At 68.2% G+C, this 221876-nt stretch carries 228 protein-coding genes and 2 tRNA genes (2 of these 230 running past the window's edge); 109 read left to right on the top strand and 121 right to left on the bottom strand.

Annotated features, from left to right (window positions below):
* From NOV86_RS10245 to NOV86_RS10225, 5 genes are all read right to left on the bottom strand, one after another.
* A protein-coding gene (locus NOV86_RS10245) for an ABC transporter ATP-binding protein (RefSeq protein WP_267641284.1) crosses the window boundary here: on the bottom strand, positions 1-1609 show its 5' portion. 56 nt of this gene lie to the left of the window's left edge; only the first 1609 of its 1665 coding nucleotides appear in the window; its start codon is at positions 1607-1609; its stop codon lies beyond the left edge, outside the window.
* Entirely contained in the window at positions 1606-2991 is a 1386-nt protein-coding gene (locus tag NOV86_RS10240) for an ABC transporter ATP-binding protein (protein WP_267641283.1), read from the bottom strand. The genes NOV86_RS10245 and NOV86_RS10240 overlap by 4 nt, the downstream gene beginning before the upstream one ends.
* Entirely contained in the window at positions 2991-4781 is a 1791-nt protein-coding gene (locus tag NOV86_RS10235) for an ABC transporter permease (protein ID WP_267641282.1), read from the bottom strand. The genes NOV86_RS10240 and NOV86_RS10235 overlap by 1 nt, the downstream gene beginning before the upstream one ends.
* Position 4782: 1 nt before the next feature.
* Positions 4783-5877 carry an ABC transporter permease gene (locus tag NOV86_RS10230; protein WP_267641281.1) on the bottom strand — a complete coding sequence of 365 codons (1095 nt, stop codon included), beginning with the start codon at positions 5875-5877 and terminating at the stop codon, positions 4783-4785.
* A 158-nt stretch (positions 5878-6035) separates the two neighbouring features.
* Positions 6036-7889 carry an ABC transporter substrate-binding protein gene (locus NOV86_RS10225; protein ID WP_267641280.1) on the bottom strand — a complete coding sequence of 618 codons (1854 nt, stop codon included), beginning with the start codon at positions 7887-7889 and terminating at the stop codon, positions 6036-6038.
* 542 nt (positions 7890-8431) lie between these two features.
* Between NOV86_RS10225 and NOV86_RS10220 the strand changes: the two genes are divergently transcribed.
* The 8 genes from NOV86_RS10220 (at position 8432) to NOV86_RS10185 (ending at position 17073) form a co-directional block, all read left to right on the top strand.
* Positions 8432-8602 carry a DUF7556 family protein gene (locus tag NOV86_RS10220; RefSeq protein WP_438266710.1) on the top strand — a complete coding sequence of 57 codons (171 nt, stop codon included), beginning with the start codon at positions 8432-8434 and terminating at the stop codon, positions 8600-8602.
* A 147-nt stretch (positions 8603-8749) separates the two neighbouring features.
* Positions 8750-9169 carry a PPC domain-containing DNA-binding protein gene (locus tag NOV86_RS10215; RefSeq protein ID WP_267641279.1) on the top strand — a complete coding sequence of 140 codons (420 nt, stop codon included), beginning with the start codon at positions 8750-8752 and terminating at the stop codon, positions 9167-9169.
* Between the two features lies 1 nt (position 9170).
* On the top strand, positions 9171-13259 hold the full coding sequence (locus tag NOV86_RS10210) for a DNA-directed DNA polymerase II large subunit (RefSeq protein WP_267641278.1): 4089 nt from the start codon (positions 9171-9173) through the stop codon (positions 13257-13259).
* A 245-nt stretch (positions 13260-13504) separates the two neighbouring features.
* Positions 13505-14065: a response regulator gene (locus NOV86_RS10205; RefSeq protein WP_267641277.1), complete on the top strand. Its 561-nt coding sequence runs from the start codon at positions 13505-13507 to the stop codon at positions 14063-14065.
* 41 nt (positions 14066-14106) lie between these two features.
* Positions 14107-14763, top strand: a complete 657-nt coding sequence (locus NOV86_RS10200) for a DUF7504 family protein (RefSeq protein WP_267641276.1) — start codon at positions 14107-14109, stop codon at positions 14761-14763.
* Positions 14756-15709: a hypothetical protein gene (locus NOV86_RS10195; RefSeq protein WP_267641275.1), complete on the top strand. Its 954-nt coding sequence runs from the start codon at positions 14756-14758 to the stop codon at positions 15707-15709. The genes NOV86_RS10200 and NOV86_RS10195 overlap by 8 nt, the downstream gene beginning before the upstream one ends.
* A 110-nt stretch (positions 15710-15819) precedes the next feature.
* Positions 15820-16116 carry a DUF7130 family rubredoxin-like protein gene (locus NOV86_RS10190; protein ID WP_267641274.1) on the top strand — a complete coding sequence of 99 codons (297 nt, stop codon included), beginning with the start codon at positions 15820-15822 and terminating at the stop codon, positions 16114-16116.
* A 33-nt stretch (positions 16117-16149) separates the two neighbouring features.
* Positions 16150-17073: a ketopantoate reductase family protein gene (locus tag NOV86_RS10185; protein WP_267641273.1), complete on the top strand. Its 924-nt coding sequence runs from the start codon at positions 16150-16152 to the stop codon at positions 17071-17073.
* Between the two features lie 21 nt (positions 17074-17094).
* Here NOV86_RS10185 and NOV86_RS10180 read toward each other — a convergent pair whose 3' ends face one another.
* The 4 genes from NOV86_RS10180 to NOV86_RS10165 form a co-directional block, all read right to left on the bottom strand.
* On the bottom strand, positions 17095-18132 hold the full coding sequence (locus tag NOV86_RS10180) for a lysylphosphatidylglycerol synthase transmembrane domain-containing protein (protein WP_267641272.1): 1038 nt from the start codon (positions 18130-18132) through the stop codon (positions 17095-17097).
* Position 18133: 1 nt separating this feature from the next.
* A complete protein-coding gene (locus tag NOV86_RS10175) occupies positions 18134-19654 on the bottom strand; it encodes a sulfatase family protein (protein WP_267641271.1) in 1521 nt (506 codons plus the stop codon).
* Between the two features lie 72 nt (positions 19655-19726).
* The gene (locus NOV86_RS10170; protein ID WP_267641270.1) at positions 19727-20095 is read right to left on the bottom strand and encodes a NifU family protein; all 369 of its coding nucleotides are present in this window, start codon (positions 20093-20095) and stop codon (positions 19727-19729) included.
* A gap of 301 nt (positions 20096-20396) precedes the next feature.
* Entirely contained in the window at positions 20397-20717 is a 321-nt protein-coding gene (locus tag NOV86_RS10165) for a DUF5783 family protein (protein WP_267641269.1), read from the bottom strand.
* 111 nt (positions 20718-20828) lie between these two features.
* Here NOV86_RS10165 and NOV86_RS10160 point away from each other — a divergent pair, with 111 nt between their 5' ends.
* Positions 20829-22628 carry a vWA domain-containing protein gene (locus NOV86_RS10160; RefSeq protein WP_267641267.1) on the top strand — a complete coding sequence of 600 codons (1800 nt, stop codon included), beginning with the start codon at positions 20829-20831 and terminating at the stop codon, positions 22626-22628.
* Between the two features lie 486 nt (positions 22629-23114).
* Entirely contained in the window at positions 23115-23567 is a 453-nt protein-coding gene (locus NOV86_RS10155) for a TIGR03668 family PPOX class F420-dependent oxidoreductase (RefSeq protein ID WP_267641265.1), read from the top strand.
* A gap of 471 nt (positions 23568-24038) precedes the next feature.
* Here NOV86_RS10155 and NOV86_RS10150 read toward each other — a convergent pair whose 3' ends face one another.
* The gene (locus NOV86_RS10150; RefSeq protein ID WP_267641263.1) at positions 24039-27545 is read right to left on the bottom strand and encodes an efflux RND transporter permease subunit; all 3507 of its coding nucleotides are present in this window, start codon (positions 27543-27545) and stop codon (positions 24039-24041) included.
* 150 nt (positions 27546-27695) lie between these two features.
* Between NOV86_RS10150 and NOV86_RS10145 the strand changes: the two genes are divergently transcribed.
* From NOV86_RS10145 to NOV86_RS10135, 3 genes are all read left to right on the top strand, one after another.
* On the top strand, positions 27696-28376 hold the full coding sequence (locus tag NOV86_RS10145) for a TetR/AcrR family transcriptional regulator (RefSeq protein ID WP_267641260.1): 681 nt from the start codon (positions 27696-27698) through the stop codon (positions 28374-28376).
* Between the two features lie 112 nt (positions 28377-28488).
* A complete protein-coding gene (locus tag NOV86_RS10140; RefSeq protein ID WP_267641258.1) occupies positions 28489-28734 on the top strand; it encodes a hypothetical protein in 246 nt (81 codons plus the stop codon).
* A gap of 58 nt (positions 28735-28792) precedes the next feature.
* The gene (locus NOV86_RS10135) at positions 28793-29881 is read left to right on the top strand and encodes an AI-2E family transporter (protein ID WP_267641256.1); all 1089 of its coding nucleotides are present in this window, start codon (positions 28793-28795) and stop codon (positions 29879-29881) included.
* Positions 29882-29922: 41 nt separating this feature from the next.
* On the opposite strand, the gene NOV86_RS10130 is transcribed toward NOV86_RS10135, so the two are convergent.
* A complete protein-coding gene (locus NOV86_RS10130; RefSeq protein ID WP_267641254.1) occupies positions 29923-30513 on the bottom strand; it encodes a DsrE/DsrF/DrsH-like family protein in 591 nt (196 codons plus the stop codon).
* A gap of 3 nt (positions 30514-30516) precedes the next feature.
* Positions 30517-30762 (bottom strand): sulfurtransferase TusA family protein, encoded by a 246-nt coding sequence (locus NOV86_RS10125; protein WP_267641252.1) that lies wholly within the window; start codon positions 30760-30762, stop codon positions 30517-30519.
* Positions 30763-30958: 196 nt separating this feature from the next.
* Here NOV86_RS10125 and NOV86_RS10120 point away from each other — a divergent pair, with 196 nt between their 5' ends.
* From NOV86_RS10120 to NOV86_RS10080, 9 genes are all read left to right on the top strand, one after another.
* Positions 30959-31096 carry a hypothetical protein gene (locus NOV86_RS10120; protein WP_267641250.1) on the top strand — a complete coding sequence of 46 codons (138 nt, stop codon included), beginning with the start codon at positions 30959-30961 and terminating at the stop codon, positions 31094-31096.
* A complete protein-coding gene (locus NOV86_RS10115) occupies positions 31080-31571 on the top strand; it encodes a YeeE/YedE family protein (protein WP_438266718.1) in 492 nt (163 codons plus the stop codon). The genes NOV86_RS10120 and NOV86_RS10115 overlap by 17 nt, the downstream gene beginning before the upstream one ends.
* On the top strand, positions 31568-32035 hold the full coding sequence (locus tag NOV86_RS10110) for a DUF6691 family protein (protein WP_267641247.1): 468 nt from the start codon (positions 31568-31570) through the stop codon (positions 32033-32035). Before NOV86_RS10115 ends, NOV86_RS10110 begins: the two co-directional genes overlap by 4 nt.
* A 504-nt stretch (positions 32036-32539) precedes the next feature.
* Positions 32540-32689, top strand: a complete 150-nt coding sequence (locus NOV86_RS10105; RefSeq protein ID WP_267641245.1) for a DUF7512 family protein — start codon at positions 32540-32542, stop codon at positions 32687-32689.
* A gap of 2 nt (positions 32690-32691) precedes the next feature.
* Positions 32692-33723 carry a sulfite exporter TauE/SafE family protein gene (locus NOV86_RS10100; RefSeq protein WP_267641244.1) on the top strand — a complete coding sequence of 344 codons (1032 nt, stop codon included), beginning with the start codon at positions 32692-32694 and terminating at the stop codon, positions 33721-33723.
* A 252-nt stretch (positions 33724-33975) separates the two neighbouring features.
* Entirely contained in the window at positions 33976-35169 is a 1194-nt protein-coding gene (locus tag NOV86_RS10095; RefSeq protein WP_267641242.1) for an MBL fold metallo-hydrolase, read from the top strand.
* A 326-nt stretch (positions 35170-35495) separates the two neighbouring features.
* A complete protein-coding gene (locus NOV86_RS10090) occupies positions 35496-35906 on the top strand; it encodes a helix-turn-helix domain-containing protein (RefSeq protein ID WP_267641240.1) in 411 nt (136 codons plus the stop codon).
* 110 nt (positions 35907-36016) lie between these two features.
* A complete protein-coding gene (locus tag NOV86_RS10085) occupies positions 36017-36418 on the top strand; it encodes a helix-turn-helix domain-containing protein (protein WP_267641238.1) in 402 nt (133 codons plus the stop codon).
* Between the two features lie 25 nt (positions 36419-36443).
* Complete coding sequence (locus NOV86_RS10080) at positions 36444-37151, top strand: DUF2270 domain-containing protein (RefSeq protein ID WP_267641236.1); 708 nt, start codon at positions 36444-36446, stop codon at positions 37149-37151.
* A gap of 7 nt (positions 37152-37158) precedes the next feature.
* Here NOV86_RS10080 and NOV86_RS10075 read toward each other — a convergent pair whose 3' ends face one another.
* Entirely contained in the window at positions 37159-37860 is a 702-nt protein-coding gene (locus NOV86_RS10075; RefSeq protein ID WP_267641235.1) for a TVP38/TMEM64 family protein, read from the bottom strand.
* A gap of 25 nt (positions 37861-37885) precedes the next feature.
* The gene (locus NOV86_RS10070) at positions 37886-38524 is read right to left on the bottom strand and encodes a DUF2238 domain-containing protein (protein WP_267641234.1); all 639 of its coding nucleotides are present in this window, start codon (positions 38522-38524) and stop codon (positions 37886-37888) included.
* Between the two features lie 107 nt (positions 38525-38631).
* Here NOV86_RS10070 and NOV86_RS10065 point away from each other — a divergent pair, with 107 nt between their 5' ends.
* On the top strand, positions 38632-39231 hold the full coding sequence (locus NOV86_RS10065) for a metal-dependent hydrolase (protein ID WP_267641233.1): 600 nt from the start codon (positions 38632-38634) through the stop codon (positions 39229-39231).
* 19 nt (positions 39232-39250) lie between these two features.
* Here NOV86_RS10065 and NOV86_RS10060 read toward each other — a convergent pair whose 3' ends face one another.
* Complete coding sequence (locus tag NOV86_RS10060) at positions 39251-39598, bottom strand: hypothetical protein (protein WP_267641231.1); 348 nt, start codon at positions 39596-39598, stop codon at positions 39251-39253.
* A 30-nt stretch (positions 39599-39628) separates the two neighbouring features.
* On the bottom strand, positions 39629-41050 hold the full coding sequence (gene recJ / locus NOV86_RS10055; RefSeq protein ID WP_267641229.1) for a RecJ family nuclease: 1422 nt from the start codon (positions 41048-41050) through the stop codon (positions 39629-39631).
* Between the two features lie 126 nt (positions 41051-41176).
* Between recJ and NOV86_RS10050 the strand changes: the two genes are divergently transcribed.
* The 4 genes from NOV86_RS10050 to NOV86_RS10035 all read left to right on the top strand — a co-directional run bounded on the left by NOV86_RS10050 (position 41177) and on the right by NOV86_RS10035 (position 44859).
* Complete coding sequence (locus NOV86_RS10050) at positions 41177-41776, top strand: cupin domain-containing protein (RefSeq protein ID WP_267641228.1); 600 nt, start codon at positions 41177-41179, stop codon at positions 41774-41776.
* Positions 41777-41896: 120 nt separating this feature from the next.
* Positions 41897-43297: an APC family permease gene (locus tag NOV86_RS10045; RefSeq protein WP_267641227.1), complete on the top strand. Its 1401-nt coding sequence runs from the start codon at positions 41897-41899 to the stop codon at positions 43295-43297.
* Positions 43294-44151 (top strand): universal stress protein, encoded by an 858-nt coding sequence (locus tag NOV86_RS10040; protein WP_267641226.1) that lies wholly within the window; start codon positions 43294-43296, stop codon positions 44149-44151. The genes NOV86_RS10045 and NOV86_RS10040 overlap by 4 nt, the downstream gene beginning before the upstream one ends.
* Positions 44152-44238: 87 nt before the next feature.
* Positions 44239-44859, top strand: a complete 621-nt coding sequence (locus NOV86_RS10035) for a VOC family protein (protein ID WP_267641225.1) — start codon at positions 44239-44241, stop codon at positions 44857-44859.
* Positions 44860-45085: 226 nt separating this feature from the next.
* Here NOV86_RS10035 and NOV86_RS10030 read toward each other — a convergent pair whose 3' ends face one another.
* From NOV86_RS10030 to hemL, 6 genes are all read right to left on the bottom strand, one after another.
* Positions 45086-45835, bottom strand: coding sequence for a uroporphyrinogen-III synthase (locus NOV86_RS10030; protein ID WP_267641223.1), 750 nt, complete (start codon positions 45833-45835; stop codon positions 45086-45088).
* The gene (cobA, locus tag NOV86_RS10025) at positions 45832-46575 is read right to left on the bottom strand and encodes a uroporphyrinogen-III C-methyltransferase (protein WP_267641222.1); all 744 of its coding nucleotides are present in this window, start codon (positions 46573-46575) and stop codon (positions 45832-45834) included. Before cobA ends, NOV86_RS10030 begins: the two co-directional genes overlap by 4 nt.
* Positions 46572-47660 (bottom strand): hydroxymethylbilane synthase, encoded by a 1089-nt coding sequence (gene hemC / locus NOV86_RS10020; RefSeq protein ID WP_267641221.1) that lies wholly within the window; start codon positions 47658-47660, stop codon positions 46572-46574. The genes cobA and hemC overlap by 4 nt, the downstream gene beginning before the upstream one ends.
* Before the next feature lie 251 nt (positions 47661-47911).
* Positions 47912-48106: a hypothetical protein gene (locus NOV86_RS10015; RefSeq protein ID WP_267641219.1), complete on the bottom strand. Its 195-nt coding sequence runs from the start codon at positions 48104-48106 to the stop codon at positions 47912-47914.
* A gap of 68 nt (positions 48107-48174) precedes the next feature.
* The gene (locus NOV86_RS10010; RefSeq protein ID WP_267641217.1) at positions 48175-48816 is read right to left on the bottom strand and encodes a class I SAM-dependent methyltransferase; all 642 of its coding nucleotides are present in this window, start codon (positions 48814-48816) and stop codon (positions 48175-48177) included.
* 41 nt (positions 48817-48857) lie between these two features.
* Positions 48858-50198, bottom strand: coding sequence for a glutamate-1-semialdehyde 2,1-aminomutase (gene hemL / locus NOV86_RS10005; protein ID WP_267641216.1), 1341 nt, complete (start codon positions 50196-50198; stop codon positions 48858-48860).
* A gap of 108 nt (positions 50199-50306) precedes the next feature.
* Here hemL and NOV86_RS10000 point away from each other — a divergent pair, with 108 nt between their 5' ends.
* Positions 50307-51209, top strand: coding sequence for a DMT family transporter (locus NOV86_RS10000; RefSeq protein ID WP_267641215.1), 903 nt, complete (start codon positions 50307-50309; stop codon positions 51207-51209).
* On the opposite strand, the gene NOV86_RS09995 is transcribed toward NOV86_RS10000, so the two are convergent.
* The 8 genes from NOV86_RS09995 to hemB form a co-directional block, all read right to left on the bottom strand.
* Entirely contained in the window at positions 51163-51813 is a 651-nt protein-coding gene (locus tag NOV86_RS09995; RefSeq protein WP_267641213.1) for a phosphoribosyltransferase, read from the bottom strand. The two genes, NOV86_RS10000 and NOV86_RS09995, sit on opposite strands and share 47 nt — an antisense overlap.
* A gap of 73 nt (positions 51814-51886) precedes the next feature.
* The gene (locus tag NOV86_RS09990) at positions 51887-52465 is read right to left on the bottom strand and encodes a TetR/AcrR family transcriptional regulator (protein ID WP_267641211.1); all 579 of its coding nucleotides are present in this window, start codon (positions 52463-52465) and stop codon (positions 51887-51889) included.
* A gap of 95 nt (positions 52466-52560) precedes the next feature.
* On the bottom strand, positions 52561-54231 hold the full coding sequence (locus tag NOV86_RS09985) for an ammonium transporter (protein ID WP_267641209.1): 1671 nt from the start codon (positions 54229-54231) through the stop codon (positions 52561-52563).
* Between the two features lie 383 nt (positions 54232-54614).
* The gene (gene glnK1, locus NOV86_RS09980; RefSeq protein ID WP_267641207.1) at positions 54615-54983 is read right to left on the bottom strand and encodes a nitrogen regulatory protein GlnK1; all 369 of its coding nucleotides are present in this window, start codon (positions 54981-54983) and stop codon (positions 54615-54617) included.
* On the bottom strand, positions 54976-56412 hold the full coding sequence (locus NOV86_RS09975; protein ID WP_267641205.1) for an ammonium transporter: 1437 nt from the start codon (positions 56410-56412) through the stop codon (positions 54976-54978). The genes glnK1 and NOV86_RS09975 overlap by 8 nt, the downstream gene beginning before the upstream one ends.
* A 421-nt stretch (positions 56413-56833) precedes the next feature.
* On the bottom strand, positions 56834-57448 hold the full coding sequence (locus NOV86_RS09970; RefSeq protein WP_267641203.1) for a plastocyanin/azurin family copper-binding protein: 615 nt from the start codon (positions 57446-57448) through the stop codon (positions 56834-56836).
* 2 nt (positions 57449-57450) lie between these two features.
* Positions 57451-59220, bottom strand: a complete 1770-nt coding sequence (locus tag NOV86_RS09965; protein ID WP_267641202.1) for a hypothetical protein — start codon at positions 59218-59220, stop codon at positions 57451-57453.
* Positions 59221-59319: 99 nt separating this feature from the next.
* The gene (gene hemB / locus NOV86_RS09960) at positions 59320-60300 is read right to left on the bottom strand and encodes a porphobilinogen synthase (RefSeq protein ID WP_267641200.1); all 981 of its coding nucleotides are present in this window, start codon (positions 60298-60300) and stop codon (positions 59320-59322) included.
* 118 nt (positions 60301-60418) lie between these two features.
* Here hemB and NOV86_RS09955 point away from each other — a divergent pair, with 118 nt between their 5' ends.
* The 5 genes from NOV86_RS09955 to NOV86_RS09935 all read left to right on the top strand — a co-directional run bounded on the left by NOV86_RS09955 (position 60419) and on the right by NOV86_RS09935 (position 62956).
* Entirely contained in the window at positions 60419-61117 is a 699-nt protein-coding gene (locus NOV86_RS09955; RefSeq protein ID WP_368408740.1) for a VTT domain-containing protein, read from the top strand.
* 70 nt (positions 61118-61187) lie between these two features.
* Positions 61188-61781 (top strand): GNAT family N-acetyltransferase, encoded by a 594-nt coding sequence (locus NOV86_RS09950; RefSeq protein WP_267641198.1) that lies wholly within the window; start codon positions 61188-61190, stop codon positions 61779-61781.
* Positions 61782-62324, top strand: a complete 543-nt coding sequence (locus tag NOV86_RS09945) for a GNAT family N-acetyltransferase (RefSeq protein ID WP_267641196.1) — start codon at positions 61782-61784, stop codon at positions 62322-62324.
* 154 nt (positions 62325-62478) lie between these two features.
* On the top strand, positions 62479-62754 hold the full coding sequence (locus NOV86_RS09940) for a hypothetical protein (protein ID WP_267641195.1): 276 nt from the start codon (positions 62479-62481) through the stop codon (positions 62752-62754).
* Position 62755: 1 nt separating this feature from the next.
* The gene (locus NOV86_RS09935) at positions 62756-62956 is read left to right on the top strand and encodes a hypothetical protein (protein ID WP_267641194.1); all 201 of its coding nucleotides are present in this window, start codon (positions 62756-62758) and stop codon (positions 62954-62956) included.
* 92 nt (positions 62957-63048) lie between these two features.
* Here the strand turns inward: NOV86_RS09935 and NOV86_RS09930 are convergent, their stop codons facing one another.
* Positions 63049-63615, bottom strand: coding sequence for a GNAT family N-acetyltransferase (locus tag NOV86_RS09930; RefSeq protein ID WP_267641193.1), 567 nt, complete (start codon positions 63613-63615; stop codon positions 63049-63051).
* Positions 63616-63673: 58 nt separating this feature from the next.
* Positions 63674-65824 carry a heterodisulfide reductase-related iron-sulfur binding cluster gene (locus tag NOV86_RS09925; protein WP_267641192.1) on the bottom strand — a complete coding sequence of 717 codons (2151 nt, stop codon included), beginning with the start codon at positions 65822-65824 and terminating at the stop codon, positions 63674-63676.
* Positions 65825-66053: 229 nt separating this feature from the next.
* On the opposite strand from NOV86_RS09925, the gene NOV86_RS09920 reads away from it, so the two are divergent.
* Positions 66054-66656 carry a helix-turn-helix domain-containing protein gene (locus tag NOV86_RS09920; protein WP_267641191.1) on the top strand — a complete coding sequence of 201 codons (603 nt, stop codon included), beginning with the start codon at positions 66054-66056 and terminating at the stop codon, positions 66654-66656.
* A 25-nt stretch (positions 66657-66681) separates the two neighbouring features.
* Entirely contained in the window at positions 66682-67338 is a 657-nt protein-coding gene (locus tag NOV86_RS09915; protein ID WP_267641190.1) for a CRISPR-associated protein Cas4, read from the top strand.
* On the opposite strand, the gene NOV86_RS09910 is transcribed toward NOV86_RS09915, so the two are convergent.
* The 3 genes from NOV86_RS09910 to NOV86_RS09900 are packed head-to-tail and all read right to left on the bottom strand — an operon-like array spanning position 67339 to position 68763.
* Positions 67339-67932, bottom strand: coding sequence for an L-threonylcarbamoyladenylate synthase (locus NOV86_RS09910; RefSeq protein WP_267641189.1), 594 nt, complete (start codon positions 67930-67932; stop codon positions 67339-67341).
* 52 nt (positions 67933-67984) lie between these two features.
* Positions 67985-68500, bottom strand: a complete 516-nt coding sequence (locus NOV86_RS09905; protein ID WP_267641188.1) for a redoxin domain-containing protein — start codon at positions 68498-68500, stop codon at positions 67985-67987.
* Positions 68500-68763, bottom strand: a complete 264-nt coding sequence (locus tag NOV86_RS09900; RefSeq protein WP_267641187.1) for a glutathione S-transferase N-terminal domain-containing protein — start codon at positions 68761-68763, stop codon at positions 68500-68502. Before NOV86_RS09900 ends, NOV86_RS09905 begins: the two co-directional genes overlap by 1 nt.
* 131 nt (positions 68764-68894) lie before the next feature.
* Here NOV86_RS09900 and NOV86_RS09895 point away from each other — a divergent pair, with 131 nt between their 5' ends.
* Positions 68895-70298, top strand: a complete 1404-nt coding sequence (locus NOV86_RS09895; protein WP_267641186.1) for a hemolysin family protein — start codon at positions 68895-68897, stop codon at positions 70296-70298.
* A 90-nt stretch (positions 70299-70388) separates the two neighbouring features.
* Here NOV86_RS09895 and NOV86_RS09890 read toward each other — a convergent pair whose 3' ends face one another.
* The 3 genes from NOV86_RS09890 to NOV86_RS09880 all read right to left on the bottom strand — a co-directional run bounded on the left by NOV86_RS09890 (position 70389) and on the right by NOV86_RS09880 (position 72268).
* Positions 70389-71060: a helix-turn-helix domain-containing protein gene (locus NOV86_RS09890; protein ID WP_267641185.1), complete on the bottom strand. Its 672-nt coding sequence runs from the start codon at positions 71058-71060 to the stop codon at positions 70389-70391.
* Positions 71061-71180: 120 nt separating this feature from the next.
* Positions 71181-71363 carry a hypothetical protein gene (locus NOV86_RS09885; RefSeq protein ID WP_267641184.1) on the bottom strand — a complete coding sequence of 61 codons (183 nt, stop codon included), beginning with the start codon at positions 71361-71363 and terminating at the stop codon, positions 71181-71183.
* 155 nt (positions 71364-71518) lie between these two features.
* Positions 71519-72268: a TrmB family transcriptional regulator gene (locus tag NOV86_RS09880; protein ID WP_267641183.1), complete on the bottom strand. Its 750-nt coding sequence runs from the start codon at positions 72266-72268 to the stop codon at positions 71519-71521.
* 201 nt (positions 72269-72469) lie between these two features.
* Here NOV86_RS09880 and NOV86_RS09875 point away from each other — a divergent pair, with 201 nt between their 5' ends.
* The gene (locus NOV86_RS09875) at positions 72470-73267 is read left to right on the top strand and encodes a TrmB family transcriptional regulator (RefSeq protein ID WP_267641182.1); all 798 of its coding nucleotides are present in this window, start codon (positions 72470-72472) and stop codon (positions 73265-73267) included.
* On the opposite strand, the gene NOV86_RS09870 is transcribed toward NOV86_RS09875, so the two are convergent.
* A complete protein-coding gene (locus NOV86_RS09870; RefSeq protein ID WP_267641181.1) occupies positions 73264-74454 on the bottom strand; it encodes an inorganic phosphate transporter in 1191 nt (396 codons plus the stop codon). The two genes, NOV86_RS09875 and NOV86_RS09870, sit on opposite strands and share 4 nt — an antisense overlap.
* A gap of 84 nt (positions 74455-74538) precedes the next feature.
* Between NOV86_RS09870 and NOV86_RS09865 the strand changes: the two genes are divergently transcribed.
* A complete protein-coding gene (locus NOV86_RS09865) occupies positions 74539-75345 on the top strand; it encodes a hypothetical protein (protein ID WP_267641180.1) in 807 nt (268 codons plus the stop codon).
* A gap of 9 nt (positions 75346-75354) precedes the next feature.
* Here the strand turns inward: NOV86_RS09865 and NOV86_RS09860 are convergent, their stop codons facing one another.
* Entirely contained in the window at positions 75355-76047 is a 693-nt protein-coding gene (locus NOV86_RS09860) for a DUF5828 family protein (protein WP_267641179.1), read from the bottom strand.
* A 112-nt stretch (positions 76048-76159) separates the two neighbouring features.
* Here NOV86_RS09860 and upp point away from each other — a divergent pair, with 112 nt between their 5' ends.
* Positions 76160-76837 (top strand): uracil phosphoribosyltransferase, encoded by a 678-nt coding sequence (upp, locus tag NOV86_RS09855; protein WP_267641177.1) that lies wholly within the window; start codon positions 76160-76162, stop codon positions 76835-76837.
* 62 nt (positions 76838-76899) lie between these two features.
* On the top strand, positions 76900-77106 hold the full coding sequence (locus NOV86_RS09850; RefSeq protein ID WP_267641176.1) for a DUF7569 family protein: 207 nt from the start codon (positions 76900-76902) through the stop codon (positions 77104-77106).
* A gap of 1 nt (position 77107) precedes the next feature.
* Here the strand turns inward: NOV86_RS09850 and NOV86_RS09845 are convergent, their stop codons facing one another.
* The 6 genes from NOV86_RS09845 to hisB all read right to left on the bottom strand — a co-directional run bounded on the left by NOV86_RS09845 (position 77108) and on the right by hisB (position 82488).
* Complete coding sequence (locus NOV86_RS09845) at positions 77108-77617, bottom strand: GNAT family N-acetyltransferase (RefSeq protein ID WP_267641175.1); 510 nt, start codon at positions 77615-77617, stop codon at positions 77108-77110.
* A 477-nt stretch (positions 77618-78094) separates the two neighbouring features.
* Positions 78095-80131, bottom strand: coding sequence for an alpha/beta hydrolase family protein (locus NOV86_RS09840; protein ID WP_267641174.1), 2037 nt, complete (start codon positions 80129-80131; stop codon positions 78095-78097).
* A 48-nt stretch (positions 80132-80179) separates the two neighbouring features.
* A complete protein-coding gene (locus NOV86_RS09835; protein WP_267641173.1) occupies positions 80180-80779 on the bottom strand; it encodes an IMPACT family protein in 600 nt (199 codons plus the stop codon).
* Entirely contained in the window at positions 80776-81288 is a 513-nt protein-coding gene (locus NOV86_RS09830; RefSeq protein ID WP_267641172.1) for a hypothetical protein, read from the bottom strand. Before NOV86_RS09830 ends, NOV86_RS09835 begins: the two co-directional genes overlap by 4 nt.
* A gap of 51 nt (positions 81289-81339) precedes the next feature.
* Positions 81340-81843 (bottom strand): TrpY family transcription regulator, encoded by a 504-nt coding sequence (gene trpY / locus NOV86_RS09825; protein ID WP_267641171.1) that lies wholly within the window; start codon positions 81841-81843, stop codon positions 81340-81342.
* A gap of 57 nt (positions 81844-81900) precedes the next feature.
* Positions 81901-82488, bottom strand: coding sequence for an imidazoleglycerol-phosphate dehydratase HisB (hisB, locus tag NOV86_RS09820; protein WP_267641170.1), 588 nt, complete (start codon positions 82486-82488; stop codon positions 81901-81903).
* A gap of 289 nt (positions 82489-82777) precedes the next feature.
* Here hisB and NOV86_RS09815 point away from each other — a divergent pair, with 289 nt between their 5' ends.
* Positions 82778-83023, top strand: a complete 246-nt coding sequence (locus NOV86_RS09815) for a DUF8028 family protein (RefSeq protein WP_267641169.1) — start codon at positions 82778-82780, stop codon at positions 83021-83023.
* A 202-nt stretch (positions 83024-83225) separates the two neighbouring features.
* Here the strand turns inward: NOV86_RS09815 and hisA are convergent, their stop codons facing one another.
* Positions 83226-83957, bottom strand: a complete 732-nt coding sequence (gene hisA, locus NOV86_RS09810) for a 1-(5-phosphoribosyl)-5-[(5-phosphoribosylamino)methylideneamino]imidazole-4-carboxamide isomerase (protein ID WP_368408739.1) — start codon at positions 83955-83957, stop codon at positions 83226-83228.
* Between the two features lie 79 nt (positions 83958-84036).
* Between hisA and NOV86_RS09805 the strand changes: the two genes are divergently transcribed.
* From NOV86_RS09805 to NOV86_RS09795, 3 genes are all read left to right on the top strand, one after another.
* Positions 84037-85278 carry an inorganic phosphate transporter gene (locus tag NOV86_RS09805; protein ID WP_267641167.1) on the top strand — a complete coding sequence of 414 codons (1242 nt, stop codon included), beginning with the start codon at positions 84037-84039 and terminating at the stop codon, positions 85276-85278.
* A 174-nt stretch (positions 85279-85452) separates the two neighbouring features.
* Positions 85453-85842: a ferredoxin Fer gene (gene fer / locus NOV86_RS09800; protein WP_267641166.1), complete on the top strand. Its 390-nt coding sequence runs from the start codon at positions 85453-85455 to the stop codon at positions 85840-85842.
* Positions 85843-85945: 103 nt separating this feature from the next.
* Complete coding sequence (locus tag NOV86_RS09795; protein ID WP_267641165.1) at positions 85946-87058, top strand: A24 family peptidase C-terminal domain-containing protein; 1113 nt, start codon at positions 85946-85948, stop codon at positions 87056-87058.
* Here the strand turns inward: NOV86_RS09795 and NOV86_RS09790 are convergent.
* Positions 87055-87279, bottom strand: coding sequence for a hypothetical protein (locus NOV86_RS09790; protein ID WP_267641164.1), 225 nt, complete (start codon positions 87277-87279; stop codon positions 87055-87057). The genes NOV86_RS09795 and NOV86_RS09790 overlap by 4 nt on opposite strands.
* A 563-nt stretch (positions 87280-87842) precedes the next feature.
* Here NOV86_RS09790 and hisI point away from each other — a divergent pair.
* Together hisI and NOV86_RS09780 are read left to right on the top strand one after the other, a co-directional pair.
* Positions 87843-88208, top strand: coding sequence for a phosphoribosyl-AMP cyclohydrolase (hisI, locus tag NOV86_RS09785; RefSeq protein ID WP_267641163.1), 366 nt, complete (start codon positions 87843-87845; stop codon positions 88206-88208).
* Positions 88201-89307 (top strand): DUF7118 family protein, encoded by a 1107-nt coding sequence (locus tag NOV86_RS09780; protein ID WP_267641162.1) that lies wholly within the window; start codon positions 88201-88203, stop codon positions 89305-89307. Before hisI ends, NOV86_RS09780 begins: the two co-directional genes overlap by 8 nt.
* 50 nt (positions 89308-89357) lie before the next feature.
* On the opposite strand, the gene glmM is transcribed toward NOV86_RS09780, so the two are convergent.
* Positions 89358-90725, bottom strand: coding sequence for a phosphoglucosamine mutase (glmM, locus tag NOV86_RS09775; protein ID WP_267641161.1), 1368 nt, complete (start codon positions 90723-90725; stop codon positions 89358-89360).
* 166 nt (positions 90726-90891) lie between these two features.
* Here glmM and NOV86_RS09770 point away from each other — a divergent pair, with 166 nt between their 5' ends.
* A complete protein-coding gene (locus NOV86_RS09770) occupies positions 90892-91137 on the top strand; it encodes a DUF8593 domain-containing protein (protein WP_267641160.1) in 246 nt (81 codons plus the stop codon).
* 31 nt (positions 91138-91168) lie between these two features.
* Here NOV86_RS09770 and NOV86_RS09765 read toward each other — a convergent pair whose 3' ends face one another.
* Positions 91169-92071, bottom strand: coding sequence for an esterase/lipase family protein (locus NOV86_RS09765; RefSeq protein WP_267641159.1), 903 nt, complete (start codon positions 92069-92071; stop codon positions 91169-91171).
* A gap of 168 nt (positions 92072-92239) precedes the next feature.
* Here NOV86_RS09765 and NOV86_RS09760 point away from each other — a divergent pair, with 168 nt between their 5' ends.
* From NOV86_RS09760 to NOV86_RS09745, 4 genes are all read left to right on the top strand, one after another.
* Positions 92240-93043, top strand: a complete 804-nt coding sequence (locus NOV86_RS09760; RefSeq protein WP_267641158.1) for an HVO_0234 family beta-propeller protein — start codon at positions 92240-92242, stop codon at positions 93041-93043.
* A gap of 52 nt (positions 93044-93095) precedes the next feature.
* Positions 93096-93554: a twin-arginine translocation signal domain-containing protein gene (locus NOV86_RS09755; protein WP_267641157.1), complete on the top strand. Its 459-nt coding sequence runs from the start codon at positions 93096-93098 to the stop codon at positions 93552-93554.
* A 37-nt stretch (positions 93555-93591) separates the two neighbouring features.
* Positions 93592-94440 (top strand): ribose-phosphate diphosphokinase, encoded by an 849-nt coding sequence (locus NOV86_RS09750; RefSeq protein ID WP_267641156.1) that lies wholly within the window; start codon positions 93592-93594, stop codon positions 94438-94440.
* 76 nt (positions 94441-94516) lie between these two features.
* On the top strand, positions 94517-95053 hold the full coding sequence (locus tag NOV86_RS09745) for a heme NO-binding domain-containing protein (RefSeq protein ID WP_267641155.1): 537 nt from the start codon (positions 94517-94519) through the stop codon (positions 95051-95053).
* On the opposite strand, the gene NOV86_RS23210 is transcribed toward NOV86_RS09745, so the two are convergent.
* From NOV86_RS23210 to NOV86_RS09720, 5 genes are all read right to left on the bottom strand, one after another.
* Positions 95054-97222, bottom strand: coding sequence for a CARDB domain-containing protein (locus tag NOV86_RS23210; RefSeq protein ID WP_267641154.1), 2169 nt, complete (start codon positions 97220-97222; stop codon positions 95054-95056).
* 48 nt (positions 97223-97270) lie between these two features.
* A complete protein-coding gene (locus NOV86_RS09735; RefSeq protein ID WP_267641153.1) occupies positions 97271-97417 on the bottom strand; it encodes a hypothetical protein in 147 nt (48 codons plus the stop codon).
* Positions 97418-97468: 51 nt separating this feature from the next.
* Positions 97469-100666 (bottom strand): isoleucine--tRNA ligase, encoded by a 3198-nt coding sequence (ileS, locus tag NOV86_RS09730; protein WP_267641152.1) that lies wholly within the window; start codon positions 100664-100666, stop codon positions 97469-97471.
* Positions 100667-100794: 128 nt separating this feature from the next.
* Positions 100795-100947: a hypothetical protein gene (locus NOV86_RS09725; protein WP_267641151.1), complete on the bottom strand. Its 153-nt coding sequence runs from the start codon at positions 100945-100947 to the stop codon at positions 100795-100797.
* Between the two features lie 228 nt (positions 100948-101175).
* Positions 101176-101424: a DUF8151 family protein gene (locus NOV86_RS09720; protein WP_267641150.1), complete on the bottom strand. Its 249-nt coding sequence runs from the start codon at positions 101422-101424 to the stop codon at positions 101176-101178.
* 90 nt (positions 101425-101514) lie between these two features.
* On the opposite strand from NOV86_RS09720, the gene NOV86_RS09715 reads away from it, so the two are divergent.
* The gene (locus NOV86_RS09715; protein WP_267641149.1) at positions 101515-102147 is read left to right on the top strand and encodes a uracil-DNA glycosylase; all 633 of its coding nucleotides are present in this window, start codon (positions 101515-101517) and stop codon (positions 102145-102147) included.
* Between the two features lie 55 nt (positions 102148-102202).
* Positions 102203-102583 carry a hotdog family protein gene (locus tag NOV86_RS09710; RefSeq protein WP_267641148.1) on the top strand — a complete coding sequence of 127 codons (381 nt, stop codon included), beginning with the start codon at positions 102203-102205 and terminating at the stop codon, positions 102581-102583.
* Here NOV86_RS09710 and NOV86_RS09705 read toward each other — a convergent pair.
* On the bottom strand, positions 102570-103406 hold the full coding sequence (locus NOV86_RS09705; RefSeq protein ID WP_267641147.1) for an amidohydrolase family protein: 837 nt from the start codon (positions 103404-103406) through the stop codon (positions 102570-102572). The genes NOV86_RS09710 and NOV86_RS09705 overlap by 14 nt on opposite strands.
* Before the next feature lie 95 nt (positions 103407-103501).
* On the opposite strand from NOV86_RS09705, the gene NOV86_RS09700 reads away from it, so the two are divergent.
* From NOV86_RS09700 to NOV86_RS09690, 3 genes are all read left to right on the top strand, one after another.
* Positions 103502-103927, top strand: coding sequence for an HIT family protein (locus tag NOV86_RS09700; protein ID WP_267641146.1), 426 nt, complete (start codon positions 103502-103504; stop codon positions 103925-103927).
* A gap of 60 nt (positions 103928-103987) precedes the next feature.
* Positions 103988-104749: a ParA family protein gene (locus NOV86_RS09695; RefSeq protein WP_267641145.1), complete on the top strand. Its 762-nt coding sequence runs from the start codon at positions 103988-103990 to the stop codon at positions 104747-104749.
* A 111-nt stretch (positions 104750-104860) separates the two neighbouring features.
* On the top strand, positions 104861-105823 hold the full coding sequence (locus NOV86_RS09690; RefSeq protein ID WP_267641144.1) for a hypothetical protein: 963 nt from the start codon (positions 104861-104863) through the stop codon (positions 105821-105823).
* A gap of 34 nt (positions 105824-105857) precedes the next feature.
* Here the strand turns inward: NOV86_RS09690 and NOV86_RS09685 are convergent, their stop codons facing one another.
* The 6 genes from NOV86_RS09685 to NOV86_RS09660 all read right to left on the bottom strand — a co-directional run bounded on the left by NOV86_RS09685 (position 105858) and on the right by NOV86_RS09660 (position 113752).
* Positions 105858-106886: an AbrB/MazE/SpoVT family DNA-binding domain-containing protein gene (locus NOV86_RS09685; protein WP_267641143.1), complete on the bottom strand. Its 1029-nt coding sequence runs from the start codon at positions 106884-106886 to the stop codon at positions 105858-105860.
* A 67-nt stretch (positions 106887-106953) separates the two neighbouring features.
* Entirely contained in the window at positions 106954-107868 is a 915-nt protein-coding gene (gene pstB, locus NOV86_RS09680) for a phosphate ABC transporter ATP-binding protein PstB (protein ID WP_267641142.1), read from the bottom strand.
* Entirely contained in the window at positions 107865-109475 is a 1611-nt protein-coding gene (pstA, locus tag NOV86_RS09675) for a phosphate ABC transporter permease PstA (RefSeq protein ID WP_267641141.1), read from the bottom strand. The genes pstB and pstA overlap by 4 nt, the downstream gene beginning before the upstream one ends.
* Positions 109475-110596 (bottom strand): phosphate ABC transporter permease subunit PstC, encoded by a 1122-nt coding sequence (pstC, locus tag NOV86_RS09670; RefSeq protein ID WP_267641140.1) that lies wholly within the window; start codon positions 110594-110596, stop codon positions 109475-109477. Before pstC ends, pstA begins: the two co-directional genes overlap by 1 nt.
* 95 nt (positions 110597-110691) lie before the next feature.
* A complete protein-coding gene (locus NOV86_RS09665) occupies positions 110692-111900 on the bottom strand; it encodes a PstS family phosphate ABC transporter substrate-binding protein (protein ID WP_267641139.1) in 1209 nt (402 codons plus the stop codon).
* A 181-nt stretch (positions 111901-112081) separates the two neighbouring features.
* Positions 112082-113752, bottom strand: a complete 1671-nt coding sequence (locus NOV86_RS09660) for an asparagine synthase-related protein (protein WP_267641138.1) — start codon at positions 113750-113752, stop codon at positions 112082-112084.
* 196 nt (positions 113753-113948) lie between these two features.
* On the opposite strand from NOV86_RS09660, the gene NOV86_RS09655 reads away from it, so the two are divergent.
* On the top strand, positions 113949-114338 hold the full coding sequence (locus tag NOV86_RS09655; protein WP_267641137.1) for a pyridoxamine 5'-phosphate oxidase family protein: 390 nt from the start codon (positions 113949-113951) through the stop codon (positions 114336-114338).
* 36 nt (positions 114339-114374) lie between these two features.
* Here NOV86_RS09655 and NOV86_RS09650 read toward each other — a convergent pair whose 3' ends face one another.
* Genes NOV86_RS09650 through NOV86_RS09640 form a run of 3 tightly spaced genes read right to left on the bottom strand, consistent with a single transcriptional unit; the run spans position 114375 to position 116515 of the window.
* Positions 114375-115607: a hypothetical protein gene (locus NOV86_RS09650; RefSeq protein WP_267641136.1), complete on the bottom strand. Its 1233-nt coding sequence runs from the start codon at positions 115605-115607 to the stop codon at positions 114375-114377.
* A 27-nt stretch (positions 115608-115634) separates the two neighbouring features.
* Positions 115635-115940, bottom strand: a complete 306-nt coding sequence (locus NOV86_RS09645; protein WP_267641135.1) for a DUF7130 family rubredoxin-like protein — start codon at positions 115938-115940, stop codon at positions 115635-115637.
* 59 nt (positions 115941-115999) lie between these two features.
* The gene (locus tag NOV86_RS09640; protein WP_267641134.1) at positions 116000-116515 is read right to left on the bottom strand and encodes a DUF7858 family protein; all 516 of its coding nucleotides are present in this window, start codon (positions 116513-116515) and stop codon (positions 116000-116002) included.
* 259 nt (positions 116516-116774) lie between these two features.
* Here NOV86_RS09640 and NOV86_RS09635 point away from each other — a divergent pair, with 259 nt between their 5' ends.
* Positions 116775-117650, top strand: coding sequence for a transcription initiation factor IIB (locus tag NOV86_RS09635; RefSeq protein ID WP_267641133.1), 876 nt, complete (start codon positions 116775-116777; stop codon positions 117648-117650).
* An 18-nt stretch (positions 117651-117668) separates the two neighbouring features.
* On the opposite strand, the gene NOV86_RS09630 is transcribed toward NOV86_RS09635, so the two are convergent.
* Genes NOV86_RS09630 through NOV86_RS09610 form a run of 5 tightly spaced genes read right to left on the bottom strand, consistent with a single transcriptional unit; the run spans position 117669 to position 120499 of the window.
* A complete protein-coding gene (locus NOV86_RS09630; protein ID WP_267641132.1) occupies positions 117669-118328 on the bottom strand; it encodes a MinD/ParA family ATP-binding protein in 660 nt (219 codons plus the stop codon).
* The gene (locus tag NOV86_RS09625) at positions 118313-118924 is read right to left on the bottom strand and encodes a DUF7857 domain-containing protein (RefSeq protein ID WP_267641131.1); all 612 of its coding nucleotides are present in this window, start codon (positions 118922-118924) and stop codon (positions 118313-118315) included. Before NOV86_RS09625 ends, NOV86_RS09630 begins: the two co-directional genes overlap by 16 nt.
* A gap of 26 nt (positions 118925-118950) precedes the next feature.
* Positions 118951-119832, bottom strand: coding sequence for a DUF7856 family protein (locus tag NOV86_RS09620; RefSeq protein WP_267641130.1), 882 nt, complete (start codon positions 119830-119832; stop codon positions 118951-118953).
* On the bottom strand, positions 119829-120167 hold the full coding sequence (locus tag NOV86_RS09615; protein WP_267641129.1) for a DUF7855 family protein: 339 nt from the start codon (positions 120165-120167) through the stop codon (positions 119829-119831). Before NOV86_RS09615 ends, NOV86_RS09620 begins: the two co-directional genes overlap by 4 nt.
* A 56-nt stretch (positions 120168-120223) precedes the next feature.
* The gene (locus NOV86_RS09610; RefSeq protein ID WP_267641128.1) at positions 120224-120499 is read right to left on the bottom strand and encodes a DUF7854 family protein; all 276 of its coding nucleotides are present in this window, start codon (positions 120497-120499) and stop codon (positions 120224-120226) included.
* A gap of 283 nt (positions 120500-120782) precedes the next feature.
* On the opposite strand from NOV86_RS09610, the gene NOV86_RS09605 reads away from it, so the two are divergent.
* Positions 120783-121373, top strand: coding sequence for a DUF7504 family protein (locus NOV86_RS09605; protein ID WP_267641127.1), 591 nt, complete (start codon positions 120783-120785; stop codon positions 121371-121373).
* A gap of 11 nt (positions 121374-121384) precedes the next feature.
* Here NOV86_RS09605 and NOV86_RS09600 read toward each other — a convergent pair whose 3' ends face one another.
* The 7 genes from NOV86_RS09600 to NOV86_RS09570 all read right to left on the bottom strand — a co-directional run bounded on the left by NOV86_RS09600 (position 121385) and on the right by NOV86_RS09570 (position 132162).
* Positions 121385-123790, bottom strand: a complete 2406-nt coding sequence (locus tag NOV86_RS09600; RefSeq protein ID WP_267641125.1) for a PAS domain S-box protein — start codon at positions 123788-123790, stop codon at positions 121385-121387.
* A 212-nt stretch (positions 123791-124002) separates the two neighbouring features.
* Positions 124003-125010: a DUF5305 family protein gene (locus NOV86_RS09595; RefSeq protein WP_267641124.1), complete on the bottom strand. Its 1008-nt coding sequence runs from the start codon at positions 125008-125010 to the stop codon at positions 124003-124005.
* Positions 125007-125510 (bottom strand): hypothetical protein, encoded by a 504-nt coding sequence (locus tag NOV86_RS09590; protein WP_267641123.1) that lies wholly within the window; start codon positions 125508-125510, stop codon positions 125007-125009. The genes NOV86_RS09595 and NOV86_RS09590 overlap by 4 nt, the downstream gene beginning before the upstream one ends.
* Positions 125507-126502, bottom strand: a complete 996-nt coding sequence (locus tag NOV86_RS09585; protein ID WP_267641122.1) for a signal peptidase I — start codon at positions 126500-126502, stop codon at positions 125507-125509. Before NOV86_RS09585 ends, NOV86_RS09590 begins: the two co-directional genes overlap by 4 nt.
* Before the next feature lie 30 nt (positions 126503-126532).
* On the bottom strand, positions 126533-127081 hold the full coding sequence (locus tag NOV86_RS09580; protein WP_267641121.1) for a hypothetical protein: 549 nt from the start codon (positions 127079-127081) through the stop codon (positions 126533-126535).
* A gap of 153 nt (positions 127082-127234) precedes the next feature.
* The gene (locus NOV86_RS09575) at positions 127235-129874 is read right to left on the bottom strand and encodes a hypothetical protein (protein ID WP_267641120.1); all 2640 of its coding nucleotides are present in this window, start codon (positions 129872-129874) and stop codon (positions 127235-127237) included.
* Positions 129875-129957: 83 nt separating this feature from the next.
* Positions 129958-132162 carry a S8 family serine peptidase gene (locus tag NOV86_RS09570; RefSeq protein WP_267641119.1) on the bottom strand — a complete coding sequence of 735 codons (2205 nt, stop codon included), beginning with the start codon at positions 132160-132162 and terminating at the stop codon, positions 129958-129960.
* Positions 132163-132441: 279 nt separating this feature from the next.
* On the opposite strand from NOV86_RS09570, the gene NOV86_RS09565 reads away from it, so the two are divergent.
* The gene (locus tag NOV86_RS09565; RefSeq protein WP_267641118.1) at positions 132442-133248 is read left to right on the top strand and encodes an alpha/beta hydrolase; all 807 of its coding nucleotides are present in this window, start codon (positions 132442-132444) and stop codon (positions 133246-133248) included.
* Here the strand turns inward: NOV86_RS09565 and NOV86_RS09560 are convergent.
* Positions 133215-134030, bottom strand: a complete 816-nt coding sequence (locus NOV86_RS09560) for a group I intron-associated PD-(D/E)XK endonuclease (protein WP_267641116.1) — start codon at positions 134028-134030, stop codon at positions 133215-133217. The two genes, NOV86_RS09565 and NOV86_RS09560, sit on opposite strands and share 34 nt — an antisense overlap.
* Before the next feature lie 91 nt (positions 134031-134121).
* A tRNA-Pro gene (locus tag NOV86_RS09555) sits at positions 134122-134195 on the bottom strand.
* A 108-nt stretch (positions 134196-134303) separates the two neighbouring features.
* Here NOV86_RS09555 and NOV86_RS09550 point away from each other — a divergent pair.
* On the top strand, positions 134304-134570 hold the full coding sequence (locus NOV86_RS09550; protein WP_267641115.1) for a hypothetical protein: 267 nt from the start codon (positions 134304-134306) through the stop codon (positions 134568-134570).
* Here the strand turns inward: NOV86_RS09550 and NOV86_RS09545 are convergent.
* The 6 genes from NOV86_RS09545 to NOV86_RS09520 form a co-directional block, all read right to left on the bottom strand.
* On the bottom strand, positions 134567-136495 hold the full coding sequence (locus NOV86_RS09545; protein WP_303647495.1) for an SLC13 family permease: 1929 nt from the start codon (positions 136493-136495) through the stop codon (positions 134567-134569). The genes NOV86_RS09550 and NOV86_RS09545 overlap by 4 nt on opposite strands.
* Before the next feature lie 51 nt (positions 136496-136546).
* Positions 136547-137383 (bottom strand): DUF7504 family protein, encoded by an 837-nt coding sequence (locus tag NOV86_RS09540; protein WP_267641114.1) that lies wholly within the window; start codon positions 137381-137383, stop codon positions 136547-136549.
* Positions 137384-137468: 85 nt separating this feature from the next.
* On the bottom strand, positions 137469-138200 hold the full coding sequence (locus tag NOV86_RS09535) for a DUF7504 family protein (protein ID WP_267641113.1): 732 nt from the start codon (positions 138198-138200) through the stop codon (positions 137469-137471).
* 146 nt (positions 138201-138346) lie between these two features.
* Positions 138347-139078, bottom strand: coding sequence for a hypothetical protein (locus NOV86_RS09530; protein ID WP_267641112.1), 732 nt, complete (start codon positions 139076-139078; stop codon positions 138347-138349).
* A gap of 16 nt (positions 139079-139094) precedes the next feature.
* Positions 139095-141149, bottom strand: a complete 2055-nt coding sequence (locus tag NOV86_RS09525) for a DEAD/DEAH box helicase (RefSeq protein ID WP_267641111.1) — start codon at positions 141147-141149, stop codon at positions 139095-139097.
* Between the two features lie 54 nt (positions 141150-141203).
* Positions 141204-141500, bottom strand: coding sequence for a DUF7552 domain-containing protein (locus tag NOV86_RS09520; RefSeq protein WP_267641109.1), 297 nt, complete (start codon positions 141498-141500; stop codon positions 141204-141206).
* A gap of 168 nt (positions 141501-141668) precedes the next feature.
* Here NOV86_RS09520 and NOV86_RS09515 point away from each other — a divergent pair, with 168 nt between their 5' ends.
* Positions 141669-142130, top strand: a complete 462-nt coding sequence (locus NOV86_RS09515; RefSeq protein WP_267641108.1) for a DUF7552 domain-containing protein — start codon at positions 141669-141671, stop codon at positions 142128-142130.
* A gap of 171 nt (positions 142131-142301) precedes the next feature.
* Here NOV86_RS09515 and NOV86_RS09510 read toward each other — a convergent pair whose 3' ends face one another.
* Positions 142302-142673, bottom strand: a complete 372-nt coding sequence (locus NOV86_RS09510; protein WP_267641107.1) for a cupin domain-containing protein — start codon at positions 142671-142673, stop codon at positions 142302-142304.
* A 69-nt stretch (positions 142674-142742) separates the two neighbouring features.
* Here NOV86_RS09510 and NOV86_RS09505 point away from each other — a divergent pair, with 69 nt between their 5' ends.
* Entirely contained in the window at positions 142743-143906 is a 1164-nt protein-coding gene (locus NOV86_RS09505; RefSeq protein ID WP_267641106.1) for a CBS domain-containing protein, read from the top strand.
* Between the two features lie 113 nt (positions 143907-144019).
* Positions 144020-144850 carry an HNH endonuclease gene (locus NOV86_RS09500; RefSeq protein ID WP_267641105.1) on the top strand — a complete coding sequence of 277 codons (831 nt, stop codon included), beginning with the start codon at positions 144020-144022 and terminating at the stop codon, positions 144848-144850.
* Between the two features lie 98 nt (positions 144851-144948).
* On the opposite strand, the gene NOV86_RS09495 is transcribed toward NOV86_RS09500, so the two are convergent.
* Positions 144949-145021 (bottom strand) — tRNA-His (locus NOV86_RS09495).
* Positions 145022-145151: 130 nt separating this feature from the next.
* On the opposite strand from NOV86_RS09495, the gene NOV86_RS09490 reads away from it, so the two are divergent.
* Positions 145152-145610: a DUF5814 domain-containing protein gene (locus tag NOV86_RS09490; RefSeq protein ID WP_267641104.1), complete on the top strand. Its 459-nt coding sequence runs from the start codon at positions 145152-145154 to the stop codon at positions 145608-145610.
* A 12-nt stretch (positions 145611-145622) separates the two neighbouring features.
* Here the strand turns inward: NOV86_RS09490 and NOV86_RS09485 are convergent, their stop codons facing one another.
* Complete coding sequence (locus NOV86_RS09485; RefSeq protein ID WP_267641103.1) at positions 145623-146048, bottom strand: DUF8146 domain-containing protein; 426 nt, start codon at positions 146046-146048, stop codon at positions 145623-145625.
* 116 nt (positions 146049-146164) lie between these two features.
* Between NOV86_RS09485 and NOV86_RS09480 the strand changes: the two genes are divergently transcribed.
* Entirely contained in the window at positions 146165-146812 is a 648-nt protein-coding gene (locus tag NOV86_RS09480; protein WP_267641102.1) for a histidine kinase N-terminal 7TM domain-containing protein, read from the top strand.
* Between the two features lie 17 nt (positions 146813-146829).
* Here NOV86_RS09480 and NOV86_RS09475 read toward each other — a convergent pair whose 3' ends face one another.
* The 3 genes from NOV86_RS09475 to NOV86_RS09465 form a co-directional block, all read right to left on the bottom strand.
* Positions 146830-147444, bottom strand: a complete 615-nt coding sequence (locus tag NOV86_RS09475; RefSeq protein WP_267641101.1) for an RPA family protein — start codon at positions 147442-147444, stop codon at positions 146830-146832.
* Between the two features lies 1 nt (position 147445).
* Positions 147446-148381, bottom strand: coding sequence for a replication factor A (locus NOV86_RS09470; RefSeq protein WP_267641100.1), 936 nt, complete (start codon positions 148379-148381; stop codon positions 147446-147448).
* A gap of 110 nt (positions 148382-148491) precedes the next feature.
* Positions 148492-148695 (bottom strand): hypothetical protein, encoded by a 204-nt coding sequence (locus NOV86_RS09465; RefSeq protein ID WP_267641099.1) that lies wholly within the window; start codon positions 148693-148695, stop codon positions 148492-148494.
* A 165-nt stretch (positions 148696-148860) separates the two neighbouring features.
* On the opposite strand from NOV86_RS09465, the gene NOV86_RS09460 reads away from it, so the two are divergent.
* Together NOV86_RS09460 and NOV86_RS09455 are read left to right on the top strand one after the other, a co-directional pair.
* Positions 148861-149145: a DUF7091 family protein gene (locus NOV86_RS09460; RefSeq protein WP_267641098.1), complete on the top strand. Its 285-nt coding sequence runs from the start codon at positions 148861-148863 to the stop codon at positions 149143-149145.
* Positions 149139-150128 (top strand): mannose-1-phosphate guanylyltransferase, encoded by a 990-nt coding sequence (locus NOV86_RS09455; RefSeq protein WP_267641097.1) that lies wholly within the window; start codon positions 149139-149141, stop codon positions 150126-150128. The genes NOV86_RS09460 and NOV86_RS09455 overlap by 7 nt, the downstream gene beginning before the upstream one ends.
* 7 nt (positions 150129-150135) lie before the next feature.
* On the opposite strand, the gene NOV86_RS09450 is transcribed toward NOV86_RS09455, so the two are convergent.
* The 4 genes from NOV86_RS09450 to NOV86_RS09435 form a co-directional block, all read right to left on the bottom strand.
* Positions 150136-150921 carry an SDR family oxidoreductase gene (locus tag NOV86_RS09450; protein WP_267641096.1) on the bottom strand — a complete coding sequence of 262 codons (786 nt, stop codon included), beginning with the start codon at positions 150919-150921 and terminating at the stop codon, positions 150136-150138.
* A gap of 24 nt (positions 150922-150945) precedes the next feature.
* A complete protein-coding gene (locus NOV86_RS09445) occupies positions 150946-151305 on the bottom strand; it encodes a DUF952 domain-containing protein (protein WP_267641095.1) in 360 nt (119 codons plus the stop codon).
* 24 nt (positions 151306-151329) lie between these two features.
* Positions 151330-151806, bottom strand: coding sequence for a Tfx family DNA-binding protein (locus NOV86_RS09440; RefSeq protein WP_267641094.1), 477 nt, complete (start codon positions 151804-151806; stop codon positions 151330-151332).
* A gap of 84 nt (positions 151807-151890) precedes the next feature.
* Entirely contained in the window at positions 151891-152334 is a 444-nt protein-coding gene (locus NOV86_RS09435) for a TRAM domain-containing protein (protein WP_267641093.1), read from the bottom strand.
* 159 nt (positions 152335-152493) lie between these two features.
* On the opposite strand from NOV86_RS09435, the gene NOV86_RS09430 reads away from it, so the two are divergent.
* The gene (locus tag NOV86_RS09430; RefSeq protein ID WP_267641092.1) at positions 152494-153180 is read left to right on the top strand and encodes a hypothetical protein; all 687 of its coding nucleotides are present in this window, start codon (positions 152494-152496) and stop codon (positions 153178-153180) included.
* 16 nt (positions 153181-153196) lie between these two features.
* Here NOV86_RS09430 and NOV86_RS09425 read toward each other — a convergent pair whose 3' ends face one another.
* Genes NOV86_RS09425 through NOV86_RS09415 form a run of 3 tightly spaced genes read right to left on the bottom strand, consistent with a single transcriptional unit; the run spans position 153197 to position 155869 of the window.
* Complete coding sequence (locus NOV86_RS09425) at positions 153197-153352, bottom strand: hypothetical protein (RefSeq protein WP_267641091.1); 156 nt, start codon at positions 153350-153352, stop codon at positions 153197-153199.
* A 59-nt stretch (positions 153353-153411) separates the two neighbouring features.
* Positions 153412-154815, bottom strand: coding sequence for an outer membrane protein assembly factor BamB family protein (locus NOV86_RS09420; RefSeq protein WP_267641090.1), 1404 nt, complete (start codon positions 154813-154815; stop codon positions 153412-153414).
* 58 nt (positions 154816-154873) lie between these two features.
* Positions 154874-155869 carry a radical SAM protein gene (locus NOV86_RS09415; RefSeq protein WP_267641089.1) on the bottom strand — a complete coding sequence of 332 codons (996 nt, stop codon included), beginning with the start codon at positions 155867-155869 and terminating at the stop codon, positions 154874-154876.
* Positions 155870-156041: 172 nt separating this feature from the next.
* Here NOV86_RS09415 and NOV86_RS09410 point away from each other — a divergent pair, with 172 nt between their 5' ends.
* Positions 156042-156341: a hypothetical protein gene (locus NOV86_RS09410; protein WP_267641088.1), complete on the top strand. Its 300-nt coding sequence runs from the start codon at positions 156042-156044 to the stop codon at positions 156339-156341.
* 78 nt (positions 156342-156419) lie between these two features.
* The gene (locus NOV86_RS09405) at positions 156420-156935 is read left to right on the top strand and encodes a phosphate-starvation-inducible PsiE family protein (RefSeq protein ID WP_267641087.1); all 516 of its coding nucleotides are present in this window, start codon (positions 156420-156422) and stop codon (positions 156933-156935) included.
* On the opposite strand, the gene NOV86_RS09400 is transcribed toward NOV86_RS09405, so the two are convergent.
* Entirely contained in the window at positions 156927-157466 is a 540-nt protein-coding gene (locus tag NOV86_RS09400) for a cysteine hydrolase family protein (RefSeq protein ID WP_267641086.1), read from the bottom strand. The two genes, NOV86_RS09405 and NOV86_RS09400, sit on opposite strands and share 9 nt — an antisense overlap.
* The gene (locus NOV86_RS09395) at positions 157463-158254 is read right to left on the bottom strand and encodes a YqcI/YcgG family protein (protein ID WP_267641085.1); all 792 of its coding nucleotides are present in this window, start codon (positions 158252-158254) and stop codon (positions 157463-157465) included. Before NOV86_RS09395 ends, NOV86_RS09400 begins: the two co-directional genes overlap by 4 nt.
* Positions 158255-158387: 133 nt before the next feature.
* Here NOV86_RS09395 and NOV86_RS09390 point away from each other — a divergent pair, with 133 nt between their 5' ends.
* Together NOV86_RS09390 and NOV86_RS09385 are read left to right on the top strand one after the other, a co-directional pair.
* Positions 158388-159248, top strand: coding sequence for an N-acyl homoserine lactonase family protein (locus NOV86_RS09390; RefSeq protein ID WP_267641084.1), 861 nt, complete (start codon positions 158388-158390; stop codon positions 159246-159248).
* Between the two features lie 26 nt (positions 159249-159274).
* Positions 159275-160375: a DUF373 family protein gene (locus NOV86_RS09385; protein WP_267641083.1), complete on the top strand. Its 1101-nt coding sequence runs from the start codon at positions 159275-159277 to the stop codon at positions 160373-160375.
* A 25-nt stretch (positions 160376-160400) separates the two neighbouring features.
* Here NOV86_RS09385 and NOV86_RS09380 read toward each other — a convergent pair whose 3' ends face one another.
* The 7 genes from NOV86_RS09380 to NOV86_RS09350 all read right to left on the bottom strand — a co-directional run bounded on the left by NOV86_RS09380 (position 160401) and on the right by NOV86_RS09350 (position 170947).
* Positions 160401-161243: a polyprenyl synthetase family protein gene (locus NOV86_RS09380; RefSeq protein ID WP_267641082.1), complete on the bottom strand. Its 843-nt coding sequence runs from the start codon at positions 161241-161243 to the stop codon at positions 160401-160403.
* Positions 161244-161370: 127 nt separating this feature from the next.
* Positions 161371-163698, bottom strand: coding sequence for a methyl-accepting chemotaxis protein (locus NOV86_RS09375; RefSeq protein ID WP_267641081.1), 2328 nt, complete (start codon positions 163696-163698; stop codon positions 161371-161373).
* Between the two features lie 232 nt (positions 163699-163930).
* Positions 163931-166342, bottom strand: coding sequence for a methyl-accepting chemotaxis protein (locus tag NOV86_RS09370; RefSeq protein ID WP_267641080.1), 2412 nt, complete (start codon positions 166340-166342; stop codon positions 163931-163933).
* A gap of 1 nt (position 166343) precedes the next feature.
* Entirely contained in the window at positions 166344-167435 is a 1092-nt protein-coding gene (locus tag NOV86_RS09365; RefSeq protein ID WP_267641079.1) for a BMP family lipoprotein, read from the bottom strand.
* A 350-nt stretch (positions 167436-167785) separates the two neighbouring features.
* Positions 167786-168742 carry an electron transfer flavoprotein subunit alpha/FixB family protein gene (locus NOV86_RS09360; RefSeq protein WP_267641078.1) on the bottom strand — a complete coding sequence of 319 codons (957 nt, stop codon included), beginning with the start codon at positions 168740-168742 and terminating at the stop codon, positions 167786-167788.
* Complete coding sequence (locus NOV86_RS09355) at positions 168739-169539, bottom strand: electron transfer flavoprotein subunit beta/FixA family protein (protein ID WP_267641077.1); 801 nt, start codon at positions 169537-169539, stop codon at positions 168739-168741. The genes NOV86_RS09360 and NOV86_RS09355 overlap by 4 nt, the downstream gene beginning before the upstream one ends.
* 67 nt (positions 169540-169606) lie before the next feature.
* Positions 169607-170947: a helix-turn-helix transcriptional regulator gene (locus tag NOV86_RS09350; RefSeq protein WP_267641076.1), complete on the bottom strand. Its 1341-nt coding sequence runs from the start codon at positions 170945-170947 to the stop codon at positions 169607-169609.
* A gap of 152 nt (positions 170948-171099) precedes the next feature.
* On the opposite strand from NOV86_RS09350, the gene NOV86_RS09345 reads away from it, so the two are divergent.
* Both NOV86_RS09345 and NOV86_RS09340 read left to right on the top strand, forming a co-directional pair.
* Complete coding sequence (locus NOV86_RS09345; RefSeq protein WP_267641075.1) at positions 171100-172305, top strand: DUF7096 domain-containing protein; 1206 nt, start codon at positions 171100-171102, stop codon at positions 172303-172305.
* Positions 172306-172348: 43 nt separating this feature from the next.
* A complete protein-coding gene (locus tag NOV86_RS09340) occupies positions 172349-172816 on the top strand; it encodes a type IV pilin domain-containing protein (protein WP_267641074.1) in 468 nt (155 codons plus the stop codon).
* A gap of 4 nt (positions 172817-172820) precedes the next feature.
* Here the strand turns inward: NOV86_RS09340 and NOV86_RS09335 are convergent, their stop codons facing one another.
* Positions 172821-173519, bottom strand: a complete 699-nt coding sequence (locus NOV86_RS09335) for a methyltransferase domain-containing protein (protein ID WP_267641073.1) — start codon at positions 173517-173519, stop codon at positions 172821-172823.
* Between the two features lie 153 nt (positions 173520-173672).
* Here NOV86_RS09335 and ahaH point away from each other — a divergent pair, with 153 nt between their 5' ends.
* From ahaH to NOV86_RS09285, 10 genes are all read left to right on the top strand, one after another.
* On the top strand, positions 173673-174005 hold the full coding sequence (gene ahaH, locus NOV86_RS09330; protein ID WP_267641072.1) for an ATP synthase archaeal subunit H: 333 nt from the start codon (positions 173673-173675) through the stop codon (positions 174003-174005).
* A gap of 4 nt (positions 174006-174009) precedes the next feature.
* The gene (locus NOV86_RS09325; RefSeq protein ID WP_368408735.1) at positions 174010-176205 is read left to right on the top strand and encodes a V-type ATP synthase subunit I; all 2196 of its coding nucleotides are present in this window, start codon (positions 174010-174012) and stop codon (positions 176203-176205) included.
* Between the two features lie 305 nt (positions 176206-176510).
* Entirely contained in the window at positions 176511-176762 is a 252-nt protein-coding gene (locus NOV86_RS09320) for an ATP synthase subunit C-like protein (protein WP_267641722.1), read from the top strand.
* A 22-nt stretch (positions 176763-176784) separates the two neighbouring features.
* Positions 176785-177369: a V-type ATP synthase subunit E gene (locus NOV86_RS09315; protein WP_267641070.1), complete on the top strand. Its 585-nt coding sequence runs from the start codon at positions 176785-176787 to the stop codon at positions 177367-177369.
* The gene (locus NOV86_RS09310; protein WP_267641069.1) at positions 177366-178427 is read left to right on the top strand and encodes a V-type ATP synthase subunit C; all 1062 of its coding nucleotides are present in this window, start codon (positions 177366-177368) and stop codon (positions 178425-178427) included. The genes NOV86_RS09315 and NOV86_RS09310 overlap by 4 nt, the downstream gene beginning before the upstream one ends.
* Entirely contained in the window at positions 178424-178747 is a 324-nt protein-coding gene (locus tag NOV86_RS09305; RefSeq protein WP_267641068.1) for a V-type ATP synthase subunit F, read from the top strand. The genes NOV86_RS09310 and NOV86_RS09305 overlap by 4 nt, the downstream gene beginning before the upstream one ends.
* A 3-nt stretch (positions 178748-178750) precedes the next feature.
* Positions 178751-180514, top strand: a complete 1764-nt coding sequence (locus tag NOV86_RS09300; protein ID WP_267641067.1) for an ATP synthase subunit A — start codon at positions 178751-178753, stop codon at positions 180512-180514.
* A 4-nt stretch (positions 180515-180518) separates the two neighbouring features.
* Positions 180519-181925 (top strand): ATP synthase subunit B, encoded by a 1407-nt coding sequence (locus NOV86_RS09295; RefSeq protein ID WP_267641066.1) that lies wholly within the window; start codon positions 180519-180521, stop codon positions 181923-181925.
* Positions 181926-182073: 148 nt separating this feature from the next.
* Complete coding sequence (locus tag NOV86_RS09290) at positions 182074-182766, top strand: V-type ATP synthase subunit D (RefSeq protein WP_267641065.1); 693 nt, start codon at positions 182074-182076, stop codon at positions 182764-182766.
* Positions 182767-182835: 69 nt separating this feature from the next.
* Complete coding sequence (locus NOV86_RS09285; RefSeq protein WP_267641064.1) at positions 182836-183228, top strand: DUF6276 family protein; 393 nt, start codon at positions 182836-182838, stop codon at positions 183226-183228.
* A 26-nt stretch (positions 183229-183254) separates the two neighbouring features.
* Here the strand turns inward: NOV86_RS09285 and prf1 are convergent, their stop codons facing one another.
* Positions 183255-184496, bottom strand: a complete 1242-nt coding sequence (gene prf1, locus NOV86_RS09280; protein ID WP_267641063.1) for a peptide chain release factor aRF-1 — start codon at positions 184494-184496, stop codon at positions 183255-183257.
* Positions 184497-184806: 310 nt separating this feature from the next.
* On the opposite strand from prf1, the gene minD reads away from it, so the two are divergent.
* Complete coding sequence (gene minD / locus NOV86_RS09275) at positions 184807-185757, top strand: cell division ATPase MinD (protein WP_267641062.1); 951 nt, start codon at positions 184807-184809, stop codon at positions 185755-185757.
* An 86-nt stretch (positions 185758-185843) separates the two neighbouring features.
* Here minD and argS read toward each other — a convergent pair whose 3' ends face one another.
* Positions 185844-187598 carry an arginine--tRNA ligase gene (argS, locus tag NOV86_RS09270; RefSeq protein WP_267641061.1) on the bottom strand — a complete coding sequence of 585 codons (1755 nt, stop codon included), beginning with the start codon at positions 187596-187598 and terminating at the stop codon, positions 185844-185846.
* 192 nt (positions 187599-187790) lie between these two features.
* On the opposite strand from argS, the gene NOV86_RS09265 reads away from it, so the two are divergent.
* The gene (locus NOV86_RS09265; protein WP_267641060.1) at positions 187791-188270 is read left to right on the top strand and encodes a hypothetical protein; all 480 of its coding nucleotides are present in this window, start codon (positions 187791-187793) and stop codon (positions 188268-188270) included.
* A gap of 45 nt (positions 188271-188315) precedes the next feature.
* On the top strand, positions 188316-189305 hold the full coding sequence (gene twy1 / locus NOV86_RS09260) for a 4-demethylwyosine synthase TYW1 (RefSeq protein ID WP_267641059.1): 990 nt from the start codon (positions 188316-188318) through the stop codon (positions 189303-189305).
* A 24-nt stretch (positions 189306-189329) separates the two neighbouring features.
* Here twy1 and NOV86_RS09255 read toward each other — a convergent pair whose 3' ends face one another.
* Positions 189330-191915, bottom strand: coding sequence for a PAS domain S-box protein (locus tag NOV86_RS09255; RefSeq protein ID WP_267641058.1), 2586 nt, complete (start codon positions 191913-191915; stop codon positions 189330-189332).
* 47 nt (positions 191916-191962) lie between these two features.
* A complete protein-coding gene (locus tag NOV86_RS09250; RefSeq protein WP_267641057.1) occupies positions 191963-194995 on the bottom strand; it encodes a PAS domain S-box protein in 3033 nt (1010 codons plus the stop codon).
* Between the two features lie 225 nt (positions 194996-195220).
* On the opposite strand from NOV86_RS09250, the gene NOV86_RS09245 reads away from it, so the two are divergent.
* Together NOV86_RS09245 and ribB are read left to right on the top strand one after the other, a co-directional pair.
* Positions 195221-195925, top strand: coding sequence for a DUF120 domain-containing protein (locus NOV86_RS09245; protein ID WP_267641056.1), 705 nt, complete (start codon positions 195221-195223; stop codon positions 195923-195925).
* Between the two features lies 1 nt (position 195926).
* Positions 195927-196598, top strand: a complete 672-nt coding sequence (ribB, locus tag NOV86_RS09240) for a 3,4-dihydroxy-2-butanone-4-phosphate synthase (RefSeq protein WP_438266709.1) — start codon at positions 195927-195929, stop codon at positions 196596-196598.
* Between the two features lie 7 nt (positions 196599-196605).
* Here the strand turns inward: ribB and NOV86_RS09235 are convergent, their stop codons facing one another.
* Both NOV86_RS09235 and NOV86_RS09230 read right to left on the bottom strand, forming a co-directional pair.
* Positions 196606-197259: a hypothetical protein gene (locus NOV86_RS09235; protein ID WP_267641054.1), complete on the bottom strand. Its 654-nt coding sequence runs from the start codon at positions 197257-197259 to the stop codon at positions 196606-196608.
* Between the two features lie 2 nt (positions 197260-197261).
* On the bottom strand, positions 197262-198083 hold the full coding sequence (locus tag NOV86_RS09230; RefSeq protein ID WP_267641053.1) for an NAD-dependent epimerase/dehydratase family protein: 822 nt from the start codon (positions 198081-198083) through the stop codon (positions 197262-197264).
* 111 nt (positions 198084-198194) lie between these two features.
* On the opposite strand from NOV86_RS09230, the gene NOV86_RS09225 reads away from it, so the two are divergent.
* Together NOV86_RS09225 and NOV86_RS09220 are read left to right on the top strand one after the other, a co-directional pair.
* Positions 198195-198554 (top strand): HVO_A0114 family putative DNA-binding protein, encoded by a 360-nt coding sequence (locus NOV86_RS09225; RefSeq protein ID WP_267641052.1) that lies wholly within the window; start codon positions 198195-198197, stop codon positions 198552-198554.
* Positions 198555-198626: 72 nt separating this feature from the next.
* The gene (locus tag NOV86_RS09220; protein ID WP_267641051.1) at positions 198627-199580 is read left to right on the top strand and encodes a branched-chain amino acid transaminase; all 954 of its coding nucleotides are present in this window, start codon (positions 198627-198629) and stop codon (positions 199578-199580) included.
* A gap of 57 nt (positions 199581-199637) precedes the next feature.
* Here NOV86_RS09220 and NOV86_RS09215 read toward each other — a convergent pair whose 3' ends face one another.
* The 3 genes from NOV86_RS09215 to NOV86_RS09205 form a co-directional block, all read right to left on the bottom strand.
* Positions 199638-200315 carry a DUF502 domain-containing protein gene (locus tag NOV86_RS09215; protein WP_267641050.1) on the bottom strand — a complete coding sequence of 226 codons (678 nt, stop codon included), beginning with the start codon at positions 200313-200315 and terminating at the stop codon, positions 199638-199640.
* 70 nt (positions 200316-200385) lie between these two features.
* Positions 200386-201225: a proline dehydrogenase family protein gene (locus tag NOV86_RS09210; protein WP_267641049.1), complete on the bottom strand. Its 840-nt coding sequence runs from the start codon at positions 201223-201225 to the stop codon at positions 200386-200388.
* Entirely contained in the window at positions 201222-201344 is a 123-nt protein-coding gene (locus NOV86_RS09205) for a hypothetical protein (protein ID WP_267641048.1), read from the bottom strand. The genes NOV86_RS09210 and NOV86_RS09205 overlap by 4 nt, the downstream gene beginning before the upstream one ends.
* A 29-nt stretch (positions 201345-201373) precedes the next feature.
* Here NOV86_RS09205 and NOV86_RS09200 point away from each other — a divergent pair, with 29 nt between their 5' ends.
* From NOV86_RS09200 to NOV86_RS09160, 9 genes are all read left to right on the top strand, one after another.
* Positions 201374-201916, top strand: a complete 543-nt coding sequence (locus tag NOV86_RS09200) for a ribbon-helix-helix protein, CopG family (RefSeq protein ID WP_267641047.1) — start codon at positions 201374-201376, stop codon at positions 201914-201916.
* Between the two features lie 134 nt (positions 201917-202050).
* Entirely contained in the window at positions 202051-203259 is a 1209-nt protein-coding gene (locus tag NOV86_RS09195; RefSeq protein WP_267641046.1) for an Nramp family divalent metal transporter, read from the top strand.
* A 1-nt stretch (position 203260) separates the two neighbouring features.
* Positions 203261-205276: a hydantoinase/oxoprolinase family protein gene (locus tag NOV86_RS09190; RefSeq protein WP_267641045.1), complete on the top strand. Its 2016-nt coding sequence runs from the start codon at positions 203261-203263 to the stop codon at positions 205274-205276.
* Positions 205273-206871, top strand: coding sequence for a hydantoinase B/oxoprolinase family protein (locus tag NOV86_RS09185; protein ID WP_267641044.1), 1599 nt, complete (start codon positions 205273-205275; stop codon positions 206869-206871). Before NOV86_RS09190 ends, NOV86_RS09185 begins: the two co-directional genes overlap by 4 nt.
* A 2-nt stretch (positions 206872-206873) precedes the next feature.
* Entirely contained in the window at positions 206874-207596 is a 723-nt protein-coding gene (locus tag NOV86_RS09180) for a maleate cis-trans isomerase family protein (protein WP_267641043.1), read from the top strand.
* 25 nt (positions 207597-207621) lie between these two features.
* Positions 207622-208167 carry a CDP-2,3-bis-(O-geranylgeranyl)-sn-glycerol synthase gene (locus tag NOV86_RS09175; protein WP_267641042.1) on the top strand — a complete coding sequence of 182 codons (546 nt, stop codon included), beginning with the start codon at positions 207622-207624 and terminating at the stop codon, positions 208165-208167.
* 204 nt (positions 208168-208371) lie between these two features.
* Positions 208372-208905: an orotate phosphoribosyltransferase gene (gene pyrE, locus NOV86_RS09170; RefSeq protein ID WP_267641041.1), complete on the top strand. Its 534-nt coding sequence runs from the start codon at positions 208372-208374 to the stop codon at positions 208903-208905.
* Between the two features lie 158 nt (positions 208906-209063).
* The gene (locus NOV86_RS09165) at positions 209064-209315 is read left to right on the top strand and encodes a hypothetical protein (RefSeq protein ID WP_267641040.1); all 252 of its coding nucleotides are present in this window, start codon (positions 209064-209066) and stop codon (positions 209313-209315) included.
* A 130-nt stretch (positions 209316-209445) separates the two neighbouring features.
* Positions 209446-209673: a hypothetical protein gene (locus NOV86_RS09160; RefSeq protein ID WP_267641039.1), complete on the top strand. Its 228-nt coding sequence runs from the start codon at positions 209446-209448 to the stop codon at positions 209671-209673.
* 15 nt (positions 209674-209688) lie between these two features.
* On the opposite strand, the gene NOV86_RS09155 is transcribed toward NOV86_RS09160, so the two are convergent.
* Genes NOV86_RS09155 through NOV86_RS09140 form a run of 4 tightly spaced genes read right to left on the bottom strand, consistent with a single transcriptional unit; the run spans position 209689 to position 213642 of the window.
* Entirely contained in the window at positions 209689-212106 is a 2418-nt protein-coding gene (locus tag NOV86_RS09155; RefSeq protein WP_267641038.1) for a heavy metal translocating P-type ATPase, read from the bottom strand.
* 25 nt (positions 212107-212131) lie between these two features.
* Positions 212132-212896: a sulfite exporter TauE/SafE family protein gene (locus tag NOV86_RS09150; protein ID WP_267641037.1), complete on the bottom strand. Its 765-nt coding sequence runs from the start codon at positions 212894-212896 to the stop codon at positions 212132-212134.
* A gap of 7 nt (positions 212897-212903) precedes the next feature.
* Positions 212904-213446, bottom strand: a complete 543-nt coding sequence (locus NOV86_RS09145; RefSeq protein ID WP_267641036.1) for a TlpA family protein disulfide reductase — start codon at positions 213444-213446, stop codon at positions 212904-212906.
* 4 nt (positions 213447-213450) lie between these two features.
* Complete coding sequence (locus NOV86_RS09140) at positions 213451-213642, bottom strand: DUF8131 family protein (RefSeq protein ID WP_267641035.1); 192 nt, start codon at positions 213640-213642, stop codon at positions 213451-213453.
* Positions 213643-213818: 176 nt separating this feature from the next.
* On the opposite strand from NOV86_RS09140, the gene NOV86_RS09135 reads away from it, so the two are divergent.
* The 8 genes from NOV86_RS09135 to NOV86_RS09100 form a co-directional block, all read left to right on the top strand.
* Positions 213819-214010, top strand: coding sequence for a cytochrome oxidase (locus NOV86_RS09135; RefSeq protein WP_267641034.1), 192 nt, complete (start codon positions 213819-213821; stop codon positions 214008-214010).
* 4 nt (positions 214011-214014) lie between these two features.
* Positions 214015-214572, top strand: coding sequence for a cytochrome c oxidase subunit II (locus NOV86_RS09130; RefSeq protein WP_267641033.1), 558 nt, complete (start codon positions 214015-214017; stop codon positions 214570-214572).
* Positions 214569-216287: a b(o/a)3-type cytochrome-c oxidase subunit 1 gene (locus NOV86_RS09125; RefSeq protein ID WP_267641032.1), complete on the top strand. Its 1719-nt coding sequence runs from the start codon at positions 214569-214571 to the stop codon at positions 216285-216287. Before NOV86_RS09130 ends, NOV86_RS09125 begins: the two co-directional genes overlap by 4 nt.
* Before the next feature lie 3 nt (positions 216288-216290).
* Complete coding sequence (locus tag NOV86_RS09120; RefSeq protein ID WP_267641031.1) at positions 216291-216788, top strand: hypothetical protein; 498 nt, start codon at positions 216291-216293, stop codon at positions 216786-216788.
* Positions 216789-217066: 278 nt separating this feature from the next.
* Complete coding sequence (thrS, locus tag NOV86_RS09115; protein WP_267641030.1) at positions 217067-219001, top strand: threonine--tRNA ligase; 1935 nt, start codon at positions 217067-217069, stop codon at positions 218999-219001.
* Between the two features lie 80 nt (positions 219002-219081).
* The gene (locus tag NOV86_RS09110; protein ID WP_267641029.1) at positions 219082-219798 is read left to right on the top strand and encodes a phosphoribosyltransferase family protein; all 717 of its coding nucleotides are present in this window, start codon (positions 219082-219084) and stop codon (positions 219796-219798) included.
* Between the two features lie 49 nt (positions 219799-219847).
* Positions 219848-220708 carry a DUF4129 domain-containing protein gene (locus NOV86_RS09105; RefSeq protein ID WP_267641028.1) on the top strand — a complete coding sequence of 287 codons (861 nt, stop codon included), beginning with the start codon at positions 219848-219850 and terminating at the stop codon, positions 220706-220708.
* On the top strand, positions 220705-221876 hold the 5' portion of the coding sequence (locus NOV86_RS09100) for a DUF58 domain-containing protein (RefSeq protein ID WP_267641027.1). It continues 754 nt past the right edge of the window; 1172 of the gene's 1926 nt are visible here — the first part of the coding sequence; the start codon lies at positions 220705-220707; its stop codon lies beyond the right edge, outside the window. The genes NOV86_RS09105 and NOV86_RS09100 overlap by 4 nt, the downstream gene beginning before the upstream one ends.

Raw genomic sequence — 221876 nt, 5'->3', positions numbered from 1 at the left:
GGTGACAGAAGCTCGTGCGCCCGTCGTCGCTGACGACGTGGTGCTTGGGCTTGTCCGTGTCACACGTGCTGCCGAACTGCTCGAAGAGGTACTCGCGGGCCTTGTTGTCGTGGCCCTTCTCGATGTGGTTCGACGCCTGTCGCAGGTGTTCGGACACCTCCGAGGGCACGTCCACGTCGTCGAACAGCTCGTCGGTGATCTCCGTGATGTCGGAGAACCGCGTCTGCTGGCCGAGCAGCTCCTTCGCGCGGTCGGTGAGCGACCGGTCCGCCCGGGTCCGCTCGCGGACGACCTCGCGGAAGATCTCGATGCGCTCCCAGAGCTCGTCGTCGAGGTGCTCGTAGTCGTCGGGTCGGATCTTGACCGGACAGCGCGTGCTGAACGGACAGCCGACCGGCGGGTCGCGCGGGCTCGGCGGCGTGCCACGCAGCGTGATGCGGTCCTTCTTCGAGGTCGGGTCCGGTTCCGGGATGGCCGACAGCAGCGAGTGCGTGTACGGGTTCCCCGGGTTCTCGAACAGGCCGTCGGTCGGCCCGATCTCCATGATGTTGCCGAGGTACATCACGGCGACCCGGTCACAGATGTGCCGGACGACGGAGAGGTCGTGGGCGATGAACAGGTAGGTGAGCCCGAACTCCTGCTGGAGGTCTTCCAGCAGGTTGAGGATCTTCGCCTGCACGGACACGTCCAGTGCCGACACCGGCTCGTCCAGCACCAGGAAGTCCGGTTCGAGCGCGAGCGACCGGGCGATACCGATGCGCTGGCGCTGCCCGCCGGAGAACTGGTGCGGGTAGCGGTAGTAGTGCTCCGGGCGCAGCCCGACGGTCTCGAGCAGTTCGCGGACGCGCTGACGTCGTTCCTGGGGGTCGCCCCAGTTGTGGACGTCGAGGGGCTCGCGGATGATCTCCCCGACCGTCATGCGGTCGTTGAGGCTCGACTCGGGGTCCTGGAAGACGATACCGAGCTGGCGGCCACGGAGCTTCTTCAGCGCCCGGCCGGGTGCGGCCGTCACGTCGATGTAGCCCTCGTCGACGCGGATCTGGTCCCCGTCGCGGTGGCCGTCCTCGACGAACACGAAGTCCTTCTCGCCGAACAGGCCGAGTCGGGCACCGAACCCTTCGTCGACGATGTCCTGCACCGTGAGGTTCTGCTCGTTGACGAACTGTGCGGCGTCGATCTCGTCCGCGCTGACGTTCTCGTAGCCGGTCTCGCGAGCGACCGCGCCCGGCTCCACGCCGTCGGCGAAGAGCTTGGTCACGAGGTCGACCGGGTCGTTCGAGTCGTATATCTCCGCCAGCATGACCGTCCGGCGACCGAACGTGTTGGCCATCCGCTCGACCACGTCGGGCTTGTGGAAGCGGCTGACCCCCGCGGTCGCGTCTTCGAGCTGGACCAGCGTCCGCCCGAGCGTCGACTTCCCACACCCCGACTCGCCGACCAGCCCGAGCGTCTCACCCCGCTGGATGTCGAAGCTCACGCCGTCGACTGCCTTCACCGGTTCGTCGCTGATGAGTCCGCCACCCGGGTAGTACGTCTTCAGGTTGCGGATCTCGATCATGGACTCTTCCTGTACTGACTCCTGGGCGTGGGACATCGCTTGCTTGCTCATTCGTTGCTCCCTCCTTTGGCCTTGTGAAGCTCGATAGCCTCGGACTGCGTCTGGTCCTCGGGGTAGAGGAGGCAGGCGGCTCTGTGGTCCTCGGCGTCGTCGTTCACCTGTACCGGTTCGGGATGGACGGCCTGGCACTCGTCGAACGCCTTCGGACAGCGCGGCGCGAACCGACAGTACGACGGCTCCTCGTTCGGTGTCGGCACGTCACCCTCGATGGTGACGAGCCGGTCGCCCTGCTGTCTCCCGGGGATCGACTGGAGCAGGCCCTCCGTGTAGGGGTGTTTCGGGTTGCCGAACAGTTCCTCGACCGGCGCGGTCTCGATGACCTCGCCGGCGTACATCACGTTCACGCGGTCCGCGATGTCCGCGATGACACCCATGTCGTGGGTGATGAACATGATGGAGAGGTCGCGCTCGTCCTGCAGCTCTTGCAGGAGTTCCAGGATCTGTGCCTGGATGGTCACGTCCAGTGCGGTCGTCGGCTCGTCGCAGATGAGCAGTTCGGGGTCACACGCCAGGGCCATCGCGATGACGGCGCGCTGGCGCATCCCACCGGAGAACTGGTGGGGGTACTCCCCGACGCGGCGACGGGCGTCCGGGATGCCGACCGCCTCGAGCAGCTCGACGGCCTCCTCGGTCGCCTCGGAGCCCCGGAGCCCCTGGTGGAGCCGGAGCGCCTCCTTGATCTGGTTCCCGACGGTGTACACCGGGTTCAGCGACGTGAGCGGGTCCTGGAACACCATGGCGATGTTGCCACCGCGGAGGCGTCGCAGGCCGCGCTCGTGTGCGCGTGTCACGTCGACGTAGCCGCGGTCGACGCGGATCCCGTTCGAGTCGGACGTCCCCTCCTCGACGAAGACGAAGTCCGTCTCCTCGACGAGGTTCAGCTCGTCGGCGTAGCCCGACGCGATGAGGTCGTCCCAGTGGACCGCGCCGTCGGCGACCATCTGGGCCGCGTCGACGCGCTCGGGCGGCAGGCTCGCGTACTTCTCGTGCTGGGTCAACTCGGCGGGCGTGGCACCGTACTGCTCCATCGCGTCGCCGACGACCGTCGCGAGGTCGTGCTCCTGTTCGAGCTTCGTGAGGTCGACGGTCCGACCCCGGTAGGTGTTCGCGAACCGCTCGACCGTCTCGGTGTCGCGGAACTGGATGGAACTCCCACGCAGGGTGCGGCCGGGGCTCTCGACGAGGCCCATGATGGAGCGGGCCGTCACCGACTTCCCGGACCCGGACTCGCCGACGATACCGACCGTCTCACCCTCGTGGATGTCGAAGTTGACGCCGTCGACGGCGCGGATGACCTCCTTGTCCGTGAAGAAGGAGGTCTGCAGGTTCTTGATGCGGAGGATGGTCTCCTCGCGCTGCTGTTGCAGCGACATCACCCACCACCTCCTGCGGCCGCGGCCTCGTCAGCACTCGCCCCGCCGGACTGCGGGTCGATGGCGTCGCGGATACCGTCACCGAACGCGTTGAAGCCGGTGACGACGAAGACGACCATCAGGCCGGGGATCGTGGAGATGTGCCACGACACCGTCGTCACGTACGTCCGGCCGGCGTTCACCGCGCGGCCCCACTCGGGGGTCGGCGGCGTCACGCCGAGGCCGAGGAACGACAGTGCGGCGACGCTGATGATGATGCCACCGAGGATGAGCGACCCGTAGACGAGCAGGTAGCCGGCCACGTACGGCAGCATGTGCTTCTTCATGGTCGCGGTCGGGCGCTGCCCGTACGAGCGGGCGGCGTCGATCCACTCCTGCTCGGAGACCTGGAACGCCGGGCCACGGATGGCGCGCCACAGCCCCGGCCAGCCGGTCGCCGCGAAGATGAGAGACAGGAGCAACCCACCGTTGTACACGTTCGAGATGGGGTGGCTCCCGAAGACGACCGAGAGCATGATGTATATCAGTAACCCCGGCATCGCCTGGATGGAGTCACTGGTGATGACGACCAGCAGGTCGGCCAGTCCCTTGTAGTAGGCGGTCACCATCGCCAGGGCGGTCGCGATGAACCCACCCAACACGATGGAGACGAGGCCGATGAACAGTGACACCCTGGCCCCGTCAGCCATGAACGTGAACAGGTCTTTCCCTGTCGTCAATGTCCCGAATGGATGGAACCGTCCGAACTCGTCGTAACTCATCGGACCGACGTTCCGGTCCGGGTTCCCCTGCGAGCGGCTCGCGAGGTTCGCCGAGCCGTGACTGATCTCCTGGACCTGACCGTTCTCCGTGTAGTTGAACGTGTAGCTGTACGGGTCGTAGATGTTCTCCTGGGTCGTGACCGGGCCGAGCGCGGGTGCGAACAGCGCCATCACGATGAACATCACGACCATCAGGAAGCCGAACTGGCCCCAGCGGTGGGTGCTCAGCCGGTCGATCATGTCGTCACGGGGCGTCCAGTCGGCGTAGCGGTAGTGGCGGCGGAACGTCTTGTAGCCGTACCAGAGCCAGCCGAGCCAGACGAACGCGTACGCGTAGATGAGCACGGTCCGGATGGCCCAGGCGTACGCCGGGGCGAGACCGAGGAAGGTCCCGTGGTACGGGCCGAGCGGCCCGGTCGGGTACTCGCCGGTCGCACCGGCGGGCGGCTTGAACCCGTCGTTCGGGATGAGGTCGCGCGAGAGCAGCGTCGGGAAGTTGTCCCCGAACCACGTGCCCACGCCCGCGGCTGTCTGGGCGAAGCCGTGGAAGAGCTGTGCCAGCGACGGTTCGCCGATGACCGGCAGGGCCGGCAGCAACATCCCCAGGGGCTCGTAGAGCAGGACGGCCCAGAGGATGGCCAGTCCCACCATGATGATGAGCCGTTCGAGCAGTTCGACGGACATCGGGACGTCTTCGAGTCCCAGTTTCTCGACCAGGTTGAACGGGATGAACAGCGCCTTGACGAACACCGCGAGGATGCTCAGGATGATGAGCGCACCGAGGCCGCTCATCACCGCGCCGCCAGCGGTCCCGAACGTCTTGAACATCTGGTCGACGTACCAGCCACCGATCTCTGTACTCCCGTTGATGAGCGGATTGATCTGGTCGCCGAAGAGGACCATCGTCCTCGCGAACGCCCCGAACTCGAGGGCGAGCAGCACCAGTACCCCGCCGAGCCAGACGAGTGCCGGCTCGGGGTGGGCGAGAATCCGCTCCCGTAGTGTCGCGTTTTCCTGTACCTGACTCATGTTATTCGTACCCCACACGCGGATCGATTATCGTGTACATGAAGTCCTGGAGGATGTTCATGAACACGATGATGAGGATGAAGATGAACATCAGCGAGCCGACCAGCGGCACGTCGCCCTGGAGGGCCGCCTGGAAGAACAGGTAGCCCAGCCCGTTGATGCTGAAGATCGTTTCGAGGATCACCGACCCACCGATCAGCAGGAACGCCTCGTTCAGGATGATCGGGACGAGCGGAATCAGTGCGTTACGGAACACGTGCTTCCAGACGATCTTCCGGTTCGAGAGACCCTTGGCGCGTGCGGTCTCTACGTAGTTGGAGTTGACCGTCTCGAGCACGGCGGTCCGGCCGAGGCGCATCTCGTTCCCCATCGAGGAGGACCCGAGGACGATGGCCGGCGGGAGGACCATCTTGACGGCCTGCAGGAACTTCGTGCTGTCGAACTCGAACAGCGGGAAGTTGAACAGGGTCGTGCCACCGATCGCGATGGCGGTCGTCCCGGCCGGGTCGTAGAAGTCCAGCGGCGGCTGGCCGATGATCTTCGTGTCGACGAAGAGCTTGGCCCATTCCAGCTCGAACAGGCCGAGTGTCAACATCGAAGAGTAATCTTTCGACTGGCTCAGGACCGACAGCAGGATGACACCGAGCCAGAAGTTCGGCATCGCACGCCAGACGATTCCCCCGAACGACGCGATGTAGTCGCTGAAGGTGTTCGGGTTGAGGCCTGCGTAGAAACCGAGCGGGATACCGATGAACAGCGGGATGAGGACCGACCAGAAGCCAAGCCACAGCGTCCGTGGCGCGTGCTGGACGATGAGTGTCATGGCTGTGGTCCCGTCCTTGATGACGTAGGACTCACCCAGGTCGAACGTCAGCAGCCCGATCATGTAGTCGATGTACTGTTCCCACAACGGTTGGTTCAGGCCGAGTTGGCGCTCTACCTGCTCGTACTTCGACGCAGGCACGTTCGGTCCGAGAATCGCTGCGACCGGGTCCAGCGGACCCATTCGAAGGACCATGAACGTGATCGTCGTACCGAAGAGTACCACAGGGATGGCCAGGAGCAGTCGGCGGGCGAAGTAACTCCACCTGCTCATGACGTGTCCCTCCGGTGATCCACTTCCATCACCATTGTTCTACTCATAGTGTATTTTGCAGCCATGGTTATGTCTTGCGTTCCTTTCTCACTCTAATTGAGGTTATAGCAGGGGCTAGACGGTCGAAAAATGAAAAATCGGGTACCCGTTGACCCGCGTTAGCTCCGGTCGTTCAGGTAGACGTTGTTGAACTTCATGCGGCTGCCACCGGCGGCGCCGGTGCGCGGCATGTCGACCCAGTCGTACGCGAAGCGCTCGGAGACGCTGTGGTACGTCGGGAGGAGGACCATGTCTTCCCACATGGCTTCTTCCATCGTGACGTAGGCCTCGTTACGCTTCTGCTGCGCTTCTTCGGTCGGCTCGGGGTTGTCCTGGACGGTCTGCCACGCGTCGGCAGCACGCTGGGAGGCGTCGCCCTCTGCGTCGTCCCAGTCCAGGTAGAAGCCCTTCGCACCCTCGGAGGTGTCGGTGAGCTTCGGCACCATCTGGCCGAGGAAGTTGTCCGGTGCGGGCCAGTCCATGATCCACCCGAGCGAGTAGGCGGCGAGGTTGCCCTGGCGGCCACGGTTGAGGAGCGTCGAGAACGGCGCCTCCTCGAGCTTCATGTTGACGTGTGCACTGCTGAGCTTGTCGCGGAGGATCTTGCCCAGGCCCTGCCACGTGTCGGACTGGTAGGTCGTGAACGTGACCTCGTACTTGTTGTTCGGGCCGTAGCCAGCGTCCTCCATGATCTGGCGTGCGGACTCGAGGTCCGTCGTGTTGTAGCCGTACGGGTAGTTGTTCTTCGCGTGCTCCGTGTAGGCGGGTGCCTGACCGGGGTAGATGCCCGGCGGCGTCAGGTGGTACGCGGCCTGGCCGCGACCCTTGAAGACCTGGTCCACGCCCTCCTTCTGGTTCATCGCGTAGGCGATGGCCTTCCGGACCGGAGCGGGGACGTTCTTGGCGTTCAGGCCGATGTAGAACGTGTTGATGGTCGCGTACTGGAGGTAGTTGGCCGTCTCGCCGTTACGCATCGGACCGTAGGTACCGATCTTCCGACCCTTGTCGTCCGTGGTCTCGATCTTGACCTTGCTCGGGTCGTACTTCGACGTCGGCATCGAGGCCAGGTCGGAGTTCTTGTTCTGGCCGTAGTTGTACGACGCGTCGGGGTCGGTGATGACCTGCCAGTGGACGCCTGCGACGAACGGGACGGGGCCGTGGTAGTCGTCGTTGCGGACGACGGAGGCCTGCGTGTTGGTCTCCCAGTTCTCGAACTTGAACGGACCCGCGCCGACGGGGTTCTCCGTCGCGAACTCGGAGTGGGACATCTCGCCGTCGTAGCCGTCGATGTCGCCCACGATGCCCTCCGGAATCACGGAGAACGAGGTGTACGCGAGCATCTCCAGGGTGGACGCGAACGGCTTCGTCAGCGTCATCTCGAAGGTCGTGTCGTCCACGGCCTCCATGTTGAGCGAGCCGGGGACGTAGTTGCCGTCGGAGTCCGTCTCGTGCTCGACGTTCATCGCGTACGCGAGGATGAAGTAGTCACGCCGCGAGTTCTCGGACGCTGCGAGGCGCTCGAAGGAGTAGACGACGTCCTGTGCGGTGACGGTGTCACCGTTGTGGTATTTGACGCCCTCTTTGAGGTTGATGGTGTAGGTACGGAAGTCCTCGGAGACCTCGACGTCCTTCGCGAGGAGCGGTTCGACCTCGACCTCGCCGTTCGGGTAGTTCATCAGGGCGTCGAAGACCTGCTGGATAACCGTCCCAGAGGCCGTGTCGGTCGCCTTGATGGGGTCGAGGGTGCTCATCGTCGCGTTGATGAGCTGGAAGGTCTTGTCGAGCTTCTCGCGGTCCTCCTGCGACCGTGTCGTCTTCTCGGTCGCGGTGTCCGTCGAGCCCGCGGTCGTGGTGTCTGTTTCGGTGTCGCCTTCGCCACCGCCGCCGAGACATCCCGCAACCGCCACTGCAGATGCTGCGCCGCCAGTCGCTTGCAGGAAGCGACGACGGTCGATGCTGGTATTGTCTGTCATCCCACGCACCCCTTTGGGGACGGTATGGTTAAAATTACCGTTATGGTCTGCACCCATTTTACATACCCATAGGTTTAAGAAACGCGTGCGGAATCAATATAAGATATTCTCCACGAGAACCGAGGTAACTCTTACCATGACTGGTGGCTATATGTAGGAAGAACTGAGAACAAGGTGTTGGCTGTTTATCTGGATGTGGCACTTCTATCGATTCGAGGACACGCGGTAGCGGGAGAGAAACGGGAGACGAGAGTCGAACCCGACTTGTTCTCCTCGGCAATTATCGACTCACTGTCCCGTAATCGCGACTTCAAATCAGTCTGGGTATTCACATAGTTGAACGTTCTGTGGGCCATGAAGCAACACCAATTTATATATTCACGGCCCACAGACACACGGAAATTGGTATCGTTTCACGTGGGGTGTGTCAACACGAAAGCGCGGCCAGTCGACGGGAACCGTGTGGTACTCGTTCACTCCTCTCTCTGAAACTTGACTGTCGAGTCGATGAGTTTATAACCGACCATGAGACAGTGACTCATATGGCAGCATCCGAGTCAGGCCCGTCGGGTCCAACCGACGAGCGGGATGTGGTAGCGTCTGTCGACGGTGACGGCTCCTCGAAGGAGTACGTCATCGCGGACATCACAGACGATGGAGCCTGGCTCTCGATGCGAGCAGAGGACGCACCGGACCTGCCGGACTGGCGCTGATCGAACCCTTCTCTGTCGTTCGCACCTCCCAGCGAGTGCCGTCTCTGCGGCTCGTTCCCGGGGGCTCCAGAGAAACCGCCGCTCCGGCTCTCGGCCCACCCGGCCGAGGACACTACTTTTTTCCCACAGACCCTCTTTCAGATGGGTATGCACTACCGGGAAGTCGCGACCTCGCGGGAGTTCGTCGTTCGGCTCGAGACGGGGGGCGACTGGCGCGCGCAACTCGAAGACCTGGCCGCCCGGGAGGACCTCGAGGCCGCGTGGTTCACGGGCCTCGGTGCGGTCCAGGACGCCGAGGTCTGGTTCTACGACCAGGACCGACAGGAGTACGACGCCGTGACCTTCGACGAACCGCTGGAGGTCGCAGCCTGCGTCGGCAACGTCGCCGACCTCGACGGGGAACCGTTCGCCCACACGCACGTCGTCCTCTCGCGACCGAGCGGGCAGGCCCTGGCCGGCCACCTCGACGCCGCGACCGTCTGGGCCGGCGAGATGTACGTCCGCGAGTTCGAGGAGCCGCTCGTGCGCGAGCACGACGAGACCACTGACCTCGACCTCTGGCTCTAGGATGCGGGAGGCAGACGAGCGGTACTTCGAACGGATCGAATCCCGCCTCGACGAGGCCTTCGAGCTCGCCGAACGCGCCAAGGGCCGCGGCGGCGACCCCGAACCCGAGGTCGAGATTCCGACCGCCCGCGACATGGCGGACCGCGTCGAGAACATCCTCGGCATCGACGGCGTCGCCGAACGCGTCCGCGAACTCGAGGGCGAGATGAGCCGCGAGGAGGCGGCGCTCGAACTCGTCACGGACTTCGTCGAGGGCGAGGTCGGTGACTACGAGACCCGCGAGGGGAAGATCGAAGGGGCGGTCCGGACCGCCGTCGCCCTGCTCACCGAGGGGGTCGTCGCGGCTCCCATCGAGGGCATCGACCGCGTCGAGTTGCTCCAGAACGACGACGGCACCGAGTTCGTCAACGTCTACTACGCCGGCCCCATCCGCTCTGCGGGTGGGACCGCCCAGGCGCTCTCCGTCCTCGTCGCCGACTACGCCCGGGCCCTGCTCGACGTCGACGAGTACAAGGCTCGCACCGAGGAGGTCGAGCGCTACGCCGAGGAGATCGGCCTCTACGACAAGGAGACGGGCCTCCAGTACTCGCCGAAGGACAAGGAGACGAAGTTCATCGCCGAGCACATGCCCATCATGCTCGACGGGGAGGCCACCGGCGACGAGGAGGTCTCCGGCTACCGCGACCTCGAACGCGTGGACACGAACTCCGCCCGCGGTGGCATGTGTCTCGTCCTCGCCGAGGGTATCGCGCTCAAGGCCCCGAAGATCCAGCGCTACACGAAGAACTTAGAGGAGGTCGACTGGCCGTGGCTCCAGGACCTCATCGACGGGACCTACTACGACAAGGGCGACGACGGGGCGGACGCAGACGACACCGAGGGCGAGGATGCGGACGCTGACGGCGACGAGGCCGACCACGACGCCGATGGCGAGGAACCGGACTCGGCCGGTCCCGCCGGCCCGCCCCGCGTCGACCCCGCCACGAAGTACCTGCGCGACCTCATCGCGGGCCGCCCCGTCTTCGGCCACCCCTGCGCCTCCGGCGGGTTCCGCCTCCGGTACGGCCGCTCGCGCAACCACGGCTTCGCGACCGCGGGCGTCCACCCCGCGACGATGCACCTCGTCGACGACTTCCTCGCGACCGGCACCCAGATCAAGACCGAACGCCCCGGGAAGGCCGCGGGTGTCGTCCCGGTCGACAGCATCGAGGGGCCGACGGTCCGCCTCGCCAACGGCGACGTGCGTCGCATCGACGACCCCGAGGAGGCCCTGGAGGTCCGCAACGGTGTGGAGAAGATACTCGACGCCGGCGAGTACCTCGTGAACTTCGGCGAGTTCGTCGAGAACAACCACCCTCTCGCCCCCGCCTCCTACACGGTCGAGTGGTGGCGCCAGGACCTCGAAGCCACCGAGTGCAACGTCCAGGCGCTCCAGGACTCCCCGCACGTCGACCTCGCCGACCCCAGCGCCGAGGAGGCGCTCGACTGGGCGACCACCTACGACGCGCCGCTGCACCCGAAGTACACCTACCTCTGGCACGACATCGGCGTCGAGCAGTTCGCCGCCCTCGCCGACGCGGTCGCCGGAGGCTTCGTCGAGGACGGCACCCTGCACATCCCGCGTTCCGAGCCGGTCCGCGAGGCCGCCGAGCACATCCTGCTCCAGCACACCCAGACCGACGACGAACTCCTCGTGCGCGACTGGGTCCCCTTCGTCCGCAGCCTCGGCCTCACCCGCGACCTCGAGCGAACCTGGACGCTGGACGACCTCTCCCCCGAGGCCCGCCAGTGGGACGACGGCGAGAACGCCGTCAAGGCGGTCGACGAGGTCGCCCCCTTCGAGATCCAGGAGCGCGCCCCGACCCGCATCGGGACCCGGATGGGCCGCCCCGAGAAGTCCGAGTCGCGCGACCTCTCGCCCGCGGTCCACACCCTGTTCCCCGTCGGCGAGGCCGGCGGGAGCCAGCGCTCGGTCGCCGAGGCAGCCAAACACGCCCCCGACATGCGCTCGACCCCCGGCGTCATCGAGGCACGGGTCGGCGACCGCGAGTGCACCCAGTGCGGCGAGCACTCGTTCAAGGTCCGCTGCCCCGAGTGCGACGGCCGGACCGAACCCTACTACTGGTGTCCCGACTGCGAGCAGGAACTCGAACCCGACGAGGCCGGCCGCGTCTACTGCGACCGCTGCGAGCGCGACGGCACCAGCGTCGACACCACCGAGATAGACATCAAGGCCGAGTACTGGGACGCCCTCGACGCGGTCGGCGAGCGCGAGAACGCCTTCCAGATACTCAAGGGCGTCAAGGGCCTCTCCTCGCGGCACAAGACCCCCGAACCGATGGAGAAGGGCGTCCTCCGGGCGAAACACGGCGTCTCGTCGTTCAAGGACGGCACCGTCCGCTACGACATGACCGACCTGCCCGTCACGTCGGTCCGCCCCGTCGAACTCGACGCCACCGCCGACCAGTTCCGCGGCCTCGGCTACGAGGAGGACATCCACGGCGAACCTCTCCAGCACGACGACCAGCTGGTCGAGCTCAAGGTGCAGGACATCGTCCTCTCCGACGGCGCCGCCGAGCACATGCTCAAGACCGCCGACTTCGTCGACGACCTGCTCGAATCCTACTACGGCGTCGAACCCTTCTACGAGATGGACGACCGCGAGGAGTTGATCGGGGAACTCGTCTTCGGGATGGCCCCCCACACGTCCGCCGCGACCGTCGGTCGGGTCGTCGGGTTCACGAGTGCGGCCGTCGGGTACGCGCATCCGTACTTCCACGCGGCGAAGCGCCGGAACTGCTTCCATCCCGAGACCAAGGTCTGGTTCGAGGACGAATCCGGCGAGACACACTACGACGAGATTCAGAGCTTTGTCGAGGAGCGACTGGACCCCGAGACAGCCGAGGAGGACGACTTCGGGACGCTCGTGCAGGAACTCGACGGCGACGTGTTCGTCCCGAGTGTCGATGATGAGGGCAACGTCGTCAGGAAGTCGGTCGAGGCTGTGTCGAAGCACGTCGCGCCCGACCACATGGTGCACATCGAGACCCAACACGGTAGAGAGTTGACGGTGACACCCGACCACGAGGTTCTCTGCTGGGAGTCTGGTCGCGTCACCCGCGTCGAGGCGAGAAATTTGGATGGTGGCGAGTCGCTCATCATCACGAACGACACGCCGGAGGTGGCCAATGCGGAAGCACTCGCCACCGACGGAGGTCTCACCGAACTCGATACTGTCGAATCGGTCGAACCGGTGTCCACTGAGACCGAACACGTCTACTGTCTCACGGTCACCGATACCCACTCGCTGTTCGCGAATGGCATCGCGGCGGCGCAGTGCGACGGCGACGAAGACTGCGTCATGCTCCTGCTCGACGGCCTGTTGAACTTCAGCAAGTCCTTCCTCCCGGACAAGCGCGGCGGGAAGATGGACGCCCCGCTCGTCATGTCCAGCCGCATCGACCCCTCGGAGATCGACGACGAGGCGCACAACATGGACATCATGTGGGAGTACCCCCGCGAGTTCTACGAGGCGACCCGGGAGATGGTCGACCCGGACGACGTCGAGGACATCATGAAGATCGCCGAGGAGACCCTCGGAACGGACCGCGAGTACACCGAGTTCGCGCACACCCACGACACGACGAACATCCATCTGGGGCCGTCGCTGTCGGCGTACAAGACGCTCGGGTCGATGCAGGACAAGATGGACGCCCAGCTCCTCCTCTCCCGGAAGCTCCGGTCGGTCGACGAGACCGACGTGGCAGAGCGCATCATCGAGGGGCACTTCCTGCCGGACCTCATCGGGAACCTGCGGGCGTTCTCGCGACAGGAGACGCGGTGTCTGGACTGCGGCGAGAAGTACCGGCGGATGCCCCTCACGGGCGACTGCCGGGAGTGTGGCGGCCGGGTGAACCTCACGGTCCACCAGGGGTCGGTGAACAAGTACATGCAGACGGCCATCAACGTCGCCGACGACTTCGGCTGCCGGGACTACACGAAACAGCGTCTCGAGAAACTGGAGAAGGCGTTGAACTCCATCTTCGAGAACGACAAGAACAAGCAGTCGGGTATCGCGGACTTCATGTAGTCGTTCGCGACTGGCTCTCACCTACCACGATGCGAATATGTTCTGTCGTGGTGGCGGAGATACCCACTGGAAATCCCCGTGTCGATGCGGATTTAATTCCTCTCAGAAGTTATTAATAGTTGATAGTAGTGCCGTAAACGGCGATAAACTATATTTTCGTACCCGGGAGATACCTCTCTATAGCAATCTGTCGTGGGACAGTCATCGGTGGACGCGGGCGTGTCCCGGGCAGGGGTCCAGTCATCATGAAACGCGAATCCAGACCCACGGTGCTCATCGTCGACGACGAACCGGAGATCGCGGACCTGCACACCGCGTTCCTCGATTCCGACTACGACGTTCGCACCGCCTACAGTGGCGCCGAGACGTTCGACCTGCTCGACGAGACCGTGGACGTGGTCCTGCTCGACCGCCGGATGCCCGGGCAGTCGGGCGACGAGGTGCTCGGGGCGATCCGCGAGGCGGCGTACGACTGCCGCGTCGCGATGGTCACCGCGGTCGAGCCGGACTTCGACGTGCTCGAACTCGGCTTCGACGACTACCTCGTCAAGCCCGCCGGCCGGGACGGGTTGCGCGACCTCGTCGACCGGCTGCTCCGCCGGGCGGACTACGACGAGCGGTTCCAGCGCCACTTCGCGCTCGCGGCGAAGGCGGCGACGCTGGAGGCGTACAAGGACCCGGCGGCACTCGCGGAGAGCGAGGAGTACCAGCAGTTGAAGGACGAACTCGCAGCACTCGACGGCGAACTCACGGCGGCGCTCGACGCGATGGAGACCGACGAGGTCGCGATGCTGTTCCGCGGGTGAGCCCGGCGGGCGAGCGCACGACGCTACCACGACGACACCACATGACGATCTCCGACCAGCACTACGACACGCTGACCGATTCGATGAACCTCTCCTTCCTCCGGGCGGGGAGGGTCGTCCTCCTCACCGGCGGGACGGCTCGCGCCCAGCGAGCGATGTTGCTCGAGTTCTGCTGCCGGGCACCGACGGCGAGCGGGGCCGTCTTCGTGACGACCGGCGCGGACGTCGAGGCCTCGAAGGCGGCCTGTGACCGCCTGCTCGCCGCGGGGGTGGACCCGGTCGGGTTCGTCGGCGCACTCGAGGGCGAGGGGGCGCAGGTCGACTTCCCCGATGGCGTCCACTACCGGCCGACGCCGCCGTCACCCGGGGTCCCCGACCTCGGCGAGGGGGCGCTCTCGCTCGTGGACGGCCTCGCGGGCGGCGAGGGAGCCCCCGTCATCGTCGGCGTCGACTCCCTCTCGGACCTGCTCGCGGCCGAGGACGTCCAGATGGTGTACCGGTTCGTCCACATCCTGACGACCCGGCTCCGGAACGCCGGGGCGACCGCGGTCCTGACGCTGGACGAGAGCCGGCACGACGACCGCGACGTCCGGACGCTCAGGCGGCTCTTCGACCACGACGTCAGCCTCACGGCCGGGCCGGACGGCTCGCTATCGGCCTCGGTCGAGGCGCTCGGTGGTGACGGAGCCGATGGATGACGAGAAGCTCATCGACGCCATCACGGGGGCCGTCGACGACGAGGAGGCCCGCGACGCGCTCGCGGCGGCGATGGCGGACGACGAGGTCCGTGACGCACTGAGCGAGGCCGTCGAGCAGGAGGCGCTGGAGCAGGCGAAGTCGGCGGTGCAGCAGTACGAGGCGGCGACCGCCGCCAGCGAGGCGTCCGATACCGACACCGCGACCGACGACGCACGGGAGGCTGCCGGCGGCGACGCCGGCCCGGGACGGCTCCGGTCGTTGCTGGCGCTCCTCCTGTGGTGGCGCGGCACCGCGGAGGAGGTCTTCGAGGACGAGGAGGAACTGGAGGGGCCGGCCGCGAAGTACGCCGAGGTCCGGTCGCTGGTCGACCAGTGGGAGCCCCCGGAGTCACAGAACCGGACCTACGCCACCAAACTCCGGACCGACCTCGACCGGGGACTCAACGACGACGTCGAGACGATGTGGGAGCGCGACGTGGTCGAGACGCGCAACGGCCGGGACACCTGCGACGTCATCGTCAACGGCGTCATCGGCGTCAAGTTCGTCCACGAGTTCTCGAAGGGCGACCTGCTGCGACTCTCGCGGTCGCTCCAGGCGTACGCCAGCCAGCACCAGTACCTCATCGTCTACGTCCACGGCTCAAGCGCGCTCGTCAACCGGTGGCGCATCCTGAAGCGGAAGTACACCGCCGAGCGACTCGGCGTCGAGGGGTTCGACTTCGTCATCGAGTCCACGCCGGGGTCGGACCCGAACCCGCGGGGCGACGGCCGACCGAACCCCATCGTCCCCGCGCTCACGGGGCTGGTCACCCTCGTCGGCATCGCGCTCGTGGTGTTCTCGGCGTTCGTCAGGTACGGGACAGACGTGGCGGCGGTCCTCGGGTTCGTCATGGTCGCGGCCTGGCTCGTGTACGAGGTGTACGTCAACCCGGTCATCCGGCCCTGAATGGCTTCGTTTCGGGAAACCGTCACGACGCTCCCGGGACCGCTGGCATGCGGTGTCCTTGCCCCGTGTTAGCACACTGTTTTAAGCCCCTTGCGACCGTTTACCACAGTATGAGCGAGAGCCAGCAGACGAAGCTCCGGTTCGGCACCGACATCTACACAGAGGACGGCACGAAGGTCGGGACCATCCGCGGCTTCGACGAACACGGGTTCTACGTCACCGCCGACGAGGGCCTCGAGGGGATGAGCATCGAGCACATCCGCGCGGGCCACGAGTTCGGCGAGGGCGAACTGATGTGGCGCTGCTGGGAGTGTGGCGAGATGGGCCGCCTGGACAGCGACATCCCGGACGAGTGCCCGAGCTGTGGCACCAGCAAGGAGGACATCTACTACTGGACGGAAGACTAGCTGTTTTTGCCGCCGCCCCGCGCAGGGGCGGATATGCGAATCTGTATCTACGGGGCGGGGAGCCTGGGGAGCCTCGTCGGCGGGCTCCTCGGCCACCACGGCCACGACGTGACGCTCGTCGGCCGCGAGTCCCACGTCGCCGCGGTCCGCGAGTCGGGACTCCGGGTCGTCACGCCCGACGACGCGTTCACGGTCGACGTGGGGGCCACCACGGACGTCCACGACTGCGAGGGGGCCGACCTCGCCATCGTGACGGTGAAGGCGTTCGACACCGCGGCCGCGGCCCGGGACCTCGCCGACTGCGACCTCGACGCCGTCTGCTCGTTCCAGAACGGCATGGGCAACGAGGCGACGCTCGCCGCACACCTCGACTGCCCGGTGTACGCCGGGACGGTCACCTACGGCGCGGTCCTCCGCGAGGCCGGCACGGTCGAATGCACCGGCGTCGGCGAGGTCGTCTTCGGCCCCCACGAGGGCGGCGAGGGCCCCCTCGACGCCGCCCTCGAGACGGCCTTCACCGACGGTGGCCTCGTCGCCGAACTCACGGCCGACATGCCCCGCCGGCTCTGGCAGAAGCTCGCGGTGAACGCGGGCATCAACACGGTGACCGCCCTCGCCGACGTGGACAACGGGGACCTGCTGTCGGGCGAGGCCCACGAGCTGGCGACGACCGCGGCCAGGGAGACAGCCCGGGTCGCCCGCGGCCACGACGTGTCGCTGTCGAACCGGACGGCGGTCGCGGCGGTCGAGTCGGTCGCCACGGCCACCGCGATGAACACCTCCTCGATGCGCCAGGACGTCCACGACGGGAAGCGAACCGAGGTCGACGCCATCACCGGCTACGTGGTCGAGCAGGCCGACGAGATTCCGGACGCACACGTCTCGGTCCCCGTCTGTGAGACGGTGACCCGGCTGCTCCGGGCGTGGGAGGACGGGCGCGGGCTGCGGCCGGCCTGACGCCGCGCCGGACGTCTTTTCTCAGGCGCGGATCGTCACCCACAGCGCCGCGATGCCACCCACGAGGAGCGCGAACAGGTAGCTCTCGACGCGGTAGAGCGTCGCGACGGCGAGCGAACTGCTGGTCGGGAGCCCGCCGACCTGCGAGAGCAACACGGTGAGCGCGCCCTCGACCGCGCCGAGGCCGCCGGGCGTCGGGACCAGTCCCGCGATGGTCGAGGCGGGCACGATGAAGAAGACGAGGATGGCGTTCATGTCCGCCCCGGTCGCCCGGACCGCGGTGTACATCGGGATGGTGAAGAGGAACCAGCCGAGGTAGGAGTAGCCGAGCGCCCGCGCCAGTGCCTGGGGCTCGGCCGTGATGCGCTCGATGGCCGTGTAGAACCGCTCGATGCGGTGGCGGATACCGTCCGCGCTGATGCGGCTGGTGAGCCGCGAGAGCGGTCTGACGATGCGGACGACCGCCTCCTCGACGCCGGTCCGGTGGCGCCAGCCGGCCCAGACGACGGCCGGGACGCCCACGGCGAGCGCGCCGAGGCCGAGGACGAGGTTGTCGACGGTGTCCGACCCCCCGAAGGAGGTCTGTAACACGAGGTAGGCGACCCCGACCGCCGCGAAGTTGAAGAACGGCAGCAGGTTCAACAGGTCGGCGGTGACGACGCTCGCGAGGCTCTGCTCGTAGTCGGCGTCGGTGTCCCGCGAGAGGACGTACGCGATGAAGGGCTCGCCGCCGGCCTGCCCCAGTGGCGTGACGTAGTTGGCGAACGTCGCCGCGAAGTACGTCACGACGAGCTTGTGGTACGGCACCTCGATGCCGCCCACGCCGAGGACGATCTGCCAGGCGCGACCCCACATCATCAGGCAGAGCAGGGTCGAGAGACAGCCGAGCGCGATCCACGTCGGGTCTGCTTCCCGCAGCTCTGCGATGGTCTTCTCCCACCCGACGACGGTGCCGAGCAGGTAGACCAGGACGAGGGCGATGACGAAGCCCACGCCCATCTTCACGAGGGTCTGGCGGCCGAACATCTCCGCGAAGGACCCGCCCTTCTGTCCCGTCACGTTACTCGATGTACCCGAGGTCCTGGAGTCTGTCTTTCGCGTCGTCGCTCATGTCGCCGAGGACGTCGTCGTCGTCGACCTCCTTCCACTCGCCGCCGACGAGGTCCTCGAACTCGGAGAGGGTCGCCTCGACCTCCTCCTTGACGGGGTCGTCGGCCGCGATGCGGTCGTCGGTCTCGCCGGGGTCCTCGTCGAGCCGGTAGAACTCGTCGGTGATGCGCTCGTTCCGGATGTACTTCCCGTCGAGGCGACGGGCGGCGCGCATCCGCGAGTAGAACCGCGAGTCGGTGTCGAGCGTGATGCCGGCGTTGCTGGCCTTCTGCTCGAGCTGCTTGAGTTCGACGACCGGCCGGTAGTACTCCACGAAGGCGTACTCGCCGAAGTCGACGTCGTCGGCGTCGGTCCGGGGCGGGACGACGCCCTCGCGGTGGGAGTCCGAGAGCAGCGAGCGCGAGGGGTCGAGGTCGACCGCCTGCGCGTCACCGGACTCGACGCCCGCGTGGTCCAGCACGGTGTGGTAGAGGTCGACGAGTTCGAGCTGCTGGTCGTAGCGCCCGGGTTCGAGGTCCGGGTGCTTGACCATACACGGGACGTTCACGAGCGGGTCGTAGATACAGAACTCGTGGCCGTACAGGTCGTGCTCGCCGAACAGTTCGCCGTGGTCCGCACAGACCACGACGAGGGTGTCCTCCCAGTGCCCCTCGGCCTGCATCCAGTCGAACAGCCGCTGGAGTTCGGCGTCGATGTGCCGGATCTCGGCGTCGTAGAGGCCCTGGATGTCCGCCCACTCGTCGTCGTCGATGTCGCGGGCGCCGCAGTTGTACTCCTTGGAGTTCTGGCAGACCTCCTGGGGGTCCGCGCCGGGTGCGAACTCCTCGCGGTACTCCTCGGGCGGGTGGTACGGCAGGTGTGCGTCCATCAGGTTGATGAACTGGAACCAGTTGTCGTCCGCGGAGTCGATGAAGTCCTGCGTCTGGTCGATGACCTGCGGGGTCTTCGAGTCGGCCCCCTCGCCGGAGGCGAGGTACTCGTGGGCCTTGTTGCCGACGGAGACGAGCCAGTCCGCGATCTTGCGGAGCTTCTCGTTGTCGTTCATCGTCTTCCAGGCCTTCGCCATCGGCCCGGAGAGGAAGTCGCCGGGCATGACTTCGAAGAAGTTGTCCTGGTCGTCGAAGCCGTCGGTCAGGTGGGTGTACGGGGTGATCCAGGCGTTCGAGGAGTAACACGCGCTCCGGTGGGTGTCCGAGAGCGTCTGGGCGAGCGTCGTCGCCCCCTCTAGGTACGGGTTCTCCTGGCTGGCACCGTGCTGACTCGGGTACAGGCCGGTGAACAGCGAGGCGTGAACCGGCAGCGTCCACGGCGCGGGCGCGACTGCCTGCTCGTAGACGGCTGCCTCCTCGGCGAACGCCTCCAGCCCCGGCGTCGTCGGGCGGTCGTACCCGTAGACGGACAGGTGGTCCTTGCGCACCGTGTCCATGACGACGAAGAGGACGTTCTGGCCGGCCGTGTCGGTGCGTTCCATACTGGTGCTCGGGGGGACCGGAGACTAAGTACTGTTGTTTTCCCTGAGCAGATGAAAACGGAAGTGAACTTCTCAGAACGGGGCCTGCGGGCCTTCGTCGTCCTCGCCGTCGTCGTCGACCGTCTCACCGGGGAACGAGGGGGACATGCCGCCACCGCTGCCGCCCTGGCCGCCCTCGCCGCCCATACCGGTCTCGGCGTGGACCTCGTTGATCTCGGGTATCTCCTTGACCATGCGGGACTTGATCGCCTGGATGGTCATCGGGGAGATGCCACAGCCGGAACAGGCACCACCGAGCAGGATGGTGACCTCGCCCGACTCGCGGTCGAGGTCCTGGATGGCCGCACTGCCCCCGTGCATCTGGATCTGTGGGAAGTTGCGACGGAGGAAGTTCGTGACGCGTTCCTCGAGGTCGTCGCCCTTCTGAGCGTCGGTACTCATGGATAGGGCTTGGGAGTCACCGTCCCTAAACCTTGCGCACCGGGTCGGATTCGCGGCTCCGTCGGTCGAACCCACCGCAGACACGGCTGTTCTCCCCGGTATGCGGGACGTTCACGCCCACCGAACACTTAAGCGGGCGGGCGTCAATCTGCCTGTAACTATGGGACTACTCAACGTACTGATGGAGATGCTGGAGGGGTACATGGAGGGCGGCACCGAAGAGGCGCTCTCCGAGGGCGTCGAAGAGGTCGCGGAGGAGGCCACCGGCCGGGACTTCTGACCGACGGGTCGACCCCCGGCGTCAGCGGATGTTGAAGACGCGCCGGAGTTCCGACTCTATCTCGTCGGTGTACTCCGAGAGGATGGCGTCGAACTTCTCCTCGGCGACGACGACCCCCGTGAGCCGGTCGTAGGGTTCGTCGGGCAACTCGATGGTGAACTCGCCGTCGCCCTCGTAGTGCGGCTCGGACTCGTTGAGCACCTGCTGGTCGATGCCGTGGATGAGTTGTGAGTCGTACTTCTCGTTGAGCGTGTTGAACGCGTTCTTGTACGCCTGCTGGAGGCGTGGGAAGTACTCCACGTACTTCTCCTCCTCGAAGGTCTCCGGATCGAGGTCTTCCATACCCGGTCGAAGGGTCAGCCCCGACAAAAGTGGGGCGTTTCGCCGCGCCACGGTGAAAGTCTCGTTTCAGCTAGCCCACACGTAATGTGGCTGCTTCGCCTCTGTACGCCTATGTCCCCGCGAAACCGCAGAGCGTTCCTCTCGCTCGCGACGACCGCGGCAGCCACCGGTCTCGCCGGCTGCTCGCAGGTCCTCCCCGGCACGAGCCCGCGAACCGACGGCGACGACGACCTGCCGACGACTGCCCCACCCGGCGAGCTCGTCGACGACTGGCAGTACGACCCGAGCCAGCACCAGGGCGACAGTGGCGGCAGTTCCAACGCCTCGGGCGGCGCCGGCGGAGGGAGTACCGCCATGGCGACCCAGACCACCGCGAGCACCTCCGTCGGCCTCTCTGCCGGCGGCGCGAAGGACGTGAACAACTTCCGCCAGAACATCGAGGAGGACTACCTCCCCATCCCCTCGGACCTCTCCTACGAGGGGCTGTTCTACGACTACTACTTCGACACCGGTTCGAAGAAATCGTGCGAGTCGCTGTTCTGTCCCTCCTACTCGCCGGCGGTCACCGCCGACCCGCTCTCCGGCGAGACCGAGCGCTACCTCTCGGTCGGGCTGAACTCCGGCCTCGACGCCGAAGACTTCGACCGCAAGCGCCTGAACCTCGTCGTCGTCCTCGACATCTCCGGGTCGATGGGGTCGCCCTTCAGCCAGTACTACTACGACCAGTACGGCAACAGGCAGGAGGTCGAGGACGCGGGCGACCGCTCGAAGATCGCGGTCGCGAAGGACGCCCTCGCCAGCCTGACGAAGCAACTCCGCCCGGGCGACCGCTTCGGCGTCGTCCTCTACAACAGCGAGGCCGCGGTCGCGAAGCCGATGAACCCCGTCGAACGGACCGACATGGACGCCATCCGGGGGCACATCCGCGAGGACATCGAGGCCACCGGTGGCACCCACCTCTCGGCCGGCCTCGACGCCGCCTCGGGGCTGCTCGAGGAGTACCGCGACGCCGACCAGACGACCTACGAGAACCGGATGATCGTCCTCACGGACGCGATGCCGAACATCGGCGACACCAGCGCGGACAGCCTCGAAGACCGTCTCGCGCGCGAGGCCGAGAACAACGTCCACAGCACCTTCGTCGGCATCGGCGTCGACTTCAACTCCGACATCGTCGACCAGATCACCAGCGTCCGCGGCGCGAACTACTACTCGGTCCACTCGGCGAAGCAGTTCGAAGAGCGCGTCACCGACGGCTTCGAGTACATGGTCACGCCGCTGGTCTTCGACCTCTCGCTCGAACTCGACGCCGAGGGGTACGACATCGAGAAGGTCTATGGGTCGAGCGCCGCCGAGGAGGCCACCGGTCAGCTCATGCAGGTGAACACGCTGTTCGCCTCACCCACCTCCGAGGGCAAGACGAAGGGCGGGGTCGTGCTCGTGAAGGTGACGCGAACAGGGAACGGCGGGTCGGGCCAACTTCGCCTCCGTGCCAGCTGGGAGGACCGCACCGGCAAGGCGGGCCAGACCGAGACGACCATCGAGTTCCCGGCCAGCGACCCGGAGTACTTCGCCAACTCCGGTGTCCGCAAGGCCGTCCTCCTCACCCGCTACGCCGACCTGCTGAAGAACTGGATGGTCGCCGAGCGCGAGTCCGGTGGCGACCCGCCCGCCGAGGGTATCGAGGTCCCCGGTGAGGACCTCGGGAAGTGGGAGCGCCAGTCCGACCCGCTCACCGTCTCCAGCGAGTACCGCCAGCGCTTCGCCACGTTCACCGACCACTTCGAGTCCGAGATGACCGCGCTCGGCGACGAGACCCTGCAACAGGAACTCGACGTGCTCCGGGAGCTGGCGGGCGAGGCGACGGCTACGCGGCTGGCCGGGGTGCTGTCGTCCCGGTCGCTCCCGTAAGCCCCACAACACGAACACGTCTTCTCGCGCCACTCGGCAATTGTTCCCCGACTCTCTCCACAGAAGAGAGTCCGGCTGCGGACGACAGTAACTACTGTCTCTCTCTCTGCACCCGTGTCGATATGGTCGAGCTGTCGAGTCGCCGGGCCAGACGGGCAGGCGACCGGGCTGGTCCCGACCGCTGAACTTTGGTTCTCCGCTCTCGCCAGCCGATACCTGCCGCCGAGCACCGCTTCGCAGCGAGGCTCGTCACGACTCGACCCGATTCTGTATAGTGGAATGGGATTCATGGCGTGGGTCGGGGTGAACCGAGGCACCCACCGATTCGAAGCGCCCTCGCCGCTCTCGAACCGGAACTGGGTGTCTGAGCTGGCAGAACCGGTCGGAAACCGTTTCGGCGCACTGTCTTCACCAGCCTTCGGAACCAGCCCTCGCGCACCTTCGCTCCGACGAACCTCTTTCTGGCTCTGCTGCCTTCGTCACGGTATGTTCCAGGAGGCCGAACGCCGGTACCTCGAGACGGCGCGGGTCGGTCGGCTGGCGACCGCCGACGCCAGGGGTCGCCCCAGTGCGATTCCGGTGTGCTTCGCCCTCGTCGACGGAACCGTCGTGACGCCGATCGACGAGAAACCACAGCGTGTCGCTCCGGGTGCGCTCCGGCGGAGTCGAGATATCAGCGAGAACCCGTACGTCACCCTGGTCGTCGACCACTACACCGAGGACTGGGGCAGACTCGGCTGGGTGCAGGTTCGCGGGACGGCGAGCCACTGTGCGCCCGACGACGATTCCCACAGTGCTGGCGTCGTCGCGCTCCGGGAGAAGTACGAGCAGTACACCGAACACGCCCTCGAGAACCGGCCGCTCATCCGGATCTCCCCGGGGAGTGTGCGTTCGTGGGGCGACCTCGAGCGTCCCGGGGAGTCCTCGGAGTCGACGTAGGGTCTGCGAGTGGCGTGGTTTCGGGTGGAACCGGCCCAAATTCGCCGAGGTCGCGGGCACGCGGGACCACCACAGATTGGGAGCGATACTGTGGGGGTTGCAGTGCTGGAAACCGGGCTCCAGTAACGTTGCTGGGTTTCGCCGGGCACGACGACACTCCACTCCAGCGTCGGTGCGTTAGTCGATCTCGTGGCGCCGGGAGACTGCCGTACTCCTCAGGCTGGCCAGGAACCACCGACCCGAACTGACCCCGACCGCGGTGCAGGACCAGTCCAGCTGGATTCCATCGAGAGGGAACTCCAGAGGCGTCTTGCTCCCAGATTCGACCGGTTTACTGGAATCCACGCATCTACCACGATAAACTGCATACGACGATACGAAATCGGGTTTTGCGAGGGAACTTCGGCTACGAACGCGCCCGCGACTTGGCGAGCCGGCTCCTCGACGAGAATCTGCAGCGTCGAGGCCGACTCAGTCGGCCGACGCCGGAAGCCGCCCGACCGCCGGTCTCTCGGCCGTTCCGTCCTCGACCCGGAGCCAGGCCCGGGTGAGTCGCTCGAACTGCGCCGCGGTGAGTTCCCCCTGCTCGAACGCGGTCGCGGCGACCGCGAGGTCCGCGTCGGTCGCGTAGCCCTGGGACACCACGCGCTCGAACAGGTCCGCGACGACCTGGACGCTGTCCTCGCCCGCGACGCGCGTCTCGCTGGCGGCCGTCTCGACCGTTCCGGCGAACCGGGCGGTATCGCCGTCTGTCGCGTTCTGGGGGATGGTCGTCTCGTAGGTGCAGCGCCGGTCCTCACCCGCGTCGCCGTCCCAGGCCACGAACACGACGCCGTCGGTGGCCATCGCCTGCGCTGGTTCGGGGGAGACCTCGACCAGACCGGTCTCGGTCCCGACCGCGCGGTCGCGGAGGACGAGCCGGCCGTCCCCACCTTCGACCGCGAGGTGGACCCGGAGCGTCTGTCCCGGCCGGACGTGGGTCTGTTCGAGGGTGCGCGTCGCAGTGGGGCTGGCGAGTTCGCCGTCGTCGGCAGGTTCGTCGGCGACCGTCTCCAGCCCGGTCGCCACCGCGGATTCCGCGGGGTCGGACCGTCCGGGCTCTTCGTCATCGACGCCGAGCGTCTCGGGGTGGGCGAACCGCGTCCAGAGCACGAGCAGGCTCGGGAGCACGACCACGCTGGCGACGAAGGCGTATGCGATTGTCAGCGCCGTGATGAGCCCGAACTGCTGGAGGAACGGCAGGATGGCGACCGTGAGGACGCCGAACCCGCCGGCCGTCGTCGCGGCGCTGCTCGCCAGTGCACCACCGGTCCCCGTGACCGCGGCCGCCAGCGCGTCCCACGCCGACCCGAGTTCGGCCAGTTCGTGGTTGTAGCGCTCGCTGACGTGGACGCTGTAGTCCACGCCCATCCCGATGGTCAGGCTGGTGATCAGCCCGGTGACGACGTTGAACGAGATGTCGAGCAGGTGCATCGTCCCGAGTATCCACGCCAGCGTGAACACGACCGGGAGCACCGTGACCGCCCCGAGTGAGGCGCTCCCCTCGGTGACCCGGTACGCGAGCATCAGGATGACGGTCACGACCACGAGCGAGATGACGAGCCCCCGGAGGACGGTCGTCAGGAGCTGTTCCTGCGTGAGCTGGTCGACGATGACCTGCCCGGTCGCGACCGCCTCGGACCCGTCGTCGCCGTCGCCGTCCCCGTCGACGATGCTGGCCACGTCGCGCATCTCCTCCAGCACCGTCTCGCCGTCGGCACCGCCGTCGACCGAGACGACCAGCCTGAGCGCCTCGTACTCGCCGGAATCGCTCCGGTAGACGGTCTCGCCGGCCTGGTCGGGTGCGGCCGCGTACAGGTCGTCGTAGACGCGGGTGACGTTCTCCTCGGGGACGCCGTCGTCGTCGGTGTCGGCGGCGGCGAGGGTCGCCGCGAACGACTCGTTCTCGGCGGCGACGCGCTCGAACGTGGCGACGGGGCTGTCGATGGCCGCCTCGCCGTTCGAGAGCCGGCTCGTGGTGTCCTTCTCCGCGGCGGCGTCGGTGGCCGCGTGCAACCGGTCGAGGGTGGCCGGGTCGGTCACGTCGTCGGTGACGAGTATCTGGGCCTGCGAGTCCTCGCGGACGAAGCGGTCGTTCAGCACCGACATCGCCTCCTGGGCCTGGTAGTCGCCGGGCGCGAGCGGGTCGGGCAGGTCCTGCATCCACTCGCTCGGGTCGTCCGCGAGGAAGTCCTCCTGGCTGAAGCTCGTGCCGACCTGCGTCCCGCCGTAGGCCCCGGCCGCGGTGAGGAGGAGGGCCACGACGAGGATGGCCGCCGGTGCCCTGCGGGCAGCCGCCTCGCCGACGCGGAGAGCCTCGGTGAAGCGGCCGCCGCCGGTGCCGAAGGCGGGGAGCTGGCGGTTCCACCCCCGCGATTCGAGCCAGGCGTCGAGTTCGAGCTTCACCGCGGGCACGAGCACGCCGAAGACGAGCAGCGCCGAGCCGATGCCGACCGCGGCGACCACGCCGACCGTTCGAAAGGTCCCGATGGGGCTGGTGAGGTTCGAGAGGAAGCCGACGACCGTGGTCGTCGTCACGAGGACGAGTGCGCCCCCGACCGTCGCGAGGCTGGTCCGCATCGCGGCGAGCGGGCTGGTGTCGGCATCCCGCTCCTCGCGGTAGCGCATCACGACGTGGATGGCGTAGTCGATGGAGAGGCCGATGAGCAACACCAGTATCATGATGAACATCTGGTTGAACGCGATGCCGGTCCAGCCCATCACGCCGAACGTCCAGACGAGCACGGTGACGACGCCGGCCAGCCCGAGCACCACGTCGAGCAGGTCGCGGTAGGCGATGGCGAGCACGACCAGCACGAACGCGAACGCCAGCGGCCCGACGATGGCGATGCTGTCGCTCATCGAGGCCGAGATCTCGTCGGCGACGATGCCGCTCCCGAAGACGAGGTAGGTCAGCTCGCTGTCCTGCGACGCCGCGAGGTCCTGCATCGCCAGCTCGGCGTCGATGACCGCCTCCGGGGCGTCACCGGGTGCGAAGGACGCGGCGTCGGTCTGCTGGGTCACGAGCACCAGCGTCGCGTTCGCCTCCGTGCTTCCCGGCTCGTACTCCGCCGGCATGAACCGGAGCATCCGGGCGGTTCCCGGGCCGCTGACCGCTTCCGGACCGTCGTCGCCCTCGCCACTCTGACCGTTCCCACCGCCCTCGCCCCCGAGGACCCGCGACACCACGTCGTCGACCGCACTCTCGTTCATCGATTCGAGCTGGGCCTGCTGGGCGGCGAGCGTCGGGTCGATACCCGATTCGAGCACCTCCCGGTCGTCCTCCAGGTCCTCGTACTCCTCGGCGAGGACGCCCTGCGTCCCGAGGCGGTAGGCCGCCTGTCGCTGGCTCTCGTTCTCGGCGGTGCGGAGCTGCCGGGTCGCGTTCTCGAAGGTCTGCTCGTCCGCCGCCGAGAGGGTCACCGAACTGTTCGCCCGGACGTCCGCGAACGCGGCGCTCGCGCTGGCGTTGGGGTTCGCTTCGAGTCCGGCGAGTGCTTCCTGAAGCGCGGTGTTCGTCTCGTTCACCTCGTGCTGGCGGTCCTGCAGGTCGGCCGCGCGCTCCTCGGCGATGGCGGTCGTGGCGACGACGTTCGCGACGCTCCGGATACCGTCCTCGCCGACGCTCTCGTCGACCGTCTCGTTCGCGCGCAGGGCCTGCTGGTACGAGAGCGTCTCGACGAGGCTGTCCTTCGCGAGCACGTCGTCGTCTCGGACGACGATCTGTGCGACCGTCGTGTTCCCTTCGCCCCCCGAGAAGTTCGCGTCGAGGTAGTCCAGCGCGTCGCCCTCGGTCGTGCCGCCCTGGTACTGTTCGAGGGAGGTCGATTGCTCCATCGCCGGGACCCCGGCCCCGACGACCAGCGTCAGGACGAGCATCACGGCGATGGCGTGCTTGCTGTACGCGGTGACGAGGTCGGGGACGTCGGGGCGGCTCATCTGCCGGCCCTCCCTGCTCGCCGGGTACTGAACGAACGTTCGGTAGGCATGTGTCGAACGAACGTTCGGTAAGTAATCAATCTTTCGGCGTCTCCGCCGTGGCAGGCCCGCGCGGCACGCTTTTACGGACCGACCGAATATTCGGTCGGTATGAGCGACGGGCCCTTCACCGCCGAACCGACCGACACCCGCGAGAAGATCATGCACGCGACGTTCCGGGCGCTGCGCGAGTACGGGTACGCCGGGCTCTCCATCCAGCGAATCGCCGACGAGGCCGGCCTCAGCAAGTCCTCCTTCTACCACTTCTACGACGGGAAAGACGACCTCCTGCTCTCGTTCATGGAGTTCATGTACGGGCAGTTCGGGTCGGGCTTCGACATCCGTTTCAGCGACGACCCGGTCGAGGACCTGCGCCGCCACGCCCAGCTGATGGTCGCTGGCCCGATGGACGAGGACGTCGCGGGCGATATCATCGATACGGTCCCGGGCGAGGTCCCACCCGACGCACCGATCCGCGAGAAGAACGCGATGGAGCGCGGGCCGCTCGTCGAGGTCCGGGCCCAGGGCGTCAACGAACCCGCGTTCCGCGAGCGCTTCACCGATATCGACGCGGCCTTCCGCGGGACCTTCGCGGACATCATCGAGCGCGGCATCATCGAGGGGGTCTTCCGCGAGGTGGACGCCACGCAGGTCGCGGACATGCTGGTCACCATCGGGATGGGGACCATCTTCCGGGGCGCCACGTCGACGTTCGACCGGGAAGCCGCCATGGCCGAGGTCGACGCCTACGTCGAGGAGCGATTGCTCGCCGACGACGTGACGCTCGACTAGCCGGGGCCCGGCGCGGTCGAAAGCCGTCTACCACGTCCCACGGTACCACGAATCGAAGACTGAGTCGGTCAGTTGATTGAAAACAGTGGGCGAACAATGCGGTATCGAGACGATGTCGTCCCCTGCCCCCGAAGCCGTGCTGTCGCTGTTCCTCACGGCCCTGCTGTACGTCGGTCACCGGAGCGACCTCGGCCGACGGGCACTGCTGTCGCTGGCCTGTGCGGTGGGTATCGCGTACGTCCTGCTGTTCCAGGCGCTCCTCGGCAGCCCGCTGTTCCGCGCGGTCACCGCCAATCTCCAGGCGCTGCTGGTGCTCGCGGGGGCGGCCTTCGCCGTCATGACCGTCATCGACCGCTGACGGGGCGGGCCAGATACGTGGGTCGGTCGTTTTTCCGCGGCGAGCGACTCGTCCCGGTATGCCCCTGCTCGCCGACCGCGCGGACGACCGGCTGGTCTGGGTCGGCCTCGGCGTCGCACTGGCTGCCGTGGTCGCACTCACCCTGTTCCAGTACCTCGGCTCGCTGGTGTTCGCGGTCTTCCTCTACTACGCGATGCGGCCGATCCGCCGGCGGCTCGACGACCGCATCTCGCACGCGAACGTCCGCGTCACCGTGACCGTGCTCGCGGTCGCGGTCCCGATACTGCTGGTCTGTGGCTACGCCGCCGTCCTCGGGTTACAGGAACTCAGGACGGTGCTGGCGGCCCCCGAACTACGGCAGTACCGGCCCGCGTTCCAGCCCTACCTCGACCTCGCGCGCGAGGGGAAACTCGAACGCCTGTGGGGACGCCTGCAGGGCGGGTCGACCGCCGTCTCCGGGCACAGGGCCCTGCTGGAGACCGCACTGCGGCGGGTCGCCGCGGTGACGACCGTGCTCTTCGGCGTCCTCTCGCGGGTGTTCCTCCTGACCGTGTTCCTGTTCTACCTGCTGCGGGACGACTACCGGCTCCGTGCGTGGTTCTGCGAGTCCGTCGACCTGGGCGAGGACACCCAGGAGTTCCTCGATACGGTCGATGGGGACCTCGAGACGGTGTTCTTCGGCAACCTCGCGACGGTCGCCGTCTCGGCGGTCATCGCGACCGTGACCTACCTGCTGTTGAACCTGCTGGTGCCGGGGCCGGCGGTCGTGACGACGCCCATCCTGCTCGGGCTGCTCACGGGCATCGGGATGCTGGTCCCGGTCGTCGGCATGAAGATCGTCTACCTGCCCTACGGGGCCTACCTCGCGGTCGCGGCGCTGCTGGGGACGGTGCCGGGCTTCTACCCGGTCCTGTTCCTCGGCGTCGCGGTCGTGCTGGTGGACACGATTCCGGACTTCTTCGTCCGGTCGTTCCTCGCCTCGCGCAGCGGCCTCCACATGGGGCTGATACTGCTCGGCTACGTCCTCGGGTCGCTGGTGTTCGGCTGGTACGGGCTGTTCCTCGGCCCGCTCGTGGTCGTGGTGCTGGTCAACTACGGGACGGTCGTCTTCCCCGAGGTGGCGGGCGAGCTCACGCTCGGCTCCTGAGTCGGGGGTCGGCCGGAGAAAGGGACTCGCAAGCTACGGTCTCAGACCAGTAGCTGGATGTCGGCCTCGCCCATCTCGCTGAGGGCGCTGGCCGCGCCGACGCCGGTGGTGACACCGTCGAAGAAGTCGTCCTCGTCGTAGTCCATCAGGTCGATGGTCATCTGGCAGGCCTGGAACTCCACACCCATGTCCAGGCTCGTCTCGATGAGCTCCTCGATGGTCGCGGTGTCGTTGTCCGCGATGCGCTTTTCCATCATCTTCGTCGCCATGCGGTCCATCCCTGGGAGGGCCGCGATGGCGTTGGGCATCGGCATGTTGGGGTTGCCGACCGCGCTGAGCGAGAGGTTCTTCGAGTGCTTCTCGTGCAGGATGTCCAGTCCCCAGAACGTGTGGAAGACGGTCACGTCCCAGCCGAAGGCGGCCGCCGTGCTCGCCAGGATGAGTGGCGGGTAGGCCATGTCGAGGGTCCCCTTCGTGGCGATGATGACCATCTTCTGCTGGTCGTCGGCGACCTCGGTCTCGAGGTCGGCGAGTTGTGCTTCCAGGTCGTCGATGCGGGCACGCAGGGCTGCTGCGTCCTCGGCGTCGACGGCGGCGTCGGCGTCCTGCGATGCGGGCGTGTCGGTGCTCATGATTCACTCCGTCTTGCGCACGTAGTGCAGGTAGACGCCGTCGCCCTCCTCCTGGCCGACGAGCTCGACGCCGTCGGTGGTGTCGGCCCAGCCCTTGATGTCGCTCATGCTGCCGGAGTCGGTCGCGACCACTTCGAGCACGTCGTCCGCGTCGAGGCCGTCGATGGCCTGCTTGGTCTTGACGACGGGCATCGGGCAGTTCTCTCCTTTCACGTCGAGGGTCTCGGTAGCGCTGATGTCTGTGCTCATTGTTGCGTGTACTCCACAATATTGGGCTATACAATAAATATCTGTCGCTGTTCGAGGGCGGCTCGATTCGGGCTATATCTCTGTTATCGCGTGCGAGACCGCGTAGGTGAGCAGTCGGTAACTGCGACAGTCTTGCATGTATTGCGATATTCTATGCAAACGCTTAAGTGCGCACACCAGATACCTTGGACTGAAGATGAGCGAACACGCTTTCTCCGACGTCACAGCGTCGGTCGACAGTACCGCCCGCACCCGGGCCGGGGTCCCGGCCGGGCGAGAGGCACCGACGGTCGGCGTCGCGCCGACCGCAACCACGGCTGCAGGGGGTCGCTGACCGAGCGATGATCGAGCTGTTCCCCAACGGCGTCGCCCACTACGCGCTCGGGGGCTTCCTCATCGGGCTCGGCACCGCGATCATCTACCTCGGCACGGGGATCATCGCGGGGGCGAGCACGTTCCTCGAGTCGACGTGGTCGTACGTCTCCAACCGCTCGCGGTTCCAGCAGTTCCGCTTCACGAGTTCGCGCGACTGGCGCGTCGTCTTCACCCTGAGCATCGTGTCGGGTGCCGCACTCTACACGCTCGCGACGGGTGGCGACTGGTTCACCACGGAGGTCGCCCCGTGGCGGCTCCTCCTCGGCGGGTTCCTCGTCGGCATCGGGACCCGCGTCGGGAAGGGCTGTACGTCCGGCCACGGCGTCTGTGGCGTCGGGTCGCTCTCGGAGACCTCGCTGGTCAACGTCGCGACCTTCGTCGTCGTCGCCATCCTCACCGCGAACGCCATCGTGTTCTTCGGGGTGGGAATATGAGCCAGGCACAGGGACGGGGCCTGCCGTTCTACGGGCTCGTCGCCCTCGGCGGACTGATCTTCGGCGTGGGCCTCGCCCACAGCGAGATGGCCCGGCCTGAGGTCGTCCTGCGGTTCCTCCAGCTCGAGGACTTCGGCCTCCTGCTCGTCATGGGTGGTGCGAGCGTCACCGCGGGCCTCTTCTTCTGGCTGATGAGCAGGTCCGGCCGGCGCGCGCCCCTCACGGGCGAGGAGTACAAGCGCCGCCTGAAGGACTACGACAGCAACGTCCTCATCGGCGGGACCGTCTTCGGCGTCGGCTGGGGCCTCTCCGGCATCTGTCCGGGGGCGGCCTACGCCAGCCTCGGCGTCGGGAACCTGACCATCCTCTGGGGCATCGGCGGGATGTTCCTCGGCGCGTACGTCCAGGGCGTCTGGCGCTCGCGCGACGACGAGGCCAGCTCGGCGCCCACCTCCGCCGACTGACCGCGGTTCGCCGACCACGATTCTCACGCGCGACGCACGCGTTGTGCAACCGCGGTTCTCACCATTCTCTCACCCGGGACGACCGACGGGACTGTCGCAGTTCGCCCAGTCGCGTCGCTGATCCGTCCCGGCCGTCCGCACAGGCCACCTGCGCTCGTCAGGTCCCTGCTCCTGCACCTCGACCTCCGCCAGGACGCTCGGCGACTGCTGCCTCGTCTCGCCGGCGACCTACCACGACGATGTAACTTCGAGCTGACCTGTTCTCCGACAGTTACCTTCCGGCAGTCGCTGGCGCGCGCTACGGGCTGCTGGGATGGTCCGGATACGTATCTGGAGACTGACTACTATATCTGCTGTAGCTATCGATAACTTATGCATCACCATGTATGAGGTATGGGGATATAGTATTGCACAGTGTTCCCAAAACCGTTATTACGTCCTGCCGGCTACGGTGTCGTGTACAGAAACTCATGAAGTGTACAAGACTACGGTTCGAGGTGCACGATGTTCGGGATTGAATCACTCAGCGGGAACGCACAGGCGGCGGCACTGATCGGGATCGTGCTCGTCGAGGCGGCCATCCTCTACGTGGGGTACGGCCTCCTCGAGCGCGTCCTCGGCCCCATCATCCGTGACGCCATCCGGGGTGCCTGACCATGGAGGTACTCGGCATGAGCGTCCTGTTGCTCACGACGTTCGTGGGCTTCGGGGTGCTCATCGGCATCCTGTTCGGGTTCTTCGGCATGGGCGGGTCGTTCCTCGTCACGCCGGCACTGCTGGTGATGGGGTACGAGACGGACGTGGCGGTCGCGTCCGGCCTCGCGTTCGTCTTCGGGACCTCCGTCATCGCGACGCTGAAACACCGCGACCTCGGGCAGGTCGACTACAAGCTCGGCGTGTTGATGATCGCCGGGACGACCGCCGGTATCGAGGTCGGGAAGCTCGGCCTCGAGTGGCTCCAGCACATGGGGTACGCGGACAGCGTCGTCAGCGTCGCGTACGTCCTCCTGCTCGGTGGCATCGGCGTGTTCGTCACCTGGACCGCCCTGAAAGGCGGTGACGGCGGCATCAGCCACGACGTCGAGGAGGACGCGGAGGTGTCGGCCGACGACATCCCCGACATCGCGAAGAAGATACAGTCCTACCGCGTCCCGCCGATGATCCGTCTCCGTGGGGGCGTCAGCGTCTCCCTGTGGATGATACTGCTGGTCGCGTTCCTGACCGGCCTGCTGTCGGGCTTCCTCGGCGTCGGTGGCGGGTTCATCCGTATGCCCGCGCTGTTCTACCTCATCGGGGTGCCGGTGCCCGTCGCGGTCGGGACCGACCTGTTCGAGATCGTGTTCTCGGGCGGTATCGGGAGCTTCCTCTACGCCCAGTCCGGCGCGGTCGACCTCAGCATCGTCGTCCCCCTGCTCGCCGGGAGCGCGCTCGGGGCCCGCATGGGCGCGGCCTCGACCAGCCTGGTCGACGAGGAGGAGATCAAGGTGTACTTCGGTGTGATGCTCCTGCTGGGCGCCATCGCGGTCGCCATCCGCAAGGCCGGGAACGTCATGGACGTCCCCGTCGCGGACACGATCAGCCTGGCGATCATCCTCGGCGCGGCGCTGCTCGTCAGCGGTGCCGTCGTCTACAGCAGCATCAAGGAGCTGCGCGCCGAGTCGACCACCACCCACCCCACCGCGGACTGACGACCTTGCTGTAGCGACGCTTTTTCGGCCGGGTCTGCAGCCCATATAGATTTGTGTGTATTGCACAATAGTAGAAGCGCTAGTCTCACCGATACCGGCAACGGAGCGCTTCTGGCGGCTGTATTCTGGTTTTCGAGGCAGATTATCGCTCTGTTCTGGCTATCTCATCGCGTGGCGATGCAAATTATTCTGAGTGTCTTGCGCAATATCCACAATACTTATTGCAACCCACCTCCAAGCGTGGAGTGACGCATGGACCCTGACGCGTTACCCACGACAGACATCGACGTCGACGAACTGAGTCCCGACGAACTGAAGGCCCGCATCGACGCGGGGGAGGACGTGACCATCCTCGACGCCCGCATGGAGAGCGACTTCTCCGAGTGGCACATCGAGGGCGAGAACGTCGACATCGCCAACGTGCCGTACTTCGAGTTCCTCGAGGACGAGGTCCCCGAGGACGTGCTCGACCGCGTCCCCGAGGGCGACCCGCTGGTCGTCCTGTGCGCGAAGGGCGGCGCGAGCGAGTTCGTCGCCGGCAAGCTTGCCGAGGACGGCCGCGACGTGGTCCACCTCGAGGAGGGCATGAACGGCTGGGCCCGCATCTACGAGCGCGTCGAGGTGTCGCGCTACGACGGCCCCGGGAAGCTCTACCAGTACCAGCGCCCGTCCAGTGGCTGCCTCGCCTACATGCTCGTCTCCGTCGGGGAGGCCGCGGTCATCGACCCGCTGCGCGAGTTCACCGACCGCTACCTCGCTGACGCCGCAGACCTCGACGCGGACCTCCGCTACGCCATCGACACGCACATCCACGCCGACCACATCAGCGGCGTGCGAAACCTCGCCGACGAGGGCGTCACGGGCGTCATCCCGGCGAACGCGGTCCCGCGCGGCGTCACCTACGCCGACGAGATGGAGACCGCCGGGGACGGCGACGTCCTCGAGGTCGGCGCGGCCGAGATCGAGACGGTCTACACGCCCGGCCACACGAGCGGGATGACCTCCTACCTCGTCGGCGACAGCCTGCTCGCGACCGGCGACGGCCTGTTCACCGAGAGCGTCGCCCGGCCCGACCTCGAGGAGGGCGACGAGGGCGCCCCCGACGCCGCGAAGCAGCTCTACGACACGCTGCAGACCAAGGTCCTCACGCAGGACGACGACGTCCTCATCGGTGGCGCGCACTTCAGCGACGCCGCGACGCCCGCCGACGACGGGACCTACACCGCGCCCATCGGCGAACTCGTCGAGACGATGGACGCCCTGACCATGGACGAGGACGACTTCGTCGACCTCGTCCTCTCGGACATGCCCCCGCGCCCGGCGAACTACGTGGACATCATCGAGACGAACCTCGGGCAGCAAGACGCCAGCGACGAGGAGGCGTTCGAACTCGAACTCGGCCCGAACAACTGCGCGGCCAGCCAGGACGCGCTCACCAGCGACTGAGACCGACCCCACCGGTCCGCCACCGACCTCACACTCCGCCGCTGACCACTCCCACTCCTCACCACTCGCGCACGGGTGCCTGACCGCCTCGTGCGTGTCGCTCGCACTCGGTCACCTGCGGCCGGTCGCTTGCACCCGGCCGCAGTCACCGTTCGTGTGGAAGATTCACTACACTTCCCAATAATCACGACCACGGCCATCGGGCGGGCCGACCGACGCCCGACAACGTGGCCGGTTCCAGTAACGTCGCGACGACAGTTCGCTGGAATAGTATTTCGTATATTGCACAATACTTTTGGCCGTACGGCCCGTCATCTCGACCAACGATGCCCGATTCGATGCGCGAATACCTGGAACAGGACATGGAGTGCGAAGGGTTACTGGAGTGTGGTCACGGTCTCGGCGACCTCGACCTGGCGGTGTTCCGGACGCTCGCCGAGAGCCCGGAGCCGCTCTCTATCGACGAGGTCGCGGTCGCGACCGACCGCGAACGCTCGACCGCCTACCGGGCCATCCAGCGGCTCGTCGACGCCGGCTTCGTCCAGAAGCAGCAGGTCAACTACGCCGACGGTGGCTACTACCACGTCTACCACGCGGCCGACCCGGAACGGGTCGCAGACGACATGCAGCGCATGCTCAACGACTGGTACGCCAAGATGGGCATGCTGGTCGGCGAGTTCCGCGAGAAGTACGCGGAGGCGGCCAGTGAGGGGGCCTCGGAGGGGGCCTCGGACTGACGTCGTGGTCCGCAATCGTCCCCGTCCCGCGAGCCCTCTCGCCGCCCGTGCGCGGTGTTGCACGAATCGAACAAGGCTTTTACCTCCGTACCACATAGGTTCAGGACGAGATGGCCAACTCGATGCGGGAGTACCTGCAGCAGGACATGGAGTGCGAGGGCCTGCTGGAGTGTATCCACGGACTCAAGGAACTGGACAAGGAGGTGTTCTCGACCATCGTCGAGAGCCCCGAGGCGCTGACCGTCGACGAGATCGCAGACCGCGTCGACCGCGAGCGCTCGACCGCCTACCGGGCGATCAAGCGCCTGCAGCAGTCGGGCTTCGTCCAGCAGGAACAGGTGAACTACGAGCAGGGCGGCTACTACCACGTCTACCAGCCGGTCGACCCCGACCAGATCGCCGACGACATGCAGCGCATGCTCAACGACTGGTACGCCAAGATGGGCAACCTCATCGGGGAGTTCCGCGAGAAGTACGACGAGACCGCCCAGCTCCAGCAGGCGGCCGAGTAGTGACACCGCGAGGGGTGGGAACACGATGACGGCGGACGACGAGCCCTTCGACCCGAGCAGCGAGGAGGCTCGCGACATCGGTGCCGGCCTGCTCGAGGCGGACATGGGGCCGAGTTCGTCGCTGGCGCACCTCTACCGTGGCGAGATACACCGGATGAAGTTCTGGCGCGAGCGACTGGACCGCACCACGAACTGGGCGGTCACCACCCTCGCGGCCATCCTGACCTTCGCGTTCGCCAGTCCCGACCACCCCCACTACCTCATCCTCATCGCGGGCGTGATGCTCTCGACGTTCCTCGTGATGGAGGCCCGGCGCTACCGCGGCTACGACATGTGGCGCTCGCGGGTCCGGGTCCTCCAGGAGAACGTCTTCGCGAAGGGGCTGGACCCGTCGGTGCCGGTCGCGGACCCCGAGTGGCGCCGAAAGCTCGCCCGGGACTACCGCACGCCGGTCATCAAGATCTCCTTCGAGGAGGCCCTGGCCCACCGGCTCCGCCGGGTGTACCTCCCGCTGTTCACCATCCTCGGCGTGGCGTGGCTGGCGCGGGTGTTCGTCGTCCCGACCGAGCGCCCGTGGCCCGAGACGGCCGCCGTCGGCCGGCTCTCCGGCGAGGTCGTCACCGTGATGGTCGGGCTCGCCTACGTCACCCTCGTCGTCATCGCGCTCCGGCCCCGCACCTGGAAGGCGAAGGGCGAACTCCGCGAGGAGGACGTCGCGGTCTGGGACGACTGACCGGCGGCTACCGCCCCGAAAGCCCTGCGAGCCGGGCCAGCAGGGCCTCTCGACGCCAGTACAGCCCGGCGCCGACGACGCCCGCGGCGACCAGCAACCCGACCGAGACGTACACCTGTTCCTGCGCCAGACCCGCGCCCGAGAGCGTCAGCACCAGGTAGCCGGGCGTCCGGCCGGCCACCGAGACGAGCACCAGTTTGCGCACGTCGAGGTCGCTCATCCCGGCCGCGAGGCAGATGACGTCGTCGGGGAAGCCGGGCAGCAGGAAGACCACGAACACGCCCGCGAGGCCGTACTCGGCGAGGAACTGGTCGAAGCGGGCGAGCGCGTCGGCCGCGACGACCCGCTCCACCCAGGGTCGGCCGTAGCGTCGGGCCAGCCGGAGGGCGATGTAGGTCCCGACGGTCGCACCGAGCATACTGTAGACGAAGCCGGGGCCCGCCCCGAACAGGTAGCCCGCGGCGAACGCGAGTACCTGCCCCGGCACCGGCGCGAGCACGACCTGCAGGGTCTGGAGCACGACGAACGCCAGTGGCGCGAGCGAGCCGAACCCAGCGACCACGTCCCGGAGGGCGTCGGGGTCGCGCAGGAACCAGAGGTACCGGCCGGTCAGGACGGTCCCGAGGACGAGGCCGGCGGCGACCAGCACCAGCACGACGAGCAGCTGTCGCCGGTCCGCGTCGGCCGCGAGGAAGCGTTCCGGTCGCACGCTCGCCGGTTCACCCCCGAGCCCCTTAGCTGGTTTCACGCCGGCGCCGGTCCAGCCACGCCGCCAGCTCTTCGCCCTGTTCGCGCACCGCGTCGGTGCCGAACAGCGTCACGACGAGCGCGCCCGCGAGGTTGAACACGAGGTCGAGCATCGTGTCGTCGAGGCCGTACAGCACGAGGACGGGGTCGAGGTCGAGCGCGATGGCGAGTTCGCGCCCGACGAACTCCAGGACCTCCCAGAAGACGCCCATCGCCAGCGTGAACGCGAGGACGAACACCATGACGAACGGCCGGGGGAGGTAGAGCCGGTCGCTGTGGGAATCGATGGCCCAGACGGTCGCGTAGCCGACGACGGCGACGATGCTCGCCGACAGCGTGTGGGTGAGGTGGTCCCACCACCACACCTCGTCGTAGAACTGGAACATGCCGACGGCGTGGAGGAAGACCGCGAAGCCGAGGTAGACGCTGAAGCGCGGGTCGAGCTCGATGCGGAGGTCGCGTTCGAGCACGGCGGGGAGGAACGTCACGCCGAGGGCTAACAGGGCGTTGAGCACGACGCTCACGTTGCGGATGGTCATCCCGACGACGAACACGCCGACGAGTCCGACCTGTGCCGTCCGCGTGAGCAGCGTGGCGTTTCGCCGCCACGCCCCGTGGGGTCGCATGGTCGTGTATAGGAGCGCCCCGCGAAAAACCCCCGCGCTCCACCGTGTCACAGAGTACCATCACTCGGGACAACCTTGTATACCTCCGAGACGTATGCGATTCCACGATGATGGCCATGACCCACGCGCTCGCGGGCCTCCTGCTCGCGACGCTCGTGGTCCAACTGGGCGGTGGCGACCCCGCCGCGGTCGTCGCGGCGGCGGTCGCCGGTAGCGTGTTCCCCGACCTGGACATCTACGCGGGCCACCGCAAGACGCTTCACTTCCCCGTCTTCGGCTGGTTCCCGGCCGGCCTCGCGGTCGTGCTCGCGCTCGCCATCCCGACGACGGGGACGCTCGCGCTCGCGACGTTCCTCGTCGCGGCGGCGCTGCACCCCGTGATGGACCTCTACGGCGGCGGCCTCGAACTCCGCCCGTGGGAGGGCCGGTCCGAGAAGGCGGTGTACAGCCACTACCACGGCCGCTGGCTCGCGCCGCGCCGGCTCGTCCCCTACGACGGCTCGCCGCGCGACCTCGCGCTGGCCGGCGCGCTGGGCGTGCCCGCCCTGACGCTCCCGGAACCGGTGCCGCCGCTGGTCGTCGTGACGATCGTGGTCGGCGGGGTGTACGTCGCCCTGCGAAAGCGGCTCGCGACGCTGTGGTCCGACCTGGCCCGGGCGCTCCCGCCGGAACTGCGGCGACACGTGCCCGAGCGGTTCTACGAGTAGGACGGGGCCGTCGAGCCCCTCACGATTCGTCCGACTTGTCCGTTCCGCCCTTGATAGCCGCCCAGAACTCTAGCTTCTCTAGCAGCCATTCCGGGTCGGAGGTCTGTCCCTGCAGCGGGAGTCCGTCGACCATCCATCGGAAGACGCCACACATCGTCCACAGCAACGAGAGGGTTTCCTCGTCGATATCGTCGGGGTCGCGGTCCTCGAAGTGCTCGACGAGCACCGTGACCTGCTCCGTCGTCGGGTCGTCGGCGTTCTCGACGTACTCGCGCCCGACGTCGACGAAGCGGTCCCTGATGTACTCGCTGTCTGCCCGGTCCTTGTCCAGGTCGTGGACGATGTCGTCGAGGAGACGGTCGTTCATGGGTTACGCTCTCGCAGGACGGTCTTGAAACTATCCGTCGCCCAACTGCTCCCCGACCACCCGGTCGCACTCTGCGATGAACTCGTCTTCCTGCCCGCGTGGAATCGTCGCGCCGGCCGCGACGACGTGCCCGCCCCCGTCGCCGCCGACGGCCTGTGACGCCTCGCGCATCACGACCGAGAGGTCCAGGCCGTCGCGGACGAGGTGGCCGGTCCCGCGCGCGGAGACCTTCACCTCCTCGGCGCTCTCGTTCGCGAACGCGATGATGGGCCTGCTGCGGTCGATACCGCTCGCGCCGAGGGACATCCCGGCGACGATGCCGACGATGGTCTCGCGGATGCGGTCGTCGGCGTGGAACCACTGGACGTGGTCCTCCTTCGTCGTGCCCTCGTTCTTGACGAACTGGAGGCCCTCCGAGAGGTTCTTGCGGTGGTTGCGCAGCAGCTCGCGGGCCGCGGTGAGCGCCTCGCCCCGGTCACCGAGACAGACCGCGAGGCCCACGTCGGCGCGTTCGTACCGGGCGGTCGCGTTGAGCAGCGTCGAGAACTCGCTGGCGTCGCGCAGTTCGGTGCCCTCGGGTTCCGCGAGGAGCGTGTAGCTCGTCCCGACGAGCCGGTCGATGCGGTCCGCGGGGACGCCCGAGCGCACCGCGCGCTGGACCAGGCCGCTGGCGACGGTCTGGCGCTCCGCCGCGTCGAGGTCGACCCAGCGCTTCCAGTCGTCGCCGTCTCTGACCTCGATGTCGAGGTCGTTCAGGAACTGGACCGCCCCGTTCCGGTCGTTCGTGATGCCCGGGATGACCACGTCGCTGGCGTATTCGAGGAGCTTGGGGAGTTCGCGCGTCTGCTTGCCGTACACCGCGAGGTCGGTCCCCTCCTCGAGGACGCCCGCCGCGACACCGTCCTCGACCAGGCCCGCGTTCGCCCCGTGGAGTTCGCCGTCGGTGTCCTGCATGTCGCCGACCGCCCCGACCACGGCGAGGCGGGCCAGGTCGCGGTTGTCGCCGTCGCCCTCCAGCGCCCGCGCGAGGACGTACGCCGCACCGGCTCCCGAGAGTTCGGACCCGCCGTCGATGCCGAACAGCAGGGGGTTGAGGTGGTACTCGGTGTCGGCGTCGGCCGGCTGGTGGTGGTCCGCGATGACCGGCGTGAAGTCGCCCGCGTCCTCGTATGGGGCGATGACGTCCAGTTGCCCGCTCCCGAAGTCGGTGAACAGCACGGTGTCGTAGTCGGTCGCCGCGATGGCCGCGATGGCCTCCTCGTCGAGCTGTTTCTCGAAGTTCACCTCGAAGGGGATGCCGGCGCGTTCCAGCGCGCTGGCGGCGACGCCGGCGCTGGTCAGGCCGTCGGCGTCGATGTGCGAGGAGAGCAACACCTCGTCGGCACCGCGTAAGCGCTCGGCGCACGCGGCGGCGCGGTCTGCCATCTCGGGAACGGGGGCGTCGGCTGGCATTCGTCGGGTAGTGGGTCGGTCTGGTGGATAAAGTCTCGGTTGCGCCGCGCCGGAGGCGCGGCCCCGGCCCGCCCCGTCGTATCGAGGGGCGAACAACTAAACGGGCCATCGCCGTATGCTGCACCGATGCAGCCGGATTCCGTCGCGAGACCGACCGTCGAGGCCCCGCGGAGCGGGAAGCGTGTCCGGTACCTGGCCACCGCCGAGGAGACGGACGGGGAGTACGCCCGGTTCGAGATGTGGCTGGAGCCACCACCGAACTCCCACGGGCCGATGCGGCACGTCCACCCCGAACAGGACGAGTACCTGGCGGTCGAGGCGGGGACGCTGGGCGTCTGGCACGACGGGACGTCCCGGCGCCTCGGGCCGGGGGAGGACGTGACGATTCCGGCGGGCGACCCGCACCGGTTCTGGAACGCGGGCGAGGACGAACTGCACCTGGTCGGGGAGGTCCGGCCCGCACTCGACACGGAGCTGTTCATGTACGTCACGTACGGCCTCGGCCGTGATTTCCCGGCCACCTCGTCCGGGATGCCGCTCAACCCCCTGCGGCTGGCCCCGGTCGTCGACGAGTTCGACGACCTCCTCTTCCTCGCTGCCCTCCCGGTCTGGCTCCAGCGCCTCGGCGTCCGCGCCCTCGCACCGATCGCCCGCCTCCTCGGCTACGACCACGTCTACCCGGAGTACGTCCCGGCCGGCCGCCGCGACGCGCTCGACGTGGACTGATTCGTCGGCGACGGCCGACTCGCGGGCGACGACCGACTCGCAGGCGACGGAGGGCAGCGGGTGCCTGTCGGGTGGCAATCATGGCCGTCCTTTTTCAACGCCACCGTGCTACCTCTCCGCATGTCAGTCGACCCAGCCGCCAGACCGGAGCCGGAGACCGACGCCGGCGCGGTCACAGAGGAGGCGACCGTCCACGAGGAGGGTGTCGAACTGGAGCGGACCATCGGGTTGCGCGGCGCGATGGCCATCGGCGTCGGGACGATGATCGGTGCGGGCATCTTCGTCTTCCCGGGGCTGGCGGCGGGGCAGGCCGGCCCGGCCGCCGCCCTGTCGTTCGCCATCGGGGCGGTCATCGCCCTGCTGGTGGCGGTCCCGACGGCGGAGCTGGCCACCGCGATGCCGAAGTCGGGCGGTGGCTACTACTTCATCTCCCGCGGGCTCGGGACGCTGTTCGGGGCCGTCGTCGGCCTCTCGGTGTGGCTCGGTCTCGTGTTCGCGTCGGCGTTCTACCTCGTCGGCTTCGGGAACTACGCCGCGGCCGTCCTCGCGGAGGTGGGCGTGAACGCCGGCGGGCTCGTGATCCCACTCGGCCTCGCCTTCGCCGTCCTGCTCACGGCCCTCTCGCTGACGGGGACCGAGAACGCGACGAAGCTCCAGAACGTCGTCGTCGGCCTGTTGCTCGTCATCCTCACCGGGTTCCTCACGTACGGTGGCCTCGACGCCCTCGGGGTGTTCGGGCGGTCCTCGACCCCCGAGGAGTTCTTCCGGTTCGGCGTCGGGCCGGTGTTCTCGACCGCGGCGCTCGTGTTCACCTCGTATCTGGGGTTCGCACAGGTCGCGACCGTCGCGGGCGAGGTGAAGGACCCGGCGCGGAACCTCCCGCTGGCGATGGTCGGCTCGGTGCTGCTCGTGGGCGTGTTCTACGTCGCGACCATCTTCGTGGCGACCAGCGCGTTCGGCAGCCCCCGGCTGGAGCAGTTCGGGGAGACCGCGATGGTCGAGGTCGCCCGCGACTTCTTCGGGCTGGGTGGCGCGGTCGCCATCCTCCTCGCCGGGCTGCTCGCGACGCTCTCGTCGGCGAACGCGAGCATCCTCTCGTCCTCGCGTGCCATCTACGCGTTGAGCCGTGACGCCCTCGTCCCCGAGCGGTTCCGCCGCCTGAACCTGAAGTACGGCACCCCGCACATCGCCCTGCTCTCGGCGGGTGGGCCGGTGCTCGTGCTGGTCGCGACCGGGCAGGTCGAGGTCCTCGCGGAGGTCGCCTCGTTCCTCCACCTCGTGATGTACGGGCTGATGTGCGTCGCGCTGGTCGTCATCCGGCGGTCGCCGCCGGAGTGGTACCAGCCGGACTTCGAGGTACCGTTCGGTCCCGTGATTCCGGTCCTCGGCGCGGTCGCGAGCTTCGGCCTCATCTACTTCATGAAGCCGGCCTCGCAGCTCATCGGGCTCGCCGTCATGCTGCTGTCCGGTGGATGGTACCTGTATTATGCCCGCGACGTGAACCTGCGAGGTGCCGTATGACCCGACGCGTGCTCGTCCCGGTGCAGGTGTTGAAAGGGGAGACCGTCTCGCCAGGGGTGGCCGAGGTCCTCGCGGACGTGCCGGTCGTCCTGCTTGGCTACCACGTCCTCCCCGAGCAGACCCCGCCCGGGCAGGGGAAACTGGAGTTCGAGGAACAGGCACAGAACAAGCTCGAGGACGTCGTCGAACTGTTCGAGGAGTACGACGCGAGCCTCGAGACGCGCATCGTCTTCACCCACGACGCGGAGAAGACCATCGACCGCGTCGCCGACGAGGCCCACTGTGACGCGTACCTGCTCCCGAACCCGACCCCGCAGGTCGAGAAGGTGCTCGTCCCGGTCCACCCGAAGGTGGCGGTCGACCGCGTCGTCGACTACGCGGTGGCCCTCCTCGCGGACCAGGACGCGAGCATCACCGTCTTCGCGACGGCCGACGACGACGAGACCGAGGCCGAGCGCGAGGAACTCGTCCGGGCCGCCATCGACCGCTTCCGCGACCACGGCGTCGCGTCGGAGCGCCTCGACAGCCGCCTGGAGCTGACCGACGCCCCGGTCCGGGCGACCGCGACCGCCGCGACCGAGTTCGACCTCGTCGTGATGGGCGAGCGCGCCCCGTCGCTCCGGTCGGTCGTCTTCGGCGAGGAGGTCGACCAGATCGCCGAACTGTCGGTCGGGCCGGTGCTGGTCGTCCGGCGGCCGCGCGAGCCAGAACCGGACGAGGTGGTGGAGGCGGCCGAGGAGGCGGAGGCCGAGCGCGAGGTGATGGACGCCGCCGAACAGGAGGCCGTCGAGTCCGTGATGGAGGAGGACGACGCCGACGCCGAGGACGAAGATACCGACGAGCCCCGGTCGTAGCGCCTGCCCAGGCCAGGGACACGCCTGTCACCGGGTGACGGCGGTGTCCGCGAGCGCTTATCGGGCGAGAGCCCGTACCGTCCTCGTATGAGCGACCAGCAGCAAGCACCCGTCACCGACGAACTGCCCGACAGCCCCTTCCACACGACAGGCACCGACCACATCACCATCTGGGGCAGCAACGAGGCGGACACCATCGAGTTCTACCGCGACCTGCTCGGGATGCCACTCGTGCTCCGGCAGCCGAACCTCGACGACCCGTCCCAGACCCACCTGTTCTTCGACACCGGCGACGGCCGCATCCTCACCTTCTTCGTGAGCGACGACCGGCCCTCGGCCCAGGGGGTTCGCGGTGGCGTCGGCGCGGTCCACCACCTCTGCTTCAGCGTCGACCCGGAGCGCTACGAGGCGGTCATGGACGCGCTGGACGAGGCCGGGCACCACTACAACGTGTTCGACCGGGGTATCTTCCACTCCATCTACACCAAGGACAACAACGGGCTCGTCATCGAACTCTCGGCCGACAAGTACGACATTCCGGACGACCGCCGCGCCGAGGTGCTGGCGACGACCCAGCGCATCCGCGAGGAGGACGGGGCCGAGTACGCCAAGGACGAGCACATGGCGGCCGCCCTCGAGGAACTCGGACTGGACGCGACGCCCTACGACCTGCCCGACGCGTCGTCGGGCGTCGGCGGCGTGAACTGACCGGACTCGGCTGGCTGGACCGTCCCGGACCCGCCGACCCCCCGAGAACACACCGGAGACGCTTCCTCTCGCCCGTTTCCGAAGGACAGGGGTTCCTGTGCGAACCGGATTTGATATCGTGGTATGTAGTTTATCGCTATTGCCCGGGGCCACAGCCAGCGGACACTGAAATCACTCGAGAATCGGGTCCTCGATGCCGGATGCTGCCGAAAATCGGATTCCGGACTCAGTCGTGGTACGTCGGGGCCGCTTCCTCGACGACCAGACACGCCAGCTCCTCGAAGTCGGCGTGTTGGGGGACCACGTCGACGGCGATACCGAGCGATTCGGCCGTCTCGCGCGTCGGCGGGCCGATGACGCCGACGACGGCGTCGTTCAGCCCGGCGAGTGCCTCCTCTCGAACCCCGAGTTCCTCGGCGGTCGCGAGGAAGTTCTCGACCGTCAGCGAGGAGGTGAACGCGGCGGCGTCCAGCTCCCCCGCGGCGGCCAGTTCGACGGACGACCCGGCGCCGTCGGGCCTGACGAGTTCGTAGAGTACCGTCTCGTGGACGAACGCGCCGGCCTCCCAGAGGCCCTCGATGAGCACGTCGCTCCCGTGGTCGCTCCGGGCGACCTCGACCGTCGCGCCGTCGACATCCTCTGCCAGTTCCGCGACCAGCCCGCTCGACGTGTACTCGTCGGGGACCCGGTCCACGTCGTAGCCCTCCTGTCGAAGGGCCTCGGCGGTCGAGGGACCGATGGCACAGACCGTGGTCTCGCCGGGCTCCCAGCCGGCCTCGCGGGCGAGTTCCGCGCCGGTCTTGCTCGTCAGGATGGTGTAGTCGGCGCCCGGCTTCGGGCTCCGGCCACTCGACCGGACCGCCAGCATCGGGTCCGGGACCGGGGTCGCACCGAGCGATTCGACGAGTTCGACCGCGTTCGCGAGTCGCTCGTCGTCGGGGCGGAAGACGGCGACGGTGGTGTCTCTGGTCGTCATGCGAGGAACGAGAGCACCTCCTCGCGCGTGCCCGCGACGTCACCGATGACGGTGATGGCGGGCGGTTCGATGCCTTCAGAATCCCGGACCTCGACGATGGTGTCGAGCGTCCCGGTCGCGACCTGCATGTCAGGCCAGGTGGCGCGCTCGACCAGCGCGACGGGCGTCTCGGGGTCCATGCCGGCCTCCCGGAGCGCCTTCGTGTACTCCGGCAACTTGCCGACGCCCATCAGGACGACGATGGTGCCGCCGGTGGCTGCCAGCGCCTCCCAGTTCACTGCGGACTCCTCCTTCGTGGGGTCCTCGTGGCCCGTGACGAAGGAGACGGAGGAGGCGTGGTCGCGGTGCGTGACCGGGATGCCCGCGATGCCGGCCCCCGCGATGGCGGAGGTGATGCCGGGGACGTACTCGAACTCGATGCCGTTCGCGGCGAGGTGTTCGGCCTCCTCGCCGCCGCGGCCGAAGACGAAGGGGTCGCCGCCCTTCAGCCGGACGACGGTCTTGCCCTCCTCGGCGAGTTCGACCAACCGCTTGTTGGTGTACTCCTGTGGCGTCCACTCGCCGCCGGCGCGCTTGCCGACGTCCTCGCGTTTCTCCTCGGGTATCTGGCCCAGTATCTCCGGGCCGGGGAGTTTGTCGTGCAGGACCACGTCGGCCTCCTCCAGCAGGCGCTTCGCCTTCACCGTCAGGAGTTCCGGGTCGCCGGGACCGCTCCCGACGAGGTAGACCTTGCCCGTCATCGCTGGCGGGCGGCCTCGACGTACTCGGCGGCGCCCGCCTCGTTCAGGTCCGCGGCGAACTCGCGGGCGGCGTCGGCGTGGGTCTCGACCGGCAGGTCCCGTCGTTCCTGGACGACGCCGTCGCCGTCGGGATGCAGGATCTGCGCGGTCGTCCGCACGTACTCGCCCTGTATCATGGCGTGGACGCCGATGGGGGCGACACAGCCGCCGTTGAGGCCCGCCAGGACCGTCCGTTCGACCGTCGTCTCGACCCGCGTCCGGGGGTGGTCGAGCGCCTTGAAGATGGTCTCGGCGGTCTCGCCGTCGCGGGCCGTGATGGCCAGTGCGCCCTGACCGGCGGCCGGGACGAACTCCGCCGTCGGGAGCTGTTCGTACTCGATGTGGTGGAGGAGGCCGGCACGGCGCAGCCCCGCCTCGGCGAGCACGATGGCGTCGTAGTCGGTCTCGACCTCGCGACCCAGTGCCCGCTTGCGGATCTCCGAGAGCGACTCGAACCACTCGTCGACGGTCCGGTCGAACTCGGGCTCGAAGTCCTCGTCGCCGACGTTGCCCTTCCGCTCCTTGTCCGCCTCGTTCCGGCGCTCGTGTTCGCGCTGGAGGGCGGGCGCGAGGAGCTTCTCGACCCGGGTGTCGACGTTCCCGCGGAGGGGTTCGACCACGAGGTCGTCGCGGTAGTTCTCTATCTGCGCCTGCCGACGCATCGAGGAGGTGCCGACGACGGCGCCCGGTTCGAGGTCGTCGAGGCTGGTCCCTGCGGGCGTGACGAGCACGTCGCCCGCCGCCGCGCGCTCGGGGACGCCCGCGACGACCAGTTCGTCGGGCATCTCGGTCGGCATGTCCTTCATCGAGTGGACGGCCGCGTCGACGTTCCCGTCGAGGATCTCCTCGTCCAGCGACCGGACGAACGCCCCCGTCTTCCCGAGGTCCTGTATCAACTCGTCGCGTATCCGGTCACCCTCGGTCTCGACCTCGACCAGCTCGACCTCGTAGCGCTGGTCTTCGAGGGTCTCCCGGACCGTCGCCGCCTGTCGCAACGCGAGGTCGGAGCCTCGCGTGGCGAGTCGGATGGTCCCACGTGTTCGCATGGTCGGGAATCGGCGGCCGAGGGTGAAAAGCCCTCCAGTTTGTCGCTGGCGGTCGCGTCGAGTGGATTCGCCGCCGGTCTGCAGGGCGCTCGCGCTCGAACCGGGCGAATTCGCGAACCTGAGGGGCCGAACCGCTGTTCCGCGGTCGACACCGATGTTCCTCCAATCTGTCGGGATGTATCGTATACTGCTATATCAAATCGGACTCGCGGCGCGAGAGACGGTGCTGTAGCGACCGACGGGAAACAGCGCTACCCGTCCTGTGCGTCGCCCCAGAGCTGTTCGTACAGCCCGAGGACGCCGACGAGCGCGAAGAACACGGCCAGCCCGGCCTGGGGCATGCTCGTGGCGGTCGTCCAGACCACGGCGGCCGCCACGAGGAACAGGACGGCGGCGAGGAGGTTGGCGCGACGCGAGCCCCGGAACGAGGACAGCGGGTTCGCCATGCTATCGAGTACGTGATGTATCGACTTCGGTGTTGGGCCCGGAGTGGCTTGCGGCGGTACGTCCCAGCTCAGTCCGCGGTCCGGGCCACCACCGCGAAGAAGGGGTCCCCGCCCATTCCGGGCAGCACCGACTGTCGCGACTCGCGGACCGTCTCGACCGCGGTGAACCCGGCCGCCTCGCAGTACCGCACCACGAGGTCGGCCCGGTCGTCCATCGACCCCTCGCGCCACGCCCGGATGGCCTTCTGCCAGAACGTTCGGTTCGAGAACGAGACGACGAGGATTCCACCGGGGCGGAGGACCCGCGCGAACTCGCGGAAGACAGGTACGGGATACTGAAGGTACTGCACCGAGACGGCACACAGCACCGCGTCGAAGCTATCGTCGTCGAACGGCAGGTCCTGCTTCCGGTTCAGGTTCTGGACGACGTACGCGTCGAGTCGCGGGTTCTCCGCGAGTTCGGCCTCGTTCAGACCGTGGCCGACCACGCGCTCGAAATTCGTCCCGTCGGGCAGGTGCGACACCCAGCTCGACATCGCGTCCAGTACCTCGTCGCCGTCGTCGAGGTGCTCGCGGTACAGGTCCGTGAGCCGCCTCCTGAACCCCCTGTCGACGTGGTGGACGAAGCGCGGCTGGTCGTAGAACGCGTCGTCGGGGCCCGAATCGAGCTTCTGACGGTCCGCCTCGGAGAGGACCGGGTCGTCTGGCATCGGATGGGAGTAGGGAGCGGAGGGAGAAATGCGGTCGGTCGCTACAGCGCTTCCCTGTACGCGTCCAGCGTCTCCTCGACGTCCTCCTCGGTGTGGCCGTAGCTCACGAACTGGGACTCGAACTGGTTCTGGCTGAGGAAGACGCCCTGTTCTTTCATCTTGGGCCAGAAGAGCCGCCGCCAGCGGTCGGTCTCGGCCGAGGCCACGTCGCCGCCGTTCTTCGGGCAGTACGCGAAGCGCGGGCACTCCTGGCGCTGCCGGCAGCCGTCTTCACACTGGCCTTCGAGGTCTGCCGGCCCCTCGCGCGTGAAGATGACCTTGAACATCGAGTCGGTCCCGACGACGGTGTACTCGGGGGCGTAGTCGGCACAGAGCTCGGTGAGGCCACGCCGGAGCTTCTCACCGAGGGAGTTCACGTGGTCGTACACGTCGTTCTCGGCGGCGAACTTGAGGGTCTCCAGCCCGGCGGCCATCGTCACGGGGTGGCCCGAGAAGGTGCCGGCCTGGAACACGTCGCCCGAGGGCGTGAAGTTCCGGATGATATCGGACTTGCCGCCGATGGCGCCGACGGGGAAGCCGCCGCCGATGATCTTCCCGAACGTGGTGATGTCGGGGTCGATGTCGAACTTGCCCTGGGCGCACTGGAGGCCGCCGACGCGGAAGCCGGTGATGACCTCGTCGAAGATGAGCAGGGAGCCGTGGTCCTCACACAGGTCTTCGAGCGTCTCGTGGTACTCGTCGGTCGGGGAGACGATGCCGTAGTTCGCGAGGATGGGCTCGACGAGGACGCCCGCGATGTCGTCGCCGTGCTTCTCGAAGACGTTGTGGGCGGCCTCGTGGTCGTTGAACGGGATGGCGATGGTGTGCTCGGCGAAGTCGTCGGGGATGCCCGGGCTGGAGGGGTGGAGGTCGCCGCCTTCGCCTTCGACGAGCGTGGAATCGTTCGCGCCGTGGTAGCTGCCCTGCATCACGACGATCTTGTCGCGGCCGGTGTAGGCGCGGGCGAGGCGCACCGCGGAGACGGTCGCCTCGGTCCCCGAATTCACGAACCGGATCATCTCGACGCTCGGGACGTGCCGGGTGACGAACTCGGCGTGTTCGACCTCGATCTCGGCGGGGGCGCCGAACATCGGACCGTTGCTCGCGTGCTTCTGGACCGCGGACTGGACCGGCTGGGGCAGGTCGTGACCGAGCAGGAGCGGCCCGAGGCCCATCACCCAGTCGATGTAGCGGTTGCCGTCGGCGTCGATGACGTGGCCGCCGTCGCCGCGTTCGACGAAGAAGGGGTACGGCTCGATGGCGGCACGGACCGCAGAGTTGACGCCACCGGGCATGACGGAGAGTGCCCGGTCGTACAGGTTCCGCGAGTTCTCCTCGTGCATGGCTGGGCGTTCGGAGTCGGTCCTAAAAGGGTTGACTCACTGACCGCGGATCGTGTTGAGCGTTGCCACCACGCAACTCCTAATGTGGGACCCGTCGTCGGTCGACCCGTGACGCGACACGAGAACCTGTTCGGCTTCGTCGCACTCGCCGCCCTGTGGGGTGCGTCGTACCCGGCCATCCGCGCCGCGAGAGCCGGCGTCGAACCCCTCCTCATGGCCGCGCTCCGCTTCGACGCCATCGGGCTCGTCGTGCTCGCCTACGCGGTCGCCCGCGGCCAGCGCATCTGGCCGAGTGCGGGGGACGCCCGGACCGTCCTCGTCGGCGGCGTCGGTATCATCGCGATACACAACGGCCTGCTGTTCGCCGGCCAGGCGCGGGTCTCCGGCGCGGTCGGCGCGGTCGTGCTCGCGACCGTCCCCATCTGGAGCGTCGGCTTCGCGGCCGCGTTCCTCGACACCGCACAGCCGACTCCCTCCCGGGTGGCCGGCGTCTGCCTCGGCCTCGTCGGGACCGCTGTCCTCGCCGTCCCCGGGCCGACTGCGGTCGACGCCCCGGACCCGGTCGGGGTCGCGCTCCTGCTGGCCTCGGCGGTCGCCTTCGCGCTCGCCGCCGTCGGCCTGCGCCGCGAGAGCCCACAGCTCGGGGTCGCCGCCAGGCAGGGCTGGATGATGCTCGTCGGCGGGCCGCTCCTCCACGTCGGCAGCGTCCTCGCGGGCGAGGCACAGACGGTCGCGGTCACCTCCCGCGTCGTCGTCGCCTTCGGCTACCTGGTGCTCGCGGCCGGCGTGGTCGGCTACCTGCTCTACTTCGCGCTGCTGGACCGGCTCGGCCCGGTCGAGATCAATCTCGTCGGCTACGTCGCGCCCGTGTTCGCGACGCTGGTCGGCTGGCTCTGGCTGGACGAGGTGGTCTCCGGCGGGACCGTCGCGGGCTTCGTCGTCATCTGCGTGGGCTTCGCGCTGGTCAAACGCCGGGCGCTCCAGGGCGCTCTCCGTGCAGCATCGCGATAGCCTCCTCGTCGGAGACCTGCTCGAAGCGCTCGTAGAACTGCCCGACGGCGGCGAAGTGCGGCGGTGCCTCGACCACGACCACGTCGTCCGCGACCTGCCGGAGCTGTTCGAGCGTGTTCGGCGGCCCGACCGGGACGGCGACGACGACCGAGGCGGCGTCGGCGTTCCGCAGCGACTCCACGCAGGCGAACATGGTCGCGCCGGTCGCGACGCCGTCGTCGACGATCAGCACCCGCCTGCCAGCGACGGTCTCCGGCCCGTCGACCCGGTAGCGCTCGGCCTTCTCGCGGGCCAACTGGGCCACGCGCTCGCGCTCCTCGTCGATGTACGCCTCGTCGACGCCGAGACGGGCGATGAGTGGTTCGTTGCGCCACAGGCTCCCGTCGGCCGCGACCGCCCCGATGGCCAGTTCCGAGTTGCCCGGCGCGCCCAGTTTCTTGGCGGCGACGATGTCGAGCGGGACCTCGAGTTCGTCGGCGACGACGCGCCCCAGCGGGAGTCCGCCCCGCGGTACGGCGACGACGAGGTCGACCTCGTTCTCCAGGTCGCGCGCGTCGATGACCTCGAACAGTCGCTCGGCTGCCTCCGTCCTGTTCTGGAACATCTGTGTGAACAAGTACCACACGAGGCTACATGCCTCTTCGCTCTCGCATTCCAAGTCCCACCCGGACGAGGTGTCAGGCGCTCCGGATGTCGGCGAGGACGAACTGGTCCAGTGCGTCCCGCAGCCGGGCGGAGTCGTTGCCCAGCGCCTCCTGTCGGAGTGCGGCCTCGTGGACCGAGAAGATGGCCGAGGCGGCGAGGTCCGGGTCGACGGGGTCGAAGCAGCCGACCTCGACGCCCGCTTCGATGGTCTCGACCAGGGAGTCGTACATCACCGAGTGGAGGCTGTCGAGGCTGGCCTGGATGCGCTCGTCGCGCAGGGCCTGGACGTACAGCTCGAGGTAGGGTTCGAGCAGGCCGTCGGCGTCGAGCGTGTCGAGCCCGACCAGCGCCTCCAGCAGCACCCGGAGCCGGAGATGTGGCTCCTCGGGTGCGAGCATCACCAGCTCGGCGAACCGGTCGCTCTCGTACTCGAGGAACGATGCGACGAGATGCGTGGTGTCGTCGTAGTACCGGTCGAGGGTGCCCTCGTCGTACTCACACCCCGTCGCGACCGTCTCGAACGAGAGCTCGCGGTACCCCTCCTCGGCCAGTGCCTCCCGTGTGGCCTCCATGATGGCGCTCTCGACGACTGGTTTCGGTCCCCCCGCCATGTCTCGGTAGGAACAGCGACTGGTATCATAAAAAACGCACTGGCCGATTCGCCCGTGTCAGATGCTCTCTGGCCGTAAGAGCAAAGTAGGGGTGTCTAGACCGCGTCCGGACCGCGGTTGCCGGTGCGGACCTGGTAGGCGTCGTCGACCGGCATGACGAACACCTTGCCGTCGCCCTTCTCGCCGGTGTGGGCCGCGTCCGCGATGGCCTCGACCACGTCGTCGGCCGGGATGTCGGCGACGACGGTCTCGACCTTGACCTTCTGGTGGAGGTCGACGACGTACTCCTCGCCGCGCCACTGGCCCTTCTTGGCGGGCTGGGAGCCGCGGCCGGAGACGTTCGTCACGGTCAGCGACGGTGCGCCGGTGGCCGCGAGCGACTGCTTGACGTCACCGAGCTTGTCCGGGCGGATGTACGCGACGACCATCTTGATGGCGTCGGGGTGGCCGCCGTCGGTGCGGAACACGTCCATGCCGCCGTCGGTGACGACGTCGGGCTGGCCGAACTCGGGGTAGGTGTCGACGCCGTGTTCGCTGACGTCGAGGCCCTCGCGCTCGTGGGATTCGGAGACGCGAGCCTGGCCGAGTGCCTTCGCGGCGCCGAAGACGAGGCCGGTCGCGAGGACGGTCCAGCCGACGATGAGCACGACGCCCGCGATCTGGGCGACGAAGCTCGCTTCGGCACCGGGAACCGCGACCAGCGGGAACGCGAGCGCGCCGAGGATGCCCGCCGAGCCGTGGACCGGGAAGACCGCACACACGTCGTCGATCTTGAGGCGCTTCTCGACGAACTCGAAGACGACCGGGAGCTGTGCCCCGGCCAGGAGGCCGACCGCGATGGCACCGGGCCAGACGATGGCGTCCGCGATGCCCGTGATGCCGACGAGGCCGGCGAGCAGGCCGTTCGCGACGTAGAGGGTGTCGACCTTCTGGGTCTTGACCAGCGAGACGGTCGCGGCGCCGATGGCCCCCGCGGTCATCCCGAGGGTGGTGACGAGCGCGACGCGGCCGACGTAGGCGAAGTCACCGAGTGCGAGGGTGCCCTCGGCGGCCTGGGCCGGCGAGAACACGGTCGCGGCGGTCCCGACGTTGAAGCCGTACCAGCCGAACGCGAGGATGAGCGTGCCGAGCACGGCGAACGTCAGGGAGTGGCCCGGGATGACGTTCGTGCTGCCGTCCGGGTTGTAGCGGTCGATGCGCGGGCCGATGACCCACGCGGCGGTGAGGCCGGCGACGCCGCCCATCCCGTGGACGATCATGCCGCCCGCGAAGTCGTGGAAGCCGAGCTGGTAGAGGATGCCCTCGCCCCACGTGAACCCGACCACGACGGGGTAGATGACGCCCGCGAGGAGGATGGTGTAGCCGACGTAGGCACGGAGCTTGGCGCGCCCGGCGACCGCGCCGGAGACGATGGTGGCCGCGGTCATGGCGAACACCGCGCCGAAGAGCCAGCTGACCCACGCGCCGGAGCCGTCGTTGATGTAGCCGAATGCCCCGCCGACCGTGGCGGTGTTGGGACCGGTCCATGCACCGACCAGCGTCGCGATACCCGCACCCAGCGCGAAGTACAGCATCACGCCGACGCTCCAGGTCAGCATGTTCTTGGTCAACTGGTTCGCGACGTTCTTCGAGCGCACCTGTCCGGCCTCCAGCATGGCGAAGCCGGCGTGCATGAAGAAGATGAGGAAGGTGACGACGAGCACCCACATGAGGTTCAGGCCCTCGACGAGGGTGGCGACGTCGGTCTGGAGGGGGGTCAGTACCATCTTCCCACCTCCGCGGTCGCGTCGATACTTGCTGGACGTTCGTGCACCGAGTGGCTGGAATTCGTGAATTCCGTCATGCTCACTTCGGTTAAACGCTCACGGAACTGTATCACATAAAGCTACGTACTGCAGGTGTCCAGTTTTTCGCCTGTAATAATTCGAGCGTCCAGATTATAATCGGATACAGTGTGTATAAGGTTGTAACACCGCCACGCTCTGGACAAATGTTGCCACAGAACCAGACGGATGTCGTGTCAGAATGAGGAGGGATGCGGGCCGTTCACCATGTCGCGCGTGGCCCGCGGTGTCTTGCCTGCGAATGCTAGGGACCGGAAGTCAGTAGTGGTGGCACAGGGAGGGCGGCACCTGCCGTCGGCGCTCGCCTACACTGCTTCCACCCCCTCCTTCCCGGTGCGGACCTGGTAGGCGCCCTCGACGGGAAGGACGAATATCTTGCCGTCGCCTTTCTCGCCCGTGTGGGCGGCCTCGGCGATGGCGGAGACCACGTCCTCGGCCGGGACGTCGGCGACGACGGTCTCGACCTTGACCTTCTGGTGGAGGTCGACGACGTACTCCTCGCCGCGCCACTGGCTCTTCTTGGCGGGCTGTGACCCGCGACCGGAGACGTCCGTCACGGTCAGCGACGGCGCACCGGTCTCGGCCAGGGCACGCTTGACGTCGGTCAGGCGGTCGGGCCGGATGATCGCGACGACCATCTTGATGTCGGTGTCGATGGCCTCGACATCAGTCATCGGTCTCACCTCCGGACTCCGGGACCGTCTCGCCGCCGTCGGTGCGGACGCCGCCGTCCGTGCTCAGCGTGGCACGGGGCGAGTCCGGGCCGCTGTCGCCGACGAACTCGGGGTACGTCGAGATGCCGTGTTCGCCTGCGTCGAGGCCGGCGACCTCCTCCTCCTCGGAGACACGCAGCCCGAACACCGAGTCGAGCACCTTGAACGTGACCGCGGTCGCCGCGACCGTCCACAGCGCGATGATGGCGACGCCGAGGACCTGCATGACGAGCTGGGTCACGCCCATGAAGGCGTAGCCGTCACCCAGGATGGCGACGCCCGAGCTGGACGCCCCGAACACCGGGATGAGGACCGTCCCCAGCGCGCCGGCCGCGCCGTGGACCGCGAAGACGCCACACACGTCGTCGATCTTCAGCGAGTCGACCGTCCAGCGGTACGCCGGCAGCACGATGGCGCCGCCGAGGGCACCGAGGATGAGGCCGCCCCACCAGGTGACGTGCGGGACCGCGCCCGTGACCGCCACGAGGCCGGCCAGCAGGCCGTTCGCCATCCAGAGCGGGTCCGGCTTGCCCTGCCAGAACGTCGAGACGAGCATCGCGGCCACCGCGCCGGCACCCATGCCGAGCGTGGTGACGAGCACGACGCGTCCGAGTGCAGCGCCCATGAAGGCGACCGAGCCGTCGTCGGCGACCGACAGGACCGTCGCCTGCGTGCCGACGTTGAAGCCGTACCAGCCGAACGCGAGGATGAGCGTGCCGAGCACGGCGAGCAGCATCGAGTGGCCCGGGATGGGCTGGCTGTTGCCGTCCTCGTCGAAGCGACCCTTGCGCGGGCCGACCATCTTCGCGGCGACGAGGCCCGCGATGCCGCCCACCATGTGGACGACGGTCGCGCCGGCGAAGTCGAGGTAGCCGACGCCGAGTGCGCTCCCGAGGTACCCGCCAGCGGACGGTCCGGCGAGCAGGCCGCCGGACCAGGTCAGCCCCTGGACGACCGGGTAGATGATGCCCGTGATGACCCCAGCGAAGACCACGTACGCACGGAAGTCCATGCGTTCCGCGACTGCCCCGGAGACGATGGTGGCCGCCGTCATGGCGAACACCGCGCCGAACACCCAGTTGATCCACCCGGTCGCGCCGGGTTCACCGATGTACGAGAACGCCCCCATGATGTCGAGCGCGCTCGAGGAGGTCAGGCTGCCGACGATGCCGGCGACCCCAGCTCCCACGAGGAAGTAGACCAGGACACCCAGGCCCCAGTCGGTCATGTTCTTCATCAGGACGTTCCCGACGTTCTTCGCACGGACCTGCCCCGCCTCCAGCAGCGCGAAGCCCGGCTGCATGAAGAAGATGAGGAACGACACCACGAGCACCCACACGTAGTTGATGCTGTTCGCGATGGCCGCCGCGTCCGCCTGCAGTGGCAACATCAGCAGTTCACCCCGTCGAATCCGAACCCGATACCCGAGATACCCATACGACCGTCCACGTTTTCAGCTATTTCGACCATGTTTGTGACTGTTTTCTCCGGTCGATGGCGTAGGGAGATTACTATTTAGTAGTTAGCGTTGACGAGCGTCCAGAATTTCGCTACCTAATGGGCGTATGTCCAAACTAAAATCGAATCAAGTCAATATAAGGTTGTTTAGCGTCCAGAAAGTGGGTGCTCGTCCACGCGATTCCCGGACGCGTGTCCAGCGTGTAGAACGATGATGGTCTCTCGCATGGGTCGTGTTCCCACGCATCCGGGTCGTCGCCTTCCTGCGATTCTCTGTGTGGCAAGAATCGCGCGCGCCGTGGTGGCGCGCTGGTGGTGCAGCGCCGTCTCCGCCGGGGACACCGGCGCGGTCGTCACTCCGACTCCGACGACCACTCGTCGTAGGGGACAGACCCCTCGGAGACGATGCGGTCCGACGCCGGGAGCGTCCCGTCGGGGTTCCCCGACTCGGTCGCGGGGCCGCCCGGGCTGCCGACGACGATACGGCCGATCATCTCGACTCCCTTGTGCGGGATGCAGAAGTAGTCGTGCGTGCCCTCGGCCGCCAGCGTGGCCGTCCTGACCGTCCCCGTCTCGCTCCAGGTGCCGGTGTCCCACGCCTTCGCGGCCTGCGGGACGCGGCGCTCCAGGACGGCCTCGTTGTCGGGGTGGTACGCGGTCGCCGAGTGGGCGCCGGAGACCAGCTCGAAGGCGATGGTGTCGCCGGGCTCGACGTGGAGCCCGATGGGGTCGAAGTAGAGGTCGGTGTAGAGCCCGACGGTGTGGTCGGCACTCGTCGTGGTCGTCCCCGTCTCCGCCGTCGTATCGGTGGGCTGTTCGGTCTCCGTCGTCGTCCCGGTGTCCGGCGACTCCGTGGCCGTCGTCCCGACCTCGCCGCCGAGACACCCGGCGAGGAGCGTCCCGGTCGCGAGCCCGGCGACCCGCCGCAGCGCGGCCCGCCTCGACGGTGTCTGGCTGTCCTCGCGCATCGTCAGTAGTTCTCCGCGCGCATCCGGAACCGGAACATGAACGGGTTCGTGGTCGCGTGCAGCCCCTGCCCGGTGTCGCGCGAGGAGTACAGCCGGACCAGCGGTTTCTCGCCCTCGACCGAGTTCCCGCGGAGGTAGTTCTCGGGGTCGAGGTACTCCTGGTGTTCCAGCATCTCCTTGACGACGCCCTGGAGCGTCTGGTCGTACTCGACCAGTTCGGGGTCGTACTGGAGCAGGTAGTTCTGGTCGCCCGGGCGCTCGAACACGAGGCGCTCCGGGCCGTCCTGTCGTTCGACCCGGAACGCCTCTACGTCGCCCCGGTCGACGCGGGTCTCCTCGGTGACGGGCGACCACTCGCTCCCGTCGCTGGTCGCCATCGTCGCGGCCTCGTACCCCGGTTCGATGCAGAGGTGGAACGTGTACTTCGGGTAGCCGTTCGTCGTCCGGAAGCCGGTCGTCGGGTGTCGGGAGGTGACCGTCACGACGCCGTCGTCGTGGAAGTTCCAGTCGATGAGGTAGCGGTACGGGCCCCAGCTCTGGCCGAAGCGCCACTCCCAGTGGTCGAGCGACCCGGTGTGGTAGCTCCCGCGGATGCGGAAGCCGCCGTCGAAGTCGTGCTTCTCGATGACGCCCGGCCCGGTGAACCCGAGGGTGTCCCAGAAGTGCCAGTTCGCCTGTCCCTCCGGGACGCCCGGCGCCTGTAGCCCGAACGGTTCGTAGTCCGAGAACATCCAGGGGACCTTCGTCTCGGTGCCGAACACCGGCTTCCCGTTGTAGGAGGCCATCACACGGTAGGCGTCGTGGAGCGTGTTCTCCCACTCGACGGTCCACCCGGCCTGCTCGATGGTCTGTGCCGGCCGGTTGATGGCCCAGTCCTCGTGCTCCATGTCGCCCGGCGGGTCGATCTCGGCCTCCGCGTACTCGCCGGGGTCGGTGCCCTCGGCCTCCGCCGCGACCCCCGTCAGCGGGGTGGTCGTCTCGCGCGTCGGCCGCTGGACGCCGAGGACCTCGTTCGTGTCGCCGGTCGTCACCGCCGCGCTGATGGCCACGAGGTCGCCCTCGTCGTTGTTCCAGTTGAACAGGACCGGGGTGACGACCCCGATGGGGTACTCCTCGGAGTACGCCGTGATGATGGAGTAGTCCGAGGCCGCGACGAACCAGTCCTTGCCCTCCAGGGCCTGCTGTATCTGGTCGTTCTGCATCGCCGCCTCCACCGTGGCCATGTTCATGTTGTCGTAGTTCTGCTCGATGGTGTGTGGCTCGCGGGTCCGGACGTCGACGGCGAGCAGGTCGTCCGTCTCGCGGTGGACGAGCGCGCGGACCTGCTTGATGTCGCGGTACTCGATGGTGTGCCCAGAGTCGAGCGACCCCTGCACGTCCATCTCGTGGGGCGCGAGTATCTCGACGAAGTCGACGTCCTCGAAGATGCGGTGGTACGCCGTCGCGGAGACGGCGTCCTCGACCAGCGTCGTCACCTCGTCGACCGCGAACAGCTGCTTCAGGGCGGCCTCCTTCCGCGTCTGGACCAGTTCGTCGGGCGAGGCGGCGTCGCGGACCGGGAGGTACGTGAGGTCCTCGACGACGCCTGCCATGTCCTCGTCGGTCTGCGTCTCGGTTCCGGTGTCGGTGGCCGTCCCCGTGTCGGTCGCCGTGTCTGTCCCCGTCCCGGGCTCCGTCTCGGTCTGCTGGCCGGTGTTGCATCCGGCCAGTCCGACGCCCGCGCCGAGCGCCAGGGAGCGCAGGACCCATCGGCGGTGTGTCTCTCGTGCCATGACACGCATATCTATCACGAATTTTTGTGATTGTTATGCGCAACGTACCGGCACCCGTCGTTCCAGAATCCTCCGATTAATCCGCAGGCAGGCGCCGACTCAGAGCCGGTCGGCGATGTCCTCGGCGAAGTAGGTGAGGACCAGGTCCGCACCGGCGCGCTTGATGGAGAGCAGCGACTCGTGGGCGACCGCCTCGAGGTCGAGCCAGCCCTTCTCCGCGGCGGCGTGGAGCATGGCGTACTCGCCCGAGACGTTGTAGGCGGCGACCGGGTGGTCGAACTCGCGGCGCACGTCCGCCACGACGTCGAGGTACGGCAGCGCCGGCTTGACCATCAGCACGTCCGCGCCCTGCTCCACGTCGAGGGCGACCTCGCGCATCGCCTCGCGGCGGTTCGCGGGGTCCATCTGGTAGTGCCGGCGGTTCCCGAACGCGGGCGCGCCGTCGGCGGCGTCCCGGAAGGGCCCGTAGAAGGCCGACTCGAACTTCGCCGCGTAGCTCATGACGGGGACGTCCTCGTGGCCGTCCTCGTCGAGTGCCTCGCGGATGGCGCCCACCATCCCGTCCATCATGCCGGAGGGCGCGACCATGTCGGCGCCGGCGCGGGCGTGCGAGACGGCGATGTTCCCCAGCAGGGGGAGCGTCGCGTCGTTGTCGACGGTGAGGTCGGGGTCCTCGTGGGCGTGCTCCTCGAGGACGCCGCAGTGGCCGTGCTCGGTGTACTCACAGAGGCAGACGTCGGTGATGACGTAGGCGTCGGTCTCCGCGGTGATGCGCCGCGTCGCCTCCTGGACGACCCCGCCGGTGGCCCAGGCGCGCGACCCGCGTTCGTCCTTCTCCTCGGGGATGCCGAACAGCATGACGGCCTCGACGCCCGTCGCCAGCACCTCCTCGACGCGGGCGACGGCCTCCTCGACGGGGACGCGCTCGTGACCCGGCATCGACTCGATGGCCTGTCGCGAATCGGTCGTCGCGTCGACGAACACGGGCGCGATGAGGTCGCTCGCCGAGAGGCTCGTCTCGCTGACGAGCCCCCGGATGCCGTCGCCGCGCAGGCGGCGTGGTCTGTCGGTAAGGTCCATGTCCGTACCTTCGACGGGTCGGCCCAAAGTCCCGTCGCTCGGCACGGCCCGGGCGGGGGCCATCGCTGGCCACGCCCGAACAGAACACATATGCCTCGCGACCCGGTCGTGTGGAACGATGACGGTCGCCGCCACACTCCCCCTCCCCCTCGTCGTGCTCGCGGCGCTACTGCCCCTCGGCGTCGCCTCTGTGCTCTCCGAGGACTTCCGGGACTCGACCCGTCGCCTCGCGCTCGACTACGGCGTGTTCGTGCTGTTCGGCTTCTTCGCCATCCTCGGCGTCTGGTTGTTCCTGAACCGCGACGCGGCCTTCTTCGAGGTGTTGCTCCAGCGGTACTGGCTCGCGGCCCTGTTCGCCATCTTCATCCTCGAAGGGGCGATGCTGCTGTACTTCGCGCCCAGCGAGTCGCTCGTCCCGGTCGCCATCGGCCTCGCCATCGAGACCGACATCGCGCCGAACACCCTCCCCGTGTTCGCGCTCATCATCGCGACCTCGGTCGTCGGTGCGACCATCGGCCAGTACCTGCTGTTCCTGCTGGCCAAGCGCTGGGGGCGCGAGCGCCTGCTCGAACGCCCGTGGTTCCGGGTCAGCGACGACCAGCTCGCCCGGTTCGAGGGCTGGTTCGGCAAGTGGGGCCTGCTCGCCGTGCCGATGAGCAACACGCTCCTGTTCACCCGCGGGATGCTCACGGTGCCGGCGGGCCTCTCCGAGATGAAGGACCGCCACTTCGTCGCGCTCTCGGCGCTCGGGACACTCTCGTTCGAGGTCGTCCTCGCGCTCCTCGCGATGGGCATCCTCGAACTCGGCTTCCTGTAGCCGGTTCGACCGTGACAGGGCCTCACAGTGCCCCAGAAAGTCTTTTGTGATGGGTTCCACACACGTAGCCATGCCTGGTGCCCCGTTCCTCCACGGCGAGACCGTGACACTCCGGACGATGGAGGAGGACGACGCTGTGTTCCTCCGCGACCACTCCAACGACCCGCGCATCCGCCGACCGATGACGATGACGGGTCCGACGAACCTCGAACAGCAGCGCGAACACATGCCCGACGGCGACGACGACGGCCCCGGTTTCTCCGTCCTCGTCTGCGTCGAGGGCGAACAGACCGGCTACAACGAGCAGTACGTCGCGGAGGACGGCGACACGACGGTCGAACCCGTCGGTGTCGTCTTCTGCTGGCCGCGCGAGGAGACCGCCGGCGACTTCGAGATCGCCTACTGGCTGACCCCGCCGGCCCACGGCGAGGGCTACATGTCCGAGGCCGTCTCGCTCGCGCTCGACCACGCGTTCGGCCAGCTCCGTCTCCATCGGATCCGCGCCCGCGTCCTCACGTGGAACGACGGCTCGCGCGCCCTGCTGGAGAAGCTCGGCTTCACCGAGGAGGGCGTCATGCGCGACGCGAAGTTCGTCGACGGCGAGTACGTCGACACCCACCTGTACAGCATCCTCGAGGACGAGTGGCGCGCGGAGGACGCGTAGATGCCGGGCGCGCTGTACCTCGACGGCGACGACGTGACCCTCCGGACCGTCGAGGAGGAGGACCTCGACTTCGTCAACGAGACCGTCAACATCCGGCAGGTCCGCCTCGGGATGACGATGGCCGGGCCCGCCCCGATGGCCGCGAGCGAGCACCACTTCGAGGAGAACATCTCCGACGACGAGAGCGTGAACCTCCTCGTCTGCGTGGACGACGACGAACCCGCCGGGATGGTCATCATGTTCGACATCGACGACCGCCGCGGCAGCGCCGAGATCGGCATCTGGCTCCACCCCGACTACCACGGCAACGGCTACGGCACCGAGGCCGCCGCGTTGCTGGTCGACCACGCGTTCGACCAGCGTCGTCTGCACCGCGTGCTCGCGCGCGTCCTCACCACGAACGAGGCCTCCGCCCGCATCTGGGAGAAGCTCGGGTTCACCCACGAGGGGACCCTCCGCGAGTCGGAGTTCATCGACGGCGAGCACGTCGGGATGCGGTACTTCGGCCTGCTCGAAGACGAGTGGGACGGGCTGGACGCCTGAGCCGGCAGGGTGGTATCACGCAGTCGAGTGGTCTTCGCCTTTCGTGTGAAGGGCTGTACTGATATACCCACGCGAGCCTACGTCTCGTACACTCCTCTCCAGAGATAGCACGTGGCGCACAACGACTAAATACTTTATCGGCGTATTGAGAAGTATGGTATTCGAGAAGCTCACATTGTTCGAGATCCGGATGGACGGCGCGAAGTTCGGCGGCGGCGAGGGCGTCGAGATTCCGGTGGAGGTCGAGCGCGAAGCCGAGGCGGAGACGGAGACCGAGTCCTCGGGGTCGGGCGCCGGCCGCGCCCTGAAACTCGCCGTGCTCAGCGTGGCGCTCTCGGTCGCCGTGGCCACCATCGCCCGCAAGCTCGCCGGCGGCGACGACGAGTCCGCCGAGATCGAACTCGAGGACGTCGAGGAAGTCACCGCCTGAGATGGCCACCCGGACGCGGGCCAGCGTTCGACCCGTCTCGATACTGACGGTCGGGCTGCTCGCCGGCGTTCTCGTCTTCGGGCTTCTCGTCGTGGTCGCCAGTGGGACGCGCACCACGATGCTGGTGGGACTCCCGGTCGCGACGGTTCTCGGTGTGGGAACCGCCGTCGCGACCGTGTTGTACCTGAAAGAGCGGCTCTGACAGACCGGCTTCGGTGAGTTCGTTTCCTGGCTCGCCGGGGCTGGTGGTTCGTTTCGACCCGGTTTTCGTGTTTTCGCCCGTCCAGCAGCCGCTCAGTCGGGCAGCCGCTTCCTGAAGATGGTGTTGACCTCGAACGCCCCGAACTCGTCCTTCAGTTCGTCGCGCAGCCGCTGGCTGTACGCCTCGAAGCCGACGTAGCAGAAGGTCACGCCCTCCTCGGGACTGCGCTCGCCGAGGTAGTGCTCGTGGCGCCGGTAGTCCGCGGGAAGCGCGTCGTCTTCGACCTGCAACAGTATCTTCGCCGGTTCGTATCCAGCAGCCTCGTAGAACCACTCGACGTTCTCCGCCGAGGCAACCGTGACCGCGTCGGCGTACCGGGCCGCGCCCTGGTGGAACTGGTCGATGACCGCGGTCCCGATGCCCTCGCCGCGGCGGCCCGCCGTCGCCCCGATGGCCTCCAGTCGAGCGACGCCGTCGTCCACCGACCCCGAGGCACCGCCGACGAGGTCGCCGTCCTCCCGGGCGACGACGAAGAGGTCGGGCCACTGCTCGTACTTCCGCTGGAACGAGTCGTGGGACTCCTCGTGGCCGACGTACTCGCGGACGAAGGCGAGGAGCGCGCCGGGTTCGTCGGACCGGGCGGTTCTGACGGTGCGCATGGCTGGACGTGCTCGAAGCGAGGCTGAAACCCTTGTGGTGGTGTGAGAAACCGCCCGCCTACAGCCCGGCCGTCTCCTGCTCGCCGATGGCCTCGACGACCAGTTCGGCCACGTCGACGATCTCGATGTCGTCCTCGAAGCCGCCGGTCTTGCGGCCGTCCTCGTACATCGTCATGCACATCGGGCAGGCGACGACGAACTTCTCGATCTCGGACCCGGCCGCGGTGTCCTCCAGCGCCTCGCGCAGGCGCTCCTCGCTGGGCTTGGTCTCCTCCTCCAGTTCCATCCAGAGGCCGCCGCCACCGCCGCCACAGCAGAAGGAGTTGGCGCGGTTGCGCGGCATCTCGTGGAGGTCACACCCCGTCGCCGTCACGAGTTCGCGCGGGGCCTCGTACTCGTCGTTGTACCGGCCGAGGTGGCACGGGTCGTGGTAGGTGACGGTGTAGTCGAGTTCGTTCCCGGAGAGGCCGAGCTGGGGCACGAGTTCCTCGACGGCCTGCGTCCAGTGCAGCACGTCGACCTCGCCGTCCTGGTTCCAGCCCTCCTCGATCTCGAAGGGCATCATCGGGTCGTCGGCGAACTCCTCGAAGTCGACCTCCGGGTACTCGTTCTTGAACGTGTTGTACGAGTGCGGGTCGGTGCAGATGATCTTCTCGAAGTCGCAGTCCTGGAAGGACTCGACGTGGTGGCCGGCGAGTTCGATGAACAGGAACTCCTCGCCGACGCGGCGGATGTCGTTGCCGTCGTACTTCTCGTCGTCGAACAGGATGCCGAAGCTCACGTCGGCGGCGTCCAGGATGGTCGCGAGCGACCGGGCGACCTTCTTGTTGCGCTCGTCGAAGCTCGGGTAGTCGCCGACGTACCAGAGGTACTCGACCTCCTCTTCGCGGGCGTCCGCGACCTCGACGTCCACGTCCTCGGTCCAGTCGCCGCGCTTGCGGTTCGGGTCGCCGAAGGTGTTGCCCTTCTGCATGACGTTCTGGAAGACGTCCTGCAGCGGGGGCTGGATCTCGCCCATGTCGGTGAGCTGGCGGTTCATCCGCGTGAAGCTCTTGAGGTGCTCGATCTCGACCGGACAGGCGTCCATGCAGGCCATACAGGACATGCAGGACTCCATCGTCTCGGCCTGGATGACCGAGGAGCCGCCGTCGGCGACGATGGTCTTCTCGTCGCCGCCCGAATCGAGGTTCTCGCGGTACTGCTTCAGGTCGAGGATGACGTCACGCGGGTCGAGCGGGCGTCCGGACGCCTTCGCCGGGCAGACCGAGGAACACCGCCCGCACTTGGTACAGGCGTCCTGGTCGAGGATCTCCTTCCACGAGAAGTGGTCGATGCTCTCGGCGCCGGAGTCGGCGTCGAGGTCGGCCGGGACGGAGGGCAGGCGCACGCCGGCCTTCTCGTCGCGGGTGACCACGTTCGCGAAGCTCGAGATCATGTGGAACGGCTTCGCGTAGGGGATGAGCGCGATGAAGCCGAACGCGAGCAGGGCGTGGCTCCACCACATCGCGGGGTAGATGTCGGCCGCGAGGTCGGGCGAGATGCCGATGGCCTGGAACACGCGGGCGGTGAACCAGCCGACGAAGCTCACGATCTCGAAGCTCGGGAAGGACTCGCTCCCGCCGCCGCGGCCGAGGATGCGCAGCCCCTCGACCATGTAGCCGCCCACGCCCAGCAGGAACAGCGTCCAGATGAACAGGTCGTCCTCCGCCGAGGTGTGCTTGCCCCACAGGCGCTCGTTCCGGACCCAGTAGCGGCGATAGATGGCCATGCCGATGCCCACGACGAACAGCAGGCCCATGGCGTCCATCACCAGCGAGTACGAGAGGTAGAAGGGGCCGGAGAGGAACGGTTCGTTCCCCAGCGCCTTCTGCCAGAGGTCGATGTCGATGCCGATGATGGTGGTCCCGATGAGCAGCGTCAGGAACCCCCACATGATGAACGTGTGCATCAACCCGCCGTAGAGGTCGCGGTTGAACTGTTTCTCGTTGGAGGCGACGATCTTCGCCGCCTCGACGATCCGGGTGCCGAGCTGGTCCGTGCGCTCGAACCAGTCATCGGTCCCCTGCGTGTACCGGGCGAAACGCTGGTAGACGCCCCAGCCGAAGGCCAGCACGGCCGCGAACGCGAAGAAGTAGAAGACGACCTCCTCCACGTGGCTGATCTGCCAGAACGTCTCTCGCGTCTGGCCCGTCGCGAGCGGAACTGTCATAGTCTATCACCCGGACGAACAGGGCTTAAATCTTGCCACACCCGGTTCGGGGTACCCCGCTCCCGTCTTGCGGGAATCACGAACGGGTTTCTAATTTATCCGTCGGGCGACCCACCAGTTGGAATCGCGTGCCGCCGCGGTGGTCGGCCGATTCGTGTCCGTCCACTGAGTGGTGTGGCGGGACCACCGCAGTCCTTTTCACCGAAAATCGCCTACAGTTCGGCTTACGATGGACGAGAAGACCGAGGAGCTCCGGGACATCTTCATGGACGTGGCCGACGGGGAGACGGTCACGGAGGAACAGGAGGCCTCGCGGGGGTCCCTCGCCGACCGGGGCGACGTGGCCGACCGGCTGGCCGGGGTCGTCCAGCAGTTGCGCGAGCGCTACGACTTCCGCACCGACCTCGACGACGAGGCGCTGTGCACGCTCGTCCGGCGGTTCCACGCGGGGGAGACCGACACCGACATCGCCGAGGCGCTCGACGTGTCCAGACACACCGTCTTCCGGGCGCGCATGGACCTGCACCTCCTGCGCGACGCGGACCTCGACGCCCCGTTCGACCTGCCGCAACTCCGCGACCGGCTCGAACGCGGCGAGGCCGTCGCCGAGGTGGCCGACGACCTCGACGTGAGCGCCTCGACCGTCCGGCGCTACCGCGACGCCGTCGCGGCCAGGGACGAGTCCCGCGCCGCCAACGACCGCTACCGCGACGAGTTCGCGAGCATCCTCGGCGACGCCGACATCACCGGGACGCTGACCGAGCAGGTGAAACAGACCGGCCTGCAGGACGCCACCGAGGACGCCGAACCCGAGTCGAACGTCCAGTTTTAAGTACGAACCCGCGGCCAGAGGGGCCGTGTTCGCCTTCAGCGACCTCCGGCTGGCCACCTACTGTCCGCGCAAGCTCTACTACGCCAGACAGGGCGACCGCGAGCCACCCGCCGCGGTCGCCGCGGTCCGCGACCTCGCGTTCCGGTACCCGGAACTGCTCGACGCAGGTGACGCCGAGCTTCGGGCGCTCCCTCTCGACCTGTCGCCCGCCGAGTATCGCCAGACCCTCCGCCGGACCCGGGAGCGACTCGACCGGTTCGAGGACCTCTGCGACCCGGCCGAGCGCGACGCGTTGCTGACCGGGCAGGACTGTCGCGGCATCGCACAGAAGGTCCTCACCGGGCCACCCGAACCCGTACTCGTCTCGCCCGGGACGCCCCCGAAGAACGGGGTCTGGGAACCCCACAGCGTCTGGGCGGTCGCGGCCGCGAAGGCCCTCGCGTGGGAGCAGCAGGAACCGGTGGCACGCGCGTTCGTCGAGTACCCCGCGGTCGGGGAGATACGCGAGGTCCGGATGACCGGCGGTCGGAAGGCCGCCTTCCGGCGAGCGATGCGGACCGTCGAAAGTATCGAAGGGCCCCCGCCGCGGCTGCGCAACAGTCCGAAGTGCGACTCCTGCGAGTACGCGAGCGAGTGCGGGGTGAAGACGCGCAGTCTGCGGTCGCTGCTCGGGTTCGGGTAGTCAGTCGTGCTCGGCCAGCCACGCCTCGATGCGGTCACCGAGCGCGCCCGGGCGGTGTATCTCGCCAGCCTCGACGTTCACGACCGTGCTCTCGGTGCCCGCCGTGACGCCCCCGTCGAGGGTGACCGCGACCTGTTCGAGGAAGGTGGGGTCGAGGTCGGCCGGGTCGGTGACGCTCGGGCTCCCGCTCACGTTCGCGCTGGTCGCCGTCACCGGGGTCCCGGCGGCCCGGTAGAGGTCGAGCGCGAGGTCGTGGTCCGGCACCCGGATACCGACGCGGTCGCGGCCGGCGGTGAGCACGTCCGGGACGTGGTCGCGGCGCTCGCACAGCACCGTGACCGGCCCCGGCAGGAACTCGCGCATGAACCGCTCCTCGTGGTCGCTGGCGTGGACGTGGTCGAGGGCGTCCTCGACCGTCGGCACGCCCAGCGAGACGGGCTTGTCGCGGCTGCGTCCTTTCGCCTCGAACACGCGCTCGACCGCGTCGGCGTCGAGGGCCGCCGCGCCGAGGCCGTACACCGTCTCGGTCGGGTAGACCACCAGGTCGCCGTCCCGGATGGCCTGCCCGGCCCGTTCGACGTCGCTGTCGCTCATGGGGACAGGTTCGCGACAGCCGGAAAAAACGGTGACGTTGCGGGGCGGCGCCTCAGTGCGACGCCAGTGCGTCCTCGACGGCGTCGTAGTCCGGGAAGTCCGGCCACTGCTCGGCGACCCAGGCGTACTCGACGGTCCGGTCCTCGTCGACGAGGAACACCGCGGGCCGGGGCTCCGAGACGCCGGTCATCCCGTCCAGCGGGTTCTCGATACCGTAGGCCTCGGCGACGCCGTTGCCGGGGTCCGAGAACAGGTCGTGGTCGATGCCGCGCTCCTCGATGAGCTGCTTGTGGGCGTAGGGGTCCGAGATGGAGACCCCGACGACCTGCGCGTCGAAGCGCTCGCCCCATTCGCGGTCGCGGATCTCGTTCCAGATGTACGTCGCGGGGAACGCGCCGTCCATCGTGTAGAAGACGAGCAGGACGGGTCCTTCGGCCGTGAGGTCCGACAGCGACGCGTCGGCCCAGTACTCCTCGTTCACCAGCGGGCGGGTGAAATCGGGGGCCTCGTCGCCAGACGCCACGTGGTCGGTCTCGGGCAGGTCGACCACGTCGAAGTCGAGGTCCATCAGTTCGCACCCCCGTAGGTGTTCTCGAGGTACTCCACGATGTTCGCGCTCTCGGACATCGTGACGCCCGTGTTCTCGTCGACGAGCGCCGGCACGGTCCGCTTGCCGGAGATGCGCTTGACGACGTTCCGGTCGGAGTGCATCGGTTCGACGAACCGCGACTCGTACGCGAGGTCGTACTCGTCGAGGACGCGGACGACCCGCTCGCAGAACGGGCACGCCTGCAGCCGGTAGAGCGTGATGGCCGGGTCGCTTGCTGACATACGTCCGGTTTCGCCGGCGAAGTCGGAAAAGGTGTTGCTCCCGGCAGGGCGTGGGCGTGTCAATATCCCTCCAGACTGGTCAGCGAAAGAGAAAAGAGTTAATCCCGGCGGCCACCAAGGGTCACTGTTGAATGGGCTCATCGTCTAGTATTGCGGCCGTGGTCCTCCAGAGCGACATCGTCGTCCCCATTCTGGGGCTCGAGGTGTCGAAGGGTTTCGTGGCAGCCCTCGGTGCTGTCGCCATCATGCTCCTCATCGTGCTGTCCGCGTTCTTCTCCTCCTCGGAGATCGCGATGTTCTCGCTCGCGAAGCACCGCGTCGAGGCACTCGTCGAGGACGGCACGCCGGGCGCCGAGACGGTCGCCGAGCTGAAGAACGACCCGCACCGGCTGCTGGTCACCATCCTGGTCGGGAACAACCTGGTGAACATCGCGATGTCCTCCATCGCGACCGGCCTGTTCGGGCTCTACATGAGCGACGGGCAGGCGGTGCTCGCCGCGACCTTCGGTATCACCGCGCTCGTCCTGCTGTTCGGCGAGTCCGCCCCGAAGAGCTACGCGGTCGAGAACACCGAATCCTGGTCGCTCCGCATCGCGAAACCCCTGAAGGTCTCCGAGTACGTCCTGATGCCGCTCATCGTCCTGTTCGACTACCTCACCCGGGTGGTCAACAGCGTCACGGGCGGCCGCTCGGCCATCGAGACCTCCTACGTCACCCGCGACGAGATCCAGGACATGATCGAGACCGGGGAGCGCGAGGGCGTCATCGAGGAGGAGGAACACGAGATGCTCCAGCGCATCTTCCGGTTCAACAACACCATCGCCAAGGAGGTGATGACGCCGCGACTCGACATGCAGGCGGTGCCCAAGGACGCCCCCATCGAGGAGGCCATCGAGAAGTGTATCCAGTCGAGCCACGCCCGCATCCCCGTGTACGAGGGCAGCCTCGACAACGTCATCGGCGTGGTCCACATCCGCGACCTCGTCCGCGACCTGAACTACGGCGAGAGCGCCCCCGAGGACATCAAACTGAGCGACCTCATCCACCCGACGCTGCACGTCCCCGAGTCGAAGAACGCCGACGAGCTGATGGCCGAGATGCGCGAGAACCGGATGCACATGGTCATCGTCATCGACGAGTTCGGCACCACCGAGGGGCTGGTGACGATGGAGGACATGATCGAGGAGATCGTCGGCGAGATCCTCGAGGGCGAGGAGGAAGAGCCCATCGAGGCCATCGACGAGGACACCTACATCGTCAAGGGCGAGGTGAACATCGAGGTCGTCAACGAGGCGATGGAGATCGAACTCCCGGAGGGCGAGGAGTTCGAGACCATCGCGGGCTTCATCTTCAACCGGGCCGGCCGGCTGGTCGAGGAAGGTGAGGAGATCGACTACGGCGACATCCGCATCACCGTCGAGGCGGTCGAGAACACCCGCATCATGAAAGCGCGCCTCACGCGCGTCGAACGCAACGACCCCGAGGACGACGAGACGCCCGAGGCCGAGGCCAGCGAGGTCACGTCGAACGAGTAACTGCGGGCCCAGTCGGATATCCTGCTGTCGCTGCTTTTCGCGTATATCGTCGGTAAGAAACGACCGCTGTCGCGCCGGGTGTCCCCCCGGTCATTCGGTCAGCATCGTCGTCGCGAGGTACGACCCCATCGCCCGCCGGAGTCGCTCGGAGACCGCCTGACTGGAGACGCCCAGTTCGTCCGCGAGCTCCGAGAGCGACGTGTCTCGCGGGATGTTGAAGTAGCCACGCTCGTACGCCAGCCAGAGGGTCTGGCGCTGGCACTGCGTCAGGGACTCGGTCCCCCCGTCTCCCGTGACGCCGCCGTTGCCTTTCCACGTGACCTCGAACTGGACGCCGGCCGTCTCGAGGTCGTCGACGAACGTCTGGAGTTCGTCCTGATCACGGAACCGGAGCGTGAGCCGGATCGTGGCGTCGATGACCTCCGCGCGGGTCGCCATCGCGCCGGTCCGCTCGATGGCGGTGGCGACGGGGCCGAGGTCCGGCGCGAGTTCGAGTTCGTACAGCGACCGTTCGTCGCCCTCGTCGAGGCGGTCGGCGTGCCGGATCGCTGGATGTGCGAGCAGTTCGTCCGTGACGGACTCGTGGTCCGGACCGGAGACCCAGAGCGTGGTCCGTTCCGCCGGCAGGAACGGATGCATGCGCTCGAAGGTCCCGGTCTGGCCCGGTTCGAGAAGCGTCTCTTTCCCCGGTAGTACGGTCGAGACGTCCACGCCGAGTGCGAGCGAGACCGTCATCTTCCTGTTCGTTTCGTCTGTTGCCACCGTCGATGACATGGGGCAGTGACCATCTCCGTGAGAAGGTACGGCACATCGTGGGATAAACGACCACCATGGACTGTCAAATCCCGGTGATAGTAACAGATGATTTACACTCGATATCGACTACTTTCGTCGTTTGGCGATCTCGGTGACGTGGACCTCGTAGTCCGGGAACGTGTCCCCGTTTCGGCAGGTGATTCCGCCCTCGATTTCGAGACCGTTTTCCGAAGCGAGGCGGACTAAACGCCGGATTTCCTGTCTGAACTCGTCGGCCGTCTCTGGTCCGTCGTCCTGTGATTCGATCATGCTACGTTCGGTCGAGATGGTGCCCCGGTATGTCCCGATTTTCCATCGTTTGGTACAAAACATTGCATGTTACGCGGTGAGTGACAGACTCTGTCTTCGTGCTGTCAGCAGGTGCCGAGAGTGGTGACGGTTCGCCGACCGGGCGGATGGCGGTCTCAGTCGTCGAATATCGCTCTGGTGAGGACCACGAGTGGGTTCTGGGGGTCGGTCGACCAGACCGCCTGTTCGTCGTCGTGGTCGTTCGTCGCGACCAGGGCGGCCTCGTCGTCGACGAGGAGTAGCCGCGTCGGAAGGTCGTCGACGAGGTCGTCGTGGATACCGATGTGATGAGCGTCAGCGAATCGGTCTTCGAGGCGGTCGGTCGTCGTGTTCCCGATGGTTCCGACGGCCAGGTCGACACCGCGTTCACGCGCCGCGGTCAACTGGGTGAGCACCGACTCGGAGGCGTATTCAGACCTGCAACAGAACCGGACGTTACTCGCGGCGTCCTCGATGACCAGCGCCAGGCGCTCGTCGACGGTCGTGGTGCCGGTCGTGGCCCAGACCCCCGTCGGTTCTTCTTCGGTCCGGGTCGTCTCGAGTTCGTCGAGTGCGGCACTCAGTGAGTTGATGTCACGTTCGAGCAGCCGCCTGAACCGTGCCGTCGTCGCCTGCTTCGTGAGCGGGACGAACTGCTTCGGCTTCCCGTTCTGGACGTCGACGAGCCCGCGGTCACGGAGACGTTCCATCTCCTCGTAGACCTTGGTCCGGGGGACCTCGGAGATCTCGCTGACCTCGCGGGCCGTGGCGCTCCCGAGGCGGAGGAGTGCGACGTAGGTCCGCGCGCTGTACTCGGTCAGTCCGAGTCTGGAGAGGATACTGACCGAGCGTGTCACCGCGGAATCTACCTCGTCTGCGTTCCTCATTGATCAGCTCCAGGGTAACAGACACTTACCTGTTCACGGTGATGAACCTTTTGTGAGGAACCGAGTAACAGCGACGGGGTCCGCGACCTGTTGTCACTCTCGTCGTTACGAAGCGCCCCGTTTTTGTATGCCCGCCACCTGATGTAAGTTGAGATATCAGCCGGGGGAGATGCGTCGACCGCCTCCTGCTGTCGCCCACCCATGAGCGACCCAGACCCAACTGCGAAGGCGGTGACCCTGCTCGAAGACCTCGGCCTCAAGGAGTACGAAGCACGGTGTTACGTCGCACTCACACGACTGCCGACCGGGACCGCAAAGGAGGTGAGCGACATCTCGGAGGTCCCCCGGACACGCGTGTACGAGGCGGTTCGACAGCTCGAATCGAGGGGTCTGGTCGCGACGCAGAACTCGAACCCACAGCAGTTCCGGGCGGTCCCCGTCTCCGACGCGGTCCAGATACTCCGGAGCGAGTACGTGGCTCGCCTCGACGAACTGGACGAGACGCTTCGAGACCTCGAACCCTGGAACACCGACAACCAGTCCGAGATCGCGAACGTCTGGTCGCTCTCCGGACGCGACGCGATCGCGGCACGAGTACGGAGTTTCGTCGCCGAGTCGACCGACGAGATAATCATCATCCTCGGGTCGCAGGACGAGGTGATGGATGCGTTCGTCGAGGCGCTCGTCGACGCGACGGACCGGGGCGTCGACACGTACGTCGGAACCCTCTCCGAGACGGTCGAGGCGGAATTCGAACGACGCGTTCCCGACGCGGTCGTCTTCGAGTCGGGGCCGGAGTGGTTCATCCCGTCACCGGAGGAGTACGGGGTATCCATCGGTCGTGCGGTGCTCGTCGACGGCGAGACGCTGTTGCTCTCGTCGGTCAGTGGTGACCCGCCGGCCGAACGCGCCATCTGGGGCGAGGGGCTGGAGAACGGGCTCGTCGTCCTCGCACACCACGTCGCCTCCGTCGGGCTCGACCGCCAGTTCGAGCGCTAGAACACCGCGTCGACGCCGAGGAACGCGACGTAGCTCACCGCGAACGCGAGCACCAGCGACCCCACCCACGCGAGCACGGTGTAGACCATCTTCTTGCGGCTGACGCCCGCGCCGCCGGCGGCGTAGCCCGAGCCGACGATGGCGCTGACGATGATCTCGTTGAACGAGATGGGGACGCCGAGGAAGATGGCGGTCTGGGCGATGGCGAAACTCGGGATGAGCGCGGCGATGGACCGGCGCGGCCCGAGCGAGGAGTAGTCCTGCGAGAGCGCCTTTATCATCCGGGGCGCACCGGTCCACGAGCCTGCCAGCAGCCCCAGCCCGCCGCCGAGCAGGAGGGCGACGGTCGGGATCTGGAAGTCGGAGAGGAGTGGCGCCAGCGGGCCGACCGCCAGCCCGACCTGGCTGCCGCCGGCGGAGAAGGCGACGAGCGCGCCGAGCACCAGCAGGAAGTGGCGCTGGCCGGCGGTCTCGTCGGCCGCCATGTCCCGTTCGAGCACGATGGCCGCGACGGCCCCGATGACGACCGAGACGATGGCCATGTCGACCAGCGTCGAGCCGGGCATCGAGGCGGCGACGGTCCGGGCGATGGACTGGCTCTCGCCGGCCGGCCCGAGCAGGACGAAATTCACGTTCGCGATGATGACCCCGACGATGCCCGCCAGCAGCGGGACGACGAGGCGTTCGCTGACGCCCTCGGCCCGGAGCAACCGGGCGACGGTGTAGGCGACGCCCCCGCCGACGAAGGGGACGAGGACCCACATCGAGACGATGACCTGGTACTTCTCGTAGGCGGGCTGGCCACCGAGTGCCAGTCCGACGCCGACGACCGCGCCGGTGACGGTGAAGGCGGTCGCGATGGGGTAGCCCGCGAAGATGCCGATGGCGACGAGGACGCCCGCGATGAGCAGGCCGACGGTCGCGGCCAGTGCGGTCAGACCGTTGCCCGCCGAGAACAGGACGAGTTCCTTCCCGACCGCGTCGGTGACGCCCTGGCCCTGTAACACCGCGCCGGCGAACCCGAGGATGCCGACGAAGAACCCTGCCCGCATCACCGAGATGGCGTTCGCGCCGACGGCGGGGGCGAAGGGGGTCGACCCGGACGACCCGGCGCCGATGGACCACGCCATGAAGAGACTGGCTGCTCCCGCCACCAGGAACGTCGCGATCGTCGCGGTGCCCACCATTGTCGGCCACGTCGGCTGGCGGCTATAAGTCGGTGTCGTCTCGACTCCCCAAACCCTTTGCCCGGGTACGGGGTACTCCCGCGCATGGCTTCCCGGCTGCTCACCACCTACTTCCGCCGGAGCTGGCCGCACGTCTCCGGTGACCGGCTCCTCTACGCCTTCCCCCTGCTCGCGTCACTGCTGTACGTGGACCGCCTCCGCCGCCTCCTCACCACGAACGACGTGCTCTCGCTCCGGTTCGGCCTGCCGACCGGACTCGGCAGCATCTCGGCGTTCGTGAACGTCCCCGTCACGGAGGGCATCACCGTCTCGCCGCTGTTCTTCCTGACGCCGGTCGCGCTGGCGGCCGACGCGGCCCTGACCGCGGCCTACCTCGGCCGGATGCGGGGACAGCTCCACGGGCGCGAGGTCGACCCGGTCGCCGCGGCCCGCGAGCACCTCGTCCCCATGCTCGGCGTCGTCGTGTTCACGTACGTCACCGGCGTCGGGCTGCTGGTCGCCGGGCTCGCACTCGGCGGCCTCGGCCTGCTCGCCGTCCCGCTGGTCCTGCTGTTCGGCTACCTGTTCTACGCCGCGCCCTACCTCGTCGTGGTCGAGGGCCGCGGCGCCATCGCGGCGCTGGGTCGCAGCTACGACCTCGGCACCGACGGTGGCGAGTACCTCTCGTTCGCGGTCCAGTACCTGCTGTTCACCGCGGCGGTCTCGTTCCCGCTCTCGCTGGTCGTCTACAACATCGGCATCGTCGGCGTCGCGCTCGGCATCCTCCTGACGGCGCCGCTCGCGGTCGCGGCGAACGCGGCGACCATGCTGTTCGTCGAAGAGCTCGTCGGCGCGGAGGGTGGCGACCGCGAGTCGCCGTCGGCCCACTGGCTCGACCCGGAGCAGCGCTAGGCCGGAGAATCAGTTGGTCGAGGGCTTCGAGCGGTCCTCGGACTTCGGCGGCTCGACACCCTCTGCGGCCTCTATCTGGGACGTCTCCTTCTCGACGTCGACGTGCCAGCGGTCGACGGTGTCCTCGTACTCGTACAGACGGTCGGCGACCTCCGGCTTGAGGTCGTCGTCGTTGACGTTCACCTCGAAGATGAACGCCTCCTCGCGGCTGCCGGTCTGCTGGAGGTTCGCGGAGACGAGTTCGTTGTCGAAGTAGTACGGGGCGAGCTGGGTCATCACGCGCTGGTAGACGGTGCTCTCGACCTTCCGCAGGGCCTTCCGACCCGCGGAGTCGGCCGCCCGCGCGACGTACTCGATGGACTCGTTCCACTTGTCCACCGCGTCGTCGGTGTCGCCCTCCTCGAGTCTCTCGTAGGACTCGCTGAGTCGTTCACCGGCGGTCTGGACGTCCTCGTTGGGGTCCTTGCCCGCCTTCTCGCCCTGTCCTTCGCCCACGCTGGCCTGCTCTGCCGTCTTCGCCGGGACGTCCTTCTCGATCGTCTCGGTCGCCTTCGGGCGCCACTCGTCCCACTCGTCGAACGCGTCCGTGTACTCCCCGGTGTTCGCGTCGAGGTCCCTGAGCGCGCGTGTCACACGTTCGCCGTGTTCGACGACGTCGTGCCACTCACCACGCACCTTGAACCCGGAGATGCTCTCTTCCATCGGTCGTTGGCCCCTAAGCCACCATGCGCCATAAACCTTCCAGCGGTCGTGTTACCGGGGCGCGCACACGACTTTCAGGGACTTTATACTCGCTCCCGCTGGTCGTCTACGTATGACCATCGAGGACCGGGGCGACGCGTACCTCGTCACGCACGCCCTCGCGAAGGACACGCTGTCGAAGCTCCGAAGCATCGAGACCGAACAGGTCGCGTTCCGCAAGGGCCTGGTCAAACTGGGCCGCATCTGCGGGTACGAGATCATCGACGGCCGGATGGAGACCGAGTACGTCGAGATCGAGACGCCCCTGGAGACGACGATGGGCGAGCGCGTCAAGGGGCTCGACGACGTCGTCATCATCAACGTCCTCCGGGCCGCGACCCCGTTCGTCGAGGGGCTGCTCAAGGCGTTCCCGCGGGCGCGCCAGGGCGTCATCTCGGCCTCGCGCGACGAGGAGGCCGGGCGCGACGAGGACGGCCAGTTCCCCATCACCATCGACTACGTGAAGCTCCCCGAGATCCACGAGGAGGACACCGTCATCGTCGCCGACCCGATGCTCGCGACCGGCTCGACGATGTGCGCCGTCCTCGAGCACGTCCAGGAGCAGGCGCCCGACCCGGAGCACCTCATCGTGCTCTCGGCCGTGAGCGCCCCCGACGGCCTGCTCCGCGTCGGCGAGGAGGTCCCCGCGGCCGACCTGCTGACGGTCGCCATCGACGACCACCTCGACGACGACGGCTTCATCGTGCCCGGCCTCGGCGACGCCGGGGACCGGGCGTTCCGGACTACCTGAGCCGGCCGTCACCCTTCGGACCGACCTGAACGCCTTTAACGCAGGACCGCAACGGTTGCCCCATGAGCGACGACCCGTGCGACGACTGTGGGGAACCGGTCTCGGACGCGCTGTCCCGGACGGTCCAACTCGCGGTCGACCGGACCCAGATAGACGCCCAGCGGCTCTGCCCCGAGTGCTTCGCGACGTGGATCGACCGCTACCAGCAGGAGATGCAGCCCCAGAAGGAGGGCCCGGTCATCGAGGACGACGACATCATCGTCGACTGACTCACTCGAGCGACTTCCGGTAGCACAGCAACACGAGTTCCTCGCCCGCCAGTCGTACCTGTTCTCGCTGTACCTGCTCGTACCCGTGTGACTCGTAGAGCCGCTTTGCCGCGACCTGGGTGGGCGTCGTATCGAGCACCAGCTCGGTGAAGCCCAGCTCGCGCGCCCTGTCCTCGAGCGCCGCGAGCAGGCGACTCCCGTACCCCTGGCGCTGGTGGGCGGGGTCGACCCGCATGCGCTTCAGTACGGCGGTCGTCTCGGGCAGGTCGTCGACGAACTCGGTGATGTAGCCCGTCGCGGGCCGGAGCGCCCCCATCGCGACGATGCGCCCGTCGACCTCGCCGACGAGGAAGGTCCCCTCGGCGAGGTAGGTCTCGGGAATCGTCTCCAGGTCGGTGTCCGGGGCGTCCGCGACGTAGGCGCCCACCTCCCGCATGGCGGCCTCGTGGAGTTCGCGGACGCGGTCCTGGTCGGCCGGCTGGTACCGGCGGAGCTCGAGCGTGGGTGGCATCGTGTGCGCACCGGACCGACCAGCGGCGACGGGGAATAACCGGCCAGTCCCGTCGATTCTTGCTGGTGTCACCGACGGCGTGAACCCCCTGGTTTCGGGTGCGAACCGCACGACTGGGGCGTGGTCGAGCCGTCGGCCGACCAGACGAAACACACCCCTGAACTGCTATCGAGTGGTATCGAGTTGTCGCTATCGTTCGTGACGACGCCCGCCACCGGCCCCGGCGAGACACCGGACCCTCCCGTTTCGGGTCGAGACCACCCGCGGGCGCGACGCTCGCGGGCTAAACTGCTGCGCACGAACCCGACCCCAGTAGCTCTATCGAGTGCTGGGGAACCGCCGACGGCTGGGGGACGTGTGGCACCGAGCGAACCCCCTCGTTTCACCTCTAGACCGCATGCGGGCGGTGGGGTCGGGGTCGAGTCGTTCCGGACGAAACGACCGTCAATGTGCCAACGTTTCTCACACTGTGGCACCTCACTCCTCGTCGTCCTCGCCCGCCGAGAGGCCGGCGTCGCGGTCGCGCTCCAGTGCGGGTGGGACCTCCCGGTGGTCGGAGTAGCCGTCGAACCAGCGCTGGATGCGCTCGATGCGGTCGACCACGTGGGCCGGTTCCCCCGACCGCGAGAGTTCGTGGCCCTCGCGCGGGTAGCGCACGAACCTCGTCGGGGTGCCCGTCCGGCGGAGGAACCGGAACAGCATCTCTGCGCCGTCGACGGGCACCCGGAAGTCGTTCTCGGCGTGCAACACCAGCGTCGGCGCGTCGATGTCGGCGGCGTGGGCGGCCGGCGAGTGCTCCCAGAGGAACTCGGGGTCCTCCCACGGGAGCGCGCCGAAGTCGCCCTCGACCAGTTTGTAGGCCACGTCGGTCGACCCGTAGAACCCGAGCAGGTCGTAGACGCCGCGCTGGGCGACGGTCGCCCGGAAGCGGTCGCTGTGGGCGGCCAGCCAGGCGGTCATGTAGCCGCCGAAGGAGCCGCCGGTGAGGAAGACCTCGTCGGCGTCCACGCCGTCGCGGGCACAGACCGTCTCGACGCCCGCGAGCACGTCGGCGCTCGTGACCGCGCCCCAGTCGCGCTCGATGGCGGCCATGAACGCCTCGCCGTAGCCGGCGGAGCCCCGGGGATTGCAGAAGAAGACGCAGTAGCCGGCGGCCGCGAGCGACTGGAACTCGTGCCACATCGTGTCCGAGGGCGACCACATGACGTGTGGGCCACCGTGGACCTCGACGACGAGGGGGTAGCTCCGGTCGGGGTCGACGTCCGGCGGGGTCAACAGCCAGCCCTGTATCTCGTCGCCGTCGGGGTTCTCGAAGGCGAGTTCCTCGGGCTGGCAGACCGCGCGGTCCTCGAGGTAGTCGGCGTTGAGCCGGGTGCACCGCGTCCCCTCGCCGCCGCCGGGCGTCGAGAGGAACAGGTCGCCGGGGTGGTCCCACTCGCTGGCGACGAACGCGGCCACGTCACGGCCCACGTCGAAGTCGGTCAGGTGCATGCCGCTGCCGGCGACGATGGTGGTGTCGTCGCTGGATTCGCCCTCGTCCCAGCGCACCCGGCGCAGCACGACCGACCCGCCCTCCGGCGTCGGGAAGTAGAGGCGTTCCTCGTCGGCGCCCCAGCGCACGTCGGCCTCGTAGGCCATCGTCCGGTCCAGACCCGCGGTGGGCGTGTACGTCTCGTCGCTCGCGGGGTCGTACACCCGGACCTCGGTCTGGCGCAGCGTCGTCCGCTCCTTCGGCGTGTGGAAGTACGCGACCCGGCCGTCGCCTGTCGTGCGGACCTGGGCGCCCCAGCCGGTGTCGGTGGTCAGGGTCGTCTCCGTCCCGGTCTCGAGGTCCTGTTCGAGTATCTCGAACGTCAGCGAGTCGTCGGGGTCGTCGCCGACCTTCCGGCTGTAGTAGAGCGTCTCGCCGTCGACCCAGTCGACGCCGACGTGGTCCACGTCACCGGTCGTGAGCCGGCGGACCGAGTCGTCCGCGAGGTCGGCGACGTAGACGTGGCTCCGGCGGCCGTCCATGTACTGCGTGCCGGCGCGGTAGACGGTGCGGTCGATGACGCGAGGGTCCGGTTCCTCCTCGTCGTACTCCGGGTCGACCTCGCGGTCGCGGTCGGCCTCGCGGTCCTGCTGGGTGACCTGCTGCAGGAAGGCGACGCGGTCGCCGTCGGGGCTCCACGTTAGCGAGTCGACCCCGCCGACGACCGACGTGACCTGCCGGGCCTCGCCACCGTCGGTGTCCATCACCCACAGCTGCTGGCGGTCGTCGTCCTCGCCGCGGGTGCTGGCGAACGCGAGGCGGTCGCCGGAGGGGCTCCACGTCGGGGCCGAGTCCTGCCCCTCGGTCAGGGTGAACTGCTCCGGTTCGTCGCCACCGACCGGGGCGACGTACACGGTGCTCTCGTAGGACTCGTCGTCGCTCGGGACGGTCCGCACGAACGCGACGCGCTCGCCCCCGGGGGAGACGGCGGGAGAAGACGGGAGCGCGAGGTCGCGGTAGTCGGCTGGTTCGACGGTCTGCATGGCCCCGACCACGGCTGGCGGGGACAAAGAACGTGTGGGTGTGGCGCCTCAGTCCGAGATCTCGGCGCGCCCGCTCGTCGCGCTCCGGATGCGGTCCCGCAGTGCCGCACCGTCGGCGACCGCGACGCGCACGTCGAAACTGACCCGGGCCTCGTAGTCGGCCTCGAAGTCGACGCCCTCGGATTCGAGGATGCCCCGGACCGACCCCGAGTCGTCGTAATCGACCGTTATCGCGAAGCGTTCGTGGGGGCGCTCCTCGACCACGCCGGCGTCGTCGACGGCCTCCTTGACGGCGCGGGAGTACGCCCGGACGAGGCCGCCGACGCCGAGGTTCGTCCCGCCGTAGTAGCGCGTGACGACCGCGACGACGTTCTCGACCTCGCGCTGTGTGAGCACGTTCAGGGCGGGTTTTCCAGCAGAACTCGTCGGCTCGCCGTCGTCGCTCGACCACTCGCGGAGCGGGTCGGCCCGGACCCGATATGCAGGCACGTTGTGGGTCGCGTCGGCGTACTCGTCCGCGACGGACGCGATGAACGCCTCGGCGGCTTCGACGCTGTCGACCGGTCTGACGTGGCCGATGAACTCGGAGCCACGAATCTCGAAGCGTGCCTCGCCGGGGCCGGCGACGGTCTGGAAGGTCTCGGTCACGCCGTGGCCTCCGCGTCGGCAGCGTCGCCCTCACTGCCGGCCGAAGCGCGTCGCTCCTCGCGGAGCAACACGACGAGGATGCCGAGCAGGACCGTCTCGATGACCTTGCTCGCGAGCAGTTCCCACTGCGAGAAGAGGTGCTCGACGAGCGTCGCGAGCACCGACCCGTGGGTGTGTTCGCCGGTGGCCGTCCACGCCGGCGCGATCTGTAGCTGTCCCGGCTGCGGGTGGCCGCCGAACAGCAGCCAGCCGACAAGGTAACACAGCATGAGGCCGATACCGAGGCTGTAGACGTAGTCGCGGCGCATCCCGGCGGCCGCCAGCGCGAGGCCGACGGGGACCGCGATGGCGGAGAGGACGAACAGGACCATCCGGGGGTCGGTGAAGGGGCGCCCGGCGTTGATGTAGGCGAAGAGCGCGCGCCACCCCAGCCAGAGGTGGATGGCGGCGGTCGCCACCGCGAGCTGGGCGGCGACGAAGCGAAGGGCGGTCTCGACCTTCTCGTCCATGGTCGTACTCGGGAAGCCGGCCCCAATAGCGCGTCGGTTCGGGCCTCGGGACTACTGTAGCTCGATCTTCCGGACGAAGTCGAGGTTCCGTATCTCGTTGATGAGGTCGCCCGGCAGCTCCTGGTCGGTGACGAGGTGGAGCTTCGGCTCGTCGGTGAACTCGGGGTCCTCGCTGATGGTCTGGCGGATGGAGATGTCGTGTTCGGCCAGCAGTCCGGTGATGGTCGCGACGATGCCCTGCTGTTCGGCGTCGGTCACCTCGACCGTGAGGACGGTGAGGTCGAGCACCGGTGCGAGGTCCATCAGGCTCGGGACCTGCGAGATGTTCTGGAAGATGCGCCGGAGCTGCTCGTCGGCGAGGATGGCGTCGGTGGTCGAGTCCACCACCCGGCGGTCGACCCCGATCTCGCGGGCGATGCCGGTGTTCGGAATCTCGATGCCCCCCGAGACGACCCGCCCGTCGTCGTTCACGGAGAACCCGCGTTCGAGTAACAGCCGGATGACGGCCTGCTGGCTGGGGGAGCCCTCGAACTTCTCCATGATCTCGTCGAACATTGCGCGGACAGAGACGCTCCGTGGTTTTATCGGTGTGGATTGCCGGTTAGGGGAGCCCTACAGCTGGCCCTTCGTGCTCGGGGTGTCGCTCCGGCGGTCGTCGATGCGGGTCGCGTCGTCCAGCGAGCGCGCCAGCGCCTTGAACAGCGCCTCGACCTCGTGGTGGGCGTTGTCGCCCGAGACCTCGCAGTGCAGGGTGAGGCCGGCGTTCATCGCCAGCGACATCGCGAAGTGTTCGGCCATGTGGCTGGTGAACTCGCCGACGAAGGGCTGGGAGAACTCGCCGTCGAACTCGAAGTACGGCCGGCCGGAGACGTCGACGACGACGCCGGCGACCGCCTCGTCGAGCGGGACCTTGCGGTCGGCGTAGCGGACGATGCCGCGCTTGTCGTCCAGTGCCTCCTCGAACGCCTGGCCCAGCGTGATGGCCACGTCCTCGACGGTGTGGTGGTCGTCGATCTCGAGGTCGCCGTCGCACCTGACGGTGAGGTCGAACAGCCCGTGCTTGGCGAACGCGGTGAGCATGTGGTCGAAGAAGCCGACGCCGGTGTCGACCTCGCTCTCGCCGTCGCCGTCGACGTCGAGGGTCACCTCGATGTCCGTCTCCCCGGTCTCTCGCGTGACCGCGGCGGCTCGGTCGGTCATGTTCCCATCCAGCGGCCCCGCGTGCAAAGCGATTGCGCTCTCGGTGCGTGTTGACACTGGGGGGTGTGGGGCGTCGAACCGCCGAACCGAATCATCACAGAATTGATGATGGCACGCGTTAGCATGATTTGGGTTATTTGCTGAGAAGTGGTTCTAAAAGGTCTAAAAGAATCTGAGCAGTTGTGAAACGTTCTGGCGCCACTCGTAAAACGTCTCGAAATCGACCAAAGGCTCGCCCCGGTTTATGGGGTACCCCGTCGTAGCTGGAAGTGCCCACGAGGTGTTCCCGATGTCCCCCGCAACGCCACAACAACTCCCCTTGATCCCCGGCTCGCTCGCAGAGCGATTCGACACGGACCGGCTCCTGACCCCCCTGCGCACGGCTAGCTTCTGGCTGGCCATCGCGCTCCCGTTCGCGCACCTGTCACTGCTCGCGTCCGGTATCGAATCGCCCGCGGAGACGCAGGCCTTCCTCGTCCTGCTCTCGCTGAACCTCTTCGCGCTCGTGGCCGGGCACGGGTACGGGGCGGAGTGACTCCCACACCACCACGAACGCCCTCCACTCCCACACCAGCTCTCACACAGACCAGCCCTCCACTCCCACACCAACACCAGCGCTCCCGCGCCGTGCTCTCCTCACGTACTCATCTCCCCAGCGTGCTCGATTCGTCAGTGACGACTACGCACGTGTAGAGGCCGGATACGATAGACCGTCCCGAGAACCGGCGGTTCCGCGGCTACTCCGCGACCGCGGCCAGTGCCTCTTCGAGCGTGAACCGGTCCTCGTAGAGGGCGGTGCCGACGACCACGGCGGCCGCGCCCGCGTCCCGGAGCGCGCGCACGTCGTCGAGGGTCGCCACGCCGCCGCTGGCGACGACGGGGATGTCGACGGCGTCGGCGACCCGGCGGACCGGCCCGGTCTGGACGCCCTCGAGTTTCCCCTCGACGTCGACGTCGGTGAAGAGGATGGCGCCCGCACCGAGGTCCTCGTAGCGCGTGGCGGCCTCGGCGGGGTCCAGTCCCGTGCCCTCGGTCCAGCCCGAGACGACGACCTCACCGTCTTTCGCGTCGAGGCTGACCATCACGCTGCCGGGGTACTCCGCCGAGATGTCGGCGACGATGTCGGGGTTCTCGACCGCGGCGGTCCCGAGGATGACCCGGTCCACGCCGCTCTCGAGCAGGCCGACGGCGTCCTCGACCGTCCGGATGCCGCCCCCGAGCTGGATGTCGACGTCGACGGCGTCACGGATGGCCGCGACCGCGGTGGCGTTCTTGCGCTCGCCCTCGAACGCGCCGTCCAGGTCGACCAGGTGGAGCGTGCTCGCGCCCTGTGCGACCCAGTCCTCGGCGGCCTCGACGGGGTCGCCGTAGGTCTTCTCGGTGCCGCGTTCGCCCTGGACGAGCTGTACCACCTCGCCGTCCTGCATGTCGACGGCCGGAATCACTGCGAAGTCGGGGAAGGGTGTCACACCAGCAAGGGCGTGTCGTGCGGCTGTAAAGACACCGATGACGGCCTTTTTACCGGTCGTCGTCATAGGGCCGAACAGTATGGTCGAAGCGCTCCTCGTCGTCGGACTCGCGGTGGCCGTGTTCGTCGGCTTCAACATCGGCGGTTCCTCCACTGGTGTCGCGTTCGGGCCCGCGGTCGGCTCGAACTCGGTGTCGAAGTTCTGGGCGGCGACCCTGATGTCCGGCTTCGCACTCCTCGGTGGCTGGACCGCCGGTCGAGAGGTCATCAAGACGATGGGCGGCAAGATCGTGCCGGCCACGAAGTTCACGCTGGCCGCCAGCGTCGTCATCCTCCTGTTCGTCGGGCTGGCGCTGCTCGTCTCCAACCTCTTCGGCGTCCCCGCCTCTACCTCGATGACCGCGGTCGGCGCCATCGCCGGCATGGGCGTCGCCAGCGACAGCATCCGCTGGGAGGTCATGGGCGGCATCGTCTCGTGGTGGATCGTCGCGCCCGTGATGGCGTTCTGGGTCTGTGCGGTCATCGGCCGGTACTTCTACCCGATGCTCGCGACCCGGTTCGGCGTCGATACATCGACGGGGTCGATGTTCGAACGCCGGCACCTTGGCCCCATCCCGGTGGTCTGGATCGCGGAGGGCACGTCCCGCCGCGAGGCCATCAGCGCCGTCCTCGTGGTCGTCATCGGCTGTTACATGGCGTTCTCGGCGGGCGCGTCGAACGTCGCGAACGCGGTCGCGCCCCTCTACAGTATCAGCGCCTTCGGTGACGGCTTCATCGTCTACGTCGCGCTGGGTGGCGGCGCCATCGGTCTCGGCGCGTTCACCATCGCCCGCCGGACGCTGGATACGGTCGGCAACGACCTCACCGACCTGCCGCTGCTGGCGGCGCTCATCGTCGAGGTCGTGAGTGCGAGCCTCATCACGTTCCTGTCGCTCATCGGTATCCCGGCCTCGCTCGCCGTCTCGGCGACGATGTCCATCGTCGGCCTCGGTTGGGGACGGGCGACCCGTACCACCACCATCACGCAGGCGGCTGGAAAAGCCGTCAAGGGCGAGGGCGCGACCAAGGCCGACGGCGGGACGGCCACCGAACAGGTCGAAGCCGACCAGACCCAGAAGAAGACCGTCGGTGGCGCACTCCAGGCGGACAAACCCGGCGAGTCGGTCGCTCCCATCGGCGAGGAGCAGCCCGAGGAACTCGCCGCGAGCGACCTGTTCGACCCCGGGACGACCGGCCGCGTCATCGGCCTGTGGATCATCACACCCAGCCTCTCCGCGACGGCCTCGTACCTGCTGTTCTCGGTGTTCCCTATCTACGGCTGATAGGTCTGTTCGGGGGGCGCCGTCTCGGTGGCCGCTACCGGGCCTCGCTGTCTCACCAGCCCGGACGTATCAACCGTCCCAGACCAATCTATACCGATTGTTCCTGCGAGTTTCGGGATTTCACCCCTTACAAAACAGCAAGGTCTTTTGGCAAGCGGGTCGAACCGTCGGGTGATGCCCACGGTAGAATACCTCAATTACGAAGTGCTGGACGACCAGGGCTGGGACATGGACGACGACGACCTCTTCGAGAAGGCTGCTGACGCCGGCCTCGGTGACGAGGACTACGGCTCCCTCGAAGTCAACCAGGGCGAGTACATCCTCGAGGCCGCAGAGGCCCAGGGCTACGACTGGCCCTTCTCCTGCCGTGCCGGTGCCTGCGCGAACTGCGCAGCGATCGTCACGGAGGGTGACATCGACATGGACATGCAGCAGATCCTCTCGGACGAGGAGGTCGAGGAGAAGAACGTCCGTCTGACCTGCATCGGCAGCCCGGCTGCCGACGAGGTCAAGATCGTGTACAACGCGAAGCACCTCGACTACCTGCAGAACCGCGTCATCTGAAACGGACTCTCACCTTCATCCGTTTTCCACCCGACCCAGCACCGCGTATCGCGACCTGACCCGACCGTAACTGTTACCTCGTCTCCCGGTGCCTCTCTTCCCAGTGGTAGACGTCGGCCCTCTCTCCGCGACGATTCCGGACCTGCTGCGCCTGCTGACGGTTCCCGTCTTCGCCTACCTGGCGTACACCGACATCCAGACGCGCCGCGTCGACAACCTGACGTGGGTCCCGCTGACGACCCTCGGCGTGGCCCTGCTCGCGCTGGAGTACCAGGACGCGGTGGCGGCCGGGGGCCGCGAGTGGCGGCTGTTCGTCATCACGACGACCATCAGCGTCGGCTTCGTCGTCTCGATGGCGTACCTGTTCCACTTCCTCGGGGCCTTCGGCGGCGCGGACGCCCGGGCGCTGATGACGATGGCCGTGCTCTATCCCACGTGGCCGGCCATCACGCTCGCGGGGACGACCTTCCCGGTCGCCGACCCCGCCCCGATGCGGGTCTTCTCGTTCACCATCCTCACGAACGCGGTGGTCTGGGGCATCGCCTACCCGGGCCTGCTCGCCCTGCGAAACACCGCGATGGGCCACCAGAGCAGGCGCATGTTCGTCGGCATCCCGGTCCGGTGGGACGCCATCCCGACCACGCACGGGAAACTGCTCTCCGATTCCGACGCCGGCATCGGCGAGCGCCTCAAGGGCCTGCTGTACCCCCGCCAGTCCGGGCTGGACCTCGACGCGGTCCGGATGTACCTGCGCTGGCGCGGCGCGACCCTCGACGAGTTGCGGGCCGACCCCGAGCACTACCGGGACCCCGCGAGCCTGCCCGAGGAGACCCACGACCCGACCGACGGCGCGGTCCACCTCGCGAACGAGGGGGCCTCGGAGAACGCGGACGTGGCGACCGACGGCGGCGTGGACGAGCCGGAGTCGCCAGAAGACGCAGGGCCCGACGAAGCTGCTGCCGCAGACCACGCAGCAGTCGACGACACCGTCGAGGACCCGTGGGGCGCCGCCGCCTTCATGGCCGACATCGAGGGCGACGCCTACGGCACCTCGCCGGAGCGCCTGCGCGACGGGTTGGACCGGCTGGTCACCGAGGAGGAGCTGTGGGTCACGCCCGGCATCCCGTTCCTCGTGCCCGTGTTCTTCGGCCTGCTCGTCGCGTTCGCCTACGGCGATATCCTCATCGGGGCGCTGCGGGCACTCGGGCTAATTTAAGCTATAAAATTCTCGTACAGCGGATACAGCACGTTCCAGATGACCGTGATAGCCACGCCGACGACGACGATGGCCAGCCAGAACGGTTCGGTCGACTCCGAGAGGCCGCCGGGCAGCAGGGCGATGGTCCCGCCGAACATGAGGACGCTGGCGACGAGACTCGCCAGTGAGAGGGAGACGAGGACCGGGGCCTGCGAGAACTGCTCTGCGATGCTTGCCATTCGTGTCTCTTGGTGTTCGGCCCGGTGGCTTAGGCGTGTCGCTGGTGTCGGCTGGTGAGTCGTGGGTCGTCTCGCGTTGGGTTGGGTGGCGTTCCCGGTGTCGGTGGTGTCGGTGAGGCCGACCGGCCCACTCGCGCTGGCGTCCACGACCGCACCACAGCCTCCCCAGCCGACTCCCTCCGCTATCGCTCCGGTCGTCCCTCGCGCGATGCCGACTCGCGGCCTCCGGCACGCGAGTCCGCGCGCGCCAGGTGAAGTTCCCACCGAGCGTCGACGACCGATAGACCGAAACCTTCCGTCTGGCGCGTGCAGGCGGGCGGGCCTGTCCGCCCGCCGGACCGCGCGAGGGACGAGTACCGCAGCCGGAGGCGAGGAACGGAATCGGCCGGGGAGGGCGTGGTGCGGTGCTGTGCGGGGCGGTCGCGGTCTTTCATCGCCATCGGCGCGAGTTCGCTGCGCGTCGCCACAGACACGGTCTGACGCGGCGAGTGAGACCGACCGACCACAGCAGGTGACGGTCGGCAGCAAAAGACACATAGCCCGAACCGCCGACGTGTGAGGTAATGACAGCAGTCTCGCTCGATTTCGGTGCGGACGGGCTGGTCCCCGTGGTCGCCCAGGACGTTGAGAGCGGCGAGGTGGTGATGCTCGCGTACGCGAACGAGGAGGCGGTCGCGAAGACCCGCGAGACCGGGCGGGCACACTACTACTCCCGGTCGCGCGACGAGCTGTGGGAGAAGGGCGCGACCAGTGGGCACACCCAGGCAGTCGCCGAGGTGCGGGTGGACTGCGACGGCGACGCCCTGCTCTACCGGGTGGACCAGACGGGCGGGGCGTGTCACACCGGCTTCCACTCCTGCTTCTACCGGACCCTCGACGGCGAGGAGGTGGGAGAGCGTGTCTTCGACCCGGACGACGTCTATGAGTGAGGCCGCGGCCCGGCTCCGCGAGGCGGAACGCGAGCACCAGCAGGCCCGGCAGGCGGTCGAGGAGCGCGGGCGCGACGGCCTCGAACAGGTGGCCGACGCCTACGGCGAGGCGACGAAACTGCTCGACAACTACGTCGACACCGCGACGGGGTCGGGCGACTTCCAGGCCTACGTCGAGTTCCAGGAGCGCTTCGCGACACTGGTCGAGGACCTGCCGGAGGACGTGGCACACCGGGACGCCTTCGAGACGGCGCTGGACCGGACCGACAAGCGACGGCTGAGCGAGTCCGACTTCCAGGCGACCCGCGAGGCCCTCGAACCCGCCGAGGAGGCGGCCGAGTTGCTCGAGGCCGAGCGCGAGGCCAGGGAGGCGTACCGTGAGGCCGAGAAGGCCGCGAAGCGGCGGCTCGGGACGGTCAAGGACCGCATCGCGGAGTGCGAGCGACTGCAGGAACTCGGCGAGGCGGACCTCGACGCCCCGGTCGAGGACCTCCGCGGGCCCATCGAGACGTACGACGAGGCGGTGGTCGAGGCGTTCCAGGACTACCGCCTCGACGCCAGCGCCCGCGAGGTGCTCGCGTTCGCGGCCGACGCGGCCGAGTACCCGCTGGTCGCGGTGCGCGAGCCGCCGACCGAACTGGTCGAGTTCGTCGAGAGCCACGAGGCCGGCACCGAGACCATCCCGCGACTGCTCGAACTCGCGGACTACTCGCGCTCGAAACTGGAGCACTACGTCGACGACCCGGTCGAGCTGACCCGTGCGGTCTCGACCCGCCAGACCTACCTGGACCGGCTCGACGGCTCCGGCCTGCGACTCGGCTGGCCGCCGGGGCCGGCCGAACAGCTCAGGCGACGCTGCGAGGAGCGCATCTCGCTGGTCTCGCGCTTCGCCAGCGAGGACGTGGTCGCGACCCTGCGAACGGTCCGCGAGCTGACCTGGCGCGAGGACTACGACCGACTGCGGACCGCGGCCGTGGCACTGACCGACCTCGGCGAGGAGGAACGAGAGCGACTCGCGTCGGGCGCGGTCGCCGACGAACTGGCCGACCTGCGCGAGGAGAAGGCGGAGCTACAGGACGTGCTCGGTATCGCGGAGTAGCAGCGTCGCGGCGAAAAGGTTCTTCTGCTCCGGATCTCGACCGGGGTTCCTCAGGCGTCGGCCTTCGCGGCGACGAGCGTCTCGTGCATCTCCTCGACGAGGGAGACGGCGCGGTCCTCGTCCTTGGCCTCGGCGTAGATGCGTACGAGCGGTTCGGTCCCGGAGGGACGGGCGAGCACCCAGGCGTCGCCGTAGTCGAGGCGGTAGCCGTCCTTCGTGTCGAGTTCGGCGTCCGCGTCGGCGTTCGCGCGGTCCTCGGCGGCGGCGAGCATCGTCGCGCGCTCGGCCTCGGTGTCGTACTCGACGTTCCGGCGGACGTTGTGGTAGCCGGCGTAGGGTTCGACGATCTCGCTGACGGGGCGCTCGGCGACGAGTTCGAGGAAGCGCGCGGCGATGTAGGCGCCGTCGCGGGCGAGGCGGTAGTCCGGGAAGAAGATGCCGCCGTTGCCCTCGCCGGCGACCGGGACGTGTTCGCCCTGTGCCTCGAGTTCGCCGATACGGGTGATGATGTTGGTCGAGCCGATGGGCGTGAGCTCCAGCGTCGCGCCGGTCTTCTGGGCCACGTCGACGAGGCGCTGGGAGACGTTGACCGCGGAGACGGTGGTGTCCCCGGGGCCGAGTTCGGCGGCGGCGAGGGCCGCGAGCGTGGCGTCGCCCTCGACGTACTCGCCGTGTTCGTCGTAGAAGATGGCGCGGTCGGCGTCGCCGTCGTGGGCGATACCCACGTCGGCACCGGTCGCGCGGACGAGGCGGCCGAGGTCTTCGAGGTTCTCCGGGACGGGTTCGGGGTTGCGCCCGGGGAAGTGTCCGTCGGGCTGGGCGTTGACCGTGACGACCCGGCAGCCGAGCCGGCGGAAGAACTCGGGCGAGGTGAGGCACCCGGCGCCGTGGCCGGGGTCGAGTGCGACCGTCAGGTCGGCATCGGCGATGGCGTCGGTGTCGACCGCGTCGAGCAGCTGGTCGACGTAGCGCTCGGGGGCGTCGTCGACGTGGGTCACGTGACCGACCTCGTCCCACGCGGCAGCCTCGAACTTCTCGGCCAGCAGGATGTCCTCGACGCGTTCGAGGTCCGAGACCGCGAGTTCGACGCCGTCGGTGCCGACGAGCTTCACGCCGTTGTACTCCGGCGGGTTGTGGCTCGCGGTCACCATCATCGCGGGCACGCCCTCGGCCTCGGCGTACACCTGTGCGCCGGGCGTCGGGACGACGCCGAGGCGGTCCACGTCGACGCCCACGCTGGTCAGGCCGGCGACGGCCGCGTCGGCGAGCATCTCTCCTGTCGCGCGTGTGTCGCGGGCGATGGCCACCCGGTCGACGTCCCACGCCGTCCCGGCAGCCTTCGCCACGCGCAGGACGAAGTCGGGCGTCAACTCCTCGTTGGCGACGCCGCGCGTCCCGCTGGAACCGAATACCTTCATTCGAGCGGTACTGCGGTGTGGGAGACAAAAGTGGTTCCGAACTGTTGCGGGTGCGTCGATAGGGGGCATGGAACCTGCGTGCTCGCCGATAGCTCTCGCCGGGGTCGCCGACGCCCTGCCCTTAGGCCCGACCTATATGGGCGAACCGGCCCACGTCTCGTATACGATGGCTGTCCTGTCAACCGAAGACGAAGGCAAGTACCTGATGGACGTCGAGGGCGAACAGATCGGCATCGTCACCGCGGTCGACACGGACGCACAGGTCGCCTACGTCGACCCCGAGTCCGGCGTCCCCGACGCAATCATCCAGAGCTTCGGGTTCGGCGACCGCGGCGAGGACGACATCGAGGTGCCCGCCGATTCCGTCGAGACCGTGACGGACTCCGAACTGCGCGTCGCGACGAAGCTCTGAGGCCGGCGGGTTCTCCACCTCGTCCTCCCGGTCAGAAGTTCGCCACGACCTCGGCCATGCAGCCGTCGCCGGGTTCGTGGTAGGAGAAGTGGTCCGGGACGTAGTCCACGTTGTGGTCGGTGTAGTTCGCCGGCGGGGTGCCCTCACAGCCCTCCTCGCCGACCGCGGAGTCGAACTCGCCGGTCGAGTAGGCCCAGTTGAGCACGTCGTCCTCGTCCTTCCAGTAGTTGTCCACGTGCCCGGCGACCGCGGCGATGTCGTCGCCGTACTCGCCACTCACGGACACCGCGTCGTTGTCGGCGGCCGCCCCGAGCAGCGTCGCGGACACGATGGAGTCCTGCTCGCCCAGCCCGTTGAGTTCCTGCAGCGTCGAGACCAGCACGCGCCCGCCCAGCGAGTGCCCGATGAGGCGCACGTCGGCGCCGGTCTGGGAGCGGTAGTACCGGATGAAGTTGGCGAGCTTCTTCCCGTTGCGCTCGGCGATGTCGGTCGCCGGCCACCAGTCGGTCGTGCTGGTGTCGGAGTCGTAGCTGAACCCGATGACGGGGTGGTCGTAGCCGTTGTTCCGCAGGGAGCGTTTCACCGTGGCGAAGTGGTCGGGTGCCTCGGACTGCTCGACCAGCCAGCCGTGGATGGAGATCATCACCTCGTCGGGGTCCGGGCTGGTGCCGTAGCCGGGGATGTTCCCGACGGTGCTGTAGTCCCACGCGGTGTGGCCGTCGGTCAGCTGGTCGCCGTACCACCAGTGGATGTCGAAGTGCCCCCGCGTGGTCGCCCGCGGGAAGTCCGGGTCGCCCTGAATGTCGCCGTCGTCGCCGTCGAACGCCGCGGCAGTCCCGGTGAGGCCGACGAGGCCGACCGCGGTCGCGGTTGTCGCTTTCAGGAATCGTCGACGCGTCGAGCCGGTGCTGGAGCCCTCGTCTGGTGTAACCATGTACCATGGCACATGGTAACGGGAGTTAAAATTTTCCCGAAGTTCGAAAACGGAATTAGTGTTTCTCCGGTCCGCACCACGACCGCCGTGATTCCCGAGACTGCGGCCGTTTCCACCGCCGGAGAACGAACCACACGCTTTTCCTCCCCACTCCACGCACCTCCACGCATGAGCGCCGACAACGACATCAGCCTCGACGAGAAGCGGGTCTACTCCGGCGACAGGCGCGAGACGACCGCCTACGTCGCCAGCGGGATGGGCGTCGTGACGGTGGACGTGGTCGACGAGCGCGTCGGCGGCTTCGAACTCGCACATCGCTGCTCGGCGCGGGACGTGGCCGCCGGGGACGGCCTCGTCGCGGTCGCCACCGACGAGGCCGTCCTCGTGGGGCCCGGCGAGTTCGAGGCGTCCGGCTTCGGCCCGGCGGTCGCGGTCGGGCTCTCCGGCGACGGCCTGCTCGCGGCCGGCCAGGACGGCGAAATCGCAAGATACGACGAGGTATCGGGCGACTGGAACGCCCTCGGCACCTGCGAGGGCGACGTTCGCGCCATCGACGGCGACCTCGTCGCCGCCAGCGACGGGGTGTACCGCCTCACCGACGACATGGCCCACGCCGGTCTCGACGACGTGCGCGACGTGGCTGCGTCGGGTATCCCGCGAGCCGCCACAGGTGCGGGCCTCTACTACCTCGGCAACGGCTGGATGGACCACCTCGACGGCGAGTTCACCCTCGTCGCCAGCGACGGCGACCGGGGCCACGCCCTCGGCGGCGGCGAACTCCTCCGGCTGGCCGACGACGGGCGCTGGCAGGTCCACCCCCACCAGCCCGACGCCGAATTCGTCGACCTCGACTACGGTGACACGGTCTACGCGGTCAGTGCAGATGGCAGGTTCTTCGCCGAGGGCGAGGACGGCTGGCGCCACCAGTTGCTCGGGATGCCCGACGTGGCGGCGGTGGCGGTGCCACGGTAGCGGACGAGTTCTCCGACAACGTTCATGTCTCTAGGCGGTGAAGACGGGTCGAATGGTCTCCCGCCGTAACCTCCTCGGGGCAGTCGCCGCCACCGGCGCGGTCGGCCTCGCCGCCACCCGATTCGAACTCTGGCCGGAACTCCCGACCGACGAAGAGCCACCCGCGGACTCCGTCCTCTGCTCGCTCGAAGTCATGAACAGGGACGACGAGGCGCACACCGTCTCGGTCACGGTCGAGCAGGACGGGGCAGTTCTCACCGACCTGACCCGCGACCTCGACGCGATAGAGAACGACAACTATCCACCCGGCTTCGTCGTCTCTGAGGGCCTCCCCACCGACCCTGGCCAGTTCGTCCTGACGGTGACCCTCGACGACGGTCAGACGAGGACGTTCGACAGTCGACCCGCGCGGTCGGGGCACCTCCGCCCGTACGCCATCGTCGAGGACGACGGGAGCTTCCGGCTCGTCGCCCCCGCGAACCCACCCGACACCTGCCCGACCGCCCCGTAACGAAACTGGAATAACCCCGGCGAGTGACCCAACGCACATGATACTCCCAGGCTCCGGGTCGCAGGCGCTCGCGGCCGAACTCGCCGCCGCACTCGGCGAGGACCTCGCGCTGGTCGAGTTCGAGCGCTTCCCCGACGGCGAGGTGATGGCTCGCATCGGGGACGTCTCGCCCGGGCGGGCCGTCATCGTGGCATCGACAGCGACCAGCGACGCCCACCTCGAACTGCTCCAGCTCCAGGACGCCGCCCGCGAGGCGGGCGCCGACGAGATAGTCACCGTCCTGCCGTACATGGGCTACGCCCGGCAGGACAGGGTGTTCAACCCGGGCGAACCCGTCTCCTCGCGGGCCGTCGCCCGCGCAATCTCGGCCAACACCGACCGGGTCGTCACGGTGAACCCCCACGAGGAGGCCGTCTGCGAGTTCTTCGAGCCGACCGCGGAGGCGGTCGACGCGGCGTCGGTCCTCGCCGAACCCCTGCCCGAGACGCTCACGGAGCCGCTCTTTCTCGCCCCCGACGACGGCGCCTGCGACCTCGCCGAGACGGTCCGGGACGCCTACGGCGCGGGCGAGACGGACTACTTCGAGAAGAAGCGCCTCTCGGGCTCCGAGGTCGAGATCTCCCCCAGCGACGCGAACGTCGCCGGCCGGGACGTGGTCGTCGTCGACGACATCATCGCCACCGGCTCGACCATGAGCGAGTCCATCGCGGTGCTGAACGACCGGGATGCCGCCCGCGTGTTCGTCACCTGCGTCCACCCGCTGCTCGCCCAGAACGCCGTCACGAAGCTCGCCCGGGCCGGGGTCGAGGCGGTCATCGGGACGGACACGCTCGAACGCCCCGTCTCCGAGGTGTCAGTCGCACAAGTTGTCGCCGAGAAACTGTAGGAATTAAAACACGGATTATTTATACTTCACTTCGCTGCTAGTGGGTATATACCGCAGCGGAGATGCGGGTGGGACCATGCATGGGATACTTCACAAGTCGCTCAAGGGGTACGTCGAGGAGAACGTCGCGGAGGCAACGTGGGACGAGGTGATGGACGCGGCCGGCATCGACCCGAAACTCTACCTGCCGGTGACGCGGTACCCGGACGAGGAGTTCACCGACGCCATCGCGGCCGTCGCCGCGGTCACCGAGCACACCGAACGCGAGGTCCAGCGCGACCTCGGCCGGTTCCTCGCCCCGGACATCCTGAACACGTTCAAGGCCCACGTCAAGCGGGGCTGGGAGACCCGCGAGATCCTCACGGCACTGGAGGGCATCTACAAGCAGATCCGCGCCCAGGACGACGAGTCCGCCCTGCCCACCGTCTCGACCACCCGACTCGACCCGGACACCTACGTCGTCGAGTACCGCTCCGAGAAGCGGCTCTGTGACCTCGGCAAGGGACTCATCGAGGGCATCGCCGCCGAGTACGACGACGAGGTGGCCATCGCCGAGGGTGCCTGCCTCCACGACGGCGCCGACCACTGCGAGCTGACGGTCGAGTTCGCGTAATCACTCTTCTCGACGCCCGAACCGGCTCCGCAACAGGCCTGCACCGCCGACCGCGACCAGCGCCGCGAGCGCGGCTACCGGCCCGAACCCGGGGATGGCCAGCGAGTCGGGGTCGTCGGTCACCGTCCCGGTGGTCTCGGTCGCCTCCCGGACCGTCACCGTCACCGTCCGGTCGCCGACGCGGATGGTGTGCTCACCCGGCTCCGCGAACCGGGCGGTCGCGGTGTAGGTGAGTTCGGACCGGCCGGGGAGTCGGACCGTCCGGTCGAACCGCTTCTCGCCGTCGAGCAGGAAGGGGACGGTCGCCTCGCCGGGCCAGTCCTTCTCGTTCTGGACCGTCGCCCGGACGGTTATCTGCTCGCCGGCGGTGACGGTCTCGGGGACCTCGATGCCCGTCACGGTCGGCGTCGCCGGCTCCCGGACGGTGAGGTTCACCACGCGGTCGCCGACGAGGATGCGGTAGCTGCCGGGCGTGGTCGCTTCCCTCGTGAGGGTGACCGTCGTCGTCTCCTCCGGGACCAGCGAGCCGGTCTTCGACTCGACGACCTCGCCGTCGACCCGCATGGTCACCTCGTAGTCGCCGGCCCGACCGCCGACGTTCTCGACGGTGACGTTCGTCCGCAACTGCTCACCGACGGCGAGGACCGGTTCGGCCGAGACGCTGGTGTTCCGGTAGGGGCCGGCGACGGTCAGCCCCCCGGCCGGGACGCGCTGTTGCATCAGGGCCGGGATGACGCCGAACAGTTCCTCGTGGACCTGCCGGGTCCACATCTCCGGCGTCGCCGACGAGGCCGTGTAGCGCCCGGCGTACTCGCGTGTCGCCGTGTCGGACTCGGCCGCGACGGCCGCGAGGATGTCCTCGTTCGAGACCGTCCCGTCCTGGCGGTTCAGCTCCCGGAAGACGCTCTGGAAGCTCCGCGTCTGGTCGCTCACCTCGCGCAGTTCGCGGTCGATGGCGCCGGTGACCAGCGACCCCTTCAGGTAGACCGCGCCCTGCACCCACGTCGACTTCTCGGCGAGGACGGTCGAGGTGTAGGGTTCGGTCCCGCCGCGCTCCAGTTTCGACTGGAACTGCGAGAACGAGATGTGCCCCTGGTCGAACGCGAGCAGTGCCGCGTAGTAGTCTGCGCTTCCCTCGACGAGCCACTCGCCGCTGTCGGTCGGTTTGAACGCCTGCCGGGTGTGGACGTACTCGTGGAGCCAGACGTTGTCGGCGGAGTCGAGGCGCGCGCTCGCCCTGACCCAGGCGTCGTCGGGCCCGAGCTGCAGGCCGGCGACGCTCCAGCGGACGCTGGTCGGCGCGGCGACGACCAGCACCGAGGGGTCGCGGGCGCCGACGCGCAACTGGCCGCTGGCCTCGGCCATCGAGTCGAGGACGTCGGTCGGCTTCTCGCGCATCTCCGCGGCCCGCGGGACGACGAGCCGGATGTGCTGGTCGCGGACGGTCGTGTCGTACTCCGTCATCGGGCCGAGGTAGGCGATCTGGCCGCCGGTCGCACCCTCCCCGGCGACCACGGCCCGCTTCGAGAGACCGACCTCTCCTGCGCCGACCCACTTCCACGAGGTCGCCATCTGCGGGACGCGGGCGATGGCCCAGGAGCCGGTGTCGACGAAGGCGTAGGACTCCTCGGCGGTACCGGCCGCCGGGGTCGGGTCGGCCGGCTTCGCATTCTGCGGCCCGTCCGGAACGTCGGTCGCCGTGTTGGGCCCCGACAGCGTCGCCACGTCAGAAGGCTTCAGGCTCCGGCGCCCGGCCGTGTCGGTCTCGTTGGCGTCGACGTCGAACGTGATGGTCGCGGTGTCGCCGTTGCCGGTCCACTCGTACTCGTTCGTCCCGGTCTGGCGGAACCGCTCGGTGGTCACCACGTCCGCGTTCGACTGCAGCGTCACCGAGAGTTCGGTGACCGAGTCGGGGACCTGGTAGACGAGGTCGGCCCGGACCGTCCCCGGGACCCGCGGCGTGAGGTGGAGCCGGACCGTCCGCTGGATGTCGGTCGCGGCCCGGGTCCGGTCGGTCGACTGCGCGGTCGTATCGGCGTGGCTGGTCGTGCCGGCGGTGTCGACCGCCCCGCCCGTCGCCGCCGCGTCGGCAGCAGGGGGCAGTGCGGTGGCCGTTCCGGCCGGGAGCGACACGAGGACCAGGACCACGAGGAGGAGCCGACGGTACACGTCAACGAACAACGGACAGGGCAGAAAAGACTCTTGCGCCCGTTCCGGTCAGTACCCGCCGCGGCGGCTGTACAGCACGGCGATCCCCGCGAGCGTCAGTCCGAGCCCCCACCACAGCGAGTCGCCGGGGAGGAGGACCAGTGCGAGCGTGACGAGGCCTGACGTGATGAGCGACCAGCCCAGTGTCTCTGCCATACAGGAGAGACGCACCGGAGCCGGAAAGGTCCGGGGCCTATGCCGACGGGGTCAGTCGTCCGACGCCTCGGCTTCCGCGAGCGGCTCGACCGCGAGCGTCATCGTGACGCCCTCGACCTCCCACTCCTTGCGGTGGCCGTCGTCGACGCTGCCGAACTCGGCGGCGCGGACCTCCTCGGCGATGAGGTCCTCGTGGCGGTTCACCAGGTCGGCGACGCGCTCGTCGGCCACGTCGAGTTCGAGGCGGATGCGCGCCTCGATGTCGAGGTCCAGGTCCTTGCGCATCTCCTGGACGCGGCGGATGACCTCGCGGGCGTAGCCCTCGCTCTCGATGTCCTCGGTCAGCGTGGCGTCGACGTAGACGACGCCCTTCTCGTCGCCCTTCACGGCGAAGCTACTGCCGGTGACGCCCTCGGGCGTCCGGGTGACGAACTCGACCATCTCCTCGGTGAGGTCGTCCTCGCCGACGGCCTCGCGCAGGTCGTCGAGGTCGGCGCTGTCGAGGCTGGCCTCGTTGAGCGCGTTCATGACCTCGGGGGCGCGCTGGCCGAAGGCGGGGCCGAGCTTGCCCATGTCGGCGCGGGCCGCGTACTGGAGTTCGCCCCACTGCTGGTCGGGCGAGACGAGTTCGACCTCCCTGGCGTTCAGCCGGTCGGCGAGCAGGTCGCGGTGGCGCTCGACGGCCTCGGCGGCGCGGTCGTCGTTCGGGGCGACCACGACACGCGAGACGGGCCAGCGGAGCTTGCGGTCGGCCTGCTGGCGGGCGTTCGACCCGGCCTCCTCGACGGCACGCAGGAGCTGGACGTCGGTCTCGAGCTGTGCGTCGGCCCAGAAGTCGTCGGTCTCGGGGAAGTCGCACATGTGGACCGTGTCGTAACCCTCGTCGCCGGTGAGGGTGTTGTAGATCTCGTCGGTGACGAAGGGGGCGTACGGCGCCAGTAGCTTGACGACGTCCGTGAGCACTTGGTAGAAGGTGGCGTAGGCGGCCTCCTTCGAGGGGTTGTCCTCCTCCTCCCACATGCGCTCGCGGACGACCTGGATGTAGAACCGCGAGACGTCCTCGACGACGAAATCGAGCAGCGTGTCGAGCGCGCGGTCGGGGCGGCGGTGCTCCTCCCACTGCTCGGCCATCTCGGCCTTGACGCTCTGGAGACGGGCGAGCACCCACTCGTCGACGAGTTCGGTGTCGGCCTCCTCGGGCGTGACGTTCTCCGGGACGAACCCGTCCATCCGCATGTACGGGAGCGGGAACCGGAACACGTTCCAGAGGATGTTGAGGTCGCGCTGCATGTTCTCCATCTCGTCCCACGAGAAGCGCATGTCCTCCTCCTGCGGGTTGCGCGAGAGCAGGAACAGGCGCATCGCGTCGGCGCCGTGGCGCTCGATGGCCTCGCTGGGCTCGACGATGTTCCCGATGGACTTCGACATCTTCCGGCCGTCCTCGGCGAGGGCCCAGCCGTGCATGAGGACCTCGTCGTAAGGGACCTCGTCGAGCGCGGCGGTACCCATCCCGAGCTGGGACCAGAACCAGCCACGCGTCTGGTCGTGGGCCTCGATGATGAGGTCGGCGGGCCAGAGCTCGTCGAACTGGCTCTCGTCGCTCGGGTAGTCGAGGGTACCCCACGAGGCGACCGAGGAGTCGAGCCACACGTCGAACACGTCGGGGACGCGGGTGTAGGTGGTCCCGTCCTCGGTGATGGTCAGGTCGTCGACCGTCGGCTTGTGGAGGTCGACCTCGTCGGGGTCGACGTCCTGGTCGACGCGCTCGGCGAGTTCCTCGCGGGTGCCGACGACCACGACCTCGCTCATATCGCCACTCCAGTCCTCGGGCGTCCAGATGGGGATGGGGATGCCCCAGTAGCGCTGCCGGGAGACGTTCCAGTCCGGCGAGTCCTCGACGAAGTTGCGGAAGCGCTCGTCGCGGGCGGACTGGGGCCACCACGTGCTGTCCTCGACGTTCTCGAGCAGGTCCTCCTTGATGTCGGAGACGGTGATGAACCACTGGTCGGTGACGAGGCGGACGATGTCCGTGTCACACCGCCAGCACTGCCCCTCGCCCTCGACGAGGTAGTTCTCGTCGTGGGCCAGCAGCAGGCCCTTCTCGTCGAGGTCGGCGATGACGTTCTCGTTGGCGTCGCGAACGAACTGGCCGGCGTACTTGCCGCCCTGCTCGGTGTAGGTGCCGTCGCCCTGGACGGGACAGAAGATCTCGAGCCCGAGTTCCGAGCCGCGCTCGAAGTCCTCCTCACCGTGCCCGGGTGCGGAGTGGACCATCCCGGACCGGTCGTTGGCGTCGGGGTACTCGGCGGTGTACACCTGGCCGGCGCCCTCGCCCTGCGGGTGGTCGGGCACCTCCTCGGCCAGCGGGTGCTCGTACTCCCAGCCGACCATCTCCTCGCCGGTGACCTCCTCGACGACCTCGTAGTCCTCGTACCGGGCCGCCTTCAGGACCTCCTCGACCTGCGGCTCGGAGACGTAGAGCAGGTCCGTCTCGCCGTCCTTCTCGGCGCGCACGCCGACGTAGGTCGCGTCCTCCTCCACCGCGACGAACGTGTTCGCGGGGATGGTCCACGGGGTGGTCGTCCAGATGACGAGGTTCCCCTCGCGGCCCGTCAAGGGGAACTTGACGTAGATAGCGGGCTTGTGCACGTCGTGGCGCTCGACCTCGTTGTTGGCGATGGCGGTCTCACACCGCGGGCACTGGTTGATGGAGCGCTTGCCCTGCTCGACCAGCCCGCGCTCGTGGGCCTGCTGGAAGCCCCACCAGGCGGCCTCCATGTACTCCGGGGAGACCGTCTTGTAGGGGTCGTCCCAGTCCATCCAGACGCCGAAGGACTGGAAGTCCTCGTCCATGGCGTCGAGGTTGCGGTTGGCGAACTCCTTGCAGGCCTCGATGAACTTCTCCTCGCCGTACTCCTCGATGTCCTTCTTGTTCTCGAAACCGAGTTCCTCCTCGACCTTCGTCTCGATGGGGAGGCCGTGCATGTCGTAGCCCGGCCGGTCGGTCACGTCGTAGCCCTGCATCCGGTAGAAGCGGATGAAGGCGTCCTTGAGGGCCTTGTTCCAGGTCGTCCCCATGTGGGCGGCGCCGGAGGTGTACGGCGGGCCGTCCACGAAGAAGAACGGTTCGCAGTCCTCTCGGTGTGTCTTCGTCTGCTCGTAGGCATCCACCTCGTCCCAGTAGTCGAAGACGCGGTCTTCGACCTCGTGGGGCTCGTACTGGTCGGATACCTCCCCGAATCGTTCCATGTGCGGAGTGACTCACTCCGACATTAAATGGGAATCGGTCCTGCAGGTGCGGATGTGACAGACGCTCCCGGAACGGACATGCGGGCGAGCCCGCCCGTCGAGAGGCCGGACCGGCGAGTCGGCGCCGGTCAGTCCCTGACCCGCAGCCGGTAGAAGGAGCCGTCGTCCTCGAAGACCGTCATCACGTGGTCGTCGAACGGTCGCTGGAAGATGCTCTGTGGATGCTCGTGTGTCGGTTCCACCGCTTCCTCGGTGAAGATCGACCCCTTGTCCCCCGACATGTCTATCTAGAAATTATACGTGAGTTACATCAGTTGGGTACCTGAGTATTCAGGCACCCGTTGATATCAGTCGTCGCCGCCCCCGTCGAAGATGCTCTGCGGGAACTCGTGTGTCGGCTCGTGGTCGTCGCGGGCGAAGATGCTCCCGGCGTCCCCATCACTCATGTCGACCGAAGGATTCGAGCAGGGGGATATGAAGGTGTTGGCCGGGTGACCGCTTTCGACGGGTCACTCCGCGAGGAGAACCCGGACCCGGGGGAGGAGGCGCTGGTAGCCGACGAGGACGACCGCGCTGTAGAGCAGCAGGCCGCCGATGAGGGCGTACCAGACGGTGAGGATGCTGAAGCCCTCGGTGACGAGGTTGTGCCAGCCGGCCAGTTCGGTGCTCGCACCGAGCGCCGAGAGCGCGACAGCCACCGCGGCGTAGGCGAGGATCGCCAGCAGTTCCGGGACCAGTTCGGAGAGTATCGTCAACATGGATGCTGGGAACGTCCCGGCAGGTATCTACCTTTCGGGAGCGCCGCGGCGAAACCGTCTTGTCTCGCCTCGCCCTCCTCGCCGAGTGAGATGGCCGCGTTCCCCGACGCCGCCGACCGGTTCGTCGTCGAGCCGGGCTGTGCCCGCTGCCCGCAACTCGCCGAGTGCAGACAGCGAATCGCGTGGGGCAACGGCCCCCGCGACGCCGACGTGGTCGTGGTCGGCGAGGCACCCGCGGCCGGCGACCCCGACGCCGACCGCTGGCGGGGCGGCAACCTGACCGGGCTGGCGTACACGTCCCGCCACTCCGGCCGCCGTGTCCGCGACCTGCTCGCGTCGGCGGGTGACCCCGACGCCTACTACACGAACGCGGTGAAGTGCTTCCCCGAGGCCCCAGAGGGCGGGACGAACCGGGAACCAACCGCCGAAGAACTGGCGAACTGCCGCGCCCACCTGGAGACGGAACTCGCCACCGTGGCCCCCGCGGTCGTGGTTCCCACCGGGAAACACGCCACCGAGACGGTGTTCGCGTTCGACGACCGCACCCTCGACGGCTTCCTCGATGCGGTCCTGGAACCGGTCGACTCGCCCGAACTGGGCTGTGCCGTCCTTCCCATCCTCCACCCCTCGTATCAGGACGTCTGGGTCTCGCGCCTCGGCTACGACCCCGGAGAGTACGAGGCTGCCCTCGGCGACGCACTCGACCGGCTGGTCGGTCGCTAGTCTCCGGGGCGACTTGGGCAGGGGATTTTTGTCGGTCTCCCCCTGTTTCTCGCACATGCAGGTCCCCGAGACCGGCGACACGGACACCTTCTCGCGCACCTTCACCCCCCAGGAGGTCCGCGACTTCGCGACCCTCTCGCACGACGAGGGGAGCCACCACGTCGAGAGCGACGATGACGGTCGGCTGCTCGTCCACGGCCTCCTGACGGCGACGCTGCCGACCAAGATCGGCGGCGACTACGACGTGCTCGCCCGCGAGATGGACTTCGAGTTCCCCCGGCCGGTGTACACCGGCGAGGAGGTGACCTGTCGCTGGCGGTTCGAGCACGTCACCGAGTGCGAGGACCGCTACTCGCTGTCGGCGCGGGCGGTCTGCCGGAACGAAGCGGGCGAGGTCGTCCTGCGGGCCGAGATCGCCGGCGTCATCCTGAAGTAGCGAGGAACCGGTCGGCCGCGCCCCGGAACAGCCCGTCGAGTGCGTCCTCGGAGAGCTCCCGCGAGAGCAGGTGCTCGCGTTCACTGGCGTACTCGTAGGGGACGTTCGGGTAGTCCGACCCGTACATGATGGAGCCGGCAAGCTCCTCGAACACCGCGTTCTCGACGCTCGCCGGGTCGAAGTCCATGTTCTCGGGGACCGCCGCCGACATCGCGACCGACGTGTCGAGGAAGACCTGGTCGTGGGCGCGGGCCTCGGCGACGAACCCCTCGGTGTCGGGCGCGCCCATGTGGGCACAGCAGACCCGCACCTCCGGGTAGGAGGCGACGAACTCCCGGAAGGGTCCGAGGCCGACGGCGTCGGAGTCCCCGAAGTTCGGGGCGCGTCCAGAATGCAACAGCACCGGCCGGCCGTACTCGGCACACAGCTCGAACGCCGGGTCCAGTCGCGGGTCGTTCGGCGCGGCGTCCTGCACCGGGCACTGGAGCTTCAGCCCGCGTGCGCCGGCGTTGAAGGCGTCCCTGACGACGGGGCGCACGTCGTCCTCGGGGTGGACCGTCGCGAATGGCACGGCCATCTCGGACTTCCCGGCCTGCTCCAGCACCCACTCGTTCAGTTTCCGGGCCAGCCCCGGGTCGTGGGCGTAGGGCAGCGCGAGGTAGCGGTCGACGCCCTGCCGGCGCAGCACCGACTCCATGGCGGTGCGCTCGGTCGGGTGGTCGATGGCCCAGCCGAGGTCCCGGGAGAGGGCGTCGCGGATGGCCGCCATCAGCCGGTCGGGCATGAGGTGGACGTGGGCGTCGGTCGCGGGGGCGAAGGACATGTGGATGGCTGCTCGGCCCGCGACCATGAGGTTTGTCCCGCCCTCGCACACCCCCGCGGGAAACCTTGATACGCCGCCCGCGAGTGCCCTCGCACATGGACGATTGCATCTTCTGCCAGATCGTCGCTGGCGACATCCCGAGCCGCACCGTCTACGAGGACGACCACGCCTTCGCGTTCCTCGACGTGAACCCCCTCGCGCCCGGGCACACCCTCGTTATCCCGAAGAACCACCACGAGACCCTGAACGACCTGCCCGCCGACGAGGGGTCGGCCGTCTTCTCGGCACTGCACGAACTCGTCCCGCGCGTCGAGGCCGCGGTCGACGCCGACGGCTCGACCGTCGCGTTCAACAACGGCGAGGCCGCCGGCCAGGAGGTCCCGCACGTCCACGGCCACATCGTCCCGCGCTTCGACGGCGACGGGAACGGCCCCATCCACGCCCTGTTCGACGGCCCGGGCGAGATGGCCGACGAGGAACTCGACCGCATCGCCGACGAGATCGCGGCCGACGACGCGTAACCGGAGCGGACGGCCGTGGATTCCGCACATTTTTTAACAGAAAACGGACGAGGAATTAGTATGTCCACACAGGAGCGCTCCGCCGCCATCGTCGGCGCGACCGGCGGCGCGGGCGCGACCCGCCTCACCGTCGAACTCGCCGCGACGCTCGCCCGCGACGGCCGGAGCGTCGCCGTCTTCGACGCCTCGTTCGCCACGCAGGGCCTCAGTCACTACGTCCACGGCCGCATCGACGTCGACGTGACGCGCCTGCTGACCGACGACTCGGTCCACCAGCGCGCCGCCATGGTCGACCTCGGCATCGACACGCCGGGGACGGTCGACGTCTGCCCGGCCTACGCCTCGCTCGAACGCTTCGCCCGCGCGAAGTCCGGCGAGGCCGCCGACCGCTTCGGGGAGGTCGTCCGCCGGGCCACCGAGCACTACGACCACGTGCTGGTCGACACGCCGCCGGTCGCGGACAACCCCTCCATCGCGGCGGTCAACGCGGCCGACCGCGTGGCGCTGGTCGTGCCACCCTCGAAGCGCGGCGTCGACACGCTCCGACGCGCCGAGGACCGCCTCGCCGACATCGGGTCGGGGGCGGACCGCGTCCTCGCCAATCGGGTGGCGGACCTCGACGACCACCCCGTCGAGCCGGCCGACGTGGCCATCCCCGAGAGCGAGGTGGCCGACGTGGCCGGCGCGCCCGTCTGCGTGGCGGGCGAGACCGGCCCGTACGCCCAGACCGTCGCGACCGCGGCCGAGGCCGTCTTCAACACCCAGTTAGATATCGAGTTCCCCCGCGGCGGCCTGCGCAGCCGGCTCGCCTCGCGCTTTTGAGGCCCGGAGTTCCCAGAGATATATATCGCTATTGCGTCCTCTCCACGGGTCAATACCGCTGTGTACGCAACTTACAGAAGCTATAACCCGCGTTCTCGGCTATCGTGAGGTATGACGCAGGAGGACCGAGCAGTCGCGGCCGACGACCTCGCCGGCCTGTCGGTCGAGGACGCGGCCGCCGCGGCCGTGGCCCAGGACAGTTCGCGCGACCGGGACGAGGCCCGGGCCGTGCTCGAGACCGTCGCGGACGACGAGGGCGTCGTGACCCGCGAGGCGGTCGACGACGCACTCGGGCACGTCTCGAAGGTCGTCGCCACCCCGGAGACGCGCGTCGAACTCGCGGCCCGCGACCTCGAGAGCGCCCGCGAGACCGCAAGCCACGTGACCGACCTCGACAGCGTGCAGGCGAAACTGGACGCCTTCGAGGCGCGCCTCTCGGCGGCCGAGGACCACACCGAGGCACTGGGCCCCGACCTGCAGGCGGTCGTCGAGCGCCAGGGCGATTCGGGCGACATCTACGACATCGCGGCCGACATCCGGCGCATCACCACGGGGGCGAACGAGGCCCAAAAGGCTGCGGACGACCTCAAGCTCGACGTCGAGGACTTCGAGAAGTGGGTCGGCAGCCAGTCGGTCCGGTTCCGCCAGCTCGACGAGGAGGTCGAGGTCGCCGGCGAGCGCCTGGACGAACTGGCCGACGCGCTCGACCGGGAGTGGACCGACGACGACGCCCGCGACTGGGTCGACGTGCGCTTCCAGCACCGCGTGATGGGTCTCATGCTGGCCGACCTCCGGCAGACGTTCGCGGACCTGAAGCGATGGGCCGACCGCGAGGACCTCGACCCCGACGACCGGACGGACTCGGTCGCGACCGGCCTTGCGGACGCCGCCGACCGCCACGCCGACCTCGGCGTGCGACTGGAGGAACTCGCCCGGCCGGAGTGGCGCGAGCGGTTCGCGGACCCGCTGCACTCCTTCGAGGACGCGGTCGACGACTTCGAGGCGCCCATCCCGTGGGGCGAGGTGGAGGCGACGCTCGCCGACCACAGAGAGCGCGTCGCGGAACTGGCCTGAACGTCCGGCCGACCGAGCAGAAGAGAGACCGTTTTCAGATGTTCTCCGACCGGATACTGGCACGTATCGCCACGTCGGCGATGGCACCGCCGCGCTCGGCGGTGCGGGCGAGGCTGTCGAGCCCGCGGATCAGCGCACACCGGTCAGTGGCGGACAGTTCGCCCATCTCCGCCCGGGCGTCGAACAGCGCCTCCTCGACCGCCGCGATGTCGGCGAGCACCGCGTCGCGCTCGTCGAGTGCGGCGTAGGCGGCGTCGACGTCGCTGTCCTTCAGGACCGCGGTGGTCGCGTCGTCGACCACGTCCCGCGTCGCGTCGGCGATGTCGTGGACCTCTTCAGCGACCGCGTCGGGCAGCGGCGCCGAGAGGAACTCGGTGACTCGGGCGAGTTCGACGGCCGTGCCCGCGACCTGTTCGAGCTGTCTGGCCGTGTCGTAGTAGTCGAACAACTCGGGGCGGGAGATGCCGAGACGGTCGACCTCGCCGAGGGAGATGAGCGACCGGTTGAAGTGCCGGGCGATCATCCCGGCCAGCCGGTCGGCGTCCTCCTCGCGGTCGCGCAACTGGTCGTGTGCCCCCTCCCGCGCCTCGGTGAGGGAGGTGGTCGCCGACCGGTGGATGGAGCTGACGACGAACTGGAGCTGGACGACCGACTGCCGGACCGAGACGTCCGAGGCGTTGAGCAGGTTCTGGACCGTTATCTCCTCGGCCTCCTCGACGAGTATCTCCGTCCCGACGAGGTCGCCGACCATCGACCGGACCGCCCGGCGCTGCTCGGGCGTGAACGCCTCGCCCGGTCGCAGCGTCACCGTCTCGAAGCCGATGGCGTGGGCCGCGCCCAGGGCCTGGGTCACGCGCTCGGGGTCGTCGCTCTCGACCGTGACGGTGGCGTCCGCCAGGTCCTCGGTGTCCCGCTTCGAGGACCGGAGGATGATCGACCCGTCGGTGTGGGTGAAGAGGTACACCTCGGTCCCCGATTCGAGGGAGTTGTCGCGGGCCCACTGTTTGGGAATCGACACCGTGTACGTGCCGCCGCCGACCGTCTGCAGTTTACGTGTCTCCATCTCGCGTTGGGTGGTGGAATCGGCGTTCGCTCGTCCCGGTACACACCGCGTGACGTGACACGGGAGATCACCCGAACTTGCCGGTGATGTAGTCCTCGACCCGCTGACTCTCCGGGTCCTCGAAGATCTTCTCGGTCTTATCGTACTCCACGAGTTCGCCGCCCGTGAGGAACACCGCGGTCTGGTCGGAGATACGCGCCGCCTGCTGCATGTTGTGCGTGACGATGACGACGGTGTACTCCTCGGAGAGCTGCTCGATGAGCTCCTCGATCTTCGAGGTCGCGATGGGGTCGAGGGCGCTCGCGGGCTCGTCCATCAGGATGACCTCGGGGTCGACGGCGAGACAGCGCGCGATGCACAGGCGCTGTTGCTGGCCGCCGGAGAGGCCGAGGGCGCTGTCGTCGAGGCGCTCGTTGACCTCCTCCCACAGCGCGGCCTGCTGGAGCGACTCCTTGACGAGGTCCAGCTCCTTCTGGGGGGTCGCACGCCCGGTGAGGCGGGCGATGAGCCCGGTCTCGAGGTCGCCGTGCTTGCGCGGCCCGTACGCGATGTTGTCGCGGATGGACTTCGGGAACGGGTTCGGGTTCTGGAACACCATGCCGACCCGCTTGCGGAGTTCGACCAGGTTCACGTCGTCCTGGTAGACCTCCTCGCCGTCGAGCTCGACCGAGCCGTCGACTTGCGCGACCTTGATGCGGTCGTTCATCCGGTTGAGACACCGGAGGAACGTCGACTTCCCACAGCCCGAGGGCCCGATGAGGGCGGTGACGCTCTTCTCGGGGATGTCCATCGAGACGCTCTTGAGCGCGTGGTCGTCCCCGTAGTAGACGTCGAGGTCGCGGACCGACAGTTTCGTGTCGCTCTCGGACTCGTAGTCGGTCCACTCCGCCTGGACCTCCTCCTGGGTCTCGCCGGTCGTGGTGGTCAGTGGTTGGTCGTCGGTGCGTTCGCGTGACACGGATTGGGATTCTGTCTCGGTCATTGGTTCAGTTTCTTGCGGAAGTAGTATCGCGTGACGATGCCGATGGCGTAGAACGACAGGACGATGGTGAGCAACACCAGCGCGAGCGCCCACGGGTCGAGCTTCCCGCCGCTGAGGCCGGCGGTGATGATGGCGTAGAGCTGGTAGGGCAGCGCGCTGGTCGCCTGCAGGAGCGCGGGGTTCTGGACGAACGGCGGCGAGGCGATGAACTCGAAGCCGCCGATGACGTCGACGGTCTGGCTCCCCGGGACGAAGGTCCCACCCGCCATGGTGAGCAGGATGGGGGCCGTCTCGCCGGCGATGCGGCCGACGCCGAGGATGACCCCCGTGACGACGCCGGGAAGCGCGGCCGGCAGGACGACGCTCCGGATGGTCTGCCACTTCGTGACGCCGAGTGCGGCGCTGCCGTCGCGGTACTCGTCCGGGACGGCGAGCATCGCCTCACGGCTCGTGATGACGACCAGCGGGAGCAGCATGAACCCGAGCGTCAGCATCCCGGCCAGCAGCGACTTCTGGCCGCCGAAGCGGGGGATGAGGAACGCGTACCCGAACAGCCCGAAGACGATGCTGGGCGTGCTCCAGAGCGCGTTGGTCGCGATCTCGACGACCTGCGTGAACCGCCCCTCCTCGGCGTACTCGCTGAGGAAGATGGCGGTCCCGATACCGAGCGGGACGGCGAAGAGGACCGACCCGACGACCAGCCAGATGGTGCCGACGATGGCCGGCAGGACGCCGTTGAAGTCGTTCAGCAGTGCGACACCGTTCATCAGGATGGGCCACTTGACGGGCCAGACGATGGTGTAGCTGAAGCCGAAGAGGCCGAGGGTCGTGGCGGGCCCGACGCCGAGGCCGATCTCGAAGCCCTGGAGCACGCCCGGCAGGCCCTTCACGACCACGAAGAGGACGAGGCCGATGAGGATGGCGATGATGGAGGCGACGGTCAGGTAGACGAGGACGTGCGCCCCGAGGTGGCGACCGCGCGCGCCGAAGCCGCCGTAGGCCTTGGCCGCGGCCCAGCCGACGTAGAGCGCGCTGAACATGACGATGACCGGGGCGGTGATGTCGTAGAAGAACGCCGCGTTGAGGCCGTTCGGTGCCCACTTCCAGCCGGGCCCGATGATGCCGGTGAGCATCACGACCCCGCTGAGGAGCGCGAGGGCACCCGCGGGGACGGTCGAGCCGATGTCCTCGCGCGGGAGGACGGTTGTCACGAACGCACCGGTCCCGACGATGCCCGCGAAGACGACCCAGCCGACGAGCCCGAGCCCGAGGGTCTGGGAGCCGACCAGGCCGCCGATGACGAACCAGACGCCGGTGAACGCGACGGCGGCGACCAGGCCGGCCGACGGCAGGGGCTGTGTCTCGATCGCGCCGACGTACGAGCCGACGCCGAAGCCGACGACGAGCAGGCCACTGAGCGCCAGCACGGCGCCGAGCAGCATCGGCATCGGGATGCCGGCGGTCGTCCCGTCGATGGCGACGATGTTGAACAGCGACAGCAGGCCGAGCGTGAACGCGACGGCGGTCAGGGCGACCGTCGCCCCGGCGAGCACCTCGACCCGCGACGTTCCCTCACGGACCAGTTCGGAGCGGTTTATCGTACTCATCACTCGTTCCCTCCGAGGTTCTTCTCCATGCGCGCCTCGATGTACTGCGACCCGAGACTGAGACACAGGACGGTGATGAACAGGATGACCCCGGCCACGAACAGGGCGTTGAACTGCAGGCCGTGGGAGTCACCGTAGCGCGACGCGATGAGCGATGTCAGCGTCTCGAACCCGTAGAACACGTTGTACAGGGGCTCGGCGATGTCCGGCGAGTTCCGGAGCATGACGGTCGCCGCCATCGTCTCGCCGATGGCGCGGCCGACGCCGAGCAGGACCGCGGCAGACACCCCGGAGAACGCCGCCGGGATGGTGATGTTCGTCATGGTCTGCCAGTCGGTCGTCCCGAGCGCGAGCGACCCGCTCTTCATCGACTCGGGGATGCTGTTGAGTGCGTCCTCGGCGACGGAGACGACCGTCGGCAGCGCCATCAGGCCGACGACGAGGCCGACGAAGAGGTACGTCCCCTGTCCGTTGATGTCGAAGGCGGTGGACGCCCACGGGCTCAGGATGGTGAACCCGATGAACCCGTAGACGATGGAGGGGATACCGGCGAGGATCTCGATGCCCGGCTTGACCAGTTCGCGCACGGTCGGCGGGGCCATCTCGCTGATGAACAGCGCGGTGCCGACGCCGAGGGGCCCGGCGACCAGCGTCGCGATGATGGTCACCATGACCGTCCCGTGGATCATCGGGACCATCGAGTACACCTCCCGGCTCACGGGGTCCCACTCGGTCCACGTGAACAGTTTGAGGCCGGGGACCGGAACCCCGTACAGCGTGCCCGTCGCGTACTCGAACATCGGCCACGCCTCGAGGAAGATGAACACGGTGATGAGGCCGAGTATCAGTATCGTCGAGGCCGTCATCGTGAGCGTCACTGCGTGTGCGGTCTTCTGCTGGTACTGGAGCCAGCCGTAGCCCACGGTCAGCCCGAAGACGAGCAACAGGACCACCGTGTACGGCGACATCACGATGAAGCCGGCGAACGCGCCGAGCAGGCTCGATAGCCCGACGACGCCTGCTGCCAGTGCGGGTGGCTCTGTCTCCTCGACGACCTCGCGGGCGTCGGTCAGCCGATGCTGGATGGCTGTTCGCCATCCTGGTGAATCGGATTCGGTCATGGTATCTGTGTCACGTATGGAAAGAGTATGAGACGGGTACGGATCGCGTCACGTTCGAAATCACGGTGCGACGGCGCTACCGGTGGCAGGCGCGGTTACGCCTGGGCCGGCAACTTCTCCTTCTCCTTCTGGAGGTCCTTGTTCGGGAGCGGGATGTACTCGACCTGCTCGACGAAGACCTTCTGCCCGAACGTGGTCAGGTGCATGTTGAGGAACGCGGCCTCGCGCATGTCCGTGCCCTTCGGGTTGTCGTCGGTGATCTTCGTGTACATGTGGAGGTCACGGTTGAGCGGGTACGAGGAGTCGAAGATGGTGTTCTCCGCGTCCTTGCTCGGCTTGTAGACCGTGCCCTCGAAGTCGATGGCGATCGGGGCGAGGCCGTCGCCCTGGAACGCGAGCGCCATGTAGCCGATGGCGTTGTCGTTCTGCTGGAGGACCGTCTTGACCTGCTGGTTCTGGCCCTTCCGGGTGTCGACCTCCATCGGTGCGTCGGCGTCGCCGAGCATGTTGAGGCGGAACGAGGTGTCCGTCCCGGAGCCCTCGGCGCGGCCGACCACGAAGATCTCCTCGTCCGGACCGCCGACCTCGCTCCAGTTCTGGATCTCGCCCTGGTAGATGCCGCGGACCTCCTCGCCGGTGAGCTGCTCGACACCGGCGTCGTAGATGGCCTGGCTCACGAAGACCGGCTGGCCGTCACGGCCGACGACGTGGTCGACGACCTCCTCGTTGGCCTTCTCCTCGCTCCAGCCGAGCTCGGCGGTGATGGGACCGGAGGAGTTGCCGATGTCGACGAGGCCGTCGCGGACGGACTTACAGCCCGTCCCGGAGTGGCTCAGACCGATGCTGGTCGCGAACGGCGGGTTCGCCTGCTTGCCCGTCGGTTCGAAACCGTAGAGGCTCGCGAAGTAGTCGGCGAGGCGCATGCCCTCTGCACCGTTGCTCTTGAGCTCGTCCCAGCCCGGGACGGAGGTCTCGGAGTTCGAGCCCCAGTACTCGCCGTCGCTCGCCGGCGCGTTGGAGTTCCAGTACGAGCTACCCTTGTTGGAGATGGGGTAGACGGTCGAGGAGCCCTCGGCGGTCAGCATCGAGGTGTCCATCGACTCCTGCTCGCTGGAGTCGCCGCTGGTGTCCTCGCCGGAGCTCTCGTCGCCACCCGAGTTCCCCGAGTCGGTGGGCGCGTCGGTGCTCTCACTGCCGCTGTCTCCCGTACAGCCGGCCAGCCCCGCTGCGCCGACCGCACCAGATGTCATCAGGAACTTCCGCCGTGATACCCCGTCAGCCAGACGCTTCGAGTCTTGCGTCATCACCCGAAATCTACGTGAGGCTAATAAAACCTGTTTATAATAGGAATCTACTACGACACATAATAGAATGGTCCCATAACCCCTGCTACGCACCACTAATTGGAGAATATGACGGGTATGTGCATGTATATAGATGCTATATATTCCGGGGGTGTGCCCCCGTCGCCGCCGGTGAGCAGGCTCAGCCCCGTACCACGGCCACGGCCGGGACGGGGTCGAGTGCCGGGTCGCGCAGGACCCGGTCGCGCCAGACGGCGAAGGTGAGCAGGTTCCACGTCACCGGCCCGAAGCGGTCGACGTGTCGGTCGGTCAGCGACGGCGGGACGAACCCGGGCGGGTCGTACCGGTCGAACACCGCGCCGAGAGGGCCGTCCGCGAAGTACCGCGCGACCGGCAGCGACCCGGACCCCTTCCGGTTCCCCGGCGAGTACGCGGGCAGCCGGCGTTCCAGCAGGGCCTTCGGGACGTGCTTCGGGCGCATGTCGCCGAGGGGGCCGACGAACCGGTCCTCCGGGGCGACCGAGAGCGCGGTCCGGGCGACCCGGGCCGTCGTGAACGGGGTGACGAGGCTGCTGTCGTGGACGTGGCCGAGCTGGCGCCACTGGGAGACGCCGTCGTGCTGGAAGAAGCTCAGCCAGTGGCCGCACTCGGCGTGGCGGGCGAACCGGCTCTCGCCGGTGTGGGCGGCGCGCTCGCGGACGTACTCGACCTGTCGGTCGACCCGGTCGGTGACGGTGTCCCGGTCGGTCATCCGCGCCACCAGCGACGGGTCGGTGAAGAAGGCCAGGTCGACGGCCAGCGACCGGGGGTCGCCGAGGGGGCGGTCGAGTCGCTGGACGAGGTCACAGAGCCGGCGCGGAATCGCCGAGAGCTGGCCCAGCCCGTGCCGACAGAGTGGTTTCGCGCCCGGGACCGCGAGCAGGGGCGAGAGCAGGCCCGCGAGCTTCGCGGCCTTCACCGACGGGACGCCGAACAGCGAGTCCGCCCCGGCGCCGTTGACGTACCAGTCCCCGCCGTCGCGCCGGAGGGCGTGGTTCGTCAGCACCGTCTGGTGGTAGTGCGACGGGGAGCCGAGGGCGTCGATGCTGGCCTCCAGCGCCGTCAGGAACGAGTCCTCGTCGAGGCGCACCCGGCGGGGGGTGACGCCGAGCGCGTCGCTGGCCCGGGCCGCGTTCTCGTACTCGAAGCCCACCTCCGGGGAGTCACACGTCATGACGAACGCGGGGTCGTCCGCCCGGAAGGTGTGCAACAGCGTCGAGTCGGTGCCACCCGAGAGCATGGTGGCGGCGCGGTCGGGGACGCTCTCGGCGAGGACCGCGGCCAGCGACCCTTCGAGGGCGTCGACGGCCTGCCCGCGCGAGCGCTCCGTCGCGGCGGTCACCCGGCCGACCTGCCGGGTCGACACCGCGCCCGTCGCCCCGTCGCGGTGGAGCCACGTCCCGTGGGGGAGCGCCCGGACCTGGGAGACGTACGTCGTGGGTTCGATGGGGCTGCGGAACAGCAGGTGGTCGGCGATGGCCCGCCGGGGGACGCTCCGCTCCGCGACGGGGACCGCGGCGAGGGCGCTCCGGAAGTTGTCGGTGAGCAGGGCCGGGTCGTCCTCGCGGTCGACGAGGTAGAGGACCCGCGTCGCCGTGACGCTCCGGTAGGCGTCGAGGGTCCCGTCCGGGTCGACGCGGGCGACCACCGCGTCGTCCGCCGGAAGGGCCCGCATCGTCGCTGCCACGTCCTCCCCCTCGCGGATGGCCCGGACCAGCGCCCCCGGCGTCGTCGCGTCGACGAGCCACGTCGCCCCGTCGGTCTCGACCTCGCGGGTGGCCGGCGCGGCGAACCGGACACGAACGGTCGTCACTGGCTCCACGTCGGGCCTACACCCATTTGCTTACCGTGCTCGTAATGTCACGGTACAGGTCACGTAATCCGTGAAACGGTCCTGTCGGCCGCGACAGTATCTCTACTGCTTATTTCCGTTAGCTCTGGTTGGTGCGCGTATGCTTCCTCGGGGCGGTGTCCAGCGTGCTCATTGTCCACCACTCCCTAGCAGGACCATGGCCACGGTCTCGCCCGACATCGAGGAGCGTCTCACCAGGGACCCGCCCCGCGTCGCCTACCTCTCGACCTGCACCGACGACCGCCCACACGTCGCCCCGGTCTGGTACCACTACGAAGACGGCGAGATAGAGATCGTCACGACCGGCCGGAAACTGGCGAACCTCCGCGCGAACCCCCGCGTCTCGCTGGCGGTCAGCGCGGAGACCGGGGGCGTCCCCGAGTGGACGGTCACCCTGCGCGGGACCGCGACGGTCGTCGACGACGCGGCCGAGACGGCGGAGGCGAACGCCCGCATCAACCGTCGCTACGGGGTGGCCGAGGACGCCTGGTCGGAGAACGTGCTGGTCCGCATCGCGGTCGGGTCGGCGAGCCTGCGGACGTACTGACGACGGACGCAATCGTCACCCCGTCGGTACCGGAACTCACCCGAACCGCCCGACGGCGGCCATCCCGGCCTCGCCGACCGCGACGACGGCCCGGTCGCCGAGCGCGACCCCGCGGAGGCCGGCCACGCCGACGACGCTGTCGCTCTCCCAGTTCCTGCTGCCGGTGTGCCGGTAGAGCCGGTCGTCGCCGGCCGCGACCTGGCCGTCGCCGGCTTCGGTCGCGTCGAGGGCCGCGAGGGCGCTCCCGCTCACCTTCGTCGGGGTCCAGCCCCCGTCCCGGTAGTGGTGGACCACACCACTCCCGTCGGCGACGAGACAGCCGTCGCCCGCCAGGGCGACCGCGTCCCAGAGCACGCCCCGCGCATCGAGGCCGTCCCTGGCCGTCGCCTCGCCCGGGGAGACCGCGAACACCCCGTCGTTCGTGTCACAGCAGTAGCCGGCGACGTCTCCGGCGTTCCCGGGTTCCCCCTGGCCGCGGAGCGCGACCGCGGTGATGCTCGACCCGGTCCCGGGCTTGGTGGCCGCGTCCCACCGGCAGTCGCCGTCGCGGTAGCGCCCCCAGAGGAGTTCACCGGACCCGGTCGCGAGGACGACGGTCTCGTTCCCGTCGGCCCCGGTGACGGCGAGGTCGGTCCACTCGTCGGTCCGGTCGCGGGGGGCAGAGAGGTCGCGGTGGCGGCCGGAATCCGGGTCGAGGCGACCGAGCGCTCCGCCGGCCCCGGCGACCCAGACCGCGCCGTCGGCCGTCGCGTCGACCGCGGTCAGGTCGCTGGCCTGTGCCCCCGGCCCGTCGGCGAGGGCGACGCGCCAGTCGTCGGCCTCGCGTTCACCCTCTCCCGCGAGCACCACCCCGTCGTCACCGACGGCGTACGCCACCTCGTCGGCGACGACCACGTCGGTCAGGTCGGCCCCGGTCGGGAGGTCGACGGCCTGCCAGTCCGGCGGCTGCTCCCGGGTTGCCGGTCCCGCCGTCGTCGTATCGCGCTCCTCGCCATTGGTCGCGGAGCCGTCGGCCGGGCGGTCCTCCCCGGCGGCGGGTTCGTCGTTCTTCATCGCCTGCTCACCGGCGCCGTGGCCCCACGGCCCGTCCGCGACCACGTAGTAGCCAAGTGGCGGTACCAGGTAGCACGCGATGGCCAGGACCGCGAACCGGCGGTCCACGACCGTCAGGGTCCCGAACGCCGTCATCGCGGCCGTCGCGACCGCGTGGACCCACGTCTGGACGTACCGCCTGCAGAACGCGACGACCGACCGGGTGGTGCTCGTCACGGGTGAGCGCTCGGGGCACACCGGGCGTCAGTCCTCTCGGGCGCGGAAGAGGTGCTCCTTCGACGCGCCACAGCTCGGACAGGCATCGGGCATCCCGTCCTCGAGGTCGCCCATCTCGCCACACGCCTCGCACTCCCACATGAGGTAGCCCTCGCCGAAGGTCTGGCCCGGTTCGCTCTCGGGCGAGGTCGTTGCGACCTCGTCGTGGAGCGCGACCTCGACGCCCTCGCTGGTGAACCCGCGTATCTCGCCGATCTCGTCGCCACTGGGCGTACACACCGTCTGTCCGACGTCGATGGAGACCGCCTCGTCCGTCGTCGTGTCGTCACTCATGGGCCGACCTAGCCGCGGGCGAGGGAAAAGGAGCGAGACTAATTATCTGTGGCGTGCGGTCACCAGAACTCGTCGGCGCCGTGCATCGTCTCCGCGAGGGCGTCGCGCTTGTGGACCGCCGCGTTGCCCGAGCGCGAGAGCGCGCCGGTCACCACGTCCTCGGCGCCCGGCAGGGGGTCGTGGGCCTCGACGAAGGCGGCGAGTGCGAACTCCTGTGCTCCCGCACCCGTGAGTGCGCGAGCGTCCGCGCGTGAGACTCTCGCGTCCAGCCAGTCGCGGACGATGCGGCGGCCCGCCGGGGCGAGCGGCGAGACGCCGTCCAGCCCGAGCAGGTGGAGCACCTTCGCGGCGGCCATGGGCGTCACGCCGGCGTCGTGGCCGGCTGCGTCGATGGCTGCCCCGCCGGTGTAGGCGTCCACGACCGCCGCCGCGGCCGGGGCGTCGCAGGGCAGGTCCGTCTCGTACTCGGCGAGGCGCTCCGCGAGCGTCCGGTCGGTCTCGTCGGTGGAGGCGACCCCGCGGTCGCGCTGCTCCGTCGTCACGCACAACCCGTCAGCGATGTCCGACAACGTCATTGCTAGCCTACTGGTTCGTACTGAAATAAAAGTGGGCCGGTTCGCCGCGCGAACCCCTTCGGTTCGAGTCGAGCAGAGAACTCACCGGCTCGCAGTCCGTCGATTCGACCCGCAAGTTACCGGTGATTGTTCACTTTCACTCCGGACTCCCGCCGGCGACAGAACCCACCGGTTACCGGTAGGCTCCACCCCGGGCGACGCCCGGTTTTCACCGGAACCGTCTCTCGTTTAAATAACCCGTCGGCGCGTAGGTCAGAGTATGAGCAAAGCGATGCAGTGCTGTCCGGAGTGCAGTGGAACCCTCGAACGTGACCGCGACGAGACCGTCTGTGGCCAGTGCGGGCTGGTCGTCGGCGCGGACCGGCTCGACCGCGGCCCGGAGTGGCGGTCGTTCACCGAGGGCGACGACTCGGGCAAGCGGACCGGGGCGCCCCTCACGCGGTCCCGACACGACCGCGGGCTCTCGACCGAGATCGGGTACGGGAGCGGGGACACCCGGCTGACCGGGCGCAAGCGCCGGACCCTCACCCGACTTCGCCGCCACCACAACCGGGCGCGAATCGCGACCAAGACCGACCGCAACAAGGTGTACGGTTTCACCGAGATCCGGCGCATCGTCGGGTCGCTCTCGCTCCCGCGCAGCATCCGCGAGCAGGCCTGCACGCTGTTCGAGTCCGCCCAGAACGAGGACCTGCTCCGGGGCCGGTCCATCGAGGGGTTCGCGGCGGCCGCGGTGTACGCGACCTGCCGCGTCCGGACCATCTCGCGGACGGTCGACGAGGTCGTCGCCGAGTCCCGGGCCGACGAGGCCGAGTTACGGGCCGCCTACGACGCGATGAACCGCGACCTCGGGCTCCCGACCGGCCCCATCGACCCCCGCGAGTACCTCGCGCGCTTCGCGACCGAACTCGACCTCCCGCAGGCGGTCGAGCGCCGGGCCCGCCAGCTCGCGGCCGACGCGTTCGACGCCGGCATCGCCTCGGGCCGGAACCCGAGTGGCTTCGCCGCCGGCTGTCTCTACGCCGCTGCGAAGCGAGAAGGCTCCTCACTGACGCAAGCCGCGGCCGCCGAGGTCGCGGACGTCTCCACCGTGACGGTGCGCTCGGCGTACTACGACCTCGTCGACGAGAACTGAGACCGCCGCCTCACCGTGTCACGAGCGCGGTGCGACCGCCGCCGCCAGCGACTCGAACGCGTCGACCACCGGCCCATCGGGCGCCAGTGCCTGCACCGGCTGGCCGGCGCGGCCGGCACGCCTGACCACCTCCTTCTCGGGAATCGTCGAGACGGGCGCGCCGAGGGCGCGCTCGACCGCCGCGACTGGCGGGTTCTCACCGGTCCGGTTGAGGACGACACGCGCCAGCCCGGCGTCCAGCTCCCGGGCCAGCGCCCGCGTTCGCAGGGCGTCGGGGAGCGCGAAGGCATCTGGGAGTGCGACGAGCACCGACCGGTCCGCGACCAGCAGGGGGATGCCGGCGTCCGCGGCCATCCCGGCCGGGCAGTCCAGGATCACGTCGCCGTAGGCGTGTTCGACGGCCGCGACGGCCCGCACGAGTTCGGTCGCGTCGGCGGCGCGTGCCCCGGCCAGACTTCGGCCACAGGGGAGGAGCCTGACGGGGCCGTCCTCGCGGACCGCCTCGACCGGGTCGGCCCGGCCGGCCAGCACGTCGTGGAGGTCCGGGCCCCGCGTCGCGGGCAGGTCGGCCATCCCGAGGTCGCCGTCGACGACCACCGCGCCGGTCGCCGCGCCGAGGTTGTACGCGACCGTGGACTTCCCGACGCCGCCCTTCCCACCCGTCACCGCGAGCCGCATCGGTCCTCCATGTCGGCGGCCAGCCGTCGTGCTCGCTCGGCGACCGCGGCGACCCGCCGGCGGTCGCGCGTCGTCGGGGACTCGCGGCGCTCCAGCGCGTCGAGCCAGGCGGTGACGGCCCGCGGCGGCCGCGGGGCTGGCTCCGACGTGGGCGTCTCCGGCCTGCCCGCGTCGTCCACGTCGTTCCAGTCCATGTCTTTCCCGGCCGGCACAGCATCCCCGGCCGGTACCGCGTCTCCCGGCGGCGTCGGGTCGCCGAGCGTCCGGACCAGCCCGGCCGCCGAGTGCGGGAGCACCGGTGCCGCGTGTCGCGTCGGTGCCGCGTCGGCGACCCGAAGGACTGCCCCGTCCCCGACCGACTCGGGGGCGTCCGGGCTGGCGAAGCCGACGCCGCGGCTGCCGGCCGCCGGCACGACCAGCGTCACCGAACCCTCGTCCCAGCCTGCTTCCGGCTGGCCCTGTCGGCGCGGGTACCAGACCGTCTCGAGCCCGGGTTCGAGCGTCACCCGGCGGGGCCGGGACCCGTCGTTCGTGACCGTCGCTGCGACGAACGTCACGCAGTCGCGCCTGTCCGTCTCGACGTGGAGGTCGACCATGGCCCCCTCTGGCCGCCCGTTCGGATTTAAACGATGACGACGGGGGCGTCGAGGACGGCCGCGGCGTCGGCGGCAGAGTCGAACCGGCCGCACGCGAGGACCACCGGCGCGGCCAGCGACGCCAGTCGGACGACCGCGAGGGCGGCCGAGACGGGGTCGTCGCCCGACGCGGTCGCGTCCCGGGCAGCCGCCCCACCGGGAACCGCTGTCAGGGCCGACTCGAACGCCGCCTCCAGCTCCCCCGCCAGCCACGCCGTCGCGGCCCGCCGCAGGTTGTCGCGCCGGTCGACCAGCCGGAGCTCTCGCTCACGGGCGTCCCGGCCCGCCCGGGCCGCCTCGCGGACCTGCGACAGGGCCTGTTCGGCAGCGATGCGCGCCGTCTCGACGTCGGTGAGCTCTCGGAGGGTCTCCTGCAGGTCTGCCGCCACCGCCTCGGTCGCCGCGTCCACGTCCCGGCGCGCCCGCAGCTCGCCCTGGAGCGTCGCCACGCGCTCCCTGAGCCGGTCCTCCTCGGCGCTCGCCGCGGCCACCTGCCGGCGGGCGCCTTCGAGGTCGACCGCGGCCGTGGCCGGGTCGGCCATTGCGGCCTCGACCTCCCGGAGCGCCGCGGCCTGTGGCGGGACGAGCCCCCGCGACCGCGCCACGGCCGCCAGCGCCCGGCGGCGAGAGAACGACACCCCCGGTGCGACGACCGCGACGTGGTCGTGGACCGGTCCCAGCGCGGGAGCCGTCACGCGCAGTCGCGACCCGTCGGCATCCTCGGCATCCTCGGCGTGGTCGCCCCGGATGGCGGCCGCGAGGGCGTCGGCGTCGACCGGCCGGTCCCGGAGGTCGATGGCCCGTCCCGTCCGTACCCAGCCGTCGCTGGCGACGCTGATTCGCCGGTCAGGGGCGGCTCGCCGCGTCACAGGTCCGTCTCGCGCATCGCCTCCGGGGACGGGTGGTCGGTCCCGACCGCGAACTTCGCGTAGGGGGTGTACGGCGACGCCCGCTCCTCGAAGGCGGTCGCCGCCCGGTGCGCCCGCTCGAAGCGCGGCTCGAACTCGTTCAGCGGCTCGGTCCGTTCGACCTGCACGTCGGCCCCGTACCGTGCCCGGAGCCGCAGCGCACAGAACGCGCCGAACTCGGTCTGCTCGAACAGCGCGGCCCGCCCGAACCGCCGCACGACCACGTCCTCGTGGGCGGTACAGACGTTCCGGAGGGTCTGTCTGGCCGCCTTCGAGTAGGTGATGACCAGGAACACAGTATTCGTTCAGAATCTCGTGTAAAGAAGTGTTCGGTCGACGGCGGCGGCGGGCCTCAGTCCGAGACGCGTGCCACGTCGAGGGCCTGTGGCGCGTCGGCCCAGAGGTCCCGCGCCCGGTCCCTCGCCTCGGTCGGCCCGGCGGCGACGACCACCACGCCGCGGTCGTCGCCCGTCACCCGGTACACCGCGAGCTCGGGCACGTCGAACTCGCTCACGTACGTCCGCAGGATGGCCTGGACGCGCTGCTCCATGCCGGCGAGGTCGACCTCGCCGCGCTCGAACTCGCCGAGGACCTCCTCGACGTTCCGGATGGCTGAGATTCGGTCCATCGGGGCGTCTGTACGACCCGGTGTGCGGGTGAACTACTTCGCCTTTCTGGTCGACGTCCTCGGCACCTAATCGTTTACCGTCGGCTCGACGGGAACGATATAACGTAGCCCCAGCGGTGAACTGGCGGTCGGCACAACACACAACCTGGTGAAGCAGTGTGCGCCATCCAACCACCCCCTCGGACGATCACGACCTGACCGTTCGGAGCGACGGCAGCCCGTCGCTCGGTGGTGCGTCGTGACGACGCTCCCACACCGTCATCCAGCACCGACTCCACTTCCGATGGCGTGTCACGAGCTCACCACACAGGCCCGAACTGGCCTCCTCTCCACGACAGCCACGTCGAGCGGCGACCTCCTCCGGCCACTCCTCGCGGGCGCAGCGCCCGCACGAGAGGTGCTGGCCGTCACGCCAGTGACCGAGGTCGCCGCCACGGTCGAGGCGGCCACGCAGTCGAGCCATCCCGAGTCGTCGACTGTCAGGGTGCTGGCGTACGGCGACGGCCCCGCCGGTCATCCCCCCCGACCGGCGACCGACGGCACACGAGCCACCGTCGACCGACTGGACGAGGAACCATGCCCGTCCGCGGTCGCGTCGTGGCTCGACGACCGGCTACCGGTCCCTGGAGCCGACCGCGCCGGTGAGGTGCTCGTCTTCGTCGCCGCGCTGGCCCCGTTTCTGGACGCGACGTCGCTCGAAGAGACACATCGATTTCTGTACTATCTGACCGCACAGGCACCGGACCGTCTCGGGTCGCTGTACTGCCACCTCGAGGCGACCCGGTCGCCTGCGACGGTCACCGCACTCGCGCCGCTGTTCGAGGCTACCGTCGAACCACTGGACGACGGCTGGGTCGTCGAAACCCGAGCCTGACAGGTAGACGGTTAGCTGTCCGTCGGCTTCCCCGACAGACAGCTCCGCAGGAGCCGCAAGAGCGCCTTGCGGAGGTGCTGGTGGAACGTCGGTGGCGAGATACCGAGTGCCGCGGCGATCTCCTCGCCGGTGCTGTCCCGCGGCCAGTTGAAGTAGCCACGGTTGAACGCGACCTTCAGGACCTCCGTCTGTCGGTCGGTGAGCGAGGCACTCAGGAGGCGCATCCCGTTCTCCGGGTCGTCGGTGACGTGCTCCTTGCGGACCAGCTGGACCCGACTGGAGAGCGACTGCAGGTCCTCAACGAGCGACCGGATGTCGAACTGGGCGGGGAGCTGGGCGGTGAGCGTGGCGTACTCCGGGCCCACCTCGTACCGGACGAAGGTCCCGGCGTACTCGCTCAGTATCTCGCCGGGCTGGAACTGGTCGACGGTGAGCTCCAGTTCGTCGTCGTCGACGCGTTCGACGTTCGTGACGCTCAACCGCTCGTTCGCGACCGCGGCGAACGCCTCCGGGTCCGACGGCTCGACGTAGACGAGCCACCTGTCGGCCTGCCCGACGAGGTCGGTGACGACGGCCGAGCAGTCGCTCGCGACCGCCAGGCTGGTCACCACGTCCTCGACGTCGTCGAGTTCGATGGCGACCTCGACGACCTCCAGCCCGACGCCGCCCCGCCGGCGTTCGATGGCGCTGGAGGCGTACCCGATGGTGTCACCGAGTTCGGAGAGCACCTCGACGCTGGTCTCGTTCACGATATCCGGCCCGGTGAGGTAGACCTCGAGGACGCCGTAGACCGTGTTCCGGTGGGTGACCGGGATGCTGACGAGCCCCCGGTAGCCCCGCCGGAGCGCGCTCTGGCGGATCTCGCTGCAACTGCTCTCGTCGAGGATGCTGGAGACGACGACCGGCTCCTGGGTCCGCATCGCGACGGCGGCCGGGGCGTCGTCGGCACTCGTGACCAGCTCCGTCACCCGGGAGACGAACTCGGAGTCCCCGCCGTCGTAGTCGAGGACCTCGACCCCGCCGTCGCCCGTGGGGACGCCGAACCAGGCGTGCCCGACGAACGACGCCGCGGTGAGTTCGGCACAGACCGCCTGTGCGATGGCCTGCTCGTCGGTCGACCTGACCAGTGCCTTGTCGACGTTCCGGATGACGTCGTTGAGCTGGTTCAGCCGGGCGAGTTCGTCGTTCGCCTCCCTGAGCTCTGCCTCCCTCTCCCTGAGTGCGTCCTCGAAACGGCCTCGTTCGAACACCGCCTCGTACCCGGCGGCGAGCATCTGGCCCAGCGAGAACGCGAACTCGGAGAAGGTGCCGGTCGTCGCACAGACCAGCAGTCCCTCCCGGTCGATGGGGAACAGGAGGTAGGCGTCCTCGTCGCCGGCCAGTTCGTCGGCCCCGTCGTCGGCCGACTCGACGCGGTCGGCCTCGCCCGCGACGAACGTCTCCCAGAGGGTCGACGCCTCGTCGAGCGTCTCCGGGAGCGCGGCCGACCAGGTGTCGCACTCGTGTTCGAGCACGCCGTCGTCGGTTCGCCACTCGTAGTAGGCCGCGTTGGTCCCTCCGGTTATCTCGGCGGCCCTGGTGGCGTCGTCGTCGTCGAGTGGGCTGGCGCCCCCGTCGCGGATCATGTCGTGGAGCGTCTCGTTGAGCGTCCGGAGCGAGTCGATGCGCTGTTTCCGCTCCGTGATGTCCCGCGTGTTGACGACGTAGCCGCCGATGGCCGACTGGCGGCGGTTCCGGCCGGTGGACTCGTACCAGCGGTAGTCGCCGTCCCCGGTCCGGTAGCGGTACTCGACCGACTGGACCGCGTCGTCGTCGCTGGTGATCAACTCCTGGAACACCGCCACCAGCTCCTCCCTGTCGTCGGGGTGGACCCGGCTGAACCCGTCCTCGCCGAGGAGGTCGTCGACGCTGTACCCGAAGACGTGTTCGACCGCCGGGCTGAGGTACTGGTACCGGCCCTCCTCGTCGAGGACGGCGACGAGGTCGGTCGACGCCTCGATGAGGGTCTGGAACCGGTCCTCCTCCCTCGCGAGTTCGGACTCGGCCGCGTCGTGTTCGAGGAGGTTCTCCATCCGGTTCGCGAGGAACCGGCAGTCGGTCTCCGTCGTGGGCCGTTCGATGAAGTCGTCGGCCCCAGCCTCGAGTGCCTCGCTGGCGGCGGCCGTGTCGTCCGGCGGCGTGAGCACGACGACCGGTCTGTTCCAGCCGCGCTCGTGGAGGGAATCGAGGAGGTCGAGTGCCGTCTCGCCGGGGAGGTGGAAGTCGCACGCGATACAGGCGACCTCCGCGGACGCGTCGAGGACCTCGTCTACCTCGTCAGCGGTGGCGGCAGCCACGACCGAGAACTGCGTCGCATCGGAGAGGTACTCGACGCACCTGCTCCGCAGGGCCTCGTCCTCGGCTACGACGAGTACCACCTGCTGATAGTCTCGCATGCTCGCGCGTACTGTCTCGAACGGTTTCCGACTGGTGCCTATGTGTTTAAGTTTCTCGCAGACGAGAAATCGGCCACTCCGAGCGTTGCCTAACTGTTTATGCCGTTTATATGTCTGCTGTCCAGGTGTCGACAAAAATAACGTAGAGCTATTGGTCTGTGGGACGTTACCACCGAGCCTGGATGGTCGCCCGGTCAGCGTCCCTCGGGACTGAACCGGTAGACGACCCCGTCGTCCACGACGACGTAGGTCGAGAGCGACTCGTCGAAGACGATGCGACGACCGCGGTCGACGGCCAGCTCGCCGAGCGCCCCCAGCGATTCGACGGTGACCACCGGCCGGTCGAACGACGACGGGAGGCGACCGCGGGAGATCCACTCCTCGTACCTCTCCTGGTGCAGTCGGTACGCGAGCACCGCCGGGTCCGCGAACGCGAACCGCCGGGTCGCGACGACGCCCGCGACCCCGGCCAGACTCACGACCAGTCCGCCGCCGACGAGCAGCCACGCGTCCCGGTTCTCCGCCGGGACCGTGACCCGTCGGCTGTTCCGGTCGCTGTGGGTCTGCTCGGTCTCGCCCGCGGACAGGCTGTACCAGGTGTCACCGACGCTGAGCGCCGACTCGTGGGACAGCGTCCCGTCGTAGCGGTCGGTCTCGTAGTCCGTGGTCACGACGACCGCCACGGCCACCGACGAGTCACCCCCGGCGGCCGACCGGAGTTCCCGGAGGCGGTCGGCGACCGCCGGGGTCGCGACCGTCACCTCGGTCCGGGCGCGACCCTCCCTCGCGGTCCCCTGCTCGCTCGCCACGGTGCGGGTCGCCGACCAGACCACCTCGTCACCGCGCTCGATGGTGTACCGGAGCGCGACCTCGTGGCGGTACCGGAGCGTGGACCCCGGCTCAACGCCGCTCTCGACGACGACGGTCAGGTTCGGGGCCGCGCTGGCGAGGTAGGCCGACTGGTCGGTCAGCGTGACACCGGTGTCGTACAGGGGGTTCTCCGCGGTCACGGTCGCCGCCGAGGAGACGTTCGTCGAGACGGTCTGGACGTGGGTGTGGTCCGTGACGGTGGTCGTCCGGGGCTCTTCCATCCCGACGACCCCGCCCCCGACGACGGCCAGGCCGAGGACGACGACCGCCACGCAGAGCGGCCAGCCGTAGCGCTGGAGTGCGAACTCCAGGCGGGTCCACAGCCGGCTCATCCCTCCACCGGGACGCTCCGGTTCGAGGCGTTCGTGTAGAGGCCGGTCGTCTGCGCGCGCACGTCGAAGCGGACCTCCCGGCCGACCAGCGACGCGTCGTCCGGAATCGATATCTCGACCACCACGTCGCTCCCCGACGCGAGGTCGACGGTCGCGCTGTCGCCGACGGTCGTGCCACCGACGACCAGGTCGCCGATGTCGGTCGAATTCGACCGGAGCGCGACCGTCACGGTCACCGACTGCCCGAAGCGGTTGCTGACGGTGACCAGCCGGTCGGTCGCGTTCACGTGGACGGACCCGTTCGGGTCGATGCCGGTGACCGCGTCCGTGTCGGCGACGACGTCGACGCCGGTCGAGCGCGAGACGTCCGCGGTCTCGTACCCGGCGGCGATGGCGCCCTGCCAGTGTGCGAGCGCCACGACCAGCCAGCAGACCACGACCAGGGCCTTCAGCCAGGCCCCGGATTCGCGTCCAGGTCCGCGACGGCGACGCCGCGTCATCGGTCACCCCCGCGGGGCCGGAACAGGCGACAGGGCCGGCGGTGGTCACCGAGTGCACCCGCGATGCCGAACGGGACCGCGATGGTCGCCGTGACCGCCCCGAACACCGCCGCGACCGGGTGGACCCGCCGAAGCGCCGTGACGAGCCACTCCGGGGCGAACGCCGGATACCGGTAGACGGTGACGCTGGTCCGCTGGACCCCCGTGGTCTCGCGGGCGGGGACGACCCCCGCGACGCGCACCCGACCCCTGGCCGCGCCGCTCGTGACCTGCACGTCCCGCAGCCCGGTGGTGTGGACGAAGTGGTCGGAGACGGCACTCGTCCCGGTCGCGATGGTCTCGTTCAGTGCCCCCGGCTCACCGACCGCCGGGCCGTACTGCCCCCCGGTCGCCGTGACGACGAACTCCCAGTCGTACCGGACCGCGGTCGAGAGCATGACCGCCGTCAACACCCCGGCGAGCAGGAGGAACCCGGCGACGTAGAGCGTCCCGTACCGGAGCGCGCGGTCGTGACCGTAGCGGTCCCTGCCCCGGACGAGGACGGAAGCGAGCGTCACCGCGACGGCGCCCGCGAGAATCAGCGACCGCTGCTCGCGGAGGGTCTCGACGCCCCGGCCGAAGCCCGGAATGGTCACCACCGAGCCGTCGACCCTGAGCACCTTCCCGGTGACGTCGGCCCGGTCGACCGGCGGATGCCCGCTCGCCTGGTCGGTCGTCGGGTTCGCGTCACCCTTCGTCACCAGTCCCTCGTCGGTGACTCCGACGACCCGGTGCGTGACGAACTCGTCCTGCTGGTCGGACCAGAACGTGACCACGTCGCCCGTCGCGACTTCGCCGGCGGGAACCAGCAGGTACCCGTCGTACGGTTCGATGGTGGGCGCCATGCTATCCGAGTAGACGTACGACACGCTCACCGGGCCACCGATCGGCGCGAGTACCACCGTGGCCCCCAGGAGCACGCAGAACAGGAGTACCGAGCGACGTTTGCCCATCGAAACGATGTGGGAGAGGAAGTACTCGGTTCAGGCCGAGACGTTCAGCGTCCCGCTGAGGTCAGTTCCCGAGCTCACTCCTTTGGTGTCGACGACGATGACGACGTGGTGGGTCGCGCCCGACGCTACGGTCTGTATCGTCTGAGAGGTGTTCTCCTCGCTCACCGTAGTGACGAGCGCCCCCGTGCTGTCGTAGATTCTGAACTGGACGTTCTCGCTCGTGTCACCAGTCGCCACCGGGGTGTACGAGACGGTGATGTCGTGGCTCTGTCCGTCGTTGTTGGTGATGTTGAATGCCGAGCCGTTCACGGCGTCGTTCGGATTACCGACCTCGAAGTACGCCTCCGCGTTGACGCCAGTCGCACTGCCCTGGGCGAAGTCGATGCTCAGCGCGCCGCTAGTGTTGGTTGAGACGATGTTCCCGGACGTCCCGTCCTCCAGTCCGATGAGACCGCTGCTGTCGGGGACGACCTGTACGTTTGCCGACCGTTCCACTGCCCCGGTGGTGAACGCGCTCGCGCCGACCACGAGCCCGCTCACCACGAGGACGACCGCTATCAAACCTATCTCGCGATTCATCACAGCACGTCCGTTGGCCGGATTGAGGACTAAGGCTGCCCGCCATCAGGTTAGGGACGCGCCTGACCCGGTCCTAAAGAATTAGGAAACCCATGCCGCTTCCGGCCGGTGGACTGCCCGGCTCGACCGCTCCCAGCCCCCTCCGTGGCAGCCTCACGTCGTCCGCAGGTGGTCGGTGCGAGGCTCGTACACCTCGCCCTTCTGTTTGAGCTTCTCGATCTCGTGTTCGGCCTTCGAGCGGTCCATGCCGATCTCGTCGGCGCGCTCCAGCACCACGTCGACCGGCGCACCCTCGTCGTAATCCTCCTCGATGTCGCTGATGAGCTGTTTCAGGTTCTTGATGCGGTCGCGCTGGCTCTTCGAGGTCCCCGTCTCGATGACGTCCGCGTCGAACTCGCCCGTCTCCGGGTCGACGCCGATGTTCTGCAGGCACTCCCGCACGATGGCGATGACCTTCTCCGCGTCGGATTGCTCGACCGTATCGGAGAGGCGCATCCGGGCCGACGCCTCCGACAGCCGCACCAGCGCCTCCAGTTTCCGGGCCGTCACCGGCACCGGCGCGTCCTCGTCCGCCCCCTTCGACCGCAGGTCCACGTAGAAGTCCCGGATGGCCTCACGAGCCTCCTCGGTCATCCGCGGGTAGCAGTTCTGCTTCGCGTAGGCGATGTACTTCCGCACGAGCTCCGCGTCGATGTCCGGGTCGACCTCCTCGGTCATCTTCGCGACCTCGTCGTCGCTCACGTCGTGGTTCGTCATGTGGTTGCGCTGGGTGTGCAACTCCCCGGCGTAGTTCGTGTTCAGGATGTGCTCGGCGAGGTCGCTGTCCTTGTCCGGGTCCGGGCTGTCCGTCACCGTGAAGATGAGGTCGAAGCGCGAGATGAGCGCCGGCTCGAGTTCGATCTGCTCGCCGATGGGCTCGTACTGGTCGAATCTCCCATATTTCGGGTTCGCCGCACCCAGCAGCGAACAGCGCGACTTGAGCGTCGCGTTGATGCCCGCCTTCGAGACGGATATCTTCTGTTGCTCGAGGGCCTCGTGCATGGCGGAGCGGTCCTCGGAGTTGTGGACGACCATGCCATTGGCGACGAAGTTGTGGGTTCCTTCGACGGTGAGGTCATAGACCGCATCATAGTCGTTGTTTCGAACCTGCCGAACAGATGTTATCTGACGACATTCGATATCTTCACTGATTTGTTTGGCTGGAGGCTCGACAATCAGGCCACCATCGGATGCGCGAACTGGGTCTTCTCGCGGCACATACGTCCAATCTCCCTCTTCGAGTTCGGAGGCGGCCCGCTCGACACGTTCTCCATCCTCCAACACGAAGAACGGATGGTCCTCGGTCGCCGTCAACTGCTCGCCAGTCTCGAGTGTTACCTCTGTCAACTCGTCCGGAGCCTCGTACTCGTGAATCGCCTGAATCGGGCGACGAACGAGATTCCCGCCCTCGTCCATCGTCCATGCTTCGAGGTCGCCACCACGAATGGTTCGGCCATTGTCAAGATACTCTACCTCGCCGAACTCTGCCACTTCGTGTGCGAGGTCTCGGATTCTGGAAATCCGACCGTTGCCGAGGTGAACCAGGCTGTCTCCAGTCACACAGCGCATCTTGTCCAGCTCGTCGACCGCCGCGATTCCCTGGTCTGCGAGTACGAGCGCGCCGGCTTCGAGGGTCCACTGCTGGCCGTCGCCGAAGTCGTCGCGGACCGCAGCTGCGGTCAGACCGGCCGAGGACGACCCTTTCCCGGAGGTGTACACCGACCGAGGTGCAATATTCTCGATATATCCTAGCATCTGGGACTTCCCGGTACCAGGGTCCCCTATCAGCAGCATGTGCAGGTCGCCACGGATTCTGGAGCCGTCGGGCAGGTGCTTCGTGACGCCGGAGAACAGCTGGAGCATCATCGCGAGCTTCTCCTGTTCGTAGCCGAAGATGGAGGGGGCGATGGAGCCGACCATCTTCTCGTAGATGTCGGGTTCGTTCGAGAGGGAGATGATCTCCTTCTTGTCCTCCTCGGTGATCTCCATGTCCTCGAACTGCTCTTCGTCGACCTTCACGGAGACGCCCTCCATGTAGTGGTCGAAGATGGGGGATTTCTCCTGCTGGTTACCCTGCTGTTCGAGGCGGAGGATGCCGGTGCCGGCGACGTGGTCGCCGGGGGTGACCTCGCCGGTGATGTCGTCCTCGATGTGGATGTCGATGGCCTGTGGCGTCTCACCGCCGCGGAGGCCTTCGGGGGACTCCTGGACGCGGAGTTTCTGGGCGTCGACGAACTCGGACTGGTCGTGGTTGAGGACGAACGGGCCCTGGCGTTCACAGCCCTGGCACTCGTGGGGTTCCTGGAAGTTGCCGGTGGACTGGGGGATGCGGGTGAGGGTGCCACAGCGCTGGCACTCGAAGGCGGCGACCTCCATCTTGGACTTGACGTCGGTCGCCTTGCGGACGATGCCACGGACCGTGACGAGGGTGTTGACGTGGCGGGAGCGCAGGTCGCGGATCTCGGTGCTGTCCGGCAGCGGGAGGATGCGGACGTGGGCCTGCCCGAGGCTCACGTCGACCGGGAGGTCGTAGAGGCGCAGCGCCTCCTCGGCGTACTCCTGGAGCTGTTCGGGCTGGTTGCGGTAGTCGTCGGCGAGGTCAGAGTCGAACTGGAAGAGGTCGTTCCAGTCGAGGTAGAGCGAGCGCTTCTCGTTGGGGTACTTGCGCGCGAGCTCCCCGATCTCATCGCGGTAGTAGTCTCGATAGAACTCCAGAAACGCGTCGACGAGTTCGGCGTTGTCCCCTTGAGCCATTGGACCTGACTAGAGTCGTCTCCGCCTAAGAAGGTTGGCAAAGCGCGCCGAAAGTGATGCCGTCTGGCACGCCGGGGCTGGCGTCAGTAGCCGTAGAGGGTACCGGCCTCGCCGAGGACGACGTAGCCGACGACCTCGGAGGTGTGGCCGACCTCGCTGTCGGCGCTGCGCTCCTCCTCGACCTTCACGTCGACGCCGGAGCTGCCGAGGCTCCGGTAGCGGAGGCCGGCGGGGTCGCCGCCGTCGGCGGTCTGCTGGGCGGCGAGGAACACCGGGGTCGTGCCGTAGGATTGCGAGCCGAAGTCGATGCGGTACCAGTCGTGGGTCACCGCGTTCGGGGTCGTGGCGACCCGGAGCGCGGCCCCGTCGACGACACTGTCACCCATCGCGATGGCGACGTAGCCGACCGTCTCGGTGGCGTGGCCGCCGCGGGCTTCCTCCTCCTGCAGGCGGACGGTGAAGCCGTCTTTCGAGACGTCCTTCATGCGGGTCACGACGGGGTCGGCCTCGACGACGGTCTGGGTCTGGCTCAGCACGACGGGGGTGGCGCCGAACTGGGTGTCGAAGGCGACGACGTCGTTCGCCTCGCCGACCGCGACGGTCCCGGCTTCGAGGGTGCGGCCGTCGGCCAGCGTGTGGCTGCCGGCCTCGACGACCATGTACGAGACGGTCTCGCTGGTGTGGGCGCCGTCGGCGACGAGCCACTCCTCGAGTCGGAACTCGAAACTGTCGGGCGCGACGTTGCGGACCCGGACGTGGAGGGCGTGGTCGCCGTTGTAGCTCGGGGGCTCCATGACGACGACGGGGTTCGTGTAGGTGTTCGACAGTGCCACGGTGTGCCACTGGTCGCGGCTCGACTGCGAGACGGTCACGCGACCGGTCTCGCCGATGGCGGTCGGCTCCTGGGCGACGCCGAGGACCTGGTCGACTATCGGGATGCCGTGGCCGGTGTCGTAGTCGAAGCCGGCCGCGGTCACGTCGTCGGTCGACTGGACGAGCCGGGTCCGGACGTCGTCGGGCGAGAGGTCGCGCGAGCCGTCCTGCAGGTCCTGTGCGAGCAGGAGCGCGACGGTGCCGGAGACGTGCGGGGTGGCCATCGAGGTCCCGCTCATGGTGGTGTAGCCGTTCCCGCGGGCGGTCGAGTAGACGCTGACGCCGGGGGCGGCCACGTCGACGGCGGGGCCTTCCGCGCTCCACGATGGGGTGTCGTCGGTGCTGTCGGTCGCCGCCACCGCGATGGCGCCGGCGCACTTCGCCGGGTAGCGCACGTCGTCGGTCGCGGTGTCGCCGTCGCCGCTGTTGCCGGCCGCCGCGACGACGACCGAGCCGGCGGCGGTGGCGCTGTTCACCGCGTCGCAGAGCCCGCCCTGGGTCGGGCCGCTCAGGCTCATCGAGAGGATGTCGGCGTCGTCCTCGGTCCCGATGACCCCGTCGGGGCCCCTGACGGCCTCGTCCATCCCGGTGATGATGACGGAGTAGGGGGCGCTGCCCGAGTAGTCGAGTACCTTCACGGAGTAGAGCGATACGTGCGGGGCGACGCCCACGACACCGAGTCCGTTGTCCTCGGCGGCGACGGTGCCCGCGACGTGGGTGCCGTGGCCGTTGTCGTCGTCGGCCGCCTCCTTGCCGTAGGAGCGTTCCTCGGTGGGCCAGCAGAAGACCCACCAGCACTCCTGTCCCGAGGTCACGCGGACCCCCCAGTCGACGTTGTTCCGGAGGTCCTCGTGGTCGTAGTCGATGCCGGTGTCGATGACGGCGACCTGGACCTGCGACTGGTCGGCGGCGTCGAGGCCGGCCGTAGCGGCGGCCTGCGCCTCGATGCGGGCGATGCCCCACGGCGTGGTCTGCGAGGACGCCGCGGGGTCGACGGTCGCGATGGCGTCGGGGTAGACCCCGGCGACGTTCGGGTTACGTTCGAGCCCCCGGACCGCCTGCTCCGGGACCATCGCGAACGCGACCGGCATGAAGGCGATGTCCATCCCGCCGGTGACGCGGCCGCCGGCCGCCTCGATGGGGGCGGCGCTGCGCGCGGCGTGGTCGGTGAAGACGACGATGACCTGTGTCATGTCCTCGGGGCCGACGCCAGCGGGTGGCCAGTCGGTCCCGTTGCCGGGGCCGTCGCCCGGCGGGCCGTCTCCCGTTCCTGGCCCGTTACCAGTCCCGGGCCCGTTGCTCGGCCCGGCTGCGGGCCCGTCTCCCGGGCCGTGACCGGTCCCCGTCGCGGTTCCCGCGACCACCGATAGCACCATCACGACGACCATCGCGAGTGCGAGCACCCGCCGGTTCATGCGGCACACCTCCGCTGGTGTGTCGAAACTGTCGATACTCCCGATACTCCCCCGTCTCCCCCTCTCTGGTACATGCCTGTCTCTCTCCGGCCCGGTCCCGTCGAACTCCCCCGGTCGACGGCCCGGACCTCCTAGAATAGTGAAAATACTCGCTCGTATATGAGTATTCGCGACCCGTAACGGAGTCACCACCACGTGGTCGGGTTCTATCGGTAACCCCCAGCAGGCTACCGATTCGGGTACGAACGTACAAGTGCGCGGCGGGCGGAGTCCGAGCCGATGCGTGCGACACTCCGCCGGTACGCTCCCTACGCCGCGGTCGCCGTGGTCGTCCTGCTCGCGCTCGCGGCCACCGGCGCGTACGTCTACTTCGACGTGCTGGCCTCCGACGCCACCGAACCAATGTCGGCGGTCGAGGCCGACCACGAGGTGGCGGTCGAGCAGGCCCACGGCGGGTACGTCATCCGCGACCCCGACGCCGAGGCCAAAACTGTGGGTCTGGTGTACTACCCCGGCGGCCGGGTCGCACCCGGAGCCTACGTCGAGGCACTGGCCCCACTCGTCGCCGAACACGACGTGACCGTCTACGTCCCGAAGATGCCGCTGAACCTCGCCGTACTCGACCAGGGCAAGGCCACCGCGGTCATCCGGAGCGACGAGTCGGTCGAGACGTGGTACGTCGGCGGTCACTCCCTCGGCGGCGCGATGGCCTGCCGGTACGCCGCGAACAACGCACAGCACGTCGAGGGACTGCTCCTCGCCGCGTCGTACTGCGACGTGTCGATCGCCGACTCCGACCTGGCGGTGCTCGCGGTGACCGGCACCGAAGACGGCGTCCTGAACCGGGACCGCTTCGCCTCGAGCCGGGCGAACCTCCCCGCGAACGCCTCCCTCGTCAGCATCGAGGGGATGAACCACTCGCAGTTCGGGCACTACGGCGGCCAGTCCGGCGACGACCCGGGGACGATCTCGACCGCGGAAGCACACGAGCGGTTCGTCTCGGCGGTGGTCGAGTGGCTGTGTGCCGAGGGCGAGGCTGTGGGGTGTGCCCGTCAGGCCGGTGGCCAGTTGGTGGCGAAGGCGTAGTCGGTGGCGAGTTTGGTGTTCGCTCGAATCCGTTCGGGTTCGTCCATCCGGAGTGAGAAGGTTTCAGCCACTTCCTCACGGGCTATCGCGTACACCGCGGCGACGTCGTCGCAGTCGTCGAGGTCGTCGCAGTAGACGACGTAGCAGTCGGTGTCTGTCTCGTCCGGGTGCACCTTGATTCGACCCTCGCGCAGGAAGCCGCTCTCGATGCGGACCCGGTACGGTCGGCCGTCGACCACCGTCACGACGTTGCGCTTGCTCGTCCCTCGAACATCGCGCCAGACCGGTGCACCGGCCGACTCGAGTGCGTCGACACCGGCGACGGTCGTCGGGTCGGTCGTCTGCAGGGTCCGGGCGTTCGTGTCGAGGTCAGGCGGCCAGCGCTCGTCGAACTCGTACTCCTCGGCCCAGTTGATGTTCTTGTGGCGGATCGCGGGTTCATCCACGCGGAGTCTGATCTGCGTCCCGAACTCCCGTTCTTCGACGAGGTACATCGTCTCGTTCTCGTGGCAGTAAACGACGAAGACGTCCACGTCACCGTGGTATCGTTTGCGGACGTTCCCGGTCGAGTTCGTGTGCACCGTGGTCCCGACCAGTCGAATCGTCCCGTTCTCTATCCAGCCGGTCTTGATCTGCACGCGAAGGATCGCTCCGGTCTCCGTCTCTGCGAGGACGTCCCAGCGTTCGTTGTCCCCGACGGACGTGGCGATGGGTATCGCTCTGCGCTTGAACTCGGCGATGACGAGCGCTTCGGTGAGGTCACCTTTCCGGTGTGGGTCCATCTGGTACTCTGCCGGGGTTGGGTCGTATCCGGATATAAACCATCGTCCAGGGGAGAACCTCTCGACGGCGTCGGTGTGGCGGAAAACGGAATGGGCTGGCCCGGATTCGAACCGGGGTCAGTAGCACCCAAGGCTACGAGTATGGCCAGGCTAACCCACCAGCCCTCACGGTATCTTCTCTTCGTCCGATGTAAAGCGTTTCGTTCCATCCCCCTGCGACCCAGCCGGTACCACACCTCTCGGTTTAAGCCTCCGGCAGCCATCCGTCCAGCCATGGTCACGCCCATCGAACTCGCCATCCTCGTCCTCGTCGTCGCGTTCTTCGTGGGGGCGCGCCGGGTGGTCGACACGGTCAAGCCCTTCATCGTGAACACGATCGTCGGACTCATCGTGCTGGTGCTGGCGGGCTGGCTCGGCGTCGGTATCGTGGTCACGCCGCTGGTCCTGCTGGTGGTCGCCATTGGGGGCGCACCGGGGGCGGTGCTGGTCATCCTCCTGCACCTGCTCGACATCGCGTTCGTCGGCCTGCCGCTGGTCTAGATGCCCCAGATGGTGGCGATGCCGATGGTCGTCACGACCGCGAAGACGAGCTGGAGCGGCGTCCCGACCTTCGCGTAGTCCGAGAAGCGGTAGCCGCCGGGACCGTAGACGAACAGGTTGGTCTGGTAGCCGACGGGCGTCATGAACGCGGTCGAGGCCGCGAAGGTGACCGCGAGGACGAACGCGTAGGGCGAGGCGCCGAGCCGGGCAGCAGCGTCGAACGCGACCGGAATCATGAGGACGACGCTGGCGTTGTTCGAGATGACGTTGGTGAGCGCCGCGGTCAGGACGTAGAACAGCCCGAGCACGGCTATCTCGGGGAGCAGGTCGGCGCTCTGGACGAGGACGTCGGCGAGGTAGAGCGCGGCGCCGGTGTTCTGCATGGCGGTGCCGAGCGGGATGACGCCGGCGAGCAGGACGATGACGTCCCACTGGACCGCGTCGTACACCTCGCCGGGTTTGAGACAGCCGGTGAACACCATCGCGAGAGCGCCGGCGAGGGCGCTGACGACGATGGGGAGGATGTCGAGGGCGGCGAGGCCGACCACGCCGCCGATGATGCCCAGGGCGACGGGTATCCTGTCCTCGCGGTAGTCGTGGCGCTCGATCTCCTGGGCGACGATGAAGTCGCGGTTGACGTCGAGGCGCTCGATGGAGTCGGCGGTCGCCTGGACGAGCAGGGTGTCGCCGACCCGGAGGACGATGTTGTCCATGCGCTTCCTGATGAGTTCACCACCGCGGCGCAGCGCGAGGACGGTCGCGTCGTAGCGCTGGCGGAAGTTCATCGAGGTGAGCGACTCGCCGACGAGGTCGGAGCCGGGGGCGACGACCACCTCGACGAGGTTCTCGTCGGTCTCGGCCTGTTCGAGTTCCTCCTCCGTGACCTCGAAGTTGGGGACGAGGTCGAACCCCTCGACGTCCATGAGTTCGACCAGGGTGTCGCGGTCGGTCCGGACGAGGAAGATGTCGCCGGCCTGGATGGCCTTCGGGCCGAGCGGTTCGAGGAAGACCTCGTCGCCGCGGACGAGCTGGACGAGGTCGACGTCGAAGTCGGTCTCGACGAGCGCGTCCCGCACCGTCTGGCCGATGAGCGGTGAGTCCTCGCGGACCTCGACCTCGGTGAGGTAGTCCGCCATCTGGAACTCCTCGGTGAGGTCCTCGCGGGCCCGGATGCGTTCGGGGATGAGGTAGCGCCCGACGACGAGCAGGTAGGCGAAGCCGACGATGGCGACCACGATGCCGAGTTCGGTGAACTCGAACATCGAGAACCCGTCGGCGAGACGGGCGGAGCCGACCGGGGCGTCGTCCCGGTTGGCGATGTCGCGGGCGACCTCGCTGGCGAGGATGTTCGTCGAGGTGCCGATGAGGGTGAGCATCCCGCCGAACATCGAGGCGTACGAGAGCGGGATGAGGAGCTTCGAGGGCGAGGTCTTGCCCTTGTGGGCGATGTCGGTCACCATCGGGAGGAGGATGGCGACCGCGGCGGTGTTGTTGATGAACCCAGAGAGGGGGGCGACCACACCCATCGTCGCACTCAGTTGCTTGGTCTCGGAGTCCCCGGTGAGCGCCGCGAGCTTGCGCCCGAGTATCTGGATGATACCGGTTCGCTGGACGCCGTCGGAGAGGATGAACATCGCGAGGACCGTGATGGTCGCCGTCGAGGCGAACCCCGCGATGCCGAGTTCCGGGGCGGGCCCGGTCTCGGCGCTCCCGAGCAGGTAGAGGGGACTGGCGATGAGCCCGAGGTCTGCGAGCTGCTCGCTGAGCGGTCCCGTGACGAGCAGGACCACCATGATGCCGAGCGCGGTGATGTCGACCGGGACGGGTTCGGTCGCGAAGAACACCAGCGCGGCGAGCACCAGCGCGAACACGAACAGTATCTCGGGCGTGAGTGCGACCACACGCCGGGCAACGACTGGCCACATGAAAAGGCTACGGAAACCGGGAGAACCGACCGGCCCGTGGTCGGGCGGTCCTCAGGACCCGTTGATGGCCGAGAACCGCTCGGCGATCTCCTCGTCGGAGGCCTCGCCGTCCCCGTCGGTCGTCCTGTCGCCCGTGGCGTCGTCTGACGAGGTGTCGCTGGCGGACGTGTCGTCGGTCGGGTCGCCACCGGCCGACCTGTCGCTGTCGGTCGAGGCGTCATCGGCCGTCGGGTCGGTGAGGTCCAGCTGGGCCGTCTCCTCGGCCACGTCGGTGTCGCTGGCCCGCGACCGCCGGGAGGGGACGAGGTGTTCGACGTCGATCTCCTCCATGCGCGTCTCGTCGAATATCTGCTCGAAGGTCAACTCGAGTTGCTGGCTGTGTGCGCCCGGGTCGAGGTGGAAGTGGGCGACGGCACCGGCCGCGGTGAGTCGGCTGGCGAGCACGTGACAGAACTTGAAGACGATCTCGGCGTCGTTCGCGCGGAGGAGGTCTGTCAGGGAGTCGAAACAGACCGCTATCTCGTAGCCGGCGTCGTTCCAGACCTCGCAGAAGCGACTGATCGTCTGGCCGAGGGTCTGGAGGTCCGTCGGGTCGGCGACGGTGTCCTCGACGATGGGGTCGCTGAAGTCCGGTTCGCCCGCCCCCACGGCCCGGAAGGTCTCGCCCACGGTGATGCTGCCGCGTTTCGCCGGCTGGCGGCCGCCGGACAGCGAGCCGAAGTCGACCCCGTCGGTCACGTCACCCGGGAAGGACACGACGAGTTCGGCCCGCCGGTCGGCTCTACAGACGTGCATCAGGTCGTCGCAGTGCTCGCCGGACTCAGAGGCCGTGGTCTCGTCGAGCAGGAGAACTGTTCGTGCGTCGGCTGTCGCCGCGTCGTCGGTCATAGCTGGTACCCAACCCCCCTCGGTGCGTCGTCCGAGGTACTTGTTCGCATGGTTCTTTCCCCCACTATTAATCTGTTCCGACAGGTCAGCAGCCTTCCAGCAACTCGGCGATGTCCTCGTCGGAGGCCTCCGAGACCTCGTCGGGCCGGCCGGAGTCGCTGTCGCCGACGATGGAGTACCGTGCCTCCTCGCCCCAGCCGTCGGCGAGTGCCGCGATGTCGTCGTCGGTCGCCTGGGTGAACGCCTCGATGGCGTCGGCGTCGGTGGTCTTGCCGACGGTCACGTCGAAGATGGACTGGAAGGTGGCGACCGTCTCGTCCTCGTGTGCGGCCGGGTCGAGGTGGAAGTGCGCCAGCGCGTCGACCGACGCGAGACGGCTGTTGAGGACGTGACAGAACTGGAAGACGGCCTCGGTGCTGGCGTGGTCGAGCAGTTCGGTGAGCGAGTCGAAACACACCACGATGTCGAGGTCCTGCCGGTCCCACTGCTCGCAGAACTGGCTGATGGACGTGCCGATGGCCTGCAGGTTGCCCGGGTCCTCGACGGCGTCCATCGGGACGGGCGCCGAGAAGTCGGGGTTGGTCGACGACGCAGAGCGCATGACGTCGCCCACGGAGATGATGCCCCTCCTCGCGGGCTGGCCGGACGAGAGACTGCCGAAGCCGGTCTGCTCGGCCTGTGCGTCGGGGAACGAGACGGTCAGCTCGGCGCGGTTCCCTGCCGCACTCGCGTCGAGCAGGTCACCACAGTACGCCGTCTCGTGCTGGCGGTCCGTCAGCAACACGTTCCTGGCCCCGATGTCGTCGATTCCGGTCATGGTGTGAGTCGGGAGGCGACGGTCGACGCCGCTCCCCCGGATTATCCAACGGAAAGGCGGGTTCGCTCTTGATAGTTTTGGCCAGTTGAAAGGTTTGTAATGAGCGTTGTGGCCCTCTTCGGTGGCGCTTCCGGTGATTTCCGGGGTCAGGGGCCGTCAGACAGAAGTACTCGAAGCCGACCGACCACTGTCTCGATGCGCTCGCGCGTGGCCTCGTCCCGGGGGAGCGCGAGCCGCGACGGCCGGGCTGGGCCGACGCTGTCGAGCACCCGCCCGAGGACTCCTCGCGACGCCGACCACGCCAGCACCAGGTCGCCAGCCTCGTGGTCGACCGTCGCGTCTTCGAGGCGAGAGAGGTCGAAACACGCGTCTCCCACGCAGACGTTCGGCGGGTCGAGGGCGACCGTGGTGTCCCCGTCACGCCACTCGACGCGGTCCGCCGGGAGGACGGCGGCCGGGTGTCCTGCGAGTGCTGTCTCGACGCGCTCGGCGACGGCCGCCGTCCCCAGGGTCAGGTCGCCGTGGTCCGGGACGTATCTGAGCAGTGGGTCGTCCGGTCCCTCGACCACGAGCGTGTCCAGCGTCACGAACCGGTGGTGGCTGTCCAGGTCGAGGAGCGCGTCGAGTGCCGGCGAACAGGCGGAGAGCGAGCCGCGGTAGGTCGTCCCGCCGGCGTCCCGACTCGCCTGCGAGAAACCAGTTCGAAAGCGGTCGAGGGCCTCGGGGTGGTCGTGCTCCAGCGCCGATTCGTCGTCGAGAAGAACCTGCACCGACTCGCCGTCTTCGAGCGCCGCCCGCACTGCCGCGTTCGCCGCCTCGCGCTCGTCGGCGGTCCGGTGTTCGTCCCAGCCGAGGACGACGACGTGGGTGGGTGTCACGGCTCCGGTGTCGGCGTCACAGCTCCTGGTCCTTCAACTCGATGTCGGCGACGACCTCGTAGGGGTGTTTCTCCTTGCGGACCCCGTCGAGGATGGTGAAGGCGTCGCCGGGGGTGAGGAAGTGCGTACAGACGACGCGGCCGAGGTCGGTCGGCGCGAAGCCGTCGATGAAGTCGTACTCCAGGAGCTTCCCGATGGCGTGCTTGGTAGGTATCTCGCCGAGCATCCGGTCGTTGAGCTTCTTCGCCTTCTTGCCCGCGACCGTGATGTTCGCCAGCGTCTCCTCGACGGCGGCGTCCTCGTCGTAGCGGGTGATGACCGGCTCCATCTCGCCCTTGAGGAGCTTGAACGCGACCTCGTCCTCGGTCATCTCCATGGAGTTGTGGTAGGTGCAGTCGGGCTCGACCAGCATGTACACCTTCCCGCGGTCGTGGTAGTCCGGCCGGCCAGCGCGACCGAGCATCTGGCTGAACTCCTGGACCGAGAGCCACTCGATACCCATCGCCAGCGAGTCGAAGACGACCTGCGAGGCCGGGAAGTCGACACCGGCCGCGAGCGCCGCGGTCGTGATGACCGCGGAGATCTCCTGGTCGCCGAACATGCGCTCGACCTTCTTCCGGCGACCGTAGTCCAGTCCGGCGTGGTAGGGCGCGGCCTTGTACTCCATCTTCCGGGCGAGTTCGTGACAGCGCCGCCGGGAGTTGGTGAACACGATGGTCTGGCCGCGGTAGCCCTTCGAGGACTTCCGGTCGAACTCGCGTTTCACCAGCCGGTTGATGATGCGTGGCTTCTCCTGTCCGCCCGCGAAGGTGACGTGGCGCTCGATGGGGACGGGGCGCTCCTCGAACTCGATGAGGGTCGCCCAGAGCTTCTGGGCGAGTTCCGAGGGGTTGCCGACGGTCGCCGAGAGGTAGACCCACTGGGCGCCGCCGTAGTTCTGGCGCTGCTGTTTGCGCCTGTCGCTGTAGTACTTCAGCCGGGAGATGAGGCCGTCGAGGCGGTGGCCGCGGCCCTCCTCTTTGAGCGTGTGGACCTCGTCGATGACGACGGTCCCGATGTCGCCGAGGTCCTTCCCTGTCCGGAGCGCGTGGTCGATACCCTCGTAGGTGCCGACGATGACGTCGGCCGAGGGGTCGAACCGGGAGCCCGAGGCGGAGACGCGGCTCGCGCCGACCCGGATGGTCACGTCGACCATGTCGCCGTAGCGCTCCTCGAAGTCCTCGTGCTTCTGGTTGGCGAGCGCGACGAGGGGGACCAGAAAGAGCATCTTCCCCTTCCCGTTGAGGACGTTGTCGATGCCGGCCATCTCGCCGATGAGGGTCTTCCCGGTCGCGGTCGCGCTCACCACGAGTTGGTCGTCGCCGTCGAAGAGTCCATTGTCGACAGCCAGACTCTGGACCGGGAGCAGGGTGTCGAAGCGGTCTTCGAGCATCCCCTGCAGGCCGGGGTGGAGGTTCAGCGAGTCGGTCGGGACGAGGTCGATGTCGTCGGTCGTCGCCGATATCTCGTCGAACTTCGTGAGGTCGGGGTCGAGCTCGCCCTTGAGCAGGTTCTTGATCTTCTCGATGTCCTGTACCTCGAGCATCAGCTCCTCGAGGCGGTCCTGTGCGGGGCCGGTGAACTCGCCGTGGTAGGCGAGCTCCTGTTCGAGTTCGGCCCGGGCACAGTCGACGCAGATGTAGTCGCGCCCCGACTTCACGGCCGTGTCGGCCGTGATGGGCGAGTAGCGCCCCTCGGAGGCGCAGTAGCGACAGGTCCGGACCACCTTCGCCTCCAGCTGGTAACCGTCGAGCATCGACCGCAACTCGTCGCGGGCCGGCGAGGTGGTCTGCTCGGAGATGCGGATACGGGTCGCTCGGCGGGCGATCTCGACGAACTCGTCGGGGCTACGGGGCTCCTCCGACGAGCCGCGGATGACCCGGAAGCGACCGGGGCGGGGCCCGGCGCTGGTCTCCTTGAGTTCCAGTTTCGCGCGAAACACGCGCTTGCCATCGCGGACGACGACGGCGAGGTAGGTGTCACCGGTCTCGTGGAGGAACAACGTATCGACGCGCTGGACCTGTTCAGACACGGCTGGCGATACGTGAGTGGGGTATTTCAGGGTTCTGCGTTCCGGTCGTCCCCGCTACTCGCGGTTGACCGTCGCGGGGCGCCGACTCGTCTCGGGCTCGGGGTCGACGTCCTCGCAGACGATGAGGTCGGCGAAGGGGACCGTCGGGTCGTAGAGGCGGAGGTACGCCCGGTAGGTCGCGGCGACGTCGGTCGCCTCCGCCGCGGTCTGCCGGTCGTCGAAGCGATACCCCGACAGCGGCGCAGGGGTCTCGCCGGACTTCGCACAGACCACTCGGTACGGGCCACCCGGGGCGTGGAGGGCGTCCAGGTGGGCTCGAATCTCGCCGAACCCGTCGCGAAAGCGTGCCATCACTCCTGTCGATGCCCTATGAATAAAAAATCGTTATGGATTCCGCGAGATACTGCCGGCATCGACACCGATTCTTTAGGCCAGCCAAAAGCGGTTGTCTCCTAGACACTCGGGGCCGCTACACACCGATTCGCCAACTTTTTAGGTCGGCCTAAGATAGGTGTGGGTATGACCGACCCCGCCGGGCGCCTCCGACGCGCTCGCCGCACCGTCGCCGACCTCGCCAGCGAGGACGGCGGTTTCGTCGTCGCCTGCTCGACCACCGGCCACCGGCCCGAACCCGCGACCGGCACGCGGTTCGACACCCGTGACGACGCCCAGACGGCCGCCGAGGCGACCCGCACCTACCAGGCCGCGATGCGGGAACTCGACCCCGAGCACCCGACCTACCGACCCACCGTGTACGAGGACGACGACGCGCCCCTGCACGTCGCGACGACGCGCTCCCGGACCACGGGGATGCGCTCGAACGGGCTCCCCCGGACACAGGAGTCGGTGACGCTGAGCAACGGTCGAGACGGCGAGTGGATCCGGATGGACGACGCCCCGCTCATCCACCTCTCCCGGGACGACGGCCCCTTCGAGGACGACGTGGTGGCGCGACAGCTGGACGCGAAGCTCTCCGACTGAGGACGGCTACTCGTCCGTCTCCTCCCCTGTCTCGGGCGTCCCGAAGAGCCCGCAGAACAGGCCGACGGCGGCGCGAGACCGGGTGGTGCGAGGCTGTGACTGGCGCTTTCCCATACGGTTTAGGTTGGCCTAAACGAACAAAAGCGTACCGGAGCCGCCCGGGAGCCGATACTACTCGACCAGTTCGATCTCGTCGTCCCCGTTCGGCACCGCACAGAGGAACGCGCCCTGCTGGTCGCTCTCGTTGCGGTACCAGTGGACCGTGCCCGCCGGAATCAGGAGCGAGTCACCCGCCTCGACCCGGTACTCCTCGTCACCGATGCCCACGACGTACTCGCCCTCCAGTACGTACTGCTCGTGTTCCACCTCGTTGGTGTGTTTCGGCACCTCGCTGCCGGGGTCGAGCGTGAACCGGCGGATGGCGAAGTGGGGTGCGCCGTGGTCCGCGGAGACCAGTACCCCCTTGCGGAGCCCGGCGGCAGCGTCCACGTCCTCGTAGTCGATGTCTGCGGCGCGTCGTACGAGTGGTTCGGGGTCGCTCATGGCCGACGGTAGGCCGGGCGGGCACTTAATCGGCCACCCTTTAAGACCGTCCCGCGGCTACTGTTCCCCATGCGAAGTTTCCGCATCGGGTCCCTCTTCGGCATCCCGATCAAGTTGGACCTGACGTTCCTGTTGGTGCTTCCGCTGTTCGCCTACCTCATCGGCGACCGGGTCGCGGCCGTCGCCGACCTGATGAACCAGGTGTTCGGCGCAGGGCTGCCTATCGACCCCCTGACGACCGGGGCGACGCCCTGGGTCATCGGGTCGGCCGCCGCCATCGGCCTGTTCGCCGGCGTCGTGCTGCACGAACTCGGCCACTCGCTCGTCGCGATGCGCTACGGCTACCCCATCGACTCCATCACGCTGTGGATCTTCGGTGGCATCGCCTCGCTCTCCGAGATGCCCGAGGACTGGAAACAGGAGCTCCAGATCGCCATCGCCGGCCCCATCGTCTCCGTGCTGGTCGGGGTGGCCTCCGCCATCGCGTTCGTCGTGGTCCCGGCCGGCTACCCCGCGCCGCGGTTCGTCGTCGGGTACCTCGCGCTGATGAACCTCTCGCTCGCCGTGTTCAACATGCTCCCCGGCTTCCCGATGGACGGCGGTCGGGTGCTCCGCGCACTCCTCGCCCGCCGGCGGCCGTACGCCCGGGCGACCCAGATCGCCGCCGAGGTCGGGAAGCTCTTCGCGCTCCTGCTCGGCCTGTTCGGCCTGTTCACCTTCCAGATCCTGCTCATCGGTATCGCGTTCTTCGTCTACATCGGGGCGTCATCCGAGGCCCAGCAGGTCGTGATGAAGGCGGCGTTCCAGAACGTCACCGTCCGCGACATCATGACCCCGTGGGAGCGCCTCAACACCATCGAGCGCGACGAGAGCGTGGCGACGCTCATCCAGCGCATGTTCCAGGAACGCCACACCGGCTACCCGGTCCTGGAGAACGGCGCCCTCGTCGGGCTGGTGACCCTCGAGGACGCCCGGAGCGTCCCGTCGGTCGAGCGCGACGCCTACCTCGTCGAGGAGATCATGACGACCGACCTCGTCACCATCGGCCCCGACGCCGACGCGATGGAGGCCCTCCAGACCATGCAGGAGGAGGGCGTCGGTCGCCTGCTGGTCACCGACCACCACAACGAGCTCGTCGGGCTCATCTCCCGGACCGACCTCATGACCGCGTTCAACATCATCCAGGAGAGCGGCTCGGCGAACCCGGCGAGTCGGGCCGGGACCGCCGACTGAACTGATCTCTCTATTCCGGCAGTCACTCGCGACGAGGGTGACGACGACTCTCTCATATCGTTACTGACTCAACCAGAAGGTTTCATCTATCATGTGTGGGAAAATATGGGGGGATGGCTGACGAAGAGAACGAGGCCGAGTGGCCGTGTCCAAGTTGCGACTCCCGATTTGAAACACAGCGCGGTCTGCACGTCCACCACTGGCGAAGTCACGACGAACGCCTTCCAAACCGAGAGTGCCGATTCTGTGGAACCGAGTTCTACTCCGAACACGAACAGCGGTACTGTTCTACCGGCTGTCGACAGGAAGCCACCTCGAGCAAGGGCAGCGAGAACCCGAATTACAGGGGCGGCAAAGCAGAGACCACCTGCCGAATCTGTGGCTCCAGTTTCGAGTACTACCCAAGCGAAAAGACTGGTGTCTACTGTTCGGTATGTGTCGAGGATGGCGAGTGGCAGGAGACTCCCTGCCTCGACGGCACCGATAACCCCCGCTGGAAGGGTGGTAAACGCGAGGTCGCCTGCACCTACTGTGGGGAGCCAGTGTCGAGATATCCCAGCGAGATCAACGAGACAGTCCTCTGTAGCGAGACGTGTCGCAGCGAGTGGCTCTCGGAATCGAACACCGGCTCTGGGCATCCGAACTGGAAGGGCGGAGATCCCGGTCCGTACGGAACGGGTTGGTCGACAATCCGCAGACAGGCACTCGAACGCGATGGCTATCGATGTGTGATCTGTGGAACCACGAAGGAAGAGCTCGGCAGGAATCCCGACGTCCACCACCTTGTTCCGGTTCGACTGTACGCAGAATCCACCGGATTCGACGTCGCAGAGGCGCACGAACTGGAGAACGTGGCGTCGCTCTGTACGAGTTGCCACCGGAAGGCCGATTTCGGGAAGATCTCGTGGACAGAGCTGCGGAATGCGGTCTCCGAAGAATTATAGAATATATTATATAAATTGGCCTGGGTTGCTGGTTTCGGCGCGTAGAGGGGACGATAACGGCGACTAGCTATCTTTTGCTTCTGTAAGAATTTTGAAGGGTCCAGGTGCGAGAATTGAACCCGCGTCTCAGCCTCCACAAGGCTGAAGGATAGTCCACTACCCCAACCCGGACACTGTGTGCATCCACAGGTAATCCAGCAGCGTAAAAATACGTTACGACTCGGCGGTTCCACGACAGACAGACACACGCGGGGTGAGACCGGGGCGCTTTTGCCCGGCACGCTGCAATAGCTGTCCAAGCGTGGCCATCACGGACAAGATCTACGTCAAGAACCACCGCCAGCTCAGCTCCCAGCTGGACACGAACATCCCGAAGGGGGCGTTCAAGGGGGCGACGCTGGACATCCTGTTCAACGGTGGGGAGAACCTGGACAAGCTCGACGAGACGACGCGAGAGCGCGTGCTGGACTTCGCGCAGGACTTCATGGACTGTGGCTGTGACAACGCGCCGTACTGCGGGCATCCGGAGCGGAAGTTCATCAGCTACCTGCTGGAGTTGCGGGCGCAGGGGCTGAGCCCGAGCGCCATCGTCGACGTGATGGGTGACGATTACATGGTGTACGCCTACGAGGGCGACGTGCTGTCGTTCCTCGACGACGGGGTCCGGACGCTGGAGGCGATGGAGGAACTGGCTCGCGTCGACGACAACGAGGAGATGCGACAGCGGGCGAAGCGGTCGAAAGAGGAGCTTTCGGGCTAGGGCGTCGGGAGGTCAGTCGCGGATGCGGTAGGTCGAGTCCTCGTCGCGGTCGGTCTCGAGGTCGAGGTCCTCGAGGTGGATGACCTCCTCGCCGTCTTCGGCCTCTTCGAGGGCCTCGCGGAGGTGCGTGACGTACTGTTTGTACTCGTCGAGCTGTTCGCGGAGGTGGTCCGCTTCGAGTTCGAGGCGTTCGTGTTCGCGGACGAAGCTCTTCGGGACCTCGACCTTCGGAGGCCACTCCTCGCCGCCGGTACTTCCCTGTTCGGGGACCTCGTGTTCCGGGAGTACCTCGACCTGGCCGTCGTGGGCGACGAGCATGTCGACGTAGTCGCGGAAGACCGCCGAGAGGGAGATGTCCCGCTCCGCCGCGATCTCCTGGAGCGTGTCGAAGGCGTCCTCGTTCACGCGGAAGGAGATCGTCTTGTTCTTGTTGCCCATGTCGTGGAACAGTAGGGAGGCCGACCTACTTGAAGTTTCGTCAGACGATTGTCGAAACGTCACGGGTGTCCTCGGGCACCGGGCATTTTTTATCCGACCTGTCAGAACCCGATAGTATGGTCCCGGCACTGGTTCTCCCGGTTTCGACCCTCCTGGTCGCCGGTGGTGCGGTCGCCATCGCGGCCACCGGTCGCGCGTCCCGCCACAGGACTGCTGGTGCGGCCGGCTTCGCCGCCGGTATCGCGTTGCTCGGCCTCACCGGCGTCCTCGCACTCTTCACCGACCAGCTATCCGTGCTCCTCGGGCTCCGCGTCCTCGGCCTCCTCGGTTCCGTCGTCGGGGTCGGGTGCTGGTTCTGGTACGCAATGGCTCGGCGGCCGGCGCCCCCATCGTCGGTCGTCCTGACACCGGTCGCGCTCGTCCTGGCTGCCGGGCAACTGGTGGTGGTGACGAACCCGGTCCACGGGCTGTACTGGCAGACCGTCGAGACCACGATGCACCGCGGCTACACCGTGCTCTCCGCCGAACCCGGAATCGCGTATTTCGCGCTCCTCGCGGTCACCCACGCGGTGCTCCTCGCCGGTGCCGTCGTCCACGGTCGCGAGGCGCTTCGGCGCGACCCCGGCAGCGGCCTCGCGCTCGTCGGCTATGTCGTGGTGGTCCTCGGCGTGGTCGCCGCAGCTGCGGGCGGCTTCAGGGCCGCAGGCCCGTTCGGGATGGCCGTCGCGTCGCTACTCGTCGCCGTCTCGACGCGGGTCGAATAAAGGAACGTCGGCCGGTCTCAGGCCGGGGCTTCCGCTTCGTCCTCTTCCTCGTCGTCACCGCCGACGCCGTCCATGCTCTCCAGTGCCTGGATGACCTCGTCCCGGTACATGCTCAGCATGTCGGGGTCGTAGTGCTCGCGGGCCATGGCGGCGTACTCGTTGGTCTCGTCGTCGAAGGCCTCGATGCGGTCGAGGGTGCGCTCTGCGGTCTCGACGACCCAGCGGTTGCGGGTGGCCTCGTCCACCGGCGTGATGGACTCCGGCCGCAGAGAGACGTTGATGCTCCCGTCGTCGGTCTCGAACGTGCGCGGCTTGCCCACGACGGAGACGTAGGCAGGCGGTTCGGTCTCGCGCAGGAACGAGGCCGCGTCGGGCTGGTACTGGCCAGCGTACACGAAGAACGTGCCCGTGGGGTCGACCACGCGGCCACGCCAGTACTCCGAGTCGTCACCGATGTCCTCGGTCTCGGTGAGGGTGCCGACGACGAACACGCGGTTGGCGCGGTCGCCCGTCGGCAAGAGCGCGAAGTTGGGGGCGCGCTCGTCGTCGGATTCCTTGAACGTGTACGTCGCGTCGTTGAACTCGCGTGCGAAGACGCGCTTTGCGACTTCGCGGGTGGGTGCCTGACTCATGTCACATCGACCTCGCGCGGATGAGAGCCGCTTCTCCACTCGGACTGTCCGTCAGCTCCTCGAGGTCGTCGACGAGGACGTACCGACCGAAGGTCGGCCCCTGGACGCGGTAGTACGTGCCCATGATGGCGTCGCTGATCTCGTCGGCGACGACCGTGGTGTCGAGCGCGTCCATGGCCATCTGCTTGGCCTCGTCGAGCGTGATGCCCGCGACGGACTCGGTCGCCTCCTTGTCGAAGATGACCTCGTGGGCGTCGATGCCGTCGTCGACGACCGCCTTGATGCGGAGGTCGAACTCGCCCTCGCCCTCGCCGTGTTCGGCACAGCGGCCGTTCTGGAGGACGCGCGTGCAGTCCTCCTCGGGGCAGCGCTTGATGAGGCCGCTCCCGGACTGGATGTCCACGAGCGCGCCCTCGACGGTCGTCGAGTCGTCGCCGACCTCGACGTCCTCGTCGAGTTCCTCGATGCCGGTCGTGCGGTTGAGCTTGACCGAGAAGTTGCCCTCGTACTCGTCGGTGATGACGTTGGTCAGGCTGTAGGACTTGCCCTCCTCCAGCTCGGGCAGTTCCGAGGTGGTGAACGAGACGAACTTCTTCGTCCCGGACTCGTCGCCCAGCAGGCCGACCTGTGCGACGGCCTCCGAGCGGGGCTCCCAGAGCTGGGTGACCTTCGCGGTCACGTCGATCCACTGCTCGTCCTGGTCGATGTCACCGAGGAGCATCTCGTCGTTGGCACCGCCACTGCCGAGTTCGTCGCGGTCCATGCCGGCCTCGTCGAGGTAGTGGGTCCGGACGCTGCGGGTTGCCTCGTCCATCGGGACCTTGAACTCGTTGACGAGCCGGTCGAGACGCTCTTCGATGTCGTCGACGGACACGTCGATGTCGTGCCCGGAGAACTGTTCGTGTATGTCTTCCGCGTGCTGGCGCACATCAGTCATGGTCTCTCTGTCTCCGCGTGTGTTTCGGTGGGAGACGTATCGGGATTGGTGCGCGATGGTATTTAATGTGTGGCATGCGCGGTGAAAGTGAAACTGGCCGCCGTCGTCGGCTACACCCCGAGGCGCCGACGACCGAACGCGAGCACCGTCATGAGTGGGTAGCCGAGGACGACGAACAGGGCGAACCACACGAGCACGTCTTCGAGCGACTGGACCTGGTCGCCGTAGTTCAGGGCGGCCGAGACCGTCGCGAGGGCGAGCACGGCGAGCAGTCGGTTCCGGTCGGTCAGGGAGGGCGTCTCTGGCGAGGACATGGGTCGAGTCGCGGGGTCGGCTGGTCGTTCGGCCGGTGGGTCCTTCAGGCTTCGCTCGCCGCCGCGAGGCTCGCATCGCGAAGGGGTCCCACCGACGTACCTTAGTGTCCCGCGCCGCTACGATGCGACAACGATGCGAACGTTCGGCTCCGGGAGGTGCCCCCGGTGAGCGACGAGGACGACGACCCCGTCGGGCGGTTCATCCGCAAGACGTTCCGGTCGGCCGGGCGCCAGTACGCGAAGACCCGCGAGAACTTCACGACCGGCCGGCAGGTGAGCAAACTGCCCCACGACGAGTACGGGCGGGCGAGACTCGTCTGTCGGCGCTACGCCGAGAAGCGCGCGGTGTTGCTGAGCGACGCTGGCGTGCCGGAGTGCTTCGACCCGGAGAACCCGGACTGCCAGGGCTGTCTCGAGGACATCCAGGAGGGGCAGATAGAGACGTGGTGACGACCGTCGCGCTCGTGCTCGCCGGGGGGACCGGCACCAGACTCTACCCCGCGAGCAGGAGCGACCGCCCCAAGCAGTTCCACGCCTTCGGGGGCGAGGACTCCCTGCTCGCCCGGACCGTCGCCCGCACCGGTTTCGCCGACGAGACGTACGTCCTCACGGGCGACGACTACGCCGACCAGGTCCGCGAGCACGCCCCGAGCGCGGGCGTCCTCGTCGAGCCCGCCGCGAAGGACACCGGGCCGGCACTGGCCTACGCGGCCCGCATAATCCGCGAGCAGGTCGGCGACTGCGTGCTGCTGTGCCTGCCGAGCGACCACCACGTCTCGGGCGACTTCGCGAGCGTCGCGGGCCGCGCCTGTCAGGTTGCAGTGGAAACCGAGGGGTTGGTGACGATGGGCGTGGAGCCGACCCGACCCGCCACCGGCTACGGCTACATCGAACCCGGCGAGTTCGCGGCGGGGGTCGCCCCCGTCGAGCAGTTCCGCGAGAAACCGGGTGCAGCGACCGCCGAGGCGTTCGTCGCCGAGGGGTTCCTCTGGAACGCGGGCATCTTCGCGTGGACGCCCGACGCCTTCCTGCGCGAGTGCGAGGGCACCCCACTGGACCCGGTCGCCACCGCCGAGGACCCGGCCGAGGGCTTCGACCGCGCCGAGGCCGTCAGCGTGGACTACGCCGTCCTCGAACGCACCGAGGACGCCTACGTCGTCCCCGCGGACTTCGAGTGGGACGACCTCGGCTCGTGGGACGCCTTCGAGCGCCTGCTGACGGGCGACGACGCGGAGAACGCGGTGCTTGGCGATGCGCTCACCATCGACGCCAGCGGGAACGTGGTCGCGGCCGACGAGAAACACGTCTCGCTGGTCGGCGTCGACGACCTCGTGGTCGCGGCCTACGACGACCGGGTGCTGGTCGTGTCGAAGGTCGAGGCCCAGCGCGTGCGCGAGGTCGTATCCGAGTTACGGGCGCAATCGCGGTTCTGACTCTTCCTTAACTTCGCGTCCGGCCGCCGTCGACCGGGAGCGACGCGCCCGTGACGAAACTCGCCTTCTCCGACGAGAGGAACGCCACCACGTCGCCGAGTTCCATCGGGTCGCCGATGCGGTTCATGGGGATGTCGGCCGCCCAGTCCGCCAGTCCGTCCTCGTAGCTGTCGTACTCGCCGCGCTCCATCGACTGCTCGATGAGCTCCTCGATGCGGCTGGTCTCGTGGGCGCCGGGCATGACGACGTTCGCACGCACGTCGGGGGCCCACTCGCGGGCGACCGTCTTCACGAGGCCGACGACCGCCCGGCGGACCGCGTTCGACAGCACGAGGCCGTCGATGGCCTCGGTGACGCTGGTCGAGGTGATGGCGACCCAGCTGCCCGAGTCGCTGGCGGCGAGGTGCGGGTAGGCCTCCTGGAGCGTCCAGACGGCACTCATCACGAGCAGGTCGTAGGCCGAGTAGAAGTCCTTCTCCGTCATGTCGAGGAACGGCCCGGAGGGCGGGCCGCCGGCGGAGGTGACGAGGTGGTCGAGGCTCCCGAACGCCTCGACGGTCGTCTCCACCAGGTCCGTGATGTCGTCGGGGTCGGTGATGTCGGCCTGGCGGGGGAGCACCTCGCCGAAACCGTAGTTCTCGATCTCCTCGGCGGCCGCCTCGAGGCGGTCCGGGTCGCGGCCACAGATGGTTACGTTCGCGCCCTCCCGGGCGAGTGCCTTCGCGCTCGCGAGCCCCAGACCGGACGAGCTCGCGGTCACCAGTGCGACCTCTCCTTCGAGGTTCAGGTCCATGCCGGGAGAGACGGTCCCATCCCCCTAAGTTCCTGAGTTCTTTATCACGTCTGCCTCGACCATCGCGACCGAGATGGGCAGGCCGAACTCGCCCTCGTCGGTGATGGGGAACTCGACGACCGACGCGACCGCGTCGGTGTTCAGCGGCCCGTAGATGTGCGGGAAGCCGTCCTCGTACTCGATGTCTGCGTCGACCTTCGACTCGTCGATGCAGACGAGCAGCGAGTCGTCGGGGAAGTCGTTCGCGGGGTGGTTCGCCACGTCCTCGACCTGCTCGGGCTTCGAGCAGTGGATGAACCCCTCCTCGTCGAGGCTCGGCGGCCGGTACTCGTCGGCGTCGTCGTCCCAGTCGGACTCGGGGACGATGTGCAGGATGAGACCCATACCGACGGGAAGGACGTCGACGGCCTAATCGGTGTCCTTCTGCCGGCGCACCTGCACGGTCCCGTCGGTCGTGACGCTGATGAGCAGGTTCTCGCCGACCTCGCGACCGTCGATCGCGCTCCCGGCGGCGTCGTTGATGACCTTCATCAGGTCCGGCGCGGTGTGGGGGACCTTCACGTCGACCTCGTCACAGGCGTCGTACACCTGCTGGGGCACGTCGTAGAGGTCGGCCCCCGCCTCGACCGTCACCCGGACCGGGGCGGCGAGCGCGTCGGCGAACGCGACCGTCTCGCGGGCCTTCGCGACGTTGTCGCGGGCGGTCGATTCGACGCTGGAGATGTTCGCGCGGGAGGTGCCGAGACGCTCGGCGATGGCGGCCTGGGCGTACCCGCGCTCCCTGAGCGCGAGCACCTCCGCCTGCCGGCGCGTCAGGACGCTCTCGGCGGCGGCGAACCCCGTCTCGTCGAGGATGTCGTCTACGTCGGGCAACTCGTCGGCCATGTGGCGGCGTAGGACCCGCCACGCGAAAAAGGGTCGGTGGAAACGGTGGACTGTCCGTGGGGTGGCTCGCGGCGGTCGGCCGCGTTACTTGCCCCAGAAGTTGTCGCGGCTGCCGAGGCGCTCGCGGCTGGCGCGGCCGCTCTTCTCGCTGGCGGCTGCCTCCTGTTCGTCCTCCTCGTCGTCCTCGTCGTCCTCCATCGGCAGGCGCTCGAGTTCCTCGGCCTGCGCGTGGTTGTTGTACACCTTGGTTATCTCGACCTTCGCGCGGGCCTCGGGCAGGACGCCGTCGACGAAGATGATGAAGCCGTCGTCGGTCCGGCCGATGCCGGCCCCGGACTCGTGGATGTCCGTCACGTCGATGACGTACTCCTCGCCGGGCTTGACGGGCTGGGTCTTCAGGTCCGAGATGGGCTGGTCGTAGTTCTTGCACCACTCCATCCCCCCGCGGTCCCCGTAGTGGGCACAGCCCATTCCGGCGATACGTTCCTCGAACCTGGGGCAGTCGTCCGCGAGTGGACAGTCCGACATGGACACGACTAACGAGGCAGGCGTCTAAACGCTTGCGCCTTCCCCGACTCAGCCGGACAGTCACGGCCGATTTCGTGTGCGAGCGCGGCCCACACCCGGCTCGCGCGGACGGGCCGCCGCGAGCGACACCGTTTCGTTCCTGCCGCCCCGAGTGCGAGTATGTCCCGTCGGGTCCCCGAAGCCGCCATCGTCGTCGGCGTCCTGTTCGCCACGACGTGGCTCGTCTTCCCCGTCCTCGTCGGCGAGGTCGACCTCGTCGCCGACCCGGCATCGTTCCTCGGCTACGTCGGGGTCGCGGCCGTCCTGTTCTACCCCTTCGCGGCCTACACCGTGACCCGCGCCGACGACCCGGACGACACCATCCTGCCCCGGCCCGCACTCGCCGCGGCGGCCGCCGCCGGCACCCTGTGCGCCCTCGTCGGCCTCGTCGGCGGCGCCCCCCTGCTCGGCCTGTTCGTCGGCCTCGGCGTCGCGATGCCGGCCGCGGCCTACGCGGTCGCCTTCGACGCCGTCTCGCCCCCGCCCCTCCCGACGCTGGTCGCGGGGACCACCCTCGGCCTCGCCAGTCTGGCCGGCGGCCTCGCGCTCGGGCAGCCGTGGCTCGGCGGCCTGACGGCCCTGTTCGCCTTCCTGCCGGCGCTCGGCACCTACGACCACCTGACCCGCGACCGGCTCCCCACCCGGGGCGTGCTCGGCGCGACCGTGCTGGCGACCCTCGTCGTCGCCGGCCTCGGCCTCGGCGTCGCCGCCTCCGAGACCGCGACGCTGGCCGCGGTGCTCACGGTCGGGTTCGCGGGCATCGTGACGGCGCGGGTGGCGGCGGTGCCGCCGCGAGAGGCGTTCTGACCGAGCTATCGAGCCATCACTCCGCCGGTTCGAGCGCCCAGCTGCCACCGAGGACGACCCCGGCGAGCAACAGCAGTATCCCGATGTCGGCGAGGAGGTCGGTCGTGTTCGTCCAGACGAAGCCGCCGAGGACGAGGAGCAGGAGGCCGAGTCGATATCGGTCGTCGGACATGCCCGAGACGACAGGGGGACGACGGAAAAGTGTCGGTCCTCGGTCGCCCTCTGCCCTCCTCAGGCCGGGTCGAGGCGGAACAGGGCGCTGGTGTTGCTGTCGGTGTCCTCCGCGAGGTCGCCACAGACCAGCACGGACTCCCCGACGACCGCCGGCGAGGAGGCGTTGAAGTCGCCGGACCCGCCCTGGAACTGCCAGCGCTGCCGGCCGGAGGTGGCCACGCCGACGACGGCGTTGTTGTCGCCGGCGACGAACACGGTGTCGCCCGCGACCGCCGGCGAGGACCCGACGTGCTCGCCGACCGGCAGGAACCACTGGCGGCCGCCCGAGGCGGCGTCGAACGCGTGGAGGTTGCCGGCCCAGTCGCCGCAGTAGACGACCCCGTCGGCGACCGCCGGGGAGGAACTCACGGGTGCGTCGGCGGCCGACCGCCAGCGCGTCGCCCCGTCCGCGGTGTCGAGTGCGTACACGTTCGCGTCCCAGCAGCCGACGTAGAGCGTCCCGTCGACCACCGCGGGCGTCGAGACGACGAAGTCGGGGAGCGTCCGCGTCCAGCGCGCCGCTCCGTCGCCGGTGGCGACCGCGTGGACCGTGCCCTCGGCGTCGAGTTCGGTCGCGGTCGCGTGTGGTTCCTCGTCGAGGTTCCCCCACTGGTAGAAGGTGTCGTAGTACAGCACGTCGAAGAGGTCGTCGGTGCCGTCGGGGAGTTCGTTCGCCGTCGTGCTCGGGACGTACACCGTGTCGTCGACGACCGCGGGGGACCCGAGGACCGTCCGCCCGCCGGTGTCGTAGGCCCACCGTTTGCTGCCGTCGGCGGCGTCCAGCGCGTACAGCGTTCCCTCGGTCCCTGCGACGTACACCGTCCCGTCCGCGACCGTCGGGGAGGCGAACGACCCGGACTCGATGGACGTCTGCCAGCGATAGGCGCCGGAGGCCGCATCGAGCGCGTAGAAGGTCCCGCCGTCGAGCGGGCCCGCGAACAGGGTCCCGTCCGCGACCGCCGGCGACCCGATGTCGTCGGCGTCGGCCGGGAACTGCTGCTCCCACAGCACCGACCCGTCCTTCGTGTCGACCGCCCGGAGGAGCGCGTCGTCGGCGAGCACGAAGGCCCGCCCGTCCGCGACGACCGGCGAGGAGTAGGCGTCGATGCCGTCGGGCAGCGACGAGCGCCACGTCTCCGTGACCTCCCCGGTCGGCCCCGTCGCGTCCGGTGCGACGCCCGCGTTCGCCGGGCCGCCCCGGAACTGCGCCCAGCGCCCCGATAACGCCGTGACCGGCTCCGGTTGCTCGGTCGTGGCCTCGGTCTCCGGTGGGTCCGTCCCGACCGGTCGCGTCGTCTCCGTCGCCGTGTCGGTCGTCGTTCCCGCCGCCGGTCCCCCACCGTCGCTCTCGAGCCGGAGGCAGCCGGCCAGTGCCAGTCCACTCCCGAGCGCACCCAGGAGTGCCCGCCGCGAACCTCTCATGGCACGCACATGGCACTACCTGTACATTAACTAACTGGCAGCCGAGAAGTGCGCGACCCTACGCCAGCGGCGTCCGCTCGACGACCTGACCGTCGTAGGTCGGGTACTGCTCGACGATCTCGCCGTCGTCGACGTCGCCGTCCTCGATCATCTCCTCGAGCAGCCACCAGGCGACCTCGAGGTGGTTCTGCTTGACCGTGTAGAACTCCTCGGGGACGCCCAGCGCCTCGAACACATCGGGGTCGGTGTAGGTCTTCCCGTAGACCAGCGTCCCGTCGTCGGTCACGTCGTCGAACTCCCGGCGGACGTTCTGGGCCATCCGTTTGAGCCGGCGGCGGTGCTGGGCGGCGTCCTTGAAGACGCTGGTGCAGAAGTAGACGCGCTCGTGGTCGCCCATCACGTCGAGGATGGCTTCACGAGAGCCGTCGACCGCGGACATGTGGCCCTCCTTGAGTTCGAACCCTTCCTCCTGCATCCGACGGTAGTTGCCCTGGCTCATCTCGAACTCGTTGATGTTGCAGAAGTCGGCGGCGCCCTCGTCGAGGAACTCGAGGAACTCCTCCTCGGGGCGGATGCCCGGAATCTCGAAGGCGGGGGTCAGCCCCTCCTCGCGGGCGATGTAGAGTATCTCCTCCCACTCGGTGCCGTGCATGTCGCCCCACAGCTCCAGCGGCGGGTGGAAGCGGATCTCGTCGAGGCCGGCCTCCGAGAGCCGGCGCATGTTCTCGCGGCCGCCCGTGATGCCGGTGTAGAGGTGGGTGTGGTGGTCCTCGCCGAACTCGTCTTTCAGCAGGGAGAGGTAGTGGCAGGTGCGGTCCAGCGCCTCCTGCGGTTCACCGCCGGTGATGGAGGTGCCGAGCGCGTCCATGCGCTTGGCCTCGGTGATGACGTCCTCGTCGGACTCGACGAGGCGTTCGTTGGCGTAGACGTCGGTGACGTTCTTGCGGTTCTCACCGAGGGGGCAGTAGAAGCAGTCGCGCTGGTCACAGTAGCCGTAGACGAACATGACCATCTTTCCGCCTTCCGCGCACTGCTCACAGCCCTTGGAGATCATTCGTTGTACAGGATAACCGCCCCGAGCGGGAAAAAGCGTGCGAAATGGTATCGGCGTGGCTCGCGGGTGCATGACAGGGGTTCGGTGCCGTGGGTCCGCCGTCGTTCCGGCGGAACAGACCTGTCTACCGGGCGTAACGTTTAGGCGGGTCGCGCGCGTCGCTCGACCAGAGATGCAACCTCCACTCCCGGTCGTCGTCGCGGGTGGCGTGCTGGCCCTCGGCTTCCTCGTCGCGGTCCTTCGCGCCCGGTCGAGCGAGTCGACGGACCTCGGGAGCCGACTTGGCGGTTCCTACGAGCAGCGCGACCACCGCGTCGGCCGGGGGGAGGACTTCGACGGGGACGGCGTCGGCGACCGGACGCGGTCCGGCGAGGCCGACATGTCGGACCAGAGCTGGGACGACGAGGAGGGGACGGAGGACGTGATGGACGCCGCCGAGGGGTCCAAAGAGTCCGGCTGGAACCAGTTGTAGTGCCCTGTCTCGCATCCGGTCTCCCCCGGCCAGTGAGGGGTCCACCACTTCTTCGTGCTAGACTCCCTCTGACACAGTATGGCGACCGATCTGCCGCGCCCGCCCGAGAAACCCAGCCTCGACCTCGACCGCGGGGTCGAACTCACGGAGGTGGTCATGCAGGCCATCGAGTTCGTCGCCGCGGTCGTGATGGTCTTCCTGTTCGCGGTCGGGGTCCTCGACCTCGGGATGCAGATCGCCGGCGCCGTCGGGAACGGCGACATCACCGACCCGCTCGTCGTCGTCGGCTTCATCGACACCGCGCTGTTGCTGTTCATCATCGTCGAGGTGTACCAGACCGTCCTGGCGTACGCCCAGAAGTCGAAGACGACCGAGATCGTCCGCATCGTCCTCTACACCGGCGTCATCGCGATGGTCCGGAAGATCATCGTCTTCCGCACCGACGTCTACCCGAGCAAGACCGAGGCACTGCTCACGGCGGGTGCCTACACCGTCGTCTTGCTCGGGCTCGGGGTGTTGCTGTACATCGAGCGCACCGCGGCACAGAAGGAACTGGCGTCGGAGGAGGGCGACGAGAGCGACGACTCAGACTAGCTCGTCGGTGTCGACGACGGTCGCGAACTCGCCCGAGAGCTGTGCGAGTGCGGCCCGGTGGTTCTCCGCGGCGTCGAGGTGGCCGCCGCCGGGGACCTCGCGGTCGAACGTCGCGGTCGCGTCCGCGACGAGGACCGGGTCGAAGCCGAGGTTCTCGGCCATCCGGGTCGTCGTGGAGACGCAGTGGTCCGTGGTGAGGCCGCAGACGACGAGGCGGTCGTGGGTCGTCTCGCGCAGCCAGTCCTCGAGGTCGGTCCCGAGGAAGGCGCTGTTGACGGTCTTGGCGAACACCGGTTCCTCGCCTGCCGGCTCCAGCCCCTCCTTGAACGCGTTCCCGGGCGAGTCGGGGCGCAGCGGCGAGTCCGGTTCGGTCGAGTCGTGCTTCGCGTGGGCGACCGGCCAGCCCCGCTCGCGCCAGGCGGTGAGGAGGCGCTGCATGTTCGTCTCGGCCTCGGGCGTCGAGCGCTCCTCGCCCCAGCCGGGGTCGTCGAAGCCGCACTGGGCGTCTATCAGCAACAGGACGTCGCTCACGCCCGGACCTCCAGCGGGCAGTCCTCGAGTTCCTCGTCGCCGTCCGGCAGCATGTACTGCTTCCACTCGTGGCTGGTGTCGTCCTCCCAGTCGCCGAGGTGGGCGTGCGGGCAGACCGCGTCGTAGTCGTCCAGCCGCCCCTGGATGACCTCGCGGGCGTGCTGGCCCGCCTCGGTGTCGCCGGTGATGCCATCGAAGACGTCGCGGGGCTGTACCGTCACCTCCAGCCCGTGCGGGTTGTGCCGGCTGTGGCGCTGTTCGTAACTCGGGGCCCGCACCGTCGGGAAGATGGGTTCGCCGCCGAAGCAGAACTCGAACTGGTGGTGGTCCGGGTCGGTCGGGAACTCGTCGGGCCAGGGCTCTGGGTCGTTGTCGTGGAGGAACTGGAGGACGTCCCAGTAGCGCTCGAACCACTCCCCTTCGGATCGCTCGCTGCCGTCGTGCTGGAAGAACGCGACGAGCGAGGTCCGCGGGGAGTGGTGTTCGTAGGTCTCGAGGTACGCCAGCAGCACGTCACGGAAGCGAAGCAGCGACTCGTCGTCGAGGCCGGGGACGAACGTGTACAGCGCCCAGCCCTTCTTCTCGGAGTCGACGCCGAAGTAACACGGGAACGGGGTTCCATCCTTCTCGCCGAGCATCGTGTGCCGGAACTCCTCGTAGTGCTCGACGGCCCAGTCGGGGAGCGTCCCCGCGTCGAGACGGTCGTGCAGACGTTCCTGGTCGAACAGGCGTGTCACGTCGGTGCCGGTCAACGGCGACGACGCGCCTGCAGCGGCCCGGTGGCTCATGTGGCAGAGTTGGTGTCCACGGCTTTGTAGGCCACGGTTGCTTCCCGATTCGCGGGAAACCCCCGGCCGTGGCCGTCGTCAGGTCTCGAGAACCGGCGAACACCTCTTGCTGGCCGGCACCGTAGCTCTCCCTATGGACGTTCACCCTCTCCGGTTCGGCTCCATCCACGTGAAGGAGGCGCACTACCGTGGCCGGGGGAACTCCCGGGCGATGCGGACGCTGCGCTGGGCGCTCGACCCGCGCTTTCACGAGCCGCTGCCCATCCTCGGCTGGCTCGTCGACCACCCGGAGGGTCCCATCGTCGTCGACACCGGCGTCAGGGCCGGCGCGACCCTGCCGACGTACTTCCCGTCGCTCTCGCGCTGGTTCTACCGCTGGCAGTTCCAGCTGGACGTGGCGCCCGAGGACGAACTCGACCCGCAACTGCGCCGGCACGGGGTCGACCCGGCCGACGTGGAAACGGTCGTCCTGACCCACCTGCACTTCGACCACGTCGACGGTCTCTGCGACGTGCCCGGCGCCGAGGTGGTCTGCTCCCGGCGCGAGTACGAGGACGCGATGGCCGGCGGGGCACGGTACGGGACCCTGCGCGAGCACCTCCCGGCGACCTTCGACCCCACCCTGATCACCTTCGACGGGCCCGAAATCGGTCCCTTCTCGGCGTCGCACCACCTCGCCCACGGGGTGTTCCTCGTCCCGACACCGGGGCACACCCACGGCCACCTCTCGGTCGTCGTCGACACCGGCGACGGCGAACTCTTCCTGGCGGGCGACGCCGCCTTCGACCAGCAGGCCCTCCTCGACCGGCGCATCGACGGCGTCTCGATGGACGCCGACACGCACCGCGAGACCCAGCGGCGCATCTGCCGGTTCGCCGCCGAGCGCCCGACCGTGGTGTTGCCCGCCCACGACCCCGACGCCCCGCGGCGACTGCACGAACACGAGTACTGTCGCGTCCCGGCCGACGGGGTGCCCGCAACCAAAAGCACTTGAACGCCAACGGCGAACTCATCGACTGAATGCTGCTCGTGCTGTGCGTCGACCTCGACGACGACATCGGTCGGAAGACGGGCATCCGGACGCCCGTCGTCGGCCGGGAGAACGTCGAAGAGGCCGCCGTCGCCCTGGCGACCGCCGACCCCGAGGACTCCGACGTGAACGTCCTCTTCCAGGGTATCAACCTGCTCGACACCATCACCGACCAGCAGGTCGAGGTCGCCGCCGTCACCGGGAACGAGAAGAGCGACGTGAGCGCCAACCGGAAGGTGGGCGAGGAGGTCGACGAGGTGCTCGCGGGGCTCTCGACGAGCGAGGAGGTCACCGCCCTCATCGTCACCGACGGGGCACAGGACGAGTCCGTCATCCCCGTCATCCGGTCCCGGGTGAAGGTCGACGGCGTCCGCCGGGTCGTCGTCCGGCAGGCCCAGGACCTCGAGTCGATGTACTACACGATGAAGCAGGTCCTGAACGACCCCGAGACCCGCGGGACCCTGCTCGTCCCCATCGGCATCCTCCTGCTGGTGTACCCCCTCGCCATCGCCGCGACGTTCATGGACGTCACGGTCGGGAGCGTCCTCGGCCTCGCCTCGGCGCTGGTCGGGGTCTACCTCATCTCCCGCGGCCTCGGGCTCGGCGAGACGCTCGACAGGACGGTCGAGCGCGTCCGGAACAGCCTCTACGCCGGTCGGATGACCCTGCTCTCGTACGTCGTCGCGGCCGCCCTGCTGGTCGTCGGTGGCGTCAGCGGTGCGGAGTACCTCTCGGCCGCCCAGGCCGAGGTGGAGACGGCCCTGTCGGCCTCGCAGGTGCTCGCGGCCCTGACCTTCGGGGCGGTCCGGTGGTTCGCCGCCGCCGGCGTCACGACCAGCCTCGGCCAGATAACCGACGAGTACATCGCCGGGACGCTGGAGTGGCGCTACCTCAACGCACCCTTCTACGTCGTCGCCATCGGGGCGGTGCTGCACGCCGTCTCGGCGTTCTTCCTCGGCCTGATGTCGCTCTCGAACCTCGCGGCCGTGCTGACGGGCGGGACGCTGCTCGGACTGGTCAGCACGCTCGCGTTCGCCATCGCGGAGACGCACTTCGCGGAGGGACAGGAGACCGACGCGGAGACCGGCTGAAAAGAGCGTTCTCGACTCGACCCGACTACCGCTCCCGCACGACGACGAACCGCGCCAAATCACGCAGGTACTCCGCCGCCTCGGTGTCGCCCGTATCGACCTTCGAGAGCGCCTCCAGCGCCGCCTCGGCCTCGGCCTCGGCGCGCTCGTTGGCCTCCTCGGGCGTGAGGTCGGTCACCTGCACGACCGAGGGCCGGTCCATCTCGGCGTCCTGTCCGGTCGGCTTCCCGAGGTCGTCGGCGTCCGCGGTCGCGTCGAGCACGTCGTCGCGGATCTGGAAGGCGATACCGACGCGCTCGGCGTACTCGCCAAGCGCCTCGATGGTGTAGCCGTCCGCGCCGGCCGCCACCGCGCCCAGTTCGGCGGCCGCCCGGAACAGCGCCCCCGTCTTCCGGCGGGCGAGCTCCATGTACTCGCGCTCGTTCGTCGGCTGGGCGACGATCTCGGTCGCCTCGCCCTCGCCGAGTTCGACCATCGCCTCGGAGACGATCTGCATCGCCTGCGGCTCGGAGGAGAACAGCGCGAACGCCTCCCCGAGCAGGCCGTCGGAGGCGATGATGGCCGGCCCGTAGCCGTATTCTGCCCACGCCGCGGCGGTCCCGCGGCGGATGTCGGACTGGTCGATGATGTCGTCGACGACCAGCGACGCGTTGTGCACGAGTTCGATGCCGACCCCGAAGTCGACGGCGTCCTCGGCGTTCCCGCCGGCCGTCTCGCAGGCCAGCACCGTCACGGTCGGGCGAACCCGCTTGCCCCCCGAGAGCGAGACGTGTCGCAATTCGTCGGCCAGTTCGGGGGGCTCGACGGCGTCGAGCACCTCCACTAACCGGTCGTCGACCAGCCCACGCCGCCGCTCCAGGAACTCCATCACCGACCGCTTAGGAACGCCCCGAAAAGTAGGTGACGGAACGTGTCCGTCCTGGCCGGGGCTGAAAGGTAGCTGTGAATCGGCCGCACGAAAGCCGGCGGCCGTCAGGTGTGGGGAGTGGTTCTGGTCAGTGGTCGCCGAACTCGAAACTGTCGTCGTCCCCGTCGGCTGCCGGCCCGTCACCGGGGTCCGGCGTCTCCAGAGTCTCCGCCTCGAAGTCCTCGTCCTCGGCCGCCTCCTCGAACATGGCGGCCTCCGCGTCGCCCCACGACTCGGACTCGACGCGCTCCGTGTCGGTCTCGAAGCGGTCCAGTGCCTCGCTCAGGCGGGCGGACTGGTCCGCGAGGTCGCTCGCACTGTTCGACACCTCGGTGAGGGCCGTGGTCTGCTCCTCGGCGGCGGCGGCGACGTTCTCGGCCTCCGCAGTCGTCTCCTCGGAGATGGTCGCGGCCTCGTCGACCATGGCGACGACCTCCTCGGTCGAGGCCGCCTGCTGTTCGGTCGCCGCGGAGATCTCCTGGACGCCGTCGTTGGTCTGCTGGGCGTACTCGGCGATCTCGTCCAGTGCCTCGACCGCGGCCTGCACCGAGCCGGCGTGCTCGGCGATGCGGCTGGAGGTGCGCTGGACCTCCTCGGCGGTCCGGTCGGTCTGGTCCTGGATGGTCTCGAGGCGCTTCTCGATGTCCTCGGCGGTCTCCTTGGTGTCCTGGGCCAGCTCCTTGACCTGCTGGGCGACGACCGCGAAGCCGTCACCGTCGCCCTCGCCGCCACCGCCGCGGGACGCCTCGATGTTGGCGTTCAGCGCGAGCATGTTCGTCTCCTTCGCCAGCCCGGAGATGAACTCGATGAGCTCGTCGATCTGCTCCATCTCGGTCTCGAGTTCCTCGATGGCGTCGACCGCCTCCGCGGACTCGTCCTGGATCTCGCTCATGCCCTCGATGGCGTCCTCCGCGGCGTCACGACCGCTCCGGCCGGTCTGGGCCGTGCGCTCGGCGAGGTCGGCGACCTCGTTGGAGGAGGCGGCGATCTCCTCGGTCGTCGTCGAGAGCGCGTCCATCTCGGTGTTGACCGACTGGAGGCTCTGGTTCTGGCGCTCGGCGCCATCGGAGATCTCCTGGACCGACTCCGTGACCTGTTCGGACGCGGAGCGGACCTCCTCGGAACTCGCGGTGACCTCCTCGGAGGCGGTTGCCACGTCGCTCGCGAACGCCTTGACGCGGTCGGTCGTCTCCTCCAGCTCCGCGACCATCCGGTTGAACTCGTTGGCGATGTCGGCCATCGCCTCGGACTCGGACTGGGCGTCCATGCGCTGGGTGAGGTCCCCGGCGGCACACGCCTGCATCACGTCGCGGTACTGGTCCGCCTTCCGTTCGAGGTGCCGGTTCATCTGTTCGGCCTCGGCCTGTGCCTGCTCGGCCTCGGTCCGGGCCTGCTGGACCGCGGCGATCTGCTCCTGCAGGGACCCCCGCATGCTGTCGATGGAGTTGTACAGCTGACCGATCTCGTCGACCCGCCCGGTCTCGATCTGGGTCTGGAGGTCGCCCTCCTCGATGTCACCGGCCTTCGCGGAGAGGTTCGCGACCGACTTGACCGTGTTCCGGCCGATGGTCATCCCGATGAGGAGGATGCTCCCGAACGCCAGCCCGAGCATCGTCACGAGCTGGGTCAGGATGTTCTCCTGCAGGGCGAACGCCGTCGACTGCGGGACCCGCCGGGTGACGGTCCAGTCCTCGGTCGTCAGCTCCTGGAACCCGACGGCCTTCTCCCCGTCGCTGGTCTCCAGCGTCTCGAAGTCGTCCTCGCCGTCGAGCTGGTCCGGTGAGATGACGTCCGACTGCAATATCTGTGACCGCTCGGCCGACAGCATCACGGTCCCGGACTGGTCGACGACGACGACCTCACCGTAGCTCACCTGCGGGAGGGCCGTCACCGACAGCAGTTGCATGTCGAGCACCGCGACGAACGACTGGCCTTCCTGGTTCGGCACGTCGCTCCGGACGACCATCACCTTCGAGTCCTCCACGCTGAAGGGGTCGCTGGTCGCGACCTGTCCGGGGGCTGCCGAGTCCATCTCGTCGAGTCTCGTCGTGAACGCGTCGGTGAGGCTGTTCCCGTTCGCGCCGGTGCCCTTGCCAACCTGCTGCTGTATCTCACCGGACGACGTATCGACGTAGTATATCGAGTCGACGTACTCGTGTGACGCCGCACTCTGCATCAACGCGGTTATCTGGTCGCTGCCGCCCTCGCTCTGGACCGCGTCGGCGGTACTCAGCCCCTGTACTGCCGTCCTGGTCTCACGCAGCGTCTGGTCGATGAACTGTGCTTGCATCTCGGCGCTCGTCGAGAGCTCGCGGCTCGTGTCCTCCTGGAGTGCCGTCCCAGTGTTGAGGTAGATGTACCCGCCGACACCACCGATGATGACGAGCACACTGAACAGTGCGAGCGCGAACTTCAACGCGTAACTCCGCCGGATTGGCCCTGGTATGAGTCGTCCCAGCACACCTGACATTACATGCAAGTATTTCCCAAAACGTATGTATCTTTCTTCGATTTCGGATACTTTTCGCCGCTCGGCATGGTGATTCTATCATCGTTCCCGCGTCCGGAGATATGAACGAAAACAGACGGGTAGCCACTGGTTATCTCGAAGACGGGCGACCGGGCGATGCGGGAGTCCGCGGTGGACCTCAGTCGTCTTCGCCCTGGTCCGGCCGGTTCGGTCGCTCGAACTCGAACGCGCTGGTCGCGTCGTCGCTGGCGTCGTCTGCCGGCGCGTCGTCGACCGCGTCACCGGACACGGAGAGCTGGTCGGCCAGAAGCGGGCCCTCGCCCGTCTCCCCCTCCGACTCGGTCTCGAACCGGTCCAGCGCGCGGCTCAGCTGGGACGCCTGCTGGGCCAGGCTGGACGCGCTCTTCGTGACCTCCGACAGCGAGGAGGTCTGCTCCTCGGCGGCGGCGGCGACGTTCTCGGCCTCGGCGGTGGTCTCCTCGGAGATGGTCGCGGCCTCGTCGACCATCGCGACGATATCCTCGGTGGAGGCGGCCTGCTCCTCGGAGGCCGCGGAGATCTCCTGGACGCCGTCGTTGGTCCGCTGGGCGTACGTCGCGATCTGCTCGAGCGCGTCCGCCGCGTTCTCGACCGCGACGCGGTTCTCGGAGACGCGCTTCGAGGTCTTCTGGACCTCCTCGGCGGTCCGGTCGGTCTTCTCCTGGATGCCCTCGAGGCGGTCCTCGATGTCCTCGGCGGCGTCCTTCGTCTCGGCGGCGAGTTCCTTGACCTGCTGGGCGACGACCGCGAAGCCGTCCCCGCCACCGCCACTCCCGTCGGCGGACCCGCGGGAGGCCTCGATGTTCGCGTTCAGTGCGAGCATGTTCGTCTCCTTGGCGAGGTCGGAGATGAACTCGATGAGTTCGTCGATCTGCTCCATCTCGGCCTCGAGTTCCTCGATGGCGTCGACCGCGTCGGAGGACTCCTCTTCGATCTCGCCCATGCTGTCGATGGCGTCCTGTGCCGCGTCGCGGCCCGCACTGCCAGTCTCGGCGGTCCGCTGGGCCAGGTCGGCGACCTCGTTGGAGGAGGCGGCGATCTCCTCGGTGGTCGTCGAGAGCGAGTCCATCTCGGCGGAGACGGACTGGAACTGCTCGTTCTGGCGCTCGGCACCGTCGGAGATCTCCTGGACCGACGTCGACACCTGCTGGCTCGCGCTCTGGACCTCCTCGGCGCTCGCCGTGACCTCCTCGGACGCGCTCGCGACGGAGGTCGCGAAGACGCGCAGTTGCGCGACGGTCTCGTCCATCTGGGCGATCATGTCGTTGAACGCGTTCGCGATGGACGTCATCGCCTCGTTCTCGGACTGGGCGTCCATGCGCCGGGTGAGGTCGCCGTCGGCGACCTGTTGCATCACCTGCGAGTACTCGTCGGCCTTGCGTTCGAGGTGCTTGTTCAGCTGCTCCGCCTCGTTCCGGGCGGCCTCGGCCTCGCTGCGGGCGGCCTCTGCCTCCTGGATCTGGTTCCGGAGCGAGTCGCGCATCTCGGCGAAGCCGTCGTACAGCCGGCCGATCTCGTCGACGCGACCCGTCTCGAGGTCGACGTTCAGGTTGCCCTCCTCCATCTGGCTGGCGCGGTCGCGCAGGCGCGACAGCGGCGTGACGGTCTGGCGACCGAGCACGACGCCGACGAAGCCGAGCGCGACCAGGCCGCTGACCACGATGAACAGGACGTTCTGGCCGACGGTGTCGCGCACGGCGAACGCCGTCTCGGTGTCGACGCTCGTGATGGCGACCCAGTCGGTCCCCTCCACGGGCGCGTACGCGTGTACCTGTCCACCGGCGGTCGCGAACGCCGTGTCGTCGGACGAGCGGGCGGTCTGGAGCCCGTCGCCGTGGACGTTCTGGTCGATGGAGCCGCCGGGCGTCAGGACCGTCCCGCCGTTCTCGTTGATGATGCGGGTCTGGCCCTCCGTCTCGGAGTCCTTGATGGTGTCGAGGTGGCTCTGGATACGCGTCACGACGACCACGTAGCGGTCCTCGGTGTTCGGCACCGCGCTCGCAAAGGCCACCACGTTCCCGCGCGTGTACGGGGTCAGGGGCGACTCGTAGGAGCTGTCGGAGACCCACACCTGGTCGGCCTCCTCGGCGGTCTGGCCCGTCAGGTCAGCCTGGGCCCACGGGACGCCGAGTTCCTCGAGCGCGAAGCCCTCGATGGGGTCCGTGCTCGCCATCACCTCGCCGGTCGAGCTGTTGACCATGTGCATCCCGAGGATGTCCGCGGACAGCCGGGATTCACGGGTCTGCAGGTACCGTTCTGCGGTCCCGTCCTGGTCGCTCCGGAGTTCCTCGCTCGCGGAGACGGCCCGGGTCTGGATGCGCATGCTGTCGGTCCACTCCGAGAGCGAGGACGCCCGGAGCGAACTCGTCTCCTGGAGCTGGACCTTGGTGTTCGATTCGACCGTGTCCTTCGTCTGCACGTAGCCGACGGCACCGACCGACCCGATGACGACGACGACGAGCAGGATGGAGACGGCGAACTTCAGCGAGTAGCGACGCCGGATGAACCCCGGCGTGAGCAGCGCGCCGATGGAGCGAGAGTCGTCCGCCATCTCAGACCTCCTCCGGCGTCGTCGGCACGTCGATCTCCCCGTTCACGATCTTCGACCGGGTGTCGTCGATCTGGTTGGTCGCCGTCTCGGGTATCTGTGGCCCGAGGTCGTTCCCGTACGCCACCGCGACGCCGTCCTGTTCGAGGCCGAGCGACTGGACGGAGCCGCCGTTGTACTCGCCCTCGTGGACGTTCTGGATGGCGTTGAACACCGCCGTGTCGACCCGCTTGACCATGCTCGCGAGGATGACGTTCGCGTACCGCGGGTCGGACTCGGACTGGTCAGAGTCGACGCCGATGGCGAAGCGCCCGTTCTGCTGGGCGGCCTGGAAGACGCCGAGGCCGGTCCCACCGGCCGCGTGGTAGACGATGTCCGCGCCCTCGTCGTACATCGACTGGGCGGCCTGCTTGCCGCCCTCGATGTCGCTGAAACTGCCGACGTACTCGCTGAGTACCTCGACGTCGGGGTCGGCGTGCTTCGCGCCCGCCATGAACCCGGCCTCGAACTTCTTGATGAGCCCGGACTCGATGCCGCCGACGAAGCCGACGGTCTTCCGGTCGAGCCGGGTCTGGCCGGCGCCGGCCGAGAACCCCTGCCCGGTCAGTGCGCCCGCCAGTACCCCCACCTGGAACGAGCCCTCGTGCTCCTTGAACACGTAGTTCGCCACGTTGTCCCGGTCGACGACCGAGTCGACCAGCATGAACCGCTGGTCGGGGTACTGTTTCGCGGTCTTCGAGAGCGGTTCCTGCTGCAGGAACCCGACGCAGACCGTGAGGTCGAACGCCGGTTGCGCGGACTTCGCGTACTGGGCCTGGAGCGTCCCGATCTCGTCGACGCCCGCCGGCACCTCGTTCTTGTACTCGATTCCGTGGCGGACGCGCGCCAGTTTGACGCCGCGGTTGGCCATGTCGTTGAACGAGTCGTCGCCCAGCCCACCGGTCGCGTACAGCATCCCGATGTACGTCTCGCTCTCGTCGAACTGTCTCGTCGCTGTCTCCGTGTCGTCGGCAGGGTCGCCGTCGTCTCCCATCCCAGGAACGACGGACGTGCACCCGGCGAGCGCGGACGCGATGCCACCGCCAGCACCGGCCATTACCGCTCGCCTCGTAGAGGTCCTCTCCATGAGTCGTCAACTATCTTTTCAGGGACTTATATCTGATTGCCGATTTACAATGAGTGTTGTATGGTATTGTTACCCACGTTTTCGAGAGAACGAGTACAGTTCTCATGGGGGTCACGATACCACGGCCCGCCCCGAACTAACAGAGACTAGATGTACCTCTGGATGGCGGACGCTGCTCCGGACCCGCAGAAAAAACAGGACGAAAAACGGGCCGCTCCCTCAGGAGAACTGCTCGGTGAGCGCCGGGACGACCTACGACCACCTTTTTCCGGGTTCCGGGGGAACCACGGAAAAAGCTGGACCAAAAACGGGCCGCTCCCTCAGGAGAACTGCTCGGTGAGCGCCGGGACGACCTCGAACAGGTCGTCGACGATACCGTAGTCCGCGATGTCGTAGATGGGCGCGTTCGGGTCGGTGTTGATGGCGACGATGGTGTCGGCACCCTTCATGCCGGCGACGTGCTGGACCGCCCCGGAGATGCCGATGGCGATGTACACGTCGGGCGTGACGACCTTCCCGGACTGGCCGACCTGCCGGTTCTTCGGGAGCCAGCCGGCGTCGACGATGGGACGCGAGGACGAGACCGTCGCGTCCAGCGCCTCGGCGAGGTCGAAGATGAGGTCGAGGTTGTCCTCCTCCTCGATGCCGCGGCCGACGCTGACGAGCACGTCCGCCTCGCTGATGTCGACGTCGCCGCCGCCGACCTCCTCGAAGCCGGTGACGGTCGACCGGACCGCGTCCTCGTCGATGTCCACGTCGAAGGACTCGACGGCCGCGTCGGCGGTGGCCTCGGTCGTCGGCCACTCGGCGCCACGGATGGAGACCGCGACGTGCTCGGCCGGGACGTCGGTGGTGGTCTCGACCTTCCCGCCGTACATCTCGCGCGTGGCGGTCAGGGTGTCGCCGTCGATATCCATGCCGACCACGTCGCTGACGTAGGGCAGGTCGAGACTGTTGGCCACCGCGGGCGCGTAGTCCAGCCCGTTGACCGAGTTCGGCATGAGCAGGACCTGCGGCCCGATGGCGTCGTAGAGCTGCTCGACGGCCTGGGCGTACACGTCGTGGTTGAACTCCTCACCGTTGGAGACGGTGTGGATGGTGTCGACGCCCTCGAGCTTGAGCTGCTCGGCGAAGTCGTCGAGGTTGCCGGAGATGACGGCGACGTGGAGGTCGCCCCCGGTGGCGTCCGCGAGTTCGCGGCCGGCCGTGACGAGTTCGAAGCTCACGTCGCGCAGTTCACCGCGGCGGTGCTCGGCGATTGCGAGGATGTCGCTCATTGCGCACCCACCCCCTTCTCCCGCAGGAGGTCAGCGAGCTGTGCGGCTTCGTCCTCCGGGCCGCCCTCGAAGTACGTGGCGTCCCCTTCGGACTCGGGTTCGTACATGTCGGTGAGTTCCAGGTCGTTGGCGACGGCCTCGGCGTCCAGCCCGAGGTCGGCGAGCGTCTTGGGGTCGATCTCCTTGCGCTGGGCCATCCGGATGCCGCGCAGGCTGGCGTAGCGCGGCTCGTTGATACCGGTCTGGATGGTGAGGACGGCGGGGAGCTCCACGTCGGTCAGCTCCTCGACGCCACCCTCCAGTTCGCGGTGGACCTTCGCGACGTTCTCGCCCTCGAGCGCGTCGTGGTCGAGGTCGTTCACGACCGCGGCCCACTCGTAGTCGATCTCGTCGGCGAGCGAGACGCCCGTCGCGCCGAACCCGTCGTCGTCGGCCTGGACGCCGCTGAGCACGAGGTCCGGGTCCTCCTCGGCGACGACGGCCGAGAGGATGCGTGTCTTCGCACCGACGTCGAGCAGGTCGGTGTCCGCGAGGGCGTCGTCCCAGACGCGGATCGCACGGTCCGCGCCCTTCGCGAGGGCCATCCGGATGGTCTCCTCGGACCGCTCCGGCCCGATGGTCACGGCGACGACTTCGTCGGCGATGCCGTTCTCCTGGAGCTGGACGGCTTCTTCGACCGCGTAGTCGTCCCACTCGTTGAGGTCGTATTCGAGGTACGTCTCGTCGATGGACGTGCCATCGATCTGGAATTCGTCCTCGACGGCAGCCACCTCCTTGACGGTGACGAGAACCTTCATCAGAGGCAGGTTGTGCCGGCACCTACGTAAATGGTTACGAAACGCCGGTTCCTGTGAAAATCGTTTGTCAGTTGTCGTCGTCGAAGTCGCCGATGCTCTCGCCCGGGAGCGTGATGAGGTTCTCCCGGCCGATGCGGAGCTTCTCGATCTCGTCGTCGTCGTCCATCCCGGAGAGCAACTGCGAGACCTTCGCGTTCGACCAGCCCGTCTCCTTGACGATGTTCGCCTGCTTCATCCGGCCGTTGTTCTGCCGGAGCAGCCGGAGGACCCGCTCCTCGTCGGAGAGGAGCTCGACGTCGATGGGGTCCTCTTCCTCCTCGGCGACGGGTACGGCCTCGTCGGGCTCGGTCTCGTCGACTTCGTCCACCGCGGCTGCGCCGGCACCGGCCGCAGCCGCACCGTCGGTCGGCTCGGGCGTCGTCGCGCCCTCTGCCCCGCCCGCTTCGCTGGGGGCGGTGTCCGGCGACGGCTCGGTCTCCGTGGTGTCGGCGGTTGCGGACTCGTGGCCCCCGTTCGGCGTGGCGGCCGGGGTGGACTGTTCGCGCTCGGTCTGCCAGCGCGCGAACAGGTAACTGCCGGCGCCGACGAGCAGGACGAGGAGGCCGAACCCGAGCAACTGGAGCGGGAGGCCACCCTCGTTCTCCCCGCCAGGGGGCGTCGTCTCCGACCCGGCGCCACCTCGCGGGACGTACACCGCCTCGATGTACCCGGGTTCGAACGTCGCCGGGCCGTCCCAGACGAGGGTGCTGTTCTGTGGGCCCTTGTTCGCGGGCGAGGTGGTGATGACGAAGTTCTCGGGTTCGTTGATGACGAGGCGCTGCCCGTCGTACAGCCGCGGGAACCACGTCTCGTTCTCGGTCCCGAAGGCGTCGCCCACGACGACCTCGCTACCCTGCACCTGCGCGAAGTTCGTCCACGTGAACGTGTAGGTCAGGACGCCGACCTTCGTCTCGTCCTCGGCTTCGGACGTGGTCGGGATGGTCGTCACGGTGCTCGTCCGCGCCGGTTCCCGGACGACCGGTTCCGCCCACGAGGTGTCCCTGATCTGCATCTCGCGGCCGGTCCACGCCCCGGCCTGGTCGGCGAACTGCTGGAACAGCGACGGGGAGAACTGGACCTCCTCCTGGCCCTTCGTCACGGCTCGCCCGTACTGCCTGAACGCGGTCGTCTCGTTCTCGCCCTCGAGGACGTAGCGATACGAGATGGACCAGCGTGCGTCACCGGACGCGGTGACGTTGATCTCGATGATGGTCCCCGGCTCCGCTGGCTCGAACGACGTCTGCTCGCCGGACAGCGACGGCGACGCGGAGTGTGTCCCGGGATGCGCGTCGCTCGGGACGCCGGTGCTCACCCCCGCGAAGAGCGCGAGCACGAGGAGGGCGGCTGCGAGTGCAGAGAGGGACCGCATACAGGTGCGTCCATGCCGCGGGGAAAAAACGCTTTCCATCGAGATAAAACATCAGACGCCGTTTTGAAATGTCTCGCCGGCTCTCGACCGTTTTCGAGGGCGTTCGGGACACGTCGACCGGTTTTTGTATCGTCGCGATGTACGCACGAACAATGAGACGTCTCACGTGCGTCGCCCTGGTGGCCTTCCTCGTCCTCTCGCCGGTCGGGACGATGGCCAGCGCACCAGCCCCCGCCGCTTCTCCCTCCCCCGCACCAGACACCACGACGGTGGTGACCGAGTCCTTCGTGTCGAACGAGACGACCCGACGACTCGAACTCGACACCGTCGAGAGACAGGGGTACGACAGCCCCGGCCTCGACTTCGGGGCCGCGGTCAGCGTGAACCGGGAGACGGTCGACAGCGGGTACGAACTCCAGCTCCTCTCGGTCCGGCTGGCCGCAGCGTCGTCGGACGCGGAGCGCGAAGCCCTCGTCGAGACGGCGATAGCCGAGATGGAGTCGCGCGTCGATACCCTCGAGCGACAGGAACGACAGGCCATCGAAGCGTACGGCACGGGCGAGCTCTCCAAGGCACAGCTCCTGAAGCAACTCGCGTTCGTCGGCCACCGTGCCGAGCAGACGAAAGAGACCATCAGGCGGCTGGAACGGTCGACCGGTATCTCGCTTGGCTACGTCACCAGACAGGCGAACGAGTACAGCAGCCCGGCGCGGCTGGCGCTCTACCAGCGGATGTTCGACGGGGGGTCCGAGCAGGTGGCGGTGCAGGTCCGTGGCTCCCAGTCCGGGGTCGTCCTGCAGATGCTCGTGGAGGCCGGGCCGGACACCGAGTACTACCGCGAGGCGGTCAGACTGGACCACCTCGACCCGGACTCGGCCGAGGGCTTCGCGAACCGGAGCGAGTTCTTCGAGTACATCGAGAACCGCTACCCCTACGTCCGGCAGAGTTCGGGCGCGACCATCTGGGAGTTCAAGCGCGGGAGCTGGTTCTACGAGAGCCCGCTCGACCAGGGGTCGATCCGCATCTACGTCGACGGCTCCCAGCAGAACGTCTACCGGGAGTACCAGCGACTGACGGTCTCCTCGCTCCCCGAGAGCAACAGTTTCAACGCGACCGACTACGGCGTCGAGGTCGTCATCAACGAGACGGCCAACGGGGGCCCGGCCCGCATCCAGGTCCAGAACGTCCTCACCGATGACCCGGTGGCGGCACCCGTGACGGTCGGGGACACCACCATCGGGCAGACGGACGAGGACGGCGTCCTCTGGTACGCCCAGCCGAAGGGAACCTACGAGGTCACCGTCGAACTCCCGCAGGGACCCATCAACGTCACCGTCACGCCGTCGCAGTCCCCGTAGCAGCAGGCGACCCTTTTTATCCGAAGCCGCGGCCAGAGTCGGCGTGCTCTCAGCCCGTGCAGTCTCCCCGGTCGTCGGTACCGCCCTGTTGCTCGCAGTGACGCTCGTGCTGGCGAGCGTCGTGGTGGTCGGCGTCTCGGAGACGCCACCCGCCGAATCGCCCCGGGCCAGTTTCACCGCGACCGCCGACGCCGACACGGGACGCATCAGCGTGACCCACACCGGGGGCGAGTCGGTGGACGTGGACGCCATCCGGGTTGTCGTGACGGTGAACGGGACGGAACTCAGACACCAGCCGCCGGTCCCGTTCTTCTCCGCGAGCGGGTTCGCGCCGGGACCGACGGGGCCGTTCAACACGGCCACGGACCAGACGTGGACTGCGGGCGAGTCGGCGAGTCTCCGGGTCGCGGGGACGAACCACCCGGCGCTCGCGGCGGACTCGCGGGTCGTGGTGACGGTCTACAGCGGAGAACTGGTGGTCGGTCGGGTCGCGACGGTCGCTCGCGGGTAGGGCCTCAGGCTTCGGCTTCGGCGCTGGTCTCGTCCTCGACGGCCTCGCTCGCGACCGCGTCGGCGTCCTCGTCGTCCTTCGTGGGGGCGCGTGCGACGGTCGTGATGGCGATGTCGGGGTCGTAGTCCGGGCCCATCAGCCGGTGCTGGATGTCCTCGAACCCGGCGGCGGTGAACATCTCGTCCGCCTCCTCCTCGTCGTAGAACAGCATGATGGCGTCGGCGACCTTCTGCATCACCGTCGTCTTCGGGTAGTTCGGGCCGACGACGAGCACCTGCCCACCGGGTTTGACCACGCGCCGGAACTCGCGCAGCGCGCGCACGGGGTTCGGCCAGTACTCGATGGAGCCCGACGACCAGATGACGTCGAAGCTATCGGTCGCGAAGGGGAGGCGTTCGGCGTCGCCGAGGTGGAAGTGCACCGGGCCGTGCTTGCCGAACTTGGCGTAGGCCTTCTCGAGCTGGTCGGGACTCTGGTCGAGGCCCCAGACCTCGTCGACGTTCTCGTGGGCCAGCAGCCCCTCGGTCGCGAAGCCGGTGCCACAGCCGACGTCGAGGACGCGGTCGTCCGGCTCGATGTCGAGCATCCCGATGGCTTCCGTCCGCATCTCCTCGTTCCAGATGAACGGGTTGATGGTGTCGTACACCTTCGAGAGATACTTGTAGAACAGGCGTGCACGAGCCTTGTTTTCGAGGATTCCCATTGGCCGGTGGTTAGGAACCTCACGCCATAGTTCTGTCGCGATTGAGTCGTGTCCGAACGTTCGTGAATCGTTGCCACAGTCGGTCGAAACGCCATTCCAGCACCTTTCGCAACTACCTTATAGCCGCTATGTAAACTCACGCGTGTTCAAGCCATGCCGAGGCCAGAGGTTCTCGAACGAATTCAGACGGCCGAGACGGAGGCCGACGACATCGTCGCCGAGGCGGAAGCCGACCGCGACGAGCGCATCGCCGAGGCCCGGGAACGTGCCGAAGAGATCCGCCAGGAGGCGGAGGAGGAGGCACGTGAACTCGAGTCGAACCGCCTCGAGGAAGCTCGCGAGGAGATAGCGGAAGAACGCGAGCAGATCCTCGAGCAGGGAGAGGCGGAGCGCGAGGAACTCCGTACCCGCGCCGAGGGACGCACGAGCGAGGTCGTCGACTACGTCCTCGAAACATTCACGGAGGAGGTACATGCTCAGACCTGAGCAAATGAGCAAGGTGTCCGTGACGGGCTCGAAGTCCGTCATGGACGACGTCATCGAGACGGTACACGACCTCCGCCTGGTTCACCTGAGCGACTACGACGGCTCCTGGGACGGGTTCTCCAACGGGAACCCGGTCGAGGGCGCCGAAGGCGCCTCAGAGAAACTGGTCACGGTCCGCTCCATCAAGAGCATCCTCGGTGTCGAGGCCGAACACGCCGGCCCGAGCCGTATCGTCACGGACGACGCGCTCGACGAGGAGCTCGAAGAGGTTCGCCAGGAGGCGAACCGTCTCGACGACCGTCGGAGCGAGCTCGAGACCGAACTGCGCGAACTCGACGAGCAGATCTCGTCGCTCGCGCCGTTCGCCGAGCTCGGTATCCCGCTCCACCTGCTCTCCGGCTACGACTCGCTGCGCGTCGCCGTCGGTGAAGGCGACGTCGACGCGGTCGAGGCCGAACTCCAGGACGCGAAGGGCATCCGCGAGTTCGACGTCGAGACCGGTGGCGGCGACCTCGTCGCCGTCTTCGCGTACCCCGAGTCGAACGCCCGCGACAGCATCCTCGACGACCTCCTCGTCCGCGCGAACTTCACGCGACAGGAGGTCCCCGACGGCGAGGGCGACCCGTCCGACTACATCGAGCAGCTGCGTCACCGCAAGCAGCAGCTCCAGTCGAAGCTCTCGACGGTCGAGGACGAACTCGAGGACCTGCGCCTCGACGCCGCCGGCTTCCTGCTGGCCGCGGAGGAGCGCCTGTCCATCGACGTCCAGAAGGCCGAGGCGCCGCTGCAGTTCGCGACGACGGAGAACGCCTTCGTCGCCGAGGGCTGGCTCCCGACCGACGAGGTCGACACCCTCAAGCGCGAACTCGACGCCGCGGTCGGCGACCACGCCGAGGTCCAAGAGATCGAACGCGCGGACTACCACGAGGGCCACGCGGTCGGTTCCTCCGAGGTCCAGGACGAGTCTCACGGCACCGGCAGCGGTGCCGAGGCGGCCGCGGACGGTGGCGTCGTCACGATGAACGACGACCCGCCGACCATCCAGCAGAACAACAAGGCCGCAGAGCCCTTCGAGTTCCTCATCGAGATGGTCAACCGACCGAAGTACACGGAACTCGACCCGACCATCATCCTGCTGCTGACGTTCCCGCTGTTCTACGGGTTCATGCTGGGTGACCTCGGGTACGGGCTCATCTACGTCGCGGTCGGCTTCCTGCTGTACACGCGGACCAGCAGCAACGCGCTGAAGGCGCTCGGTGGCATCGGCCTCTGGGCCGGTGGCTTCACGATGCTCTTCGGCATCCTGTACGGCGAGATATTCGGACTGCACGTGCTTGGTGAGGTCCTCTTCGGCGGCAGCCCGCCGATGCACAAGGGGCTCCAGCCCAAGTACCTGGCCTACGGCCAGACCTGGCTCGTCGTGAGCATGCTGCTCGGTCTGTTCCACCTGACGGTGGGGTACGTCTTCGGGTTCATCAACGACATGGACCACGGCTTCGCCGACGCGTTCGTCCACAACGGTTCGTGGGCGACGATGATGTTCGGCGTCTGGATGTGGATCTTCAGCACGCAGGCCGAGGGCCTGAAGCCGGACTTCCTGTTCCAGTCCTTCGGTGGCCCCGATGCCGTCTACAACCTCGGGTTCACCGGCTTCTCGCCGGCCATCGGTAGCCTCGGTCTGGGGCTGTTCGTCGTCGGTCTCGTCGTGATGATCTACGGCGAGGTCCAGCACATGGGCGGCTTCGGCGTCCTCGTCGGGCTGCTCGAGTCCGTCAACGTGCTCGTCAACGTCCTGTCCTACCTGCGTATCGGGGCAGTCATCCTGGCGAAGGCAGGGATGGCGTTCGTCGTCAACCTGCTCTTCTTCGGGGTGTACGTCGTCGAGACGGACAAGGGCGCGGAGTGGCACTTCGGGACCACCCACGACCCGGTCCACATGCTCGAGAAGGGGACCTACCACGGCCACGAGGTCACGGAGGTCATGTTCGGCGGCCTGATGCACGGTGGCATCGGGATGGCGCTCGCCGGCATCCTCATCCTGCTCGTCGGCCACCTGGTCGTCCTGCTGCTCGGTGTCACGAGCGCAGGCCTGCAGGGGGTTCGTCTCGAGTACGTCGAGTTCTTCGACAAGTTCTACGAGGGTGGCGGCCGCGTGTTCGAGCCGTTCGGCTACGAGCGCAACTACACGACCGAGGACTGACCTCGGCCACCGCCGTTCTCACGACCGTTCTCGTTCCGGAGTGGATTCTCCACGGTTTCGAACGATTGTTCACGATTCCTCGCGAAATCTCTCACCATCTGTCAGATTCTTCTCTTCGAGCTGGCAGGAAACCCGGCGTCAATCGAAAGTATAAACCCCTTGGAACCCGCCGATTAGCTGTTATAGCGGCAGAATCGGCGGTTTCTTTTGGGAAGTTTTATGAAGCCAGTACGGTGATTAGCGATTGTCCGGTTACAAACCACGAGGTATACGTAAACATGTTCGAAGCTCTCGCCGACGTCGGTATGACCGCACTGAACAACGTAACAGACATCGCCCTGCAGGGAGAGGGCAACGCTCCTGCGATCCCCGCGGACTCCGGCGCAGCTCTCGGTATCGGGCTGGCCGCGATCGGTGCAGGGTACGCAGAACGCGGCATCGGTGCCGCCGCAGTCGGCGCACTCGCCGAAGACTCCATCTCCACCGGTATCGGGATCGTTCTGACGGTCCTGCCCGAGACGCTGGTGATCTTCGCGCTGGTCGCGCTCTTCGTCTAAACCGCTCCCCCCACTTCTTACAATGAGTTTGGAAACAGTCGTTGAGGACATACGAGACGAAGCCCGCGCGCGTGCGGAGGAAATCCGCGACGACGCAGAGGCGGAGGCCGAGGAGATCATCTCGGAGGCCCAAGCCGACGCCGAGGAGACGCTCGAAGAGGCAGAGCGCGCGGCCGAACGAAAGGTAGAACAGGAGCGCGAGCAGCAGCTCTCGAGCGCCAAGCTCGAGGCCAAGCAGATGCGCCTCGAGGCACGACGCGACGTCCTCGAACAGGTCCGTGCGGACGTGGAATCGGAGATCGCCGGCCTGTCCGGCGACCAGCGCGAGGAACTCACCCGTGCGCTGCTCGACGCAGCCGCCGAGGAGTTCGAGAACGTGGACACCGCATCCGTCTACGGTCGCGCCTCCGACGAGGACCTGCTCACGGACATCCTCGCCGACTACGACGGCTACGAGTACGCCGGCGAGTACGACTGCCTCGGCGGCGTCGTCGTCGAGAGCGAGGAGAGCCGTCTCCGCGTCAACAACACGTTCGACTCGGTGCTCGAGGACGTCTGGGAGGACAACCTCAAGGAGATAAGCTCCCGGCTGTTCGACGAGCAATGAGCCAGAGCGACCGCGGTTCGAATCCCGAATACGTCAACGCCCGCGTCAGGGCACGTCGAGCGAAGCTGTTCGGCGACGAGGACTACCGGAAGCTCGTCCGCATGGGCCCGGGCGAGATCGCCCGCTACATGGAGGAGACCGAGTACGAGGCCGAGATGAACGCGCTCGGCTCCCGGTACAGCGGGGTCGACCTCATCGAGTACGCGCTCAACCGTAACCTCGCGAAGAACTTCGACGACGTGCTGGAGTGGTCGAACGGCCGCATCTACAACCAGGTCGCGGCGTACCTGCGCAAGTTCGACGCGTGGAACGTCAAGACGGTCCTGCGCGGCCTGTACGCGGAGACGCCGGCCGAGGAGGTCGAGGACGACCTCATCAACGCCGGTGAGTTCGAGGAAGGCTTCCTGCAGCGACTCCTCGAGGCACAGTCCATCGAGGACGCCGTCGAACTGCTCGACGGGACCCTCTTCGGCCCCGGCCTGCAGTCGGCGTTCGAGGAGTACCAGGAGGCGAACGTCCTCGTCCCGCTCGAGAACGCCGTCGACCGCGCGTTCTACGAGCACCTGCTCGACGAGGTCGGCTCGCCCGACGCCGTCGACAGCCCGGCCGCGCTGTACCTGGAGTTCCTGCAGGCGGAGATCGACTTCCGCAACGTCCGGAACGCGCTGCGGCTGGCCCGCAGTGGCGCGGACATCGACCCCTCGGAGTACTACATCGAGGGTGGGCGACTGTTCGACGCCGCGGAACTCACGCAGCTGGTCGGCAACACCGACGAACTCGTCGCACGCATCCGCGACAGCACGTACGGTGACGACCTCTCGGCCGCACTCACCGAACTGGAGGACGCAGAGAGCCTCATCGGCTTCGAGCGCGCGCTCGACGCGGCCCTGCAGGAGTACGCGGACCACCTGTCCCACGTGTTCCCGCTCTCTATCTGTCCGGTCCTCGCCTACCTCATCGCGAAGGAGCGAGAGATCGACAACATCCGCGCCATCGCGCGCGGCAAGGAAGCGGGCCTGAACGAAGAGGAGATCGAAGCGGAGCTGGTGACCATATGAGCCAGGAGATAGCTGTCATCGGCAGTCCGGACTTCACCACCGGGTTCCGGCTCGCCGGCGTGCGGGCGTTCGAGAACGTCCCGGACGACGAGAAAGAGGCGGAACTCGACGACGCCGTTCGGCGCGTCGCGGAAGACGACGGTATCGGCATCGTCGTCATGCACGCCGACGACCTCGACTACCTCTCCCGCGACCCGCGGAAGACGGTCGAGACCAGCGTCGAACCGGTGTTCGTCACGCTGGGTGGCGACTCGGGAAGCAGCGGACTGCGCGACCAGATCAAACGAGCCATCGGCATCGACCTGATGGATGAAGACTAAACCATGAGTCAAGCAACAGAATCCGACTCCGTCCGCGAGGACGGCGTCATCGAGAGCGTGAGCGGTCCCGTCGTGACCGCTGCGGACCTCGACGCCCGGATGAACGACGTCGTCTACGTCGGCGACGAAGGTCTGATGGGCGAGGTCATCGAGATCGAAGGGAACCTGACCACGATTCAGGTGTACGAGGAGACCTCCGGTGTCGGCCCCGGCGAACCCGTCGAGAACACGGGCGAGCCGCTGTCGGTCGACCTCGGGCCGGGCATGCTGGACGCCATCTACGACGGCGTCCAGCGCCCGCTCGACGAGCTGGAGGAGAAGATGAACTCGGCGTTCCTCGACCGCGGTGTCGACGCGCCGGGTATCGACATGGAGAAGACCTGGGAGTTCACCCCCGAGGTCGAAGAAGGTGACGAGGTCGCCGCGGGCGACATCGTCGGGACCGTCCCGGAGACCGAGAGCATCACCCACAAGGTGATGGTGCCGCCCGACTACGAGGGTGGCGAGGTCACGGCCATCGAGTCCGGCAACTTCACCGTCACGGAGACGGTCGTCGAGCTGGACAACGGCGAGGAGATCTCCATGCACCAGGAGTGGCCGGTCCGTCGTGCCCGTCCCTCCGAGGAGAAGCGCACGCCGCGCGAACCGCTCGTCTCCGGCCAGCGTATCCTCGACGGCCTGTTCCCCATCGCGAAGGGTGGGACGGCCGCGATTCCGGGGCCGTTCGGCTCCGGGAAGACGGTCACTCAGCACCAGCTCGCGAAGTGGGCCGACGCGGACATCGTCGTCTACGTCGGCTGTGGCGAGCGTGGCAACGAGATGACCGAGGTCATCGAGGACTTCCCGGAGCTGGAGGACCCGATGACGGGCAAGCCGCTCATGTCCCGGACGTGCCTCATCGCGAACACGTCCAACATGCCGGTCGCCGCGCGTGAGTCCTGTGTGTACACGGGTATCACCATCGCGGAGTACTTCCGCGACATGGGGTACGACGTGGCACTCATGGCCGACTCCACCTCGCGGTGGGCGGAGGCCATGCGCGAGATCTCCTCGCGTCTCGAGGAGATGCCCGGCGAGGAGGGGTACCCCGCGTACCTCGCCGCGCGCCTGAGCGAGTTCTACGAGCGTGCCGGCAAGTTCGAGAACATCAACGGCACGGAGGGCTCCGTGTCCGCCATCGGTGCGGTCTCGCCCCCGGGCGGTGACTTCTCCGAGCCGGTCACGCAGAACACCCTGCGTATCGTGAAGACGTTCTGGGCGCTGGACGCGGACCTCGCCGAGCGTCGTCACTTCCCGGCCATCAACTGGAACGAGTCCTACTCGCTGTACAAGGACCAGCTCGACCCGTGGTACCGAGAGAACGTCCGCGAGGACTTCCCGGAGAAGCGGCAGTGGGCCGTCGACGTGCTCGACGAGGAGGCCGAACTGCAGGAGATCGTCCAGCTCGTCGGCAAGGACGCCCTGCCGGAGGACCAGCAGCTGACCCTCGAGGTCGCGCGCTACCTCCGTGAGGCGTGGCTCCAGCAGAACGCGTTCCACGACGTGGACACGTACTGCGAGCCCGAGAAGATCTACATGATGCTCGACGCCATCAAGACGTTCAACGACGAGGCGTTCAACGCGCTCGACGCTGGCGTCCCGGTCGACGAGATCCAGAACATCGACGCCGCCCCGAAACTGAACCGCATGGGCGTGCAGGACGACTACGAGGAGTACATCGCAGAGCTCGAGGACGAGCTCGCGAACGAACTCCGCGAGAAGTACTAAGACAATGAAGGAGTACCAGACGATTACAGAGATCAGCGGTCCGCTGGTGTTCGCCGAGGTCGACGAGGCCATCGGGTACGACGAGATCGTCGAGATCGAGACCCCGAACGGCGAGACCAAGCGCGGCCAGGTGCTCGAATCCTCGGAAGGCGTGGTTGCGATCCAGGTCTTCGAGGGCACCGAAGGTATCGACCGCAAGTCGTCCGTCCGCTTCCTGGGCGAGACGATGAAGATGCCCGTCACCGAGGACCTCCTCGGGCGGGTGCTGGACGGGTCCGGTCGCCCCATCGACGGCGGCCCGGACATCGTCCCCGACGAACGCCGCGACATCGTCGGTGCGGCTATCAACCCCTACTCCCGCGAGTACCCCGAGGAGTTCATCCAGACCGGCATCTCCGCCATCGACGGCATGAACACCCTCGTCCGCGGGCAGAAGCTACCCATCTTCTCGGGCTCCGGCCTGCCGCACAACGACGTCGCACTGCAGGTCGCCCGGCAGGCGACCGTCCCGGAGGAGGACGAAGGTGGCGACGACGAGGGGACCGAGTTCGCAGTCATCTTCGGCGCGATGGGTATCACGGCCGAGGAGGCGAACGAGTTCATGGAGGACTTCGAGCGCACGGGCGCACTCGAGCGCTCCGTCGTCTTCATGAACCTCGCGGACGACCCCGCAGTCGAGCGGACGGTCACCCCGCGTCTCGCCCTGACCACCGCCGAGTACCTCGCGTTCGACAAGGGCTATCACGTGCTGGTCATCCTGACGGACATGACCAACTACTGTGAGGCGCTGCGCGAGATCGGTGCGGCCCGCGAGGAGGTTCCGGGTCGCCGTGGCTACCCCGGGTACATGTACACCGACCTGGCCCAGCTCTACGAGCGCGCCGGTCGTATCGAGGGCCGCGAGGGCTCCGTCACGCAGCTGCCCATCCTCACGATGCCGGGTGACGACGACACGCACCCGATTCCGGACCTGACCGGGTACATCACCGAGGGGCAGATCGTGATGGACCGCGACCTGAACTCCCAGGGCATCCAGCCGCCGATCAACGTGCTGCCGTCCCTGTCGCGCCTGATGGACGACGGTATCGGCGAGGGCCTCACCCGCGGGGACCACGCCGACGTGAAGGACCAGCTCTTCGCCGCGTACGCGGAGGGTGAGGACCTGCGCGACCTCGTGAACATCGTCGGCCGCGAGGCACTGTCCGAGCTGGACAACAAGTACCTCGACTTCGCCGACCGCTTCGAGGAGGAGTTCGTCCAGCAGGGGTACGACACGGACCGTACCATCGACGAGACGCTCGACATCGGCTGGGAACTGCTCTCGACGCTCCCGAAGGAGGAACTCAACCGTATCGACGAGGACCTCATCGAGGAGTACTACGTCGAGGAAGCGCAGGCCGTCGAAGCGTAATCGCGGTATCTTTCTCTCTCTTCGCAGATGGCCAGCGACAGCGCCGGCCAGACACGGGCACGGCCCGGTGAGACTCGCGGTCTCGCACGCGCTCGCGCGTGGAGTCAATCGTAAAGGGTTAACAGGCTGGGTGTGCAACCCCCTCGTAATGGCCAACGACGTCAAGCCGACTCGGAAGAACTTGATGGCGATCGAGGATCGCATCGAGCTGTCCGAGCGGGGTCACGACACGCTGGAGCAGAAGCGCGACGGCCTCATCATGGAGTTCATGGACATCCTCGACCAGGCACAGGACGTCCGGGAGAACCTGGAGGAGAACTACGACGAGGCCCAGAAGAAGATCAACATGGCGCGCGCCATGGAGGGCGACGTCGCGGTTCGCGGTGCTGCCGCCGCACTGAAAGAGCACCCGGAGATCACGACGGAGTCCCGCAACATCATGGGGGTCGTCGTGCCCGAGATCGAGTCCTCGAAGGTCCAGAAGTCGCTGGACGAGCGCGGCTACGGTGTGCTGGGCACCTCCGCGCGCATCGACGAGGCCGCCGAGGCCTACGAGGAGCTGCTGGAGACCATCATCCTCGCCGCCGAGGTCGAGACGGCGATGAAGAAGATGCTCTCCGAGATCGAGACGACCAAGCGCCGTGTCAACGCACTCGAGTTCAAACTGCTGCCCGAACTCCGCGAGAACCAGGAGTACATCGAGCAGAAGCTCGAGGAGCAAGAGCGCGAGGAGATCTTCCGCATGAAGAAGATCAAGGACAAGAAGGAAGAAGAGGAGAAGGAAGCACGCGAGGCCGAAGAAGAAGAGACCGAGGCTGGCGTCGTCGCGGCCCACAACTGACTACCCTTCGTTCTCTCTGCTCTCCGGTCGCCGCCTAGCTTTTAGGCGATTCGGCCTCTCCGTTCTCGTATGCAGTGTTCCGAGTGTCGGTCAGAGAGCGTCCCGTTCCAGGTGTCAGACGAGGTCGCGTCGTACGCTCCCGGTGGCGGCGAGGCGGCGGCCATCTGCACGGCCTGTCTCCACGTCCAGCCGGCCGAGACCGCCCCGGCGAGTGCGGACCTCACACAGGTGAGCGAGGCGTTCCCCGCCGACGAGGCGGCCGCGGTCGACATGGCGCTGGTCGTCGGGTTGCTGTCCTCGCTGGCGTTGAACCGCACGAAGATAGAGGAGCTGCTCGAACGCGTCGAGGAGCGCGGTGTGGACCCGATGCTCGTACTGGAGGAACTGGAGGCGGACTCGCACCTGCAGCCGTCGGTCGCCATCGGGCGGCGACGGCGACAGCTGGAGCAGTTGCTCGGCTAGGGTGAATCGCAGGAGGACGGGGGTGTCTAGACGCCGGTGGAGTAGCGCAGGATACCGGCGATGCCACCGAAGGCGTTGAGGAGCTGTTCGCCCTTCTCGAAGTCGGTGGAGATGAACTTCGTGTCGGTGCCGCGCTGGTCGGCGATGTTCATGAGGAACTCGATGACGTCCTCGCGCTTCTCGACCTCGGCCTCGGAGCCGTCCTCGCAGGTGTGCGTCGGCGTGTTCTTGCGGGCGTCGATGATCTCGTACTCCTCGGTGCCGCCGCAGTCGTAGACGACCACGTCGTCGCGGAGGTCCTCGGAGATGAGCAGGGTCTCGACCGACCCCATCACGAGGTTCTGGCGGGTCGGCTCGAACCCGTAGGTCGCCTTGTTCCCGTTGTGGAGCTGCTTGAAGAACGTCTCCATCAGCTCCTTGTCCTCCATGATCTCGGCGTCGGCCAGCACCTCCTGGCCGGCGTCGACGAGGTCGTAGAGGCCGGACTCGTCGGTGTAGGCGACGTCGAACTTGCCAAGCACGAGGTCCTGGACCTCGTGGTGGAGGTACTCGCCGTCCATGAACTCGTCCTTGGTCGGGGAGGGGCCGCCGACGAGGACGCCGTCCATGTCGTGGCGTTCGGGGACGAACAGGTCGTTGGCCATCTCCGCGACCTCCTGGTAGAAGTTGTCGATGGCCTCGAGGCGGAGCCGGGCGAAACGCTGGGCGGACTGGCCACCCTTGCGCTGTTTCCCGGGGACGAGCGAACTCGCGGACTTGACGGGTTCGACGCGCTTGCCGCGGAGCCAGCCGACGTTCGCCTCGCGACGGTCGAGGACGATGAGGCCGTAGAGGCCCTTGTCCGCGAGCATGTGCTCCAGCGGTTCCGTGAGGAACGCGGAGTCACAGTGGTAGCGGAACGACTCGACCGGCTGGGGCGGTCCCTCGAGTACCTTGGTGACCATGTCGGTCTGGCCGCCGCCGGCGTCGATGGCGCCCGAGAACAGCACCATCCCGTTCTCCGGCGGGTTCTTGTAGTACCGGAGGCGGTCCTTGATGCTCGTCAGGGCGTCCTGGACGTTGGTCCGCGTCTGCTTGGACTTGATGTTGGCTGCCTCGCTGTGCTCCTGGGTGACGTGGGCGACAACGTCGCTGATCTGCTTGTCCTCGGGGACGTAGATACTGACCAGCTGGGTACCCGACCCTTCGTACTGCTGGAGTTCCTCGATGACCTTCTGGAACTCGTACTTCTTTCGGTCGGACTGCGCCTCGCCCTCCTGCTCGCTCATTGGCGAGTCTAGGCCGGGCGGGCGGTAAGTAACTGTTCCTTGCGGTTCGTGTGCCCACACGTCCCACGGTAGCGGGCCTGGGACGGCGGTTCAGGGTTTATCAGCGATGCCGGGGCCAGAGGGGGTGTGCCCTGACGTGGGCCGGTCGGGTGGCCGAGGCGGGTGCGCGGCAGACCCCCGACCGGGAAGCGACTGCCGCCTGTTCGCCCCCACAGCAGCGACGCCTGCCGTGTCCACACCACCGCCGGATTCCGTGCTACGGTGTCGCCCTCAATGTTTTATTAGTCGTCCGGCAGTCTGTCCACCTAGCATGAACACAGAGGAGTCGGTGTACGCTATCGCGAGCGGCAAAGGGGGTGTCGGGAAGACCACGACGACGGTGAACCTGGGGACGGCGCTGGCGGGCGCGGGCAACCGCGTCGCTATCGTCGACGTCGACCTCGGGATGTCGAACCTCGCCGGGTTCGTCAGTCTCTCGCCCGACTCGGTCACCCTCCACCAGGTGCTCGCGGGCGAGGCCGACGTGATGGACGCGACCTACCAGCTGGCGGACGGTATCTGGGCGGTCCCGGGCGGGAACGAACTCGACAGCTACGCCGCGGTCAAGACCGAGAACCTCCGTGACGTCGTCGACACGCTCCGCGAGGAGTTCGACTTCGTGCTGCTCGACGTCGGCGCCGGCGTGAGCCACGAGACGGTCCTCCCCCTCGGCCTCGCGGACCAGGTCGTCATCGTCTCCACGCCCGAGCCCGCCTCCGTGCAGGACGCGAAGAAGACGTGCGAACTCGCCGACCGCGCCGGCGGCTCCATCGCCGGGCTCGTCCTGACCCGGACCCGCCCGGGCAGCGACATCGACCACGAGGAGATCGCCGCCGGTCTCGACCTCCCGCTGCTCGCGACCGTACCGGAGGACGACGCCGTCAGGACGAGCGTCTTCGCGGGGACGCCACTGGTCGTCCACGCCCCGAAGACCGCCGCGTCCCGGGCGTACCGTTACCTCGCCGCCCGGCTCGTCGGCGAGGCCTCGCCCGAGGAACGGCCGCGGTTCGAACCGCGCCGGAAGCGCCAGCGTCCCGACACCGACGGCGGGAACCAGGGCCAGAATCCCGAGGACGACGCCCAGGCGGCCAGCGAGGACGACGTCTCGGCGGCCATCTCCGAGGTCGACGACGACGACGACGACACCGCGTCCGACGGCGGTGCCGACAGAATCGAGATTCCCGACGCCGAGGCCGACGGCGGGACCGACACCTCCGAGTAGCGACTCTTCGCGGCGAGCGACTCTTCTCGGGCTCTTCGGGTCGAAAACGAGTGCGTCCGTAGCGCTGGTCGAGCGACCAGCCGGCGCTACATCGAGTGGGGCGCGGCGACGCCGAGGATGGCCAGCGCGTTCGCGATGGTGTGGCGAGCAGCGCCCACGAGCGCGATGCGTGCCTGGCGCAGGTCCTCGTCCTCCTCGGAGAGGACCGGGCACTCGCGGTAGAACGCGTTGAACGTCTCCGCGAACTCGCGGGTGTACGTCGCGACCGTGTGCGGTTCGAGGTCCTCGGCGGCGGCCTCGACGACCGCGGGGAAGCGCGCGATGACGCGGAGCAGGTCCTCTGCCTCCTTCGCGGTGAGGACGCTCGCGTCCACCGCGTCGGGGATCTCCTCGGCGTCGTCGAGGATGCCACAGCAGCGCGCGTGGACGTACTGGACGTACGGCGCGGACTGGGCCTCGAAGTCGAGCGCCTGGTCCCACTCGAAGGTGATGGCCTTCGTCGGCTGCTTGGAGACGATGTCGTAGCGGACCGCCCCGATGCCGACCTGGTGGGCGATGCGCTCGACGTCCTCGTCGGAGAGGTCGTCGTCACGGATGCGGTCCTCCATGCGCGTCTCGACTTCGTCGCGGGCGCGGGCGATGGCCTCGTCGAGCAGGTCGTCGAGGTCGACGCCGGTGCCGGCGCGGGTGGACATCCCGAGGCCACCGGGGAGGTTCACCCACGAGAAGATGACGTTGTCGAGCTGCTCGACGTCGTTGCCGAGCAGGTCGAGCGTCGTCCGGAGCTGGTCGGCCTGCAACTTGTGGTCCTCGCCGAGGACGGTGACGGCGCGGTCGTAGTTCTCGAACTTCCACTCGTGGTGGGCGAGGTCGCGGGTCGTGTAGAGGCTGGTGTCGTCCGAGCGCAGGAACACCATCTTCTTGTCGATGCCGTGGTCGCTCAGGTCGAGCTGCCAGGCGTCCTCCTCGTAGACGGCCTCGTCGAGTTCCTTGAGGCGGTCGACGAGGTCGTCGGTTGAGCCGTCGAACATGAACTGCGTCTCCTTGACGAACCGGTCGAACTCGGCGGGCAGGCGCGCGAGACACTCCTGCATGCCCGAGAGCACCTGGTCGACGACGGTCGAGACGCGCTCGAAGGTCTCCTCGTCGCCCTCCTCCAGGCCCTGCATGATGGCCTGGATCTCGGCCTCGGCTTCCTCGACCTCGTCGGCGGGGCCCTCCTCGAGGAACGCGTTGCCCTTGCGGTAGTAGCGGACGAGGTCGTACTCGATGCGGTCGCGCTCGGGTTCCGAATCGAGGTCGTCCTCGTCGAAGGTCTCGTAGGCCCACGTGAACACGGCCATCTGGCGGCCGGCGTCGTTGACGTAGTAGTGGCGTTCGACGTCGTAGCCGGCGTACTCCAGCGTGTTGGCGACGGCGTCGCCGACGATGGGGTTGCGGGCGCGCCCGACGTGGACCGGCCCGGTCGGGTTCGCGGACGTGTGCTCGACGACCACGGACTCGTCCTTCGCGGGGAGGTTCCCGTAGTCCTCGGCCTGGCTCTCCTGGAGGGTCCCCTGGAAGTAGGCGTCGCTCGGCAGGACGTTGACGTAGGGGCCCTGGGTGTCGACGGCGCCGATGTACTCGTAGTCGTCGGGGTCGATCTCGGCGGCGACGTCGGCGGCGACCTTCGGCGGCGGTGCGCCGACCTCGCTGGCCAGTCGGAAGGCGACGCTGGAGGCCAGGACGGCCGGCACGTCTTCCGGTGGCTCCTCGATGCCGAGGTCGTCTGTGGGGAGGTCGAGCGCGGCGAGCGCCCCGGTGAGGGCGTCCTCGACCTCCGTCCGTAGCTGCAGGAACATACGCCCACGTACCTCGTTCGCGGGTAAAGGGGTTTCTGAATGGGGAGCGCACCGGGCCGCCGGGGCACGGTCCACGAGGCCGGCAAGCCCCCCGCCGGCAGCGACTCGCAACAGAGCGCAACGGTCTGCAACGCAGTGTAGGGGACCTTACCGGGTGCGTAGGAATGGTGACGTGGCCCATACCAGTGCCCGATGGGACAGTTCCAGCGAGCGCTCTCGGTGGTCGGAATCGTGCTGCTCGTCACCGGCGTCGCGGTGGCGATGGTCGGCCCCGGCGCGTCCGGGCCACGAACCGCCGACTCGTCGGCGCCGTCGACAGCCGAGGCGACCGACACCGAGGCGGCCCAGTCGACCGCGACCGCGACAGCCCGGTCGACCGCGACCGAGACGCAGTCGTCGCCCGACACGACGACGGGCGAGGAGGACAACGTCCTCGTCGTCGGTGACGATGAGGAGACGACGGACGAGACAGCGCGGACGACGGAGGACGAGATGGAGATGCCCGACGACGACTCCGAAGACGACGGGCCCGGGAAGAAGGAAGGGCACGACGGGGACGGCCCGCCGGGACAGGAGAAGAAAGACGATGACGAGGACGATGAGGACGACGACGAGGATGAGGACGATGAAGAGGAGGACGACGACGGCGGCATCGTCGTCACGCTGGGCTGACCCGCACCAGTTCGTTTTTCCCCTCGGCCGCCGAACCCGCCCCCAATGAGCGACTCCGAGGAGGCCGGGGACGGGCCGATGCAGGTGTCCAGCCCGAACTACCACAGCGTGAACCACACCGCCGCCCAGACCTGCGGGTGGACGAAGAACGCACTGACGGGTGACGGGAAGTGCTACAAGTACGCCTTCTACGGTATCGAGTCCCACCGGTGCATGCAGATGACGCCGGTCGTCAAGTGCAACGAGCGCTGTGTCTTCTGCTGGCGCGACCACGCCGGGCACGCCTACGAACTCGGGGACGTGGAGTGGGACGACCCGGCGGCGGTCGCGGACGCGACGCTCGAACTCCAGCGCGAACTGCTCGCGGGCTACGGCGGGAACGACGAGGTCCCTCGCGAGGTGTTCGAGCAGGCGATGGACCCCCGCCACGTCGCCATCTCGCTGGACGGCGAGCCGACGCTGTACCCCTACCTGCCCGAACTCATCGACGAGTTCCACGCGCGGGACATCACGACGTTCCTCGTCTCGAACGGGACGAACCCCGAGCTGCTCTCGCGGTGTGACCCCACGCAGCTCTACGTCTCGGTCGACGCCGCCGAGCGCCACACCTTCGACAACGTCGTGAAGGCGGTCGACGACGACGCGTGGGAGAACCTGGTCGACACGATGGACGTGCTCGCGGCGAAAGAGGACACCAGAACCGTCCTCCGGACGACCCTCGTGCAGGGCGAGAACATGAAGGACCCCGACTGGTACGCCGCGTTCTACGAGCGTGCCGACCCCGACTTCGTCGAGCTGAAGGCGTACATGCACGTCGGGCACTCGCGGGGTCGCCTCGACCGGTCGGCCATGCCCGACCACGAGGCCGTCGTCGAGTTCGGCGAGGCGGTCGCCGAGCACATGCCCGAGCACGACCACCTCAAGGACGTGCCCCAGTCCCGCGTCGTCCTCCTCTCGAAGACGGCCGACACGTGGGTCCCGAAACTGCAGAAGGACAGCGACTTCTGGGCGGACGACCCGCTCGTCGAGTACTGACGCCCGGCCCGGCCGACGCCGCGACTACCGACTTCTGAGTCGCAGGACGACGACGCTTCCCGCCTCGCTCGTCTCGAAGTCGATGTCGCCGTCGAAGGCGTTCACGACCCAGGTGATGGCCCAGAGGCCGAGGCCGCTGCCGTGTTCGAGTTGCGTGATGTCGCGCTCGCCGGTGACGAACTTGCGCTCTTGCTCCGGGATGCCCGGTCCGTTGTCGGCGACCCGTATCTCGACCGTCTCGTCGCACTGCTCGACGGTCACGATGACCCGGGGGACCTCGCGGCCGCAGTGTTCGACCGCGTTCTCGAGGGCGTTCGTCAGCGCGAACACGAGGCGGTCGTCGGCCATCGCCTCGACGGCGGCCGGCCGGTCGAGCCCGATGTCGGCGTCGGGGAACCGTTCGCGGGCGGTCGCGACGGCCCGGTCGACGAAGCCGGTCACGTCGCGGTGCTCGATGGTGGCGTCGCCGCCCCGGTCGAGTGCCCGCTCGACGTTCCGGGCGGTGTCGCTCAGGTTGGCGACGTGGCGGGCCTCGGACTGGATGTCGTCGATGAGGTCGTGGCCCTCGTCGAGTTCGCGCTCGAGCTGTTCGGCGTAGCCGCCGATGAGGTTCATCTCGGTGCGGAGGTTGTGCCGGAGGACGGTGTGGAGCACCTCGAGGCGGCGCTCGCGCTCCTTGCGGTCCGTGATGTCGGTGTAGGTCGCGAACCCGTGGCGGGTGCCGTCGAGGTCGTAGCTCACCGCCCGGAAGAGGAAGTGACGGACCCCGGTCGCGGTGAGGCGGCGGACCTCCTCGGCCGTCTCGCCCTCGGTCGCGGCCACGCGGTCGATACGTCTCGCGGCCGCCATCTCCTCGGGCGGGACGATGTGGTCGTTGAGGGGTTCCCCGACGATCTCCTCGCTGTCGTAGCCGAACACGCGCTCGAACGCCGGGTTCGCGGAGGTGACGACGAGCGACTCGTCCTGGTACTCGCACTCGACGAGGGGGTCGGGGATGTGCTCGAACAGGTACCGGAAGCGCTGGTTCTCCGAGCGGAGCCGTTCGCGGGTCTCGCGGAGGTCGGTCACGTCCCGGACGACGCCGACGGACCCGGCGAACGCTCCGTCCTCGGCGGGCAACAGGGAGATGTCGACCTCGATGGGCGTGGTCGCGCCGGTCGCGGCCACCACCTGGGCGCTGACGGTGCCACTCCGGCGGTCCGCGTCGTTCCAGAGTTCGGTGACGAGGTCGCCGATGCGCTCGACGACGCCCTCGTCGGTGATGCACCCGGGGCTCCGGCCGACCAGGTCGTCCCGGTCGTAGCCGACGAACTCGGCGAACGGTTCGGTGACGTACTGGAACCGGCCGTCGGGACCGAGGACGTAGAGCATGTCCTCGACGGACTCGATGACGGCCTCGAAGCGTTCGAGTTGCTCGCGGCGCTCGGCGCGTTCGAGGGCCGCGCTCGCGTTCGCGGCGAGCAGTTCCGCGGTCTGGCGCTCGACCGGGCCGAGCCCGTCCGGCGTCTCGAACGCCGCGCTCAGGGTCCCGTACTCGCCGATGGGGACGTAGAGGGCGGCCTCGACCTGCGCCAGGCTGTCGTCGGAATCGTACAGTGGCTGCGGGTGGGCCCGGTACAGCGACTCCCCGCGCTCGAACGCCTCGCCGGGGCCGCCCTCCCCGACCGGATAGTGGGGGCGCTCGCTGAACGCGTCGCCGATGCCGTCGGTCCCGGCCACCGGCACGAGGACGTCCGTCTCGGGGTCGTGGAGGCGGACGACCGTGAGGTCCAGCCCGAGCAGCTCCTCGGCGGCCTCGACCAGCCGGCCCGCGATGGCCTCGGAGTCGGTCGCCTGCATCATGTCGCGGGTGGTCTGGAGCAGCCCCGGGAGCATCTGCTCGTAGCGCTTGCGGTCGGTCACGTCGCGGAAGAACACCGACAGGCCGTCCGCGTCCGGGTGGGCGGTCACCTCCGTCCAGAGCGAGAGGGGCGGGTAGTACGCCTCGAACGACACCGAGGCCTGTTCCCGCATCGCCCTCGTGTACTGCTCGTGGAACGGCAGGTCGGTCGCCGCCGGGAACGCCTCCCAGAGGTTCTCGCCGAGCAGTGTCGCCCGGTCGCGCTGGAGCACCTCGGCGGCGGTCTCGTTGACGTACGTGAATCGCCAGTCGGTGTCGACCGCGAAGAACGCCTCGCCGATGCGTTCGAGGATGGCGGCGGCCGAGGAGTCCGGCGCCACGATGGAGGCGTGGGCGCCGCCGGGGTTCGCGTGGTCGTCGCGGTCGTCGGCACCGACCAGTCCCGCCAGTCGGTCGCGCAGGTCGTCGCCGCCGTGACAGTAGCCGGTCGCGCCGGCGGCGGTCGCGGCCGAGGCAACCTCGCCGTCGGGCGTGGCGGTCCGGTAGAGCACGGGAAGCGACGCGTCGAGGGCGTCGAGGACGGCGATTCCGGAGGCGTCGCCGGACAGGTCGTGGTCGCACAGGATGCAATCGACCGTGTGGTCGGCGAGGACGCGTTCCGCCGATGCGACGTCTGCCGCCGTGACCGTCGCCCAGTCGGCGAGGTCGGTGTGCCTCGCCGGGGGGCCGTCACGTGGGCGGATGTGCAAGAGCGTACGCGTGTGCGACACGATAAGACTTGGCGTGGATTGCCCACGTCAGGACAAAACGCTTCTGGCTATTGCTTCCGGAGTGATAGGTCGACCGCACAGCCGGCGTCGGGGTCCACGAAGGCGAGCTCGCCGCCGAGCGACCGGACCGCCGCCTCGACCACCCAGAGGCCGAGGCCGCTGCCGTGTTCGAGTTGCGTGATGTCGCGCTCGCCCTGGACGAGTTCGCGTTCGTGCTCGGGGAGGCCCGGGCCCTCGTCGGCCACCCGGATGGTGACCGTCTCCGGTCCATCCGCCACCGTGACCGTGACGTGCTGGCCGCCGTGTTCGAACGCGTTCTCGATGAGGTTCGACAGCGCCAGGTCGAGGCCGTCGTCGGCCACGGCGGTCGCCGACTCCGGGGCGTCGAGGGCCACGGTGGCCTCCGGGTGGCGCTGGCGCTCTCGCTCGACGACGTGCCGGACCATCGGGAGGACGTCCGTCGGCGAGGGCTGGGTGTCCCTGTCGACCACCCGTTCGAGCGTCCGGGCCTTCGCGCTCAGGTTCTCGATCTCGGTGACGGCGTTCCGGACCTTGCCGACGAGTTCCGGGGCGTCGACGGTCGACCCGAGCAGGTCGAGGTAGCCGGTGAGCAGCGTGAGTTCGGTGCGGAGGTTGTGCCGGAGGACGGTGTGGAGCACCTCCAGACGGCGCTCGCGCTCCTTGCGGGCCGTGATGTCGGTGAAGATGCCGTAGCCGGCGAGGGTGCCGTTCTCGCGCTCGTAGCCGACGCCGCGGAAGAGGAAGTCGCGTTCGCCCGAGGCGGTCAGCCGGCGGACCTCCCTGGTGATTATCTCGTCGCCGTCGGCCTGCTCGTCGAGTTCTTCAGCCTCCTTCTCCCGGCCCTCCGGGACGATGACGTCGTTGACGGACTCGCCGACCACCGCCTCGGCGTCGTAGCCGAACACCCGTTCGAACGCCTCGTTGACGCCCGTGATTATCGGCTCGCCGTCGCAGAAGTCGTTCTCGATGACCGGGTCGGGGATGTTCTCGAAGAGGTGCCGGAAGCGCTCGTTCTCGGCCTCCAGTTCCTCGCGGGTCCGGTGGAGGGCGGAGACGTCGCGGAGGACGCCGACCGACCCCGGGAACCCGTCGGTCTCGCCCGCCCGTGGCAACCCGGTGCTCTCGATCTCGACGGGGACGGACCGACCGTCGGCGGTCTCGATGGTCACCTCGTAGGTCCCCGCGACGGAGACATCCTCCTCGCTGTACGCCTCCAGGCGTTCTGCGATGGCGGCCTGGCTCTCCTCGCTGAGGAACCGGCCGGGGCGTTCACCGATGAGTTCCTCCCGGTCACAGCCGAGGAACTCGGCCAGCGGCTCGGTGACGTAGCTGTAGCGGCCGTCCTCGTCGAGGACGTAGAGCATGTCCTGGACGTTCTCGAGGACGGTCTCGTACTCGCGCAGGGTCTCCTGTCGCTCGGCGCGTTCGAGGGCGGCGGTGGCGTTGGTCGCCAGCACGTCGAGGACGCCCCGGCGCACGTCGCCGACGGGGTCCTGCTCGCGGCTCGCGACGGAGATGACGCCGTACTCCCCGAGCGGGACGTAGCGCGCGGACTGGATCTCCTCGTGGTCGTGGATGACGGAGTCGAAGGACTCGCCCGCGGTGTAGGCCGCGCCCGGGTTCCCCTCGTCGCTGTCGTAGGTGGGGCGGTCGGGGAGGCGGTCGAAGATTCCGTCGGTCCCGGCCACCAGGGCGAGCTCCCCGGTCTCCGGGTCGTGCAGCCGGACCGCGACGAAGTCCAGCCCGAGGATGTCGTTGGCGGCACGGACGACGATGTCCGCGACAGCCTGTTTGGTATCGGCCTGGACGAGGTCGCGCATCGTCTCGAGGAGGTCGTCGAGCATCACCTCGCGCTCTTTCTGGGTCGTCACGTCGCGGAGGTAGACGGAGACCCCGTCGTCGGCGGGGTACGCACTCACGGACAGCCAGCGCGACTGCGAGGGCAGGTGTTCCTCGAAGGACACCGGGTCCTGGAACTCCATGGCGTTCTCCAGGGCCGGGACGAACGAGGAGACGGCCGAGCCGTCGGCGACCTCGTCCAGCTGCTGCCCGTGGAGGTCGGTCGTCTCGAGGTCGAGGAGGTCGACGGCTCGCTGGTTGACGAAGGTGAACCGCCGGTCCGCGTCGAGCGCGAGGAAGCCGTCCTCGACCCGTTCGAGCACCCGCGTCAGCTCCTCGCGGGCGACCGCGGTCGCCTGTTCTGCCTCCTGGCGTTCGAGCTCGGTGCCGTACCAGTCGACCATCGTCTCGACGAAGGTGCGCTCGGCCTCGCTGAAGTCGCGGTCGCGGGCGTCGTCGTCGGCGAAGCAGAGGGTCCCGTACAGCTCGTCGTCGACGAGGAGTTTCCCGCCGAGGTAGCAGCCGAGGCCGAACCGTTCGTAGGCGGGGTCGCCCGCCAGCTCGGTGGCGGCGTCGCGGTACGAGACCAGCCCGTCGGCCGCGACGGTGTGCCGGCAGTAGCTCTCCTCGACGGGGGCACTCGCCCCGTCCTGGATGTCGTCGTGGCCGCCGGTCGCCGTGACGATGTGCTGTTGGCCGTCGACGAACCGGGTGACGAAGCCGATGTCGACGCCGAGGTACGCACAGCCGAGGTCGAGGAGGCGGCGCGTCGTGGTCTCGAAGTCGGCGCCGGTGTCGGTGACGATGTCGTGGAGCCGGCGGTACGCCGCCTGCTGGCTCTCGGGGTCCTCGCCGGCGGCGTCGTCGAGGACCGCCGCCACGCAGTCCGCGAGGTCGTCGCCGTAGCAGTAGTCGGTCACGCCGGCGGAGATGGCCTCGCTGGCGACCCGGCCGTCCGGCTCGGCCGTGTGGAGGACCACGGGAATGTCGGGGTCGCGGTCGCGGACCGCCCGCACGACCTCGAGGCCGGTCGGTTCGGTGGACAGGTCGTGCGAGAGGACGAGACAGACGGCGCCGGTGCTGCAGAGGCGTTCGGCGACTGTCGAGGCGGTTGCATCGGGTGACAGGGACGCGCGGTCGACGGCGAACGACCGCCCAGCCCACGGGTCAGATGCCTCGCTCGCCGGGGGAACCCACACGACGGGAGACGGACGCGACACGCTCGGTTCTCGTTCGAGGCTAGGTCGGTTCGCTGTTAATCGTTCTGGCCCGACGGCCGGGTTGCCCGGAGCGATGGGCTTTAGTCCCCGCACACAAACTTCCAACTAGACTCTCGTTTCTCGGGTGGCGTCACGGCATCGTGATACACACCAACACACCATCTCGTTTCTGAGATGCATCCCATATTCGGTATGCTTATCCCACAGGCGTCCCAAGCCACTGCCATGTCAGAGACAGCGTCGGTCGCGGTCGGCCACGACGAACTCGCCGTCGCCAAGTTGCTGGCCCTCGACGGGGCCATCGACGGCGAGGTCAAGGTCTCGTGTGCCGGGCTCGCGGACCGACTCGACGCGTCGAACCAGACGGCCTCGCGCCGCCTCCAGCGCCTCGAGGACGCCGGCCTCGTCACCCGCGAGACCGTCAGCGACGGCCAGTGGGTCAGCCTCACCGACGAGGGCGAACGCGCCCTCCGCAGCGAGTACGAGGACTACCGCGCCATCTTCGAGGGCCGTTCCAGCGTCGAACTCGCCGGCACCGTCACCAGCGGGATGGGCGAGGGCCGCCACTACATCTCCCTGCCCGGCTACATGGAACAGTTCGAGGACCGCCTCGGCTACGAACCCTTCGCGGGCACTCTCAACGTCGAACTCGACGACGAGAGCGTCCGCCGGCGCTCCGCGATGGAGTCGATGAGCCCCGTCCCCATCGACGGCTGGGAGGACGAGGACCGGACCTACGGCCCCGCCGTCTGCTACCCGGCGACCATCGAGACCGCCGACGGCGAGACCTACGAGACCGCCCACACCATCGCCCCCGAACGAACCCACCACGACGAGGACCAGCTGGAGATCATCGCCCCCGAGCGCCTCCGCGACGTCCTCGCCCTCGCAGACGACGACCACGTGACCATCTATGTCGAGGAGCAGTGATATGTCCCAGCGCACGCACAGCGACGCCGAGAGCGCCGTCGACCGCGCCATCGCGGCCTTCCGGGCCGGCGGGCCGGTCGCCATCCACGACGCGGCCGACCGCGAGGGCGAGACGGACCTCGTCTACCCGGCCGCGGGCGTGACCGCAGAGGCGGTCGCCCGCATGCGCAACGACGCTGGTGGCCTCGTCTGTGTCGCGCTCTCGGACGCCGTGGCGGAGGCGTTCGACCTCCCGTTCCTCCAGGAGGAACTGGACCATCCCCTCACCGCCGACCACGAACTCGGCTACGACGAGCGCTCGTCGTTCTCGCTGACGGTCAACCACCGCGACACCTTCACCGGCATCCCGGACTCGGACCGCGCCCTGACCATCACGAAACTGGGCGAGGCCGCCGCCGACCCCGCCGGCTTCCCCTTCGTCGAGGAGTTCCGCGCGCCCGGGCACGTCCACCTGCTCCGGGCCGCCCCGGACCTGCTCGACCAGCGCCTCGGCCACACCGAACTTGGCATCGCCCTCGCCGAGGCGGCCGAGACCGCCCCCGCCGTCGTCGTCTGCGAGATGCTGGACGACGAGACCGGTGAGGCCCTGATGCCTGCCGATGCACGGGCCTACGCCGACCGCGAGGGGATTCCCTACGTGGAAGGCGCGGACCTCGTGGCGCGACTGGGGTAGGCAGCGCTCATTCTTCGACGACGTCGCGCACGACGCGCTCGGCGGTCGCCTCGTGTCTGGTCTTCATCACGAACCAGTAGACGAGGAGTATCACGACCGTCGTCGCGGCCGCAACGACCATCCCGGCGGTCCTGTAGCCGACGAAGTCACAGAAGAGGTAGAGCATCGCCCCCATCACGAGGGTGTAGATACCGACGAGGATGTCGGGGACGTCGATACCCTTGTCGTCGCTGAAATCGACGGTCGTTATGTCACCGTCGTCGTCCACGGTCACCCAGTCGTTGATGAACCGCGTGTACTCGGTGTCGAGGTCGAACTGGTCGATGGCCAGCGCCTCGGACTTCAGGGTGAACGCGATGAACGGGATTCGCAGCGTGTAGACCATGAAGAGTCCGAGGAACGAGAGGAGCACCCCGAAGAAGGCCGCGCCTGCCTGGGCGGTCGTCGGGAGGTCCGACCCGACGATGGTGAATATCCCGGTCAGGATGACGGCCCAGATACGGGTGTATGACCACAGCTGGTTCTCGACGTGACGGGCGTGCTTCCAGTACTGGTTGTAGACGGTCTGTTCGTTGCTCTTGTCGGTCTCGATGGCGATACGAGAGTCGGTCTCCGGAGTGTTCGTCCGGGTGACGTCGTCGTGGTCGTCGTCGCTCGACATCGTCACTCCGTCTCCGGCGGTCGGTCCCACTCGTCCGCAGAATCCTCTGGTTCGTACCCGACGACCGACCGTGCGTGGTCGATATCGAACCACCGCCGACTGTTGTCGCTGACCCCGTAGAAGATGTCGAACGTCACCTCGTCGTCGTCCAGACAGCACCGCACGAGGTCGGCGATGTCGCGCCGGGACTGCCAGGTCGCCTTCAGCCGGGCGACGGCCTCCCGGTACTCCGGGCTATCGCGGTCCCAGCGCCCGTCGTCTACACCACGCTCGGCATCGCCGTAGGGGTGGTCGTACTCGGGGTATCGGACGCTGCAGATGCGGAGCTGGTAGGCCTGTTTCGGGTACTCGAAGTTCTCGACGAAGTACCGACAGAGGGCCTCGCCCCACACCTTCGAGGTCCCGTAGTAGGAGTCGGGACGGACCGGCGCCGTGTGGTCCAGCGTGAGCGGATGGTCGGGCTCGTACAGGTCGGGTGCGTGTTCCTCCTCGTACATGCCGACGACGTGGTTCGACGAGGCGAAGACGACCGTCTCGACCTCGTGCTCTCTGGCTGCCCGGAGGCAGTTCCGCACGCCGATGAGGTTGCTCTCGAGCACGTCGTTCCAGTCGGAATCGACGGCCGCGGCCGCCGCGAGGTGGACGACGGCGTCCTGCCCCTCGAACGCTGGCGCGAAGGCCTCGTAGTCGTTCACGTCACCGACGACCGGGTCGTATCCCGGGGCATCGGCGCGGTCGAAGTAGCGGAACGAGTACTCGTCGTCGAGATGTTCGATCAGTGCGGTCCCAACCCGTCCGAAGGCACCAGTGACGAGGACATCCATCGGCCCAACGGTTACCGAGCAGGTCTCTTAATGTCACTGGCAGAGACGTGATTCCGGTCCCCTCCGGCCATCAAGGTCAAATTTAAGCGTTGTGGCCGTGGTGCTGGATACATGGCGATGCGACCGGACTCTGGTCCCGAGACAGACACCCTCCGCGTGCGCCTCGAATCCGCAGAGGAGTTCTACGCCCGCCTCGGCGGTGGCGACCGCGACGCACTCAGCATCCGGAGCGAGGAGGAACTCGCCCGGCTCTTTGCCCCCACGAACCTCCGACTGCTGCGGACGCTGCAGGACGAACACCCGACGACGATGGCGAGCCTGACCGCCGCGGTCGACCACGACCTGGCCGACGTGGAGACGCGACTCCAGGCGCTTTCGAGCTTCGGGCTCGTCGACCTCGTCGAACACGACAAGTCGGTCCGTCCGGTCCCGAAGTTCGACGAGATCGAGGTCACCATCCCCCTGTCGTGATGTCACGACGCCGGCAGGCTCGCCGGCAATAATCGCGGTATCTTTATTGCCGTCTCCCCAGCAGTCATTGACATGGCTACGTTCGACGAGATGCGTGAGGAGAACGACGAGCTCGACACCATCTGGATGGACGGCGAGTTCGTCGACTGGGACGACGCACAGATCCACGTGCTCTCCCACGGCATGCACTACGGGACCGGGGTCTTCGAGGGTGCACGCTGTTACGACACCGAGGAGGGGCCGGCGCTGTTCCGCTGGGAGGAACACGTCGAACGCCTCTACAACTCGTGCAAGCCCTACGACATGGAGATCCAGCACGAGCCCGAGGAGCTGACCGAGGCGACGAAGACGCTCATCCGCGAGCAGAACCTGCGCTCGTGTTACATCCGCCCGCTGGTCTACTACGGCTACAAGAGCCTCGGCGTCTCGCCGGGCGAGTGCCCGACGAAGACGATGATCGCGGTCTGGCCGTGGGGCGCGTACCTCGGCGAGGACGCCCTCGAGAACGGCATCAAGGTGAAGGTGTCCTCGTGGCGCAAGCACTCCTCCAGCCAGATTCCGACGAACGCGAAGACGACCGGCCTGTACGTCAACAGCCTGCTGGCCGGCGAGGAGGCCCGCCGCAACGGCTTCCGCGAGGCCATCGTCCTGAACAAGGAGGGCAACGTCGCCGAGGGCCCCGGCGAGAACATCTTCCTCGTCCGCGACGGCGAGATCTACACGCCCGGGCTCGCCGAGTCCATCCTCGACGGCATCACCCGCGAGACCGTCATCACGCTCGCCGAGGAGCTGGGCTACGAGGTCCACGACGGCGCGACCATCTCGCGTGGCGAACTCAACACCGCCGACGAACTGTTCTTCACCGGCTCCGCCGCCGAGGTCACGCCCATCCGCCAGGTCGACAACGTCGAGATCGGCAACGGCTCGCGCGGCCCCGTCACCGAGGAGATCCAGCAGCGCTTCTTCGACGTGGTCCACCGCCGCACCGACGACCACGACGAGTGGTTCGACTACGTCGACGTCTGAGCCGGCGATAGCACTCTTCGGGTTCTTTTCCCGCAGCGAGAGGATCCGTCCGAGCGGTCAGTTCTCGTCGTCGGCCTTCCTGTCCTCGTCGGTGCCCCCGGTGAGTTCCTCGATGGGAATCTGCCCGCCCATCCGGTCGGCGTCGCCGAACCCGGCCGAGAGGATGCGGGTGAGGGCGTCCTCGACCTTCTCGTCGGTCTCCGTGATGTCGTCGGGGTCGACCTCGATGACGAACCCGGTGGTGATGTTCGGGGCGGTCGGCAGGAAGATGACCTCGCGGCCGTCGTCGGTCCGCTTGCCGGTCTTGAAGGCGGTCATGCGCATGCCGCCCCACATCTCGACCTTGACGGGGGCCTGCAGCGCGTCGGTGCCGCCGAGGGCCGTCTCGGCGGCCATCTTGGACGCGTTGTAGACGACGCGGAGGCCGGGGACGCGGTTCGCGATGTCGTCGATGATCTCCTCGAAGAAGCCACCGACCGCGGTCCGCATGAGATAGCCGACGGAGAAGACGAAGACGACGAAGACGGCAAGCACCGCCAGCACGCGCAAGGGCTGGATGAGCGTCAGCGCGGTGCTCTGGGTGAACCCGAGGTCGGTCAGCAGCGAGGGTTCGATGACCCGCCTCGGGGTGACCGCGGCCACCTTGTCGTAGAGCCACGCGATGACGAAGACCGTGACGAGGACAGGGATGACGACGATGAGCCCGGACGCGAAGTCACGCTTCCACGAGGACATATAGGCGAGATATCACTCCCGGGGGTAATGGGTTTGTTCCTATCGGACGATGCTCGATACCGACCCCCGGTCACCGACCGAGGACCGCCCGCAGCGCGAAGGTGAGGTTCTCCTTGCGCTCGCGGACCCGGCGGTAGAAGTACTGGAACCACTTGTCGCCGTAGGGGGCGTACTGCCACATCTCGACGCCCTGCTCGGCGAGGTCGAACTGGGCGTCCTCGCGCACGCCCATCAGCATCTGGACCTCGTACGGGGTACCGTACTCCTCGTGGAGGTCGGCGGCGAGGTCGATCATCTTCGGGTCGTGGCTGCCGACCGCGATGCCGTCCTCGAAGTGCTCGAACATGTACTCGAGCAGTTGCTCGTACTGGGCGTCGACCTTCGACTTCTGCTTGTAGGCGACCTCCTTCGGCTCGTCGTAGGCGCCCTTCACGAGGCGGACCTTCCCCGGGAGGTCCGCGAGGCGCTCGATGTCCTCCTCGGTGCGCTTGAGGTTCGCCTGGACGCAGAGCCCGACGTTCCCGTCGGTCTGTGTGGTGTACTTCTCGAAGGCGTCGAGCGTCGCGTCGGTGGTGTGGCGGTCCTCCATGTCGACCCAGACGAAGGTGCCGGCCTCGGTGGCGCGCTCGACGATGCGCCCGAGCAGGTCGTCGAACACCTCCTCGCCGGCGTCGAGGCCGATCTGGGAGGGCTTGACCGAGATGCAGGCGTCGATGTCGGACCGGCCGATGTCCTCGACCAGCTGGACGTACGCCTCGGCGTCCGCCTCGGCGGGACCGCGCTCCTCGTAGTGCTCGCCGAGCAGGTTGAGGATGACCTTCACGCCGCCCTCGTTGCACTCGCGGGCGTGGTCGATGGCTTCGGCTGGCGACTCGCCAGCGACGAACCGGGAGGCGATAGGGGGAATCATGTCCGGAACTCCGGCCCGACGATATAAAGTGGTTGATGGTCCGCGTCGGCCATCCTCTCGCCCGGTTTCCGGCGGACGAGGGTGGAGACCACCGGCGCGAGGGTGACAGGGGAAGCCATATCTGGGGGGACGTACATCTGACCACGTAATGGACCGCATCACCGTCTCGCTCGACGACGACGCCGTGACCGCACTGGAGTCGCTCACCAGTCGGACGGGGAAACCACAGAGCGAACTGGTCCGGCAGGCGCTGTCGTTCTACGCGGCGAACTTCGAGGCGGCGACCGCGGACGCCGACGCGAACCTGGAGGCGTACCACCAGATGCTCTCCAGCGGCGAGCACGTGCTGCTCGACGTGGACTTCCTGCACTGCTTCCTCGACTACGTCGAGAACGAGGACGGCGAACCGGCCCCCGAGTTCGTGGAGGCGGCCGACCGGGTGGCCGCGTTCCACGCCCGCGAGTACGAGGACCGCTTCGACTCCCTCGGCGAACTGCTCGACTGGCTCTCGTTCTGTGGCTTCCTGACGGTGCGCGAGAGCGAGGGCCAGACCTACCACGTCGTCTTCCCGACCGAGTCGGTCAAGTGGTTCATGACCGGCTTCATCGAGGAGAGCGCGGCCCGACTCCCGTTCGAACTCGAGATAGAGGAGGGGCTCTCGAAGGTCATCTTCACCGCGGTCGAGCAGTAGGGAGACCGCCGCGGCCCGACCCACGGCTTCACACTCGTTCATACGACTTCACAACCCGTGAGACGCCCGTGTTCGACGTTCTCAAATACCTTTTAGAGGGTTTCTGTGTGACATAGTGCCGTACATAGTCAACCATGAACATCGTACAACGACTCAAGGCGGTCGGCCCGGGGGCCATGGTGGCGGCGGCCTTCATCGGTCCGGGCACGGTGACGACGGCGAGCGTGACGGGCGCACGCTTCGGCTACGCGCTGCTGTGGACCATCGCGTTCTCGGTCATCGCGACCATCGTCCTGCAGGAGATGAGTGCACGACTCGGGCTCGTCACACGCGAGGGGCTCGGTGAGGCACTGCGCGAACGCTTCGACAACCCGGCGGCGACGTACGTCGCCATCGCGCTGGTCGTCTCGGCCATCGGTATCGGGACGGCGGCGTACGAGACCGGGAACATCATCGGCGGGGCCGCGGGCCTCGCCACGATGACGGGCATCAGCGAGAACGTCTGGGGCCCGGTGATGGGCCTCTGTGCCGGTGCGCTGCTGTGGACCGGTCGCTACAAACTCATCGAGAAGGCCCTCATCGGCCTCATCGCCATCATGGCGTTCTCGTTCGTCCTCGACGCCATCATCATCGGGCCGGACTTCGGCAAGGTCGCCGCCGGGTTCGTCCCGTCGGTCCCCGAGGGCTCGGCGTTCCTCATCACGGGCCTCGTCGGGACGACCGTCGTCGGCTACAACCTGTTCCTGCACGCGAGCAGCGTCCAGGAGCGCTGGGACGGGCCGGAGGACCTGCCCGAGTCCCGCACCGACACCATCCTCTCCATCGTGCTGGGTGGGGCCATCACCTGTGCCATCCTCATCACGGCCGCGGCCGCGTTCCCGGTCGGGACCGAGATCGACAACGTCGGCACGATGGCCGAGCAGATCGAACCGCTCGTCGGCACGCAGGCGAAGGTGCTGTTCAGCATCGGCCTGTTCGCGGCCGGGTTCACCAGCGCGACGACCGCGCCGCTGGCCGGTGCCTACGCGACGGCCGGCGCGCTCGGCTGGGAGCGCGACCTCAAGTCCACGCGCTTCCGCGCGGTCTGGGGCGCCATCCTGCTCGTCGGTGTGGTCTTCTCCGCGACCGGCTACAGCCCGGTGCAGGCCATCGTCTTCGCGCAGGTCGCCAACGGCGTCCTCCTGCCCATCGTCGCCATCTTCCTCATCTACGTGATGAACGACGGCGACATCCTCGGCAAGTACACCAACTCCACCGTACAGAACGTCCTCGGCGCCATCGTCACGGCAATCGCGCTCTGGCTCGGGGTCCGGACGCTGCTCTCCATCGCGGGGGTGCTCTGAGGTGGGCGACCGAACACGCGTCGGTGTCGACGTCGGTGGGACGTTCACCGACGTCGTCCTCCTCACACCAGACGACGACCTCGTCACCGCGAAGGTGCCGAGCACGGCCGACCAGAGCGTCGGCGTCGTCGAGGGCATCGAGAAGGCCTGCGCCGAGGCGGACATCGACCCCGCCGCGGTCGACGCCTTCACGCACGCGATGACCGTCTCGGTCAACGCCCTGCTGGAGGAGGAGGGCGCCGAGACCGCCCTCGTCACGACCGCGGGCTTCCGTGACGTCCTGGAGATCGCCCGGCAGGACCGGCCGGACCTCTACGACTTCGACGAGACGCGACCAGACCCACTCGTCCCGCGCCGGCGCCGGTTCGAGGTCCCGGAACGGACCACCATCGACGGCGTCGAGCAGGCGGTCGACGAGGACGCGGTCCGCGAGGTCGCCGACCGCATCGAGTCGAGCGACGCCGAGAGCGTCGCCGTCTCCCTGCTGCACGCCTACCAGCACGAGGCGAACGAGGCCCGCGTCACCGAGATACTGCGCGAGGAACTCGACGTGCCGGTCTCGGCCAGCCACGAGGTGCTCGCGGAGTTCCGCGAGTACGAGCGCACCTCGACCACGGTGGTCGACGCCTACGTGAAGCCGGCCATCGACGCCTACCTCGGTCGCCTCGAAGAACGCGCCGAGGAGCGCGGCGTCCCGGCCCCGCGCATCATGCAGGCCAACGGCGGCATCGCCGCCGCGAAGACGGTCCGGGAGCGCCCCGTGACGACATCGATGTCCGGCCCGGCGGCCGGCGTGGTCGGTGCGGCCGCCACCGCCGGCGACGCCGCCGAGGACCTCTCGGGGCTCGTCACCTTCGACATGGGCGGGACCTCCAGCGACGTGAGCCTCGTCCGCGACGGCGCGGCCGAGCGCACCACCGACGCCGAGATCAACGGCCGGCCCATCCGGGTCCCGATGGTCGACGTGAACACCGTCGGGGCCGGGGGCGGCTCCATCGCGTGGGTCGACGAGGGCAACGCGCTCCGGGTCGGCCCGAAGTCCTCGGGCGCCGACCCCGGTCCGGCCTGTTACGGCCGCGGCGGGACCGAGCCGACGGTCACGGACGCGAACGTCGTGCTGGGCTACATCGGCGGTTCCTCGGCTCTAGGCGGCGAACTCTCCCTCGACGAGGCGGCCGCCGAGGACGCACTCGCGAACCTGGCCGACGCGGCCGGGCTGGACGACGCGCTGGAGGCGGCCCGGGGCGTCTACCGCGTCGCGAACGCGAACATGACGCGAGCTATCCGCGCCGTGACGGTCGAGCGCGGCCACGACCCGCGCGAGTTCGGGCTGGTCGCCTTCGGCGGCGCGGGCCCGATGCACGCCGCGAACCTCGCGGAACGACTCGACGTGGGGACCGTCGTGGTCCCGCGGGCCTGCGGGGTCCTCTCGGCGTACGGCCTGCTCGCGGCCGACGAGAAGCACGACGCGGTCCGGACGCTCCGCCAGCCACTCGCGGACCTCGACCGCGACCGCGTCGAGACGGCCTACGACGACCTCGGCGAGCAGGTACTGGACGACGTGGCAGAGGGTGCCGAGGCGACGGTCGAACGCGCCGCCGACCTGCGCTACCTCGGCCAGAGCTTCGAGCTCACCGTCCCGGTCGACGCACAGTTCGACGCCGAGACGGTCGCCGACCGCTTCCACCAGGCCCACGAGACGACCTACGGCTACCGGATGGACGAACCGGTCGAACTCGTCAACGTGCGGGCGACCGCCGTCGCCGAGCGCGAGGCGGTCTCGGTACGCTACGAGGCCGGCGAGGACCCGCAGAAGGGCACCCGGCAGGCCTTCTTCGGCGAGGAGTTCCACGAGACCGCGGTGTACGACCGCGAGTCGCTGCCGGTCGGCGAGACGGTCGCCGGCCCGGCGATTCTCGAACAGGACGAGAGCACGGTCGTCGTGCCGCCGGCGTGGTCCGGGGCGGTCCAGCCGGATGGGACCTTCGTGATGAACTACGGAGGTGATGCCGAATGAGCCTCGACGCCGTCACGCTCGAGATTCTCAGAAATCAGTTCGAGGGCGTCGCCGAGGAGATGGGCCAGGTGCTCATCACCGGCGCGTACTCCCCGAACATCAAGGAACGGCGCGACTGCTCGACGGCCCTGTTCGACGCCGAGGGCCGGCTTGTCGCACAGGCCGAGCACATCCCGGTCCACCTCGGCGCGATGCCGGCCGCGGTCGACGCGGTCATCGCGAAGGACCCCGAGCCGGGCGACGTGTGGGTGCTCAACGACCCGTTCCAGGGCGGCACCCACCTGCCGGACGTGACGATGGTCTCGCCGATGACCGTCGACGACGACGCCGACGAGATCATCGGCTACGCCGTCTCCCGCGCCCACCACGCCGACGTGGGCGGGATGAGCCCCGGTAGCATGCCGGCCGGCGCCCGCGAGATCTACCAGGAAGGGCTGCGCCTGCCCCCCGTCAGGCTCGCCATCGGTGGCGAGGTCAACGACGACGTGATGGACATGGTACTGGCGAACGTCCGCAACTCGGGCGAGCGCCAGGCCGACATCCGCGCCCAGCTCGCCGCGAACGACCGGGCCGAGGCACGCCTGCGCGACCTCGTCGACGAGCACGGCGAGGAGCGCATCGTCGCGGCCTTCGACGCCGTGATGGACTACTCGCGCGACCGCATCACGGCCGAACTGGAGGCCCTGCCGGACGGCGAGTACCACGCCCGCGACGTGCTGGAGGGCGACGGCCAGACCGACGACGACATCCCCATCGAGGCGACCGTCACGGTCGACGGGACCGACGTGACGGTCGACTTCGCCGGCACCGCCGACCAGGTCGACGGGAACGTGAACGCGCCGCTGGCGGTCGCCACGAGCGCGGTCTACTTCGTCGTCCGCTGTGTCACCGACCCGGACATCCCGCCGAACCAGGGCTGCTACGATCCCATCACGGTCGAGGCACCCGGGGGCTCGCTGCTCAACCCGACCGCCCCCGCGGCGGTCGTCGGCGGGAACGTCGAGACGAGCCAGCGCGTCACCGACGTGGTGCTGGCCGCCTTCGCCGAGGCCGCGCCCGACCGGGTGCCGGCCCAGGGGCAGGGCACGATGAACAACCTCGTCATCGGCAGCCGCGACGCGAACGGCTTCAGCTACTACGAGACCATCGGCGGCGGCGCCGGTGGGCGCCCCACCGGTGACGGGACCGACGGGGTCCACGTCGGCATGACGAACACGCTGAACACGCCGGTCGAGGCGCTCGAAGCCGAGTACCCCCTCCGCGTCGAGGAGTACGGACTCCGGGAGGGGAGCGGTGGCGACGGCGAGCACCGCGGCGGCCTCGGCATCGTCCGCTCCGTGACCGTCGAGACGGACGCGACCGTCTCGCTCCTGACGGAACGCCGGCGGCACGCGGCGAAGGGCGTCGCCGGCGGCGAGGACGGCGCGGCCGGCGAGAACCGTATCGACGGCGAGTCGGTGCCCGCGAAGACCACGCGGGACGTGGAGGCCGGGACGACCGTCACGGTCGAGACGCCCGGCGGCGGCGGCCACGGCGACCCGGCCGACCGCGACGAGGACGCTCGCGAGGCCGACCAGGCCGACGAGAAGGTGTGACCATGACCGAGCAACCAACCAGGCTCGGCGTCGTCGTCCCGTCGTCGAACACGACGGTCGAGCGCGAGCTGGCGGCGACCCTGCCCGGCGGCGTGTCGTTCCACGCGGCGCGCATGCCGCTCCAGAACGTCACGGTCGAGGAACTCGACGCGATGGCCGACGACGCGGTCGCCGCGGCCGAGCGCCTCGCCCACGCCGACGTGGACGTGGTCGCCTACGCCTGCACGACCGGAAGCCTGCTGCACGGCCCCGGCTTCGACACGCAGCTGGAGGCGGACCTCTCGGCAGCGACCGACGCGCCGGCGGTCGCGACCGCCCGGTCGGTGAAGCGAGCGCTCGACGCGCTCGACGCCGGGTCGGTCGCGCTCGTCACGCCGTACACCGACGACCTGAACGACCGCGAGGTGGACTTCCTCGAGGCCGAGGACGTCACCGTCACGAGCGTCGACGGCCGCGGCATCGAGGCCAACACCGAGATCGGCGCGCTCACGCCGGGCGATGCCGAGGCACAGGTCCGCGAGGCCGTGGGAGACGAGGTCGCGGCGGATGCGGTCTTCGTCTCGTGCACCAACTACCGGACGTTCGCGGCCGTCGCCGACCTGGAGGCGTCGCTCGGCGTGCCGGTCGTCACGAGCAACACGGCGACGCTGTGGGACGCGCTCCGGGCCGCCGGAGCGCCGACCGACTGCGTCCCGGGTCACCTCGGACGAATCACAGGACGTTAAGACCGAGGGCTGTTTTCGACCGAGTATGGACATCGTCGCGACGGTCGTGCTCGCCTTCTGGGCGATGCTGCCCGCGTACGTCCCGAACAACGCCGCGGTGTTGTTCGGCGGCGGCCCGCCCATCGACGGCGGCAGGACCCTGAACGGACGCCGCCTGCTCGGTGACGGCAAGACCTGGCGGGGGACCATCGGGGGGACCCTCGCCGGGATGGCGCTGGCGCTCGTTCTGTCGGCCATCGCCGACCCGGCGAGCGAGCTGCTCGGCGTGGCACTCCCGACGTTCCCGCTCCTCGTCGCCTTCACGCTCTCGTTCGGCGCGATGCTCGGCGACATCGTCGCCTCGTTCCTCAAGCGGCGGACCGGGCGCGAGCGCGGTGCCTCGTTCCCCGGCCTCGACCAGCTCGACTTCGTGGTCGCGTCGCTCGCGCTGACGGCGCTGGCGGCCCCGGGCTGGTTCGGCGACGTGTTCACCGTGCCGGTGCTCGTCGTCGTCGTCGTCGTCACGCCGCTGTTGCACCTCGGGACGAACGGCATCGCGTACGCGCTGCACCTGAAGGAGGAGCCGTGGTAGGCCGAACGCGGTCGCTGTCGGAGTGAGGGATGGCGAACAGACGGCACACCGCTCCGTCGGGCGTCGCTGTGCCGTACACCCGCTGGACGACACCCGGCTCCGGTCAGACCACGACGGGTCTGTGCCGGCATCGCGTTTGAACCCGCGGGCGAGTCCAGACCGAATCCACGGGGCTTATGCTCGCCCGCGTCCCGTTGACGAGCAATGGCGTCCGAGGAACTCATCGCGGCCCTGAAGGCGGCCGACGCGGTCCAGTTCGGCGAGTTCGAACTGAGCCACGGCGGCACCAGCGAGTACTACGTCGACAAGTACCTCTTCGAGACGGACCCGACCTGTCTCGACCTCATCGCCGAGGCGTTCGCCGAGCGCGTCGCCGACTCCGACGCGAAACTGGCCGGCGTCGCCCTCGGCGGGGTCCCGCTGGTCGCGGCGACCGCGCTGAAGGCGAAGCGACCCTACGTCATCGCCCGGAAGCAACAGAAAGAGTACGGCACCGCGAACCTCGTCGAGGGGCACCTCGAGGAGGGGGAGGAGGTCATCGTCGTCGAGGACATCGCGACGACCGGCCAGTCCGCCGTGGACGCGGTCGAGGCGCTCCGTGACGCCGGCGCGGTCGTGAACCGCGCGCTCATCGTGGTCGACCGCGAGGAGGGCGGCCGCGAGAACCTCGCCGAGGCCGGCGTCGAGATGGAGGCGCTCGTGACGGCGAGCGAACTGCTGGCCGACGCCGAGGAGTAGCCCCCCTGTCACGTCCGGGCGCTCCCGGTCGTTCCTGTCGGCTGAAGGGTCCCGGTTGTCCACACGATTTCGGGCCCACCCCGACGCCGGCTATCGTTCTCAGGAGTTTGGAATCGGCTTCCGTCTTTATCCTGTTGTCTCACCTTTCTCTAGCTGTCATGAGCATCAAGGCACGTCGGAACGCCGGACCCGGAATCAACCTCGAGATAATCCAGGCCGTGTTCCTGCTCATCGCGGGCGTCCTGATCTCGGTGGGGGCGTACCTCCTGCTGACGGACGCCGGCGTCAGCATCGAACTGACCGGGCTGTTCGGGGTCTCGGTCCTGTTCGGCCTCATGGTCGTCGGCGCCGCGTGGATCCTCGGCCGGAAGAAGCCCCGCGAGTCGCCGGACGTCGAGTTCGAGCCCTGAACCGGTCTGATTCTTCGGCTACGCTGTCATCCCGAAAGCGGCAGCGCTCGACCGCGTGTCGGTGCCGCCCACAGCCCAGTTTCCAGCTGCCGCAGTGACATTTTTGTAACCGTCGCGTGACCGGCCGTGTATGGATGTCCTGAAACGGGTGGGCCGGTACGCCGGGGGCGCGGTCGCCCTGGGCGGCCTCGCGTTCGCTGCCGCGTTCGTTGGTCGGCGGACCGCCGACCCGATGGCGGCCAGCTACGTCCAGCCATTCACCATCTGGACGCAGCTGCTCGGTATCGGTGCCGGTCTCGTACTCCTGTTCGTCGGGCTGGCCATCGTCGGCGCCGCCGGTCCGGGGGCGGACGAGTGAGCGCTTCCGGCGTGGTCACAGCGACCGCGAGGAGTTCGCCACCACGAGCAGGCTGCTCGCGGCCATCGCGACCGCGGCGACCAGGGGATTGAGGTTGCCCGTCGCGGCGACCGGGATGGCGATGGCGTTGTAGGCGAGCGCCCAGCCGAGGTTCTGGCGGACCCGGCGTCTCGCGGCCCGCGTGAGGTCGAACACCCGCGAGACGGCGGCGAGGTCGTCCTCGGTGAGGACCACGTCGGCGGCGTCGGCCGCGAGCGCGGTCCCGCCCCCCATGGCGACGCCGAGGTCGGCGGTCGCCAGCGCGGGGGCGTCGTTGCTCCCGTCGCCGACCATCGCGACGGTGCCGCGCTCTTGCAGGCGGTCGACGATCTCGGCCTTGGCTTCGGGTGGAACCCCCGCGAAGACGTGGTCCACGTCGGGGTTCTCGCGGAAGCGCTCGGCGGCGCGCTCGTCGTCCCCGGTGATGACGGCGACCTCGCGCTCGTCGGTGGCGAGGTCGGCGACGACCGGCTCCCAGTCCTCGCGGGCGTCGTCGCCGACGACCACCAGGCCCCGGGCGGTGCCGCCCCAGCCGACCACGACCGGGACGTTCCCGGTCGCGCGGGCGTCGTCGGCGCGGGCGAGCAGGGCCTCCGGGACGGGCCAGTCGCGGGCCGCGAACAGGTCCGGGTGGCCGACGACGACCCGGTCACCGTCGACCTCGGCCGAGACACCGCGGCCCGGGTGGGTCTCGAAGTCGGTGACCGTCGCGGCAGTGGGGTCGGTGGCGTCGTCGGCGCGGGCCGCCTCGGCGATGGCCTCGCCGATGGGGTGCTCCGAGAGTGATTCGACCGCGCCTGCCCGCGCGAGCAGGGACTCGTCGTCGGTGTCCTCGCGGGGCACCACGTCGTGGACCCGCATCGACCCGGTGGTGAGCGTCCCCGTCTTGTCGAAGGCCACCACGTCGAGTTGGGTCGCGGTCTCGAAGACGCTGGAGTCGCCGACGACGATGCCCTCGTCGAGGGCGGCGCCGACCGCGGAGGCGACCGCGAGTGGGGTCGCCAGCCCCAGCGCACACGGGCAGGAGACGACGAGCACCGCGAGGCCGGTGAGCAGCGCCCCCGTGACGCCCGCGCCGGTGACCAGTTGCCAGCCGGCGGCGACGACCGCGATGGTGAGCACGAGCGGGACGAAGACGGCGGCGAGGCGGTCCGCCAGGCGCTGGACGCCGGTCCGGCCGGTCTGGATGTCCCACATGAGCGTGACGAGGCGGTCGAGGGTACTCTGGGCGTCCGCGGCCACCTCGACCACCAGCGGGGCGTCGGTGACGACCGCCCCACCGACGACCTCGTCGCCCGAATCGACGCGCTCGGGGACCGACTCGCCCGTGACGAGCGACTCGTCGACCGCGGCGGTACCCTCTCTCACCGTGCCGTCGACCGGGACGCGTTCGCCCGGTTTGACGAGCACGGCCTCGCCTCCGGTGAGGTCGTCGACCGAGACCTCGACGGTCTCGCCGCCGGGGAGTCGCTTTCTGGCCGTGCTGACCTGTTCCTCGGTGAGTTCGCCGAGACGGTCGGTCGCCCGGCGCTTGATGCGCTTCTCGTAGTAGTTCCCGATGGAGACGACCATGACGACGACCACGGTGATGTCGAAGTACACCTCGGCCCCGCCGGTGAGCAGGACGCCGACGGAGTAGACGAAGGCGTTGACCGCGGCCAGTGCGACCAGCAGGTCCATGTTCGGGATGCCAGAGCGCAGGCTGACGTACGCGCCCTGCAGGATGGGGTAGCCGGTGTAGCCGAGGACGACCGTGGTCATCACGACGATGTTGGCGAGCAGGTACTGCCCAGCGACCCCGCTCACGTCGAGCAGGAGGTCGTCCGGGTTCACGCCGAGGTACGCCGGGTAGAGGAAGAGGACGTACCACAGCATGGTCATCATCCCGAAGAAGCCGCCGACGAGCAGGCGCATGAGTTCGGTCCCGTCGTCCTCGTCCTCCTCGTCCAGCAGCCGGGCGCGGTAGCCCGCGGTGGTGAACAGGTCGGGGAGGCTCGCCTCGGACACCTGTCGGGGGTCGAAGCGCACCCGGACGAGTTCGCTGGCGTAACTCGCGTCCACGTCCACGACCCCGGTGTGCTGCCGGCCGGACCCCTCGAGGAACGCCTCGCAGGTCGCACAGTGCATGCCGTCGACCGCGAGGTAGGTCGTCTCGGCGTCCTCGACGGCCCCGGTGGCGTCGTCGAAGGCGTCGCGCACGTCGTCCGGGCTCTCGACGTCCGCCACGTCGCCGAGCTGGCGCGCCACCTCGCAACAGCCCTGGCAGCAGAACGTGCCGTCCACGTCGGCCGCGGTGATTGGCGGTTCGGGCGTCGGCAGGCCGCAGAGTGAACACTCGTCGCTGTCCGTGGCGTCGTCCTCGGCTGGTTCCGCGGGAGAGTCGTGCTGGCTCATGGTGACAGCGGCGGTGGAGACGATGTCAGGCGGGGATGGTCGGCCCCGGCATCGGCAGCGGGATGTGCGGGACGTGGATGCCCAGCAGCAGCAACCCGTGTGACAGCGGGATGTACCCCATGACGAGGAACGCGGCGCCGAGCCCCCGGTGGAGGTGCGAGCGCCACCGGGCGTCGGCCGACTGGAACAGCGTCCCGTAGGCGAACAGGGTCGGGATGGTCCCGAGCCCGAGGACCCCCAGCGAGAGGCCGCCCGCGACGGGCGAGCCGGTCGCCAGCGCGTAGAGGTACGCCGGGTAGATGATGGGACACGGGAGCAGGCCGTGGACCGCGCCGAGCCCGACGATGCGGGGGCCGCGGACCCACGAGTCGACGCGGGCCGTCAGGGCGCCGTAGACGCGCTGGAACAGACCCCCGACGACCGGAATCGACACGCCGTGACCGGCCGTGCTCCCCCGGAGCAGGTAGCCCGCGCCGGTCACGAGGATGAAGCCGCCGACGAGGATGCCCGTGACGGCCCGGAAGCCGTCTGCCACCGGCGTCACCGCGGCCGCGTCGAAGACGAGCATCCCGAGCAGGCCCATCAGCGCGCCGATGGCGGCGTAGCTCAGGGTTCGGCCCAGGTTGAACAGGGCGTGCTGGCGCACGTCCCGGAAGGAGAGTCGGTCGCGGTCCGAGCCCATGCGGTCGGCGTACAGCGTGACGAGGGGGCCGCACATCCCCAGACAGTGCGCGCCGGCGAGGAGGCCGACGACGAGGAACACGCCGAGACCGACGGGGTCCGGGGCCATCGGCAGCTCAGGCACCCCCGTCGGTGACGCGTCCGACCGCGGCGACGATACGGTCCGCCGGGACGATGTCCGGGCGCGCGGTCTCGCGGTAGGCGACGCGGCCGTCGGGCGTGACGACCGCGAGGAAGGGTATCTGGCGGGCGTCGAGCGCGTGGACGAGCCTGGCCTCGCGGTCGTGCGCCAGCGTCCAGTCGCCGTGGGCGTCGCGCCACCACTCGCGCAGGCCCTCGGGCGAGACGCCCGTCTCGCCGATGGGTTCGCCCGTCACGGAGACGACGTGGACCGCGTCGCCGAGTCGCTCGTGGGCGGTGGCGACCGCCCGGGTCTGCGGCTTGCAGGGGCCACAGACCGTCGCGAAGAGGTCGAGGACGACCGGCCGGTCGGCTGCCGGGACCGTTATCGTCCCCGCCTCGCTCCCCCGGGCGTCGAGGGTCTCGACGGTGGTCGTGGCGAGCGTGTCGCCCTCGCGGCCGGCGGTCGCCCACGCGGCCACCCCGAGGCCGACGCCGGCGGCTCCCGCGGCGGCACCGAGGAAGGTCCGGCGTCGCATCGGCTCAGTGGCCTGCGGCGTGGTCGTCCTCGTGCTCGGTCGGCGACATCATGTAGTAGAGCCCGGCAGAGATGAGCAGGACGTTGAGCAGTGTGAGGATGGCCGGCCACGGCTCTTCGAGCGCGACGTACAGTACGGCCGGAATCAGCGCGAGCAACCCGACACCGGCGACGAGCTGCGTTCGGTCCAGGTTCATAGACCGGTGTACTTCGTCCTCCCTCTTTGGATTACCGCCGGTTCCAACAGCATGAGAATTCACCCCTTGTTATAGTGGGGTTGGCCCACAACTGCCTGCCTGTCTATGCGTAGCACGAGCAGCAGTACGGTTCGCGCGCGCTCACAGGGCGAGTGCGCCAGAGACGGGGTGTCGATATGAGTTCGGAGGCAACAGCAGCCGAGGACGTCTCGGAGCCGGACGAGGTCGTCCGTGAACTCGGCCACGACGAGTTCGACCCGGTGGGGACGGCCTCGCTCATCGTGGTGTACTTCCTGATATTGGTGCTCCTGTGGGGCTTCATGTACTTCATCGAGTTCCTCGGTAACGGACCGACGGTGATCGGGTGACACGATGCATATACACAGGTTCGAGAAACTCTGGCTCGGTGTGGCGTTGTTGCTCATCGTGGGGTTCATCGCGACCATCACCTACGGCGCCATCGGGGCCGGGGTCGAGATGGTCGACGACGACGGCGGGCAGGTCGACCCGCAGGCCCTCGACGAGCACGAGAACTTCTCCGACCCGGGCGTGGTCAAGACGGGACCGAACGAGTACCACGTCTACATCGTCGCGAAACAGTTCAGCTACAACCCGGGGACGCCCGACGTCTCCCGGCCCATCCGGGTCCCGACGGACGCGAACGTGACCTTCCACATCACCAGCAGTGACGTCATCCACGGCTTCGAGCTGGCCGGGACGAACATCAACACGATGGTCATCCCGGGGCAGGTCGCGACCATCAAGACCCGGTTCGACGAGCCGGACACCTACGGCATCGTCTGCCACGAGTACTGTGGTGCGAACCACCACAACATGGAGGGCAAGGTCATCGCCGTCCCGTCGGACCAGTACACGTACAACGGGTCGAGCGGTAACACGACGAACGCCACCGCGGGGGTGAGCGCATGAGCACCGAGGCACTCGAAGGTGTCACCGACACCCACTTCGTGGACGAGTACCCGTTCGAGGCGAAGGTCACCCGGGTCTGTCTGGGCATCGCTTTCGGGGCGCTCCTCGTCGGCGGCCTGATGGGGCTGGTGCAGGCGCTGCACCGTACCGGCGCCCTGCGCATCATGCCGTCGCAGTACTACTACACGGTCCTCACGGGCCACGGCGTGCTGCTGGCGCTCATCTTCACGACGTTCTTCATCTGTGGCCTGTTCACCTGGGGCATCACCCGGAGCCTGGACACGCCGATACCGAACCGGAACATCACCCGCGCCTGGGTGCTGCTGATGGCGCTCGGCACCGTCCTGGCGACGGTCGCCATCCTGGGCGGCTTCGCGGGCGAGGTGCCGTTCCAGGCCGACGTGCTGTTCACCTTCTACGCGCCGCTGAAGGCGCACCCCATCTTCTACTTCGGGCTGGCCGCGTTCCTCGTCGGGACGTGGATCGCCGGCCTCGACTGGTTCCGCACCTACTACGTCTGGCGGCAGGACAACCCGGACGAGCGCGTCCCGCTCCAGACGTTCATGGTGCTGACGACCATGCTGATGTGGTACATCTCCACCTTCGGCGTCGCCGTCGAGGTGCTCTTCTTCCTCCTGCCGTGGTCGCTCGGCATCATCGAGACGGTCGACCCGCTGCTGACGCGGACGCTGTTCTGGTACTTCGGCCACCCGGTCGTGTACTTCTGGCTGATGCCCGCGTACTTCGTCTGGTACACCATCCTGCCGAAGCTCTCGGGCGGCCGGCTGTTCAGCGACCCGCTCGCACGCGTGGTGTTCATCCTGTTCCTCATCCTCTCGACGCCGGTCGGCTTCCACCACCAGTACATGGACCCCGGCATCGCGAGTGGCTTCAAGTTCGTCGCGATGACGAACACGATGTTCCTGCTCCTGCCGAGCCTGCTGACGGCGTTCACCGTCGTCGCCAGCATGGAGCACGGGGCGCGCCAGCGCGGCGGCGAGGGCCGCTTCGGCTGGCTGCGCTCCCTGCCGTGGGACAACCCGGCCTTCGCGGGCGTCGCGCTCGCCGGCCTGATGTTCGCCGCCGGCGGGTTCTCCGGGATGATCAACGCCGGGATGAACATCAACTACCTCATCCACAACACGCTGTGGGTGCCCGGTCACTTCCACCTGACCGTCGGGACCGCCTCGGCCCTGACGTTCATGGCCATCACCTACTGGCTGTGGCCGCAGGTCACCGGCAAGCGCCTGCAGTTCCGCGGGGTCGCGACGGCCCAGCCGTTCGTCTGGTTCCTCGGCATGACGCTCATGTCGAACGCGATGCACCGCGCCGGCCTGGCGAGTCTGCCGCGCCGCACCGCCGAGCCGGAGTGGGGTCGCGTCACCGGCGTCGCCTACCAGACGCCGTTCGGGACCGTCCAGGAGATGCAACTCCAGATCGCCATCGGGGCGGTCTTCCTGTTCGTCTCCCTGGGCATGTTCTGGCTGGTGTTCGCCGGCACGTGGAACGCCGACCGCGAGAAGAGTACGGTCGTCGTCGACGGCGTCATCCCGGAGCCGCTGTCGGGGCCGAGCGACAGCCCGCGCATCCTCGACAACTTCAAGCTCTGGACGGCGCTGGCCATCGTGCTCATCCTCATCGCCTACGGGCTCCCGGTGATGGACCTGCTCGCGGACGGGGCACTCTCGCCCGGCATGCCGCCGGTCTCGCCCTGACCGATGGAGCGTCGGACCCTCATCCGACTGCTCGTCGTCATCGGTATCGGCATCCCGCTGATCATCGAGGGGGCGACGTTCTTCGGGCTGGTGTCGAACCAGCTCCTCGGCGGCGAGGAGCCGGCCGACGAACGCGAGCCCGTCGGTATCGGCGACGAGGTCGTCCCGACGACCGAGCAGACCGAGCGCCTGACCGACGCGCACTTCGAGACGGTCGACGGTGAGCGTCGGCTCGTCGTGGAGGTGACGGTCCGGAACACGGGGAACGACCCTTACGAGCTCCGGGTCGACGCGGTGACGCTTTCCGACGGTACGACGCTGTCGGCGAACGCCTCGACCGGCCGGCTCTCGCGTAACGAGACGGCCACGGTGTCGGCGTCGTGGGCCGTCGGCCCGGACGCGACGGTCGACTCGCTGAACGTCACGACGGTCGTGCAGGCCGACAGCGTCACCGTCCGGAACCAGCACTCGGTGCCCCTGGCACCGGTCGAGGAACGATAGCCGCCGCCGGCGCCGGGCCTGCACCGACATCCCGAAACGTACTTTTCGATGACATCTTCGCACTGGGCTTTCTATCTCAGGCCGCCAGACCACTGTGTAAGACATTCACACGCTCGTTTCCGGTTGAACGAAACGCAACCCTTTTGCCCAACAACCGGATATTGAAGAGTACGATGGTAGGTGTCTGCTTTACAGGTCGGGTTTCCGCCCGCTAACCCACAACTCCACCTACCGGTTCTCGCGTTGGCAGACACCGACCAGCCTGAGGAACGTCACCCATGTCGAAATCAGAACAACAGATAGCGGTAGTGCTACCAGACGGCTCGGAACTCGCGGTCCCGCAGGGGGCGAGCGTCGAGGACGTCGCCTACGAGATCGGCCCCGGTCTGGGCAGGGACACGGTCGCCGGCAAGATCGACGGCGACCTCGTCGCCAAGGAGGCGACCGTCCACGACGGAGCCGAGATCGAGATCGTCACGGACCAGTCCGACGAGTACCTCGAGGTCATGCGTCACTCCGCAGCCCACGTCCTGGCACAGGCCGTGCTGCGGAAGTATCCGGACGCGAAGCTCGCCATCGGTCCGCCGACCGACGAGGGCTTCTACTACGACTTCGACGACGTCGACATCGACTCCGACGACCTGCCCGAGCTGGCGGAGGAGATGCGCGACATCGTCGAGGCCGACCTCGACATCGAGCGCGAGGAAGTGAGCTACGAGGAGGCGAAAGAGCGCCTCGCCGACCAGCCCTACAAACTGGAGCTGCTGGAGGAGCTCCACGAGGAAGGTGCGGACATCACCTTCTACAGCCAGGGCGAGTTCGAGGACCTCTGTGCCGGCCCCCACGTCGCCTCGACGGGCGAGATCGGCTGCATCGAGCTCATGGAGATCGCCGGCGCGTACTGGCGCGGCGACGAGGAGAACGAGATGCAGACCCGCATCTACGGGACGGCCTTCGAGAAGGAGTCCCACCTGGAGCAGTTCCTCGAGCGAAAGGAGGAGGCCGAGCGGCGCGACCACCGCAAGATCGGCAACGAGATGAACCTCTTCTCCATCCAGGACGTGACGGGCCCCGGCCTTCCCCTCTACCACCCCAACGGGAAGACCATCCTGCGCGAACTGGAGCGGTTCATCGAGGGGATGAACCTCGACGCGGGCTACGAGTACGTCGAGACGCCCCACGTCTTCAAGACGGACCTCTGGAAGCAGTCTGGCCACTACGAGAACTACCACGACGACATGTTCCTGTTCGACGTGGGTGACGACGAGTACGGCCTGAAGCCGATGAACTGCCCGGGCCACGCGGCCATCTACCAGGACCACTCCTGGAGCTACCGCGAACTGCCCATCCGGTACGCCGAGAACGGGAAGGTCTACCGCAAGGAACAGCGCGGGGAGCTCTCCGGGCTCTCCCGCGTCTGGGCGTTCACCATCGACGACGGCCACCTGTTCGTCCGCCCGGACCAGATCGAGGCCGAGGTCGAGGCCATCATGGACATCATCATGCAGATCCTCGACACCTTCGGGCTGGAGTTCGAGGTCGCGCTGGCGACCCGCCCCGAGAAGTCCGTCGGCAGCGACGAGATCTGGGAGCAGGCCGAAGAGCAGCTCACCTCGGTGCTGGAGAAGCGCGGCATGGACTACGACCTGGAGGAGGGTGACGGCGCGTTCTACGGGCCGAAGATCGACTTCGCGTTCACGGACGCCCTCGGGCGCAAGTGGGACGGCCCGACGGTCCAGCTCGACTTCAACATGCCCGAGCGCTTCGACCTCTCCTACGTCAGCGAGGAGAACGAGCACGAGCGCCCGGTGATGATCCACCGCGCGCTGTACGGCTCCTACGAGCGCTTCTTCATGGTGCTCATCGAGCACTTCGCGGGCAAGTTCCCGTTCTGGCTCGCGCCCGAGCAGGTCCGCATCCTGCCCATCTCGGACGACAACCTCGAGTACGCCTACGAGGTCAAAGAGCGGTTCTCGGAGTTCCGGGTCGAGGTCAACGACCGCGACGCGACCATCGAGCGCAAGATCCGCGGCGCGCACAACGACCGCGTGCCGTACATGATCATCGTGGGTGACAACGAGGAGGAGGCGGGCAACCTCTCCGTGCGCGACCGCAAGGAGCGCCAGGAGTACGACGTCGACACCGACGAGTTCTTAGCGCACCTTCGCGCCGAGCGCGACCAGAAGCACGTCGAGCCGAACTTCCTCAGCTGACGCGACCGCCCACGGTCGTGCCCACTTTCTGACCCGACAGATTCGATGTATTCATGATTGTGTAGTCGTGCATAGGTGGTATGAACCGAGCCGAGAAGGCGGCCCTCCAGTTGCGCGCCGTCGACGTCCTCCAGATGCTGAAGGAGACGCGGACGTACGACGAACTCGCCGCGCTGACGGGGCTGCCGGCAGGGGACCTGAACCGCTACGTGAACGGCCACGTGCTGCCGAGTTCGGACCGCGCCCGGGAGGTCGTCGAGGGCGTCGGCCGCGACGAACTCGCCGAGGAACTGGGCGCGCGCATCCGGGTGGACGACGAGGGCTACGTCGACAACTCGGCGGCGGTGTTCGACCAGGCGTTCCTCGACCTCGTCGCCCCGGTCGCCGCCGACGCCTTCGACTTCGACCGCCCCGACGCGGTCCTCACCGCGGCGACCGACGGCATCACGCTCGCCGCGTCGATGGCGAGTTACTTCGGCGCCGACTGCGTCTACGCGAAGAAGTCGAAGGAGACCGCCGTCGAGGAGTTCATCGAGGCCCGCCAGCGACTCCAGTCGGGCATCGAACTCACCTACTACCTGCCGGCGTCGGCACTCGGCGCGGGCGACTCCGTCCTCGTCGTCGACGACCTCATCCGGTCGGGCGAGACCCAGGAGCTCCTGCTCGACATCGTCGCGGAGGCCGGGGCCGACGTGGCGGGCGTGTTCGCGCTCATCGCGGTCGGTGACGAGGGGAAAGAGCGCGCCGCCGAGCGGACCGAGGCGCCCGTCGGGGCGCTGGTCGACGTCGACCCCTGACCCGCCGGGAACCCCACGCTTTTCTCACTCCACGGCGCAGCCTGCACCGATGCGACGCGACCCGGCGCCCGCGGTGGGGACGCTGCTCGGCATCGTCGGCCTCCTCGGGGTGGCTGCCGCGCTGACGACACCGACGGCCGGCGGAGCCACGGTGCCGGGCACGCCGGGAATCGACGACGCGACGGCGGCACGGATCCTCGCGGCGGTGACCCTCCTCGGTGCGCTGGCGGTCGTCCCCGTCACCCTGTCCGCACTCCGCCGGTCGGGGACCGGAACGACGCCCGCGTGGGAGGTCGGTGTGGGGGTGGCGCTCCTCTGTGGGCTCGGGTTGCTCACGCTCTCGCTGCTCGGTGGCGGTGGCACCGGCACCCAGCCGATGGAGACCGTCGGGGTCGCGCTCAGTGAGGGTGACCCGCCGAGGCCGACCCCGCCGAGTGCCACCGATGGCGGCGGCTCCTGGCTCGCCGGCCTCGCGGTCCTCGGCGTCCTCGGCCTGCTCGCGGCCGGGCTCGTCCTCGGGCGAACCCGCGACCCGGACCAGTCGCTCGAACCGGCCGACGTCGATGAGGACGACGAACCGGAAGAGACCAGGGCCGCGGTCGCGGAGGCCGCGGGAACCGCCGCGGACCGCCTCGCCACGGGTGACCGGCCGGTCGACAACGTCGTCTACCGGGCGTGGCACGACCTGACGGCCCGGCTCGCAGCAGAGGATGCCGGCGCCGACGCGGCGGCCGCGATGACCCCCGGCGAGTTCGCCGCGGCGGCCGTCGCCGCCGGCATGGACCCCGACGCGGTCGCGGAACTGACGGCCGTCTTCGAGACGGTCCGGTACGGCGACGCGGACCCGACGACCTACGCCGACCGGGCCCAGGCGGCGCTCCGGGCGCTCGAACAGGAGGAGACGAGATGAGGACGAACCGCCGGCTCCTCCTCGCGGCGGCCGTCGCCATCGCCGCGGGGCTGGCCGGGCTGGTCGGCAGCGGCTCGCTGGCCACGACCGTCGCCGGGCTCGTGGTCGGGTTCGCGGCCGCGTGGCTCGCCGGCGAGGCGGCCCGCCGGGACCGGACCGACGCCACGCCGCCCTCGGTCGAACGCGCCGCCGGGACTGACCCGCCGGGGGCGACGCTCGCGGCCGCCCTCGACGGCTACCTCGGCGGCGCCTCGCTCGACCGGACGACACAGGGAACCCGGTCGGCCCTGACGACCGTCGTCGTCTCGGTCCTCACCCGGTACGACGGAAGATCGGCAGAGGAGGCACGGGCGGCGGTCGCCGAGGGAACCTGGACCGAGGACACGGCCGCGGCCCGGTTCCTCGCCGCGGAGTCGGCAGCGGCCGAGCCAGCATCGGTGGTCTCCAGTTTCCTGGGCGGGGACAGGGACCTCCGAGAGGACGTGCGCCGGGTCGTCGACGAAGCCGCCGCTATCGCCGGCGTGGCTCCCTCGGGTGACGCCGACCCGGACTGGTTCTCGCGGCGCGCTGGCCGGTCGGTCGGGACCGTCCCGTCGCTCCCGCCCGACGCTCCGGCCGATAGGCAGGAACCCGCAGACGACCAGCCGGTCGTCGTCCGCGACCGCCGCGACACGGGGCACTGGCGCGGGCTCCGCGTCCTCGGGCTGGCCACGCTCGCCGTCGGCGTCCTCGCCCGGGCACCCGCGGTGGTTCTGCTCGGGGCGCTCCCGCTCGGCTACCTCGGCGTGTCGCGGCTCAGCACTCCCGAACCACCGTCGCTCTCGGTCGAGCGGTCGCTGGAGCCTGAGGGCCGGCCGACCCCCGGCGACCGGGTGGTCGTGACGCTCACCGTCACCAACGAGGGCGACCGGCGCGTCCCGGACTGCCGGCTGGTCGACGGCGTGCCGGCCGGACTGGCGGTCGTCGAGGGGACACCCCGGCGCGCGGTCGCCCTCGCCCCCGGCGAATCGGTCACGGTCCGGTACGCCGTCGAGGCGCGGCGCGGGACCCACGAGTTCGGGCCGCTTCTGGCCTACGTCCGGGGGCCGACCGCGGTGACCGAACTGGAGTGTCTGGTGCCGGCCGCGACGAGCCTGCGCGTCGACCCGGGCGTCGACCCGGCGTCGTC

This window comes from Haloarchaeobius amylolyticus (assembly GCF_026616195.1).
Taxonomy (GTDB): Archaea; Halobacteriota; Halobacteria; order Halobacteriales; family Natrialbaceae; genus Haloarchaeobius; species Haloarchaeobius amylolyticus.
The sequence above is the reverse complement of the archived record's forward strand: the minus strand, read 5'-3'. Positions and strand labels throughout refer to the sequence as shown.

Bases quoted from the DNA above. Each gene is read 5' to 3' on its own strand.
- NOV86_RS10240 (WP_267641283.1), bottom strand. From the start codon at position 2,991: ATGTCGCTGCAACAGCAGCGCGAGGAGACCATCCTCCGCATCAAGAAC.
- NOV86_RS10235 (WP_267641282.1), bottom strand. From the start codon at position 4,781: ATGAGTCAGGTACAGGAAAACGCGACACTACGGGAGCGGATTCTCGCC.
- NOV86_RS10230 (WP_267641281.1), bottom strand. From the start codon at position 5,877: ATGAGCAGGTGGAGTTACTTCGCCCGCCGACTGCTCCTGGCCATCCCT.
- NOV86_RS10225 (WP_267641280.1), bottom strand. From the start codon at position 7,889: ATGACAGACAATACCAGCATCGACCGTCGTCGCTTCCTGCAAGCGACT.
- NOV86_RS10220 (WP_438266710.1), top strand. From the start codon at position 8,432: ATGGCAGCATCCGAGTCAGGCCCGTCGGGTCCAACCGACGAGCGGGAT.
- NOV86_RS10215 (WP_267641279.1), top strand. From the start codon at position 8,750: ATGCACTACCGGGAAGTCGCGACCTCGCGGGAGTTCGTCGTTCGGCTC.
- NOV86_RS10210 (WP_267641278.1), top strand. From the start codon at position 9,171: ATGCGGGAGGCAGACGAGCGGTACTTCGAACGGATCGAATCCCGCCTC.
- NOV86_RS10205 (WP_267641277.1), top strand. From the start codon at position 13,505: ATGAAACGCGAATCCAGACCCACGGTGCTCATCGTCGACGACGAACCG.
- NOV86_RS10200 (WP_267641276.1), top strand. From the start codon at position 14,107: ATGACGATCTCCGACCAGCACTACGACACGCTGACCGATTCGATGAAC.
- NOV86_RS10195 (WP_267641275.1), top strand. From the start codon at position 14,756: ATGGATGACGAGAAGCTCATCGACGCCATCACGGGGGCCGTCGACGAC.
- NOV86_RS10190 (WP_267641274.1), top strand. From the start codon at position 15,820: ATGAGCGAGAGCCAGCAGACGAAGCTCCGGTTCGGCACCGACATCTAC.
- NOV86_RS10185 (WP_267641273.1), top strand. From the start codon at position 16,150: ATGCGAATCTGTATCTACGGGGCGGGGAGCCTGGGGAGCCTCGTCGGC.
- NOV86_RS10175 (WP_267641271.1), bottom strand. From the start codon at position 19,654: ATGGAACGCACCGACACGGCCGGCCAGAACGTCCTCTTCGTCGTCATG.
- NOV86_RS10170 (WP_267641270.1), bottom strand. From the start codon at position 20,095: ATGAGTACCGACGCTCAGAAGGGCGACGACCTCGAGGAACGCGTCACG.
- NOV86_RS10165 (WP_267641269.1), bottom strand. From the start codon at position 20,717: ATGGAAGACCTCGATCCGGAGACCTTCGAGGAGGAGAAGTACGTGGAG.
- NOV86_RS10160 (WP_267641267.1), top strand. From the start codon at position 20,829: ATGTCCCCGCGAAACCGCAGAGCGTTCCTCTCGCTCGCGACGACCGCG.
- NOV86_RS10155 (WP_267641265.1), top strand. From the start codon at position 23,115: ATGTTCCAGGAGGCCGAACGCCGGTACCTCGAGACGGCGCGGGTCGGT.
- NOV86_RS10150 (WP_267641263.1), bottom strand. From the start codon at position 27,545: ATGAGCCGCCCCGACGTCCCCGACCTCGTCACCGCGTACAGCAAGCAC.
- NOV86_RS10145 (WP_267641260.1), top strand. From the start codon at position 27,696: ATGAGCGACGGGCCCTTCACCGCCGAACCGACCGACACCCGCGAGAAG.
- NOV86_RS10140 (WP_267641258.1), top strand. From the start codon at position 28,489: ATGTCGTCCCCTGCCCCCGAAGCCGTGCTGTCGCTGTTCCTCACGGCC.
- NOV86_RS10135 (WP_267641256.1), top strand. From the start codon at position 28,793: ATGCCCCTGCTCGCCGACCGCGCGGACGACCGGCTGGTCTGGGTCGGC.
- NOV86_RS10130 (WP_267641254.1), bottom strand. From the start codon at position 30,513: ATGAGCACCGACACGCCCGCATCGCAGGACGCCGACGCCGCCGTCGAC.
- NOV86_RS10125 (WP_267641252.1), bottom strand. From the start codon at position 30,762: ATGAGCACAGACATCAGCGCTACCGAGACCCTCGACGTGAAAGGAGAG.
- NOV86_RS10120 (WP_267641250.1), top strand. From the start codon at position 30,959: ATGAGCGAACACGCTTTCTCCGACGTCACAGCGTCGGTCGACAGTACC.
- NOV86_RS10110 (WP_267641247.1), top strand. From the start codon at position 31,568: ATGAGCCAGGCACAGGGACGGGGCCTGCCGTTCTACGGGCTCGTCGCC.
- NOV86_RS10105 (WP_267641245.1), top strand. From the start codon at position 32,540: ATGTTCGGGATTGAATCACTCAGCGGGAACGCACAGGCGGCGGCACTG.
- NOV86_RS10100 (WP_267641244.1), top strand. From the start codon at position 32,692: ATGGAGGTACTCGGCATGAGCGTCCTGTTGCTCACGACGTTCGTGGGC.
- NOV86_RS10095 (WP_267641242.1), top strand. From the start codon at position 33,976: ATGGACCCTGACGCGTTACCCACGACAGACATCGACGTCGACGAACTG.
- NOV86_RS10090 (WP_267641240.1), top strand. From the start codon at position 35,496: ATGCCCGATTCGATGCGCGAATACCTGGAACAGGACATGGAGTGCGAA.
- NOV86_RS10085 (WP_267641238.1), top strand. From the start codon at position 36,017: ATGGCCAACTCGATGCGGGAGTACCTGCAGCAGGACATGGAGTGCGAG.
- NOV86_RS10080 (WP_267641236.1), top strand. From the start codon at position 36,444: ATGACGGCGGACGACGAGCCCTTCGACCCGAGCAGCGAGGAGGCTCGC.
- NOV86_RS10070 (WP_267641234.1), bottom strand. From the start codon at position 38,524: ATGCGACCCCACGGGGCGTGGCGGCGAAACGCCACGCTGCTCACGCGG.
- NOV86_RS10065 (WP_267641233.1), top strand. From the start codon at position 38,632: ATGATGGCCATGACCCACGCGCTCGCGGGCCTCCTGCTCGCGACGCTC.
- NOV86_RS10060 (WP_267641231.1), bottom strand. From the start codon at position 39,598: ATGAACGACCGTCTCCTCGACGACATCGTCCACGACCTGGACAAGGAC.
- recJ (WP_267641229.1), bottom strand. From the start codon at position 41,050: ATGCCAGCCGACGCCCCCGTTCCCGAGATGGCAGACCGCGCCGCCGCG.
- NOV86_RS10050 (WP_267641228.1), top strand. From the start codon at position 41,177: ATGCAGCCGGATTCCGTCGCGAGACCGACCGTCGAGGCCCCGCGGAGC.
- NOV86_RS10045 (WP_267641227.1), top strand. From the start codon at position 41,897: ATGTCAGTCGACCCAGCCGCCAGACCGGAGCCGGAGACCGACGCCGGC.
- NOV86_RS10040 (WP_267641226.1), top strand. From the start codon at position 43,294: ATGACCCGACGCGTGCTCGTCCCGGTGCAGGTGTTGAAAGGGGAGACC.
- NOV86_RS10035 (WP_267641225.1), top strand. From the start codon at position 44,239: ATGAGCGACCAGCAGCAAGCACCCGTCACCGACGAACTGCCCGACAGC.
- NOV86_RS10030 (WP_267641223.1), bottom strand. From the start codon at position 45,835: ATGACGACCAGAGACACCACCGTCGCCGTCTTCCGCCCCGACGACGAG.
- cobA (WP_267641222.1), bottom strand. From the start codon at position 46,575: ATGACGGGCAAGGTCTACCTCGTCGGGAGCGGTCCCGGCGACCCGGAA.
- hemC (WP_267641221.1), bottom strand. From the start codon at position 47,660: ATGCGAACACGTGGGACCATCCGACTCGCCACGCGAGGCTCCGACCTC.
- NOV86_RS10015 (WP_267641219.1), bottom strand. From the start codon at position 48,106: ATGGCGAACCCGCTGTCCTCGTTCCGGGGCTCGCGTCGCGCCAACCTC.
- NOV86_RS10010 (WP_267641217.1), bottom strand. From the start codon at position 48,816: ATGCCAGACGACCCGGTCCTCTCCGAGGCGGACCGTCAGAAGCTCGAT.
- hemL (WP_267641216.1), bottom strand. From the start codon at position 50,198: ATGCACGAGGAGAACTCGCGGAACCTGTACGACCGGGCACTCTCCGTC.
- NOV86_RS09995 (WP_267641213.1), bottom strand. From the start codon at position 51,813: ATGTTCCAGAACAGGACGGAGGCAGCCGAGCGACTGTTCGAGGTCATC.
- NOV86_RS09990 (WP_267641211.1), bottom strand. From the start codon at position 52,465: ATGGCGGGGGGACCGAAACCAGTCGTCGAGAGCGCCATCATGGAGGCC.
- NOV86_RS09985 (WP_267641209.1), bottom strand. From the start codon at position 54,231: ATGGTACTGACCCCCCTCCAGACCGACGTCGCCACCCTCGTCGAGGGC.
- glnK1 (WP_267641207.1), bottom strand. From the start codon at position 54,983: ATGACTGATGTCGAGGCCATCGACACCGACATCAAGATGGTCGTCGCG.
- NOV86_RS09975 (WP_267641205.1), bottom strand. From the start codon at position 56,412: ATGTTGCCACTGCAGGCGGACGCGGCGGCCATCGCGAACAGCATCAAC.
- NOV86_RS09970 (WP_267641203.1), bottom strand. From the start codon at position 57,448: ATGCGCGAGGACAGCCAGACACCGTCGAGGCGGGCCGCGCTGCGGCGG.
- NOV86_RS09965 (WP_267641202.1), bottom strand. From the start codon at position 59,220: ATGGCACGAGAGACACACCGCCGATGGGTCCTGCGCTCCCTGGCGCTC.
- hemB (WP_267641200.1), bottom strand. From the start codon at position 60,300: ATGGACCTTACCGACAGACCACGCCGCCTGCGCGGCGACGGCATCCGG.
- NOV86_RS09955 (WP_368408740.1), top strand. From the start codon at position 60,419: ATGACGGTCGCCGCCACACTCCCCCTCCCCCTCGTCGTGCTCGCGGCG.
- NOV86_RS09950 (WP_267641198.1), top strand. From the start codon at position 61,188: ATGCCTGGTGCCCCGTTCCTCCACGGCGAGACCGTGACACTCCGGACG.
- NOV86_RS09945 (WP_267641196.1), top strand. From the start codon at position 61,782: ATGCCGGGCGCGCTGTACCTCGACGGCGACGACGTGACCCTCCGGACC.
- NOV86_RS09940 (WP_267641195.1), top strand. From the start codon at position 62,479: ATGGTATTCGAGAAGCTCACATTGTTCGAGATCCGGATGGACGGCGCG.
- NOV86_RS09935 (WP_267641194.1), top strand. From the start codon at position 62,756: ATGGCCACCCGGACGCGGGCCAGCGTTCGACCCGTCTCGATACTGACG.
- NOV86_RS09930 (WP_267641193.1), bottom strand. From the start codon at position 63,615: ATGCGCACCGTCAGAACCGCCCGGTCCGACGAACCCGGCGCGCTCCTC.
- NOV86_RS09925 (WP_267641192.1), bottom strand. From the start codon at position 65,824: ATGACAGTTCCGCTCGCGACGGGCCAGACGCGAGAGACGTTCTGGCAG.
- NOV86_RS09920 (WP_267641191.1), top strand. From the start codon at position 66,054: ATGGACGAGAAGACCGAGGAGCTCCGGGACATCTTCATGGACGTGGCC.
- NOV86_RS09910 (WP_267641189.1), bottom strand. From the start codon at position 67,932: ATGAGCGACAGCGACGTCGAACGGGCCGGGCAGGCCATCCGGGACGGC.
- NOV86_RS09905 (WP_267641188.1), bottom strand. From the start codon at position 68,500: ATGGACCTCGACTTCGACGTGGTCGACCTGCCCGAGACCGACCACGTG.
- NOV86_RS09900 (WP_267641187.1), bottom strand. From the start codon at position 68,763: ATGTCAGCAAGCGACCCGGCCATCACGCTCTACCGGCTGCAGGCGTGC.
- NOV86_RS09895 (WP_267641186.1), top strand. From the start codon at position 68,895: ATGGGCTCATCGTCTAGTATTGCGGCCGTGGTCCTCCAGAGCGACATC.
- NOV86_RS09885 (WP_267641184.1), bottom strand. From the start codon at position 71,363: ATGATCGAATCACAGGACGACGGACCAGAGACGGCCGACGAGTTCAGA.
- NOV86_RS09880 (WP_267641183.1), bottom strand. From the start codon at position 72,268: ATGAGGAACGCAGACGAGGTAGATTCCGCGGTGACACGCTCGGTCAGT.
- NOV86_RS09875 (WP_267641182.1), top strand. From the start codon at position 72,470: ATGAGCGACCCAGACCCAACTGCGAAGGCGGTGACCCTGCTCGAAGAC.
- NOV86_RS09870 (WP_267641181.1), bottom strand. From the start codon at position 74,454: ATGGTGGGCACCGCGACGATCGCGACGTTCCTGGTGGCGGGAGCAGCC.
- NOV86_RS09865 (WP_267641180.1), top strand. From the start codon at position 74,539: ATGGCTTCCCGGCTGCTCACCACCTACTTCCGCCGGAGCTGGCCGCAC.
- NOV86_RS09860 (WP_267641179.1), bottom strand. From the start codon at position 76,047: ATGGAAGAGAGCATCTCCGGGTTCAAGGTGCGTGGTGAGTGGCACGAC.
- upp (WP_267641177.1), top strand. From the start codon at position 76,160: ATGACCATCGAGGACCGGGGCGACGCGTACCTCGTCACGCACGCCCTC.
- NOV86_RS09850 (WP_267641176.1), top strand. From the start codon at position 76,900: ATGAGCGACGACCCGTGCGACGACTGTGGGGAACCGGTCTCGGACGCG.
- NOV86_RS09845 (WP_267641175.1), bottom strand. From the start codon at position 77,617: ATGCCACCCACGCTCGAGCTCCGCCGGTACCAGCCGGCCGACCAGGAC.
- NOV86_RS09840 (WP_267641174.1), bottom strand. From the start codon at position 80,131: ATGCAGACCGTCGAACCAGCCGACTACCGCGACCTCGCGCTCCCGTCT.
- NOV86_RS09830 (WP_267641172.1), bottom strand. From the start codon at position 81,288: ATGGACGAGAAGGTCGAGACCGCCCTTCGCTTCGTCGCCGCCCAGCTC.
- trpY (WP_267641171.1), bottom strand. From the start codon at position 81,843: ATGTTCGACGAGATCATGGAGAAGTTCGAGGGCTCCCCCAGCCAGCAG.
- hisB (WP_267641170.1), bottom strand. From the start codon at position 82,488: ATGACCGACCGAGCCGCCGCGGTCACGCGAGAGACCGGGGAGACGGAC.
- NOV86_RS09815 (WP_267641169.1), top strand. From the start codon at position 82,778: ATGTCCCCCGCAACGCCACAACAACTCCCCTTGATCCCCGGCTCGCTC.
- NOV86_RS09805 (WP_267641167.1), top strand. From the start codon at position 84,037: ATGGTCGAAGCGCTCCTCGTCGTCGGACTCGCGGTGGCCGTGTTCGTC.
- fer (WP_267641166.1), top strand. From the start codon at position 85,453: ATGCCCACGGTAGAATACCTCAATTACGAAGTGCTGGACGACCAGGGC.
- NOV86_RS09790 (WP_267641164.1), bottom strand. From the start codon at position 87,279: ATGGCAAGCATCGCAGAGCAGTTCTCGCAGGCCCCGGTCCTCGTCTCC.
- hisI (WP_267641163.1), top strand. From the start codon at position 87,843: ATGACAGCAGTCTCGCTCGATTTCGGTGCGGACGGGCTGGTCCCCGTG.
- NOV86_RS09780 (WP_267641162.1), top strand. From the start codon at position 88,201: ATGAGTGAGGCCGCGGCCCGGCTCCGCGAGGCGGAACGCGAGCACCAG.
- glmM (WP_267641161.1), bottom strand. From the start codon at position 90,725: ATGAAGGTATTCGGTTCCAGCGGGACGCGCGGCGTCGCCAACGAGGAG.
- NOV86_RS09770 (WP_267641160.1), top strand. From the start codon at position 90,892: ATGGCTGTCCTGTCAACCGAAGACGAAGGCAAGTACCTGATGGACGTC.
- NOV86_RS09765 (WP_267641159.1), bottom strand. From the start codon at position 92,071: ATGGTTACACCAGACGAGGGCTCCAGCACCGGCTCGACGCGTCGACGA.
- NOV86_RS09760 (WP_267641158.1), top strand. From the start codon at position 92,240: ATGAGCGCCGACAACGACATCAGCCTCGACGAGAAGCGGGTCTACTCC.
- NOV86_RS09755 (WP_267641157.1), top strand. From the start codon at position 93,096: ATGGTCTCCCGCCGTAACCTCCTCGGGGCAGTCGCCGCCACCGGCGCG.
- NOV86_RS09750 (WP_267641156.1), top strand. From the start codon at position 93,592: ATGATACTCCCAGGCTCCGGGTCGCAGGCGCTCGCGGCCGAACTCGCC.
- NOV86_RS09745 (WP_267641155.1), top strand. From the start codon at position 94,517: ATGCATGGGATACTTCACAAGTCGCTCAAGGGGTACGTCGAGGAGAAC.
- NOV86_RS09735 (WP_267641153.1), bottom strand. From the start codon at position 97,417: ATGGCAGAGACACTGGGCTGGTCGCTCATCACGTCAGGCCTCGTCACG.
- ileS (WP_267641152.1), bottom strand. From the start codon at position 100,666: ATGGAACGATTCGGGGAGGTATCCGACCAGTACGAGCCCCACGAGGTC.
- NOV86_RS09725 (WP_267641151.1), bottom strand. From the start codon at position 100,947: ATGTCGGGGGACAAGGGGTCGATCTTCACCGAGGAAGCGGTGGAACCG.
- NOV86_RS09720 (WP_267641150.1), bottom strand. From the start codon at position 101,424: ATGTTGACGATACTCTCCGAACTGGTCCCGGAACTGCTGGCGATCCTC.
- NOV86_RS09715 (WP_267641149.1), top strand. From the start codon at position 101,515: ATGGCCGCGTTCCCCGACGCCGCCGACCGGTTCGTCGTCGAGCCGGGC.
- NOV86_RS09710 (WP_267641148.1), top strand. From the start codon at position 102,203: ATGCAGGTCCCCGAGACCGGCGACACGGACACCTTCTCGCGCACCTTC.
- NOV86_RS09705 (WP_267641147.1), bottom strand. From the start codon at position 103,406: ATGTCCTTCGCCCCCGCGACCGACGCCCACGTCCACCTCATGCCCGAC.
- NOV86_RS09700 (WP_267641146.1), top strand. From the start codon at position 103,502: ATGGACGATTGCATCTTCTGCCAGATCGTCGCTGGCGACATCCCGAGC.
- NOV86_RS09695 (WP_267641145.1), top strand. From the start codon at position 103,988: ATGTCCACACAGGAGCGCTCCGCCGCCATCGTCGGCGCGACCGGCGGC.
- NOV86_RS09690 (WP_267641144.1), top strand. From the start codon at position 104,861: ATGACGCAGGAGGACCGAGCAGTCGCGGCCGACGACCTCGCCGGCCTG.
- NOV86_RS09685 (WP_267641143.1), bottom strand. From the start codon at position 106,886: ATGGAGACACGTAAACTGCAGACGGTCGGCGGCGGCACGTACACGGTG.
- pstB (WP_267641142.1), bottom strand. From the start codon at position 107,868: ATGACCGAGACAGAATCCCAATCCGTGTCACGCGAACGCACCGACGAC.
- pstA (WP_267641141.1), bottom strand. From the start codon at position 109,475: ATGAGTACGATAAACCGCTCCGAACTGGTCCGTGAGGGAACGTCGCGG.
- pstC (WP_267641140.1), bottom strand. From the start codon at position 110,596: ATGACCGAATCCGATTCACCAGGATGGCGAACAGCCATCCAGCATCGG.
- NOV86_RS09665 (WP_267641139.1), bottom strand. From the start codon at position 111,900: ATGACGCAAGACTCGAAGCGTCTGGCTGACGGGGTATCACGGCGGAAG.
- NOV86_RS09655 (WP_267641137.1), top strand. From the start codon at position 113,949: ATGGCCACGGTCTCGCCCGACATCGAGGAGCGTCTCACCAGGGACCCG.
- NOV86_RS09645 (WP_267641135.1), bottom strand. From the start codon at position 115,940: ATGAGTGACGACACGACGACGGACGAGGCGGTCTCCATCGACGTCGGA.
- NOV86_RS09640 (WP_267641134.1), bottom strand. From the start codon at position 116,515: ATGACGTTGTCGGACATCGCTGACGGGTTGTGCGTGACGACGGAGCAG.
- NOV86_RS09635 (WP_267641133.1), top strand. From the start codon at position 116,775: ATGAGCAAAGCGATGCAGTGCTGTCCGGAGTGCAGTGGAACCCTCGAA.
- NOV86_RS09630 (WP_267641132.1), bottom strand. From the start codon at position 118,328: ATGCGGCTCGCGGTGACGGGTGGGAAGGGCGGCGTCGGGAAGTCCACG.
- NOV86_RS09625 (WP_267641131.1), bottom strand. From the start codon at position 118,924: ATGGTCGACCTCCACGTCGAGACGGACAGGCGCGACTGCGTGACGTTC.
- NOV86_RS09610 (WP_267641128.1), bottom strand. From the start codon at position 120,499: ATGGACCGAATCTCAGCCATCCGGAACGTCGAGGAGGTCCTCGGCGAG.
- NOV86_RS09605 (WP_267641127.1), top strand. From the start codon at position 120,783: ATGGCGTGTCACGAGCTCACCACACAGGCCCGAACTGGCCTCCTCTCC.
- NOV86_RS09595 (WP_267641124.1), bottom strand. From the start codon at position 125,010: ATGAGCCGGCTGTGGACCCGCCTGGAGTTCGCACTCCAGCGCTACGGC.
- NOV86_RS09590 (WP_267641123.1), bottom strand. From the start codon at position 125,510: ATGACGCGGCGTCGCCGTCGCGGACCTGGACGCGAATCCGGGGCCTGG.
- NOV86_RS09585 (WP_267641122.1), bottom strand. From the start codon at position 126,502: ATGGGCAAACGTCGCTCGGTACTCCTGTTCTGCGTGCTCCTGGGGGCC.
- NOV86_RS09580 (WP_267641121.1), bottom strand. From the start codon at position 127,081: ATGAATCGCGAGATAGGTTTGATAGCGGTCGTCCTCGTGGTGAGCGGG.
- NOV86_RS09575 (WP_267641120.1), bottom strand. From the start codon at position 129,874: ATGGCTCAAGGGGACAACGCCGAACTCGTCGACGCGTTTCTGGAGTTC.
- NOV86_RS09570 (WP_267641119.1), bottom strand. From the start codon at position 132,162: ATGAACCGGCGGGTGCTCGCACTCGCGATGGTCGTCGTGATGGTGCTA.
- NOV86_RS09565 (WP_267641118.1), top strand. From the start codon at position 132,442: ATGCGTGCGACACTCCGCCGGTACGCTCCCTACGCCGCGGTCGCCGTG.
- NOV86_RS09560 (WP_267641116.1), bottom strand. From the start codon at position 134,030: ATGGACCCACACCGGAAAGGTGACCTCACCGAAGCGCTCGTCATCGCC.
- NOV86_RS09550 (WP_267641115.1), top strand. From the start codon at position 134,304: ATGGTCACGCCCATCGAACTCGCCATCCTCGTCCTCGTCGTCGCGTTC.
- NOV86_RS09545 (WP_303647495.1), bottom strand. From the start codon at position 136,495: ATGTGGCCAGTCGTTGCCCGGCGTGTGGTCGCACTCACGCCCGAGATA.
- NOV86_RS09540 (WP_267641114.1), bottom strand. From the start codon at position 137,383: ATGACCGACGACGCGGCGACAGCCGACGCACGAACAGTTCTCCTGCTC.
- NOV86_RS09535 (WP_267641113.1), bottom strand. From the start codon at position 138,200: ATGACCGGAATCGACGACATCGGGGCCAGGAACGTGTTGCTGACGGAC.
- NOV86_RS09520 (WP_267641109.1), bottom strand. From the start codon at position 141,500: ATGGCACGCTTTCGCGACGGGTTCGGCGAGATTCGAGCCCACCTGGAC.
- NOV86_RS09515 (WP_267641108.1), top strand. From the start codon at position 141,669: ATGACCGACCCCGCCGGGCGCCTCCGACGCGCTCGCCGCACCGTCGCC.
- NOV86_RS09510 (WP_267641107.1), bottom strand. From the start codon at position 142,673: ATGAGCGACCCCGAACCACTCGTACGACGCGCCGCAGACATCGACTAC.
- NOV86_RS09505 (WP_267641106.1), top strand. From the start codon at position 142,743: ATGCGAAGTTTCCGCATCGGGTCCCTCTTCGGCATCCCGATCAAGTTG.
- NOV86_RS09500 (WP_267641105.1), top strand. From the start codon at position 144,020: ATGGCTGACGAAGAGAACGAGGCCGAGTGGCCGTGTCCAAGTTGCGAC.
- NOV86_RS09485 (WP_267641103.1), bottom strand. From the start codon at position 146,048: ATGGGCAACAAGAACAAGACGATCTCCTTCCGCGTGAACGAGGACGCC.
- NOV86_RS09480 (WP_267641102.1), top strand. From the start codon at position 146,165: ATGGTCCCGGCACTGGTTCTCCCGGTTTCGACCCTCCTGGTCGCCGGT.
- NOV86_RS09475 (WP_267641101.1), bottom strand. From the start codon at position 147,444: ATGAGTCAGGCACCCACCCGCGAAGTCGCAAAGCGCGTCTTCGCACGC.
- NOV86_RS09470 (WP_267641100.1), bottom strand. From the start codon at position 148,381: ATGACTGATGTGCGCCAGCACGCGGAAGACATACACGAACAGTTCTCC.
- NOV86_RS09465 (WP_267641099.1), bottom strand. From the start codon at position 148,695: ATGTCCTCGCCAGAGACGCCCTCCCTGACCGACCGGAACCGACTGCTC.
- NOV86_RS09450 (WP_267641096.1), bottom strand. From the start codon at position 150,921: ATGGACCTGAACCTCGAAGGAGAGGTCGCACTGGTGACCGCGAGCTCG.
- NOV86_RS09445 (WP_267641095.1), bottom strand. From the start codon at position 151,305: ATGGGTCTCATCCTGCACATCGTCCCCGAGTCCGACTGGGACGACGAC.
- NOV86_RS09440 (WP_267641094.1), bottom strand. From the start codon at position 151,806: ATGGCCGACGAGTTGCCCGACGTAGACGACATCCTCGACGAGACGGGG.
- NOV86_RS09435 (WP_267641093.1), bottom strand. From the start codon at position 152,334: ATGTCGGACTGTCCACTCGCGGACGACTGCCCCAGGTTCGAGGAACGT.
- NOV86_RS09430 (WP_267641092.1), top strand. From the start codon at position 152,494: ATGTCCCGTCGGGTCCCCGAAGCCGCCATCGTCGTCGGCGTCCTGTTC.
- NOV86_RS09425 (WP_267641091.1), bottom strand. From the start codon at position 153,352: ATGTCCGACGACCGATATCGACTCGGCCTCCTGCTCCTCGTCCTCGGC.
- NOV86_RS09420 (WP_267641090.1), bottom strand. From the start codon at position 154,815: ATGAGAGGTTCGCGGCGGGCACTCCTGGGTGCGCTCGGGAGTGGACTG.
- NOV86_RS09415 (WP_267641089.1), bottom strand. From the start codon at position 155,869: ATGATCTCCAAGGGCTGTGAGCAGTGCGCGGAAGGCGGAAAGATGGTC.
- NOV86_RS09410 (WP_267641088.1), top strand. From the start codon at position 156,042: ATGCAACCTCCACTCCCGGTCGTCGTCGCGGGTGGCGTGCTGGCCCTC.
- NOV86_RS09405 (WP_267641087.1), top strand. From the start codon at position 156,420: ATGGCGACCGATCTGCCGCGCCCGCCCGAGAAACCCAGCCTCGACCTC.
- NOV86_RS09395 (WP_267641085.1), bottom strand. From the start codon at position 158,254: ATGAGCCACCGGGCCGCTGCAGGCGCGTCGTCGCCGTTGACCGGCACC.
- NOV86_RS09390 (WP_267641084.1), top strand. From the start codon at position 158,388: ATGGACGTTCACCCTCTCCGGTTCGGCTCCATCCACGTGAAGGAGGCG.
- NOV86_RS09385 (WP_267641083.1), top strand. From the start codon at position 159,275: ATGCTGCTCGTGCTGTGCGTCGACCTCGACGACGACATCGGTCGGAAG.
- NOV86_RS09380 (WP_267641082.1), bottom strand. From the start codon at position 161,243: ATGGAGTTCCTGGAGCGGCGGCGTGGGCTGGTCGACGACCGGTTAGTG.
- NOV86_RS09370 (WP_267641080.1), bottom strand. From the start codon at position 166,342: ATGGCGGACGACTCTCGCTCCATCGGCGCGCTGCTCACGCCGGGGTTC.
- NOV86_RS09365 (WP_267641079.1), bottom strand. From the start codon at position 167,435: ATGGCCGGTGCTGGCGGTGGCATCGCGTCCGCGCTCGCCGGGTGCACG.
- NOV86_RS09360 (WP_267641078.1), bottom strand. From the start codon at position 168,742: ATGAGCGACATCCTCGCAATCGCCGAGCACCGCCGCGGTGAACTGCGC.
- NOV86_RS09355 (WP_267641077.1), bottom strand. From the start codon at position 169,539: ATGAAGGTTCTCGTCACCGTCAAGGAGGTGGCTGCCGTCGAGGACGAA.
- NOV86_RS09350 (WP_267641076.1), bottom strand. From the start codon at position 170,947: ATGCGGTCCCTCTCTGCACTCGCAGCCGCCCTCCTCGTGCTCGCGCTC.
- NOV86_RS09345 (WP_267641075.1), top strand. From the start codon at position 171,100: ATGAGACGTCTCACGTGCGTCGCCCTGGTGGCCTTCCTCGTCCTCTCG.
- NOV86_RS09335 (WP_267641073.1), bottom strand. From the start codon at position 173,519: ATGGGAATCCTCGAAAACAAGGCTCGTGCACGCCTGTTCTACAAGTAT.
- ahaH (WP_267641072.1), top strand. From the start codon at position 173,673: ATGCCGAGGCCAGAGGTTCTCGAACGAATTCAGACGGCCGAGACGGAG.
- NOV86_RS09325 (WP_368408735.1), top strand. From the start codon at position 174,010: ATGAGCAAGGTGTCCGTGACGGGCTCGAAGTCCGTCATGGACGACGTC.
- NOV86_RS09320 (WP_267641722.1), top strand. From the start codon at position 176,511: ATGACCGCACTGAACAACGTAACAGACATCGCCCTGCAGGGAGAGGGC.
- NOV86_RS09315 (WP_267641070.1), top strand. From the start codon at position 176,785: ATGAGTTTGGAAACAGTCGTTGAGGACATACGAGACGAAGCCCGCGCG.
- NOV86_RS09310 (WP_267641069.1), top strand. From the start codon at position 177,366: ATGAGCCAGAGCGACCGCGGTTCGAATCCCGAATACGTCAACGCCCGC.
- NOV86_RS09305 (WP_267641068.1), top strand. From the start codon at position 178,424: ATGAGCCAGGAGATAGCTGTCATCGGCAGTCCGGACTTCACCACCGGG.
- NOV86_RS09300 (WP_267641067.1), top strand. From the start codon at position 178,751: ATGAGTCAAGCAACAGAATCCGACTCCGTCCGCGAGGACGGCGTCATC.
- NOV86_RS09295 (WP_267641066.1), top strand. From the start codon at position 180,519: ATGAAGGAGTACCAGACGATTACAGAGATCAGCGGTCCGCTGGTGTTC.
- NOV86_RS09290 (WP_267641065.1), top strand. From the start codon at position 182,074: ATGGCCAACGACGTCAAGCCGACTCGGAAGAACTTGATGGCGATCGAG.
- NOV86_RS09285 (WP_267641064.1), top strand. From the start codon at position 182,836: ATGCAGTGTTCCGAGTGTCGGTCAGAGAGCGTCCCGTTCCAGGTGTCA.
- prf1 (WP_267641063.1), bottom strand. From the start codon at position 184,496: ATGAGCGAGCAGGAGGGCGAGGCGCAGTCCGACCGAAAGAAGTACGAG.
- minD (WP_267641062.1), top strand. From the start codon at position 184,807: ATGAACACAGAGGAGTCGGTGTACGCTATCGCGAGCGGCAAAGGGGGT.
- argS (WP_267641061.1), bottom strand. From the start codon at position 187,598: ATGTTCCTGCAGCTACGGACGGAGGTCGAGGACGCCCTCACCGGGGCG.
- NOV86_RS09265 (WP_267641060.1), top strand. From the start codon at position 187,791: ATGGGACAGTTCCAGCGAGCGCTCTCGGTGGTCGGAATCGTGCTGCTC.
- twy1 (WP_267641059.1), top strand. From the start codon at position 188,316: ATGAGCGACTCCGAGGAGGCCGGGGACGGGCCGATGCAGGTGTCCAGC.
- NOV86_RS09245 (WP_267641056.1), top strand. From the start codon at position 195,221: ATGTCAGAGACAGCGTCGGTCGCGGTCGGCCACGACGAACTCGCCGTC.
- ribB (WP_438266709.1), top strand. From the start codon at position 195,927: ATGTCCCAGCGCACGCACAGCGACGCCGAGAGCGCCGTCGACCGCGCC.
- NOV86_RS09235 (WP_267641054.1), bottom strand. From the start codon at position 197,259: ATGTCGAGCGACGACGACCACGACGACGTCACCCGGACGAACACTCCG.
- NOV86_RS09230 (WP_267641053.1), bottom strand. From the start codon at position 198,083: ATGGATGTCCTCGTCACTGGTGCCTTCGGACGGGTTGGGACCGCACTG.
- NOV86_RS09225 (WP_267641052.1), top strand. From the start codon at position 198,195: ATGGCGATGCGACCGGACTCTGGTCCCGAGACAGACACCCTCCGCGTG.
- NOV86_RS09220 (WP_267641051.1), top strand. From the start codon at position 198,627: ATGGCTACGTTCGACGAGATGCGTGAGGAGAACGACGAGCTCGACACC.
- NOV86_RS09215 (WP_267641050.1), bottom strand. From the start codon at position 200,315: ATGTCCTCGTGGAAGCGTGACTTCGCGTCCGGGCTCATCGTCGTCATC.
- NOV86_RS09210 (WP_267641049.1), bottom strand. From the start codon at position 201,225: ATGATTCCCCCTATCGCCTCCCGGTTCGTCGCTGGCGAGTCGCCAGCC.
- NOV86_RS09205 (WP_267641048.1), bottom strand. From the start codon at position 201,344: ATGGCTTCCCCTGTCACCCTCGCGCCGGTGGTCTCCACCCTCGTCCGC.
- NOV86_RS09200 (WP_267641047.1), top strand. From the start codon at position 201,374: ATGGACCGCATCACCGTCTCGCTCGACGACGACGCCGTGACCGCACTG.
- NOV86_RS09195 (WP_267641046.1), top strand. From the start codon at position 202,051: ATGAACATCGTACAACGACTCAAGGCGGTCGGCCCGGGGGCCATGGTG.
- NOV86_RS09185 (WP_267641044.1), top strand. From the start codon at position 205,273: ATGAGCCTCGACGCCGTCACGCTCGAGATTCTCAGAAATCAGTTCGAG.
- NOV86_RS09180 (WP_267641043.1), top strand. From the start codon at position 206,874: ATGACCGAGCAACCAACCAGGCTCGGCGTCGTCGTCCCGTCGTCGAAC.
- NOV86_RS09175 (WP_267641042.1), top strand. From the start codon at position 207,622: ATGGACATCGTCGCGACGGTCGTGCTCGCCTTCTGGGCGATGCTGCCC.
- pyrE (WP_267641041.1), top strand. From the start codon at position 208,372: ATGGCGTCCGAGGAACTCATCGCGGCCCTGAAGGCGGCCGACGCGGTC.
- NOV86_RS09165 (WP_267641040.1), top strand. From the start codon at position 209,064: ATGAGCATCAAGGCACGTCGGAACGCCGGACCCGGAATCAACCTCGAG.
- NOV86_RS09160 (WP_267641039.1), top strand. From the start codon at position 209,446: ATGGATGTCCTGAAACGGGTGGGCCGGTACGCCGGGGGCGCGGTCGCC.
- NOV86_RS09155 (WP_267641038.1), bottom strand. From the start codon at position 212,106: ATGAGCCAGCACGACTCTCCCGCGGAACCAGCCGAGGACGACGCCACG.
- NOV86_RS09150 (WP_267641037.1), bottom strand. From the start codon at position 212,896: ATGGCCCCGGACCCCGTCGGTCTCGGCGTGTTCCTCGTCGTCGGCCTC.
- NOV86_RS09145 (WP_267641036.1), bottom strand. From the start codon at position 213,446: ATGCGACGCCGGACCTTCCTCGGTGCCGCCGCGGGAGCCGCCGGCGTC.
- NOV86_RS09140 (WP_267641035.1), bottom strand. From the start codon at position 213,642: ATGAACCTGGACCGAACGCAGCTCGTCGCCGGTGTCGGGTTGCTCGCG.
- NOV86_RS09135 (WP_267641034.1), top strand. From the start codon at position 213,819: ATGAGTTCGGAGGCAACAGCAGCCGAGGACGTCTCGGAGCCGGACGAG.
- NOV86_RS09130 (WP_267641033.1), top strand. From the start codon at position 214,015: ATGCATATACACAGGTTCGAGAAACTCTGGCTCGGTGTGGCGTTGTTG.
- NOV86_RS09125 (WP_267641032.1), top strand. From the start codon at position 214,569: ATGAGCACCGAGGCACTCGAAGGTGTCACCGACACCCACTTCGTGGAC.
- NOV86_RS09120 (WP_267641031.1), top strand. From the start codon at position 216,291: ATGGAGCGTCGGACCCTCATCCGACTGCTCGTCGTCATCGGTATCGGC.
- thrS (WP_267641030.1), top strand. From the start codon at position 217,067: ATGTCGAAATCAGAACAACAGATAGCGGTAGTGCTACCAGACGGCTCG.
- NOV86_RS09110 (WP_267641029.1), top strand. From the start codon at position 219,082: ATGAACCGAGCCGAGAAGGCGGCCCTCCAGTTGCGCGCCGTCGACGTC.
- NOV86_RS09105 (WP_267641028.1), top strand. From the start codon at position 219,848: ATGCGACGCGACCCGGCGCCCGCGGTGGGGACGCTGCTCGGCATCGTC.